The organism is Rathayibacter sp. AY1C6 (genome assembly GCF_002931535.1).
GTDB lineage: Bacteria > Actinomycetota > Actinomycetes > Actinomycetales > Microbacteriaceae > Rathayibacter.
Genome location: NZ_PSWC01000002.1, coordinates 1 through 226,006, shown reverse-complemented (window position 1 = coordinate 226,006; position 226,006 = coordinate 1). Strand labels below are relative to the sequence as shown.

The following is a 226,006-nucleotide window of genomic DNA, read 5'->3' as shown; positions in this document are numbered from 1 at the left end:
GGATGCTGCCAGACTCCGCGGATAGCCGTAGTTGCCGCCGGGTCCTGAGTCCGGACCGCGGTGCCAGACCGGTCCATCCGACCTCGGCGGGGTCGTGGGTTCGACCAACGAGCCGAAGGCCAGTTTCTCCCCAGCGGACATGATCAAGAGCTTGGGCGGTCGCGGAACAACCTCGGCAGATCGCTCCTTCTCGCGGTGACGCTCCCCGAGGTGACTCCTCGCCTCGGAATCCGACATCCCCACGAAACTGAGCGGAGGCGGACCTTGACGCACCGGTTGCCGGAGCAACGACAGCGCCACGAGTCGACTGTTCGTCTTCCAGGACGCGACCGCCGCTTCTACCAGTACCCTCGCGCCGAGTTTCCGATGCGCGGCACGATCGCGAGGGGCGAGCTGTGACCAGAGTTCTTGAGCGGTCGACTGGATCTCAGCCCTGACGGCCTGCTCACTGGTGAGCCGCACCAGCGACGATCCGAGAGCCTCCACCCGCGCAAGAGCCTCACCCAGCTGCAGCTCGCGTCCCACGCCACGACTCTAGTGAGAGCAGCCGTCCCCAGGCGATCAGTATCGAACAAGCGGTCGAAGACGCCCGTGCGCCCACCGCATCCTTCGCGGGCAGGAAGCAGCGAGCGCGAGAGTGTCGGCGGACGGCTCGTTCGAGACGGTGACGAAGAGGGAGAGACCTCGGCGGTTCTCGCGTGCGCCGTTCAAGCGTTATCCGCACTCAAGGGGGTGCTCCGAATGTCTCTGCTGACACCTGTGTCCTGGCTGATCATCGCCGCGAACGATCGGGAACACCAGAGCGCCCGCGAACACGCCGACAAAGATCCCGTACGCCGTATCGCCGGCCCCCTCAAGTGCGGTCGTCCACCCGCAGCGACCGGATCATCCCGCGGAGCAGGCGCGCCGCCGCCTGCCGCTCCTCCTCCGCGAGCCCCTCCAGCATCCGCAGCTCCACCCCGCGGACGGCGGCGGACGCCTCGGCGAGGCTCCGGCGTCCGCGCTCGGTGAGTCGGGCGGGGAGCGCCTTGCCGACGGGAGCCGCGTCGGGGCGGGTGACGACGCCGTCGCGCTCCAGAGTCTGCAGCAGGACGTTCATCGACTGCCGGGTGACGAAGGCGCCCCGCGCGAGCTCCGAGTTCGAGAGGCCCGGCCGCTGGGCGAGGAGCTCGAGGCAGGAGTAGTGGGTGACCGTCATCCCGAGCGGGCGCAGCACGGCCTCCATCGCCGCGCGCAGGGCGCTCGACGCCTCCTTGAGGAGGTAGCCGAGCGAGGTCTCGAGGTCGATGCCGTCTTGACTCATGTCAGTATTCTGACATACGCTCCTGTGTGTCAGAAATCTGACACAACCGAGGAGGAACCCCATGCCCGTCACCGGCCCCGACTTCGTCTCGCTCCAGGTCCGCGACCTCGCGGCGTCCCAGGCGTTCTACGAGCAGTACCTCGGCCTGGTCCGCTCGCCCGCCGGCCCGCCGCACGCCGTCGTCTTCGCGACGACTCCGATCGCCTTCGCCCTGCGCGACCTCGCGCCCGGCACCGACCTCGACTCCGCCTCCCGCCCCGGTGTGGGCGCCGCGATCTGGCTGCACGCGACCGGCGTGCAGGAGATCCACGACGCGCTCGTCGCCGACGGGCACACCGTCGTCGCGGCTCCGATCGACGGCCCGTTCGGGCGCACCTTCACCCTCGCCGACCCGGACGGCTACCACGTCACCCTGCACGACCGCGCCTGAGCGGGACGGTGCGGACCGCGCCTGAGCTGAGCGGGGCAGAGCGGGACGGGACGGGGCAGAGCGCCTCAGCCCATCGCGCGCAGCTGAGCCGCGAAGAGATGCAGCGAGCGGTCGACCTCGGGCAGCGCCGGCGTCCGGTTGAGGTGCCCGTGGGGCATGCCGGCGGCCAGGTGCCCGGTCACGGCGACGCCCGCCTCCGCGATCTGGCGCAGGAGCAGCTCGGCCGACCCCCGCAGCTCGTCGTACTCGTTCACGAGGACCGTGACCGGAGGCAGACCCGCCAGCGGCGCGGAGCCGGGCAGCGCCTCGACGGGGAGGTCGGAGATCCGCCCGAGGTAGGTGCGCACCATGCCCTCGATGCTCGACGGAGGAAAGCGGAGGACGGGCGGCAGCTCACGCAGCTCGGCCGCGATCGCGTCGTCGACGGCGGGGTTGGGGAAGTGGGCGAAGGGGTAGGCCAGGAGCACGTGCTCCGGCAGCCGCGCACCGACGTCGCGCTCGCGGAGGACCGCGCCGAGGGCCAGGGCCGCTCCCGCGCTCGCGCCGCCGATCGCGACGGGCGTGGATCCGGACTCCGTGCTGCGGAGGTGCCGCCAGGCGGCGTGCACGTCGTCGAGCGGGACGGGGTAGCGGACGTCGGAGCCGGCGAGCCGGTAGTCGACGGAGACGACCCGGGCCCGCGCCCGGTGCGCGAGCTCCGCCGCGACGACGTGCGACTCGCGCATGTCGACGCTGCCGGCGGCGAATCCTCCTCCGTGCACCCAGAGCAGAGCGCGTTCGGGCGCGGCGGGCGAGTACACGCGCAGCGGGACCGGTCCGTGCGGGCCGGACGCGGTCTCCGTGACGACGTCGATCCCCTCGGGCAGCGACCAGGGCCCCGGATCCTCCTCGAACGCGGCCATGCGGGCGGCCTGCTCGGCGTCGAGCGGATACGCGAGGCCGGCCAGGAGAGGCAGCCGGGCGGCGAGGTACGGATCGAACGGCATCGGCGCCTCCTGCGGGGTCGGGGTCGCGGACCACGCTAGCCCGGCCGCGGGTCCTCGAGCGGCGCCTGCTCAGCCGCGTCTCTGCAGGAGCAGCACGCCGTCCACGAGCACGGCGGCCGTGCCGTCGGGAGCGGTCACGGCGCGCTCCCTCGTCTCGACGAGCTCCGCGGTCCACTCGGCGGGGTCGAGTGCCAGCTCGGCGAGCTCCTCCTCGGGGCCGACGAGGTGCATCGCTCCGTGGCGGTGGTCGTCGCCGCTCGCCCACGGCGGGGGCGCGGCGTGCGAGACGACGGCGAGGCGGCCGCCGGGAGCGACGACGGAGGCCGCCCGCCGCAGCACGTCGATCCGCGAGAACTCGGCCATCGAGTGCAGGAAGCTCGCCGTCACCAGATCGAACTCCCCCACGACCGGCCAGTCCTCGGCGAGGTCGGCCTGCACGAAGTCCACGTCGGCGCCCCGCTCGGCCGCGGCCGCGCGCGCCCGGCCCAGCGCCGTCTCGGAGAGGTCGAGCCCGGTGACGCGCCAGCCGAGAGACGCCAGCCACAGCGCGTCCGCCCCCTCGCCGGCGCCGAGGTCGAGGGCGCGGCCCGGCGGCAGCGAGCCGACCAGCCCGACCAGCGTCGCGTTCGGGCGGCCCGACCAGATCCGATCGGAGTCGGCGTAGCGCGCCTCCCACTGCTCGCGTGCGGTGCTCATGCTGCTCCTCGTCCCCGGGCGCAGGGGCACCCGCGTCGAGGATGCCGCGCCGCCGCTCCGGCCGCCAGCGCTCGTGCCGAAGCGGCACGGGCACCCGTCCCCGCGGACGACACGGCCGGACGGAGCCGCGGCGCCGCGCGGACCCGCCGGACGCACTTCCCCGACACGCCCCGCGCCGATTAGCGTCGGTGCATGGCCCTCCGACTCGAAGAGATCATCGTCGACTGCACCGACTTCCGGACCCTCGGGCACTGGTGGCAGGAGGCGCTCGGCTGGGACGTCGTGGACGAGGACGAGGACGGCATCGAGCTGCTCGCCCCATCGGGCCGCGGGCCGAGCCTCCTCTTCCTCGACGTACCCGAGCGCAAGACCGTGAAGAACCGCCTGCACCTGGATTTCGTGCCGGACGACCAGGAGGCGGAGGTCGCGCGGCTGGTCGGCCTGGGGGCGACACGGTCCGACGTCGGGCAGGGCGAGCAGTCCTGGGTCGTGCTCGCCGACCCGGAGGGCAACGAGTTCTGCATCCTCTCGGCGCGGGAGTGAGAGCGCTTCCACTTTCCAGGACGGTTGTCGGGAAAGCGCTTCCATGCGCATGCATCGAAAAAGATTCTGAAATGTCAAGGGTAGAACGATCGTTCTCGACTCCCTAGCATCGCCTCCGACGCGTTTCCCGACCGGGAGCGCGCGGAGCCGAGGAGTCACCGTGACCACCTACGACAGACCCGTCGCCGCCGTCGGCATGACGCAGTCGCAGCAGCAGGGCGAGCTGCTCGCCGGCCGCGCCCTCGAGAACCGCGCCTTCGGCCTCTACGCGTACGCCTACCGCCTCACGCTGTCGGACTCCGCGGCGAGCGCCGCCCTCCGCCACGCGGCGGTCACCGTCCGCAGCGGACGGCCGCAGGGACTCGACGACACGGGCGCCCTCGACCTGATGCGCTCCGAGGTCGGGCGCGCGAGCGTGCAGCGCGGCGGCTCCGCGATGGAGCGCGCCGAGCAGGCCCCCGCGGCGATCCGCGAGGACGACCTGCTGCGCTCGGGCTTCCACCGCCGCCTGCACGCCCTGCCGACGCTCGAGCGCCAGGCCTGGCTGCTCCGGCACACCGGCGGCCACGACGTCGACGCGATCGCGGCGATGCTGCAGGAGCCGGCGGAGCGCATCCGCTCGGCCCTCGCCTCGGCCGCCCGCACGCTGGTCGAGGGCGAGCTGACCGAGAGCGAGTCCGCGGAGTAGCGCGGCACGAGGTGCCCGAGAGACGCCGGGTCCAGCCGGCGGCGCCCCTCAGGCGTCTGGGACCCGGCCGCGACTCGGCGCGACCGGGAGGACGGGGTCAGTCGAGGTAGTCGATGTCGTCCCACGGCTGGTGGACGTCACCGGTGTCGCGGTCGTCGTCCGGCACCTCGAGCTCCTCGAAGATCACCGGAACACCCGTCGAGATCAGGACGCTGACCTGGCGGTTGCCCACGATCACGAAGTCGACGAGGCCTCCTCCGGCCTGCGTCGCCTCGGTCGCCGACCGCTTCAGCTCGGCGACGTCGGTCCCCTGGGACAGCCCGTAGGTCTTGCCCTCGATGGTGACGGTGGTGCGGATCATGTGGCGCTGCTGCTCCTCGGCTCGATGGGTTCAGCGTACGAATCGCGACAGAGCGCTGCCAGGCCTTGCGGTGGACGCCCACGGCTGCCACGGGTGAAGTGGCCGGCTGAGGCGAGCGGCGTCCGGAGCCGAGGCCGGAAGCAGCGTGACGGGCCGCTCGGGCGGATCCGCCGCTCCTGACCTCGGTTCCGGACACCGGGCGGCGGAGTCGACCGGGCGCGCTCCACGGAGCTCCCGCCGTAGCGTGGAACCTGTCCGCACGTTCCGCATCCGGCGACAAGGAGCATCCGATGACCGAGAAGAACACTCCCGAGGACCCGCAGACCACCGACCCCGAGCACGTCGACCCCGAGACGGCCACCGACCCCGAGGGCGACCCGGTCGAGAACCCGTCGGGCTGACGCCCGCACGGGAACGGCCCGCGGCCACCGGGACACCGCTGAGAAGGCGGAGTCCCGGGGGTCGCGGGCCGTTCCCGTGTCCGGCGCCGCCATACTGACGGAGTGCAGGCCGAGGACGATGAGCGCAGGGATCTCGAGCGGATCCTGTCGGCCCGACCCCGCGACGACGGCGCCGACCGGGACGAGCGGCGCGAGGCGCTGCGACGGCTCGGCGAGCTGGAGGCGGAGGACGCTCCTCCCGGAGTGACGGGATCCGGCGCTCAGACCGGCGCCGCGCCGTCCGGAGCGCAGCCGGGCGCGGCGCATCCCGGGACGGCGACCGACTCGCGTGCCCCCCTGCCGGCGGCCGCACTTCCGCTGTCGGCGACCGTCGGCTCCGAGACTGCGGAGTCGCCCGCCGAGCACCCCGACGGGCCGGCCCCGCGGACGCCGCACCCGCGCCGCCGCCGCCTCGTGCTCGCTGCCGCGATCGTCGGCGGAGCCGCGGTCGGCGCGATCGTCCCCACCGCGCTCCTCCTCCCTCCGCCCGCGGACCCCGTCGCCCCGCCGACCGCCTCCGCGGATCCCGCCGACCGCTTCGCCGCGCTCGTCGAGGGCTGGGAGCCGACCACCGACGTCCCGCCGGGCCTCGCTCTGCTCGCCGGGGAGGCCACGGTCTACGGCTCCGGGTTCGACGCCGCCGAGAACGACCGCCTGCTGATCACCGAGCCGAACGGCACCACGGTGTGCCTCGCCGTGCAGCGCCCGGACGCGTCCTTCTTCGCCGGGTGCACCGGCTCGGAGGCGTTCTTCGCCGGGGAGCCCCTCCGGGTCAGCGGCACGACGCTCCGCAGCGGCGCCCCGGTGTACACGCAGATCCTGCTCCGCCCGGACGGGACGATCGAGGGCGGCTACCAGCTGGTGCCGGAGCCGCCGCAGCCCGAGGCGGAGGAGTCCGGAACGGTGGAGTCCGGGTCACCGGACCCCGCGACCAGCGAGCCCTGAACCGCCGGGCCCGCGACCAGCGAGCCGTGAGCCCGCGACCAGCGAGCCGCTAGGCGCGCGTCGCCTCCGCCGCGTCCGCGATCACCTCGGCCGCGGACGCCGTCCGCTCCCACACCGCGCGCTGCCGCTCGGCGCCCGTGCCCCGCGTCAGGACCCGCTCGACACCGCACGCCGCGACCTCCTCGTCGCCCGACTCCGCCAGCGCCCGACCCGCGTGGTCGAGCAGGCGCGCCAGCACCGCGGAGGCGGGGGCCGGGCAGCCGTCGACCGGATCGATGAGGTCGCCGGTCGTGCCGTGGCGGCTCGCCAGCCAGGAGGAGACGGCGATCACCGGAGTCGGCAGCGGCACGGGCGGGACCCCGGCGCCCGCGTCGCGCACGGCCGTCTCGGCGATTGCCCGGATCAGGACGGCGATCAGCGCCGAGTCCTCCGCGTGCAGCGGGACGTCGGCGATGCGCACCTCGACGGTCGGGTGCGCGCGGGAGAGACGGGCGTCGAAGTAGAGCATGCCCTCGTCCAGCAGCACGCCGCAGGAGGTGAGGGAGGCGACGACGCTCCGGTACTGCTCGAGGTCGCCCCAGATCCCGACCGGGCCGGCGGTGGGCCAGCGCCCCCACGACTGGTAGCGCCAGCTGGCGAAGCCGGTGTCGACGCCGGCGCTCAGCGGGGAGTTGGTGCTCAGGGCGAGGAGGGCGGGCAGCCAGCCGCGCAACCGGTCGAGGACCGCGATCCCCTCCTCCGGCGACCCGATCCCGACATGGACGTGCAGGCCGCAGGTGAACTGCTCGCGGGCGACGAGGCCGAAGCGCTCGGCCATCCGGTCGTAGCGCTCGTCGGCCGAGAGGTGCGGCTCGAACGCGGCGGGGCTGGTCGCGACCGCGACGGCGCGGGCGCCGACCTCGCGGGCGGCGTCGTCGGCCAGGCGGCGGCCCTCGCGGAGCCCGGCCAGCAGCGCGTCGTGCGTGCGGGCGGGAGCGCCGACCGCCTCGATCTGCTCCGCCTTGAGCTCGGCGGCGAGGGCGACCGCCACGGAGCCGCGCACGGAGCCGAGCAGCAGCGGCGCCGCGGGCGTCGGGAGGAACGTACCGGCGTCGACGAGGAGGTACTCCTCCTCCACCCCGAAGGTGCGGGCGCTCACCGGAGCGCCTTCCGCTCGAGTCCCCCGCCGCAGCCCACCCGATCATCCCACCGTGCCGGGCGCCCGCCGGGCAACCGTCCTCGGCCGATGTTCAGCGTCGGGACGCCTGCGACGCCGGTCCGCGGGCGGGCTGTCAAGGCCGGGTGCTGCCGGGCGCGGAGCGGCAGGATCGGAGCACACCCAGAACCGGAGGTCCCCGTGCCCGACAGCACTCCCGAGCAGGCCGAGTACGACGTCGCCGTCATCGGCGCAGGACCCGCGGGGACGGCCGCCGCCCTCCGCGCCGCGGAGCTGGGAGCGCGCGTCGTCGTGCTCGAGGCCGCGCGCGTCGGCGGCACCTGCGTCAACACCGGATGCGTGCCCACCCGCGTCCTGGCGAAGACGGCGCGGATGATGCGCGAGACCCGCTCCGCCGGCGACTACGGGATCGAGATCGGCACTCCCGTCCTCGACTGGGCCGCGACCGTGCGCCACGTGCACGAGCGCGTCGACCTGGTGCGCTCGATCAAGCGCGAGGCGCAGCGGTTCGAGGAGGCGGGGGTCGACCTGATCCACGAGGGCCGCGCCCGTTTCGTCGACGAGAGCACCCTCGTGCTCGACAGCGGGCGGCGGATCCGCGCGCGCTCGATCATGGTCTGCGTCGGCGGGCACTCGCGGCGGCTGCCGATCCCGGGCGCCGAGCTCGCGACCGTGCCGGAGGACGTGCTCGGGCTGACCCAGCTGCCGCGCCGCGTCGCCGTGATCGGCGGCGGCAACACGGGCGCCCAGCTCGTCACCGTCTTCAACGCCTTCGGCTCGGAGGTGACGCTCCTCGACGTCGCCCCGCGGATCCTGATGACCTCCGACTCCAGCATCTCCGAGCACGTCGGCGCCGCCTTCGAGCGCCAGGGCGTCCGCGTCCGCACAGGGATCGAGACGGTGTCGGGCATCGAGCGGCAGGACGACGGCTCGCTCGCGATCGCGTGGCGCGAGGGCGGCGAGGACCGGACGGCCGAGGTCGACGTGGTGATCATGGCCACCGGCTGGCCCGCCGACGTCGACGACCTCGGACTCGAGAACGCGGGCATCGAGGTCGTCCGCTCGGCGATCCCCGCCGACCAGTACTTCCGCACCGTCGTGCCGCACATCTTCGCGGTCGGCGACGCGAACGGGCGCGACATGCTCGTCCAGGCGGCGCAGTTCGAGGCGGAGGCCGCCGCCGAGAACGCGGTGCTCGGCGCGAACCGGCGCACGCCCCAGTTCCTCCTGCCCGCGGGCGGATTCACGGACCCTGACTACGCGGGCGTCGGCTTCACGCAGGAGCAGGCCCGCGAGCGCGACCCGCAGTGCGTCGTCGCCTCGGTGCCGTTCTCGCACCTGGACCGCGCCGTCATCGACGACCGCGAGAACGGGTTCCTCACGCTGATCGCCGACCGGCGCCGCGAGCTGCTGCTCGGTGCGCACGCGGTCGGCGAGAACGCGATCGAGGTCGTGCAGTCGGTGACCACGGCGATGGCGGCCGGAGTCGACCTCGCGACCCTCGCGAACGTCCGCTTCGCCTACCCCACCTACAGCGCGGTGATCGGGATGGCGGCGCGCGCCCTGCTGGCCGAGCCGACGCGCCCGACCGAGCTGGACTGAGGCTCTACCCGATCCTCGGAGGCGGCGCCAGCCCCGAACCGGCGGCCCGCCGCCTCCGAACCACTGGAGACGGGCACTCCGCCCGCCCCGCCGAGAGGAACCCCTGTGCCGATCCCCGCTGTCGACTACAACCACGTCCGACTCACCGTCCGCGACATCGCCGTCTCGCGCCCCTTCTACGACTCCGTCTTCGGCTTCGACGTCGCCTTCGAGGCGCCGCCGGCCGACGCGTCGCCGGAGGAGAAGGAGCAGCTGGCGTTCGTGTTCGGCGGCGTGATCTACCAGTTCCCGGGCGGACTGCTCGGCCTGCGCCCCGTCGCGCCCGGCGACGACCGCTTCGACGAGGACCGGGTCGGGCTCGACCACGTCAGCTTCACCGTCCCCGACCTCGACGCGCTGAAGGCGGCCGCGGCCGTGCTCGACGACCTCGGCATCGCCCACGAGCCGATCAAGGACGCCGGCGGCATGAGCCTCCTCGAGTTCCGCGACCCCGACAACATCGCGCTCGAGATCACGTCCCCGAGCTGATCGGAGCAGCGCGCGCACGATCGGGCGGGTCTCACCAGGCCTCCACGCTGATCGAGTAGCGCGCGTATCGAGATCCCCCACGCTCGAAGGGGCGGGTCTCGATCCGCCGTTGCGCCGCTACTCGACCAGCAAGGGTCCCCGCCGTGCTGATCGAGTAGCGCGCTCAGCGCGCGTCTCGGGATCCCCGCGAACCCACGAAGCGCGGATTACGGACGACGTCGACGGTACGGAGTCGTCGTCGACACCCGGACCAGGCCCGCGCGCTCCAGGATGGGCCGCGAGTACTCGGTCGAGTCGCTGTGCACGAGGGTCTTCCCGAGTGCCTGTGCGGAGGCGGCGCGGGCGGCCGTGACCAGGCCGTAGAGCCCGCGTCCGCGGTACTCCGGCAGCGTCGCTCCGCCCCAGATGCCGGCGAAGGCGGTGCCCGGGACGGGCTCGAGCCGGCCGCCGGACGCCATCCGCCCGTCGACCTCGGCGACCCACAGCTCCATGCCGTCGCCGCGCGCCAGGCGGGCGACGAGCGAATCGGCGATCGACACGTCGACCTCCTCCTCGAAGGCGGCGTCGATCATGGCGCTGAACGCGCGGACGTCCGGCTCGTCGACGACCCGCCGCAGCACGACCCCCTCCGGGACCGGCCGGTCCGAGAGCAGCGCCTCGACCGGGCCGATCATGATCGACTCGGCCTCGTCCGGCGCGAAGCCGTTCGCGACGAGGGCGTCGTGCAGGCCGGGGGCCTCGTCGTGGCTGCGGGTCTTCCACTCGACGCGGGTGATGCCGGGATCGGCGTCGAAGTGCGCGCAGGCCGCGGCGACCAGGCGGGCGATCTCCGCGGAGGAGGCGCCGGCGAGGTCGCGGTAGGTGACGAAGCCGCGTCCGCCGGCGAAGGTCACCAGACGCAGAGGCCCCTCGCGCGTCACGGAGACGGCGCTCGGGGTCTCGGCGTCGGAGCGGAGCTGGTCGTCGTAGGCGCGGAGGTAGTCGGAGCTCATCGCCCCGACGCTACCCCCGGACCCGGGCGATCAGGTCCTGGATGAAGGGGATGACGTCCTTCGCCTGGTCGACGCTGGCGAATCCGGTGGCGACGAGCGGCCAGATCGAGCCGATGAGCGTCGCGATCACGGCGGCCACCGCGGCGACCCAGGCGAGGGCCGCGTTGCGGGAGAGGAACGCGACCGCGAGGCAGGCCAGGCCGACCGCGTAGCTGAGGACGATCGAGAGGACGATCGCGCCGACCGGGACGTCGAGCGCCCCGGCCGTGGTGCCGTCCGCCGCGCCGATCAGCCCGAGGACGGGCAGCAGCACGGCGACGACGACCACGAACGAGAGCACGACGCCCGTGCCGAGCGCGATCCAGGCCGCACGCGGCTTGCGTCGCGCGCCGTACGAGCGGGTGCGCACGGGACTACTCCCGACCGGCGGCGGACGACGCGCGGTCGTCCTCGGAGCGGTGGGCGTCGGCGTCGTCGGACGCGTCGTCGCGATCGGCCGCGGCCTCGTCGCGCTCGACGTGCTCGGGCTCCTCCGCCGGAGCGACCTCGACGGTCGCGGTGCGGGGGTCGCCGTCGTCGTCGACCGGCTCGACCTGGACGCGGACCACGAACTCCGCGGTCTCGACGACGGCCGGGGCCGCGTGCGTCTCGACGCGGGGGTCGTCCTCGTCGCGCTCGGCGGCGCGCTCGGCGTCGGCCGTCTTCTGGGCGGCTGCGCGCTCGTCGCGCTCGTCGGCCGCACGGTCCATCGCGTCCGCGGCGTCGTCGGCGGCGTCCGCCAGGCGTCCGCGGGCGGAGTCGACGGCACCGGAGACGGCGTCGCGGGCGTTCCCGGCGGCCTCCTTGGCGGAGTCGCGGGCATCGGACGCGGCGCGCTTGGCGGTGTCGACGAGCGGCTCCTTATCCTCCTCCGGCTTCTCGATCGGGTCGAACGGGCCGTGGACGTCGGTCGCCTCGACGTTGACGACGACGTGACCGCCGGCGACCGGCTCCGCCACGCGCTGCACCTGATCGCGCACGGCGTCCAGGACCTCGCGGACGGGGTGGGGGTACTCGACGACGAGGTCGATGTCGACGGTGGTGACGCCGTCGGCCTTCGAGACCGTGACTCCGGGGACGGTGCTGGTGCCCAGCACGCGGCGAGAGGCGCGGTCGAGGCCGCGGGCGACGGCTCCACCGAGGTGGTGGACGCCGGACACGCGCTGGGCGCTCTCGCCGGCGGCGGTCGCGACCCGGCTCTCGGTCGACTCGGGCTCGGACGGCTTCCCGTCGCGGCGAGCGGACTCGCGCCGGCTCTGCTCGTTCGGGGTCGGCTGCTCATGGGTGCGGATGCGCTCGACGGTGCCGGGCTCCATCGGATCGGACATGGGTGCTCCTTCAGAAAGACTTCCATCCCGCCTGAGCGGGGCTCTCCGGCCCTCCCGATCGGGAGGGCCGGACGGTGGTGCCGGCGGCTACTGCACGCGGGCGGTGCCGCTCATCTTCGTCCGCAGACCGCTGACGATCTGGATGACGACGGGCGTCTCCTCGCCGAGGAGGGCGTCCCACTGGCGGACGGCCTGGTCGACCGTCTGCCGGGTGCGGGCGGGCGAGGCGCCGCGGCGGGTGTGCGCGGTGACGCGCAGCACCTTCTGGTGCTTGATCTCGAACGCGGTCACGTCGACCGCGACGATGGACGGCTCCTGCGACAGGGCCTCCTCGAGGACCTGCTCGGCGACCTTCGCGTCGATGGTGACGGAGCCGCCCGTGGGCGTCCCCGCTCCCTCTCCGGAGCCGACGCGCAGCAGCGTGGAGGTGCGGCCGCGGCCCTGGCGCACGATGAAGCGCACCAGCAGCAGGATGAGGACGAGCGCGACGACCGCGATGGCCCAGAGGATCCACGGGGTGCCGCCCGAGAGGGCCTGGCTCGTGGGGTCGGCCGCGTCCTGCGCGGCGGTGGACACGTTCTCCTGCACCTGCGGGAGCAGCGACCCCACCGCGACGGCGCCGCCGGCGAGGAGGAGGACGAGGCCCACGACGAACAGGAGCAGCCGGTTGAGGAATCGGTTCGTGGTGGTCATCAGCGGACCGTTCCCTTCTCGGACAGGCGCACCTTGGAGCGCAGGCGCGGGGTGCAGTCGAACGTGGCGAGCTCGGCGTCGACGGCCTCGCGGATCGGCGTGACGTCGATGCTGCGGCCGGAGGTGCGGGAGACCGTCACGTCGACGACGCGGGATCCGACCGACACCGACACGTTGTCGGGGTCGACGTCACCGGCGTAGCCGGCGGTGCGGGCGACGGCCTGCGCGATGACGCGGTCGTCGACGATCGCCGCGGTGCGGTCGGTGCTGACGGCGCGACGGCCGCGACGGCCGGGCTTGAGCGACACGACGATCAGGACGAGCCCGATCAGAGCGAGCACGGCGCCGGCGGCGGCGGTCAGCGCGATGGGCGCCGCGGCCGCGTTGAGCAGCGAGGACGCTCCGTCCTGCGGGGCCACGAGCAGCGCGGGCTGGCCGAGGACGGCGAGGACCGCCTCCGTGCCCAGCCACGCGAACAGGAGGATGAGCAGGACGGCGAGGACGATCGCCGATCCGGAGCGGGACGAGTGCGTCTCGCGCCGCACCAGGCGCGGGTAGAGCGCCCGGCCGGCAGTGGTGGGAGTCGTCACGACACCCTCCTTCGTTCTCGGAGGTCGGCACCGGTGATCCGGAGGTCGACCCGGCCGATCGTGGAGCCCGTCAGTTCGAGGCAGCGCGAGCGGATGGTCGTCTGCGCCCGGCTGAGTCGGTCCAGCAGCGTCCCGGAGGAGCGGCGGCCCGTCTCGCCCAGGGGCGTGACGTGGATGGGGGCGTGCGCGACGACGTGGAGGCGTCCTCCCTCGTCGTCGAGCTCGACGGACACGTCGGACGGGTTCACGTCCAGCGCCTCCGCGGTGACGGCCGACACGACTCGGCGCACGGCGCGCGAGCTGATCGTCGTGCGGCCGTGGCTGGCCTCGTCGGCCATCACCGCCGCGGTCACGAGGACCGCCGCCCGCGGAGGGTGTCGCCGAGGGAGCGCAGGTCGAGCTTGCCCTCGACGACCCGCCCGACGCCGTAGCCGATCGCCATGGCGAGCGCGACCCAGAGGAGCGCCCAGAAGCCGAAGACGAGGGCGGTCAGCGCGAGGACCGCGCCGAGGACCAGGCCGATGTGGGACGGAGTCACTTGACGCGGCTCTCGGTCTCGTCGTCCTTGTCGTCCGAGGGGATGAAGACGTCGGAGATGGTGACGTTCACCTCGGCGACCTCCATGCCGACGACCGAGGAGATGGCCTCGGAGACGGCGGAGCGGATGCTGTCGGCGAGCTTCTGCAGCGCGACGGGGTACTCGGCGACGACGGTGATGTCGGCGGCGACCTGCTTCTCGCCGACCTCGACGGAGATGCCCTGGCCGCGGTCCTGCGCGTTGATCGCGTTGCGGATGGCGCCGATGGCGCGGGCGGCGCCGTTGCCCAGGTCGTGCACGCCGGGGACCTCGCGGGCCGCGATGCCGGCGACCTTCTCGACGACGCCGTCGGCGATCGTGTTCTTGCCGGCCGAGGTGGCGGTGCCGTGCTTGGCCGAGGAGGCGTTGGCGAGGCTGGTGGGGGTGACGTTGGTCATGATCTTCTCCAGATGGTCAGAGGTCGTGGCCGGGGCCGCGGTGCTCACGATCCGTGGCACATGATGAAGACGTGGCCCGGGGCCCGGACGTCCCGGTGGCTCAGCCAAGGTGCAGGGAACGTCGAGCGGAGATGCGTTTCGCGGCCACCGGCGCCCACAGGCCTCGGCGGCGCACTCGCTGAGCGGCCAGCGGAGTGCACAGCCGCGTCAGGCCGCGGTCGCCGTCCCCGCCGGGAGCCGGCGGTCGCGCCGACGGGTGAGGGCGCGGCGCCAGGCGGGGCTCCACCGCTCCTCGGCGACCGCGTTGACGCCCCACGACAGCAGGAGGACGACGAGGAAGGCGACGAGTCCGGCTCCGTCGCGGCCGATCAGCGGCCAGAGCGCGCTGACGATCGCGCTGCCCACGACCAGATGGAGGATGTAGAGCGAGTAGCTGATCCGCCCGAGCCAGAGCAGCGGCGCCCATCGCAGCACGGCGGTCCGGCGCCGCATCGCGACGACCGCGACGGCCGCGCAGACGCCGAGGACGACCGCTCCGTCCGGCCCGCCGTGGAGGAGCTGGGCGTTCAGGGCCGCGATCAGAGCCGCCGGCACGGCGAGGAGCTCGAAGCGCCCCTGCCGTCGCGAGAGGAACAGCAGCATTCCGACGCAGAAGAGGGGTCCGTACTCGGCCAGCGTCAGGTTCGCCAGGACCCGGACGGCGACCGGCGCCGAGACGACGTCGACGCCTCCCGAGACGAGGTGGGCGGCGACGGAGGCGGTCGCGGCGACGCCGAGCCAGACGACCACCAGCACGCGGACCAGCCGATCCGTGAACCGGCACTTCGTGAGGACGAGCACGAGCAGCACCAGCAGGTAGAACTGCATCTCGACGGCCAGCGTCCAGAACGCGCCGTTCACGTTGGGTACCAGCAGCAACCGCTGCACCATCGTGAAGTTGAGCAGCAGCTCCAGCGGCGTGAGGTCGGTGCCGGGGACGCGGGCGAGAGCGCCGACGACGATCGAGACGACCACCGCGATCCAATAGGCCGGGTAGAGGCGGCTGACGCGGGAGATCGCGAAGTCCGACGGCCGCCGCGCGCGGTCCGCGGACATCAGGATCACGAAGCCGCTGATGACGAAGAAGAGCTGGACGCCGAACTCGCCGAACGGGAGCGCGAAGGATCCCGGCGGTGCATCCGGATGATCGAGCGAGAACGCGGTGGTGAAGTGGTAGACGACCACGCCGAGGGCGGCGAGGCCGCGCAGACCGTCGAGCTCGACGAAGCGTGACGCCACGGCTCCCCCGCTCCGGAGCCCCCGCCCCTCGCTCGAGTGTTCCAGAGCGCTCCGGTCGCCCGCGCGTCGGCCGTCCGTCGTTCCGCGCCGCGCAGGCACCCGCCTCGACCCGCATCCCGGCGGCGGCGGCGCGGGGAGGGCGGCGCTCAGCTCTCGGACGGATGCGGAGCGCGCGGGCGAGGGCATGCCGACCTGACCGAGCGGTTCGTCGCGGATGCGATCGCGTCGGCCTCGCGCATGACCGAGCGCGGACTCCTCCCCGCGGAGGAGCAGCGCGTCAGGCCTCGTGCAGGTGACGGTCGAGCGTCATCCAGTTCTCCCGGCTGAGGCGGGCGGCGCCGTCGGTGTCGCCCGCGCGGAGGCACTCCACGATCGCGCGGTGCTGCTCCACGGATCCGCGGGCCGCGAGGGAGGCGAAGCGCTGGCGCTCGGCACGGCGGATGAGCGGAGTGGCCTGCTCGAGCACGTCCTCGATCATCCCGTTGCCGCTGAGCCCGGTGAGCACCGCGTGCAACGCGTCGTCGGAGCGCAGCGCCAGCTCGACGTCGCCGTCCGCCAGCGCCCGGGCGAAGTCGTCGTTCGCCGACTCCATCGCGGCGAGCGCCTCCGGAGTGACGGCCGGGCCGGCGAGGCGCGTGGCGAGCTCGTGCATGGCGGCGGCGATCTGCTGGGCGTCGCTGATGCTCTCGGCCGTGGCGGGGGTCACGATCGTCGCCCGGCCGGGCTTGGCCGAGACGAGGCCGACGCGGGCCAGCCGGAGCAGCGCCTCCCGGATCGGCGTCCGGCTGACCCCGAGCCAGGCCTCGAGCTCCTGATCGCGGAGGCGCCCCCCAGTAGGCGCGCGAACCTGATGCCCCCACCGGCGCCGGAGAAGCCTCGCGCTCCTCGATGAGCGAGAGGACATAAGCTCGCACACGTGGCAGCCGGCGCAGTGATGTACAACTTCGCGATACAGCTGGCTGATGTGGACCGCGGCGTCTACGAGGACATCACGTTGCGGGCCGCTCGGCACCCCTCCGAGACCGACGCGTACATGATGACGCGCGTGCTCGCGTACTGCCTCGAATACGTGGAGGGGATCACCTTCAGCGAGGGGATCTCGTCGACAGCGACCGAGCCGGCGGTGCTGGTCCGCGATCTCACCGGCAGGCTGACCACGTGGATCGAGGTGGGCGCGCCGGACGCCGAGCGACTGCACTTCGGGAGCAAGCTGGCCGACCGCACGACGGTCTACACGCATCGCAACCCGGAGAAGGTGATCGCGGCGTGGTCCGGCAAGCGCGTCCACCAGCTCGAGCAGATCACCGTGCAGAGCTTCGACCAGGGGTTCCTGGATGCCGCGGTCGCGGTACTCGAGCGCCGCAACACGCTGACCGTGTCGGTCGTCGAGGGGCAGCTGTATCTCGAGTTCAACGGCGTGACGTCGAGCAGCGACATCCACGTGCATCAGCCGGGCTGAGCCGGCGCCGAGTGTCACGAGGTCCGTGTCCGGAAGACCGGTCGGAGGACACGATGAAGCATCCTCCGAAACGGCCCCTCGGGACGCACCCGGAGACGACGAGGGCCGGCACTGCCGTGAGACGGTCCGGGCCCTCGGGCACGCAGGGTCTGCGAGTCAGCGGCGCAGCGTGTGGCTCGGCTTCTCGTCGAAGCGCACCTGGTACGCGCTCGCGAAGCGGCCGAGGTTGCCGAAGCCCCACTCGCGGGCGACCGCGGCGACGGTGGTCGAGCAGGGGTCGCCGGCGACCAGGTCGGAGTGGGCGCGGTCCAGCCGCACGTCTCGCAGGTAGACCGACGGCGACACTCCGAGGTGCCGCTTCGTCGCCTGCTGCAGCGTGCGGGTGTGCAGTCCGGCCGCGCGGGCGGCGTCGGCCGGAGTGATCGGCTCGTGGGCGTGGTGCTGGAGGAAGTCGAGCGCCACCCGGGTGCGGGAGGCGGACGGGCGCCGCAGCACGGCCGGTACGTCCCACGCGCGCCACGGGAACAGCAGGAGCAGCACCCGGGCGAGGTCGAGCTCGGCGGTGAAGCGCACGAGCGGAGTGATCGCGGCCGTCGCGAGCGCGGCGCTCGCCTCCGTCACCGCGGCGCGCCAGCGGGCGAGGACGCCGGGGTCGGCGTCCGCCCCGTGGTCGAAGGAGACGGGCTGGCGGGGGCCGGCGTGCGTCTCGGTCGCGACGTCCTCGAGGAACCCGGGGGCGAAGTGGATGAGGTTCTGCCGGTGCGGCTCGAACTCGAGCCCGAACTGGCGCTCCGCGGGGAACAGGAACGGGGCCGAGAGCGCGCCGGTCCGGGTGAACGGCGGGAGGTTCAGGCGTCCGCCACCGGCGCGGAACCAGCCGACGACGTACTCCTTCAGGTGGGGGACCTGGCCGGTGAGGGCGCCGGAGCAGTCGGAGGTGCGCAGGGTCACCCGGTCGCTGCCGCGGACGGCGTAGCGGTAGGAGAAGCCGCGCTGCAACGGAGCGACGCGGAACTCGCCTCCGCCGTACGCCTCGGAGTAGACGGCGGACGCGGCGGACGGATCGTCGCCGGAGGCTTCGTAGCGCCGGTCGGCCCGCTCGTCGCCCGCGAACGGGCTGCCGAGGGTGAAGGTCGACTCGCTCATGACGTCCGCCCGGGGCGGCGGCGGAGGGAGCAGTGCATGGGGGACTTCTTCCGGGTTCGGGGTCCGTGCGCTCGGGGGGACGCACGAGGGTTACTGAATCAAGACGTGTCGAGGAGCCGGAATGTCACGAATCCCGTCTCGAGACGTCCCCCATCGGCGGCACTCGCAATCCGGCCAGCGGATTCGGCGGCCCGTTGTCAAGGCTGGTAGTCATGCCGGACGGCGCCCCACACTGAGGGCATCGGCGCGCGGGGCCACCGCGCGCGGGACCGCGGAGGAGGCGCTCATCGACGACGACCCCCTCCTGAACGCGTCCGACGCGACCCTCGCCGCGCGCGCCGTCGACGGCGACGTGCAGGCGTTCGAGCAGCTCGCCCGCCGCCACGGCGCCCTCATGCGCGTCTACGCCGCGAAGCTCCTCGGCTCCGAGGCGGAGTCCGAGGACGTGGTGCAGGAGGCGTTCCTCACCGGCTGGCGGCGTCTGGCCGATCTCGACAGCCCGGCGCACATCCGCAACTGGCTGATGCGCATCGTCACCCACAAGGCGATCGACCGGATCCGCGTCCGCCGCCGCCACGACGACATCGACGACTGGGATCCGCCCGCGCCGCCCGAGCACTCCCCCGAGCGCATCGTGGAGGCGCGACTCCAGCTGGACGCGGTCTGGGAAGCGCTGGACCGATTGCCTGCTGATCAGCGACGCTGTTGGCTACTCCGCGAGACCGCCGGCTACAGCTACCAGGAGATCGCCGACGCTCTCGAACTCCCCGTCTCGACGGTCCGCGGCCTCCTCGCCCGGGCCCGTCGATTCCTGCTCCACGAATTGGAGGCATGGCGATGACCGACGACGCCGCCGTGCCCGAGGACGACCTCGACGGCCACACGCTCGAGGAGCTGGGCGAGTACCTCGACGGCGGCCGCGAGCCGCGCGACCCCTCGATCGAGAACTCCGCCGCGTGCCGGCTCGCTCTCGCGAACCTCACCCGCCTCACCGAGCTCTCGGCGCGGGCGCTGCGGCAGGAGGCCGACCGCGAGCCCGACCGCGACGAGGTCTGGATCGCCGGCCTGCTCGACGCGATCCGCTCCGAGGTGCGCTCCGGCCGCGACATCCCCGTCCGCCACCCCGACCCGACCCTCCGCCTGGCGCTCACCGAGGCGGCCGTGCGCGGGATGATCCGCCGCGCCGGCGACACGATGGGCGGCGTCATCATGGGCCGCTGCACCCTCGACGGCGACGTCTCGGCTCCCGGCGCCGTGGTGCGGATCGACGTGACCTGCGCCCTCGAGTTCGGCCTGCCGGTCGCCGTGGCCGCCGACCGCCTGCGCGAGCGCATCCGCTACGCCCTCGAGCGCCACACCGAGCTGACCGTCGGCGCGATCGACGTGACCGTCGACGACGTGTACCCCCACCGGGAGGAGCGGGAATGACCGACGACACCGAGCTCTCGCAGCGGCTGACCGCCGAGATCCGCGACATCGAGGGCGTCGCGGGGGTCTACCCCGCCCAGCCGATCGTCGAGGCCGCGGCCGACGCGCTTGCCGTGAAGCTGGACCTGCGGCAGCCCGACGTGCTGGTCGACATCGACCGGTCGGAGGGGTTCACCACGGTGAGCGCGCACATCGCCGCGTCCGCCGCACTGCCGGCCCCCGAGACGCTCCGGCTGGTGGGCGAGCGGATGCACGCGCTGCTCGCCGCCGACCCGTCGGTCTCGGGGCCGCTCGCCGTGAACGTGAAGGTGCGCCTCATCGAGGATTCGGGGCGCGCCGAGCACTGAGCGGGGCCGCCGCCGCCCCCCTCCCGCGAGAGGCCACCCGAGTACCTCGCGCGGCGTGCCGCGTACCGAGGTGGCGTCTCGCGGAAGGGATCAGGGGCAGCCCGTCCGGGTCAGCAGGAGACGAGGCGGTCGAAGCGGGACGCGACTCCCGAGCTGTCGCTGAACTTGCGGTTGATGACGCTCATCGTGTTGCAGCCGCTGTCCGGGCCGTTCTTCCAGATGACCTTGACGTTGCTCGCCTGGTCGCAGTGCCACCACACCGTGACCTGCGCGCGACCCAGGGAGTCGCGCTGCGAGCGGACCTCGTAGCAGTTGCCCGGGCCGCCGTTCTGGTAGACGAGCTGCCCGGCGGAGGCGGGGGTAGCGCCGGCGACGGCCCCTCCGAGGGCGAGGGCGATCGCGGCGAGCGTGGCCGTGAGACGACGGTGCATGGTGTTCTCCTTCGAACGGGCGATCGGAGGCGACGGCGGCCGCCCCTCTGCCAGCACCCTGGACCCGGCCCGGCCGAGCCCGGTCGTGAGCTTTCGTGCCGGAGATCACCCCGCCTGGAGGGTGGGGGGAGAGCGAGTACTCCTCACTAGCGTCGAGGCGCGTGCAGCTGCGCGCCCCTTCGACGCAGAGGACTCGCCATGCCTTCACGACTCCTCGACCGGCCGCGACTCGCCCTCGCCCTCGCGGCCCTGTGCCTCGGAGTGCTGGCGGCGACACCCCCGCAGGCGGTCGCCGCCCTCGCACCGGCGTCCACGACTCCGACCGCCTCGTCCGCCGGCCAGGCCGTCACGGCGGCACCCGCCGACGCCCCGGGCTGGACCACGCTCCTGCGCGACGACTTCACCGGGCCGGCGGGGGCGCCGGTCGGGAGCCAGTGGGAGCACGAGGTCGGCACCTGGGGCACCGGGGCGGTCGACCGGACGACCGCGTCGACGGCGAACGTCTTCCTCACGGGCGGTGGCGCTCTGGGCATCCGCGCCCTCCGCGACTCCGCCGGAGCCTGGACCTCCGGGCGGATCGTCACCGCCGACAAGTCGTTCTCGGCACCGGCGGGCGGCCGACTGCTGATGACCGCCTCGATCCAGCTGCCGGACGTCGCGCAGGCCACCGGCTACTGGCCCGCTTTCTGGGCTCTCGGGCGGGACGCGAACGCCGTCATCGACTGGCCCGCGACCGGCGAGTTCGACATGCTCGAGGCCGTCAACGGCACCGCCCAGGTGATCCAGACGCTGCACTGCGGAGCGCCGGACGGCGGCCCCTGCGACGAGCCCGCCGGCCGGACGAGCGGGATGCTGGACTGCGCGTCCTGCGTGACGGGGTTCCACCGCTACTCCGCCCTGCTCGACCGGACTGTGCCCGGCGACGAGCGCGTGGAGTTCCTCGTCGACGGCGTCACCCGGTACGTGGTGCGGGAGTCGGAGGTGGGGACGGCCGCGTGGCAGGCCGCGGTCCCGAACGACGTGCTGCTGATCCTGAACCTCGCCATCGGGGGCGGGCTGCCGAACGGCGTGTGCGGGTGCGACAGCGCGGCCGCTCCGAAGAGCTCCGGCGGGACGATGCTCGTCGACCACGTCGCGGTCTACCGGTCCGACGCGGCGCCGGCTCCGGTCGTCGTCGGGACCGCCGCGGTGGGCGCGACCCTGTCCTCCTCCGCCGGCCGGACGGGACCGCTCGTGCATCGCTGGGCGGCGGGAGGCGTCGACATCGCGGGTGTGACGGGTCCGGATCTCGTGGTCCCCTCCTCCGCGGTCGGCAAGCGGGTGACCGTGACGGTGAGCGCCGCCGACGGCTCCGGCCCGACGACCTCGCAGCCGACCGCATTGGTCGCCGCCGGCACCCTCGGCGCCGCGACGCCGACCGTCACGGGCACGGCCCGGGTCGGAGCGGTGCTCACGGCAGCCCCGGGGCCGTGGACGCCGACCCCCGTCAACCTCACCTACCGGTGGAAGGCGGACGGCGCGGCCATCGCGGGAGCGACGTCGCCGCGATTCACGCTCACGAAGGCTCAGGCGGGGAAGCGGATCACGCTGACCGTCACCGGGACGAAGACCGGGTACACCACCGCGAGCAGGACCTCCGCGGCGACGGCGGTCGTGGGACGGTGACGGGCGCGGGCTGTCCCCCGCCCGCCACCGTGCCTCAGACCTCGCGCTTGCGGCGAGGAGCGATGCGCAGGACGGCGGTCCCCGCAGCGATGAGGGCGAAGGCCGCGAGGGCGAGCCAGACCGAGTCGAACCCGGTCATGGCGAGCGTTCCGGCACCGACTCCGGCTCCGGCGGCTGTTCCGATGTGGTTGTACATGTCTCTCTCTCTGTTTCACCAGTCGCGCCGACGGCGTGTCAGCGCATCCAGGTAGGCCTTGGTGTGGACGACCTGCAGGAACAGGTCGACGACGAGCTCGTACATCGACGCGGCGGCGAGCATGTACCGCCAGCCGCGGTCGCGGACCGTCACGATCCGCTCGACGACGAAGATCGCGCTGACGGCCAGCCAGAACGGCTGGAGGCTCAGCTCGCCCCAGCCGACCGCGTAGACGATCGTGGCCAGGTAGACGTAGGTGATGATGCAGCCGAGCATCGTGAGCAGCTGGCGCCCCCAGTAGGGAGCCGTGACCCGCGTGAAGCCGTACTGCACGCAGTTCTCGACCGCTCCGCGCTTCCAGCGCAGGCGCTGACGCCAGAGGTCTCCCCAGGTCGGCATGACCTCGGTGACGAGGGTGCAGCCGGCGGGGCTCAGCACGTCGTAGCCGAGGTGGCGGATCGCGAACGTGAGCTCGTTGTCCTCGGTGAGGACCGTGGTGTCGTAGATGCCGCCGATGCCGTCTCCGGAGGGGAGGGAGCCGGCCAGGCGGGCCGCGCTGATGCGGCGCATCACGGCGACCTGGAGCACGGCCGCGGTGCCCGTGACGACGAGGCACTTCCCGTTCAGCCGGCGCACGTCGCGGGCGTAGCGCGCGTACTCGTTGCGCTGGAGGTGGCCGACGAAGCCGCCGCCCTCGCCGCCGCGGAACACTCCTCCGACCGCGCCGATGCCGCCGTGCAGCCTGCCGCGGGCGATCTCGAGGAACCCGGGGTCGAGCGCGGAGTCGGCGTCCTGCACGAGCACCAGGTCGTCGTCCTGCAGCCCCGGGAGGACCTCGGCGAGGAACTGGTTGAGGCCGCCCGCCTTCTTGTGGCTGTTCCCGACGGTGACGAACACCTCGGCGCCGTGCGCGAGAGCGATCTCGACCGTGGCGTCGGTGCAGTTGTCGGCGATGACGACGATCCGGTCCGGCGGCCAGGTCTGCCGGCGCAGGCCCTCGATCGCCGCGGCGATCCCGGCCTCCTCGTTGTGGGCGGGGAGGGCGGCGACCAGGTCGCCGATGCGCGACGAGGCGCGGCGGCCGCTGCGGGGGCGCGTGCCGGCGATCGGGGTGAATGCCGGAGGGAGTCGGTCGGCGTCGACGGCGGGGAGCACGGTGCGCTCGAGGACCGCGGCGGGGGCGGCCGGACGCTCCAGGAGCGCGGTCGCGGTGGCCGGACGCTCCAGAACGGCGGTCGCGGTGGCCGGACGCTCGACCACGGCGGTCGGCGCGGCCGGACCCTCGACCATCGCGGCCCGACGCTCCAGGACAACGGTCGCGGCGGCCGGTCGCTCGACCACTGCGGGCGGGGCGGCCGGACGCTCCAGCACCGCGGTCGGGGCGGCGGGGACCGTCACCGCTCCGGCAGGCGTCGCGGACGCCAGGCGGCGCGGAGCGGAGACCCGTTCGCGCCCGGAGCGGGCTGCACGGCGTCCCGAGAGCGGGCGCGAGGCCGTCTCATCGCGCGCCTCCCAGGTCGCCCGGCGACGGGGAGCCGTCGGCTCGTCCGCGCCGTGGCCGGGCTGTGTCGTCATGACTGTTCCTCTCCGCGGCCGGGGGCCGATGTGCGCTGATGAGCGCCCGCGCGGAACGGAGGTCGTCGCCGGGGTGGGCGCGACCCGAGTGAGGAACGGCGTCCGACGGGGGGATCGGAGCAGGGCCTGACAGAGGACAGCATCGGGGGGTGCTGCGATCAACCTAGGGGCACGGAGATGATGGAAGCAAGCAAATTTTGTCACCCTAAAGGGGCCACGCAAGGTCCTTGCGGCTTCTTTGTCTTCGTCGTAGTTGATCCGTCGGCTCGCCGAGCCTCCTCCACACCCGGCGCACCCCTCTCCGCTCGGCCCCGAGGCGGGCTCTTCGGGGGTCGGCGGCGCTCTTGTGCGCCGAGCCGCCGGGGTCCACCATCGAGCGACGGCCCCCGCCCGGGGCGGCCGCACCCGACGGGTCAGGGGCGCCATGCGGTCGCGAGGTCTGCTCTTCTGCCTGATCCCGCCGATCCTCTGGGGCGGCATGCTCCCGGTCGCGGACAGCATCGCGGCGACGGTCGACTCCTTCTTCATGACCCTCATCCGCTACACCGCCGCCGCGGTCGTCCTCGCCCTGCTGCTCGCCCGGGCGGAAGGGCTCCGCGCCTTCCGGCTCGACGGCCGCGGGTGGCGGCTGGCACTGCTCGGCGCCTCCGGATTCGCCGGCTTCGGCCTGCTCGCCTTCACGGCTCTGCGGTTCACCTCGGCCCCGAACGTCAGCCTGATGATGGGGATGATGCCCGCGATCGGCGCGGTGCTCGCGAGCATCGGCGCGCGTCGCCTGCCGCCTGCCGCCACCGTCGGCTGCATCCTGCTCGCGCTCGCCGGAGTCGCGCTCGTCGTCACCCGCGGCGACGTCGCCCTCCTCCTCGACGGCGAGCTGGGGTTCGGCGAGCTGCTCGCCCTGCTCGGAGCGATCTGCTGGGTCGTCTACACGCGCGGAGCCGCGGCCTTCCCCAGCTGGTCGGCGTTGCGGTACTCGACGCTCACCACCGCGCTCGGCTGCCCCTCGATCGCCGTCGCGGTCGCCGTGGCGACGGCCACCGGATCCGCGCACCCGCCGACCGGGGCCGAGGTGCTCGCGGCATGGCCGCAGCTGGCCTACCTGATCCTCCTGGCCGGCGTCGTCGCCGTGCTGCTGTGGAACGCCGGCATCAAGCTGCTCGGCGCCCTCAACGGCACGCTCTTCCAGAACCTCGTCCCGGTCACGACCTTCGCGATCAGCATGGCGGGCGGCTACCGACCGGGGCCCGTCGCCCTGCTCGGCGCGGCCATCGTCGTGACGGCGCTGCTGCTCAACAACTGGGCGACGCGGCGCGCGGCCGCGGTCGCCGCGCGTCCCGCGGCGGTGCCGGCTCCGGTGCGCTGAGCGCACCGCGGGAGCCTCCCGCTCGGGGCGGTCACTGGTCGGAGTTGCCGGCCCAGCGGACGGAGCCCTGCGCCTCCTCCTTGCTGATCGGGGACACTGTGCGGCAGTGCGAGCACTCGAGCAGGTAGCGGGTCGAGACGGTCAGGACGGGGACGAAGAAGAGCGAGAGGCGCGTCCGGCGGCGGAGGATCCGCTGCTCGTCGCGCTGCCCGCAGACGCGGCAGACGAAGACGAGCGTCCGGAGGAGGTCCTCGACGGCTCGGGTCCCGAAGATGAGGAGCATGCGTCCGAGCGTAGGGAGCAGGGCGCGCTCGGCGGAGGGGGTTGCCGGGGCGCCGTCGCCGCGTAGCGCCGGGCGCAGACGACCACGGCGAGCGCCGTCTCGAGCAGGTCGCCTCCGTAGAACAGCAGGAGCGCCGCCTGGCGTCCCGTCTCGTCCGGCGCCTCCGCGTAGAGCACGGTCGCGAGCAGCGCGTGCGCGGCGATGCCCGCTCCGAGCACGCCCAGGCGCAGGCCGAACGGGGCGCGGTGCGGGTTCGGATCGACTCCGGCGAGAGCCGCCGTCAGCAGGCAGCCGCTGAGCAGGAAGTGCACGCCGAGTGCGAGGTGCAGCAGCGGATCCGCGTGCGCGGCGGCGAGCAGCCCGGTCGCGTGCACGAGCCAGAGGGAACCCGTCGAGAGCAGGAGCGCCGTCACCGGGTGGGCGAGGAGACGGGCCGGGCGGCTCCGGAGCAGCCGCGAGAGCCTTCGGGCCGCGGTGACGTTGAGCGCCCGCAGGGCCAGGGTGACGGGGGCCGAGAGCACCAGGAGGAGCGGCGCGAGCATCCCGAGGACCAGATGCGTCAGCATCGCCCCGCGCGGATCCGCGTGCGACCACTCCGCGAGCGGACCCGTGAAGCAGAGCGCCGCGGTCGCGAGCCCGCCGAGGAGCAGGGAGGTCCGGTGCAGCGGCCACGGCCGTCCGCGCCGCCGCTCGAGGGCCGCGGCGCCCCCTCCGAGCGCCGCCGCCGCGGCCAGCGGGACCAGGAGCAGCAGGCCCGGGTCGAGCAGGGTGTGGTCGGCGTGCGGGGTCACGCCGTCGCGCGCCGTCGCCGAGGCAGGAGGAGCAGGCCCGCCGCCAGCAGCACCGCTCCGGAGGCGATCCAGACGGAGTCGTAGAGCAGCAGGTCGACGTCGTAGCGCACCTGGTGCACCCGGAGCAGCTTGTGGTCGACGACTCCGTCCCACAGCTGGAACAGCCCCGCCCCCGTGAGCCCCGCGGCCCACGCCGTGCGCGGACGCAGAGCGGATCGGCGCCGGGCGTCGGCGAGCAGGAAGCCGCCGCCGACGAGTGCGAGGATCTCGGCCGCGTGCAGCAGCCCGTCCGAGAGCAGGCCGATCGCCGGAGTGGAGCGGTCGTAGAAGTGGTGCCAGGCGAGGATCTGGTGGAAGACGATCTCGTCGACGGCCGCCAGGAGGCCGACTCCGATCAGGAAGGCGCCCTGGAACGCCCTGTCGCCGCGGAGTCCCCGACGCCGCATCCGGTCCCCTCCCGATCGAGTGCCGGGGCCCCGGGATCCCGAGACCCCCGCGCCTCCTCCCGAGGCCCCGCCACCAGGGAAGCGGACGCCCGGATCGCGGCCTAGAGGGTTGACTCCTCGCGCCCGCGCCGGTCGTGCTGCCCCTCCGCTACGGGCTGGGCCGACGAGGCGCAACCCCGCGCGAGGGGCGCTCCCGTTCGGGAGAGTGGAGGCATGCAGCAGCTGACCTACGCCTCCAAGAGCTTCGTGACGACCGACGCCGTGACCGAGGCCCTCCTCGACCTGGTGACCGCGATCGACCGCCAGGAGCACTCCGAAGCGGTCACGGTCCCGGCGTTCACCGAGGACGGCGAGCTCATCGAGGCGAAGATGACGCTCGACGCGAGCAGCGAGCTCGTCGCCGTCCCCGTCGAGGTCTCCATCAAGGACGAGGAGTCGACCACCGGCGCCGTCGAGGCCGCCGTCGAGGACATCCGCTCCCGCATCAAGAGCAACCGCGCCACGATCGCGCGCCCCGTGATCGACGAGGACCCGGAGCCCTACAACTACGAGGAGTTCTGAGCCGCGCCTGCGGGCCTCCACGCATCCGCACCTCCGCACTGAGGTGCCCGGATCTGCTCGTGACACACCGGAGCGGCCGGCCGATCCGGGCACCTCAGCGCCGGTCCACGAGCTGCGCCTCTTGACCGGCGGCGCAGCAGGGAGTCGGATGAGGGCGTGCGCGCGCTGGTCCCCGTCTCCGATCCGTGGTCCGTCGACGGGAGCGGGCGGACGGACGACGGGCCCGTCGACGACCTCTCGGTCCGCGCCGAGCGGGACGGCGGCTCGTACTCGGTCCGCACGCTGCGGCTGACCGGTGTCCGCCTCGGGCCGCGCGGCTCGGTGCACGGAGTGGTCACCGACCCGGTCGCGACGGCCGCGCTCGCGATCGGCTCGCTCCTCCTCTCGGTGATCCCCGCCGGCCTGCCCGGGGACCGGACGCGAGCGGCGATGGTGGCGGCGGAGGCGCGGGCCCAGGAGCTGGCCGCCGACCGGCCCGCGTGGGACGTGAGCGCCCTCCCCCTCGAAGGGATCGACTACGCGCTCTTCACCCGGACCCTGCCCGAGGGCGCCGTCGCGCACGCCGACCTCGGCTGGGCCGTCGTCGCGCTGTGGAGCACAGGCCTGCTCCCCCGGGGTCCCTTCCACCTGCTCGACATCCCCGACGAGCCCGTCCAGCGCTGAGTCGCCCGGATCGGCTCGCGACACACCGCAGCGGGGAGCCGATCCGGGCGACTCAGCGAACGGGTCAGCGCACTCAGCGCGGGGTCACGCGCCCGCGACCGTGGAGCCGCGCACCAGCAGCTCGGTCGGCAGCAGCGTCACGCGCTGCACCTCCTCGCCGGCCAGGAGTCGCACCAGCACGTCCGCCATCGCCTCGCCGAGGCCCGTGGAGGGCTGGCGCACCGTGGTGAGGCGCGGCTCGCTCGCCTCGGCGAAGTAGTCGCCGTCGAATCCCGCGAGCGCGATGTCGCCCGGCACCGTGAGGCCGCGCTCGCGCAGCGCCGTCAGGGCGCCCGACGCCATCTGGTCGTTGGAGGCGAAGACCGCGTCGATCGGCCGGCCGGAGTCGAGCAGGCGGCGCATCGCGGTCGCGCCGTCCTCGGGCGAGTAGTCGCCGTACTCGACGAGCGAGTCGTCGAGGCCCGCGGCGGTGACGGCCGAGCGCCAGCCGGACAGGCGGTCGATCGCGGCGGGCATGTCCTGGCGGCTCGCGATCATCGCGGGGGCCGTGCGGCCGAGGCCCAGGAGGTGCTCGGTGACCGTGCGCGCCGCTCCGGTGTTGTCGACGTCGACGAAGTAGCTGCCGCCCTCCTCCGTCAGCGGCCGCCCGCCGAAGACCACGGGGAGGGAGGCGCCGAGCTGCGCGTAGGAGTGGTCGCCGCTGTGGTGCGAGACGACGAGCGCGCCGTCGACGTTGCCGCCGAGCAGGTAGCGCCGCGTCTTCTCGGGAGCCGCCTCCGACGCGATCACGATGGTGAGCGTGTACTCGGTGCCGGCGAAGGCCATCGCGGCGCCCTGCACCACTGAGGCGAGGAACGGATCCGCGAACACCTTCGCCGCCGACTCCGGCACCACGAGCGCGACGGTCTGCGTGCGGCGGCTGGCGAGGGAGCGCGCGGCGCGGTTGGGCACGTAGCCGAGCTGCTCGATCGCGGCGAGCACGGCCGTCCGGGCGCCGTCCTTCACGCGCGGGGAGTCGTTGACGACCCGGCTGACCGTCGCGCGGGAGACTCCGGCCAGCGCGGCGACGGCTTCGAGGGTCGGGGCGGCCGAGGCGGTGTCGTGGGTCATGCGGGCCTTCCTCGCGGGTGCCTCCGAGGCTAGCCGAGCGCCGGAGGAGCGGGCTCGTGCGGGGCGTCCGCGGCGTGAAGTGGCGCGGATCGCGGCCATTCGGGGGTGATGCGGGGCGGCGGACCGGGCCGGCGGAGTGAGTCCGCGGCCTGCGAGGGCGCGGATAGCGGCCGTTCGGGGTGGCGCCGGGCGGTCGGGGCGCCGCCTCGGCGATCACCGGCGCGACCGGCGCACGGCGATCGGTCGCGCACTGGCGGAGGCAGGCAGCCTCGCGCCCGTCAGCGCCCGCGGCGGAAGCGCGCGAGGAGGCTCCGGAGCCGCTCGGCCTGCCGGTCGGTGAAGTCGTTCGACAGCCGGAACGCCTCGTTCGTCGGGTCCGCCCCGTTCGCGACATCGCGGATGGCGCGCAGCGCCTGCTCCGACGGCGTCGGCCCGTCCCCCGGACGCGGCTCCGACGGCCCGCTCGAGGGGTCCTCGTCGCGCCGGTCCTTCGGCTCCATGTCGCCTCCTCTGCGCCAGCCTAGGCGGCGGGAGGTCGGGCCAGGAGGCCCGAACGGGGCGTGATCGGCGGGATCCTGCGCGGCAGTGGTCGGGATGCTCCGAGCACGACGACCGGTCGGGTCGCGAACCCGCCGGCCGCTCAGTCCACGGCCCGATCCCTCCCCGCAGCCCCCGACCCCCGGACCCGGGGCGCCACGGCCCCGGGCCCGAGGCCCCCGTCCCGCGGTCCGATGTCCCCCGACCCGGTCCCGCGGGAGTCTCCGGGCGTCAGCCCTTCACCGCTCCGCTCATGATGCCCGCGATGAGCTGGCGTCCGGCGAGCAGGAACAGCACCAGCAGCGGAATCACCGAGAGCACAGCGCCGGCCAGCACGATCGAGTAGTCGACGTAGTAGCCCGACTGCAGCTGCGCGAGCGCCGTCTGCAGGGTCGGGTTCGTCGGGCTGAGGACGATCAGCGGCCAGAGGAAGTCGGTCCAGGCCATCATGAACGTGAAGAGCCCGAGGATCGCCATCGCCGGTCGCGCCGCCGGGACGGCGACGGTGAGGAACGTCCGGAACTGGTTCGCTCCGTCCACGCGCGCCGCCTCGATCAGCTCGTCCGGGATCACGTCGACCAGGTACTGCCGCATGAAGAACACGCCGAACGCGGTGACCAGCGTCGGCACGATCACGGCGCCGAGCGAGCCGGTCCAGCCGAGCTGTCGCATCAGGATGAACAGCGGGATGATGCCGAGCTGCGTCGGGATCGCCATGGTCGCGACCACTCCGATCATCAGGCCGTCGCGCCCGCGGAACCGCAGCTTCGCGAAGGCGTAGCCGGCGAGCGTCGAGAACGACACGACCGAGAGCGTGATGATCCCCGAGACGATGACGCTGTTCAGCAGCGCCGTCCAGAACGGGATCGCCGTCAGCACCTGCGAGGCGTTGGCGAGGAAGTTGCCGCCCGGGACGAGCGGCAGGGTCTCGCTGCGGGTCGCGTTCGAGCCGCTCGCCACGACGAACGACCACCACAGCGGATAGGTCGAGCCGAGGATGAAGGCGCTCAGCAGCCCGTACGTGAGGAAGCCGGGCCGGTCGACGCGGCCGGCGCGGGAGGCGCGGACGCGGCGCACCGGGAAGGCGGCGGAGGTGGCGGGGGCGGTCATCGCTCGCTCTCGTTCTGGCCGAGGCCGGTGGTGGTGAGCAGGGGGTCCGCGGCGGCGATCTCGTCGGCGGTCGCGGGGCGGGCGGAGCGCCGCTTCGAGCGCTGCGAGATCCGGTTCTCGACGGAGGCGATCCGCCGCGAGATCGCGAAGTTCAGCAGGCCGATCAGCACGATCAGGAGGAACAGCAGCCACGCGATCGCGGCCGCCTCGCCGAAGTTCTGGCGGAAGAACGCCATCTCCCAGAGGTAGAGGACGGTGGTCTGGAACTGCCGGTCCGAGCCGCCGATGCCGCCCGCGTTCGACACGTCGAACAGGCGCGGCTCCGCGAAGATCTGCAGGCCGCCGATGGTGGCGGTGATGATCACGAAGATCAGGGTCGGCCGGATGCTGGGGATCGTGATCGAGCGGAAGCGGCGGAACGCGTTCGCCCCGTCGATCGCGGCCGACTCGTGCAGCTCGCGCGGCACGGCCTGCATGGCGGCGAGGAGGATGAGGGCGTTGTAGCCGGTCCAGCGCCAGTTGACCATCGTCGCGATCGCGACGTGGCTGGCGAGGCGGTCGTTGGTCCACTCGATCGGGCTGATGCCCACCAGGCCGATCAGATTGTTGATCAGGCCCTCCTGGTCGCTGAAGACGCTCGAGAAGATCAGCGCGACCGCGACCGGCGAGACGATGTACGGCAGCAGGACGCTCATCCGCCAGAAGGTGCTGGCTCGCAGCGCCTGGTCGAGGGCGGCTGCGAGCAGCAGCGCGACGGCGAGCTGCGGGATCGTGGAGAGCAGGAAGATGCTCAGCGTGTTGACGATCGAGTTCCAGAAGAAGCGGTCGCCGAGCACGGCCGCGAAGTTCGCGAACCCGACGAAGTCGCCCTGGCCCTGGAGCAGCTGCCAGTCGTAGAGCGACACGACGAGCGTGTAGACCAGCGGGAACGCTCCGGTGAGCGCGAAGAGCAGGAAGAACGGCGAGATGTAGAGGTAGGGCGAGGCCTTCACGTCGAAGCGGCTCGCGCGCTGGCGGAAGGTCAGCGGGAGTCGGGGCGCCGGGCGCCGCTTCCCCGCGGGGGGCGTCGCCGTGGTCGGCGGGGTGAGTGTGCTCGTCATGGCGCTCTCTTCGAGGTCGAGTCGGAGTCGGAGGGGATGCGGCGGGGCCGGAGTCTCTCGTGCGGCGGGGCCGGCCGGGAGGAGTCGCGGGCAGCGGGGCCGGAGAGGCCTCGGCCGGCGGGCGGCAGCGTTTCTCCCGGCGGCGAGGTGGCCCGGGATGCGGGCGGCCCGGCCGCACGGGGACCGGGAGGTCCGGTGGCGGCCGGACCTCCCGTGATGGTGGGGCCTCGTCCCGGAGGGGTCAGCCCCCGGGCGTTGGCCCGACCGGATCAGTCGACGAGCTCGTCGAGGAGCTGGAGCGCCTCGTTCCAGCCCTCCTTGCCGTCGATCTCGCCGCGGTCGACCTTCTGCAGGACCGGTCCGAAGACGTTCTCCTGGATCAGCGAGTCGTCCGGGCCCTTGTACTGGGCGACGACGCCCTCGGCGCGCTGCGCGAGGATCGCGCCGGTCGGGGAGTCGTTCATGCCGGGGTCGGGAGCGGCCGCGGAGGCGAGCTCCTTCTGCGCGTCGAGGGTGCTCGGGAACGGTCCGGCCGCCTCGAACGCCTTCAGCTGCTGCTCCGGCTCGCTGAGCCACGACGCCAGCGCGGCGGCCTCGGCGGGGTGCTTCGACTGGGTCGGGACGGAGAGGAACGAGCCGCCCCAGTTGGCGGGGCCGCCGGGGAAGACGTCGGCGAAGTCCCAGCCGGTGGCCTCGGCGTTCCCGCCGCCGGCCTCGACGTTGCTCTTCAGCGTGCCGAACATCCAGCCCGGGCAGACGAAGGTGGCGAAGGTCTGGTCGGTGAACGACTTGCCCTTGTTCCAGTCCCACGCCTTCTGCGCGGCCGAGAGGCCGGAGGCGGTGGCGTCGGTCAGCTGGCCCCAGCGCTCCTCGAGCTCCGGGTTGCCCTCGACGTTCAGCTCGCCGTCGGAGGTGTAGTACCCCTCGGGCAGCTGGTTCACCATGGCGTTCCAGACGAATCCGGAGTGGTCGAACCAGGCCTTGCCGGTGGCGTCGTGGTACTTCTGACCGGCGGCGAAGTAGTCGTCCCAGGTCGCGTCCGGTCCGCCGAGCATCTCGGCGACGGCGGCGCGGTCGGTGGGCATGCCGGCGGCCTCGAAGGCTGCGGTGTTGTAGCAGAGGCCCTCGGGTCCGATGTCGGTGCCGTAGCCGATGACGCGTCCCTCGGGGTCGGTCGCCTGCTCGTACTTCCAGTCGACCCAGTCGGCCTTGCGGTCCTCGATGCCGTGGTCGCGCAGGTCGACGAACTGGTCCGAGACCTCCATGACGGAGCCGAGCCAGCCCTCCTCGATGGCGACGACGTCGGCGAGTCCGGAGCCGGCGGCGAGCTTGGTGAACGCGTCGGTCCGCGCGTTGCCGCCGGTGTCGATGTTGTTCGGGACGATGGTGATCCCCGGGTTGGCGTCCTCGTACTCGCCGTAGAGCTCGTCGAAGCCCATGGCGTTGAACGTGGTGACGGTCAGCTCGATCTCGCCGCCCTCGGAGGCGTCGGATCCCGACGAGCATCCGGTGACGATCAGGGCGAGGGCCGAGGCGCCGGCGATCGCCGCGGCGATCCTGGTGCGTCGTGAATAGGGCACGGTCACTCCTTCGTGATGGTGGTGGGGCACCCCTGCGAGCGCTCTCACGCGTGCTGTTCCGCGTATGTGAGAGCGCTCTCACGAGGTGTGCGGCGAGCTTACGCACGCCCCCGCGGAGAGGTCAAGCGTTTTCGAGAGAGCGCTCTCATCGAATTGATGGTCCGCGCCCAGCCGCGCGCCTCCCCGCCGCCCTCGCCCCCGCGAGAACGCAGAAGTCGCGGTACTCGACCGCGAGTACCGCGACTTCCGACTCACCGCCCCCTGCCGATCGAGTAGCGGCTACTCGACCAGCAGGGCCGCCCTCAGCCCACCAGCACCGCGAAGCCCTGCGCGGGCAGCTGCACGGAGACGGCTCCGGAGGGCGACGTCTCGCTCACGAGCGCGCCGTCCTGCGAGTAGACGCGCAGGGTGCCCCACGGTCGACGACACCCTCCTGCTGTCACCGCTCATCGTTCCGCCCGAGGCCGAGATGAAGAAGGCCCTGCTGCTGAGCGAGCGGTTCTCGACGATCGCTCCGCGCGGGTTCCCACCCACCGAAGCCATGGCCGAGATGAAGGAGCGAGGCTGGTGGATTCCCGCCCATCTCGACGATCTCGACGAGCGCGCTCGAGAACGCGCCGTCCGCGAGTGCATCCGCGCCGCAGAGCGGTACACCTTCACGACCGACGACTGGAAGCAGTCCGACCGGCTGTTCGCCCGCAAGCTCCCCTACGAACTGGAGCACTGGCTCCTTGCAAACGACTACCTCCGGCCCGCTTCTCACGACGGCTCTCAGTTCCGCGCGACCAGGGAGAACCTGGTCCCCGCGCTCCTCGCGATCTGCGGCCGACGCCTCTGCCAGGCGAAGGGCTGGCAGTACGGCGTGGCCACGACCGCGACGGCCCGGCAGGCGCTGTTCGCGATCGACGACGCCACCGACCAACGGGCTCTCGCCCTCACGCTCTACGACATCCCCGAGCCGCACCCGGAGGCGACCTTCGACGACATCGTGGCCTTCCGTCAGAGCAAGGAGAAGCTGCTCGCCCGGTACATCGACGGTCTCCGGGACGTGCGGCACGCCGTCGCCGAGGCGGAGGACAGCCGGGAGCTCGAGGACGCGCTCCTCACCTACAAGGCGCGCGTCACGGAGCTGCATCGATCGTCCGGCCCTCTGAAGGGCGAGGGCGGCGGGCGACTCGATCCGATGACTCTGCTGATCCCGATGACCGAGGTCGGCGTCGCGGTCGGAGACTGGTTGACCTCTGGGCCGAGCTTCGCTCCGATCGTCCTGGCGGTGCGAGCCGTCGCCTCGGTCGTCACTCTGCGCCGGCACGACGCGACGTCCTACCTCTCCGCCGCAGTGGCGAAGAACCTGATCGAGGCGCCGGAGAGCCGGGCGGTGACGGTCGGCCTGCGGGACTGACCGAGGACCCCCACGTCACCGCCGAAGCAGACCAGCTCCTACGCCCCCCGCACCCCCTCCGCGTGACGGCTCTGCGGCGGTGGCCCCGAGCTGCCCCGGAGCACTGTCGGCGGGATCGTCATCGACAGGGTCGGCGTCCTGTCGCCCGCGATGCGTTGCTCGAGCAGCGAGAAGGCGCGCTGTCCGAGGTCGTCGAAGTCCTGCGACACCGTCGTGATCGACGGGCGCCAGATCGACGAGAGCGGGTGGTCGTCGAAACCCACCACGCTGACATCGCCCGGCACTGTGCGGCCGGAGTCCGTGAGGCCGGCAATGACCCCCATCGCGAGCTCGTCGTTGCCGCAGAAGATCGCCGTGATGTCGGGGGCCTGCGCGAGCTCGGCACCGATCGCGACGCCGGACGCGGCTTCCCAGGTGCCGGCGACGACGGCCGGCACGACGGCGCCCGACTCCCGCAGCGCGTCGCGCCACCCGGTCGTCCTGCCGTCCTCGGTCCCCGACCGGGAGGGCGGCACCGTCACGTGGTGCACGGTGCGATGGCCGAGCTGCAGGAGGTGCTCCGTGATCGCCCGCCCTCCGGCGACCTCGTCCAGCGCGGCTTGCGGATGGAGGCCGTCCAGCTCGCCCGAGGCGACGACCACGGGAAGGTGCTCCGGGAGGTGCGGGAGTGCGGCGACGCCCGCGGGATCGAACTTGAGCACGATGACTCCCGCGAGCGGCAGCCTGAGAGCCGCATCGATGGCGGCGCGGGCCGAGCTCGACCCCTCGTCGTCGATGACGGCGATGGTCACCGAGTATCCGGCCGTCCTCGCGGCCTGCTCGATGCCGCGGATCGTGGACGAGTACCCGTAGATGGTGGTGTCGGAGCTGAGGACGGCGATCGTGGTGGCGCCGCCGCGCACCAGTGCCCGGGCGGTCGCGCTCGGCCGGTAGTCGAGAGCCTGGATCGCGTCGGTCACCCGCCGGGTCAGCTCCGGGCTGACGCGAGCCGCTCCGGTGAGCACCCGCGACACGGTGGGCACCGACACCCGGGCGTACTCGGCGACGTCCGAGATCGTCGCCGCGCGGTCGCTCGCGGCCGGGACGTCATCGCCGACGGACAGCTGCTTCACGAGACCGGACCTCCCTCCTCGACCCTATCGAGGGCGGCTCCGGCCAGGAGCGGGCCCGCCCCCGTGGTCGAGGTCAGGTGGAGGACGTCGGCGCCCCGGGGGACGTCGATCGTGACGGACACCGTCGCGAAGTTCGCCCAGTCGTGCGTGAAGGGGAACGTCACCGGGACCGCCGGTCCGTCCCCGGCTCGGACCTGGAGGTGACGGTCGATGACGTCGGTGTTGTAGAGGTGTCCTGTCCTCCGGTCGGCGTTGCTGTACCGCAACGAGAGCAGGTAGCGCCCGGCGGAGGGCGCGACGAGCTCCGCCGCTCCGGCGGGCCGCCCGTCCGCCGATCCGAGACCGTCGATGACGGGGACGGCCGCATCGCTGCTCAGCCGAGCCCCGCCCGTCAGCCGCCACCGCTCGTCGGACACCGGGATCTCGGACGTCCCCCGGCTCGACGGCTCGACGGTCAGCGCCCTGATCGCCGTCGCCCTGTCAGCGGTGATCTGGATTTCGCTGATGCCGGCCGGCAGCACCACGCTGTCCAGCCGGGTCAGCACGGTGCCGTCGAGCTCGACGGTCGCTCCGGCGTCGCTGTCCAGGCTCAGGCGGTACCGGGCACGGTCGGGCACCCCGACGTGGAAGGAGAGGCTGTCGCCGGGTCCGACGATCACCGCGGTCCTGGCGCCGTCGGCTCCGTGCCGCACCTCGCCTCCCACGCGCAGCGCCCTGCTCGCCGGATAGTGCCGCACCGGCACGAGCGTGTGGAGCTCGATGCGGTCGATCGCCAGATCGGCACCGTCGAGAGGCCGGACGGCGACGACGTGCGGCCCCGCGTCGAGCGTGACGGGCGTCTCGACCCGTCCGGTGAATCCGCGGGCGAGAGTCGCCGGCAGCTCGATCCGGACGGCGTCGCGTCCGTCGATCCGGACCTCGGCCGTCGCCGGGACGGAGTCCGTTCCGTAGTGCAGCGCGAGGACGTGCTCGCCCTCCTGCTCCACCACGACCGGGAACTCGGCCCGGCTGCCGGCGTCCGGAGTCCCCGAGATGCCGGATCGCCCCGTTCCCGCGTACTGCTGCATGTCGTCGTCGTGCCGAGTCCACGTCAGGCCTTCGCCCGTGGCGGCGTCCGCGGGCACCATGACGGGGGCCGGGACAGCAGTCGACGGAGCGCCGTCGTCCGGCGCGATCGTCACGCGGTACGCCGCCAGGGGGTCGTCGTTCGCGATCCCGAAGCGGAGGACGCCGTCGCTCGTGCCGACGGGCTCGTCGACGACGGTCGTGGTGCTGCTGAGCGGACCTTCGTACCCGCTCCACTCGACACGCTCCACGGCGACCCGCCAGTGCCCGCCGGCCGCGAGCCCGCGGACCTCCACCTCCACGGGGTGACGGCCTCCGCCGATCAGCGCGGTCACGATGTCCCCCTCCCGCGCCGCGAGGGAGTGGAGGGAGTCGCGGACGCTCGAGGCGGCCGTCTCGGAGCGCACGGTCTCGCCGCGCAGGGCGGCGTACCAGTGCAGGAGCCACCAGCCGCCGTTCGCCTGATGACGTCCGACCGCGTGGTCGTCGAGGTTCCCCGCCATCGTCCAGTAGGCGAGGTCGCCGTCGATCTTCCCGGTCTCGAGGATGTCGATCCACTGGATGAGCCGTCCGGGCACCGAGGTGTCCCGCCGGTTCGCGTACTCGTCGATGTTCACGGGGAGCGGCGGGATCGAGAGCTCCTCCTCCAGAGCGCGGTAGTGCTCCAGATGACGGGGCAGCAGCTCGAGCGAGGAGGGCTGCAGTTCGTGCCACGCCATGATGTCGGGGAGGACGCCGTTGGCCTTGCCGTACTCGAGGAGGTCGCGGACGCGGTTCGGGTAGTAGTGGGACTCGTTCGGCCCGACGATCCGCGCGTCGGGGTCGACGGCGCGGATGGCGCGGTGCAGCGTCGTCCAATCGGCGAGGAACCTGTCCCGGCCGGCCGCGTCCCATGCGGCGTACCAGATCCAGTCCCCCTCGTTGAAGGGCACGTACACGAATCGTCCCCGGTCCTCACGACGGGAGATCGTGCGGACGGTGTCCTGCACCAGCTCCGCGTAGCGGTCGACCCCGATCTCCTCGTACGGCCACTGCTCGAGGAGGTCCTGCAGGTAGACGACCATCTCCTCGCCTCCGGCGGCGAAGAAGTCGTCCGCGACCTCGAGGGCGTCGCCTCCCGGGTGCTGGAGCCCCCCGGGGGCCTTCTGCGCCAGGGTGCGCGGGCGGATGCCGGAGAGCAGCGCGGACGAGGGCGCGTCGGGACTCCCGAGCCCGTACAGCATCCCGGTCGCGCCGCCGTGCACCTCACCGGTGGTGGCCGACGCGTCGATGACCACGTGCTCGACGAACGGCGAGCGCCCGATCCGGAAGGTCCGCGCGGCGGGCTCGTCGTCCCCGCCGGGGAGCGAGACGGTGAGCACCCCCCGCTCCTGGTCCCACTCGGTGACCCACGGCGTGAGGCGGCGCGGGAAGACGGTCTCGACGACGAGCGGCCCGCCGCGGAAGGCGGGCAGCGGCACGTCGATCGATCGATCCCCCTCGCGGCGCCAGAGAGTGAGGTGCGTCTCGTCCTCGTCTCCGAGAGCGAGCGCGACCCAGGGCGCGGTCCACAGATCGATGCCGAGCGGCCAGGCCGCGTGCGCACGGGCGAGCCCCGGCCGGAGCCGCTTGTGCGCGGCGACCCCTTCGGCCACGAGCATCCGCTGGGCGGGACTCATGCCGTCGAGGCGCCCCGACAGGTAGAACCGTCCCAGCATCGCCGTGCAGAGGGTGAACGCGATCGCCTCGTCGCTCATGTCGGGCTGAGGGTAGGCCCAGTTAGCCGCCTGCTCGGGGACCATGGCGAGCGGAGCCGCGGCGGCGATCGGGGGGTAGGCGATCGGGTCCTGCTGGTCGCTGGTCGACTGCAGCTGGAGACGCGAGAGCATCGCCCCGTCCATCCGCATGGCGCCGGAGGCGCAGTTCTCCAGGACGAGGTCGGGGTGCCGGTCGAGGACCGCCTCCAGCCAGGCCAGATGCGCCCTGTTGTGCTCGAGGAGCCCGGCGCCGACGGAGGGCGCGCCCACGTCCGTGCCGGCCCCCGCGTCGATGTTGTAGTCGAGCTTGAAGTAGCCGACACCCAGCTCGCCGACCAGACGGTCGATGACGCCGTCGAGGTGGGCGATCGCGGCGGGATGGCGGAGGTCGAGCGTGTAGCGGCCGTGCTCCACCAGGCGCTCACCGAGCCTCTGGAGGAAGGCGTCGTCGGGAAGGCGCTCGGCGGCGGGGCTGCTGACGCCGATGACCTCCGGCTCGAGCCACAGCCCCGGCACCATGTCCCGCTCCCGGATGCGGTTCAGGACGGCGGTCAGCCCTCCGTCCGGGAACCGGACGGTGGAGGGCTGCCAGTCGCCGACGCTGTACCACCAGTCGCCGGAGTCGTCGTACCAGCCCGCGTCGATGCAGAAGATCTCCGCGCCCGCTTCGGCGGCCTGGTCGATGAGGGGCAGCAGGCGCTCGGTCGTCGGATCGCCCATCAGGGTGTTCATGTAGTCGTTGAAGACGACGGGACGGGTGGCGGAATCGGGATGCGGACGCCGCAGCGCTCGGCGACCGTCGGTGAGGGCGGCGAGAGCCTTGTCGAAGCCTCGTCCGGCGGAGAGCAGGACCGGGACGGTCGTGAAGGATCCACCGGGCTCGAGCGGCTGCAGCCACTGGTGGTCCTGATCGGTGGGGCCGGACAACGCCACGTAGGTCCCGTCAGGGTCCTCCCCCACTTCCCAGCGCCAGCCTCCGTTGTGCTCGACCTGCCAGGCGAGGGCGGCCTCCTCGGCGGGGTCCGACAGCGCGAGCACGCCGACGGGCAGCGCGCCGGCCGTCGACCAGGTCCCGGTGGAGGTGACGGCGTAGCCGTTCCGAGCGCCTCCGCCGTGCGCGTCCTTGCGCAGGTCGACGAGGAACGTGTCCAGCGGAGCGGTGGACCATCGCGATTCACCGACCCAGTCGCTGCGGCCCGAGGTGAGGGAGAGACGGGTCGGCCGGGTCTCCGCGTGGGATCCGACACCGACCCGGAGCGCCATCGACGTCACCGACCGCAGGACGCGGCGCTGGGTTCCGGTGTTGCGCACGACCGTCGTGCAGCGGACCGCCGCGGCTCCCTGCACGACCTCGAGGCGCAGCTCCGCTTCGAGACCGGCCTCGTCGTCCCCGAGCAGGACGATCGTCGAGACGACTCCGACCGACGCGACCGACCGGTGACTGCGGTAGCGGAGGCCGAGGCCGGCCTGCCCCCCGATGAGACGGGGTGTCGACGGAGCCCGCCCGGAGTCGCTGGTGACCACCTCCAAGGCCGGCCGGCCGGTCGCCAGGTCGCCGGTCGCTCCTCGGGGCCCGAATCGCAGCACTCGGAGCGGCTCGTCCCCGTCCTGAGCGAGGACGAGGTCGAGTGCGTCGTCACCGGCGTCGATGCGGATGGTGCCGGCGTCGGTGCCGGGGAGCGTGGGGGTCAGTGCGGACATGGATCCTCCTGGGAGCGGCGGGTCGGCCGCAGACGGGGCGAGTGGGGGATGCGGCTTACTTCACAGCGCCGGAGGTGACTCCGGCGATGATGCGGCGTTGGCCGATGACGAAGGCGACGACCATCGGGATGCTCATGATCACGACGTAGGCGAAGATCAGGTTCCAGTTCCTGACGTACTCCGACTGCGAGGCGACGTTGAACAGGCCGAGCGGCATGGTGCTGATCGGTCCTCCGCTGAGGATGAAGAAGGCGTAGAACACCTCGTTCCAGACGCTGATCGTCACGAGGATCGCGGCAGTGGCGAGGACGGGCTGCAGGAGCGGCAGGATCACGCGGAAGAACACTCCCACCGGGCCGGCGCCGTCGATGCGCGCCGCTTCTTCGAGCTCGAGAGGGATGGATCTCACGAAGCCGGTGATGAAGAAGATCGCCGTGGCCATGAAGCTGCCGCCGTAGACGCCGATCGCGCCGACGAGAGTGCCGTCCAGCCCGATGCTCTTCAGTGTGAGGACGATCATGATGACGGCGGGAGGGAGGATGATCCCGCTGATGCCGATGGAGTAGAGGACGGACGTGAGGCGGGACGACCGGCGGGCGAGGACCCATGCGGCGGCGGAGCCGAGACCGAGGACCAGCAGCACGCTGGGGATCGTCACGAGGAGGCTGCCTCCCATGGCGGCGAGGACTCCGCCCTGTGTGATGGCCTGCGCGTAGTTCTCGACGAAGTGCCACGTTGTGGGCAGTGAGAGATCCGGTGACGCCGAGTCCGCGGTGCTCTTGCCGGAGGTGATCACCAGCAGCCACAGCGGGATGCCGATGACGACCGCTGTCCCGATGACGGCGATGACGTTGTGGATGACCGACCCGGCGCGGCGGGAGACGGTGTACCCGGTCCGCGGCGGACGGGTTCCGGTCATGCTTCTCGTGCTCACAGCTGCTGCTCCCGACGTCGAAGGAAACCGATGACGGGGAAGGCCAGTACCACCACGAGGAGGAACAGGACCAGGCTCATCGTCGTGGACTGGGCGTAGAGCCCCTGCCCGAAGGTGCGGTAGATGAAGATGTTCAGCACTTCGGTCGTCTGCGCCGGCCCGCCGCGGGTCGTCGCCTGAACGGTGTCGAATCCGTTCATCGACCCCAGCAGAGCGGTGGCGACGTTGAAGGTGATGGCGGGAGCGAGCAGCGGGAAGCGGACGCTCCGGAGAGTCCTCCACCACGACGCACCGTCGATGCGGGCCGCCTCGAGCACGTCCTCCGGGAGCGTCTTCAAGCCGGCGAGGAAGATCAGCATGGAGAGGCCCATCCACTTCCAGGACTGCACGAGGGAGACCACGACGATCGACCAGGTCGTGCTCCCCAGCCAGGCCGTGGTCACCTCCTGGCCCACGATCGCGCTGAGGATCCCGTTGAGAGCTCCCGAGGGCTGCAGGAACGCCTGGAAGATGTAGCCGACCGCGAGGGGCGAGATCAGGACGGGGATGAAGAAGAAGGCTCGGCCGATGCGGTTGATCCGCGTGTCCCGTTCGAAGAAGAGGGCGAGTGCCAGGCCGAAGAAGTTCTGGAAGACCGCCACGAGGAGCGCCCAGACGAGAGTGACGCGGACGGCGCGCAGCACCTCGTCATCGCCGAAGAGGGAGGTGAAGTTGTCGAAGCCGACGAAGTCCACGCTGTCGTTGTAGGCGGACCAGTTTGTGAAGGCGTAGAAGAAGTTGAGAACCGTCGGGAGTAGGAAGAAGACGGCGAGGATCGCGAAAGCCGGGATCAGGAACCAGAGCGGGTGGTTCCTCGCCGCGGCCCTGTCGGCGGACCGTCGCGTTCCGCTGCGTGCGGGCGGTCGCGGTTCGCCGCGCGTGGGCGGCCGTACGAGCGTGGTGGGCAGTGCCATGGGAGTCTCCGATCAAGAGGGTGGGGTCGGGCGCGGCAGGCGTGCCCGACCCCGGTACCGGGCTAGAAGCCTTCGGCTCCCTGCGCCTTAGCGAACTGCTCGAACTGCTTCTGAGTGGTGCTCGCGACGTCCTCCGGCGTGACCGTTCCCTGGAGCATGTTGGCCAGGTTGATGTACAGGTCGGGGTTCGCGATGGCCAGCGACTGCATGGAGCCGACGGAGGATCCGAGGGAGGCGGCGATCGTCGAGGCGACCTCCGGGACTCCGTCCGGAGTCGGAACGTCCGTCTGGATCGAGACGCCCTTGACCGCGGCCAGGTAGTCCGGGTAGTCGGTCGTGAGCCAGAAGTTCAGGAACTGCTTGGCCGCGGCCTCCCGCTCGGCGTCTCCCGTGCGGAACGCGACGACACCGTTCTTGTTGTCGGGGATCGACGTGGCGAGCGAGCCGTCCTTCGAGATGGGGAACCAGCCGATGTTCGCGTCGATGTCCTCCGTGGTGGAGGTCTGCTGCATCTGCAGGAGCAGCGCGTTCACCTGGACCGACATGGCGGCGTCACCGCTGAGGAGCGCCGCGGCCTGGTTCTCGAACGTGCCGGTCTTGTAGTCGGAGTTGAACAGTCCCTGCGCGAAGAGATCGTTGTAGTTCGTGATCGCGTCGGTGATCGTCGGTCCGGTGAACTGCTCCTTGTTGGTGTTGATGTCCTCCCAGAGCCCGTTCTCCGCCGCCTCGGCCAGCTGCACCTGCACCCACCACTGCGTCGGCCACTGGGCTCCGCCCGCCTCGTAGAAGGCAGTGCCGCCGCTCGCCTTGATCTTCTCGGCCGTGGCGATCAGCTCGTCCCAGTTCTTGGGCTCGCTGGTGATGCCGGCGCTCTCGAACGCGGGCTTGTTGTAGTAGACGCCCATGACGGACGGAGAGCTGACGAGCGCCGCGTAGCGCGTGTCGTCGAGGATTCCGCTGACGTCTCGGACCGACGGGTCGAGACGGTCCAGCCACGGAGCGTCGTCGAGCGGAAGGAGGTTCCGCTCGGCCTGCAGAGCGCTCAGGGAGCTGGCCGTGGGCTGCCATGCGGCGAGGTCGGGCATGTCGCCGGCGGCGACCTTGGTGAGGAGGCTCTGCTCGTACGGAGCCGGGTACGCGACCTGCTTCCACGTCACGCCCGTCGCCTCAGCGAAGGCGTCCTGCACCTGCTTGAGGCCCGCGTCCGCGACCGCTCCGCCGCCGTACGTCAGCGTGACGCCCTCGAGGGATGCGGTGGGATCGTTCCACGGCACCTCCTCCCCCGACGAGGAGGAGAGGTCGCCGCCTGCAGCGCAACCGGAGAGCAGAAGGGCGGTCGAGGCCGCGAGCGCGGCGACGACGAACCGGGTTCGAAAAGTCATGATCTCGTCTTCCTTGAAGTGATCGCGGGCGACCTCGGCAGCGGTGATGTGCTGCTGGTCGCCAGATGAAGGGGATGGCCGGCTCTCAGACTCTCGGGAGAGCGGACGAGCGACACGGTGGCGAGCGATCCACTCCTTCGTGCACTCGAGCCCCGGTCTGAAAGCGATATCAGGATGCGTCTGAAAACGCTATCTGTCAAGAACGATCTTCGAGATCGGCTCCTGCTCCGCGTCGATCCGCGGCGGTGGGACCGTGGTCGGCACGACCGCGTCCCTCGGCCTCCCGGGGACGAGGAACGCGGAGTGCGGCCGGATCGAAGCGCCTACCAGGAGTCCCCTCCGCCCCATTCGATACCGTCTCCCCCATGCCCGACCCCTCTCCCGACGCTCCCGAGGTCGCCGCCGAGCACCTCCGCGCCGAGTTGCAGCTGCGGCGCTTCGGCCGGCTCCGCCTCACCATCGACATGGCGCTCGGCAGCGGGATCCTCGCGCCCTACGACCTCGTCGTCGTCCGCCTCGACACCGGGGCCGAGATCATCCGCGTGAAGGCCGACCTCACCGATCCCCACTACCTGCTCGGTCAGGTCGAGCTCGACCTCGAGACGAAGACGGTCGCCGAGTTCCTCGAGGAGTGGCGCCCCGCCTGACCGGGCCGGCACAGCCGCGATCCCGTTGACGGGGACAGCACGGCGCCGAGGCGACTGGAGCAGGACAGCGGGGATCCGCGCCCCCTCGCCTCACAGATCCGCAGGAACTCTGTCGCGCTCCTCGCCGGCGACCACCACCGGCGCCCACGCGCCCCGCGCCGGCCGCCCAGCCCACCACACGTACATTCCGGCGGCGACCACAGCGCCTCCGGCCGCGATCGCCCACCACGGGAACCCGGCGACGTCGGGCGACTCCCCCGCCGCGTCCACGTCCGACTGCGGCGTCGGGATCACCCTTTCGCCGGTGACGAGGATGCGATGGGTGTTGATCCCGAGCGGGGTGCAGGTGACGAGGGTCAGGAGGTCCTGGCCGGGCTGCACGAGGAGGCTCTGCGTGTCCTCCGGCTCGACGACCAGCGTCTCGCGCACGCGGTAGGTGACCACCTCGCCGTAGACCTCGATGGTGAAGGTGTCGCCGACGTCGACGCGGTCGAGGTGGGTGAAGAGCTCGGCCGAGGCGAGGCCGCGGTGGCCGGTGAGCACCGAGTGGGTGGAGGGGCCGCCGACCGGCAGGGCGGTGCCCTCGAGGTGGCCGACGCCGCGCTCGAGGACGGCGTCGCTCGTGCCGTGGAAGATCGGCAGGTCCACGTCGATGGCGGGGATCCGGATCCGGGCCATCAGCCCCTCGGCGTCGCCGCGCAGGAGGGAGGAGTAGCGCTCGCGGTCGGCGACCTGCTCGTCGTCGGCGAGGGGGAGGCGCTCGTTCGCGGCGACGGCCGCGCCGCCACCGCTCAGGCTCTGGTTGTAGGCGCGGGCCTCGACGAGGTTCTGCCGGAGGGTCTCGGCGCCGAGGTCGGTGATGTCCTGGGTGAGGGAGTCGATCTCGCGCGCCTGCTCGACGGCGCTGAGCCAGCTGGCGGCGACGGGGTACAGCAGCAGCGCCACTCCCGAGAGGCTGATGAGCGCGATGACCAGCGGGGCGATCGGCAGCCGCCAGCGCGGCCGGCGGTGGATCCGCCTCCGCGGAGGAAAAGGGCTGGAGACAGAGGAATGCGGGGCACCCGACGGGTGCCCCGCATTCGACTTCGTCATGGTGCGACGTTACTCCGCGGTCTGAGCAGCCAGCGCGGTGCGGCGGCGCGAGGCGATCAGGCCCGAACCGATCGCGAGGGCGAGGAGCGCGCCTCCACCGAGGGTGAACCACTGCGCGCCGCCACCGGTGAGGGGCAGGGCGAACGCGGGCACCTGGGTGTGGAGGAACTCGACGTAGTTCTGGATCGGCGCGGTGGCCGAGCTCGGTCCGGCGACGACCTGCGTCAGCACCTGGGCCGGGGTGGGCAGACGGAATCCGGCGGGCGGGGTCAGCTCGCGGACGTAGTAGTTGCCCGGCGTGATGATCGGGATCTCGACGAAGCCGTTCGCTCCGGTGGTCCAGTTCTGGTTGCCGTTGATGAACACCGGGTTCTGGCCGAGGTTGGCGTCGTTCTCGGTGAGGAACACCTGGTAGACGGCACCCGCGAGCGGCACGCGGTTGGCGCCGTTGTTCTGGTAGGCGTACACGGTCAGCTGACCGATCGGGGTGCTGCCGGTGACCGTCTCCGTGGCCCCGTTCACGACGCTCGTCGCCGAGTTGGTGATGATGCCGTTGGCCGGGATGGCGGTGGCGCGGGTGAGCACCGTGAGGGTGACGACGCCGCCCTGCAGGCCCTGGAGCTTGGTGAGGCCGGACTGCAAGAAGTTCAGCGTCACGTTCCGGGTCGCGGCGTCGTAGCCGAGCGTGTAGTCGGTGTTCGCGATGAACGCCGGTGCGGGCGCGGTGCCCGCGGCGCTGGTCACCGTGATGCCGGTGGGCGCGACGCCGGCCGGGCCGGTCGGCAGGTAGGTCAGCTCGGCGGGGAGCGTGTCGGTGAGGGTGAACGCCTCCAGCGCGTCACCGGCGGCGAGCACCGGGACGTCCGAGGCGATGGCCCAGCGGATGAGGTCGGGGTTGCGCGCCTCGACCGAGTTCGCCGCCGCGGGGACGCGCGTCTTGGTGAGCTCCGTGACCGCATTCTTGGGGTAGACGTGGACGTCGTAGATCCACTGGTTCGCCGGCGCACCGGTCGGGCCCGTCGGGAACGGCAGGGTGACGAGGAACGGCGCCGCGCCGTTGGTCGCTCCGGCGGGGAGCTGGGTCTCGGTCACGAGGTAGAGGCCGAGCGGCATGCTCGCGCCGTTGTTGAACACGGCCTCGCCGTCCGTGCCGCTGGTGGCGGTGAAGGTGTCGGCGGCGGTGACACGGGTCGCGGCGGTGCCCGGGGTCAGGTTCGCGACCTGGTTCCAGCCGTCGGGCGTGGTGAGGTCGACGCCCTGGACGCGCGCGGCGGTGAACACGGCTCCGGGCAGCGCGTCCCCGGGGACCGTGATCTCCTGGCCGGTGCCGATCGCCTGGCCGTTGTTGGATCCCAGCGCGAGCTTGTGCACGGTGAGGGTGCGGCTGATGGTCGGGTCGATGTTGCCGGGCAGCGTGACCGCTGACGCCGGCGCGACGGCGGTGAAGACCGCCGCAGCGCTCAGCGCGAGGACGCCGGCTGCGGCGGCGAGCCGCCTGGTGAGTGAGCGGGACATGTGATCTCTCCTACTGAGGTCGTGAGTGCTGGTGTCGTGGAGTCGAAGGTGTGCGGGAAGGGGTCTGCGGGAGAGCGCGGGGGCTCTCGGTCGGGGCGTCACCGGGAGGGGCCTCGCAGCCTCCGGCGCCGCTCCCAGAGGAGGAGGCCGAGTGCGAGAGTGAGCACCGACCCCCCGCCCAGGAGGAACGCGTCGGTGCTGGCGCCACCGGTCAGCGGCAGGCGTGTGGGGTCCACGGGGGCGTTGACGAAGCGGTAGACCGCCGTCTGACCGGCCGTGGGGGCCGTGATCGTCCGCGAGGCGACCGGGGACCACGTCGTCCCGGTCAGGCGCTCGAGACGCAGTTCCTGGTAGGCGAGGCGGCGGGTCGGATCCGTCGCCGCCTCGGACAGCGTGTAGCCGTGGCCCGGTCGCACCTCGAAGGTGCTCGCGGGGTTGCCCGTGGCCACGTACTCCGCGCCGGCCCGGGTCTCGGTCGGGAGCGTCGCCCCGGCCAGTGCGGCGGGCGTCGCGGTGACGCGCCAGTCGGGTGCCCGGAAGCCGGTCTGGGGGCGCAGGACCTGCTTGACCAGCGTGATGGTCGCGCTGGCGTTGTCCACGGTGCAGGTGACGGCGGCTCCGTTGGTCGGGGTCACGTCTCCGGCCGCGCTCACGGTGAGGGCGGCGCCGGTGTCGGTGCGGCACTGCCAGGGTCCGGTCTGCACGTAGGTGGCGGAGCCGCCCGTCTCGGCGAGCCGGTAGGCGGCACCCGGGGTGACGGGGATCGCCGACACGCTCGAGGAGCCCGCGCGGCCGTTCGGCCCGGGCAGGGCTCCGGCGGGACCAGTGGCGCTAAGGGTCCAGTCGCTGGGCAGCGCGCTGCCGGAGCTCACCGTCTTCACGAGCGTGAGGGAGGCGGTGGGCCGGTTCACGATCGAGCACTCGACGACCGCCGCGGAGGCGATGCCGGTGAGGCTCGCGCTGATGACGGTCCCGGACTGCGAGAAGGTCGTGGCCCGGGCGGCGCCGTTGACCGTGCAGGCGCCGCTGACGAACGCGAAGCCCGTCTGCTGCACCTCCGAGACGGTGAGGGTCGCCCGCGACGCCTCCGTGCCGAACAGGACGGTCCAGGTGGCCTGGCCCGCCGCGTCCGTCTGCTGGCGGGGCGACTGCTCCGGCAGCAGGGCGACGGTGCCGGCGGTGGCCGTCGCCGTCGTGCCGACGGTCCAGTCCGTGCCGGGGCGGGTGGTCCCGGAGGCGTCCCGGATCGTCTTGGTGATCCGCACGGTGGAGGCCGGGCGCGGGGAGTTGAAGAAGGTGCAGGTGACGTTGACGCCGAGCCGGTTCGGGAGGGTGACCGTCCCGGTCGGGTTCGAGCCCGTGCTCACCCGTACGCCGTCCGCGTAGCACTCGTAGATGCTCGTGTAGGCGGTGATCGGGGAGGCGGAGCCGGCCGCCATCGCCTCCGAGACCGTGACGGTGCTGTTGATGGGCGTCGGGAAGGGGCCGATCTGCGCGGTCTGGCGACCGGTCGTGGCGCCGGTGGTGGTGGCCGTGGCGAACGGCGTCACCGGCGAGCCGGCGGAGGCCGTGAGCTGGAACTGGTCCGCCGCGGCCAGGCGCCCGACGACGCTCTTCTGCACGGTGATCGTGGCCGGCGAGGAGCAGCCGGAGAGGTCGACGGCGTTGACGCTCACGCGCGGCGTGCCGCTGACGCGGGTCCAGGTGGTGGCGTCGAACTCGTAGGCGCTGCCGGGGATGGCGGGGACACCGTTCGCGGCGGCGACGTCGCCGTTGGCGAGGTAGACGGTTCCGCGCGGCGAGAAGGCGATGCCGTTGATGTTGGCGAAGGCGGCGTCGGTCCCCGTCACGGCCTTCGCGATCGAGGTGTTCACCGGGAGGGTGCCGCCGGTCGCCGCGGCCAGGGCGTCGGCCGGCACGGTGAAGATCGCGGCGCTGCTGGCGTTGTTGACCGAGCCCGCGCCGACGACGTAGAGGTTGCCGCGAGCGTCGAACGCCATGTCGCCGTTGCCGTTGGGGGTTCCGGAGGTGGGGAAGGAGCCGACGAGGGCGAACCGGGTGGCGACGGGGTTGGCCTCGGTGAAGCTCCAGATGTAGAACTGGCCGCTCGCGAAGCTGCCGAACAGGTACCGGCCCGTCCGGAGGTCGACCGCGCCGGCGACGATGCTGCCGGTCACCTGCGCTCCGCCGGCCACGGTCGTGTACGCGCTGTTCGCGATCCTCTGGAAGCCCGCCTCCGGCGTCCACTTGAGGACGGCGTCGACGTCCGTCGCGTCGGACGAGCGGTCCAGCGCGTAGGCGAAGGCGCCGTTCGCGCCGACGCCGAGCGCGTTGGCCTCGGCGGTCCCCGACCAGCTGCCGATCGAGGTCAGGGATCCCGTGACGATGTCGGCCTGCTGCAGGGCGCCGGCCGCCGTGAGGGAGTAGAAGCGGCCGGTGTCGCAGAACAGGCGCGGCGTCTGCACGGTGTTCGTGAAGGTGCAGAGCACCTCCGCTCCCGCCTCGCTGGGGATCGTGATCGACCCGGCGGCGGATGCTCCGGAGGCGATGACCGTGCCGCCGCGCGAGCACTCGTAGCTGTTGGAGTACCCCAGGCCCGCGCCCGCGGTCTGCGCCTCGGCGATCGTGTACGTCGCTCCGGACTGCACGGTAAGGCGGCTGATCTGCGCGGCCTGGATCCCGGTGGCGGTGCCCGTGGTGGTCGCCGACGCGAGGACGGTCGTGCCGCTGCGCACCGAGAGCGTGAACTGGTCGCCCGTGGCGCTGCGCACCGGCAGGTTCTTCCGGACGGTGAGGGTCGTCGCGGCCTGGATCGTCACCGAGGTGGGGGCGGAGGCGATGAGGCCGGTGGGAGTCGTGGTCCCGGTGCTGTACGTCCCGGCGGCGGCGGCCACCACGTCCACCGAGATCGTGCACGAGGTCGCACCCGCGGCGAGATCGCCGCCGAGCGTCGAGACGGAGGAGGATCCGGCGGCCGCGGTCACGGCGAACGCCGTTCCGGTGACGTCGGTGCAGGACCCGCCGACAGCCGCCGTCGGGGCCACGACGAGGCCGGCCGGGAGAGCGGTCGAGAAGCGCCAGTCCGCCTTCGCGAGGAGGTCGCTGGTGTTGGTGACCGTGTAGGTCAGCGTGGTCGGCACCGTCGCGGTCGGCACGGCCTGCGTGAAGGCCGCATCGAGAGCGGGGGTGACGTCCAGCACGCGGAGGTCGTCGACGGCGAAGGCGCTTCCCGTGCCGGTGACCGTGTTCACGAGCTGCACCTGGGCCGCGGCGATCTGCGCCGGAGTGAGGAGCGCGGTGCTCGTGCCGGTGTAGGCGACGGCGCGGGCGGAGGCGGGGAGCGCGGGATCCACGAGCGCGCCGAGCCCGCCGACCAGCGGGAGGGTCGGGGACGTGTAGAACACGCTGCCGGTCGCGGCGCAGGGCACGACCGGTGCCGCGAATCCGGTGAGGACGGTGGACCCGCCCGAGACCAGGTTGAGGGAGAGGGACGCGTTGTTCGTCCCGCACTGCCCGCCGGCGGCGTTCATGCCGACGGCGTAGTAGCGGGCGGCGGGCGCGGAGACGCCGATCCCCGCGGCGCTCTGGGCGACGGTCGTGCCGCCGGTGACGGCGGCGTACGGGTACTCGACCAGGGCGTGGTTCGCCTGCGTGCCGGTGTTCGAGCCGTTGGCCGGTGCGGTGCTGGAGGTGGACCCCTGCACTCCGGCCGCCACCTGGCCGAGGACGTCCGCCATGCGGCGGGTCTCGCGCGCGGCCGACGATCCCGTGCCGACGGTGAGGAGGGGCCGGGTCGGGCAGAAGACGGAGTTGGGGTAGGGCGCCGTGTAGTTGACCAGGACGCCGGTGCAGTTCGTGGCGGTCGACCAGCCGGTGGCTGCCGTGTAGCGGCCGTTCGCGTAGGCGGTGAGCGCGCTCGGTGCGGTCGTCAGACCCTGCTCGAAGGTCTCCGTCCACACCTGTCGCGGGGCCTCGGCGACGCCGGCGGCGAGTGTGGAGAAGCCTCCCGCTGCTCGTGCCGTCGCGGGTGGTCCGCGGTCCGACTCCTGATCGTCGTCCGAGGCCGCCGTGGGAGCGGGCGCCGATCCGGCGGGCGCCGGCTCGACGGGCTGCTCCGTCTCTGCGGCGCCGCGGGGTGCTGCGGGATCGGGCTCGTCCTGAGCGGGCTCCTCCGCCGTCGCACTCGGCGACTCCGCGGCCTCGGCGGGTGCCGACGGGGCGGACGCTGACGGAGTGGGTGCCGAGGTGGCAGATGCGGAGGGGGCGGGTGCCGGATCGGCCTCGGGGGCTGCCGGCGGTGTCGGTGCGACGGGCGTCGGGAGAGGAGCGGGGGCGTCGCCGGCGACCGGATCCGCCTGGTTCGCGGCCTGAGCGGGAGACGAGGCGGAGACGTCGCCGAGCCCCCACGAGCCGACGAGGAGAGCGCCGATCGTCGCGACGACGACGGCCCGCATTCCGAGGCGCGACGGCGCACGGTGCCGTGAGGGACGGCGCCGCCGGGTCGTGAAAGCCATGGTTCTGCTTCTCAGTCGTGTAGTCGGTCGTGGAGATGAGCGAAACGTCGACACGACGAACGACACGGATGTCGCAGCGAGTGCGGAGGCCCCAGACTCCGGAGGGGAGCACGCATTCCGCGCGGGCTTCCGAAGATGAACGTATAGGTCGGCCTCCCTCTCGCCATAGAGAAGTGAGCCCCCCTTGTCGGGGCCATAACCGATGAGAAAAGGACCGGGGTGAAGCCGAATATGGCGCCTTTTGACGGGTCCTCGCGAAGGAGTTCTAAGAAGTGAGCGCGCGCGACCGGCTCGGCTCACTCCTCCCGTCAGGTCCCGTGCAACGCTCGGGCCCCACCCGGCCACGTACTCGGTAGACGCCCGACCGACGAAGGATGGACCCGATGACGCGACGCACACTCGACGACCTGCTCTCCCGCAGCGACCCCGCGACCGACGACCGGGCGCCCGGCGTCCGCACCGCCCTGCACAGCGTGATCGCCGAGACCCGCGAACGCGCGCCCCGCCGTCCCGCGCGGTCGAGGGCGTGGTGGCTGGCGGCTCCCGTCCTCCTCGTCCCGGGTCTCGTGCTGGCGACCAGCGCCGGCACCGACGTCCGCTCGGTCCCCGACTTCACGATCCCGATCACCTACACCACCGACTCCGGCTCAGCGGTGTCGTGCTCGATCGACTACTTCAACGGCGAGATCGACTACCGCGAGGTCACCACCTCCGCGACCGACTACCTCCGCGCGCAGGACTGGAGCGGCGTCGGCCAGCGGATCCACGACGACGCGCTCGCCTACACGACCGATCCCGCCTGGCTGGCCTCGGACATGAACAGCGACGGCCCCGGCCTCTCGGAGGAGACGATCCGCTGGCGGGCCTGGATCACCGCCGCGGACGACCACATCCTCGACACGATCCCCGAGGGCGTGATCGTCGAGGGCGACGGCGGCCTGGGCGGCAGCACCGACTGCACGGGAGAGCTGTGATGAGCGCCGGCGAGGCGGCGCCGTCCATGGCGCGCAGCGTCGTCCGCTCCCCCGCGCGCGACCGGGAGGCCGAGATCACGGCCCTGGTCGAGCGGGAGGCGCCGGACCTGCTCCGCTACTTCGCGCGGCGGACGGCGAGCCCCGAGGACGCCGCGGACCTTCTCAGCGACACCCTCCTGATCCTCTGGCGGAAGGAGCGGTCGATCCCCGAGGACGAGACGCGCGCGCGGATGTGGGCGTTCGGCGTCGCGCGGCGGGTGCTCTCGGGCCAGCGCCGCACCGCGACCCGGAGGAGCGCGCTCGTCGAGCGGCTGGCGGAGGAGCTCCGCATCACTCCGCCCGCACCCGCCGACGACGCGGCGGAGGACGTCCGCGCCGCGATCGCGCAGCTGAAGCCCGTCGACCAGGAGATCATCACCCTCGTCTACTGGGACGGCTTCTCCCTTGCCGAGGCGGCCGAGATCCTGTCCCTCCGCGCCGCGACCGTGCGGAGCCGGCACGCGCGGGCGCGGGCGACGCTGCGGGACGCGCTGGGGGCGGCGATGTGAGGACGGGTGCGGGGCGGGCGTACCGGCAGCACCATCCGGAACCCGTGGAACCAGGTCGGCACAACGCCCCCCAACGAACGACGTTCGGCCCCGCCCCGCAGGCACCTAGTCGAGGAAGTACGCGTTCACCTTCTCGTCGGTGTCCAGGATCTCCTCCGAGGGCACCCCGACTCGGGCCGCGAGGTCGATCGCCCCGAGAAGCGCGACCTCGATGTCGGGAGAGAACGCCCGGTCGAGGATGTCGATGAAGTGCAGCATGCTCGTCTCGAGCTTCGCCAGGAGATCGGCGTAGTCGGCGGCCAGCTGTTGATCGAGTGAGCGCTGATCCTCGAGATATCCGGCGATGAGCGCTTCTTCCCGGGCGGAGAGCGAGGACGACGCGACGCTGAACATGACGGAGCCGACGGTGTTGCCGATGACGGCGCCGAGGACGGGGACCGGGATGAGCACCTGCCCGACGACCGAGGACAGCGCGCTGATGCCGGCCTGGAGGCAGAGGATCTCGGAGTTCTCGATGAACTCGATCTCGGAGATGTCGCCCGCTCGCAGCCTGCTCGCCTGGCCCGCGATCCCCAGCGCGGCGGTCGTGACCGTGTTCGCCGTGGCGGCCGACGTCGCAGTGAGATTGGTGAGTGAGTAGATCGTGAGACCGCGGACACCGCCCTTCACCGCGCCGAGACCGGAGGCGTTCGCGATGTCCTTCCAGTCGTCGGCCGAGAACTCCTTGAGCTTCGTGCCTTCGCGGCGCTTGGCGAGGACCGCGGAGACGAACGCGGTCCCACCCTCGATCCCGGCGGCGACGACGGTGACCTGAGCGCCCTGGCGCACCGTCGCCCGGTTCTCCCGAACGGCAGCCGTGCGGGCGGCCTCGTCGGTCGCCGTGATCCTTCCCTCCTCCGCCGCGAACGTGTCGGTGTACGCACCGAGCTGCACGTCGCGGTACTCCAGCCGGGAGGGCTCGAGTGCCGCGATGTCGATCGTCTCGCTCGAGAAAAACGTCTTCACCCGGTTCCAGTCGCGGAGGGACGGGCCGTCCCCGCTGCGAGAGAGGACCTTCGCCGCATCCTCGGCGGACATCGCGTGCAGCTTCTGGATGACCTCGAAGTGGTCGCTCGGGATCTGGTACCTGCCGCCGTTCCTCACGAAGTCCGGGTACCTCTCGAGGTGCTCCGTGATCGCGCCGAGGCCGAACCGCCCGCCGGCGGCGGAGAACTTCTGCTGGATCAGCAGGCCGTTCCGCATCAGATCGACGGGGCCGTTGTCGTTCACCCAGGCGTTGCCGCCGGTCTCCCCGAGCACAGCGGCACGGGCGTTGCCGATGCCGACCTCGGCGACCTCGGCGATGAATCCGTGCGCGCCCTTCACTCCACCGCGGTTCGACGAGACCACGTCGCCTATGTGCAGGAGGGCCGTATCCAGATGGTCGAGAGCCATCGAGAGGTTCTGGTCCTGCCTGCTCAGGGCGCCCATGAGGCGATCGACGCGCACCTGGTTCAGGTAGCCCACCCAGGCGGCGACGGCCTGCTCGTGAGTGCTTCTGGCGACGTCGGCGAGATCAGGCATCGTCGGCGGCCTGCTCCACACGGGCGCTCAGCAGTGCCGCACTCGCTTTCGCGACGTTCACGAGCGCGCCGAGCTGCGACTGCTGGGAGGGAGCCAGGGTCGCGAAGTCCGCCCCGAAGAACGGCAGCGCCTCGCCGTAGACCTTCAGAAGCAGCTCTCGGGTAGAGGCGGTGCGCTGGAGGAGGTCGTCGATCTGCGCGTCCATCGCCTGCACCTGCGCGATGTTCCGCATCACGGCGGTGAGCATCTCGTGCTTCGTCTCGCGATTCTCGAACTTCTTCTTCGTGAACAGGACGACCGAGGTGAGGACGGCGGCGCCTGCGAGGCTCCAGCCGACCGGGCCGGCCAGCGCGAGCAGCGCTCCTCCCGCGACGGTCCCTCCGCCACCGGCAGCGACGGCTCCGCCGCCGAGCCATGCCAGGGCGGCCTGGCTCGCAGCGGCACCGGACAGGGTCGAGATCGCGGTCCCGGTCGACGCGGTGCCGAACGTGGTGGCGACCCACATGGCGGCGGTCGGCGCGACGCTCGCGATCGCCGCTCCGGCGGTGACACCGGCGCCCGCTCCCGCCGCGGACTTCCGTGCAGCGACAAGATCAGCGCGGGCGATCTCCTCGGCGTCCAGGAACCGGGCTCTGTCGAGCTCGATCTGCTCGAAGTCCCTGCTGAAGGACTTGGGCGTGTTGGCGATGCTGTTCACCACGAGCTCGACGAGAGCGATCAGGTCGGTGGAGCGCTCGCGTTGCCGGAGGAGGGAGAGCCCGTCGTCGCTCATCGCCGTGAAGGCGCGGTTGTACTCGGCCGTGACCTCCTCGTACGACTGGAGGCTCCGCGGGCCGAACTTCTCGGCGGCTGCTTCGCGGAGATCGCCGGCCTGCTCCATCACCTGCGTCGTAGCGCTCCGCGCACGCTTGCTCAGATCGCCGGCAGCTTGTGCGACTCTCTCCTTCGCCGTGGCCAACTCCGGTCGCTCGACCATCACCCTCACCTGTTCCCCGTAGACGCCTTTTCCCGGCTCGACACTATCCAGCCGCGTATCGAGAAGTGGTCGGGAATACCGCTGCCGACGCTTCTCGGACACTCCTGCCGGATGAGTTGCTCCCGCCACTGCTCCTCCGGGTCGCGGCCCTCCGCACCCCTTCACCCGGCACCGCCGCCTGAGTAGCATCCCCCGCATGAGCAGGCTCGTCGTCTCCGTCCTCACCTCGCTCGACGGCCGCTTCGAGGGGCCCGGGCACGACCTCTCGGCGCTGCCGTTCGAGGACGCGTTCAACCACCACAACCTCGAGCTGCTGCGCCGCGCGGGGACGCTCGTCTACGGCGGCCGCTGGTTCCGCGACAACTGGGACAGCTGGAGCGCCGTCGCCGCGGACGGGACGGCGGGCGAGCGGGAGCACGAGACCGCGCGGCTGGTCACGTCGCTCGACGCGCTGGTGATCAGCGACTCCCTGGCTCCCGATCCGGCGGCGCCGTGGGCCGCCACCACGCGGATCGTGCCGCGGAAGCAGGGTCCGGCCGAGATCGAGCTGCTCAAGCAGGGCGACCGGGGCGACCTGCTGATGTTCGGCAGCGGCACCACCTGGAACCCGCTCCTCGAGCAGGGCCTGGTGGACGAGCTGATCGTCCTCGTCGGCGCCGGACTCGCGGGCGGCGGGACGCCGCTCTACTCCGGGGCGCCGCAGCACGGCCTGCGTCTCCTCGACGCGACGGTTCTGCCGGGCTCTGAGCTGGTGCGGCTCCGCTACGACGCGAGCGGGGCCGGCGGGCGCTGAGCGGGACCTGCCGACGCGCGAGAACGCCGGCGGGCCTGCGCCCTTCGAGCCGTCGAGGCGCTCGCCTCCGCCGGGGTGCGCACGACCTCGGCTGAGACAGGGCGGCCTCCCTCAGGAGCCGACCCCCCCTCCCGTCAGCTGACGTCGTGGGCGCGAGGCGCAGGGGCCGCCCCGGACAGCGAGCGGTCGCCCGGCGCTGCAGGCCTGCGGAGTGCCCCGGCGCACAGCCGGATCCCCAGAACGACGCTCGTCACGCCTCCCGCCAGCAGCCCGGCACACACCGCGGTCCAGATCGTCATGCTCGAACTCGGCACGGCGTGCAGCCCGAAGACGAGCCCCGCTCCGCTGCCGACCAGCGCGGCCGCGACCAGTGGGATCGTGAGCGCCGAACTCTTCTCGGCGCCGGTCCACGACGAGCTGCACAGGACCAGAACGGCGCCGGTCGGCCAGCCGATTCCGGGGATCAGCAGCCAGCCGAAGGCGAAGACCAGGGAGGCCGCGACCGCGAACCACCGACGGGCGAGAATCCCCCGCACATTTCCGTGCTGAACTCCGGCCTGGACCTGATCAGACATGCGTCGGAGCCTACGGAGACGGACGGGACCGCGGCACGAACTGGCGCAGGGCCCCCGCGCACCGGCACACGGCGCGGCGAGAATCGCGTCTGTGGCGCAGCGAACGCGCCACCGTACTCCGAAGCCTTGGCCGCCTGTGCACGTCATCAGTACCTTGTCACGCAATGTTCCACCCGGAACAAGAAACGGAGACATTCATGTCTGGATTCAGATCCAAGCTGATGGCGGGGATCGCCGTCCTCGCACTCGCTCTCACCGGAGCCGCGCCTGCGAGCGCGAGCACGGAAGCCGAGCACTCGGAGGTCGTCATCGCCCGCGAGTTCCTCTCGGAGTACGGCGTTCCCTCCGAGACGCAGGACGACCTGGTCGAGGCGTACCTCGCCGGCGAGGCGTGGGACTCGCTGTCGAGCGCCAACCCGACCGTGAAGGTGGTCGAGGAGAAGCGTCCTGATGGCGATTACACGATCTCCACCTATGAGGACGGATCCGTCAGTGTCGTCCGCATCGGAGGAGAAGGCGCCGACGTGAAGACGCGCGGCATCAGCGAGTGCTCCGTGAGCGGGTCCGCGCGGAACGGCTGCAAGATCGACACCTGGGTCGGACTGGTGAGCATGAGCTTCTACACCTCCTACAACCTGTCGAGCAACACGGTGACCGCCAACCCGTGGGGCCCGGCCTGGACGATCGGGGGAGCCTGTGGCTCGTCGCTCAACTACCTCGGCCGACCGCTCGCCAACCGCGCGCAGATGCTCATCAACGCGCAGATGTGCGGCGTCCCCTACAACACGACCTTCGAGTTGCGCCTGACGGTCTCCGGAGGAGCCGCGACGGTGAGCTGGAGCTGACGAGCAGAGCTCATCCGGCTCACTCCAACGCGCTGTGCGCCCGCCGCGTCCTCACGAAGCGGGCGCACAGTCGCGTCCCGAGAACAAGGCTGGTGCCACCCCCGACCAGCCACGCACCAGCCAGGACCGTCCACGTCGTCATACCGGAACTCGGCATCGCCGACAGCCAGTAGTAGAGCCCGATCGCCCCGCCGACCACCACGGCAGCGACGACGGGGATCACCAGCGCCCCCCTCTTCTCCGAGACGGTCCAGGACGAGCAGAGGAGAATCGCGACGGCGCCGAGGAGCCAGCCGAATCCGGGAATCACCAGCCAGCCGAAGGCGAAGACCAGCGAGGCGACGACGGCGAACCAGGGGCGGTCGAAGATCGACCCGCCGCCCCCAGCGAGCGATCCGCCGGCGGCCTGCGCGATCCGAGAGGGACTTCCCAGTTCAGCGATCCGCTCACGGGCGGCATCGTCGTCGAGGCCGTCCAGCTCTTCGCCGATCCCGCTCCAGATCTCACTCCGGAGGTCGGCGGGCACGCCGGACAATGCGATCCTCAGCTCCTCGAGGTAGCGCGCCGCCGCCGGCGATGTCGTCGTGCTCATGACGTTCCCCTTCCGATCGTCTCGTTCACCTGCCCGACGAAGGACGGCCACTCCGCCCTGAACCGCCCGAGCTCGACCTTCCCCACGTCGGTCAACGAGTAGTACTTCCGAGCCGGACCCTGCGTACTCGGGACGACGACTGCGGTGATCGAGCCTCGGTCCCGCAGCCGACCCAGGAGTGGGTACAGGGTGCCGATGCTCCCGATCACACCGACCTCCTGCAAGCGCGTGGACAGTTCCCACCCGTACATGGGAACGGTGTCGAGCAGCCCCAGGATGCAGAACTCGGCTACGCCCTTTCGAAGCTGTGCCCCGACTCCATCTATCATGCGTGACAGCATACGCGTATGCCCGGAGTGGCGCCATACGACCGCGACGTCGGCGCGGTCGAGCCGAGCCCCGTCTGACCTCGGCACCGAGAGCGCCGCGACACTCCCGCGCAGCCGACGATCCATCCGGTCGCCCCGACGCGGTCAGTGGCGCAGAGGTTCCGCTCCCCGGCAACGTCCGCCGTGCCGATGGCCGGCAGGGGAGGAGCCGGATCGACGACCACGTCGCCTCCCTCCCCGCGGTCGACCGCGTCTTCCTGGTCGGCGCGGGCGGATCGCTGATGGGCGTCCAGGCCGCTCAGTACCTGCTCGACACGGCCGCGATCACGCCCGCCGCCTCCTACAACTCGGACGAGTTCTTCTTCCGCGCGCCCGCCTCGGTCGGCCCCGGCGCCCTCGTCGTCGTGCTCTCGGGCACCGGCGAGACCCCCGAGACCGTGCGGGCCGGCGAGTGGGCGCAGGAGCGCGGCGCCACCGTGGTCGGAGTGACCCTCAAGCAGGAGGGACCGCTCGCGCTCGCCCTCGACGCCGCCTTCGTCGCGCAGACCGGTCAGGGCACGCAGCTCGTGCTGCAGCTGCTCGCGCTCGCGGTCCTTCGCCGCGACGGGGTGGACGTGACGGATCGGCTCGAGGCGCTGCGCGCCCTGCCGTCCGCGATGGTCGCCACGGTCGCCGCCTTCGAGCCGAGGGCCGAGGAGCTGGCCGCCGCGATGAAGGACGTCCCTGTGACCTACCTCGTCACCTCCGGGTCGCTCATGGGCCCCGGTCAGACCTTCACCACCTGCTACCTGCAGGAGATGCAGTGGATGCACGCCGCGACGATCAACACGGACGAGTTCTTCCAGGGCCCCTTCGAGGTCTTCGACGGCGAGACGCAGAGCCTCGTCTTCCTCGCCGAGGACGCGACGCGGCCGATGGGCGAGCGCGCCCGGAACTTCCTCGACCAGTACAGCGGGACGACCCACTACGTCGACTCCCGCGACCTCGAGCTGCCCGGCATCGCGGCGCCCCAGCGCGCCTTCGTCGCACCGCTCGTGTACTCGACGCTGGTCTCCCGGCTCGCCGCCCACTGGGCCGCGGTCCGGGGCTACGCGCTGGAGGGGCGCCGCTACATGTGGCAGTTCGCCTACTGAGCAGCACCGGGACCGGGAGGCGGGGGCGACTGCGGTCGCCCCCGCGCCCCGCCCTCCGCTCACCCCGCGACTGTCAGTGACACCTCGACCGCCACGTCCTCCGTCCCCTCCCCCAGTACCGTCTGCCTCACCTCGACCGCGTCGAGCCGGAGGCCGCGGTCTCCGGCGGCGTCGAAGAGCGCGACGATCGCCGGATGCAGGGTCCCCTCGGGCAGTTCCTCCCCGTCGCGGGGGCGCCAGGTGGCGACCAGCTCGGTGCGCCCCGGGAGGATCGCGGCGAGACCGGCGAGGTCGCCCTCCGCCTCCGCCGACGTCGGCCAGCAGCAGACGAGCTCCGCCGAACCCGGCTCGCCCGCGCGGAGCGCCGTCCAGAAACGTCCCGTCGGCCCGAGCCCTGCCGCGTGCACTCGGGTGGCGAGCGCGCCGAAGATCTCGTTCGCCTCGTCGTCGCCCGGCCCGTCGGCCTCGTCCAGGGCGATCGTGAGGACCTGGCCGACGTACGGCTGCGCCGGCATCGTCCGCTCGGCGACCTCGACCGGCACGGCGAGCGCCCGCAGCGCCACCTCGGCGGCCTCGAACGCCCGGTCCTCCTGCTCCCGCTCCGCGAGCACGCGCTCCCTGTGCGCCTGCAGCGCCTCCGCCGCGGTGCCGGCTCGAGTCGCCGCCGCGACCTCGGGCAGCGGCACCCCCGCGCTCCGGAGGGCGCTGATCACGACTCCGACCCGGACCTGGGCGTCGGCGTACCGGCGGTACGACGACCGCTCGTCGACCTCCGCCGGGACCAGCACGCCCTTCTCGTCGTAGTGCCGGAGCGCCTTCACGCTCAGACCCGTCACGCCTGCGTACTCCCCGATGCCCAACATGCCTCCAGCATCCCGTCTCCCCCGGCGGGAGGGTCAACGAGCGGGAGGGTCAATGGGCGGCAAGGTCGACCGTCCCGCTGGTCGACCGGCGGGACGGGTCGACCAGCGGGACGGCTAGCAGCGGAGCCGGGCGGGAGGCGACGCGACCGGCGTCGGCGGACCCGACCCCGCATCACGCCACGCGCCGGCGCCTCAGCCCGCGCGCCTCACCGCGAGCTCACCAGCCCTCAGGCCCCGCGCTCCCTGCCTCGTACTCGTCCAGCGGAGCGTCGCCCGCGGCCCAGGCGGAGAGCACCGGAGTGATGATGCGCCAGCACTGCTCGGCCACGTCGCCCGGGACCGAGAGCAGGGTGTCGCCCTGCAGGATCCCGGCGAGGACCTGCGCGTAGGGGTCGAGCGTGGCCGCGCCGGGCTGCGCCGTCAGGGTGGTGCGCTCGAGATCGGTCAGCTCGTCGGCGCTGTTCACGACCAAGTCGAGGCTGACGTCGCCGCCCTTGAGGCCGATCCGGAGGACCGTCCCGGCGTCGCCCTCGGCCGCCTGCAGGCCGCGCGGGGGCGTGGCGGCGCGGAAGTGGATCGCCACCTCCCGGCGAGGGTCGCCGATCGCCTTGCCGGAGCGGAGGACGAAGGGGACGCCCGCCCAGCGCGGGGTGTCGACCTGGAGCAGCAGCTGCGCGAGGGTCTCGGTGCCGGTCTCGGGGTCGACGTCGGGCTCGTCGACGTAGGAGGGGAAGAAGCGGCCGTCGACGCGGCCCTCGGTGTAGCGGGCGCGGCGGGCGGAGGAGGGGTCGTCGCGCCAGAGCCGCACGGCGCCGAGCACCTCGGCCATGCGCGCGTGGACCTCGTCGGGCGCGACCTCGTCGGGGCGCTCCATCGTGGTCAGCGCGAGCACCATCAGGAGGTGGCTCTGCAGCATGTCGCGCAGCGCACCGGTCTTCTCGTAGAAGGCCGCGCGGCCCTCGATGCCGAGCGTCTCGTCGTAGACGATCTCGACCTTCTCGATCCACTCGGCGCTCCAGCTCGCCTCGAGCAGGCTGTTGCCGAAGCGCAGGCCCAGCATCCCCAGCACGGTCGCGTTGCCGAGGAAGTGGTCGATGCGCCAGAGGCGGCTCTCGGGGAGGACCTTCGCGAACGCCGCGTTGAGGGCGATCGCGTCGTCGAGGTCCTCGCCGAACGGCTTCTCGATGGCGACGACCAGCTCCTCGGGCAGGTCGAGCTCGGCGAGCGAGGCGGCGACCTTGTGCCCCATCGCCGGCGGCAGGGCGACGTAGAGCACCGGAGTCGACGGGCAGGCGTCGAGGAGGGCCTTCAGCTGCTCCGGGTCGGAGGCGTCGGTGGCGACGAAGCGCGCGCGTGACGCGAGCGCCTCGACCGTGTGCGCGGCGACTCCGGCCGCCTCGAGGCTGCGACGGACGAGGCCCTGCCACTCCTCGTCGGTCTGGGGCGTGCGCGCCGCCCCGATCAGCGTGAGCTCGAGGTCGCGCGCGAGCTCGGCCACCCGGCCCAGGCCCGGCAGCAGCAGCCGCTCGGTGAGGTCGCCGCCCGCTCCGAGGATCGCGATGCTCCGCTGCTCGCTCCCCAGCGCCGCGGCCTCGGGGATTCCGATCTGCTCCGTCATGGTGTCTCCCTCGTAGCCGTCGTGAGTCAGCGGCCACAGTACGCGCCGGGCCCTGGCGCGAGGCCGGGAGCCGGGAGGGGTTGAGGAAGCGGGCGCGGAGTGGCAGGGCTGCGCGGTCGGGAGCGAGAGAGCTGGACAACCTCCGCTGAGACGCGGCCTGCCGTGTCGGGGCAGGGACCCCCCTTCTCAGCCGACGTCGGGCCGCGACCCACGACGCCCGGCCCGCCGCAGCCGTCCCGCACAGCACGTCATCCCTCTCAGGTGCCGTCCGGCGGTACCCTGCCCGCATGCGCCTGCGCCAGGTCGTCCTCGACACGGAGGACGCCCGCGCCCTCTCCGCCTTCTACCTCGCCCTGCTCGGCGGCGAGTACCGCCCCGGCGACGAGCCGCCCGCGGACGGCTCGGACGACGAGGCGGAGTGGGTCGCGATCGTCACCGCCGACGGCGCGAAGCTCACATTCCAGCGGGTGGCCGCCCTGCCGCGCGCGACCTGGCCGGAGGGGCCCGTCCCGCAGCAGCTGCACCTCGACTTCATGGTCGCGGACGCCGACGAGCTCGACCGGCAGAAGACCCGGGCGCTCGCCCTCGGCGCCGAGCTGATCGAGGACAGGAGCGACGACCCGGAGGAGGCGCTCCACGTCCTCGCCGATCCGGCCGGCCACCCGTTCTGCGTCTTCGTCGCGCCCGACTACCCGGCGGAGTAGGGGCGCGCGGCTTCAGCGAGTCACACGCATCGGATCACATGCCCGTGATCGTGACCGTCGTCGCCGCCGCGATCACCGCGGCTCCCGTGACGCTCGCGGCGGTTCCCGCGAGGACGGCGGCGGCCGCCGGCCCTGCCCAGTGCTGCGCCGCGAGCGACCGGATCGCCTGCCGGTCCGGGATGCCGGGCCTCGGCGAGAGCGCTCCGGCCGCGTCGAGCAGGCCGATGAGCGCCGCGTCCGACGGCAGGGGCGCCGTCCGAGCCGCGAGGACCTCGGCGACCCGGATCCGCAGCCGCTCGTCCTCCGCCGGCTCCACGGCGGCGACCCGCTCAAGGAGGGCGGCATGCAGCTCCCTCCGCGTGAGGCGGGCGATCCACCAGGAGGCGCTGCGCGGTGCTCGCTCCGCTTCGATCCACCCGAGGGCCCCGTCGAGCACGGCGTCCCCGAGCGCGGACCGCTCCGGCCCGAGGGCGACGACTCCGGCGTCCACCTCGACGCGCCGCTGGAGGGAGAGCTCCGCGAGGACGGAAGCGGCCAGGACGGTGTCGAGAGCGCCCGACGAAGCCGCGGGCCGCCCGTCGCTCCGCCGCAGCAGGAGGAGGAGAGCGACGGGGAGGGGCGGCTGCCCGGCTCCGGGGCGCGCAACGGCCGGCGGGGTGGTGGGAGAGGGCTGTTCCGTGGAGTTCCGTGTCGAGTCGTCCATCCCTCGAGCCTGGCGCCCGACCCGTCGAGACCGCATCCGCCGGGCGACGGGTCCTCCGTCGTCCGACCGATCGACCGGCCGGACCCGCCCGAGAGCCGAGGTCGCGCCCCGAAGCGGACCGCTCCTCCGCCACATCGGGCGTCAGACCACCCCCGCCGCCGTCCCCGACACGATCAGGTCGGCGCGGTCGCGAGTGGCCTCGATCAGCAGCGCGTTCCGCCCGTCGACCTCGGAGGCCCAGGCGGAGGCCGCCTCGGGGGCGCGGCCGAAGGAGACGTGGCGGTCGACCAGGCGCTCGAAGCGCTCGGTCTCGGGAGTCGCGCAGAACCAGGCCTCGTCGAACTCGGCGCGCAGCAGCGCCCACGGGCCCTCGTCGACGAGGAGGTAGTTGCCCTCCAGCACGACGAGCGAGGCGGAGGGGCGCACGGCCAGCGCGCCGGCCACTCCCTCGTCGACGGTGCGCTCGAAGGTGGGCGCGTAGACGACGTGGTCGGTCTCGGCGCGCAGCCTCCGTACCAGGGCGAGGAAGCCCCAGCCGTCGAACGTGTCGAGGGCGCCCTTGCGGTCGTGGCGGCCGAGCTCGTCGAGCGTGGCGTTGGCGAGGTGGAAGCCGTCCATCGGCACGAAGGCAGCGGTCCCCTCCCCCGCGAGCTCGTTCGCGCGGGCGACCACGGCCCGGGCGAGCGTGGTCTTGCCTGCCCCGGGGCTGCCGGCGATCGCGACGATCGCGCGGCGGCCCGGCGAGGTCAGCGCGAGCGCGCGCCCGGTCAGCTCGTCGAGGCCCGGCCGCGCCGCGTCGGGCGCGACCTCGGTCTCAGGCCTCGCCACGGCTGCTCTCCAGCGCGTTCACCAGGAAGCCGTGGGCGTGGCGGGCGAGCGCGGGGCCGTCGTTCCAGAAGTTCCGCCACACGGCGAGGTCGTTCGAGAGGGTCGGCGAGACGACGGCCGACGAGAACGACTCGAAGGTGATGGGTCCGCGGTAGTCGATCGCGGCGAGGGCGTGGAAGAACGTCGTGAAGTCGAGGTGGCCGCTGCCGAGGTAGCCGCGGTGGTTCTCGCCGATGTGGACATACCCGAGACGATCCCCGACGAGCAGCACCGGGCGGAAGAAGTCGTCCTCCTCGATGTTCATATGGTACGTGTCCAGGTGGATCAAGACGTTGTCGGCGCCGATGTCGTCGGCGAGGCGCAGGGCGTCCGCGGCGGTGTTGATGACGTTGGTCTCGTAGCGGTTGCAGATCTCGAGGCCGAGGGTCATGCCCTTCGTCGCGGCCTCCGCGGCGAGGTCGGTCAGCACCGAGACGACGTTCGCGCGGCCCGCGGCCGAGAGGGGCGCGCTGTACTTCCCGAGCGCGCTGTAGAGGGCGCCGGTGAAGTGGGTGCCGCCGAGCGCGTGGGTGGTCTCGAGGGAGTCGGCGAGCAGCTTCGCGCCGCGGGCCACCACCTCCGGGTCGTCGCTGGAGACGTCGGCCGAGAAGGCGAGGCCGCGCGAGCAGACGATGCCGAGGTCGTTCGCCTCGAGTGCGGCGCGGGCGGAGGCGGTGTCGAGGTTCTGCACGTCGTGCAGCGAGAGCTCCAGCAGGTCGAATCCGGCCGCCTTGGTCTGCTCGATCGTCGCGGTCACTTCGTCGGGGGTGGTGCCGCCGGCGAAGACGAGGGCGTGCACTCCGAGAGAGTTCGTGGTCATGGTTGTGCTCCTTGGTTCGAGAGGTTCAGGGGCGGCGTCGGGCCGCGGGGTCGGTGTCGAGCAGGTCCGCGAGGAACGCGTGGCCGGAGGTCGCGAGGGCGACGGGGTCGTGCCAGAGCTCGCGCCAGAGGCCCATGCCCTCGGCCGAGGCCGGGGGCTGGACGGCGGGCGAGAAGCTCTCGAGGGTCAGCGGTCCGCGGTAGCCGGAGTCGGCGAGCGCCGCCGCGAGCCCGGTCCAGTCGGTGCTCCCGGTGCCCAGCTCTCCGCGGTGGTTCTCGGAGGCGTGGAGGTAGCCGAGCAGGTCGCCGGCGTCGCGGACGGCGCTCGCGAGGTCGACCTCCTCGAGGTGGGCGTGGAACGTGTCGAGATGCAGGAGCACGTTCGGCGCGTCGAGCTCGCGGAGGAACGCGGCGGTCTGGGCGGCCGTGTTCAGCAGGTTGCTCTCGTAGCGGTTCACGTACTCCGCTCCGACGACGACGCCGGCGGGAGCGGCGGCCGCGGCGACCCTCCGCAGCACGTCGAGCGAGCGCGAGCGGGCAGCCATGTCGGCCGCGTGCTCGTACTTGCGCATGGCCGAGTAGGTGACTCCGCCGACGTACCGCGCGCCGATCGCCTCGGCGAACCGCACGGCCGCCAGGAGCCGCTCCTCGCCGCGGCCGGCCGTGGCCTGGTCCGTGATGTCGGAGTCGGCGTCCAGCGCGAGCGAGACGACCGCGTCGATCCCGTGCTCGTCGAGCAGGTCGGCGGTCCACGCGGAGGCGTCGGGGTCGGCGGGAGCCGGGATCTCGATCAGGTCGAAGCCGATCGAGGCGGCGGCGCCGATCGCGCGGCGCCCCGACTCCGGCGTCCAGTCGCCGACGAGCAGGCCCGCGTGGACCCCGATCGGCGACGAGCGCTCCGTGCTCCCGCGGTGCAGGAACTCGGGGTGCATCAGGCGGCCTTCGCGCCCGTGATCAGCGAGACGAGCTCGTCGCCGCTGGTCTCGGCGGTGCGGCGGCAGGCGACGGCGAGGCCCGCGCGCATCACCCACACCTGGTCGCTCAGGCGCATCACCTGGTCGAAGTTGTGGCTGATCAGCAGCACGGCCACTCCGGCGTCGCGCAGCTTGAGGATGATCTTCTCGACGCGCGCCGTCTCCTGGACGCCGAGCGCCGCGGTCGGCTCGTCCATGATCACGATCTTGCTGCCCCAGCCCGCGGCCCGGGCGATCGCGACCGCCTGGCGCTGGCCGCCCGAGAGGCGGCGGACCTTGCTGGTGACCGGCGGGACGTTCACGGCGAGGTCGCCGAGCAGCTCCTGGGCAGTCTTCTTCATCTGCGTGCGGTCGAGGAACCGCACCCCGGGCACGCCCTTGGTGAGCTCGCGGCCGAGGAAGAAGTTCTGCCACACGGTCAGGTCCTCGACCAGGGCGAGGGTCTGGTGCACCGTCTCGATGCCGCCGTCCCGCGCGCCGAGCGGAGTGGTGAAGTGCACCACGTCGCCGTCGAGGGTGATGGTGCCGGAGTCGGCGGGGTGCACCCCGGAGAGGCAGCGGACGAGGGTGGACTTGCCCGCGCCGTTGTCGCCGATCAGGGCGGTGATCTCGCCGCGGCGCATCGACATCGACGCTCCCTTGAGAGCGTGGACGCCGCCGAAGGACTTCTTGATGTCCCGCGCTTCGAGCAGGATGTCGCTGGTCATGGCTGGGCTCACTTCTTCTGGTAGCGGGTGATGAGGGCGGCGAGCACGACCACCAGGCCGACGGCGAGGGGCTGGTAGAACTGCGAGACGCCGAGCAGGGTCAGGCCGTTGGTCAGCGCGGTCAGGAGGAACGCTCCGATGATCGGGCCGACGATCTTGGCCTTGCCGCCGGTGAGGCTCACTCCGCCGAGCACGACGGCCGCGATGGAGTTGAGCAGGTACTGCGTGTTGATGGCCGGCTCCGCGGCGCCGACGCGGGCGACGAGGAGGAGCGAGCCGACTCCGGCGAGGACGGCGGCGATGATGTACACCGCGATGCGCACGCGTCCGGCCTTGATGCCGTTGGCGACCGCGCTCTCCTCGTTGCCGCCGACCGCCTGCACGTGCAGGCCGAAGCGGGTGCGGAACATGACGACCCAGGCGAGGACTCCGATGACCGCGGCCAGGATGATCGGGTAGCCGATGATCCCGATCGAGCCGGTGGTGAGGCGGAGCAGCTCGGGGCTGCCGACCGTGATCGGCTTGCCGTCGGAGACGATCAGCGCGAGACCGGTCGCCACCGAGAGCGTGCCCAGTGTCGCGATGAAGTCGGTGACCTTGCCCTTCGCGATCAGGAAGCCGTTGATCACTCCGATCAGCCCCGCGAAGAGCAGGGCCGCGAGCGCCGAGAGCCAGAAGCCCCAGCCGGCGCTCCAGCCGATGCCGAAGCCGACCGCTCCGACGGTCATCGTCGCCGAGATCGAGAGGTCGATGCCGCCGGTGGTGATGACGAAGGACTGGCCGATCGAGAGGATGACCAGGATCGCGGCGGCGACGAGCATCGCCTTGATGTTGCCGAGGCTGAGGAACGTCGGCGTCGCGATCGAGAACACGATCACCAGGGCGACGAGCCCGATCGGTGCGGCGTTCTCGGCCCAGAAGCTGAGCTGACGGAGGTTCGCCAGCAGCGGGGAGGCGCTGGCCGGGGGTCGGGCGGTGACTGAGGTCATGGTCGCTTCCTGGGTTGCCATGGGCGGGAGGTCCTACTTGCCGGGGACGAGCGCGGCGAGCGGGTTGTCGAACTCCTCGAACGGCTGGGGGAAGGCGCCGAGGGCCTGCTCCGCGGTCTCGGAGGTCACGAGCGCGGTGGGCGACTCGATCTCGGCGGGGATCTCCTCGCCGGCGCCGACGGCCTCGCACGCCTGCACGCCGAGCTGGCCGATCGCGAAGGGGTACTGGGCGACGGTGGCGGTGAGCCCGCCGTCCTTCACGGACTGCAGCGCGTCCTCGTTGCCGTCGACGCTGACCACCTGGACGGAGCCGGTGAGGCCCGCGTTCTCGACGGCCTTGACGATGCCGAGGCCCATGTCGTCGTTCGCGGCGAAGAACGCCTTCACGTCGGGGTTCGCGGCGAGGATGTCGGTCGCCTTGGTCAGCGCGACCTCGCGCTTCCAGTCGGCCGCGGCCTCCTGGACGACGGTGAGGTCGGAGCCGATCGCGGCGGTGAAGCCGTCGACGCGGGCGGCGCTGGTGACGTCTCCCGAGACTCCGCCGATGACGGCGACCTCGGAGCCGGCGGGCAGCTGCTGCAGGAGGAAGTCGCCGGCCTTGCCGCCCGCGGCCTCGTTGTCGGTGCCGATGTAGGTGGTGACGTCGAGGTTCGCGGCCTCGACCGCGTCGGGGTCGAGCGGGCTGTCGATGTTGACGATCGTCTTGCCGGTGGCGGAGGCGAGGGCCTGCACCAGGTTCGTGCCGCTGATCGGGTTGACGATCAGGCAGCCGAAGTCCTGGCCGGCGACCGTGGTGAGCTTGTCCGCCTGTCCGGTGGTGTCGCCGATGTCGGCGGCGGCCTGCACCGAGACGTCCACGGAGTCGTCCTTCGCGGTGTCCTCGATGCCGTTCTCCATCGCCTGGAAGAAGGGGTTGTCGAGGCCCTTGATGACCGCGGCGACCTTGGTCGATCCGGAGCCGCCGGCGGCCGTGTCGCCACCCGAGGCGCAGCCGGTGAGGAGGAGTGCGAGGGCGCCGACCGGTGCGAGAACCGGGAGGAGGCGGCGTGCTGTGCGGTTCATCGTCATCCTTGAGGATCAGTGGCACCACTGCGTGCCGGTGTGTGAAAACTACCGGCGCTTTCGCGTTACCGCAACACGAAAGTCGGGGAACTTCAGGTTTCCCGTCGGCAGGCATGTACGCTGACCGTGACAAGAGGGGGAGCGATGACGGGGTACTCCACCGGCGAGGCCGGTTCGCACGTGGCCGACGTCCTCGCGCTGTTCCGCGAGCAGGGCGAGGTCTCGCGCAACGCGGTGATGGAGCAGACGGGGCTCTCCCGCTCCACCGTCAACCAGCGCCTCGCGACCCTCGTGGATCTCGGCCTGATCGCCCCCACCACCGGCGGCGAGTCGACCGGCGGGCGCCCCTCGAGCATGTTCGCGATGAACCTCGTCGGCACGGTGTTCCTCACCGCCGACATCGGGGCGAGCGGGTTCGTCGCCGCCGCCTGCGACCTGCGCGGCACCCCCCTCCGGCACGAGAGCGGCGTCGTCGACGTCTGGGAGGGACCGGACGCCGTGCTCTCGCTGGTGATCGCCGCGTTCGAGCGGCTGCAGCAGGGCGACGCGGTCGCCGGCATCGGCGTCGGAGTCCCGGGGCCGGTCGAGTTCGCCGCCGGGCGCGTGCGCAACCCGCCGATCATGACCGGCTGGGACGACTTCGACATCGCCGGCTACTTCGCCGAGCCGCACGAGGGCGTGCAGGTCGTCATCGAGAACGACGCGAACGCCCGCGCCCTCGCCGAGTCGCGCCACCACGGCTCCGACAACCTGATCAGCCTGAAGCTCGGCACCGGCATCGGCTCGGGCCTCGTCTTCAACGGAGCGACGATCCGCGGAGCCGTCGGCGCGGCCGGCGACATCGGCCACACCCGCGCGGTCACGGGCACGGTCGACGCGGATCCGCTGCCCTGCCGCTGCGGCAACGCCGGCTGCGTGGAGGCGTATGCGAGCGGCTGGGCCCTCGTCCGCGACCTCTCGGCCGACGACCCCTCGATCAAGCACGTCGCCGACGTCACGGCCCGCGTGCTCCGCGGCGACATGCGCGCCACCCAGGCGGTGCGCCAGGCCGGCCGCGTCCTCGGCGAGGCGGTCGCCGACCTCGTCAACATCCTCAACCCGCGGACCATCGTGATCTCGGGCCAGCTCGGCGACTGCGGCGAGGTGCTGATGTCGGGCCTGCGCGAGCGCGTCTACCTGCGCACCCACCCGCTCGCCACGCGGCACCTGACCATCCACACATCGGACCTGGGCGAGCTGGCCGGCGTGATCGGCCTCGCCCTGACGACCGCCGACCAGGTCTTCAGCCGCGAGCGCTTCGACCGCGAGGCGAGCGCCGAGAGCCCCCGCGCGGCGGCCGCCGCGAGCTGAGCGGGAGCGCCCGGCAGCGGCGGGACCGGCGTGAGCGACCCCCTCCGCCCCGCGCACTGTTACGCCCGGCGACGAAGGGTTACGCCGGGCGACGCGGGCCGGGACGGGCGGGCCCGCGGTGCTCCATCATCGTGTCCGGGACGACGCGGAGAGGCCGCGGCCGCCCGACCCGTCCGAAGGAACGCGATGATCCGGCTCGAGCAGCTCAGCAAGTCGTACGGTCCGGCGACCGTGCTCGACCGCCTCGACTTCTCGGTCGCGACCGGCGAGATCTTCGCCGTCGTCGGCCCGAGCGGTGCGGGCAAGAGCACGCTCGCCGCCTGCGTGAACCTCCTGGAACGGCCCACCTCGGGCACGGTCGTCGTCAACGGGGAGGCGCTCTCGCAGCTCTCGGAGGAGCGGCTGCGCGTCGCCCGCCGCCGCATCGGCACCGTCTTCCAGTCCGACGGACTCTTCAGCCGCCGCACGGCCGAGCAGAACGTGGCCCTGCCGTTGGAGTACCTCGGCGTCACCGCCGCCGAGACGAAGCACCGCGTCGCGGAGCTGCTCGAGCGCGTCGGCCTCTCGGACCGCGCCCGCTACTACCCGCACCAGCTCTCCGGTGGTCAGCGCCAGCGCGTCGGCATCGCCCGCGCGCTCGCCCTCCGCCCCTCGGTGCTGCTCTCGGACGAGGCCACCTCGGGCCTCGACCCCGCCTCGACCACCGCGATCACCACGCTCCTGAAGGAGCTGCGCGACGACCTGGGCCTCTCGATCCTCTTCATCACCCACGAGATGGAGACGGTGCGCCAGGTGGCCGACTCCGTCGCCCGCCTCGACCACGGCCGCATCGTGGAGTCGGGGCGCCTCGTCGACCTGCTGCGCGACCCCGCGTCCCCGCTCGGCCTCGCCCTCAACCCGGTGCGCCCCTCCGTCGCGCCCGGCCCGGGTCTGGGCGAATGGGTGGTGGGCTACTCCCGCTCCGGAGTGCCGACCGACTGGGTCACCCGGCTCGCGGAGGCGGTCGGCCCCGTCTCGCTGCTCGGCGCGGCGATCGAGACGGTGGACGGGCAGGCGGTCGGCCACGCGACGATCGGGCTCGGCCCGGTCGACGAGGCGCGGCTCACCCGTGCGGCGGCCGAGCTCGGCCTGTCGGTCCGGCCCGCCGGCGTGCGCGTCCTCGCCGAGGAGGTGGCGGCATGATCCTCCACCTCGACAACAAGGTCCCGCTCGAGCAGATCCCCGCGCTGGTGCTGCCGGCGCTCGGCGAGACGCTGATCATGGTCGGCATCGTCATGGCGATCGTGGTGCTGGTCGGCGTGCCGCTGGGCGCTCTCGTGCACAACCTCGCTCCGGGCGGGCTGGCCGAGAACCGGGCCGCCCACCAGGTGCTCAGCGCCGTCATCAGCGTCGGCCGCTCGCTGCCGTTCCTCATCCTGATGGCGTCGATCATGCCGTTCACGCGCCTGATCACCGGCACCAACATCGGGATCGCGGCCGCCGTCGTGCCGATGTCGATCGCGGGGATCGCCTTCTTCACCCGGATCGTCGAGAACGCGCTGCGCAGCGTGCCGCTCTCGCTCACCCGCGTCGCCCGCGCCTCCGGAGCGTCGCGGCTGCAGGTGGTGCGGACCGCCCAGCTGAGCGAGGCGGTGCCGCAGATCATCGGCGGCCTGACGATCAACACGATCGCGATGATCGAGTACTCGGCGATCGCCGGCACGATCGGCGCCGGCGGCATCGGCTACGTCGCGGTGACCTACGGCTACCAGCGCTTCGACACCACCGTCATGCTCGCCACCATCGTGATCCTGGTCGCCACCGTCGCGACCGTGCAGCTCACCGGCGACGCCCTCGTCCGCGCGACCACGCCCGGCGCCTCCCGCTCGCGGCGAGCGCCCCGGGTCGCGGCCGCCGTCTAGAACCACTCCTCCTCCTGCGCCCTCGGGCGTCCCTCGCGCGCGCCCGCGCGCCCCCTCTTCGAAAGGCATCGCCATGTCCACTCCCGACGACCTCGGATTCGATCTCAAGAAGAAGCGCCGCTGGCCCTGGATCGCCGGAGCGGCCGTCGTCGTCGTCGGCGTCGCCTCCGCGATCGCCGTCCCGCTCCTCTCCCCCGCCGTCTCGGCCAACGAGCAGGAGGGCGCGACGCTCTACGTCGCGACCGCCGAGGGCAACGCCTCCGAGCAGGCCCTGGTCGACTTCGTCGCGGAGGAGGTGGCGCCGCGCTACGGCATCACCGTCGCCTTCAAGGGGCTCTCGGACAGCAACACCATCAACCGCGCGGTGAGCGAGGGCGAGGTCGCGGCCACGGTGTACCAGCACAAGCTCTGGCTGGGACAGGTGCTCGAGGCCAACCCCGACTTCGAGGAGGAGGCGGCCACCCCCGTCTTCCGCTGGGGCTTCGGGCTCTGGAGCGACAAGTACTCCGACGTCTCCCAGATCCCCGACGGCGGCACGGTCTCGCTCTACTCCGACCCCGCCAACGAGGCGCAGGGCCTCTGGCTGCTGCAGAACGCCGGCCTGATCACGCTGAAGCCGGGCACGGAGCCGGGCACCGCGACCCAGGACGACATCGCCGAGAACCCGAAGAACCTGCAGTTCACGCTGCTCGACTTCGCCGCCCAGTCGCGCGCGCTGCCGGACCTCGACGCGGCCGTCGGCTACACCGAGTACTACCTCGCCGCCGGCATCCCGATCGAGCAGCAGATCTTCGCCCCGCAGGCCCCCGACGACTTCGCCGGGCAGCTCACCATCGGCTCGAAGTACCGCGACACCGAGAACGTGAAGAAGCTCGTCCAGGCCTTCCAGGACCCGGCCGTGCAGGAGTTCCTCGCCACGGACGAGACGGTGAAGGGGATCCTGCTGCCGATCGACGGCTGAACAGGGCCGGAGCGACGGGGTCGCCTGAGGAGTCGCGCGCGGCTTCTCGGGCGACTCGGCGTCTGCGGACGTAGCGTGGGCTCATGAACACGTTCACTCTCCACAACGGTGTCGAGATCCCCGCCCTCGGACTCGGCGTCTTCCAGACTCCGCCCGACGAGACCCGCGCCGCCGTCGCCGCCGCGCTCGACGCGGGGTACCGGCACATCGACACGGCGGCGGCCTACGGCAACGAGCGCGAGGTGGGCGAGGCGATCGCCGGCCGCGACGACGTCTTCCTCGAGACGAAGGTGTGGATCAGCGACTACGGCTACGACGAGACGCTGCACGCCTTCGACAAGAGCACGGGCAAGCTCGGCGTCGAGCGGATCGACCTGCTGATCCTGCACCAGGCCCTGCCCGAGGCCTTCGACCGCACCCTCGACGCCTATCGGGCGCTCGAGCGGCTGCTCGCCGACGGGAGGGTGCGGGCGATCGGCGTAAGCAACTTCATGGTCGAGCACCTCACCCGCCTGCTCGCCGAGACCGACGTCGTCCCCGCGGTGAACCAGCTCGAGGTGCACCCGTACTTCCAGCAGCGGCGGGTCGAGCGCTTCGGCTGCGAGAACGACATCCTCACCCAGGCCTGGTCGCCGATCGGCGGCATCACCGCCTACCGCGACTCCCCGCGCCGCAGCTTCGACGACCCGGTGCTCCTCGAGCTCGGCGCCAAGTACGGGAAGACGGCCGCGCAGGTGATGCTCCGCTGGCACCTGCAGGAGGGCCGCCAGGTCATCCCGAAGTCGACCCGCCCCGAGCGCATCGCCGAGAACATCGACGTGTTCGACTTCGCGCTCTCCGGCTCGGAGCTCGCAAGGATCGACGCCCTCGAGGCCGGCGTGCGCGGCGGACCGGAGCCCGAGGCCGTGACGCTGGAGGCGTACGGCCGCGACATCCCCGAGGCGTGAGGAAGGCGCCCGCGACGGGAACACCGGAGCCGTCGCGGGCGTTGCCCTCACCATGAGCGTTCCCCTCTCCATCCTCGACCTCGCCCCCATCGCCCCCGGTGAGACCGCTCGCGACAGCTTCGCCGCCTCCGTCGCCCTGGCCCAGGAGGCCGAGCGGAACGGCTACCGCCGCGTCTGGTACGCCGAGCACCACAACATGGCGAGCATCGCCTCCAGCGCGACCTCGGTGCTCATCGCGCATGTCGCCTCGCAGACCTCCACGATCCGCCTCGGCTCCGGCGGCGTCATGCTGCCGAACCACTCCCCGCTCACCATCGCCGAGCAGTTCGGCACCCTCGAGACGCTGCACCCGGGCCGGATCGACCTCGGACTCGGCCGCGCCCCCGGCAGCGACCAGGCGACCTTCCGCGCGCTCCGCCGCGACCCCGACTCCTCCGAGCGCTTCCCGCAGGACGTGCTGGAGCTGCAGGCGTTCCTCGCCGGCGAGTCCCGCATCCCCGGAGTGAGCGCGACGCCGGGCGCCGGCACCCGCGTCCCCCTCTACATCCTCGGCTCCTCGCTCTTCGGCGCGCAGCTCGCGGCCGCTCTGGGCCTGCCGTACGCGTTCGCCTCGCACTTCGCTCCGGACGCGCTGCACCAGGCCGTCGCGGAGTACCGCCGCGGCTTCCGCCCCTCCGAGCAGCTCGACGCGCCCTACGTGATCGCCGGGATGAACGCCATCGCCTCCGACACCGAGGAGGACGCGCAGGAGCAGTTCGCGCAGATGAAGCGCGCCCGCCTGATGATGCTGCTGCGCCAGAGCGGACAGATCCCCGTCGGCCAGACCTTCGACGATGAGGAGCTCGACGCCCTGCTCAGCGCCCCGATCGGCGCCCACGTCGCGAGCATGACCACCTACACCGGTGTCGGCACCGGCGACCAGGTGGCCGACTACACCGCCGACTTCGCCCGCTCCGCCGACGCCGACGAGGTCATCGTCGCTCACGCGTCGCTGCAGACGGAGGCGCGCCTGCGCTCGGTCGCGCTCCTCGCGCAGTCGAACGCGCGCGTCGCCGCCTGACGGGCGGTCGAGTCCGTCGACGCCGCCGCACGGGCCCCGTGCGGCGACCGGGGCCGCGCATCGGCGGGCGTGCGGCGCGCATCGGCGGACTCCTGTGAAAGTGAGCCTCTAACGGGGGCCACCTCACAGGGAGTAACCCCGGGAGGAGCGCGTCCGCGGTGCCAGGCTGAGCCCTGTGTCGACGATGACGGGCAAGCGGCGTGAGCCCGGGGACAGCCCTGCGCGGTCAGCGGCCCTGCTGCTGCGGGTCTGCGCGGGCGACCGGACCGCCTTCCGGCAGCTCTACTCGCTCACCGCGGGCCGGGTCGTCTCCGTCGCGGACGCCGTGCTCGACGACCGCGCCGCAGCCGAGGAGGTCGCGCAGGAGGTCTACCTCGAGCTCTGGCGCACCGCGCGCTCGCTCGACCCGGGCCGTCCCGTGCTCGCCTTCCTGGCCCAGGTCGCGCACCGCCGGGCCGTGGACCGCGCCCGTGCGGACCGGTCGGCGCGGCGCCGGGAGCTGCAGTACACGGTCCTCGACCGGCCGCGCGATCACGAGTGGGAGCGCTCGGACGTCCGGCTGGCCCTGGCGCCCGCGGCCGGCGCGATCCGGCAGCTCGCCGCCATCCACCACGACGTCCTCTACCTCGCCTACGTCCGCGGGTACAGCCACTCCGAGATCGCGGAGGAGCTGTCGATCCCGCTCGGCACCGTCAAGACCCGGCTGCGCGACACCCTCATCCGCCTGCACACCCACCTGCAGTCCGCCGGCCCGGCGGACCCGGACGGCGGACCGGGACGGCGCATCCGGCACTGACCGGTGGCGCGGACGCCTCTGCGCCACCGGGGTCGCACGCTTCAGGACCGTGTCCGGCCCGCTCAGCCCGCCTGCGTCCCGCCCGAGACCGCGAGCCCGACGATCACCGTCAGCACCGTCGTCCACAGCGCGATCGCGACGCCCTGCCAGAGCAGGATCCGCCCGCGGCCGACTCCGGCGCCCGCCAGCATCACCGCGGTGAAGTGCGTCGGGAGCAGCAGCGGCCCCAGCAGGCTCACGCCCGGGACGCCGTAGCGGGTGAAGGCCCGCTGGAACTTCTCGCGCCGCGGAGTCGTCCGCTTCGCCTCCGAGCGGCCCGTGATCGCCGAGCGCACGCCGGTGCCCAGCAGCACGAGCAGCGCCACGCAGACGAAGTTGCCGATCGCCCCGGCGAGCCCGGCGACAACCGGGTGGATGCCGCCGATGATCCCGATGCTCGCCGCTCCCTCGCCCTCGATGAAGGGGACGGCCCCGGCCGCGGCGACGACGAGGGGCTGCACGAGCTCGGGAACGCGGCCGATCAGGTCCTGGAATCCGAGGATCGCGTCGCTGATGATCGTCATGGTCGTGCCTTCCGGTTCGTGGCCCCGGCTCTCGGGACTCCTCCATCCGACCGTGTCCGGGAGCGCCGCGGCAGTGCCGCCGGGTCACCGCGTCCCGGGAGGATCGACGGCCCGAGGGGTGACAAGTGTCATGGTCGTAGCCTGGGCCGCATGGTGAACACGACCGAGGCGGATCCGCCCGTGCGCGCAGGCCGCGGCGTCGCCGTGACCTGGTGGTACACGCTCGCGTCGGCCGCCTCCTTCGTGGTGATCGTCCTGGCCGTCTGGTCCGTGGCGGTGCTGAGCGCCGAGGCCGAGGAGTGGCGGAAGGGCGCCTACTTCCTGGGTGCGGCCGCCTGGGTCGCGGTGTTCTCGCCGACCGCGCTCGCGTACCGGCGCGCCGACCGCGAGGGCCCGGTGCGCCTCCGGGCTGCGCCGACCCTGGTCTTCTGCCTCGGAGTGGCGGCCGCGGCGCTCACCGGCACGGCCGCCGGGAGCCTCGCGCTCGGGCTCTCGCTCGCCGCGACCCTGGTCGCCGTGCTGCCCTGGTCGCCGTGCTGCCCTGGCAGAGCGGGGTGCGGCTCCGGGTGATGGTGCTCTGCACGATCGTCCTCGCGGTCGCGGCGGTGCTCGAGCAGACGCGAGCGGCGCCGGACGCGTCGGCCGCGCTCTCGACCCTCCTGCTTTTCGCGACGCTGCTGCCCCTGACGGTCGTCAGCGCGCTGTGGTGGTGGGACATCGTCCGCGAGCTCGACCGGGCGCGCGCCGCCGAGGGCCGGCTCGCCGCCGCCCAGGAGCGCCTGCTGCTCGCCGGCGACGTGCACGACCTCCAGGGCCACCACCTCCAGGTCATCGCGCTGCAGCTCGAGCTCGCGGAGCGCCTCCTCGGCAGCGACCCGGAGGCCGCTCTCGAGCAGCTGCGCGCCGCCCAGCGCTCGGTCGACGGCGCCCGCACCGGCACCCGCGAGCTCGCCACGCGCTTCCGCAGCGTCCCGCTCGCCGACGAGCTGGCCAACGCCGCCGACCTGCTCCGCTCGGCCGGGCTCCGCGTCGAGCTCGAGGTCGACCCGGCGGCGGCTCACGCGCCGGCCGAGACGCTCGGGCCGGTGGTCCGCGAGACGACGACGAACATCCTCAAGCACCGCGGCGGCTCCAGCGCGCGGCTGCGGCTCGCGCGGGAGCAGGACGAGTGGCGGTTCGAGGCGGTGAACGACCTGGCACCGCACGCGGAGGAGGCGGACGGGACCGGCTCGGGCGTCCTCGGCATGGCGGAGCGGGTCGAGCGGGCAGGGGGGACGCTGCGCGCCGCGGCGGTCCGCCGCTCCTTCGAGCTGGACGCGCGCCTGCCGGTGGGGAGCGACTCGTGATCCGGGTGCTGATCGCCGACGACGAGGACATGATCCGCACGGCGCTGGCCGCGCTCCTCCGCCTCGAGGAGGACCTCGAGATCGTGGGCGAGTGCCGCGACGGCGAGCAGGCGGTCGCGGAGGCGCTGCGCCTGCAGCCCGACGTGTGCCTGTTCGACGTCGAGATGCCCGGGCTCGACGGGATCGAGGCGGCGGAGCGGCTGCGCCGGGTCTCCGCGACGCGGGTCGTGGTCGTCACCCGGCACGCGCGGCCGGGGGTCCTGCGGCGAGCGCTCGGAGCGGGCGTCAGCGGCTTCCTGCCGAAGTCGCGCCGGATCGAGGACGTCGCCGAGATGATCCGCCAGGTCGCGAGCGGACGCCGCTACGTCGATCCGGAGATCGCCGCCGACGCCCTGGCGAGCACGCGCAGCCCGCTGACCGACCGCGAGCTCGACGTGCTCAGCGCCGGCTCCCGCGGCGAGACGATCGGCGAGATCGGCGCGGCGCTGCACCTCTCCTCCGGCACCGTCCGCAACCACGTCTCGTCGATCCTGCGCAAGCTCGACGTCGACACCCGCCAGCGCGCGGTGATCGAGGCCCGCGAGCGCGGCTGGATCTGAGCGCACGGCGCCGCAACGGCAGCCACTACGCAGGCGTCGTCGCACTCACACACGAGTGCGACGACTTCTGCGTTCTCGCGAGCGCCGCCGGGTCAGGCCGTCGGCGTCCAGATCCGCATCGTCGACGGTCCGCGGTTCGCCCAGCGGTGGTACGGCCGGAACTCTGCCTCGAAGCGGCGCCCCTCCTCCATCGGCACGGAGCCGTAGGGCCAACCGGGAGCCGCCTCGCGCGCCACGAGGGACACGCGCGCTCCCTCCGCCGTCACGACGGGCGGCACCGAGGCGTCGACCGCGATGTGCTCGGTGTCCAGGCCCTCGGGCAGGTCGAGCGACTCGATCGCCAGCACGAACGGCCCGCGCTCGAGGGCGACCTGGCCGCGCACCGCGTCGATCCGGGGGTGCGGGGCGACGAAGCGGGCCGACATCGGCAGCGAGAGCCGCACGGTGTCGCCGGCGGAGAACGCCCGGCGGACGGTGACGGTCGGCGTCGAGACCGGCTCGCCGTCGAGCAGCGCCGAGCCCCGCGCGAACGGCGGCACCCGCAGCGTCAGCGCGAACTCCGCGTCCTCGAGGATCCGCACGACGATCTCGCCGTCTGCCGGGTACTCCGTCTCGACGCGCAGCGCGACGCCTCCGGTGCGCACCTCGTACGCGCCGTACTGGTGAAGCTGCACCCCGTCGTCGGTGGCGGTCGCGAAGCCGAGCTCGACGCTCGCGAGGGTGCGGGCGGTGTTGGTCGGGCAGCACGAGACCCAGAACCACGGCGCGCGGAGGCTGGACTGCGCGCGGTCGGTCTCGCGCGACTCGTCCGGCGCCACTCCGTCGACGCGCTGCTGCAGCGTGTTCGTGTAGAAGAAGGCGCGGCCGTCGTCGCGGGTGGCGGGGAGCACCGCGTTCAGCAGCGTCCGCTCCATCAGGTCCGCGTAGCGGTGCTCGTTCGAGCCGAGCAGGAGCCGCCAGCTGAGCATCGTGGAGCCGATCGCCGCGCAGGTCTCGGCATAGGCGCGATCCGGCGGCAGCTCGTAGTCGGCGCCGAACGCCTCGTCCTGGTGGTGCGAGCCCATCCCTCCGGTGACGTAGGTGCGCCGCTCGACGGTCGCCTCCCACTGGCGGCGGACCGCCTCCTCCAGCTCGGCGTCGCCGGTCTCGACCGCGACATCGAGAGCCCCGGAGGCGAGGTAGAGGGCCCGCACCGCGTGGCCGCGCAGCACCTCCGCGTCGCGCACGGGCACGTCGTCCTGGAAGTACTCGGCGCCGAACGCGATCGGCTTCAGCGTCCCCATCCCGCGCCGCTCCACGAAGAGGCGGGCCAGCTCGAGGTAGCGCTCCTCCCCCGTCGCCCGCGCCAGCTCGGCGAGCGCCGGCTCGATCTCGGGGTGGCCGCACACGGCGACCCTCCCCTCGGGCCCGAACTCGCGGTGCACGTGGTCGGCGAGGCGCCGGGCGACCTGCGGCAGGAGGTCGTCGTGCCCGGTGCGGAGCCGCGCCACGGCGGCCTGGATCAGGTGCCCGAAGCTGTACAGCTCGTGGCCCCACTCCAGGTCGGAGTAGCGCGCACGTTGGCCGGCCCGGCCGAAGCTCGTGTGCAGGTAGCCGTCCGGGTCCTGGGCGGAGGCGACCCGCGAGACGAGGTCGTCGTACCGCTCCTGCAGCCCGGCGTCGTCGCTCCGGCCGAGCTCCCAGGCCATGCCCTCGAGGAGCTTGTAGACCTCGGAGTCCACGAACTCGATGCCCGCGTGCGCGTCGCCGCCCTCGGCGGACGAGATCGAGCCGTCGGCCGCACGGTCGAAGTTGCCGGCCCAGCCGACGCGCTCGATCCACGAGCGGCAGTGCTCGATGACGGCGGAGGAGTTGAGGTCCTGGTAGTGCTTCCAGAAGCCGCCGGTGAGGCGGATCTCGTCCTGGCGCAGCGGCCGGAGCGCGCTCCGCGAGGGGGCGACCGGGCCGCCGAGGGCGGTGGCGGTGGGGGCGGTGAGGGTCACGGTGTCTCCTTGGAGGGACGGGTCAGTCCTTGACGGCGCCGGCGGTGACTCCCGCCGAGACGTACCGCTGGGCGACGACGAGGAGGACGGCGGCCGGGAGCGAGGCGACCACGGCGGTCGCCATGATCGAGTTCCACTCCTGGTTGTTGTTGCCGATGTACTTGTAGATGCCGAGGGTGATCGGCTGGAGCTTCCCGCCGCTGTCGAGCGTCGAGGCGAAGATGAAGTCCGACCAGGCCCAGAGGAACGCGAACAGCGAGACGGTGACCACGGAGTTGCGGCTGATCGGCATGATCACCGAGGTGAAGGTGCGCCAGGCGCTCGCTCCGTCCATCCGCGCCGCCTGGGTGAGCTCGTCGGGGATCCCCGACATGAAGGCCGTGAAGATCAGCACGCCGAACGGCACCGCGATGGTGGAGTCGGCCACGATCAGGCCCGGGATCGAGTTGAGCAGTCCCAGGTTGAGGTAGATGGCGTAGAAGCCCATCGCCATGATGATCGCCGGGATCATCTGCGCGATCAGCAGCACGAACGAGAGGGCCTGCCCGCCGCGGGGCCGCAGCTTCGCCAGCGAGTAGGCGGCGGGAGCGGCGATCGCCACGGTCAGCAGCACCGTGCCGAGGCCGACGACGAGGCTGGTGCCCAGGTAGGGCAGCTGCTCGCTCAGCACCGCCTGGTAGCCGGTGAACGTGGGCGAGAACGGGAACCAGTCCGGCGGATCCTTCCGCATCGAGCCGGTCGGAGTGAGGGAGACGTTGATCATCCAGTAGACGGGGAACAGCATGACCGCCGTGAGGGCGATCCCGACCACCGTCAGGTACCAGGGGCGTCGGGCGGTCACGAGTCGGCCTGCTTCCGCTGGACGCGGATGTACACGAGGCCGAAGACGAGGGCCAGGATGATCAGCAGGTTGCCGACGGCCGCGGCCGGTCCGAAGTCGGGCAGCATCGAGCCGAAGCCGAGCTGGTACGTCCAGGTGGCGAGAGTGGTCGAGGAGTCGGCGGGGCCGCCCTTCGTCATGATCCAGATGATGTCGAACACCTTCAGCGTGTAGACGAGGCCGAGCAGGATCGTGATCGCCGACACCGGGCGCAGCAGCGGCAGCGTGATCCGCCAGAACTGCTGGGCGCCGGTCGCGCCGTCGAGCGAGGCCGCTTCGTAGAGGTCCTGCGAGATGTTCTGCAGGCCGGAGTAGAGGATCACCAGGTTGAACGGGATGCCGATCCAGATGTTCGCGATCAGGACCGCGATCAGCGAGGTGGTCGGCGAGGTGAGCCAGTTGATCTGGCCGATCCCGAACGACTCCAGGAACGCGTTCACGATGCCGGAGTCGCTGTTGAGCATCCACGACCAGGTCGAGGCCGAGACGATCAGCGGCAGGAGCCACGGCACCAGGAACAGCGCCCGGAGCGTGCTCGCCAGGGGGAAGCGGCGGTAGAAGAACACGGCGAGCGCCAGCCCCAGCGTGAACTGGAAGAGGAGCGAGACGCCGGTGAAGACCGCCGTGTGCAGCAGCGCCGGGCCGAAGGTCGCGTCCTGGAACACCTGGACGTAGTTGTCGAACCAGACGAAGGGCGCGTTCCCCTGCACGAACGAGCGGACCGTGTAGTCCTTCAGGCTCAGCTCGAGGTTGCGGTAGAGCGGGAACGCGTAGAAGACGAGCAGGTAGGCGACGAGCGGGGCGAGGAACGCCCACGCGACCAGGCGGCCGCCTTCGGGTCGCCAGCGGCGCCGACGGCTCTCGGCGGCCGGGGCGGGCGGGGCCGGCGGCTCGGTGCCGCGCCGCAGAAGGCGGGCGGTCTCGGTGGCAGTGGTCATGGTCTCTCCCGTCCCCCCGGCCGGTGCGCGGAGCACCGGCCGGGGGGACCTCGTTCGGGGAGCGGGAGCCCCCGGTCGTCCTACTTCGTGGCGGATTCGGCGGCCGACTGGGCGGCCTTCAGGGCGTCCTCGGGAGACTGCGAGCCGCTGAGCACGGTCTGCACCGCGCCCCACAGCTGCTCCGAGATCTTCGGGTACTTCGTGCCGAGGTCGTCCGAGGTGCGGCCCTTCGCGGCCTGCACGGCGGTGACCCACGGCTCGAGGTCGGCGTTGCCGGCGACCTGCTCCTGCTGCGCCTCGGCCGTCGGCGCGATGTACGAGAGCGTGTTGTCGGTCGTGACCAGGCTCTCCGTCGAGGTCAGGCACTCGGCGATCTGCTTCGAGGTCTCGTAGCGCGCCGTATCCGACTGCACCGGGAGGGTGAGGAACTCGCCTCCGGTCGGTGCGGGGGCCGCTCCGCCGTCCTTCGACGGGATGGTCAGGACGCCGTAGTCGATGCCCGAGGCCTTCGCGTTGGCCAGCTGCCAGGTGCCGTTCTCGCCGAACGCGTACTCGCCGGTCTCGAACTCCTGCCAGCTCGTGGTCTGCGTGTTGCCGATCACGGAGTTGGGCGCGTAGCCCTTCTCGAGCCAGTCGCTCCAGAGCGAGACGGCGTCGACCGCGGCGGGCGAGTCGAGGTCGGTCAGCTCGGCGCCGGAGCCCCAGAACCACGGCAGGAACTGGAAGGTCCCCTCCTCCGTGCCGATGCCGGAGAACGTGATGCCCTTGCCGCCGGAGGCGGTGACCTTCTCGAGCGCGTCGGTCAGCCCGGCCCAGTCGGTGATGGAGGCGGCGTCCACGCCGGCCTTCTCGAGCACGGCCTTGTTGTAGTACAGCGCGAGCGTGTTGGCGCCGATCGGCACGCCGAAGGTGTCGCTGCCGGTCTGGCCGGCCGCGAGGATGTTCGCGTCGATCCCGTCGGTGGAGAGCCCGGACTCGGCGGTCGTGGTCAGGATGCCCGACTCCGCGAGCGTCGAGACCACGGGGTTGTCGACGAGCAGGAGGTCGGGCGAGTTGCCCTGCTGGCCGGCGAGCAGCGCCTTGTTGGTCAGGTCGGTGGTGTCGTAGCCGGTGCGCTCGACGGTGACGCCGGCCTCGGTCCCGCAGGAGTCGATGAGCTTCGCCCAGTCGGACGACTCGTCGAACTGGGGGTACGGGTCCCAGAACGTGTAGCTGCCTCCCGCGGCGGAGCCGGAGTCTCCCCCGGAGCCGCTCGCGCAGCCGGTCAGTGCGGCGGCGGCCGTCCCCAGCAGGACGGCGGCGGCGAGGCCCCGAGCGTGCTTCCTCGTCTTCACGGATGATCCCTTCGTCGTTGACGGATTCCTCGGCAGTCGTCCCGATCGTCTACGCCGGGCCGAAACTACTTTCTGTCGGGTAAACCTAGGCAGGGGCGGTCAGCGCGTCAAGAGATGCGACCTTTTCGGTCTTTTCGGTTTTTCGCCGGAGTCGTGCGAGGATCGACGCGGCGGCCCGCCGGGCCCGGAACGGAGGCGCGGTGCCACCACGCAAGCCCACCGGCACCATCACGCTCACCGACGTGGCGGCCGCCGCCGGCGTCTCGATCGCCACCGCCTCCAAGGCGCTCAACGGCCGCGACCAGGTGCGCGCCGAGACCCGCCAGCGCGTGCTGGACGCCGCCGAGGCCCTCTCCTTCACCCCGAACCCGTTCGCGCAGGCCCTCAACTCCCGGCGCACGGGCACCATCGGGATGCTCACCAACGATCTCGACAACCGCTTCGTGCTCCCCGTGCTGCTCGGCGCCGAGGACGCGTTCGGCGCAGGATCGACGTCGGTGCTCCTCTGCGACGCCCGCGGCGACTCGATCCGCGAGCAGCACCACATCAAGAACCTGCTCGCCAAGCGCGTCGACGGGATCGTGGTGCTCGGCCGGACGACGAACCCGCGCCCTTCGATCACCCGCACCATCCCGGTGCCGGTCGTCTACGCCTATGCGCCCTCGGAGGATCCGCGCGACTCCTCCTTCACGCCCGACAACGTGCAGGCCGGCGTCCTCGCCGCCCGCCACCTGATCGAGCGCGGACGGACGAGGATCGCCCTCGTCAACGGCGAGCCGAGCTACACCGCCGCGCACGACCGCGCCCGGGGCGTCGAGCAGGCGCTGACGGAGGCGGGGCTGCCGCTGGTCGGCGGCGGCGTCCTCTTCGGGCAGTGGTCCGAGAGCTGGGGGCGTCAGTGCGCCGAGACGCTGCTGCGGGCGCATCCGGACCTCGACGCGATCATCTGCGCGAGCGACCAGATCGCCCGCGGCACGCTCGACTACCTGCGCGAGACCGGCCGGCGGGTGCCGCAGGACGTGGCCGTCGTCGGCTTCGACAACTGGGACCTCCTCGTCGAGGCCGCCCGCCCGCCGCTCTCGAGCATCGACATGATGCTCGACACGCTCGGCCGCGCCGCCGCGGAGGAGCTCTCGAACGCGATCCACGGACGTCCGACCGCGGGCGTGCAGGCCATGCCCGTCCGCTTCGTGCCGCGGGAGTCCTCCGGCTGACGCCCCCGCCCTCCGCGAGAACGCGGAGGACACCGCATGCTCAGCGGTGTCCCGACGCTCGGAGCGGCGTCTCGACGCACGAGCGGGCCTGCGCGCATCGGCGAGGACACCCGAGAGACGGGCGGAGCGCGATCGAGGGCGCAGACGTGCGCCGGACCCCTCGGGAGTCCGGCGCACGGCCTGGCGGTGATCAGCTTCCGGTGATCAGCCGGGATCAGCTGCCGGTGTGCTCACCGCGGCGTCGGAGGGTGAGGAGCATCAGACCGCCGCCGACCAGGGCGAGCAGGCCCAGCACTCCGGCGGTCGCCGTCGCTGCGGCGTCCACTCCGGTCGAGGCGAGAGCCGGACCGCGGGGACCGTTCGACCCGGACACGGGAACGACCGCGGCGTGGGAGGGCGCCGGTCGCGGCGCTGTGGTCGCGGTCGGAGTCGGCGAGGCCGTGGACGTCGCGGTCGGCGTGGTGGTGGGAGTCGCCGTCGGAGCCACGGTCGGCGTCACCGTCGGCGTGGTCATCGGCGTGACCGTCGGGGCCACGGTGGGCGCGATCGTCGGCGTCACCGTCGGAGTAATGGTGGGGGTCACCGTCGGGGTGACGGTGGGAGTCACGGTCGGCGTGACAGTGGGCGTGACCGTCGGAGCCACGGTGGGCACGACGGTCGGCGTCACGGTCGGCGTCACTGTCGGAGTCACGGTCGGCGTGACGGTGGGGGTCACCGTCGGAGTCACGGTCGGCGTCACGGTCGGCGTGATGGTCGGGGTCACCGTCGGAGTGACCGTGGGCGTCACCGTCGGAGTGACCGTGGGCGTCACGGTCGGCGTGACTGTCGGGGTCACGGTCGGCGTCACGGTCGGCGTGACCGTCGGCGTCACGGTCGGCGTGATCGTCGGCGTCACGGTCGGCGTGATGGTCGGAGTCGCCGTCGGCGACGATCCGCCGTCGGAGGGCTCGCAGCCCGGCTCGGTGAAGTCGTTGGAGTCGAGCGTGACCGCTCCCGTGCGGGCCAGTGCGCGGCCCTCGACGGAGACGCCCGTCGTCACCGTGATCGAGGCCGAGGCGAGCACGGAGCCCACGAAGTCCGAGTCGGTGCCGAGCGTCGCGGAGCTGCCGATCTGCCAGTAGACGTTGCAGGCCTACGCTCCGTTGATCAGGGCCACCGTGCTCGACGAGGCCGTCGTCAGCGTCGACGCGGCGCGGATCACGAAGACCGCCTCGTTGACGCCCTCGGCGTCGAGCGTGAGCGTCCCCGTCACTCCGACCGGTCCGGCCGCGGTGTAGACCCCGGGCTTCAGCGTCCTGCCGCCGATCTCGGCGTCGATCTGCGCGGTCGTCGCCTGCGAGGCGAGCTGTCCGTAGGCGGTGCCCACGTCGGCCTGGGCCTGAGCCGCCTCCGCGTCTCCGCGGTGGATCACTCCGTCCGTCCGTCCGGGCGGGAACCCGGTGACGGCGGTCAGCGGGCTGACCCCGACGCTCTGGTCCAGGACGCTCGACCCCGTGTTCGTCACGGTCGACGCGGCCAGGACCGAGTAGTCCTCCGCCGTGCCGAGGTCGGGAGCAGTGGCCGCGTGCGCCGAGACGCCGGCGAAGAGCGCGGCGCCGACGACGGCGAGGACGACACCCGTCCCGATCGCCCCTCTTCTGCGGTTCTGCCGATGACGGCGGAGCGAGGTACGAGAGGACACGTGCGGCAATGAGGCCAGCGATCTGCCCACGTCAGCGTGAGCTCAATAACCCGAGGTGGGAGGCTCGAACCGTGGGTCGCGCTCCTCGCCCGCGTCTACGCCGCGACCCTGACGGGGGGCAGGATCCGCCGACGGCGTCCCCCGACCCGGGACATGCCCGCCACCGGAGTCTTCGCGCCGGTGACGGCGGACCCGGCCGGCGGAGCGGATCAGCGGTGACGCCCGCGGCACCCGAACCGGTCGGAGTGCTGTGCGTCCCGGGAGCCCTCAGCCGAGAGCCGCCACCCGCTCGATCACGCCCTCGCCCAGCCGGGCGACGTACCCCTCCGGATCCGGCCCGGCCGGCGCCAGCTGCACGTGGTCGATCCCCAGCGCCGCGTACTCCTCCATCGCGCGGACGAAGCCGTCGGGGTCGCCGATCGGATCGCCGCCCCCGGTGATGGTCTTCGTGATCGTCGCGTAGTCGCGCCCGAGGTCGTCGCAGTGCCGCTTCAGCACGTCGAGCTTGTGCGCCACGTCGTCCGCGCCGGTGCCGAACAGGTTGCAGGCGTCGCCGTACTGCGCGACCAGCCGCAGCGTCTTCCTCTCTCCGCCGCCGCCGATGAGGATGGGCGGGCCGGGCTGCTGGATCGGCGCCGGGTGGTTCAGCGTCTCGGCGAGCCGGTAGTGCGTCCCCTCGAACGGCCCGTCGTCGTCGCTCCACATCTGACGGCAGATCCGCAGCGTCTCCTCCAGCCGCTCGAACCGCTCCTTCAGCGGCGGGTACGGCACGCCGAGCCCGAGGTGCTCGCGCTCGTACCAGGCGGCCCCGATGCCGAGCATCGCGCGCCCGCCGGAGAGCACGTCGAGGGTGGTGACGATCTTCGCGAGCAGTCCCGGATGGCGGTACGTCACGCCGGTGACGAGGAGCCCCAGCCGCATCCGCTCCGTCCGGCCGGCGACGAAGCCGAGCGAGGTGTAGCCCTCGAGCATCGGATCCTCGCTCGTCGCGAAGTGCTCCATCTGGAAGTAGTGGTCCATCAGCGTGAACCACGCGCAGCCGACGTCCTCGGCCGTCCGCGCGGTCGCTCCGAGGATCGGCGCGATCCCCGCGCTCCCGCCTGGAAGGGTGAAGTCCATGAAGTGAATGCCGAGCTGCACGCGCGTCTCCTGTCGTCCCGGGATGTCCAGGAGCCAGTGTGCGCCGAGCCACCGCTCAACACGCCGACGCGTCCGCTTCTGAGCGGCGTCTCATCGGTTCCGCGCCGTCTCGGCCGATCGCACCCGCCGAGGGGCGGCCGCCCTCACTCGCAGACGCGGAAGCGGTTCCGATCGAACCCGACGACGTCGCCGACGGCGAGCTGGCGCCCGCGGCGCAGATCCACTTCGCCGTTGACGGTCACCATCCCCTCGGCGACCGCCTCCTTGGCCTCGCCGCCCGAGAGGATCCCCGCGAACTTGAGGAACTGGCCCAGACGGATCGACCCGCCGCCCAGCGGGACGTCGACGGGCTCGGGGACGGCAGCGGCGCCCTTCACGTCTGTGAACGCGCCCGCGAAATGTCGCCGCAGGCCCCCTGGATCAGCGGGTTTCCCACGTAAGTGTCGCCGCAGTTTCCAGCACAACGTGTCGCTCCGAACATGCCCGCGTGATTCCGCGGATCTGAGGCCTCGATGGGGTCATTCGGTGGCCCCTCGCCGCGCAGGAAGTGCCCGGCGGCCATACGAGGTCGGGTTGGCACAGACTTCGGGTTCAGTCTCCACGAAGCCTTCCTCGGCGTCGCGGTCGGCGTCGGAGCTGCCGCCCTGCGCGGCCTGCTCGAACGGGCTGGCTGCCGGAACAGCCGCAACAAGCGAGGCGTCAGGGCGATGTCGGTGCGGCTGTTTCGCATGCATGCCTGCGGGCGAAGCACTAGAGGGTGTTCTTCGTGGTCGCCAGGTACTCCGGCGTGGCGAGCGCTTGCATGGAGAACCAATGTGTCGCCTCGAGGCTCGCCTCCAGGTGTCGCCAACCGTTCGAGACGAACGAGCTCGTCTGCGCGCCGGTGAACATATAGACGACGGCTCGAGCGGCAGTCGGGATATCGACCTCGGCGCGAAGATTGCCTTCAGCTCGTGCCTGTTCGAGAAACAACGCTATCGCGTCGAGCCAGACTGGATCCGGCAACTTCGCAACGCCGGGGAATTCAGATGAGGCTTGTGCGACGAGACGCAGGCCTGCTTGCGCCGTTGGATCGTGCTGCACTGCTCTCGCGAGGGACCGGGACAGCGTGAGCAGTGAAGCGAGGCCGTCGTCGCCCGACTCCAGAATCGAATCCCGGAGGAGGATGAAGCCCTGGTCCTGGCGGCGGATGATCTCCTCCGCCACCTCGATCTTGCCCCTGCGGAAATGAAAGTAGAAACCACCCTGCGTGACGGATGCTGCTTCTAGGATATCGGCGACGCGAGCGGTCGAGTAGTGCAGGCGCGCAAACACCTTCGCCCCACCGAGAATAATCGCCTCTCGTGTGGCGATCCCGCGTTCCTGTTGTGCCACGCGCACCTCCGACTGATCCCAAAGCCACTCTATCGGCCCATGGTTCAGCGTCTCTGCCGTCTGGTCCCCGTTCGGGAGGGTTCACGCTGAGTAGCCGAACGCCGCGCTGGCGCTCGCACCGTGCTCGGATGTCGAGACCAACCTCACGTCGCGGAGGGTTCGGCCGCCGATGACGACCTCGGCGTTCCTGCGCACGGACGTGCGAGCGGAGAATCGAGCCTGGCCGCCGGACGGAGCGGGCGTCCGAGAGACGGAGGCGCGCCTGAGCCAGAGGTTCGGTACAGCGGAGCGGCTGGTGTCATTGACGGCGTAGATGAGGACTTGCGCCAACTGACCGAACATGACGAGTTCATCGACGGCGTCAAGGCGGGGCGGGGCGGCTGAGTACCCTGCCTGGGATGATGTGACGGAATGGGACGTCTCGAGGTGTCCATCGACGAGGTCCACGCGATCGACGTGGGACGACATCTGGTTCGAGTCGCCTGCTGCCGCATGGGTGAGGCCGGGTGCCGCCTCGGCTGCGCCCGGTCGGGCTCGGCTCGGGGCGCACTCCAAGTCGACGTCCAGTCCGCCGATACAAGCCCGCAATGACTTGGTGCTGACGAGCGGTCCGCCGTGATCGGTCGTGATGCCGATGGGGACAGAGCCCACATCAGTTGTCGCCACACGTCCGGCGACGACTGAGAACCCTGTGACATCGAACGGCCCTTCCCACCAAGCGCCGCGATTCGTGTTCTCACACAAGCTGATGGTCTTCAGCGCCAGGCTGATCGCATCGATAGAACTGAGATGCACCTCGCGGGGATCTCCTGCCGCGTCCAGCGACCAGCGGCGCGGATAGACCGCCTGCTTAACCGCCGAAAGTCGGATCCTGTCACCGTCGACGTGTTCGGCCACCTGGCTGACGGTATGCCTGATGTGTCGATGACCCGAACCGAAGTATCGGCCGGACTCCTTGCCGAGTATCTCCTTTAATGGCCGCCCATCAAAGTGGTGCATCTCGTCCCTTCGGATCTTCTGATCGGTCTGGTGATATGTGCACGCCTGGAAGGTGTCTCGCCGGATTCGATCCCAGGATCTCGAGCGGCGTCATGCACCCGGACCGTGCCTCGGCTGCGAGGGCTGCCGGTACTTCCAGGTAGATCGCAGCCGCAAAGGCTGTTCCAGACCCAGCAGTCAGAACGAACGATGCACGATCGCCGGCGCTGCCTTCCACGGTGACTCGGAGACGAGGCTTGATGATGGTGCTCGCGGTCGACGTGAGCATCCGAGGCCGCGTTCGCCGATGTGATGGAAGCCTGAGAGGGCGAACTCCGTGCAGCGAAGACAGCACTCGCAGGAGCGGGAGTAGCAGGAGGAGCTGGCCGCGAGGCAACCCGAGCTCGGCGAACACCTGGATGTCGGTCGCCGCCGTCGTCCTCCGCAGAGCGAACAGGTCGCCGGTGTGCAGTGTCAGGTGAGAGCTCGTCTCAGAGGTCTCAACTGCTCTTCCAACTCTCAGCCTGACCAGCGTCCCGGACCGGAAGCGCCAGCTTCCTGAAGCGAGAACTGCCTGCGACGAAGCTGTGACGCCTGGTGACTTCGAAGTCCTGCCACTCGCGAGGCTCGTCAGGCTGACCTTCTGCGGCTGGTCTATCGTTCGGAGCGCATGCTCGGCGAGCACTTCGGCCAGATACGTGCCGAACCCCGCGCCGGTTACCACGGCGATGCCGCATTCTCGCCAGTGGGCATCCCGTTTCCACGCGTACTCGTGAGTGCGGCCCTCATTCGACAGGTCAGCGTAGGAGACGCAACCTTCCGCGCTGGCCTCCATGAGCGGCTTCGCGGTGGAGGACTATGGTCCGGCTGCGTTGATCACCCCGCTGACGCCGTCGAGGTGTTGCGTCAGGGAGCTCGCACGCTGCCGGAGGTCGAGCTGCATCCTCGCGACGCCGTACCGGTCAGCCAGCATGTCGAGACTCGCGCCGTCGCGCCCGGCGAGGAGGAACGGCATGCCCCGGCGCCTTGCCTGCATCGCGAGTTCCGCTGCAACCGAGCCCGTGCCGTAGATCAGGCAAGGTGTCACCGGATCGACAGGGATGGTGCTCTCCCGGAGTGCATCGTGCTGGACGCTAGGGGAGGGGCGCTGCTCGCCGGTCGTCGTCGACGCCCGGCGGGGGGACCTGGCGTGCCGCGCGCACGGCGATCGCGCTTCCGAGCAGCACGAAGATCAGAAACGCCGACAGGCCTGCGAGCACGAACGCGTTCGAGTGCGTGGGGTCGACCACGAGGCTGAGCGAGCCCCCCGTGACCGCCAAGAATGCGCCGATCCACACGCAGGGTCGGGCTGCCTGATGGCCCCGCTGCCAGGCTTCATCGGAAGCCATGACCGAGGCTGCTCTGATCCCGACCAGGTTGTTCGGGCCGAGTCGCCCTCGGGCGGCGCATTCGACGGCTGCGACGACGGCAGCAGCAGCGAACACGAGGACGAGCACTCCGAAAACCATGAACCAAACATACATGCACGGTTGTATGTCGTCGTTCGCGCCGTCGGTCGTCGCGCCAATTTTCGCGCCCAGAAACAAAGCACCGTACATGTTTGGTTTGATTCGACGAGTCTGCGAAGTGCAGCTCGCGATGTGGCGCTGGCAACTCGCCTCCGCTCCACTGGTCCACGAGCCCGTCCCTGGCGCTCGAGGCCATCACTCTTGGGGGAACATTGGCTATCAGGATGAAGTCGGCTGTCTCGGTGCTGTGTGCGGCAGCGTTGGTACTCGCGGGGAACCTGCCTGCGGTTGCGGCGCCCTCCGGCGCGAGCCTTGTTGCACAGCACGAGGCGGCGACGACGACGTCGTACACGGACCACGACATCATCAGCTTCCTGGTGCTCGGCTCGGGTCCGGTCTACGAGGACCACAAGGCACTCTCGCCGTATGCGCCGGAAGTGGATAGCGTCACCGTCGAAGCACGAGACGAGATGTACGCCCTGTTCATGGGTGTCGAACCGAACTTCAACGAGCTCGTTACCGTGCCGCTGCAGTCCGGTGATCCTCGTCTCGTCGACGTTGCTCTCGAGAACTTCTCCGAGATCTCCTACGGCGTAGCGGAGGTCATGGGGCTCAACGTGCCCGACAAGGAGGAGTTCGTCTCGGCGCGATCGATCGTCTTCGTCGTCGTCGTGGCTGCTGTCGCCGGAGCGGCCGTGGCGACGGTCGCCGGGGCGGGGAACGTGCGATGGGTCTGGAACACCATCGATTTCTGGGGGACGAGCACTGAGCAGAGCCCGATCTCGCATGAGAAGCGCGCGGCCCAGTTCGCTGCGGCTCTCGGCAAGTAGGTGAGGCTGCCTCCGCGCTCGAGGGAGAGGGGAGTGATCGCGGACAAGGCTGTCTGGTTCTTCGGGGCAGCCTTGGCCGTGCTCGCTGTTTGGATCGGGGCAAGCGTGTACTTCGTGCTCCCGCCCAATGTTCTGTCAAGTGAGTCGGACGTGCACAAGAACCTGCAGCTGGCATTCACAACGGTCTCCCCACAGGGGTGGGGGTTCTTCACGAACGCACCACAGGCGACTGAGATCGCCGCATATGACGCGGAGACGATGGCGTCGTTGATGCTTGCACCTCAAGGGCGGGTGGAGAATCTCTTCGGCCTCAGCAGGGCGCAGCGGGCGCAGGGGCCCGAGCTCGCACAGCTCTCCGAAGCCGTCGGGCAGTGGCACGAGTGTGAAAGTGGCCAGACCCGCGAACACTGCCTCGCCGAGGCCAGTTCATTGCAGCCACAGAAGATCACCGTGAACCTCGCTCACCGTACGCTTTGCGGCCCGATCATTCTGACCACAGAGACGTTCACGCCCTTCGAATACCGAGAATTCGATCTCCCCATGCACTCCATCGAGACCTTCACGACCGTGGACGCGGTGTGCTGATGCACGAGCGACCCGGGCCAGCGCTACGGCTCCAGATCGCCTTGCAATCGTTGGAGGTTCGGCAGCGTGCCTTCACGCTCGGCCGCGGCGCTCTGGCGGCCGCCCAGATCTCCATCCTCGTTTTCACGCCGTTCAGCGCACTGATGCAAACGGTCGGAGGAGCCGAACCGGCGCCTTACTGTGCTGGGGCGCGGATCATCTCCGCCTTCTGCATCGGTGGTCCAGAGGTGCCCTCGATCGTGCGGGTCATCGTCATGATTGTTTTGCTGGGCCTCGTGCTCGTCGGGTTCCTGCCGAGGGTGATGGCGTTCGTTCATGCCTGGATCGCCATCTCCATCTCCACCGGAATCTCATTGCCCGATGGCGGCGATTCTGTGGCCGCGATCGTCTCGGTGATCATCATCTTCATCATGGCTGCGGATGATCGGAGATGGGCATGGTCCAAGGAGCGCCGGCCCGTCGGACCAGTCGGTCGAGGTGTTGCACTCGCTGGGATCTATGCCCTGCGACTCCAGGTGACCTTGATCTATCTCAATAGTGCATTTGAGAAGTTCAACGTCGATGACTGGTCCAACGGATCGGCCGAGTACTACATCTCTCGCGGGTACATGTTTGGCGCAAGCGGCCTCATCGCAGATGTGCTGCACTGGGCGACGTCAGTCCCGCTCCTCTTAGCCGTCATCACCTGGGGTGTCATCGTCGCAGAGATCTGCATCGGAATTCTCGTTGTGACCATTGACTTCGGTCGACGGATCGCGTTCATTATGGCGGTCGCATTGCACGTCGGGATCATCCTCAGCATCGGGCTGTGGAGTTTCGGGATCATCATGATCGCAACCGTCGGGATCGCGACGATGAAGCTCGTCCCGCCCTCCGCTTCGCCCGGTTCTGCGAGTGACGAGGACGACTCTCCATCGATCCTCGGAGACGACGATGCCGTTCGGCGATCGGAGGTGTTGTGATGCTGCGATTCCTCCGGTCGGCCAGGCCGCGGCAAAGGCGTGAGGCGCCGAGCACGGGTGGTTGCGTCCGGCGCGCAGTCCGCACGGATCACGCCTACTGGCGCAAGCTCGCCGTTCCGCTCCTCCTGTGCTCGGTGCTGGTCGGATGCAGCCTGAATCTCAGAGAAACTGTTCCGACAGCGGGCACAGACCTGACCGCTAAGGAACTCCGGACCCAAGATCTGATGCTGTGGGCGGTCGAACGGCTGAACGCAGAGGAGGACTTGACCACTGAGGCTGTCGAGTCGAAATCGGACGCGGGTGCGTTCGACTCGGAGTCCACCGCGCATTTGGTCACCATGGTGAATTCGAGCCTTCGGCCCCTGGGCCCATACACGGTGAAGTCCTTCGAACTTCGACCCGAGGGAGCTCTTGCTGTCGTCCGCAATCGGCTTGGCATTCTCCTCGATCTGCAGATCACCGCGAACGCGAACGGAGAGCTCAGAGCGCTCGTCGTGAACGCGGCGGTTGCCACTGCATCACCATCGATTGCATCCTTTGCCGAAGCAGCGGCTCGTCTCGAAGCGCTCGTTCCTGCGTCATCACTGCTCATGCAGGTGACACGCGGGTCGCACACGGAGTCGGTTCACGAGCGGGCGCACGACGTTCTCCGTCCGGTTGGATCGGTGATGAAGCTGTACGTTCTGGCAGCTGTAGTGGAAGCGATCAAAGAAGGGGATCTCTCCTGGGAGGACGTGCTCATGATCGACGATGGGAAGAAGAGTCTCCCAACCGGTCGGCTGCACCTCGAGCCGGACGGAACAGAAATTAGCGTGTTCGAGCTCTCACGTTTGATGATGCAGATCAGCGACAACACAGCAGCCGACGTTCTCATGGACGCTGTCGGAGCCCAGCGGTTGTCGGCCGCGGTGCGCGATCTCGGGCATCACCAACCTGACCTCCTCGAACCGTTCCCGACGACGAGGAAAATGTTCCAGTTGACGCTCGGCGGCGACACGTCGCTCGCGAACGACTGGAACGAGGCATCCAGCGCGGCTCGCCATGGCATTCTTGAGAAGTTGAGCAGTCAGCCGCTGACAGTGGACCCGGCATGGATCGAGCGCGCGCCGTTCTGGCCACGCGACATCGATTGGTTCGCGAACGCTGAAGACGTGGCGAGTGCGCACCGGGCGGTCGTGGAGCTGGGACGCGACGATCCGCGCATGTCGCAGATCCTCCGGTCACCCGAGATCGCGTCTTCTTCGCCGTTTGTAGAACGCGGGTTGGTGACACTCTCGGAGAAGATCGGAAGCTCGCCAGGCGTCGTGGCGGTCACGCTGGTTGCCGTGGGGAGCGACGGTGCCGTCTATTCCGTGGTTGCCCTGGGCGTATCCGAACAACCCGGTGACCCACTGGAGCTCTATCGATCGAAGTTCATCGATGTTGCCAGGAGCGCCCTTGACCTATTGATCGAGTGACGCGACATCTCGGATTCTCGACAACCGGTTCGGATCCGTTCAGAGCACGGCGCGGCTGGCGTTCACCTGCTGTTCCGGTGAGGCGGCGTGTCCGATGATGGCATTCCCGCTGAGGAGCGCCGACAATTTCGATGCAAGGAGAGCGCTTCGGCAATTGGCTCACCGGCAAGTGTGGGGAGTGGCCGAGATCGATCCGACGCCGATTGTATTCGGACGCGATCGGAAGCAGTCTGCCGTCATCGATGCTATTGCACGGCACGCTGAACAGTACGGTTCCAGCCGCAGTTCGGTCTTGCCTCGGTGCCCTTACATGCACCTCGCACTGAGTAGGTCAAATTGGGAAGATCATGACCGGGATTCGCCCCTGTCGGTAGCACACGTCAGACCGCCGGGATGTCGGCGAAGCGCGAGAAGTGGCCGTGGAAGCCCACGGTGACCGTGCGGGTCGGGCCGTTGCGGTGCTTGGCGACGATGAGGTCGGCCTCGCCCGCGCGCGGGTTGTCCTTCTCGTAGGCGCTCTCGCGGTGCAGGAGGATCACCATGTCGGCGTCCTGCTCGATCGAGCCGGACTCGCGGAGGTCCGAGATCGCGGGGAGCTTGTCGGCGCGCTGCTCGGGGCCTCGGTTCAGCTGCGAGAGCGCGATGACCGGCACCTGCAGCTCCTTCGCGAGGAGCTTGAGGGCACGCGAGAACTCCGAGACCTCCTGCTGGCGGCTCTCGACCTTCTTGCCGGAGGTCATCAGCTGCAGGTAGTCGATGACGACCATCTTGAGCCCGACCCGCTGCTTGAGCCGGCGGCACTTCGCCCGGATCTCGACGAGGGTCATGTTGGGCGAGTCGTCGATGTAGAGCGGCGCGTCGTTGATCCGGCCGCGGGTGGAGGCGATGGTCGTCCAGTCGCGCTGGTCGACCGTGCCCTTGCGCATGTGCTGCAGCGGCACGGACGCCTCGGCCGAGAGGAGGCGCATCGCGATCTCGCTGCGCCCCATCTCGAGGGAGAAGAAGATCGTGGCCATGTTGTGCTTGATCGCGGCGGCGCGGGCGAAATCGAGCGCCAGCGTCGACTTTCCGAGCGCGGGGCGCGCGGCGACGATGATCATCTGCCCGGCGTGGAAGCCGTTGGTCAGGTCGTCGAGGTCGGCGAAGCCGGTGGGGACGCCGGTGAAGCTGCCGTCCTTGTGAGCGGCCGCCTCGATCTCGTCGATCGCGACGGTCACCGCGTCGGTCAGCGGGACGTAGTCCTCCGCCGTCTCGGAGCCGGTGACGTTGTAGATCTCGGCCTGCGCCGTGTTGACCAGGTCGAGCACCTCGCCCTCGCCCTGGTAGCCCATCTGCGCGATGCGGGTGCCCGCCTCGACGAGGCGGCGCAGCAGAGCGCGCTCGGCGACGATGGAGGCGTAGTAGCCGGCGTTGGCCGCGGTGGGGACCATCGAGGTGAGCGTGTGCAGGTAGTCGGCGCCGCCGGCCCGCTGCAGCTCGCCCTGCTTCGTGAGCTCGTCGGTGACCGCGATGACGTCGGTCGGCTCGCCGTGCGAGTAGAGGGCGAGGATCGCGTCGAAGACGATCTCGTGCTTGGGGATGTAGAAGTCGGTGCCCTTGACGCTCTCGACGACGTCGGCGACCGCGTCCTTCGAGAGCAGCATGCCGCCCAGCGCCGACTGCTCGGCGAGGAGGTCGTGCGGAGGGGTCCGCTCGTTCCCGCGCGACTCGCCGCGGTCTCCGCGACCGTCCCGTCCGTCCGAGCCGGGTACCGCCAGGTGCGCGATCGTCATGCCTTCGCCTCCTCCTGTCGGGTGCTGCGCGTCCGGTCGCGCGGTGCCGGGATCCGGTCTACCAGCGACCTCCGACAGCGGCGCACGGGCGCCTGCCCGCACCCCTCGCGGGGCGCTGCGCCACCCTACGGACCGCCGCCCGCGGCACGCAAACCGCCCTGTGGAGAGAGCTGTGCAGAACCGCGGGGAAACGCCGGGCCCACTGTGGGCAACATGTGGACAACCCTGTGGGATCAGCGGCTCTCAGTAAGTTTTTTCCGGCTCCTGACCAGGCATTTCCTGCTTTCCACAGGTGTGTGGGGAAAAGAGTCTCAAGACCACAGTGAAGGTTGGTCCCGCTGGAGGGTGTATGTGGATGGAGCTGTGGAGAACGGGAACGACGAAGGGCGGTGCGAGGGGACTCGGAAGTCCCGTCGCACCGCCCTCCGCGGCGTTCTCGCGGCCTTACTTGGCCGCGACCACCTGCAGCTTCACAGTGGCCTGGATGTCGTCACGCAGACGCACCACGGCCTCGTGCTCGCCGACGTGCTTGATCGCGTTCGAGATGACGATCTTGCGCTTGTCGAGCTCGCCGAATCCGGCCGCCGCCACCGCGTTCGCGATGTCGGAGGTCTTCACCGAGCCGAACAGGCGGCCGTCCTTGCCGGCCTTGACCGTCAGCTTCACGCGGTTGGCCTCGAGGACCTGCTTGGTGTGCTGGGCCTCTTCGATGGTCTTGTGCTCACGAGCGGCTCGCGCCGACTTGATCTGCTCGACCTGCTTCTCGCCACCGCGGGTCCACGCGACGCCGAAGCCCTGCGGGATGAGGTAGTTGCGGGCGAACCCGTTCTTCACGTCGACGACGTCGCCGGCCGAGCCGAGTCCGTCGACCTCGTGGGTCAGGATGACCTTGGACATACCGTTACCTACCTTCCGCTGCCGGCGTAGGGCAGGAGCGCCATCTCGCGGGCGTTCTTGACGGCACGGGCGATGAGGCGCTGCTCCTGAACGGAGACGCCGGTGATACGACGGGCGCGGATCTTCCCGCGCTCCGAGATGAACTTGCGGAGGGTCGCGACGTCCTTGTAGTCGATGACACCCACGCGGACCGACTTCGCGGGGGCCGCGTTCTTCGCGCCCTTGCCGCGGATCGGCTTGCGGCGGTCGCCGCTGCTCTTTCCAGCCATAGTGGTTTCCTTAGATTCTGGTTCGCCCCTGCCCCGCCGCGAGCGATCGCGGTGCGGGGGAGGCGTGATTCAGGTGAGGAGAGCGTCCGAGCCGAGGCTCAGAACGGCGTCTCGTCGTTGTAGCTGCCCGGCGTGCTCCACACGTCGCCACCGGCGGGAGCGCTCGGCGCCCACGGCTCCTCGGCCTGACCGCCACGGTTGCCGCCGGCGTTGCCGGAGCCCCCCTGACCGCCGCCGCCGAAGCCGCCCTGGCCACCGCCGATCTGACCGCCGTTGCCCTGGCCGCCACCGGCCTGGCCGCGTCCGCCTCCACCGGAGGCGCGCGTGACCTGCGCGGTCGCGTAGCGCAGCGAGGGCCCGATCTCGTCGATCTCGAGCTCGATGCTGGTGCGCTTCTCGCCTTCCTTCGTCTCGTAGGAGCGCTGCTTCAGGCGGCCGGTCGCGATGACGCGGCTGCCCTTGGTCAGCGTTCCTGCGACGTTCTCGGCGAACTCGCGCCAGACGGAGGCGCGGAGGAACAGCGCTTCGCCGTCCTTCCAGTCGTTCGCCTGACGGTCGAAGGTGCGCGGCGTGGAGGCGATGGTGAAGTTCGCGACCGCGAGCCCGCCCTGCGTGTAGCGCAGCTCGGGGTCGGCGGTGAGGTTCCCCACCACGGTGATGATCGTCTCGCCGGCCATGAGCGCTACGCCTTGGGAGCGGCCGAGGCCTTGGCAGCCTTGCGGGCGGCCTTCTCGTCGGCGAGCTTCGCGGCGGCCGCGACCTGGGCGATGCCCTCTTCGGCCCGCAGCACCTTGGTGCGCATGACGGCCTCGGACAGCTTCAGCTGACGGTCGAGCTCGTTCGCTGCGGCGGAGGTCGACGTGAAGTCGACGACGGCGTAGATGCCCTCGGACTTCTTGTTGATCTCGTACGCCAGACGACGGCGGCCCCAGACGTCGACCTTGTCGATGGATCCACCATCGGTGCGGATGACGTTGAGGAACTTGTCGAGACTCGGAGCGACGGTGCGCTCATCGATCTCGGGGTCCAGGATGACCATGATCTCGTACTGATGCGTCACTAACCCACCTCCTTCGGACTGAACGGCCACGGTATTTCCGTGACAGGAGGGTATGTAGCATCTGCCCACTCCCGCGGACGCGAGTGCGTCTGGTCGTGGACAACCTGTACAGACTACAACAGGACCGCCGCGACGCGCCGGACGGATCCGCTCGAGGCGCACCAACCCGGGTGCAGGGCGGGGCGGGCACGCGGCCCGGCTCAGCGCCTCAGCGAGACGCCCACCACTCGCGGAGCCGCTGCGTCGCGACCTCCTCGCCGAGCGGCCCCTCCTCGAGCCGCAGCTCCAGCAGGAACCGGTACGCCTGTCCGACCTCGGGGCCCGGGGCGAGGCCGAGGATCTCCATGATCCGCGTGCCGTCGAGGTCGGGGCGCTTGGAGGCGAGCTCCTCCTTCTCGGCGAGCTCCGCGATGCGCGCCTCGAGGTCGTCGTAGGCGTGCGCGAGCCGGTCGGCCTTGCGGCGGTTGCGCGTGGTCACGTCGGCGCGGGTGAGGATGTGCAGCCGCTCGAGCAGGGGCCCGGCGTCGGTCACGTAGCGGCGCACCGCGGAGTCGGTCCACGCGCCGTCCGTGTACCCGAAGAAGCGCAGGTGCAGCTCGATGAGGCGGGCCACGTCCTTCGTCGTCTGGTTGTCGAACTTGAGCGCGCGCAACCGCTTGATCGCGAGCTTGGAGCCGACCAGGTCGTGGTGGTGGAAGCTCACCGCTCCGCCCGGCTCGAGCCGCCGCGTGGCCGGCTTCCCGATGTCGTGCAGGAGGGCGGCGAGCCGCAGCACCACGTCGGGCGCGGCTCCGGGGTGCCGCGACTCCTCCAGCGCGATCGCCTGCTCCAGCACGGTGAGGCTGTGGGTGTAGACGTCCTTGTGGTGGTGGTGCTCGTCCTGCTCCAGGCGCAGCGCGGGCAGCTCCGGGAGGAAGCGACCGGCCAGACCGGTGTCGACGAGCAGCTCCAGGCCGGCACGGGGCGAGGCGGTCGCGAGGAGCTTCCGCAGCTCCTCCTGCACGCGCTCCGCCGAGACGTCGTCGATCCGGCCGGCGAGCTCGGCCATCGCCCACTCGACCTCGTCGGTGGTGCGGAAGCCGAGCTGCGAGGTGAAGCGCGCGCCGCGGAGCATCCGGAGCGGATCGTCGCCGAAGGAGAGGTCGGCGGGGGAGGGGGTGCGCAGCCGGCCGGCGAGCAGGTCCTCCACTCCTCCCGAGGGGTCGACGAGGACGACCTCCGGGAGCCGCAGCGCCATCGCGTTGACCGTGAAGTCGCGCCGCACCAGGTCGCCCTCGAGCGAGTCGCCGAACTCGACCTCGGGCTTGCGGCTCACCCCGTCGTAGCTGTCGCTGCGGTAGGTCGTGATCTCGACCGTCTCGCCGGCGACGCGGGCGCCGATCGTGCCGAAGGCCCGGCCGATGTCCCAGTGCGCCTCGGCGATCGGAGCGACGACCCGCACGATGTCGTCGGGGCGCGCGGAGGTGGTGAAGTCGAGGTCGTGCACGCCGTGGCCGAGGAAGGCGTCGCGGACCGGGCCGCCGACCAGCGCGAGCTCGTGGCCCTGGGCCGCGAACGCCTCCGCCAGCCGCGTCACCGTGGGCGTCCCCGCGAGCGCGCGGAGGGTCTCGAGAGCGGTCTGGACGCTGTGCATTCGCACGATCCTAGTGGCGGGGGTGTCCCGTCAGCGGGTGACCGTGCCAGGGGGTTACAGGGGGATCCGCGTGCACAGCGGACGCACCGCCTGCCCCGAGGAGGGCTGCCCGTAGAATCACCCGCATGGAGGCCGAGTGAGTCCGATGCATCGGCGCGACCCCTCCCTCCGCTCCCGCCGCTCGCGGGCGGCCCTCCTCCTGCTCCGCTCGGCAGGTGCCGCCGCCCTCGCGCTCGGCCTGACCGGCGTGGCCTCCCCCGCCCTCGCGGCCCCGGTCGCCGCCGCGACGGCGACCTCGACGCCCGCTCCCGGCATCGTCACCACGACCGCGGGGGCCGGCAGCGACGGCGTCCTGCGGCCCGGCCAGGACCTCGAGCTCTCGATCGCCGTGCGCAACGGCACCACCGAGGCGATCGACAGCGCCGACGTGACGGTCGCCCTCTCCTACGCCACCCTCGACACCCGCGCGGAGCTGCACGACTGGCTCGACGCCGAGGCCGACAACGACACCGACCCGGTCCGTGCGACCGCCCAGCTGCGCCTGCTGCCCTCCAGCACCGCCGAGGCAGGCCTCACCGTGCCGGTCGACCAGATCCCCTTCTCCAACGACCGGACCGCCCTCGGCACCCACGCCGTCCTCGTCACGGTCACCGGTCCGGGTGGTGTCGTCTCGACCGCCCGCACGGCCGTCGAGCTGACCGACGACGCGGCGGCCCCGGAGCGCGAGACCGGCGTCAGCGTCCTCGTCCCGCTCACCGTCCCGGACACGGCCGACGGCCTGCTCTCGGCCGAGGCCCTCGCCGACTACACCGACGGCACGGGGACCCTCACCCGGCAGCTCGACGCGGTCGCGGGGAAGGGCGTCACGATCGGGGTCGACCCGCGCATCCTCGCCTCGATCCGCATCCTCGGCAGCGCCGCTCCGGAGTCGGCCCTCGACTGGCTCGACCGGCTGCAGTCCGTGCCGAACGAGCGCTTCGCCCTGCCCTACGCCGACGCCGACGTCTCGGCCCAGGCGCAGGCCGGGCTCTCCGCGCTCCTCTCTCCCACGTCCTTCGAGTACGCGATCGACGACACCCGCTTCGCCGCGGTCCCCGGCACCGCCAGCCCGGCGCCCACGGTCGCCGTCGACTCCGACCAGCCGGCCGAGGACCTGCCCGCGCGTCCGAGCACCGAGTCGCTGCTCGCCTCCGACTGGAGCACCTCCCTCGGCAGCGTCGCGTGGCCCGACGAGGGCACCCTCCGGGGGTCGGACCTCGACGTCTACGCGGCCAGCGGAGTGAACCGCACGGTCGTCCCCTCCTCCGGTCTCCTGCTGCCGGAGGAGGTGACCACCACCTCGCGCGCCACCGTCGGCGACTCGGACCTGGTCGTGGCCGACTCGCGCCTCACCGAGGCGTTCGACGCGGCCGCCACCGCCACCGACGACACCGAGTGGCGCGCCCGCATGTCCGAGATCGCCACCGATCTCGCCGAGGTGCAGGAGGAGGGGACCGCGCCGGACGTCGTGCTCACCCTCGGCCGCGGCTCCGCGATCGGCGCCGCACGCCTCTCCGAGACCCTCGACGCGATCGAGTCGCTGCCCTGGGCCCGCGGAGTCGCCCTCTCCACCGCCCTCGCCGTCCCCGCGACCGAGGGCGCGAGCGTCGTCGACTCGCCGGAGTCGGAGTCGAGGCTCGACCGGGTGCGCGACGTGCTCGACGCCGGCTCCGAGGTCGAGGCGTTCTCCTCCGTGCTGCAGGAGCCGGAGCTGCTCTCGGGCAAGAGCCGCAACGACGTGCTGGCGCTGCTCGCGGTGACCTGGCGCGGAGACGGCAGCGGCTGGGGCGACGCCGTCGGCGCGGCCATGACCGAGGCCGACCGGACGCTCTCGCTGGTGTCGATCGACGCGACCGGCAGCATCCTGCAGGTCTCCCGCGACTCGAGCATCCCCGTGTACGTCCGCAACGAGCTCCCCTGGCCGATCGCCGTCCGCATCCAGGCCTCGACCTCGAACGCCGTCCTCGACATCGACGAGGAGGCGATCGAGACCACCGAGATCGACGCCCGCTCGCAGGGCCGCGTCCTCATCCCCGTGAAGGCCCGGGTCGGCAACGGCGAGACGAGCCTCGGCCTGCAGCTGACCTCGGCGCAGGGCGTCCCCATCGGCACCCCCACGGGCATGACGACCAGCGTCCGCGCCGACTGGGAGACCGTCGGCACCCTGGTCATCGGGATCGCGCTCGTCGTCGTCTTCGGAGCCGGCATCCTCCGCAACATCCGCCGTCGCCGTCGAGGCGACACCCCTGAGGACGAGGAGGACCCGAACGCCGTGCTCGAGGTCCAGCCCGACCTCGACGACCAGCGATCGGACCCGCGTGGCTAGCTTCTCCCTCGGACGCGCGAGCGCCGTCCTCGCCTCCGGCACGATGGTCTCGCGGATCCTCGGCTTCATCATGTCGATCGTCATGGCGAACACGATCGGAGCCGCGGTCGCGCCGGGCGCGGACGCCTTCACGACGGCGAACCTGCTTCCCAACACGATCTACTCGATCATCGCGGGCGGCGCTCTGAACGCCGTCCTCGTCCCGCAGATCGTGCGGGCGGGCCTCGACGCCGACGGCGGCCGCGGCTACATCAACCGCCTGCTGACCCTGGCGCTCGGCCTGCTCCTGGTGACCACGATCGCCGCCACGGTCCTCGCTCCCCTGCTCGTGCGCCTCTACGCGCCCGGCTACGGACCGGAGCAGTACCAGCTGGCCGTCGCCTTCGCGTTCTGGTGCCTGCCGCAGGTCTTCTTCTACGGCCTCTTCACGATCCTCGGCGAGGTGCTCAACGCCCGCGGCTCGTTCGGCCCCTTCACCTGGGCGCCCGTGCTGAACAACGTCGTGGTGATCGCCGGGCTCGTCGCCTTCATGGTGCTGTTCGGCGCCGATCCGGAGGGGAACCGTCCGGTCGACTCGTGGTCCCCGGCGATGGTCACCCTCCTCGGCGGGAGCGCGACACTGGGCATCGTCGTCCAGTCGCTGTTCCTGATGCTCTTCTGGCGGAGGGTCGGCCTCAGCTACCGCCCCGACTTCCGCTTCCGGGGCGTCGGTCTCGGCACGGCCGGGCGGATGTCGCTGTGGTCGTTCGCCACGGTGCTGCTGACCATCGTCGCCGGCATCGTCGAGAGCCAGGTCTCCTCCACCGCGTCCGGCGAGGGGCCCTCGGCCGCGGCGCTGCAGAAGGCGTGGCTGATCTTCATGCTGCCCCACTCGGTCATCGCGATCTCGATCGCCATGGCCTACTTCACCAAGATGAGCGGCCACACCGCACGGGGGGAGATGAAGGAGTTCCGCTCGGACGTCTCCACCTCGCTCCGCCTGGTGCTGATGATGCTCGTCTTCGCCGCCGCCGCGATCGTCGTGGTCGCAGTGCCGTTCGGCTCCGTCTTCACCGACTCGTTCGCGGACGCGCAGGCCATCGGAGCGATCGCCGTGGCCTACGTGATCGCCCTGCCGCTGTTCTCCTCGATCGCCATCATGCAGCGCGCGTTCTACGCCCTGAGCGACGGAGCGCGGCCGTTCCTGTTCACCCTGGTGCAGGTCGTCGTGGCGGTCGCCGGGTACCTGATCGTGCTCCGGCTCCCCGCCGACCGCACCGCTGTCGGCATCGCCGCTGCGACCTCGCTCGGCATCTGCGTGCAGGCCCTCGTGGCGGCCCTCCTCCTGCGCCGCCGGCTCGGCGGCCGCGGAGGCAGGCGGATCCTCGTCAGGCTCGCGCAGTTCGTCCTCGCCGCGGTGCCCTCCGCCGCCGCCGGCTACGGCGTCCTGGTCGCCCTCGGCGGCACGCGCGCGGGCGGTTTCGCCGTCTCGAACTACGTGGAGCCGCTGCTCTCGATGGCCGCGATCGGCACCGTGATGGCGCTCGTCTACTTCGCGGTCCTCTGGTTCCTCCGGGTGCCGGAGCTGCGCGCCGTCCTCGCTCCGGTGCTCCGCCGACTCGGCCGCTGATGCTGCTCCGGTAAAAGCCCGGTCAGATTGCATTTCCTGGGCTGCTGCATCGAGCGGCGCGTGGCACGACCGGCACTCCCGGGCCCGCGGAATAGTGCCCGCCTAGGATGTGTTGTAGCCCACGGAGCCGCGGAACGATTCGAGCGACCGGCTCCGGGTGCTCGGCTCCCGCCCCACCCGTCACCGCTCGTACAGACCCCGAGGAGTTGCCGTGCGCGACATCGTCATCATCGGATCCGGCCCCGCCGGCTGGACCGCCGCCATCTACGCGGCGCGCGCCGAGCTGCACCCGGTGGTCGTGGCCTCCTCGGTCGAGATCGGCGGCGACCTGATGAACACGACGGACGTCGAGAACTTCCCCGGCTTCCCCGACGGCGTCCTCGGCCCCGAGCTGATGACCTCGATGCAGGCGCAGGCCGAGAAGTTCGGCGCCGAGACCTTCTACGACGACGTCACCTCCCTCGACCTCGAGGGCGAGGTCAAGACCGTCCACCTCGGCTCCGGCGAGAGCATCGAGGCGAAGACCGTCGTCGTCGCGACCGGATCCGCGTACCGCAAGCTGGGCCTCCACGATGAGGACCGCCTGTCGGGACATGGTGTCTCGTGGTGCGCCACCTGCGACGGCTTCTTCTTCAAGGGCAAGACCATCGCCGTCGTCGGCGGGGGCGACTCCGCCATGGAGGAGGCGACCTTCCTCACCAAGCACGCCGCGAAGGTCTACGTGATCCACCGCAAGGATTCTCTCCGCGCCTCGAAGGTCATGCAGAAGCGCGCCTTCGACAACGAGAGGATCGAGTTCATCTGGAACGCCGAGGTCACCGGCATCACCGGTGAGAACCACGTCGACGGCGTGAAGCTGCGCGACACGGTCGACGGCACCGAGTCCCACCTCGACCTCGACGGCCTGTTCATCGCGATCGGCAACGACCCGCGCACGCACGTCGTGCACGGCAAGCTCGACCTCACCACCGAGGGCACCATCTCGGTGGTCGGCCGCTCCTCCCAGACCTCCGTTCCCGGCGTCTTCGCCGCCGGCGACGTGATCGACCCGACCTACCGTCAGGCCGTCACCGCCGCGGCATCCGGAACGGTCGCCGCCCTCGACGCGGAGCACTACCTCGCTTCGCTCGCCGATGGCACCGCCCACACCGAAGGCTCACCCCGGGCCGAGCTCATCACCCGCTGACCGTCCGGTCATCGCACATCGGAGCCGGCAGCCCGCCGACTCGTGAAGGAGAGAACACCATGTCCACCGCGAAGAGCGTCACCGACGCATCGTTCCAGTCCGACGTCCTCGACTCCGAGAAGACCGTCCTGGTCGACTTCTGGGCCGAATGGTGCGGCCCCTGCCGCATGGTCGCGCCGATCCTCGACCAGATCTCGGCCGAGCACGGCGACAAGATCGAGATCGTCAAGCTGAACGTCGACGAGAACCCGCAGACGGCCGCGAAGTACCAGATCACGTCGATACCGGCGATGAAGGTGTACCAGAAGGGCGAGGTCGTGAAGACCGTCATCGGCGCCAAGCCGAAGCCGGCCCTCGAGGCCGACCTGGCCGCGTTCCTCTGAGTTCCCACTCCTGACCGCCCTGCGGTCTCCGAGAGCCCCTGTCACGTCGTGACGGGGGCTCTCCTCGTTCCCGGAGCTGTTTCACGTGAAACAGACCCGCTGGGGCGCAGGCCACGATCCCTGCGGTGGCGCCCGACCGCCCCGCCTCAGTACAGGACCGGCCGGTACTGTGGATCCACCCGGCTCCGGCCGGAGAGACCCTGTCCACCGAGCGAAGCGGAACCATCGTGACCAACCGCGGCACCAACCTCGACCCCTGGTACAACTCCTATGCGGAGCGCACGGCCGGTCTGGCCGCCAGCGAGGTCCGAGCCCTGTTCGCCGTCGCGTCACGCCCCGAGGTGGTCTCGCTCGCCGGCGGCATGCCGTTCGTGTCCGCGCTCCCCCAGGACCTGGTGACTGGCGCCATCGACACCGTGATGCGGGAGCAGGGGCCCGTCGCGCTGCAGTACGGGTCGGGCCAGGGCGTCCCCGTCCTGCGCGAGCAGATCCTCGACGTCATGGCCCTCGAGGGCATCTCCGCCAGCGCGGACGACATCGTGGTCACCACGGGCTCTCAGCACGCCCTGGAGCTCGTCTCCAAGCTCTTCCTGGACCCGGGGGACGTCGTCCTCTCCGAGGGCCCCAGCTACGTCACGGCGATGGTCATCTTCCGGTCGTACCAGGCCGAGGTCGAGCACGTCCCGATGGACGAGCACGGGCTCATCCCCGCCGCCCTCCGCGAGCACATCGCCCGCGTCCGCGCCGCCGGCAAGACGATCAAGTTCCTGTACACGATCCCCACCTTCCACAACCCCGCGGGCGTGACCCTCAGCTGGGAGCGCCGCGTCGAGATCCTCGAGATCTGCAAGTCCGAGGGAATCCTCGTGCTCGAGGACAACCCGTACGGCCTCCTCTACTTCGAGGACGTCCCGCCGAAGGCGATGCGCTCGCTGGAGGAGGACGGGGTGATCTACCTCGGCACGTTCTCGAAGACGCTCGCTCCCGGCTTCCGAGTGGGCTGGGCTCTCGCTCCGCATGCGATCCGCGAGCGGCTGATCCTCGCCAACGAGGCGGCCGTCCTCAGTCCGTCGTCCTTCAGCCAGCTGGTCATCTCGAAGTACCTCGAGACAGCCGACTGGCGCGGACAGATCGACACCTTCCGGGGCGTTTACCGCGAGCGGAAAGAGGCGATGCTGAAGGGCCTGCATACCCATCTGCCCGGCCTCAGCTGGACGAACCCGAACGGCGGCTTCTACGTCTGGGTCACGCTGCCCGAGGAGCTCGACTCCAAGGCGATGCTGCCGCGCGCAGTGAAGGAGCTCGTCGCGTACACGCCGGGTACCGCGTTCTACGGCAACGGAGACGGACGTCAGAACATCCGCCTCTCGTTCTGCTACCCGACGCCGGAGCGCATCGGTGACGGCATCCGCCGCCTCGCAACGGTCATCAACGGGGAGCTCGATCTGCTGTCGACCTTCGCGGGCACGGGCCGGCTGAGCAGCGCCGACGCGAGCAAGCGCGACGCCGTCCTGCCGCCGAACGTCTCCTGACACCGCTCCTTCGATAAGAAAGCCCTGGTCATGACTGATTTCTCTGTGCTCGACCGTACTCTCGACATCGTCGTCATCAGCGGTGGCATCAGCCACGAGCGCGACGTCTCCCTGCGGTCGGGCCGACGCGTGGCGGATCGTCTCTCCGCGATGGGCCACCGCGTCTCCCTGCACGAACCGGACGCCGGCCTCCTCTCGACGCTCCTGCAGAAGCGTCCCGACGTCGTCTGGCCCGCGGTGCACGGGGCGAGCGGTGAGGACGGTGCACTCCTCGGGCTCCTCGAGGCTGCGGGCTTCGCCTACGTCGGCTCGCAGACGGACGCGGCGCGCCTGGCCTGGTTCAAGCCGACCGCGAAGACGCTCGTCGCTCGCGCCGGCTTCTCGACCCCGCGCTCCGTCACCCTCCCCCGCGAGACCTTCCGCGAGCTCGGAGCCGCCGGGATCCTGGAGCAGGTCGAAGCGCACCTGCCCGGCTCCCTCGTGGTGAAGCCCGCTCAGGGCGGTTCGGCCCAGGGCGTCAGCATCGTGACGGAGTCGGCGCAGCTCCCGCGAGCGATGGTGGAGGCGTACACCTACGGCGACGTCGTGCTCATCGAACAGCAGATCCAGGGAACCGAGGTCTCCGTCGGTGTTCTCGACCTCGGTGACGGACCTTTCGCCCTGCCGCCCGTGGAGATCGCCCCTGTCGCGGGGCAGTACACCTTCGAAGCGCGGTACAACGCGGGGGAGACGCACTTCTACACGCCGGCCCGGATCTCGCCGGAGATCACGCAGGAGGTGTCCCGCGTGGCCGTCGCGATCCACGAGTTGCTGGGGCTCCGCCATCTGTCGCGACTCGACTTCATCATCGACGAGACCGGACTCCCCTGGTTCTTCGACGCGAACGTCCTTCCCGGAATGACCGAGACCTCACTCGTTCCTCAGGCCATCGAGGCATCCGGCCGCTACCTCGGCGACGTCTACTCCACCCTCGCGAAGCTCGCAGCCTCCTGACCTCCACCGTTTCACGTGAAACGGTCCGTTGCGCGTACGCTCCTGATCACGTGGCTGCTGAGTTCTGAACACTGCTCGAATCCATGCCAGACGAGTAATTGCGTCGCGGCCGATCAGGACCCTCTATCGCCGCCTTCTCCCTACAATGCGGGTCGAGTGGCCACTCAATAGCGGGTCCACGTCTTCATCAGCAGACCAGTAGTGCCAACTCGGGGAAGAACCCGAGGCCGCGTATCGACTCCCACCAACGTTAGACATCTGTCGCCGCGCCGGTCGATTATCCGCAGATCAGCGTGGTACATCCCGCCCCCGCCATCTTTTCACCAGGCCCACGGGCATCCATCGCAACCTGGTCCTCGTCGTCATGCTGGTCGAGTAGACGCATTGCCGCGTATCGAGACCCGGCCACCCCCAGTGGGTACCTGGCGGGCGTTGCCTGGAGCGATGTATCCACGCCCACTGTCTGGCCATATCCGCAGACATACCGGTGAAGAGCAGTAGTGCGTCGAATCGAGGCTCACCACGATCGCCACCCGCGCCATCTCTGGGGAGACACAACATGGTCGATCGACGCTGATCGACACCAGGCACCCGTCGCCATGCTGGTCGAGTAGCCACAACGCGAGGTATCGAGACCCACGGCCCGAAGGGACCCCTTCAGCTTGGTTCTCTGACCTCAACTTCGCCTCGGGGGGGTGGTGTCTCTATTCCGCTGGTCAGGCGAGAAATCTCTTTCGAGCATTGCGGTCGAGTCGGTGCCACGATGATCCGCATGGGCGTCCAATGTTCTCGGCAGGGGCGTTTCACGTGAAACGCTTCCGCAGCCGTTGAGCAACTTCGATCCGAAATGTTGCGCCCGTTGGAGCGAGTCGAGCCGACGAGGGCCTCCTCTCCTACATGACAAGCTCGTAGCTCTTCAATGGCTAGGCCGCCCTAGAGCGGACCGTTTCACGTGAAACGGCCCTTCCATCATCTCTTTCAGTGCTCTCTGGGGGCGACCGCCGACGGGGTCCTCCGTCAAACCTCGGCGAACCCACTCATCACATCTGCATCGATCCGCGAGAACGAAGCGATACTGCATTTCGTCTGAACTTGCCCCCCCGCCGGCCAGTTTCTGGAGGCTCAGGAAGCACTCCTCACCGGCTACTTGCAATGCACGGACAGCCGAGGTGATCCTCATCTCGGCGGCAAACGTAGGAATGTTTCACGTGAAACATTGCGCGCGCGACTATCGGCGACCATGACGTCGCCCTGGGCAGCGGAGAGCGCCACCGAGTACGACCCGCCCAGGCACCCGTCCTGCGCCCGCCACGAGTCACCGAAAGCGACATGAACTCCGGAGGTCAACGAGGTCTGAACTCAGCCAACCCTTAATCCGGCGCTCCACGCCTACTCAACCGCCATATAGGCGCATCGTGAGCTGCTCTATCCATAGATCAATGCCCCAGATACCCGGCGATCGTCACCGTTCGGCAATACCAGCCGTATTCTCGACCAGGACCGGAGTAAGCAGGGCCCCGCAGAACCTGGAACCACTTCATCGGACTGTACCGGTCAGAAGGGCCTATCAATCAGAGAGAGGACGACAACCGAGAATCCTCAGCTCACAAGGCATCTCGAAGATCGCCCCAAGCGTGCTGATCTGCGATCGCGGTGCCGACGAGGGGAGCGGATACCGCCACATCGGCGATTGCGGCCAAGAACACAGCGCGAGCACGCGCACGCCAGCCGCACGGCGAATCAGTGGCGGCCGCTAGGCCGGCCCTCTACGGAGCGAGCGACACCTCGGTCGGCTCCCCGATCTCGGCGAGGATGCGGTTCAAGTCCTGGATGGTGGCGAAGTCGATGACCATCTGGCCCTTACGTGCGCCCAGGGTGACCTTGACGCGCGTGTTCAACCGGTCGCCGAGGTGATCCGCGATCGACGAGAGGTGTCCGGAGTGCCCGCCCTGCTCCTCCACCACGGGACGCACGGTCGTCCGCGGCGCCTTCATCTGCGCGGCGGCAGCCTCGGCGGCACGGACGGACAGGTCCTCGTTGACGATCTTGTCGGCCAGGCGGCGCATCATCTCGACGTCGTCGAGGGACAGAACTGCACGCGCGTGTCCTGCGGTCAGGACGCCGGCAGCGACGCGGGCCTGCACATCGGCCGGGAGCCGCAGGAGACGGAGCGTGTTCGAGATCTGCGGCCGCGAACGTCCGAGCCGCGTCGCCAGGGCCTCCTGGGTGATCCCGAAGTCGCTGAGGAGCTGCTGGTAGGCGGACGCCTCCTCGAGCGGGTTGAGGTCGGCGCGGTGCAGGTTCTCCAGCAGCGCGTCGCGGAGCATGTTCTCGTCGGCCGTGTCCTTGACGACCGCGGGGATGGTGGTCAGTCCCGCGGCCTTCGAGGCGCGGAACCGGCGCTCACCCATGACGAGCTCGTACTTCGCTCCGCCGCGAGCCGTCACGGGCCGGACGACGATCGGCTGCAGCACTCCGAACTCGCGGATGCTGTGGACGAGCTCGGCGAGGTCGTCCTCGTCGAACACCGACCGCGGCTGTGCCGTGTTGGGGGTGATGTCGGCGAGGGGGAGTCGCGCCAAGCGCGCTCCGGGGACCTCGAGGAGCTCCTCGGCACGGGCCGAATCGCCGACCTGATCAGGAAAGAAGACGTCGACGGGCCGGGAGCGCGACTCGTCGCTGGTCGGGATGAGCGAGCCGATCCCCCGGCCGAGTCCCGTGCGCTTGGTCGCCATCAGCGTGCCTCTCCTTCGTGTGCCGTCTCGGGTGTCTTCCGGGCTCCGCGTCGTGCGATCTCCGCGGCCGCCTCCAGATACGCCAGCGAACCGGACGACTGCGGGTCGTAGCTGATCACGCTCTGTCCGTAGCTCGGCGCCTCCGAGATCCTCACGTTGCGCGGGATCACCGCGCGCAGCACCTCCTTCGGGAAGTGCTCTCGGACATCCGCTGCCACCTGCTGGGAGAGGTTCGTGCGGCCGTCGTACATCGTCAGGAGGATCGTCGAGACACCGAGGTTCGGATTGAGGTGCCGCTCGATCAAGTCGATGTTCTTGAGCAGCTGGCTGAGCCCCTCGAGCGCGTAGTACTCGCACTGGATCGGGATGAGCACCTCGCGAGCGGCGACGAACGCGTTGATGGTCAGCAGACCGAGCGACGGCGGGCAGTCGATGAAGACGTAGTCGAACGGCTCGTCCATGGTGTCGAGCATGCGGTCGAGCGCACGGCGGAGACGCTGCTCGCGTGCGACGAGCGAGACCAGCTCGATCTCGGCGCCGGCCAGGTGGATGGTCGCCGGCACACCGTAGAGCGAGGCGAACTCCGGGCTCTTCTGCACGACGTCCGCGAGGGGAGTGTCGTTGACGATCACGTCGTACACGCTGGCCGTCTCGGCGCGGTGCTCGATGCCCAGGGCCGTCGACGCGTTGCCCTGCGGATCGAGGTCGATGACGAGCACCTTCGCCTCACCGCGGGCGAGCCCGGCGGCGAGGTTGACGGTCGTCGTCGTCTTGCCGACGCCGCCCTTCTGGTTCGAGATCGTGATGACGCGCGTCGACTCGGGCTTGGGCAGCGGCTGGGCGTTCAGCAGTGCGCGCCGACGGGTCATGTCCGCGATCTCCCGGGCCAGGGGAGTCGAGGAATCGAAGCCTCCGGTCAGACCGGCGGAATCGGTTTGTTTCACGTGAAACCTTCGCTCAGCGAGTGGGACGGACATCAGCACCGAGGAGTCGACGGACGAGGAGTCGGGGGCTCACTGCGGCGTCGTGGCGATCAACCCACTGTAGCCCGGACGACCCTCGTCACTTCGGAGAGCACGCCGTCGCCGAGCACGACGACCTCGGGCGGGGAGAGCCGGAAACGACGGATCTGCTTGGCCGCCGCCTCGATCTCCTTCTCGGCGTTGATGCCCTTCAGCAGGACCAGCTCGCCTCCGGGCCGCAGCAGCGGCGCGGTCAGCGGGATCAGCTTCGAGAGGGCGCTGACCGCCCGAGCGGTCACCTGGTCGAGAGGCTCCGCGAGCTCCGCCTCTTCAGCACGGGCTCGAAGAACTGAGACATTCTCGAGTGCGAGTCCGTCGACCTGCTCCTGAAGCCAGACGACGCGACGCTCCATCGGCTCGATGAGCACGAAGCGGACGTCGGGCCGCACGATGGCCAGGACGAGCCCGGGAAGGCCCGCGCCACTGCCGACATCACCGACCAGTCCAGGACCCAGGAGAGGGGCCACCAGGGCGCTGTTGAGCACGTGCCGCGTCCAGAGCCGGGGGAGCTCCAGCGGCCCGATCAGGCCGCGCTCCTCGCCCTGGTCGGCGAGAGCCTCCGTGAAGCGCCGCAGGAGGGGCAGGCGGTCGCCGGCGATCGCCGCAGCGGCTGCGGGCTCGGCCTCGAGGCTCGACTCCACGCTGCTCAGCCGCGGGTGATGACGGTGTGGCGCTCGCGCGCCTCGCCGCGCGACTCCGACACGAAGCCACGCTCGCCCACCATGTCGTGGACCAGCTTGCGCTCGTACGACGACATGGGCGGGAGCGAGGCCGACGTCGCGCCGTCCTCGATCCGCTCGATCGCGCGGTCGACCAGCTGGGCGAGCTCCGCCTCGCGGGCGTCGCGGGAGCCGCCGATGTCGAGGATGAGGCGGGAGAACGCGCCGGTCTTCGTCTGGACCGCCAGTCGCGTCAGCTCCTGCAGCGCCTGGACGGCGTCGGGACGGGAGAGCACCCGGAGGTTCGTGTCGCCGGAGGCGGTGACCGAGAGGTAGGCGCGGCCGTTGCGGACCTCGATGTCGATGTCGCCGTCGAGATCGCAGATGTCGAGGAACTCCTCGATGTAGTCGGCGGCGACGTCCCCCTCGTCCTCGAGCTGAGAGAGCGTGGACTCGGGCGCCTCGTCGACGGCGGACGCGTCCACGTCCACGGGTGCGGACGCGTCGTCGGTGATGGTCTGCATCGGATCGGTCATGGCGGCTCTACTTCTTTCCGGCTTGCTTCTTGGAGCGGTTCTTGCTCACGGGCTGCGTGCGCTGCACGGCCTTCTTCTCGACGAGGGTGACGTCGCCGGCGGCCGTGGTCTCCTCGACCAGCTTGCCCTTGCGGCGCAGGCGCTCCTCGCGGGCCTTGGCGGCCTCGCTGCCCGGGGTCGGCATGTTCCGGATGACGATGAACTGCTGGATCATCGTCCAGATGTTCGAGGTCAGCCAGTAGAACATCACGCCGAGGGGGAAGGCGAAGCCCGAGAAGGCGAAGACGAGGGGGAGGATGTAGAGCAGGATCCGCTGCTGCTTGAACGTCGGCGAGGCCTTCGCCTCGGGCGACATGTTCTTCGACACGATCTGCAGCTGCGTGATGAACTGCGATGCGGTCATCAGGACGACCATGATCACCGCGATGATGATGACCGGCTCCTGGCCGCCCTCGGCGAGTGCGCCCTGGATCGACTGGTGCAACGGCGCGACGCCGAAGAGGTTCGCCTCGCCGAACTGGCGGGCGAGCGTCTCGTCGAGCGGGCCCACGCCCTTCTGGCTGTGCTGCGCCGCGTTCAGCACCGAGAACAGGCTGAAGAAGATCGGCATCTGGATCAGCAGGGGCAGGCAGGAGGCGAGCGGGTTGGTACCCGTCTTCTTGTAGAGCTCCATGGTCTCGCGGGACATCGCCTCGCGGGACAGCTGGTCGCGCTTGCCCTTGTACTTGTCCTGGATCTTCTTGAGCTGGGGCGCGACCTCGAGCATCCGGCGCTGGCTCTTGATCTGCTTGACGAAGATCGGGATGAGCGCGGCGCGGATGACGATGACCAGGCCGACGATCGAGAGGACCCAGGTGATTCCCGCGGCCGCCTCCATGCCGGTGAAGGTCAGCAGCTGGTGGAAGGCGACGAGGAGCAGCTCGACCACCCACTTGAGGGGCCAGAGGATCGTGCCGAGGAGGTCCATGGAGTGGGGTCAGTCCTTTCGAGGGCCCACGACGAACCCGGCTCGCGTCACGGCGAAGCGGGTCCGGCCGGAAGCCGGTCGGTGCAGGGGGATCGAGGTCGGGACGTCGTCGATGCCGCCGGCCGCCCACGGGTGGCAGCGGAGCAGACGGCGGGCCGCGAGGACGGAGCCGAGGACGAGCCCGTGGAGCTGGACCGCCTGGAGCGCGTACGCGGAGCACGAGGGGTAGTAACGGCAGACGTCCCCGTAGAGAGGGGACACGACCGCCCGGTAGACGATCAGGAGCAGGACGCCGATGTTCCGCGGCAGGAGGAGGATCGCCCACCCGAGCCGGGCGAGCGGCGCCTCGCGGCGGGGGAGCACGGCGGTCACGAGGACGCCCCGCTCTTCCGCGCGGCTCGCGCCATCGCGGACCACACCTCGGAGCGCAGCTCCGACCAGGGGGCGTCGGCGCTGCCGGGCAGCGCGCGGACGACGACCTGGGTGCCGGGGTCGATCTCGGGGACGAGCTCGAACGCCACGGCCTTGAGCCGGCGGCGGACGGTGTTGCGCGTCACCGCGGTGCCGACCGTCTTGGCGACGATGAACCCGAACCGCGCCGGATCGCCCGCGGAGGACCGGCGGACATACGTGACGGTGTGCGGTCCTGTGGACCGCACACCGCGACGGACGACTGTCCGGTACTCGCCTCCGTGGACGATGCGATTGGCTCTGGCCAGCACCGCTGGTCGGTACCGCTCGCTGCTAGGCGGAGAGCTCGGTGCGCCCCTTGGCGCGGCGCGCGCTGAGGATGCCGCGGCCGGCACGGGTGCGCATGCGCAGACGGAAGCCGTGCACCTTGGCGCGACGACGGTTGTTCGGCTGGAAGGTTCGCTTGCTCATAATCAGATCTCCACGTACGTGTTCCGCGGCGCGAACCGGCACCACCCGCTCGGGCGGAGACTCGGATCCTCCGGGAAGAAGGGGTGCCCGGCTGCGGAATCCGCTCGGCCTGCGAGGGCCGCACGGACGACACCGGGCAGGCGTCAACTGATTTAAACTACGGCCTGTTCCGCCACCGGTCAAATGTGGACGGCGCGAAACCTCGATCATGCACACGGGACACGGGGTTCCGCGCATTGACACGCGGGTGTCGCTGTGGTGGATTTGTCTCCCGTCGGCTCCGTTCGTTACGGTGTTGAGCCGCAGTTATCCACAGGTGGGATCCGCGTCCTCCCGCGCCCGCACAGGCATCGCTCGAGGCCGGTGGACAACCCTGTGGAGAGAGCGGCACTCGAGACCCGGCTCCGCGCCCGGTCCGCGACGCCCCTGCAGCGGGCGGCGACGGGTCCGGCGGAGACGGCGATCCCGCAGCGACTTCACAGCGACAGCACCCAGGACCGGAGACAGATGGCAGACGACACGTCGATGGTCGACGCGTGGAACGTGATCCTCGGCGCACTGTCCCAGGACGAGCGGATCACCGCTCCCCTCTACGGGTTCGTCTCGCTCGTGGAGCCCAAGGGCATCATGGCGGGCACCTTCTACCTGGAGGTCCCGAACGAGTTCACCCGCGGAATGCTCGAGCAGCGCGTGCGCGTGCCCCTGCTCAGCGCGATCGGGACGCTCGACGACTCCTTCGGCGTCACGACGTTCGCCTTCGTGGTGAACCCCGACATCGAGCACGAGCCCCTCAGCTCCCCGTCGTCGCAGGAGTCGATGAACCCGTTCGAGCCGATCACCGCCTCCTCGGCGACGGTCGCGCCCACCCGCGGGGTCGAGGAGCTGCGGACCGTGCCGGCGACCGACACCCGGCTGAACCCGAAGTACAGCTTCGACAACTTCGTCATCGGAGGCTCCAACCGGTTCGCGCACGCCGCGGCCGTCGCGGTCGCCGAGGCTCCCGCCAAGGCCTACAACCCGCTCTTCGTCTACGGCGACTCCGGGCTCGGCAAGACGCACCTCCTCCACGCCATCGGCCACTACGCGATGAGCCTCTACCCGGGGATCCGCGTGCGGTACGTCTCGAGCGAGGAGTTCACGAACGACTTCATCAACTCGATCGCGAACAACCGGGGCAACGCCTTCCACGGCCGCTACCGCAACGTCGACATCCTCCTGATCGACGACATCCAGTTCCTGCAGGGGAAGGCGGAGACGCAGGAGGCGTTCTTCCACACCTTCAACCAGCTGCACGACCACAACAAGCAGGTCGTGATCACGTCCGATCTGCCGCCGAAGGCCCTGACGGGCTTCGAGGACCGGATGCGCTCGCGCTTCGAGTGGGGCCTCATCACCGATGTGCAGGCTCCCGACCTCGAGACCCGCATCGCGATCCTCCGCAAGAAGGCGGTCAGCGAGAAGCTGCTCGTGCCCGACGACATCCTCGAGTTCATGGCGTCGAAGGTGTCGAGCAACATCCGCGAGCTCGAGGGGACGCTCATCCGCGTCACCGCGTTCGCGAGCCTGAACCGGACGCCGGTCGACATGTCGCTCGTGCAGACCGTGCTGAAGGACCTGATCACGCTCGACGAGGACAACGTCATCTCGCCGGTCGACATCATCAACCACACCGCGGACTACTTCAAGCTCACGGTCGACGACCTCTACGGCTCGTCGCGCTCGCAGGCCGTCGCCACCGCGCGCCAGATCGCCATGTACCTGTGCCGCGAGCTGACGAACCTCTCGCTGCCCAAGATCGGCCAGCTGTTCGGCAACCGCGACCACACCACGGTCATGTACGCGAACAAGAAGATCTCGGAGCTCATGAAGGAGCGCCGCAGCATCTACAACCAGGTCACCGAGCTGACCACCCGCATCAAGACGAACCGCTAGCCGGCAGTCGTACGGTCCCCGGGACCACCTGTCCCGGGTGGCGTGCCCCGGGGTCCATCGGCGTCCGTGCGCGGTGGTCGGGTAGTCCCTCCCCTTTCCTCGTGTGACGGGAGGGAGCGACGGGGATCGCGGCGCGAGCAGCAGGGCGTCGGTGTCGGCGCGCGTCGAGATCAGGCGAAGGCGCTGGCGGGGGTCTCGATACGGCTCGCTGGGGCTACTCGACCAGCACGGACCGGACATGCTCAGGGGGTTCGGGCGAGTGGCGGAGCGGCTGAGCGGCCGGCGTGCGATCGGACGGTGTCGATCCGCCGTGCGACGGCCAGGAGAGCAACGCGGGGGAGGGGGAGCGCGCACCGTCTTCCGGGCCGCTCGGACGGCGGCAGCCGCGCTCGACGGTCTCCGTCGTGACCGGAGAAGTCGTCGACGGACTCCTCGGACCTGCCTCGCGCGCCTCGGACACGCCGCCTCGCGCGCCTCGGAGGGCCGATTTCCACAGTGTGAGGAACCTGTGGATAACTGTGGACAACCGCCTCGGGACTGTGCGCCCGGAGAGCCCGCCTGTGGAGGGCGACCGGTCGGCTCGGATCGCTCCACAGGGCGTCCACGGGCCCGCTCACACTCCCTCCACAGGGGCGGGTCCCTCCGATCCCACCCAGGAGTAGGGGTCCGGAGCGTTTTCCACAGTTTCCACACGTGTTAACACTGTTAACGCAGTTCTCTCTTTAATGAAGCCTCGACCGGCAACCTCTCCACAGCGACTCGGGAGTGCTCGGCGGTCCACCCCCTTCCGAGCTCGTCGAGCCCGGCGGGTACGATGGGCGACGGTCTTCGTCCGCGACTCGTCAGGGGTGTACTCGTGAGGTTCCAAGCCAACCGCGATGTCTTCAGCGAGGCGGTGTCCTTCGCGGTCAAGCTGCTTCCGCAGCGCACGACCCTGCCGATCCTCTCCGGAGTCCTCATCGAGGCGACCGCCGAGGGTCTGACACTGTCCTCCTTCGACTACGAGGTGTCCGCGCAGACGCAGATCGCGGCCGACGTGGAGGAGACGGGGACCGTGCTCGTCTCGGGCCGTCTGCTCGCCGACATCGCGAACCGCCTCCCCAACGCTCCCGTGCGCATCGCCACGGAGGAGTCGCGCGTCTCGGTCTCGGCCGGCTCGGCGCACTTCACGCTCCTGCAGATGCCCGTGGAGGAGTACCCGAGCATCCCCGAGATCGACGCCTCCACCGGCCTCGTCCCGGCCGACGCCTTCGCAGCCGCCGTCTCGCAGGTGGCGGTCGCCGCCTCCCGCGACGACGTGACCCCCGTCATCACCGGCGTGCAGCTCGAGATCACCGAGAACACGATCGGCCTCGTCGCGACGGACCGCTACCGCGTCGCCGTCCGCGAGATCGACTGGGACAACGGGGACAACCCCGCGCCCACCCAGCCGCTCACCGCCCTCGTGCCCGCACGCACGCTGCAGGAGGTCGGCAAGACCTTCGGCCACTCCGGCACCGTCTCCGTCGCGATCACCAACCGCGACGAGCGCGAGCTGATCGCCTTCACCGCGGACCGCAAGACCGTCACCTCGCTGCTGATCAAGGGCAACTTCCCGCCCGTGAAGCGCCTCTTCCCCGCCTCCGTCGAGAACTACGCGGTCATGTCGACCAGCGACCTCATCGAGGCCACCCGCCGCGTCTCGCTCGTGCTCGAGCGCGAGGCGGCCCTCCGCTTCAGCTTCAGCAGCGACGGCCTCACCCTCGAGGCCATCGGCTCCGAGCAGGCGCAGGCGTCCGAGAGCATCGACGCGATCGTGACCGGCGACGACGTGGTCGTCTCGCTCAAGCCGCAGTTCCTGCTCGACGGCCTCGCCGCCGTCCACTCGGAGTTCGTGCGCATCGCGTTCACGAAGACCGAGAACCCCAACAAGCCCGGCCCCGTCCTGATCACCGCGCAGACCTCGCGGGAGCAGCCCGGCAGCGACAGCTACCGCTACCTGCTCCAGCCCAACCTGCTGCTGCGCTGACCACTCCCCGGATCGCAGAGCCGCGACCGCCCCGCTCCCGACGAGCGCCCGCCCGCCGGACAACGAATCCAGGAAGGTTCACCATGCACATCGGACTCGTCGGCCTCGGCAAGATGGGCGACAACATGCGCTCCCGCCTCCGCTCCAAGGGGCTCGAGGTCACCGGCTACGACCGCAATCCCGACGTCTCGGACGCGGCCTCTCTCGACGAGATGATCGCCGCACTCCCCTCGCCCCGCATCGTCTGGGTGATGGTGCCGGCCGGCGAGATCACCGACGCGGTCGTCAAGGACCTGTCGGAGAAGCTCAGCGAGGGCGACCTCGTCATCGACGGCGGCAACTCCCGCTTCACCGAGGACTTCAAGCACGACGCGCTGCTGAAGCCCAAGGGCATCCACTACATCGACGCGGGCGTCTCCGGCGGCGTCTGGGGACTCCAGAACGGCTACGGCCTGATGGTCGGCGGCCCGAAGGAGCTCGTCGAGTACGCCATGCCCGTCTTCGACGCGCTGCGCCCCGAGGGCCCCCGCGAGGAGGGCTTCGTCCACGTCGGCGAGGTCGGCGCCGGCCACTACGCGAAGATGGTCCACAACGGCATCGAGTACGCCCTGATGCAGGCGTTCGCCGAGGGCTACGAGCTGCTCGAGACCCGCAGCGACATTATCAAGGACGTCACCGGCACCTTCAAGGCCTGGCAGCGCGGCACGGTCGTGCGCTCCTGGCTGCTCGAGCTCCTCGTCCGCGCCCTCGAGCAGGACCCGGACTTCAAGAACATCGAGGGCTACGTGCAGGACTCGGGCGAGGGCCGCTGGACCATCGAGGAGGCCATCAACAACGCCGTCCCGGTGCCCACGATCAGCGCCTCGATCTTCGCCCGCTTCGTCTCCCGCCAGGAGGACTCCCCCGCGATGAAGGCCGTCGCAGCGCTCCGCAACCAGTTCGGCGGGCACTCCGTCAAAGCCGTCGACTGAGTCGGCTGGTGAGGACTGCCTCCGGCAGTCCTCACGGCGGTCGGCTTCCGGAAGGGGGCGCGTTCCGCAGGGCCGGTGATGGACGGCGGACTGCGGCCCGCCGCCCCCGTGAGGCAGGGATGCTCTCACGGGGGCGGCGGGCCTCCGGCCGCCTCCACCTCGCTACCGACGTCGGGCGGCGAGCCTTCGGCCGCCTTCACGGGCGGGGACGGGGCTCGGCCGATCATGGTGAGCGAGTAGTGGCCCCGGACGGGCGTATCGGGATCCGCGTCCCGGACGGTTCCGCCGCCGTGCTGGTCGAGTAGCCCGCAGGGGTGTGTCGAGACCGGGGGCGAAGGCCTGGCCGACCGTGGGACAGCGGGCCGCAGGCGCCGGAGCGGGTGGATCGGCCGAGCGAGACGGGCCAGGAGCCCGCAGGGGTGCAGTGAAGGCCCGCGACGACGGGTGGAGGAGAGGAGCGCGACGTGCAGGTGACGCAGCTGGCGCTCAGCGACTTCCGGAACTACGAGTCGGTCGATGTCGAGCTCGTGCCCGGACCGAACCTCTTCGTCGGCCGCAACGGCCAGGGCAAGACGAACCTCGTCGAATCTCTCGGCTACCTCTCCACCCTGGGCTCGCACCGCGTGTCGAGCGACCAGGCGCTCATCCGCGCCGGCCGGGACAGCGCCGTGGTGCGCGCCCGCCTCCGCAACGGCGAGCGCGACCTGCTGGCCGAGGTGCAGATCAACCGCTCCTCCCCCAACCGCGCGCAGATCAACCGCGGCGGGATCAAGCCGCGCGAGCTCCCCCGCTTCTTCTCCAGCGTCCTCTTCGCGCCGGAGGACCTCCTCCTCATCCGCGGCGACCCGTCGGCCCGCCGCCGCTTCCTCGACCAGCTGGTGATCCTCCGCTCCCCGCGGATGAGCGCCGTCCAGGCCGACTACGAGCGGGTGCTGCGCCAGCGCAACTCGCTGCTCAAGTCCGCACGGGCGAGCGGCGTCCGGGACCCCTCGAAGCTCGGGACCCTCGACATCTGGGACGAGCGCCTGATCGCGCTCGGGACCGAGATCATGCAGTCGCGCCTCACCCTGGTGGAGGAGCTGAGCGGACCGGTGCGCGCCGCGTACGAGGCGGTCGCCGGTGCCGACCAGCGTCCGGTGCTCCGCTCCCGCCTGAGCATCGAGGGCGCGGTCGACGACGACGGCGAGCCCGTGGAGCAGCCGGGCGCCGCGTCACCGGCGGCGGGCGAGGGACTGGCGGAGGCGTTCGCGTCCGCGCTGGCCGGGGTGCGCCGCCGCGAGCTCGACCGGGGCGTCTCCCTCGTCGGCCCGCACCGCGACGACGTGCAGTTCGAGCTGAACGCGCTGCCGGCCAAGGGCTACGCCAGCCACGGTGAGAGCTGGTCGTTCGCCCTGGCGCTGAAGCTGGGCGCTGCGGAGCTGCTCCGGCGCGACTCCCCCATGGGCGATCCGGTGCTGATGCTCGACGACGTCTTCGCCGAGCTGGACGCGCGCCGGCGCGAGCGCCTCGCCTCGGTGGTCGCCGACTACGAGCAGGTCCTGATCACCGCGGCCGTCTTCGACGACGTCCCGGAGGCGCTGGCCGCGCACACCGTGCGGATCGAGGCCGGCCGGATCGTCGGCACGGGCGCCGCCGCCGCGCCGATCGCCGTGCCAGAGCCGACCGCACCCGACTCCGCCTCGCCCGATCCGGTGTCCTCCGACTTCCCTCCTCCCGGTCCCGAGTCCTCCCGCTCCTCTTCTCCCGATCCGGTCTCGTCCGACTCCCCTTCTCCTGGTGCCGTCTCCTCCGTCGCGGCCTCCTCCTCGGAGACCGCGTCCCCAGCGCCTGCGTCCACAGATCCCGCGTCCCCGGAGCCGCCCGCGTCTACCGCCACCTCAAGGAGGTGTTCGGCGCCGACGGCCCGCGCCGCATCCGGAAGACCGTCGAGCGCGCCGAGCCCAAGGGCGACGCGATCCCGTTCGGCAAGGGCCGCGACCCGCACGACCTCGGCGACGTCCTCGACTCCCTCACCGTGAAGCTCGGCTGGACGGCGCCGCTGGCGCAGGGCGACCTGATGTCGTCGTGGACGGCGATCGCCGGCGAGGAGACCGCGAAGCACTCGACTCCGGTGGGCGTCGTCGACGGCGTGCTGACCGTCGCGTGCGAGTCCACGGCGTGGTCGACGCAGCTCCGGCTGATGCGGATCGAGATCATGAACCACATCGCCGTGAACTTCCCCGACGCGGGCATCGCGTCGATCCGTTTCCAGGGCCCGGACGTCCCGAACTGGAAAAAGGGTCCCAGGTCGATTCCAGGGCGTGGTCCGCGCGACACCTACGGCTGAGGACGCATTTTCGGTCGACCGCTGATCTTTCGCGCCTCAGATCGCCGTCCAGCGCTTCGGATCGACCCGGCACGCGGTAGAATGGAGGGCCGCCGAACCGCAGTGACGCCGCCGCGCGGGCGATCTCCAGATCACCGTGCGCGTCGCGACGGACCGTCAGAGGAGAACTCCACAGCTATGACTCACGAGCCGAACGACTCCACGTCACCCGCAGCGAACGACCTGGACGCGAACGGCTCAGCAGCCCCCTCCGCTCCGCACGAGAGCATGTCGACCAAGTCGTCCGGCGACTACGGCGCGAACCAGATCCAGGTCCTCGAGGGCCTCGAGGCGGTCCGCAAGCGCCCCGGCATGTACATCGGATCCACGGGTCCGCGCGGTCTGCACCACCTGGTCTACGAGATCGTCGACAACGCCGTCGACGAGGCGCTCGCGGGCTACTGCGACAACATCGAGATCCTGATGCGCGCCGACGGAGGCGTCACCGTCTCCGACAACGGCCGCGGCATCCCGGTCGACATGCACCCGACCGAGGGCATCTCCACGGTCGAGCTGGTCCTCACCGTGCTCCACGCCGGCGGCAAGTTCGGCGGAGGCGGCTACGCGGTCTCCGGCGGCCTGCACGGCGTCGGCTCCTCCGTGGTCAACGCGCTCTCGACGCGCCTCGACGTCGAGGTCAAGCGCCAGGGCGCCGTGTACCGGATGAGCTTCACCGACGGAGTGCCGGACGCCCCGCTCGAGAAGGGCGAGGCCAGCGACGAGACCGGCACGACGATCACCTTCTGGCCCAACGCCGGCATCTTCGAGACGGTCGAGTTCGACTACGAGACCCTGCGCGCGCGCTTCCAGCAGATGGCGTTCCTCAACAAGGGCCTGCGCATCGCGCTGACCGACCAGAACGAGGTCGAGTTCGAGGGGGAGGGCGAGAACGAGACCGAGGGCGACCGGACCGACGTCTTCCACTACGAGAAGGGCCTCGTCGACTACGTCGAGTACATCAACTCGCTGAAGAAGTCGGACCTCGTGCACTCCGAGATCATCGACTTCGAGTCCGAGGACACCGAGCGCCGCATCTCGCTCGAGGTCGCGATGCAGTGGACCACGGCCTACACCGAGAGCGTCCACACCTACGCGAACACCATCAACACCCACGAGGGCGGCACCCACGAGGAGGGCTTCCGCGCCGCGTTGACCACTCTGGTCAACCGCTACGCGCGCGCGAACAACCTGCTCAAGGAGAAGGACGAGAACCTCTCGGGCGACGACATCCGCGAGGGCCTCACCGCCGTCGTGTCGATCAAGCTCGGCGAGCCGCAGTTCGAGGGCCAGACCAAGACGAAGCTCGGCAACACCGAGGCGAAGGCGTTCGTGCAGCGCGTGGCCGGCGAGCAGCTGGCCGACTGGTTCGACCGCAACCCGAGCCAGGCGAAGGACATCATCCGCAAGGCGATCCAGGCGGCCTCGGCCCGCATGGCGGCGCGCAAGGCGCGCGAGACCGCCCGCCGCAAGGGCCTGCTCGAGGGCGGGGGCATGCCGGGCAAGCTCAAGGACTGCCAGTCCAAGGACCCGTCGATCTCCGAGATCTTCATCGTCGAGGGCGATTCGGCGGGAGGATCCGCGGTGCAGGGCCGCAATCCCGAGACGCAGGCGATCCTCCCCCTCCGCGGCAAGATCCTCAACGTCGAGAAGGCGCGGCTCGACCGCGCTCTCGGCAACAACGAGGTCCAGGCGATGATCACGGCGTTCGGCGCCGGCATCGGCGAGGACTTCAACCCCGACAAGGCGCGGTACCACAAGATCATCCTGATGGCCGACGCCGATGTCGACGGCCAGCACATCACGACGCTGCTGCTGACGCTCCTCTTCCGCTACATGCGCCCGCTGATCGACCTCGGCTACGTCTACCTCGCGCAGCCGCCGCTGTACCGCCTCAAGTGGTCGAACTCCCCCCACGAGTACGTCTACAGCGACCGCGAGCGCGACGCCCTGATCGCGCACGGCTCGGCGACCAACAAGCGCATGCCCAAGGAGAACGGCATCCAGCGCTACAAGGGCCTCGGCGAGATGGACTACAAGGAGCTGTGGGAGACCACGATGGACCCCGCCACGCGGACCCTCCTCCAGGTCACGCTCGACGACGCGGCCGCGGCCGACGAGATCTTCTCCACCCTCATGGGCGAGGACGTCGAGTCCCGCCGCTCCTTCATCCAGAAGAATGCGAAGGACGTGCGCTTCCTCGACATCTAGTGGTCGAGAAAGCGGACGTCCTTCGAAAGACGGCGGCCGGGCGGTCCAGTGGACCGCCCTCGCGACCACCTCGAACACGTGACGGCGGCCCTCGATGGGCCGCATCCTCGACCAGAACGCGACAGAGGCCCTCACCGGCCCGCCCACCGACGACACACCTGACACCCAGCGCGACCGCCGCCCCCGCTCCTCCGGGGCACGGACCCACCTGAGAGACCAGAGACCATGGCAGAAGAACCCACCACCCCCACCGGCCCGGACGAGAGCGACGACATCGTCACCGAGACCGGTGTGGTGATCCACGGTCACGACAAGATCGAGCCGGTCGACCTGCAGCTCGAGATGCAGCGCTCCTACCTCGACTACGCGATGAGCGTCATCGTCGGGCGAGCCCTGCCGGAGGTGCGCGACGGCCTGAAGCCGGTGCACCGCCGCGTGATCTACGCCATGTACGACGGCGGCTACCGTCCCGACAAGGCGTTCTCGAAGTGCTCGCGCGTCGTCGGCGACGTGATGGGCCAGTTCCACCCGCACGGCGACTCCGCGATCTACGACGCGCTGGTCCGTCTGGTGCAGCCGTGGAGCCTCCGCTATCCGCTCGCGCTCGGGCAGGGCAACTTCGGCTCCCCCGGCAACGACGGCGCGGCCGCCCCCCGGTACACCGAGACCAAGATGGCGCCGCTCGCGCTCGAGATGGTCCGCGACATCGACAAGAACACCGTCGACTTCCAGGACAACTACGACGGCCGCACCCGAGAGCCGGCGATCCTGCCGGCGCGGTTCCCGAACCTGCTCGTCAACGGCTCCGTCGGCATCGCGGTCGGCATGGCGACCAACATCCCGCCGCACAACCTGCGCGAGGTCGCCGCCGGCGCCAAGTGGGCGCTCGAGAACCCCGACGCGACGCGCGAGGAGCTCCTCGAGGCGCTGCTGCAGCGGATCAAGGGACCCGACTTCCCCACCGGTGCGCAGATCCTCGGCGTCCGCGGCATCCAGGACGCGTACCGCACCGGCCGCGGCTCCATCACGATGCGCGCCGTCGTCTCCATCGAGGAGATCCAGGGCCGCACCTGCCTCGTCGTCACCGAGCTGCCGTACCAGGTGAACCCGGACAACCTGGCGATCAAGATCGCCGAGCTGGTCAAGGACGGGCGCGTCTCGGGCATCGCCGACATCCGCGACGAGACCTCCGGTCGCACCGGCCAGCGCCTCGTCGTCGTCCTCAAGCGCGACGCCGTGGCGAAGGTGGTGCTGAACAACCTCTACAAGCACACCCCGCTGCAGGAGAACTTCGGCGCGAACATGCTCGCGATCGTCGACGGCATCCCGCGCACGCTCTCGCTCGACGGCTTCATCCGCGCGTGGGTCGACCACCAGGTCGAGGTCATCGTGCGCCGCACCCAGTACCTCCTCGACGAGGCCGAGGCGCGGATCCACATCCTGCGCGGCTACCTCAAGGCGCTCGACGCGCTCGACGAGGTCATCGCCCTCATCCGCCGCTCCCCCACCGTGGAGGAGGCGCGCGACGGTCTGATGGAGCTGCTCGACATCGACGAGGTGCAGTCCCGCGCCATCCTCGACATGCAGCTGCGCCGCCTCGCGGCCCTCGAGCGCCAGAAGATCATCGACGAGCACGACCGGATCCAGGCCGAGATCGAGGACTACAAGTCGATCCTCGCGAGCCCGGAGCGCCAGCGCACGATCATCTCGGACGAGCTCGACGAGATCGTCGACCGCTTCGGCGACGACCGCCGCACCGAGATCCTCTTCGGATTCGACGGCGACATGAGCGTCGAGGACCTGATCCCCGAGGAGGAGATGGTCGTCACCGTCACCCGAGGCGGTTACCTCAAGCGCACCCGGAGCGACTCCTACCGGGCCCAGCACCGCGGCGGCCGCGGCGTGCGCGGCGCGCAGCTGAAGGCCGACGACATCGTCGAGCACTTCTTCGTCACCACCACGCACCACTGGCTGCTGTTCTTCACGAACACCGGCCGCGTGTACCGCGCCAAGACCTACGAGCTGCAGGAGGCCGGCCGCGACGCCAAGGGCCAGCACATCGCGAACCTGCTCGCGCTCGAGCCGGGGGAGCAGATCGCGCAGATCCTCGACATCCGCGACTACGAGGCGGCCCGCTACCTCGTGCTCGCCACGCGCGACGGCCTCGTGAAGAAGACGGCCCTCTCGGAGTACGACACGAACCGCTCCGGCGGCATCATCGCGATCAAGCTGCGCGACGGCGACGAGCTCGTCTCGGCGCTCCTGGTCGAGGAGGACAGCGACGTGCTGCTGGTCTCCCGCAAGGGCATGTCGATCCGCTTCACCGCGTCCGACGAGGCGCTGCGTCCGATGGGCCGCTCCACCTCCGGAGTCCGCGGCATGTCGTTCCGCGGGGAGGACCGCCTCCTCGACGCCAACGTCGTCAGCGACGAGGGCTTCGTGTTCGTGGTCACCGAGGGCGGCTACGCCAAGCGCACCGCGGTCGACCAGTACCGCCTCCAGGGACGCGGCGGGCTGGGCATCAAGGTGGCCAAGCTGGAGGAGAAGCGCGGCGACCTCGTGGGCGCCATCATCACCGGAGAGGACGACGAGGTGCTCGTCGTGCTCGCCAGCGGCAAGGTGGTACGCTCTGCGGTGGCCGAGGTACCGGCCAAGGGTCGCGACACCATGGGAGTCGTCTTCGCACGATTCGCTGAGGACGACCGCATCATCGCACTCGCCAAGAACACCGAACGCAATCTCGACGCCCAGGACGAGGATCCCGACGCCGCGGCGCCGGCCGAGTCCGCCCCGGTGTCGGAGGAGGATGGGTCCGTAGATGAGTAGCACCGTCGCCGAGAAGCTCGCCAGGAAGTCCGCGAAGAGCCCGGCGGCGAAGCAGGTCCGCCTGAAGCTGGTCTACGTCGACTTCTGGTCGGCCGTGAAGCTCTCGTTCCTGCTGGGTCTGACGCTCGCGATCATCACGATCGTCGTCGTCTACCTGGTCTACACGGTCCTGGCCCAGACGGGAGTGTTCGACGAGGTCAACGGCCTCGTGCAGGACATCGCCGGCGCCGAGGCGTTCGACCTCAACACGATCATCTCGCTGCCGCAGGTCATGGGCTTCGCGATCGTCGTCGCGGTGCTGAACACCATCGTCACCACCGCGCTCGGCGCGATCGTGGCGCTGCTGTACAACCTCAGCGTCAAGATCACCGGCGGCCTCCTGGTGGGCTTCACCAACCAGTAGGGCGCACGGTCCGGCCGATTGGGATTCCTGCTCGATGTCGGGTAGAGTATCCTCTGGCCATTCCGGGGGTATAGCTCAGGCGGTTAGAGCGCTTCACTGATAATGAAGAGGTCCCAGGTTCAAGTCCTGGTACCCCCACCCGGTCCGAACGGCCCGTCACCTCGCGGTGGCGGGCCGTTCGACTCTCGGAGACGGATCGCCCCGTCTCCGACCCGGGGCCTTAGCTCAGTTGGTAGAGCGCCTGCTTTGCAAGCAGGATGTCAGGAGTTCGAATCTCCTAGGCTCCACACTTCCTCCCTCTCGCGGGTGCTTCCCCTTCGCCGGCCCTTCTGGTCCACCGGCGCACGGCACTCCGGGTCCTCCGCCGTCGCGGGGTCACCGTGTCTAGGTCTTCGGCGGCCTCTCCTGTCGCCCGCCGCGCGGCCGTGCGATCGAGGTCGCCACTCGGACGGACGAGCCGCCCGCTCAGCGGTCCACGCAGGCGAGGCCGAGGAACTGCTGGACCGAGAGGGTCTCGGACGTGCCGTCGCGGATGTCGCCGACGATGATCTCGCCGACGGAGAGCGTGTCGAACTGCTCGGCCGTGAAGACGACCGGGCGGGCGAGCACGGAGCGGTCGGTCGCGTAGGCGCCCAGCGAGAGGTCGACGCCGAGCGGGAACCGCTCGATCACCGTGTCGGCCGGCCAGACCGTGGATCCGGAGAGGTCGGTCGCGCCCAGTTGCGTGACCGGTGACGGGGAGACCCAGCGGGTGACCCTCCGCAGCCCGTCGCCGATGGTCAGGGGGGCGGAGTCGGAGGCGGCGAGGTCGAGGCCGTCGACGGATCCCGAGCACACGACGACGACGCCGAGGACCTCCCCGCGCTCGCCGCCCCGTCCGAGCCCGACCGCGGCCGTGGTCACCGGCTCCTCGGAGGCGCATCCCGAGAGCGCGAGGGCGCCGAGCAGAACGACGGTGCTCGCGAGCGCAGCGCGACGGTGCATGGGTCCTCCCGCGGCCACCCTACGCGGGCAGGGCGAGGGCCAGAGCGGCGAGAGCCTGCGGGAGGGAGGGGGCGCCCTCCGCCCGGAAGACCACCTCTCCGGCCGTGTCCCGCACGACGACCGTGGGCGTCGAGCGGATGCCGGCGGCCTCGGCCTCGACGGGGTGGAAGGCCACGTCGCGCTCGCGGATCTCGGCGGCGGGGACGAGCTCCGCGGCGCGCTCCAGCACCGAGCGCGCGGCATGGCAGGCGCCGCAGAAGGCGGAGGTGTAGAGCTCGACGATCACGACGAAGGGAACGCCGGGGCGCGGCCGGGGATTCCCGGGCACCGTCAGCGGAGGAGCCAGGCCTCGTTCATGGTGAGGGCCGCGTCGACGAGCTCGACGCGCTCCAGCTCCTCGACGTCGCTCAGGGGGAACCAGGCGGCGGCGTCCGTGGAGCCGTCCACCTCGTGCGTGAGCTCGCCGCCCACGATGCGGGCGCGGTAGACGACGCGGATGGCGTGCAGGGGGCCGGCCTCGGGATCGCTGCGGCGGTGCGCGGGGATCACGTGCGAGTCCACGCCGATGAGGGCCTCGAGCTCGGCACGGTAGCCCGTCTCCTCGAAGATCTCGCGGACCGCGGCGTCGGCGGGCGACTCGCCCTCGTCGATCCCGCCACCCGGAAGCGTCCAGGCCGACCAGGGGCCCTGGCTCCAGTGCGCGAGCAGCATCCGCTCGCCGTCGATGATCACGCCGTACGCGGCGACCCGGATGTCCACCGCAGAAGCCTAACCCGGGCATGCGAAGGAGCCGGACCCCCTGAGGGGCCCGGCTCCAGCGACGAGAACGTCAGGAAGCGGTCGAGGCCGCGTTCTGCGCGGCGCTCTGCGGCTCGTCCTCGGCGACCCACAGCTCGTCGTCGGCGCGGAACGTCTGCCAGACGGCGTAGCCGATGCCGCCGACGGCGACCAGCGCGGCGCCGATCGCGAAGACCGTCCCGACCTTGCTCTTCTTCTTCTTCGGGGGAGTGGTGAGCTCCTCCCAGCGCGCCTTCGAGATCTCGGCGAGCTTCGCGCGGTTCTTCGAGTCCTTGGCGGCCTCGAAGGCGGCGGCGGCCGTGCCACCGACAGCGGCGAAGGTCGGGACGACCTTGTGCTTGTAGGCGTGGCGGGCCGAGGAGTACGTGCCCTCGACGGCCGAGACGCCGTTGTCGTAGACCGGCTTGACTCGCGAGTCGTACGTGTCCTTGACGAAGGGGACGAGCTCCTTCTTGGCGTACTTCGACGCGTGGCGGCGGCTCTTCTCGAGCACGGAGGCCGCGTGCGCCAGCACCTCCTGCTGCTCGCCCCAGACCGCCTCGGCGTTCTTGCGAAGACGCTTGAGGTCCTTCTTGTGCTTACGTGACAGACCCATGTTGGTCCTCCATCGGCTACGAGCAGCGAACGCCTCAATACTGCCACTCATCGATCGGCGTCCGCATCGCGCACCCAGCGCATTGACACCGGGCGTTGCAGGGGCCTACAGACGCGCTGTGCGAGAATCCGAGCATGCCTTTGCACACCGCAGTCGCGACGTTCCACACCAACAAGGGCGACATCGTCGTCAACCTCTACGGGAACCACGCTCCCAAGACGGTCCGCAACTTCGTCGGTCTCGCGACCGGCGACATCGAGTGGACCCACCCCGCCACGGGTGCGAAGACGAAGGAGCCGCTCTACAACGGCACCGTCTTCCACCGCATCATCCCCGACTTCATGCTCCAGGGCGGCGACCCGCTCGGTCAGGGCATCGGCGGCCCGGGGTACCAGTTCGACGACGAGATCAACTCGGAGCTCGACTTCACCCAGCCCTACATCCTCGCGATGGCGAACGCCGGCAAGCAGGCGGGCCGCGGCACCAACGGCTCGCAGTTCTTCATCACCGTGGCGCCGACCACCTGGCTCCAGGGCAAGCACACCATCTTCGGCGCCGTCGCCGACGAGGAGTCGAAGAAGCTCGTGCAGTCGCTCTCGGCTGTTCCCACCGACGGCCGTGACAAGCCGCTCGAGGACGTCGTGATCGAGAGCGTCGAGATCACCGAGGTCTGATCGCCTCATCCACCACTCATTCGAGGGCCGGGTCCGTCAGGGCCCGGCCCTCGTTCTCCCCGGAGGCACGTCCGTGACCCAGGTCCCGCCGAGCAGCACCTACTCCTGCTACCGACACCCCGACCGGCAGAGCTTCGTGCGCTGCCAGCGGTGCGGCCGCACCATCTGCGGCGAGTGCCAGACGCCCGCTCCGGTCGGCGTGATCTGCCCGGACGACATGGCGCAGCAGCGCGCCACCGCGCCGCGCACCCGCGGTCCCCTCCTCTCCCGCGTGCGGTCCATGACCCGCGCCGACCAGCCGACGGTGACCTACGCGATCATCGCGCTCTGCATCGTGCTGTGGATCGTCGAGATCCTCCCCTTCGTCGGCGGACCGGCGGTCAACGCGCTCCTGTACGCCCCCGCCTACACGCTCCCCGGCTTCGGCGCCGGCTTCGAGCCGTGGCGGATGCTCACTTCGGTGTTCCTCCACAGCACGTCGCTCTTCATCGTCATCCCGTTCCACCTGGTGCTGAACATGTACACGCTGTGGGTGTTCGGCATGGTGCTCGAGCGCATGCTGGGCCGCGGGCGCTACCTCACCCTCTTCCTCCTGAGCGGGTTCGCCGGATCGGTGGGCGTCCTGCTCCTCGCGAACCCGCTCACCCCGGTGATCGGCGCCTCCGGTGCGATCTTCGGGCTGATGGGCGCGTACCTGGTGATCCTCCGGCACCTGGGCGGTCAGGCGTCGCAGCTGCTGGTGCTGGTCGGACTGAACCTCGTCATCGGCTTCCTGCCCGGGATGAACGTGGCGTGGCAGGCGCACGTCGGCGGTCTGGTGGCCGGCGCGCTCATCGGGCTGGTCTTCACGAAGACCCGGCAGCGCGCCCAGCGGCGCACGCAGAACCTCCTCGTCGGGCTCATCGGAGTCGGACTGGTGGCGATCACCGCCGGCGCCTACGTCCTCGGCTGATCCCTCCCCTCCCGCAGCGGCGGGTCCGGCAGTGCCTCGCGCACTCCCGGGCCCGCCGCTTCGTCGTTTCCGCGGCGACCGTCTCCACCGCTGTCCACAGGTGCTCTCAACAGGTGGGGAGGAAGTTATCCACAGAGTTGTTAACACTGGGGAGAACGTCCCGGGTGTCCTCCTCGGGAGGACGATCCGGGGACGGCGGCGCGTCCGAGGACCGGCGGACTGGTGCGGATCCGGGCCCTCCTCGCCTCGAGCAGGCCAGCGCGGCGGGGACCGCGGAGTTCTCCACAGGAGATTCCACAGCTGGGGATAATTACAGCGGTGTAGTTCTCCGGCGGACGGCCACCAGGGCCGTCGCCTCACGGTCGTCGTCGCGGTGCAGCGAGGTGGCGAACCCGGCCGCCTGGAACGCCGAGGCACTCGCCGCGGCCTGATCCGCGCCGACCTCGATCACGACGACGCCGTGGGGTGCGAGCCACGCCCCCGCCTCCTGAGCGATGCGGCGGTGCAGGGCGAGCCCATCCGACCCGCCGTCGAGCGTGAGCATCGGCTCGTGCACCCGGGCCTCCGGCGGCATGAGCGCGATCGCCGCGGTGGGGACGTAGGGGGCGTTGACGACCACGACGTCGATCCGCCCGCGCTCACTCCGGGGGAGCGCGTCGAAGAGGTCGCCCTCGTGGACGTCGGCGCGGCCTGCGAGCGTGCGGCGCGCGCAGGCGACGGCGGCGGGAGAGAGGTCGGCCGCGAGCAGGCGGACGTCCGGCCGCTCCTCCGCGATCGACCGTGCGAGGGCGCCGGATCCGCAGCAGAGGTCGAGCACCACGGCGCCGTCCGGGAGGACCTCCAGGGCGCAGTCGACCAGCCACTCGGTGCGCACGCGGGGCACGAAGACGCCGGGTGCGACGGGGACGCGCAGGCCGCGGAAGGCGACCCAGCCGAGGATCTGCTCGAGGGGCTCGCCCGTCTCGCGGCGACGGAGCATCAGCTCGAGGTCGGAGGAGGAGTCGGCGGCCTCCTCGAGCAGGCCCGCCTCCTCCTCGGCGAAGACGCAGCCGGCGGCGCGCAGACGCTCCACCGACGACGAACGCCCCGTCGGCGGACCGGACGGGGCGTCGTTCACGACTGGGGGAGGTTCAGCGCCAGCGCGTCGTCATCAGGAAGCCGATGAACGCGATGCCGAAGCCGATCAGGATGTTGAGGTTGCCGAGATCGGGGATCGGCAGGGTGCCCTGGCTCACGTAGAAGACGATGATCCAGGCGAGTCCGAGCAGCATGAAGCCGAACATCACCGGCTTGAACCAGACCGGATTCGGTGCGTTCTCGCCGGTCCGGGCCTCGTCGCGCTCGGGCTTCGGGCTCTTCGTCGCTCGTGCCATGCCGACCACTGTACCGGGCGGAGGCTCCGGGCCGGGAGCGTCGGGGCTGCGCGGGTGCTGTGCGGACTCGCGGAGCGGCCGGTGCGGGCGCTCGAGTGGTCCCATCGGCCCTCCTCAGGCGGCGACTCGGGAGGGCTCTCCACAGGTCCGGATCATGCGCCACAGCCGGTCACGGCTCGCGCCTAGACTCGTCGCATGACCGCCCAGAACCCCGACGGGGCGGCTCTGCGGCCGCGAGCGAAGCGACGGAGGGCCCGCCCGGTCCGACGACTCTCGTTCTTCGGAGTCGTCGGCGAGCTCCTGATGACCGCCGGCGTCCTGGTCCTGCTCTTCCTGGCCTGGCAGCTCTGGTGGAACGACGCGGTGATCGCGGGCCGGCAGACGACGCAGGCGGCGGAGCTCCGCGAGACCTGGGGCGACTCCTCTCCGGCCCCGCAGCCGACCGAGGCCGCCCCGGCGGAGCCGGTCGTCGCGTCGGTCGCCGCCCTCGACACCTCCTTCGGCAACCTCTACATCCCCCGCTACGGCGAGGGGTGGGTGCGCACGATCGCCGAGGGCATCGACGCCGAGAACGTGCTCGACGAGGGGAGCATCGGCCACTACCCCGGGACGCAGATGCCCGGCCAGGCCGGCAACTTCGCGCTCGCCGCGCACCGCAGCGCGTACGGCGGAGGCATGCACCTGATCGACGAGCTCCAGCTCGGCGACCCGATCTACATCGAGACGGCGGACGGCTGGTACACCTACCGCTTCCGCAATCTCGAGTACGTCCAGCCCTCCGACGTCCAGGTGATCGACCCGGTTCCGTGGACTCCGGACGCGGCTCCGACCGATCGCCTGATCACGCTGACGAGCTGCAACCCGCTCTTATCGACGGCCGAGCGGATCATCGCGTACGGCGTCTTCGACTCGTTCCAGCCGCGGTCCGCGGGCGCCCCCGCCGAGATCGCCGCCTCGCTGGCTCAGGAGGGCTGACCGTGTACGCAGCGCTGTGGCGGCTTCTGCCCGGGCCGTGGTGGGTCCGGCTCCTGATCGTCCTCGTCCTCGTCGCGGCGGTCCTCGTCGCGCTCGACGAGTGGGTGTTCCCCTGGGTGCAGTCGCTCGTGCTCGACCGGAACGTGACCGTCGGCTCGTGACCGGCGGCGCGGCCCCGCGGATCCTGGTCGTCGACCACCACGACAGCTTCGTCTTCACGCTCGTCTCGTATCTCCGCGAGCTCGGTGCCGAGGTCGACGTGGTCGAGGGCGACGACCTCGGGACGACGGCGCTCCTGGCTCGCGCGGAGGAGGCGGACGGAGTCCTGGTCTCACCCGGACCGGGCCGCCCCGAGGACGTCCCCGCGTCGACGGCGCTCGTGCAGCGGGCGGAGGCGACCGGGCGGCCGCTGCTCGGAGTCTGCCTCGGCCACCAGGTGCTCGCCCACGCTCTCGGCGCCCGCGTCACGGAGGCGCCGGAGCTGCTGCACGGCCGGACGTCCGCGGTCCTCCACGACGGAGATCCGCTCTTCGACGGCCTGCCCTCCGGATTCGCCGCGATGCGGTACCACTCGCTCGCGGTCGACGCCGAGAGCCTTCCCGAGGAGCTGCGGGTGACGGCGCGGACACCGGAGGGAGTGGTCATGGCCGTCCGGCACCGGAGTGCTCCGCTCGTGGGCGTGCAGTTCCATCCGGAGTCGGTCCTCACCGAGGGCGGGCGGCGCCTTCTCGAGAACTGGCTGCGCGAGGTGACGTCGATCGGGTCGTCCGTATCGGCAGACGACACGCCCGGACTCTCGATCTCGGTTCGATGAGGCGGATTTCGCCGGGCTTATCGGGCTGCTTATCGAATCGAGAGCGCTGAGAATGATCAGTGTCGGTCGTCCCCCGAACGGGGATGAAGGCCTGAGCGCGTTCTCACGCAGAAATCCGCCATATGACGGCTAACTGATCGTGCGCCGAGGAGTCCGCCCGGACAGGGTATGAGCGCGACCTTGTCCACCCCCTTGCGCACCCCCCGATCAGGTGGCGGGATTTGACGGGCTCCCGGCGGAGGATGCGGCCCCTTTTCCCTGCATAATCAGAGGGCGCCGACAGGGGGTCGGCGCCGCAGAAGAGAAGTCCGGGGGGACCTCATGGTCGCATCGATCTCCTGGGCTTTCTCGGGAATCCGAGAACTCGAGAATCTCGGACCGCGCATCGTCGTCAAACCCGGCACCGTTCCGAGCATCACCGGTTCGGGATTCGGCACCGCCGATCTGAGCGTCGTGCTGATGACGGTCTCGCCGTTGCGCGTCCTCCGCGGGACGTGGCCGGCCGACGACACCTCCTTCCTCACCTTCAGCTTCCTCATCGACGGCTTCGTGCGCATGGTCGCCCCGGACCGAACGGTGCTGCTGCGTCCGGGCTCGATCTCGTACCAGCAGGGGACGACGACGTTCACGACCGAGTCGACGACTCCGGCCACGATCCTCCACCTCTCGCTGCGCGCCGACGAGATGCGCCGCTACGGCTTCGACACGTCGGCCCCGGTCTACGCGCTCGATCCCGACGCCCGGTCCACCCGCGCCGCATACGCCTTCACGACCGCCTTCGCCCTCGCGGCGGAGTCCGGGACGGGGCTGCCCGGCGAGGGCGAGGTCACCGGCTTCGCCCACGTGGTCAAGCAGCTCCTCACCAGCGCGTTCCTCGCGGCGGCGAGCTCGCAGCCCGGCACCACGAGCGTGCGCGCCGCCACGCTCGGGCGCGCGCGCACGGTCATCGACCGGACGCACCGCACGCCGCGCTGCACCCCGGAGGCGGTGGCCGACGCGGTCAACGTGTCCACCCGCTCCCTCCAGCGGCTCTTCGAGGACGCGGGCACCACGGTCGCGAGCGAGATCGAGCGTTCCCGGGTCGCCAGCGCCGTGGAGCTCCTGCGCCGCCGCCCGCGGGAGGTCCCGCTCGAGGCGATCGCCGCCGCGTCCGGATTCTCCTCGGCGGACCACCTCCGCCGTGCGCTCAAGCGCCGCGAGGGGCTCACCCCGAGCGACATCCGCGGCAGGATCGCACGCCCCGCGGACGGATCGGCAGCCGGCGAGGTCGTGCGGCTCCAGCCCCCGCTCGCCGACGCGCGCCGGGCGTAGCGGTTCACCTCGGGGCCGTCGGCGCCGTGGAGCATCGAACCCGACGAGCAACGTCCGGACGAGCCCTTCTCGACGCGCAGAGCAGCGGCCCGGCCTCCACCGGGCAGCGTCGGCCGACGCCGCAGCCGCCGCGGGCTGCAGGCCGGGTCAGCCCGCGCAGTATCCGAGCTGGACGGTCGATCCCTGCGGGACGTCGCCCGGAGCGAGGGACTGGGTCGTGATGGGCGGGTTCGCCCGGGTCGCGTCGCAGGTCTCGTCCGGGACCTCGACCCCCACGAGCTGCAGCTTCTCGGAGGCGAGGGTGGCCAGTGCGCTGCTGAGGGATGTCCCGACGAGGTCGGGGAGCGTGACCTGGCCGGAGGAGACCGTGAGGTCGACCGGCGTGCCCGGGGCGACCTGCTGGCCCGCTCCGGGAGAGGCGGCGAGTACGACGTCGCCCGGGACGGTCGGCGAGTTCTCGCGGGTCTGGGAGCCCTCGACGAAGCCGACGGCGGTGAGCGCGTCGATGGCCTCGGCGAGGCTCTGCCCGACGGTGTCCGGCACGGCGACGGGCTGCGGACCCTGGGACACGACGATGCGGATGACCGTCTCGGGCGCGACGATCGTGCCCGAGCCCGGATCCGTGCGGATCACCTCGCCCTCGGGGACGGTCGAGCTGTACTCCGCGACCTGGCTCGGCACGAGGTCGAGCTCGGTCAGGGTCGACTGGGCGCTGTCGTAGGTGGTCTCGGTGAGGGTGGGGACCTCGCGCGACTGCGACGGGAGGGTCGACGCGGGCTGGAGCGTCAGCACCCAGATCACGAGTGCGGCGACGATCACGGCCAGCACGACGATCGAGGACCAGATCCAGAGGACCGGCGGGCGGCGCTGGGTGCGGACGATCGAGTTGTCCTCGGCCAGCTGGCGGAGGGCGAGCTCGGAGTCGTTGACTCCGCCCTGGCTGCGGGCCGCGAAGAGCGAGGTGGTCAGCTCGTCGATCGGGCGGTGGTCGGGGAGGCGTCCGGCGGCGGCGTCGCGCAGGTCGTCGCGGAACTCCGCAGCTCCCTGGAAGCGCTCGTAGCGGTCCTTGGAGAGTGCTCGGGCGACGACCGCGTCGAGCGCCGGCGTGACGGCCGGGTTGATGGAGCTCGGCGCCGGCGGCGTCTCGCTGACGTGCTGGTAGGCGACGGCCACCGGGGTGTCGCCGCGGAAGGGCGCACGGCCGGTGAGGAGCTCGAAGAGCACGATGCCGGCGGAGTAGAGGTCGCTGCGGGCGTCGACCTGCTCGCCCTTCGCCTGCTCGGGGGAGAAGTAGGCCGCGGTGCCGAGGATCGCCGTGGTCTGAGCGACCGTGGCGGCGGAGTCGGAGACGGCGCGGGCGATCCCGAAGTCCATCACCTTCACCTGGCCCGACGGGGTCAGCATGATGTTGCCGGGCTTGATGTCGCGGTGGACGACGCCTGCGCGGTGCGAGTACTCGAGGGCGGTGAGGATGCCCTCCGTGATGCGGACGGCCTCGTCCACGTCGAGGGGGCCCTCGGCGATCAGGTCCTTGAGGAGGCGGCCCTCGATGTGCTCCATGACGATGAAGGGCCGGCGCGACTCGGCGCCGTTGTCGTCGAGCGAGACCTCCTCGCCCGCATCGAAGACCCGGACGATCGTGGGGTGCGACATGCGCGACGCGGACTGCGCCTCCTGCCGGAACCGTAGGCGGAAGGCGGAGTCGGAGGAGAGGGAGAGCTTCAGCTCCTTGATGGCGACGGTGCGGCCGAGCCGGGTGTCGGTGCCGAGGTAGACCTCGGACATCCCGCCGCGGCCGAGCCGGGGCCCGACCTGGTACCGTCCCGCGATCAGGCGACCCTCATCCGTCACGCGCACGCTCCCGCCCTGTACTTCCGTGTGGTGCGGCCCCGAGGAGCCACGGCAAGTGTACCTATGGGCCCCTGGTGTTCCGGGCGGGGGCGCGACGCGACGGCCGCGAGGCGCCGGGCCGGAGCGGTGCCCCGACCGGCGCGCCGCCGCTACTCGGAGGGGGTGGGCGTCGAGGTGGCCTTCGAGGTGGGGGTCGGCGCCGGGGTCGGAGCCGGCTCCTCGACGGTGACGGAGAGGGTGGGCGAGGCCGCCGACTCCGACTCGCCGCAGAGCACGGTGTACGTGACGTCGATCGTGCCGGCCGTGGTGCCGGCCTGGATCGTCGCGGTCGTCGAGTTCGACGGGTTGGTGCTCGTCACGCTCGCGCCCTCACCGGTCGCGGTCACCCGGTAACCGCTCACGGAGGTTCCGCTCGGGCACTGGTTGTAGTTGCTCCAGGTGACGTTGAACGTCGCGCCCGCCTCGACGCTGGAGGCGGCGGGGGTGACGGTCGGCACGGCGGTCGGTGCGTCCGGGGTCGCGACCTCGGTGAAGACGGAGACCTCGATGGTCGTGCCCTTCACCACGTTCGCGGTGGGGTTCACGTCCTCGACGAGTCCGACCTGCTCGGCGGTGGGGGCGCTCGGGCCGTCCGCGCGCCGGACGCCCATGCCCAGGGCCTCGAGCTCGGTCTCGACGTCGTCGAAGGAGCGCCCGACGTAGTCGGCCTTGTCGATGACGACCGTGTTCGAGGTCGGCGTCGGCGTGGGGCTCGGAGTCTCGGACGGCGTCGGCGACGGGGCCGTGCTGGTCGGCGCGGTGGGGGAGGCGGCCGGGTCGCTGCTCCCGCCGGTCGTCAGGGCGAAGATCGTGCCCGCGATGACGACGGCGAGGATCACGATGAGGGCGATCAGCGGCCAGGTCCAGGGGCTGCGGCGACGCGGCTCCTCGGCCGGCTCGAGCGGCTCCTCGATCGGCACGAACGGAGCGGCGGCCGCGGCGGCGGGCGCGCCGGAGGGCAGCACCGTGGTCGCCTGCGTCGCGCCCTGGTTGGAGGGGAGGACCGTGGTCGCCTGCGTCGTGGGCAGGTCGCTGAGGACCGCGGGGACGGCCAGCGCCGCTCCGCGCACGTCGCCCGAGCGCAGCGCCTGGGCCGCCCGCGCGAGGTGCGCGGCGGTGGCGGGGCGGTCGGCCGGCTTCTTGGCGATGCAGGAGTAGACGAGGTTGCGCACCGGCTCCGCGACCGTGACCGGCAGCTCCGGCGGGGTGTCGTTGATCTGCGCCATCGCGATGGCGACCTGCGACTCGCCCGTGAAGGGGCGGCGCCCGGCCAGGCACTCGTACGCGACGATGCCCAGCGAGTAGATGTCGGTGGCGGGGGAGGCGGGCTGGCCGCTCGCCTGCTCCGGGGACAGGTACTGGACCGTGCCCATGACCTGCCCGGTCGCCGTCAGCGGGACCTGGTCGGCGATGCGCGCGATGCCGAAGTCGGTGATCTTGACGCGGCCGTCCGGCGTGATGAGCAGGTTGCCCGGCTTCACGTCGCGGTGCACGAGGCCCGCGGCGTGCGCGGCGTGCAGGGCGAGCGCGGTCTGCGCGACGATGTCGAGGACCTTGTCGGTCGAGAGGACGCGCTCGCGCTCGAGGACGGTCGAGAGCGCCTCGCCGGGGACGAGCTCCATGACCAGGTAGGCCGACCCGTCCTCCTCGCCGTAGTCGTAGACGTTGGCGATGCCCTCGTGGTTGACCAGCGCCGCGTGGCGGGCCTCGGCGCGGAAGCGCTCGAGGAAGCCGGGGTCGCCGAGGTACTCGTCCTTCAGGATCTTGATCGCGATGGTGCGGCCGATGACCAGATCGGTCGCCTGCCACACCTCTCCCATGCCGCCGATGGCGATCCGGGACTGCAGCTCGTAGCGTCCCCCGAAGGTGAGGCCTGTCGTGGGTCTCATTTGTTCAGCACCGCCTCTAGTACCTGTTGTCCGATGGGTGCGGCGATCAGGTTGCCGTACCCGGTCTGGCCGAGCCCTCCACCGTTCTCCACGAGCACGGTGATGGCGTACTGCGGGTCGTCCGCAGGCGCGAAGCCGGTGAACCAGAGGGTGTACGGGTCGTCCCCGCTGTTCTCGGCGGTACCGGTCTTACCGGCCACAGTGACGCCCCCTATTGTTGCATTCGTCGCCGCGCCGCCCTGGACGCTGGCGACCATCATCGCCTTGACGGCGTCCGCGGTCTGCGTGCTCACCGCCCGGCCGAGCGACTTCTCCTGGAACTGCTGCAGCACGCTGAGGTCCTGCGAGCGGATCGAGTCGATCAGGTTCGGCTGCATCACCTCGCCGCCGTTCGCGATCGCCGCGGAGACCATGGCGATCTGCAGCGGCGTCGCACGCACCTCGAACTGTCCGAAGGCGGTGAGGGCCGTCTGGGCGTCGTCCGTCTTCGTCGGGTAGGTGCTCGCCTCGACCGACATCGGGATCTCGAGCTCGGTGTCGAAGCCGAACTTCTCGGCCTGCGAGCGGATCGCGTCCGCTCCCAGCTGCACGCCCATCTCGGCCATCGGGACGTTGCAGGAGAGCGAGACGGCGGTGGCCAGCGTGACCGTCTCTCCGGAGCCGCAGAGACCGCCTCCGGAGTTGATCACCTGCGACGAGGAGCCGGGCAGCGTGTACGACTCGACGTTGGGGAAGCTCGAGTCGGCGGTGAAGCGGCCGGACTCGAGGGCGGCCGAGGCCACGACGAGCTTGAAGACGGAGCCGGGCGGGTTGAGCGAGCCGCCGATGGCCCGGTTCACGAGGGGCTCGGAGGAGTCGTCGTTCAGCGCCCGGTAGGCGGCGAGGACGTCGTCGGTGTCGTGGGAGGCGAGCGCGGTGGGGTCGAAGGTGGGCTTCGAGACCATCGCGAGGATGCGGCCGGTGGCCGGCTCCGTCACGACGACGGCCCCCGTGTAGTCGCCGAGCGCGTCGAAGGCGGCCTGCTGGGCGACCGGGTCGATCGAGAGCTCGACCGACGCGCCCTTCGGGTCCTGGCCCGTGACGAGGTTGTTGATCTCGTCGAAGAACTGCGAGTTCGAGGTGCCCGAGAGGTAGTCGTTGAGCGTGCGCTCGATGCCGGTGGTGCCCTGGTTCAGAGTGAAGTAGCCGGTCACGGCGGAGTAGAGCGGGCCGTTCGCGTACTGCCGCTGGAACTTGTAGAGGTCGTCCGACGGCGTCGAGGAGGCGATCGGCTGACCGCCGGCGAGGATCGCACCGCGCTCGGTCGAGAAGCTCTCGTAGAGGGTCCGCGTGTTGCGGCCGTCCTCGTCGAGGGAGTCGGCCTGGATCACCTGGATGGTGGTGGTGGAGAGGAAGAGGGCCACGAACATCGTCAGCACGACGAGGCTCACCCGTTTGAGTTCTCGGTTCATCGACGGATCACACCACCAGACGAGGCTGACTGCGGACTGTGTCGGACAGGCGCAGCAGCACCGCCACGATCATCCAGTTCGCCACGAGGGAGGAGCCGCCGGCGGCGAGGAACGGCGTGGTCAGGCCGGTCAGCGGGATGACGCGGGTGACGCCTCCGATGACGATGAAGCACTGCAGGGCGATCACGAACGAGAGGCCGACTCCCAGGAGGCGCCCGAAGTCGTCCTGCCCGGCGAAGCCGATGCGGAACCCGCGCGAGACCAGCAGGAGGTAGAGGCCGAAGATCGCGAAGAGCCCGGCGAGGCCCAGCTCCTCGCCGAGGCTGGCGATGATGTAGTCGGACTGCGGGACCGGCGTGAGATCCGGCATCCCCTGGCCGAGGCCCGTGCCGAGCAGTCCGCCGTGCGCGAGGCCGAAGAGGCCCTGCACGAGCTGGTAGCTGCCGCCCGGATCCGCCCCGTAGCGCTCGGCGCTGAAGGGCTCGAGCCAGTTGGCGAAGCGGTTGCCCACGTAGTCGAGCGTCTGGCTCGCCAGCAGCGCGCCGCCGAGGAACAGGCCGACGCCGATGAGGACCCAGCTGGTGCGGCCGGTCGCGACGTAGAGCATGACCAGGAACAGGCCGAAGTAGAGCAGCGCCGTCCCCAGGTCGCGCTGGAAGACGATGACGCCCATCGTGACCGCCCAGACCACCAGGATCGGGCCGAGGTCGCGCAGGCGCGGGAAGCGCATCCCGAGGACGGTGCGGCCCACCATCGAGAGGGAGTCGCGGTTGCGCACGAGGTAGCCGGCGAAGAAGACCGCGAGGGCGATCTTGGCGATCTCGCCGGGCTGGAAGCTCGCCACGTCGCCGATCCCGATCCAGACGCGCGCGCCGCTGACCTCGCGGCCGATGAAGGGCAGGAGCGGCAGGAGGAGCAGCACGATCGCCGCGAACCCGGCGACGTAGGTGTAGCGGAACAGCACGCGGTGGTTGCGGATGACCAGCAGCACCACGATCGCCGCCACGACGGCCAGGGCGCTCCAGAAGATCTGCCGCACCGCCACCGACTCCCAGCCGGTCGCGCCGTCGGCGATGTCGATCCGGTAGATCTCGGCGACGCCCAGGCCGTTCAGCACGGTGGCGATCGGGAGGAGGAAGGGGTCGGCCGCCGGGGCCGCGAAGCGCAGCACGACGTGCACGGCGAGCACGAGCGCCGAGAGGCCGGCGCCCAGCGAGACCAGCGTGGTGTCGATCGAGCCGAGGGCGCCGAGCTGCACGAGCACGATCGCGCCGGCGTCGATCAGGCATGCGCCGATCAGGAGCAGGAGCTCGAGATTGCGCAGCTTCTGGCGGAAGAAGCCCTGCCGCTCGGGGGCGGGGCGGGCGGTGGCCGTGGCGGCGTCCGTCATGGTGCTCCGTTCGCGTCCGTGAGGCGCTCGACGATGTCGACCGCGCCGGCGTAGGAGTCGGCGCTGATCGTCTGCTCCAGCTGCTCGACGTCGTAGGCGCGGAGGGAGTCGAGCGGGATGCCCGTGTCCTCCTTCACCTCCGAGAGCGAGAGCGGGCCGACCGACTGCTGGATGCCCTGGTAGATGATCACGGTGTCCCCGTCGGTGCCGACGTAGAAGCGCGACTGCGTCCAGTCGTAGGCGAAGAGGATCCCGAGGAATCCGATGATGAGCACGAGGGACAGGCCGACGAGCCAGGTGATGCGGCGGCGCAGGTGCCGGCGGCGGTCCTCCTCGATCAGCTCGTCGAGGTAGTCCTCGGACGCGGGCTCGAAGTGGGTGGGGCCCTGCGCGGCGGGAGCCCGGGTGTGCAGGCGGAGGCCGGGGATCCGGACGCGGTTCTGCGAGTCGTCGGTGCTGAAGGGCGTGGGCGCGGCGGCGGATCCGACGACGACCGGCTCCTCCACGGGGGCGAGGATGCGCGCGGTGTCGCCCGCCCCGGGGATGTCGAGGACGACGACGGTGACGTTGTCCGGGGCGCCGTGCGAGAGGCTGTCGCGGATCAGGCGGTCGGCCACCTGCTGCGCGGTCTCGTCGCGGCCGAGCTCCTTGAGGATCTCGTCGTGCGGGACGACGCCGGAGAGGCCGTCGGAGCAGATCAGCCAGCGGTCGTGCGGCTCGGTCTCGAGCGTGAGCGTGTCGATCTCGGGGTTGGTGTGCACGTCGCCGAGGACCCGCATCAGGACGGAGCGGCGCGGATGCGTCATCGCCTCCTCCTCCGTGATGCGGCCGGAGTCGACGAGGCGCTGCACGAAGGTGTGGTCGGTCGTGACCTGCTCGAGCCGGCCGTCGCGGAGGACGTAGATGCGGGAGTCGCCGATGTGCGCGATCGCCACCGACTCGCCGACGCGGGCGATCGCGCTGACGGTGGTGCCCATGCCGGTGAGCTCGGGGTGGTCGACCACGGCGTCGGCCAGCAGGGTGTTGGCCGCCAGCAGGGTGCGCTTGAGCTCGTCCTCGGCCTCGTAGGTGGAGGCGTAGACGCGGTCCGCCTCCGCGATGCGCTTGATCGCGATGGAGGAGGCGACATCGCCGCCCGCGTGACCGCCCATGCCGTCGGCGACGACGAAGAGCTGCCGGCCCGCGTAGCCGGAGTCCTGGTTGTTCGAGCGGATCCTGCCGACGTGCGAGACGGCGGCGCTCTCGCGCACCGCGCCGTGGCCGGAGCCGCTCTCCGGAGTGGGGGCCACGTGCTACGACCGCCGCAGTTCGAAGGTGGTGGTGCCGACCTTCACGGGCGTGTCCAGCGGCACCTTGGTGGGCGCGCCGACACGGCGGCCGTCGAGGAAGGTGCCGTTGGTGGAGTCGAGGTCCTGGATCATCCACTCGTCGTTCCAGAGGAGAAGGCGCGCGTGGTGGGTCGAGGTGTAGTCGTCGCGGATGACCAGCGTCGACTCCGCGGAGCGGCCGATCGTCAGCGGGTCGCCGGTCAGCTCGAGCTCGGTGCCCCGCTTGGGCCCCGAGGTGATCACGAGGCGCTGCGCCGTGTGGACTGTGGCGGCACCTCCCTGCTCGGCGCGCTCGGCGGCGGCCTCGCGGCTCCTCCGTGCCGAGGGGGCCGACGGGGAGGCGGGCTGCGCGGGCGCGGGAGCCGGGGCGGCCGCGGCGACCACGGGCTGGGCCGCCGTCACGAACGGGGCCTCGGGGGACGCGGCCTGCGCGCCGGGCGGCAGCTTGCGCACGCGCTGCCCGAACAGGTCGGAGCGCAGCGCGTAGACGATGCCGAACACGAAGAACCACAGCAGCGCGAGGAACGCGATGCGCAGGAGGAAAAGAGTGAGCTCGCTCATAGCCGGTCGTCCCAGAATCCCTCGGAGCCGCGTCCGGCTGCCCTGCCGGACGACGGGCGGTCGGTGCGTGCGGGCGCGGAGCCCTGCACGACGCGGTAGACGATCGAGGTGCGCCCGATCGTGATGGTCTGCTCGGGGGCCAGGGGCGCCTGCGTGACGGGCCGGCCGTCGAGCTTGGAGCCGTTCGTGGACCCGAGGTCGTGCACCTGGGCGCGGGAGCCGTCCCAGAGGATCTCGACGTGCTTGCGGGAGGTGCCCGAGTCGTCGACGGTGATGTCGGCGTCGCTGCCGCGGCCGATGACGGTGCGCGCCTTCATGATCGGGTGGCGCCGGCCGTCGATGTCGAGGACGGGCGTGTAGGCGACGGTGCCCTTCACGCTGCGGGAGTCGACCTCGACCATGCCGTCGCTGAGCGCCGGATCGACGGCGAGGGAGATGTCGATCGGGCCGGGGAAGCGGAAGCCCTGCTTGGTGGCGTGCTCGGTGGCGACCGTGGTGAGCTCGTCGATCAGGGTGGCGCCGAGGCGCTGCATCCGGTCGAGGTCGGTCGCGGACATCCGCAGGACGAGGCTGTTGGGGACGAGGATGCGGTCGCGGCTGACCACGGCGGCGGTGGTGTCGAGCTCCCGGCGGAGGGCGGAGGCGAGCTCGACCGGCTGCAGACCCGACTTGAAGGTCCGCGCGAACGCGCCGTTGACGACGCGCTCGAGTCCCTTCTCGAAGTTGTCCAGTATGCCCACAGTCTTCCGATCTTCCGGTTCTTCGCCTTCTCGGCGGTCGCGCACGGATCGAGATGTCTGCGCGCCCGTCGCCGCTTCCTCTTCTTGGTCTGCGCCGCGCACGGCTACGGGCATGTTACTGGGATGGTCTGGATGCGCGATCCTCCGCGGTGGTTTCGCGGCCGGAGTGCCGTGTGCGCGCTCTCACCGGCACGGCCCGGTGGCGGCTCCCGGGGGAGCTCCGACCCGGGGCGGCGGGTGCCGGTTCGGCTCCGGGGCCGGGGGATGCTACGATTTCTCGTCGGCGCTTCGGTGCCGCTGGTGAGCGCGAGTGGCGGAATAGGCAGACGCGCACGGTTCAGGTCCGTGTGCCCGAAAGGGCGTGGGGGTTCAACTCCCCCCTCGCGCACCAGAGTTCATGAGAACCGGAGTTCGAGAGAACCGGAGAGAAGCCCCCGATCGGATGTCCGGTCGGGGGCTTCTCCCGTTCCCGGGTGCGGTGCGCTCCGGGGCGGGCTCCTGTCGTGTCGTTCTCGCGGACGGCGTCCCGCGGAGGGGCGGTGTTCACCGGGAGGTCGGCGCGAGGTCGTCCGGCGCGGGCACGCTCGCGGGGTGATCGCCCTCCGTGCCGACGTGTCCGCCCTCGATCCGCAGGCGCTGCCCGAGCTGCTCCGACGCCTCCGCCGGCACCGGAGCGTGCAGGTGGGGGAGTGCCAGTGGATCGCGGTGCTGCCCGGATCGGGCCCGGTGCTGCTGACGGCCGGCGACCGGCTCGTGCTCGACCTGCTGATCGAGCGGCGCGCGCTGCTCCCCGTGGTGATCGACGCGCTCGAGGCGGAGCTGCGCAGCGGCGGCTTCCGCGAGCGGATCGCGCTGAGCTGGAGCACGCCGGACACGGTGCCCGTGCTGCTGCGCTGACGAGCCGCGGTCAGCGGCGGGTGAGCTCCACGACCGGGATGATGCGGGTGGTGCGCTTCTCGTAGTCGAGGAAGCCGGCGGAGGCGGTGGTGAAGCGGGCCCAGCCGGCGTCGCGCTCCTCCCCGGCGAGGACGCGCGCCCGGACGTCGACGGTGCCGTCGTCGGGGGTCTCGATCGCCAGGTCCGGGTGGGCGATCGTGTTGTGGAACCAGGCGGGGTGCTTCGGCGCACCGGCCGCGGACGCGGCGAGCAGCCAGACGTCGTCGGAGGGGTGCAGCGCCATCAGCGGAGTCACGCGTTCCTCACCGGAGCGGGCGCCGCGGTGGTGCACCAGCACGAGGCTCCTCCCGAAGCCGCCCGTGGTCACGGTCCCGCCGTTCGCGCGGAACTCCTCGATGATCGTGTCGTTCCAGTCGGCCATGCTCGTCCTCCTCGACGCGGTGCCGGCACTCGAGTGCCGGGGTCAGGCGCGGGCGCCCAGGGCGTCCTCGCGGCTGCTGCTCCCACCCGGCGGCTGCGCGCCCCCGGTGACGGCGGCGGGATCCGCCAGCGCCCGCCGCCAGGGTAGCTCCGCGGCGCCGACGAGTTCCAGCCTCGAGCGCAGGGCGGCCCGCTCGATCCGCACGCCGCGCGCGAGGTCGCTCAGAGCCCGGGCGGAGACGCGGGCGGCGAGGCGCTCGCGGTCGACGGTGAGCAGCGAGCCGAGGAAGCCGCCGAGCACGACCGCGGTGGGGTTGAAGAGGTTGATGTAGGTGGACAGGCCCTCCGAGAGCAGGTCGACCTGGCGGGCGACCTCGCCGAGGACGGCGGGGTCGCGGGAGGTGCCCAGGGCGATGTCGAGCTCGTCCTGGTCGAGGACGCGGGCGCCGAGGACGTCGAGGAGGGAGCGCATCCGGACCTCGGCCTCGAGGCAGCCGCGCCGGCCGCAGCCGCAGAGGCGGCCGTTCGTGGCGACGAGGGTGTGGCCCAGCTCGGCCGCGAACCCCGAGGAGCCCTGGAGCGGGACGCCGCCGATGATGACTCCTCCGCCGATGCCGCCCGCGCCGCCGGTGACGTAGACCACGTCGGCCACGCCGTGCGCGGCTCCGAAGAGGGACTCGCCGATGGCGCCGAGGGTCGCGTCGTTGCCGACGGCGACCGGGAGGTCGAGGGCGCGGCTCAGCTGGGTGGCGAGGTCGACGTCGCGCCAGCCCAGGTGCGGGGCGCGGTGGACGAAGCCGGAGTCGGCCTGGACGAGGCCGGGGACGGCGACGCCCGCGCCGACCAGCGTGCGGAGCGACTCCCGCTCGGAGCGGAAGCCCTCGACGATCCCGGTGACGACGCGGACCACCGTGGCCGGGCTCGCGGGCTTGGGGGTGTCGAAGCGGACGCGGCGCAGCAGCTCGCCGTGCAGCCCGACGAGGCCGACGATGATCGCGTCGGTGTCGAGGTGGACGCCCACGGCCGCGAACCGGTCGCCGGGGACGACGGTGGCGCTGGGGCGGCCGATGCGGCCGTCCGGTGCGGTGGTCTCCTCCGCCACCCAGCCGAGCTCGCTCAGCTCGCCGACCAGGTTCGCGACGGCGGAGCGGTTGAGCCCGGTGAGGCGGCCGAGCTCGGCGCGGCTGGTGGGACCGGAGCGGTGCACCAGCGTCGCGAGGCTCGCGAGGTTCGTGCGGCGCAGCAGCGCGTTGCTGGAGGCTCCGACTGCTCCTGCCATGATCGCCTGCCTGTCGCTGGACCCCGACGGGTCTCGGATGCACTCGGGCGCGGCTCCCCCGAGGAGAAGCCGCGCCCGAGAACTGTAGAAGAGAAGGACGCGGAGCGCCGCTGGGCGGCGCCCGGCGTTCGCCTAGCGGCCGCCGGCGCGGCGCTTGTTGAAGATGTCGAACGCCACCGCGAGCAGGAGCACGAAGCCCTTGATCGCCATCTGCCAGGCCGCGTCGACCGAGAGGATGGAGAGGCCCATGTTGAGCACGCCCATCACGAGTCCGCCGATGACGGCTCCGACGACGGTGCCCACGCCTCCCTGGACGGCGGCGCCGCCGATGAAGACCGCGGCGATCGCGTCCAGCTCGTAGTTCTGTCCGGCCGAGGCGACCGCACCGCCGGCGCGGGCGGTGCTGACGATGCCCGCGACTCCGGCCAGTGCGCCCATGTTGACGAAGATGAAGAAGTTGACCCACTTCGTCTTGACGCCGGACATCATCGCGGCGAACAGGTTGCCGCCCATCGCGTAGATGTGGCGGCCGAAGACCGTCCGGCCGAGCACGAAGCTGTAGGCGAGGATCAGCACGGCGAGCACGATCAGGATGATCGGGGTTCCGCTGTAGCCGGCGAGCAGCCAGGAGAGGGCCATGATCGCGATGACGGCGATGGCCGACTTCGCGACCAGCGAGCCGATGGGCTCGCGGGGCAGCTCGAGGCGGCGGAGGGTCGCGCGGCTGCGGAGCTGCTGGGCCACGAGGACGACGCAGACGATCAGGCCGAGGACCAGGGTGAGCGCGTCGCGCCCGGCGATGCCGCCGAGGACGCCCGGCAGCCAGCCGGCGCCGATCGCGGTGAACTCGGTGGGGAGGCCGTTGATCGTTCCGCCGGTGAGGAGGACGAGGGTGAAGCCGCGGAAGATCAGCATGCCCGCGAGGGTCACGATGAACGCCGGTATGCCGACGAAGGCGACCCAGAAGCCCTGCCATGCTCCGACGGCGGCGCCGGTGACGAGGGCGACGACGACGGCCGCCCACCAGGGCAGGCCCCAGTTGTTCATCGCGATCGCCGAGATGGCGCCGACCATCGCCACGACCGAGCCGACCGAGAGGTCGATGTGGCCGGCGATGATGACCATCACCATGCCGATCGCGAGGATCAGCACGTAGGCGTTCTGCTGGATCAGGTTGTTGACGTTGCCGGGCAGGAGCAGGCGCCCGCCGGTCAGCACCTGGAAGAGCAGGATGATGATGGCCAGCGCGGCGAGGATGCCGTACTGCCGGAGGTTGATGTTCAGCCGGCGCGAGCGCTTGGGCGGGGTGGAGGGCGTGTTGGCGGGCGTGTCCGCCGGCGCTGTGGTGGTCGTGGCGCTCATCGGGCCTGTTCCTTTCCGGCGGTCATGTAGTGCATGAGGTGCTCCTGGGTGGCGTCGGCGCGATCGATCTCGCCCGTGATCCGTCCCTCGGAGATGGTGTAGATGCGGTCGGCGAGGCCGATCAGCTCGGGCAGCTCGGACGAGATGACGACGACCGCCTTGCCCTGGGCCGCGAGCTCGTTGATGATCCCGTAGATCTCGTACTTGGCTCCCACGTCGATGCCGCGGGTGGGCTCGTCGAGGATCAGCACGTCGGGACCGGAGAAGATCCACTTCGAGAGGACGACCTTCTGCTGATTGCCGCCGGAGAGCTTCCCCGTGACGGCCGAGACGGTCGGCGCCTTGATGTTCATCTTCGATCGGTACGAGTCGGCGACCTTGTACTCGCGGTGCTTGTCGATCACGCCGAGCCGGGCCAGGCGCGAGAGCGCGGCGGCCGAGACGTTGACGGTGATGTCGCCGATGAGGTTGAGCCCGTAGCGCTTGCGGTCCTCGGTCGCGTAGGCGAGGCCGTTGCGGATCGCCTCGTCGACGGTGCGGGTCTGGATCTCCTCGCCGTCCTTGTAGACGCGGCCGGAGATGCCGGTGCCGTAGCTCCTCCCGAAGATGCTCATCGCGAGCTCGGTGCGTCCGGCGCCCATCAGGCCCGCGAAGCCGACGATCTCGCCGGCGCGGACGGTGAAGGAGGCGTCGTCGACGACCACGCGGTTGATGTCGACGGGGTGGTGGACCGTCCAGTTCTCGACGCGCAGCTTCTCCTCGCCGATCTGCGGGTCGCGCGGCGGGAACATGCTGTTGAGGTCGCGGCCGACCATCGCGCGGATGATCCGGCTCTCGGACGCCTCCTCGCCGGCCATCGGGAAGCTCTCGATGGTGCGGCCGTCGCGGATGATCGTGACGGTGTCCGCGATGGCGCGGATCTCCTTCAGCTTGTGGCTGATGATGATGCAGGTGATGCCCTGCTTGCGGAGCTGGTCGATCAGGCCGAGCAGGTGGTCGCTGTCCTCGTCGTTGAGGGCGGCGGTGGGCTCGTCGAGGATGAGGAGCTTCACCTCCTTGGCGAGGGCCTTGGCGATCTCGACGAGCTGCTGCTTGCCGACGCCCAGCTCGAGGATCTTGGTCGCGGGGCTCTCGGCGAGGCCGACGCGGGCGAGCAGCTTGGCCGCCTCCGCGTTGGTCGCGTTCCAGTTGATGACGCCGCGGGTCGACTTCTCGTTGCCGAGGAAGATGTTCTCGGCGATGGAGAGGTAGGGGCTGAGGGCGAGCTCCTGGTGGATGATCACGATGCCGTCGGCCTCGCTGTCGTTGATCGACCGGTACTGCGCCTCCTCGCCCTCGAACTCGATGGTGCCCTCGAAGCTGCCGTACGGGTACACGCCGGAGAGGACTTTCATCAGGGTCGACTTGCCGGCGCCGTTCTCGCCGCAGATGGCGTGGACCTCGCCGGGCTGGACCGAGAGCGAGACGCCGTCGAGGGCGCGGACGCCGCCGCCGAACTCCTTGACGATGTCGCGCATGATGAGGATGGGACTGGCCAACAGGGCCTCACTTCGTTGGGGGGGAGTGGTGTGCGGACGGGGAGGCGGGGGCGGGGAGGATCGCTCCTCCCCGCCCCCGCCCGACGGATCAGAGTCCGACGTCGCCGGCCTTGAGGAAGCCGGAGTCGACGAGGACCGACTGCACGTCGTCCTTCGTGACGACCTGCGGCTCCAGCAGGTAGGACGGGACGACCTTCTCGCCGTTGTCGTAGGTCTCGGTGTCGTTGACCTCGGGCTCCTCGCCCGCGACGATCGACTGCACCATCTGGAAGACGCGGTCGCCGAGGGTGCGGGTGTCCTTCCAGACCGTCATGGACTGCTCGTCGGCGAGGATCGCCTTGACGTTGGCCTTGTCGGCGTCCTGGCCGGTGATGACCGGGTAGTCGGCGCCGGGGGTGTAGCCGGCCGACTTCAGCGAGGCCTCGATGCCGATGGCCAGGCTGTCGTTGGGGGAGAGCACGACGTCGACCTTCTGGCCGCCGGTGTAGAAGGACGAGAGGCGGTTGTCCATCTCGGACTGCGCCTTGTCGGAGGCCCAGCCCTGGATGCCGATCGAGGCCCAGTCGTCGTCCGACGCGGGCGACTTGCCCGAGGGGACGGTGAGCTTGCCGCTCTCGATGTAGGGCTGCAGGACGTCCCACGCGCCGGAGAAGAAGAACTTCGCGTTGTTGTCGTCGGGGCTGCCGGCGAAGGGCTCGAGGGTGAAGGGACCCGCGGCGTTCTTCAGGTCGAGGGTCGACTCGATGTACTGGCCCTGGAGCTGGCCGACCTTGTAGTTGTCGAAGGTCGCGTAGTAGTCGACGTCCGCGGTGCCGTTGATGAGACGGTCGTAGGCGATGACGGTGGCGTTCTGCTTCTTCGCCTCGGCGAGGACGGGCGCGAGCGCCTCGCCGTCGATCGCGGCGATGACCAGGATCTTGGAGCCGCCGGCGATCTGGTTCTGGATCTGCGAGATCTGCTGATCGGTCTTGTTGTCGGCGTACTGGAGGTCGACGGTGCAGCCGTCGCCCTCGAGCTGCGACTGGAGGCCTTCGCCGTCGTTGATCCAGCGCTCGAGGCTGCGCGTGGGCATCGAGATGCCGACGGTGCAGTCGCCTTCCGCGCCAGCGCCGGCAGCGGCGCCTCCGGAGTTGGCGGGGCTCGCGGAACAGGCCGCGAGGCCGAGGGAGATGATGCCGGCGGCGGCCAGCGTGGTGATGCCGCGGGAGAACTTCATGGAGTGCATTCCTCTCTGAAAGCAGTGTCCGAGGGAGAGGACGACAAGAGGCGTGCACGTGTGGCGCACGTCGTCGTGTCGTCGCCCGGGAGGGCGGGAGAGCCCCGAGGGGCTTTGTCCACGGAGAGAACATATTGCTTCGATCGGGGGGAGTAAAGCGCGGGCGGCGAATTTGTCCAGGCGATGCCGAAATGTGATCTTCGGGACGTCGACCCCCGCCGTTGCTAGGGGAGAACGCTCTCACCGCTCGGCTCCCGCCCGGCTCGCGCCCCTCCGCCGGGCGCCCGTCGCCGTCCGCGTGAGGGAAACGCGAGGACTCCGGGCCGGGCCGTAGGGGAACCGTGAGGACCGCTCCGAGGGGCCCCCGCGAGGTGTTGCATCGCTTCCTGTGCCGCTTCCCGGCAGGCGTCCGGTCCCGGGCGTCGTCCGCTCCCCGGATGGAGTCCTCCGTGCTCGACCTCGCCTACCTCCTCGGCGTGCTCGCCCTCTTCTCGCTCATCGCTCTCGCCGCGAAGGGGGTCGAGCGGCTGGGCGGACCGCCCCCCTCGGCGACCCGCGGGACCCGCGAGAAGGAGGCGGGCCGGTGATCGTCTTCGACGCCCTCGCGGCCGTGCTGGCGCTCGCCGCCGTCGTCTACCTCGTCGCGGCCCTGATCCGACCGGAGCGCTTCTGATGGATCCGCTCCTCGCCGTCCTCCAGGTCGCGACCGTCGGCCTGGCCGTCGCCCTCCTCCACCGCCCCCTCGGCGACCACATGTTCCGCGTCTACACCTCGACGCGTGACCTCGCCCTCGAGCGCGGCGTCTACCGCCTCATCGGCGTCGACTCCGCGGGCGAGCAGAGCTGGCGCGCCTACCTCCGGGCCGTGCTGGCCTTCTCGCTCGTCGGCGTGCTCCTGCTCTACGGGATGCAGCGCCTCCAGGCGGTCCTGCCCGGCTCCCTCGGCCTGGCCGCGGTGCCGGAGGGGCTGGCGTTCAACACCGCCGTCTCGTTCGTCACCAACACCAACTGGCAGTCCTACTCCCCGGAGGCGACCCTCGGCTTCGCGGTGCAGCTCGGCGGCCTCGCCGTGCAGAACTTCGTCTCGGCGGCCGTGGGCCTGGCCGTGGCGGTGGCGCTGATCCGCGGATTCGCGCGCCGCTCCTCCGGAACGCTCGGCAACTTCTGGGTCGACCTCGTGCGCGGCACGCTGCGCCTCCTGCTGCCCCTCGCGGTGGTGGCGGCGGTCGTGATGATCGCGGGCGGCGTGATCCAGAACCTGAACGGCCCGCTGACGGTGACCACGCTCACCGGCGGCGAGCAGAGCATCCCGGGCGGCGCGGTGGCCTCGCAGGAGGCGATCAAGCTGCTCGGCACCAACGGCGGCGGCTACTTCAACGCCAACTCCGCGCACCCGTTCGAGAACCCCTCGGCGTGGGTGTCGCTGCTGCAGATCGTGCTGATCCTCGCGATCCCGTTCTCGCTGCCGCGCACCTTCGGCCGGATGGTCGGCGACGTGCGGCAGGGGCGCGCGATCCTCGCGGCGATGGCGACGATCTTCGTCGTGTCGCTCGCGGCCCTCACCGCGCTGGAGGCGGCGGGCGGCGGATCCGCGGCACAGGCCGCCGGAGCCGCGATGGAGGGCAAGGAGACGCGCTTCGGCATCGCCGGCTCCGCCCTCTACGCGACCGCCTCGACGCTCACCTCGACCGGCGCCGTCAACGCGATGCACGACTCCTTCACCGCGCTCGGCGGCATGCTGCCGATGCTCAACATGATGCTCGGGGAGGTCGCCCCCGGCGGCGTCGGCTCGGGCCTCTACGGGATGCTCGTGCTCGCGGTGCTGGCCGTGTTCGTCGGCGGGCTGCTGGTCGGCCGGACGCCCGAGTACCTGGGCAAGAAGCTCGGCCCGCGCGAGATCAAGCTCGCGAGCCTCTACATCCTCGTGACGCCGACGCTCGTGCTGGCCGGCACGGCCCTGAGCTTCGCGATCCCGGCGGTGCGGGAGGACGTGGAGAGCACGTCGATCCTGAACCCCGGGCTGCACGGGCTCTCGGAGGTGCTCTACGCCTTCACCTCCGCGTCCAACAACAACGGCTCGGCGTTCGCGGGGCTGACGGCGAACACGCCCTGGCTGAACACGGCGCTCGGCGTCGCGATGCTCCTCGGCCGCTTCCTCCCGATCCTGCTGGTGCTCGCCCTGGCCGGCTCGCTCGCGGCGCAGTCGCCGGTGCCCTCCAGCGCCGGCACGCTGCCCACCCACCGGCCGCAGTTCGTCGGCCTCCTCGTGGGCGTCACGGTCGTCGTGACCGCGCTCACCTACTTCCCCGTACTCGCGCTGGGCCCCCTGGCGGAAGGACTGCGACTCCGATGACCACTGCACTGACCGAGGCCCCCGCGGAACCCGCGCGCCCCACCCGCGCCGCCCTCGGGCCGCGCCAGCTCGCCGCCGCGCTCCCCGGAGCGCTGCGCAAGCTCGATCCGCGCCTGATGTGGCGCAACCCCGTGATGTTCATCGTCGAGGTCGGCGCGGTGCTGACCACGGTGCTGGCGATCGCTGAGCCGTTCCTCGGGGGGCCGGAGGAGTCGGGCGGATCGACGGTGCCCGTCACCTTCACGGCCGGCATCGCGATCTGGCTCTGGCTCACCGTGGTGTTCGCGAACCTCGCGGAGTCGGTGGCCGAGGGCCGCGGCAAGGCCCAGGCCGAGAGCCTGCGCGCCACCCGGACCAGCACTCCGGCCCGGCGCGTGGCCGACTACGACCCCGCGGACCCCTCCGCCCTGTCGGCCCGCCTGGTCGAGGTCTCCTCGGCCGAGCTGCAGCTGGGCGACGTGGTCGTGGCGGAGGCGGGCGACCTCGTCCCCGGCGACGGCGACATCGTCTGGGGCATCGCCTCCATCGACGAGTCGGCGATCACGGGCGAGTCGGCCCCGGTCGTCCGCGAGAGCGGAGGCGACCGCAGCGCGGTGACGGGCGGCACGCGAGTGCTCTCGGACCGGATCGTGGTGCGCATCACCTCCCGGCCGGGCGAGACCTTCGTCGACCGGATGATCGGCCTGGTCGAGGGCGCGTCGCGGCAGAAGACACCGAACGAGATCGCGCTCGACATCCTCCTGGCGAGCCTCTCGATCGTGTTCGTCGTGGTCGTGCTGACCCTGAACCCGATCGCCTCGTTCGCGGGAGCCTCCGTGAGCGTCCCGGTGCTGGTCGCCCTGCTCGTCTGCCTCATCCCGACCACCATCGGCGCCCTCCTCTCGGCCATCGGCATCGCCGGCATGGACCGGCTCGTGCAGCGCAACGTGCTCGCGATGTCAGGCCGGGCGGTGGAGGCGGCGGGCGACGTCACGACGCTCCTGCTCGACAAGACGGGGACGATCACCTACGGCAACCGCCGCGCGGTGGCGTTCCTCCCGCTCGACGGAGTGGCGCAGGCCGCCCTCGTCGACGCGGCCGCCTCCTCCTCGCTCAGCGACCCGACGCCCGAGGGGAAGTCGATCGTCGACCTCGCGGGCGACTCGGGCCGCCCCGCCGCCGAGCCCGCTCAGGCCGCCGTGGTGCCGTTCACCGCGCAGACCCGGATGAGCGGGCTCGACCTCGCCGACGGCTCCTCCATCCGCAAGGGCGCCGGCTCGGCCGTGCGCGCCTGGGTGGAGGAGGAGGGGCCGCTGCCGTCCGCGGTCGCGGCGCGCCTCACGGTGCTCGTCGACGGCGTCTCGGAGAGCGGCGGCACGCCCCTCGTCGTCGCGGTGAAGGACGCCCACGGCGCCCGCCTGCTCGGCGTCGTGCACCTGAAGGACGTGGTGAAGGACGGGCTCGCCGAGCGCTTCTCGGAGCTGCGCGCGATGGGCATCCGCACCGTGATGATCACGGGCGACAACCCGCTGACCGCGAAGGCGATCGCGGCGGAGGCGGGAGTCGACGACTACCTCGCCGAGGCGACCCCCGAGGACAAGCTCGCCCTGATCCGGCGCGAGCAGGAGGGCGGCGCGCTGGTCGCGATGACCGGCGACGGCACCAACGACGCCCCGGCCCTCGCGCAGGCCGACGTGGGCGTGGCGATGAACACCGGCACCTCGGCGGCGAAGGAGGCGGGCAACATGGTCGACCTCGACTCCGACCCCACCAAGCTCATCGACATCGTGCGGATCGGCAAGCAGCTGCTGATCACCCGCGGCGCGCTCACCACGTTCTCGATCGCGAACGACGTGGCGAAGTACTTCGCGATCATCCCGGCGATGTTCGCGGGGGTCTTCCCCGGGCTCGCGGTGCTGAACGTGATGCAGCTGCACTCGCCGGCCTCGGCGATCCTCTCGGCGATCGTGTTCAACGCGCTGGTGATCGTCGTGCTGATCCCGCTCGCGCTGCGGGGAGTGGCGTACCGCCCGGTCGCCGCCTCGCGCATCCTCAGCCGCAACCTCCTGGTCTACGGGCTGGGCGGAGTGATCGCTCCGTTCCTCGGGATCAAGCTCGTCGACCTGATCGTCGCCGCGATCCCCGGCTTCTGACCCGTCCGTCCCGACCACCGAAGACAGAGAGAAGAGACCATGTTCCGTCCCTACGGTGTCGCGCTGCGCGCGATGATCGTGCTCACCGTGCTGCTGGGAGCGGCGTACCCGCTCGCGGTGCTCGGGATCGGGCAGCTCGCCCTGCCCGCCCAGGCGAACGGCTCGCTGCTGCGCCAGGACGGCGCGGTGATCGGCTCGTCGCTCATCGGGCAGTCGTTCACGGACGCCGACGGAGCGCCCCTGCCGGAGTGGTTCCAGTCGCGTCCCTCCGCCGCGGGCTACGACGCCGCGGCCTCGACCGGCAGCAACCTCGGCCCCGAGAACGCCGACCTCGTCGCGTCCGTCGAGGAGCGCCGGGCCGCGATCGCCGCCTTCGAGGGCGTCGACCCGGCCGCGGTGCCGGCCGATGCGCTGACCGCCTCCGCCTCGGGGCTCGACCCCGCGATCAGCCCCGCCTACGCGCAGCTGCAGGCGCCCCGCATCGCCGCCGCCCGCGGGCTCGACGTGAGCGCCGTGCGCGCGCTGGTCGACGAGCACACCGCGGGCCGCGAGCTCGGGTACCTCGGCGAGCCGACGGTGGACGTGCTCGAGCTCAACGCCGCTCTAGCGCGGCTGTGACCGCTCCGGTGGCGCCTCCGGCTCGTAGAATCGCGATCGGCTCGTCGGGACCGTCCGATCGAGCGGATCGACGCCGGACCCGCGAGCCCGGGACGCCCCGGAGCCGCGAGCACGAGGGGAGGCCGGGAGCATGACGAAGGGCCGCCTGCGCGTGCTCCTCGGAGCCGCGCCCGGAGTGGGCAAGACCTACACGATGCTCGAGGAGGGCCGCCGGCTCGCTGCCGAGGGCCGCGACGTCGTGGTGGCCGTGGTCGAGACGCACGGCCGCTCCGCCACCGCCGCGATGGTCGAGGGGCTGGAGGTCGTGCCGAGGAGGGCCGTCGAGCACCGCGGTGTGCTGCTCGACGAGATGGACCTCGACGCGGTGCTGGCCCGCCGGCCCGACGTCGCGCTGGTCGACGAGCTCGCGCACACCAACGCCCCCGGCTCCCGGCACGAGAAGCGCTGGGAGGACGTGCGGACGCTCCTCGACGCCGGCATCACCGTCTTCTCGACCGTGAACATCCAGCACATCGAGTCGCTCAACGACGTGGTGCACGCGATCACCGGAGCGCCGCAGCGCGAGACGATCCCGGACGCGGTCCTCCGCGCCGCCGATCAGATCGAGGTCGTCGACCTGGCGCCCCAGGCGCTGCGCGACCGCCTCGCCGACGGCCGCGTCTACCCGCCCGAGCGCATCGACGCCGCGCTGTCCAACTACTTCCGGCTCGGCAACCTGACCGCCCTGCGCGAGCTCGCGCTGCTCTGGCTCGCCGACGAGGTCGACAGCGCGCTCCGCGACTACCGCGTCGAGCACGGCATCGACAGCACCTGGGAGGCGCGCGAGCGCGTGGTCGTGACCCTCACCGGCGGGCCGGAGGGGGAGACCCTGCTGCGGCGCGGCGCGCGGATCGCGGCCCGTGCCTCCGGGGGCGACCTGCTCGCCGTGCACGTGGTGACCCCCGACGGCCTCCGCACTCCCCGGCCGCACGTGCTCGAGGCGCAGCGGGTGCTGGTCGAGAAGCTCGGCGGCAGCTACCACCAGGTGGTCGGCGAGGACGTGCCGCGCACGCTGGTCGAGTTCGCCCGCTCGGTCAACGCGACGCAGCTGGTGATCGGCGTGAGCAGGCGGAGCCGTCTCGCCTCGGCGCTGACGCCCGGCACGGCGTCGACGGTGATCCGCGAGTCCGGCAACATCGACGTGCACATCGTCAGCCACTCCGCCGCCGGGCGCACCGCGGTGCTGCCGAGGCTCGACGGGGCACTGACGCTGCGGCGCCGCCTCCTGGGACTGGCCCTCGCCCTCGTGGGCGGCCCGCTGGTGACCTGGCTGCTCTCGAGCCTCCGCAGCGACGAGTCGATCACGAGCGACGTGCTCTCGTACCAGCTGCTGGTGGTGGTGGTCGCGCTGGTCGGCGGGCTCTGGCCGGCCCTCTTCGCGGCCGTGCTCTCGGGGCTGACCCTCGACTTCTTCTTCGTCGATCCGCTCTACACGATCACCGTCGACGAGCCTCTCCACGCGCTCGCGCTGGTGCTCTACGTGCTGAACGCGGCGCTCGTCAGCGCCGTGGTCGACCGCGCGGCCCGGCGGGCGCGGGCCGCCAAGCGGTCGGGGGCGGAGTCGGAGCTGCTGGCGACGATCGCGGGCGGCGTGATCCGCGGGCAGGGGGCGCTGCAGGCGATCCTCGAGCGCTCGCGCGAGGCGTTCGGGCTGACCGGCGTGCGGCTGCTGCGCGGCGGCGAGCTCGTCGCGGCCGACGGCGAGCCGCAGCCGGAGGGCGATCCCGCGCGCATCGCGGTGGGCGAGGGCGCGGTGCTCGAGCTGCACGGCCGCGAGCTGGAGGGGAGCGAGCGGCGGCTGCTCCAGGTCGTCGCCGCCCAGCTGGACTCGGTGCTCGAGAACGCGGCTCTCAGCGAGACGGCCAGCTCCCTCGCTCCGCTGGCCGAGACCGACCGGGTGCGCAGCGCCCTGCTCTCGGCCGTCAGCCACGACCTGCGCCGGCCCCTCGCCGCGGCCACCGCGGCCGTCAGCGGACTGCGCTCGCCCGAGGTGGTCTGGAGCGAGCGCGACCGGGAGGAGCTGCTCGCCACCGCCGACGAGAGCCTCACCGTGCTCGCCGCGCTGGTCACCGACCTGCTCGACGTGACGCGGCTGGAGGCGGGGGCGCTCGCCGTGGCGCTCGCTCCGCTCGACGCCGCCGACGTGGTGCTCCCCGCGCTCGACGAGCTCGGGCTCGGTCCCGGCGAGGTCGACCTCGACCTCGATCCGGAGGGCCCGGCGCTGCTCGCCGACGCGGTTCTGCTGCAGCGCGTCGTGGTCAACCTGCTCGCGAACGCCGTCCGCTACGCGCCGTCCGGCACCCGGGTGCGCGTGGCCGCCAGCGCCTTCGGCGGGAGCGCGCAGCTGCGGATCGTCGACCACGGCCCCGGGGTGCCCGAGGAGCGCCGCGCCGAGATCTTCGTGCCGTTCCAGCGACTCGGCGACGACGACAACCTGACGGGCCTGGGCCTCGGCCTCGCGCTCTCGAAGGGGTTCACGGAGGGGATGGGCGGCACGCTCGAGACGGAGGACACTCCGGGGGGCGGGCTGACGATGGTGGTGACGCTGCCGCTGGCGCCGGAGACTGCTGCCGCTGCTCCTGCGGCTCACGTCGCTCCTCCCGCCCCGCACGACGGCGGCTCGGGCACCGCTCCGCACGAGGACTCCGGAGGAGCCGCATGAAGATCCTGATCGCCGACGACGACCCCCAGATCCTGCGCGCCCTGCGCATCACGCTCACCGCCCGCGGATACGACGTGGTGACGGCCGGCGACGGCACCGAGGCGATCAACCGCGCGGTGGACGAGCATCCGGACCTCTACATGATCGACCTCGGCATGCCACGGCTCGACGGGGTCGAGGTCATCCACGGACTGCGCGGCTGGACGAGCGCGCCGATCCTGGTGGTGTCGGGACGGACGGGCGCGGCCGACAAGGTGGGCGCGCTCGACGCCGGCGCGGACGACTACGTCACCAAGCCGTTCTCGATGGACGAGGTGCTCGCGCGCATCCGGGCCCTCTCGCGGCGGGTGCAGCCGGCCGACGGCGAGCCGCTGGTCGTGATCGGCGAGGTGACCGTGGACCTGGTGGCCAAGAGCGCGACGCGGGACGGCGTCTCCGTGCGGCTGACTCCGACGGAGTGGCAGGTGCTCGAGATCCTCATCCGCAACGCGGGCAAGCTGGTCACCCGCCGCTCGCTGCTGGCCGAGATCTGGGGCCCCGCGCACGTCACCGACACCGGCTACCTGCGGCTCTACCTCGCGCAGCTGCGCAAGAAGCTCGAGCCCGACCCCGCGCATCCGCGGCACCTGCTGACCGAGGCCGGCATGGGCTACCGCTTCGTGCCCTGACCGGCCTGTGCTCGGCGGGGGGAACCCCGGACCGTCGAGGGAGCCCGCCGGTCGTGGCTCCCGCGACGGTCCGGGATCGCCTCGGCGGAGGGGGGCAGGTCACCAGTCGTGGACGGTGCCGTCGGCGAGTCGGTTGGAGGGCAGGTACGCGCGCACGTAGGGGTACTTCCCGGCGGCGTCGACGTCGAGCTCGACGCCCAGCCCGGGGGCGTCGCCCGGGTGCAGCCGTCCCTCGCTCCAGGTGAACGACTGCTGGAAGACGCTGTCGGTCCGCTCGCCGTGCTTCATGTACTCCTGGATCCCGAAGTTGTGGATCGCCAGGCCCAGGTGCATCGCGGCCGCCATGCCCACCGGGGAGACGTCGGTGGGTCCGTGCATCCCGGACTTGATCTGGTACTGCGCGGCGTGGTCGAGGATCCTCCGGAGGTGGGAGACGCCTCCGGTGTGCGTGACCGCGCTGCGGATGTAGTCGATCAGCTGCTCGCGGATCAGGAGCTGGTAGTCCCAGACGGTGTTGAAGACCTCGCCGATCGCCAGGGGCGTGGTGGTGTGCTGCCGGACGAGGCGGAGGGCCTCCTGGTTCTCGGCGGGCGTGCAGTCCTCGAGCCAGAAGAGGTCGTACGGCTCGAGGGACTTGCCGAGGGCCGTGGCCTGGATCGGTGTCATCCGGTGGTGGCCGTCGTGGAGGAGGGGGAGCTCCGGCCCGAACTCGTTGCGGACGGCCTCGAAGACGCGGGGGACGTGGCGCAGGTAGGCGCGGGTGTCCCAGTCCTCCTCGGTCGGCAGGCCGCCTCGCTGCGCCGGCTCGTGGTCGTAGCGCACGCCGGCGTTGCCTTCGAGGACGGCGTTGGAGGCGATGCCGTAGATCGAGGTCAGTCCCGGCACCGCGGTCTGCACGCGGATCGCGCGGTACCCCTGCTCCTGGTGCTCGCGGATGCTGTCGAACAGCTCCGCGTCCGTCCGCCCGGACGCGTGGCCGTAGGCGAGCAGGCCGGTGCGGGACGCGCCTCCGAGCAGCTGGTAGAGCGGCATGCCCGCGGCCTTGCCCTTGATGTCCCAGAGGGCGGTGTCGACCGCCGCGATCGCCGCCATCGTGACCGGCCCGCGGCGCCAGTAGGACGACCGGTAGAGGAACTGCCAGGTGTCCTCGATGCGCGAGGCGTCGCGGCCGAGGAGCAGCGGCACGACGTGGTCGGCGAGATAGGAGACCACGGCGAGCTCGCGGCCGTTGAGGGTCGCGTCGCCGAGGCCGGTCAGCCCGTCGTCGGTCGTGAGCTTGAGGGTGACGAAGTTGCGGTCGGGACTGGTGACGACGACCTCGGCCTTGTCGATCTTCATGGGATGCCTTTCGTGGTGGGGGATCGGGTCAGGGGTTCCGGCCGGGAGCGCGGTCCATCGAGAACGCGGCGGTCGAGAGGCCGGGCGCCACGGGCGCGGCCTGACCCGTGCTCTCGCGGCGCTCGGCGATCTCGGCGACGATCTGCGCGTGCCGGCGGTCGGTCAGCGGGTAGAACGCCATGATCAGCACCGCGAGCAGGGCCGCGACGGCCGGGATGAGGCCGGCGGCGGCGCGGATGCCCCACTCGGCGTGCTCGCTCTGCTCCGCGGCCCCGGCCACGTAGCCGCCCCAGGCCAGCGCGTACGCGGCGAGGGCGCCTCCGACCGCCTGGCCGGTCTTGCGGGTGAAGGAGAACAGGGCGTAGATCGTGCCCTCGGAGCGGATGCCGGTCTTCCACTCCCCGTACTCGACGGTGTCGGCCTCGATCGCCCAGACGAGCATGTTGACGAGCTGGATGCCGACGTAGGCGAGGACCAGTCCGCCGAAGCCGACCGCCACCGCGTCGCCCGGGGCGAGGAAGACGACCGTTCCGCCGCTGATCAGGACCGCGACTCCGGCCATGTAGGCGTTGCGCTTGCCGAACCGCCGCACGATCGTCGGGACGAGGGCGGCCAGGCCGAAGGTCAGGGCGAGCTGGATCAGCGACATCGCGGCGTAGAGCTGGACCGATCCGAGCACGTCGCGCAGGTAGTAGAGCTGCACGGTCTGGAGCGCGAGGGTCCCGGTGAGGAACAGGAACGAGCTGAGGCAGAGGAAGAGCAGCGGCCGGTTGGAGCGGAGGGTCGTCATGCTCTGACGGAACGTGACGTGCGCGACGTCGCGCTGGACGCGCTCCTTCGCGGTCAGGATCGTGAAGAGGTAGAGCGCGGAGCCGACGACGACGAAGCTCAGCGTGACGATCGAGAAGAGCGACTGCAGATCGGCGCCGGGGACGACCAGCGGGGCCATGAAGGTGCCGAGCCCGGCCCCCACGATCGCGCCGCCGATGGCGCGGGCGCTGGCGAGCTTCGCGCGCTCGGTGCCGACCTGCGTCATCGCTCCGGCGAGCGAGCCGTAGGGGATGTTGACGAGGCTGTAGGCGAGGCCGAGCGCGGCGTAGCTCAGGTAGGCGTAGAGCAGGGTTCCGCTCTCGCCGATCTGCGGGACGGAGAAGGTCGCGGCCGAGAGCAGCAGGAGCGGGACCGACCCGAACATCAGGAAGGGCCGGAACTTGCCGAAGCGCCTGCTGTAGGTGCGGTCCACGACCCGGCCGGCGAAGACGTCGGCGAACGCGTCGAAGATCCGCACGACGAGCAGCAGCGTGCCCGCCGCGGCCGCGGAGATCCCGGCGACGTCGGTGTAGTAGACGAGCAGGAACATCGTGGCGGTGGTGAAGGCGAGGTTGTTCGCCGTGTCGCCGGCGCCGTAGCCCACGATGCTCAGCTTCGAGAGCTTCTCAGCGGCGGGCGCTCCGGGCGCGGTGGTGCGGGGGGTCATGCGGGCTCCTTTACCCGGGCGCGGACCCGTCGGGATCCGCGCCGCGTCGAGACGGTGCGAGGGTGGCGATCGGTTGCCGACGGCGCCGGAAGGCGCCGCGCGGAGAGGCGGGGTGGAGGTCTAGGCCGCCTGAGCGGCGACCGCGGCGACGAGGGCCGGGTCGTCGGCGAGGCGCGGGTCGACGAGCCGCAGCAGCGCCTCGACGGGCCGGGCGGAGCCGAGGGCGCGGTCGAGGGCGTGGCGCTGCGCGTCGGGCAGGCGCTCACCCTGGAGCAGCAGTGCGATCCAGTCGGCGACGGCACGGAGGGAGGCGGCTCCGTCGTGTCCGCCCGCGCGCTCGGCGAGGAGCACGGGCGCGATCCGGATGCGGAGCTTGGCGGTCGCGTCGGCGCCGATCTGCTCGAGCCGGTGCTCGATCCGGGGGTTGCCGAAGCGCCCGAGGAGGGCGGCGCAGTAGGCGTCCGCGTCGAGACCGGCGGGCAGGCCGGCCGCCGCCTCCGCCCAGAACGCCTCGACGGCGCTCCGGCAGGCGGGGTCGGCGATCGCCTCCGCGACGGTGGCGAGACCCCGCCGGCGGCCGGTGGCGGCGAGGAGCGTGTGCGCGCCGTTGAGGAGTCGCAGCTTGCGCCGCTCGAAGGGCTCGATGTCGTCCACGAAGCGGGCTCCGGCGCGCTCCCAGGCGGGCCGGCCGGCGGGGAAGCCGCCGCAGAGGACCCAGTCGCGGAACGGCTCGGTCACGACGGACGCGGCGTCGCTGATGCCGGTGAGCTCGGCCGCCGCCTCCCGGTCCGCCGCCGTGGCGGCCGGAGTGATCCGGTCGACGGAGGTCGACACGAACGAGACGGTGCGGTCGATCCAGTCGGCGAGCGACGGGTCGAGCCGCTCTGCGAGCAGGAGCAGCCCACGGCGCACGAGAGGGCCGTTGCCGGAGAGGTTGTCGCAGGGGACGACGGCGAGCGGGCCGGAGCCGGCGTCGCGCCGGGCGGTGAGGCCGAGGAGGAGGCGGCCGAGCGCGGTCGTCGGCGCTCCTCCCGATCGGAAGGCGGCGAGGTCGCTCCGGACGGCGGGGTCGTCCAGGTCGAGGCCGCCGTCCGCGGCGAGACGGTACCCGGCCTCCGTGATCGTCAGCGTGACGATCGCCGTCGCCGGAGCCGCGACGAGCTCGACGAGACGCGCGACGTCCGCGCCGTCGACCGCCTCGACGATGCTGCCCACGACCGTCGCCGAGTCGCCCTCCGGTCCGCGCTCGATCAGCGTGAACAGGCCGTCCTGCGCGGCGAGCTCCTCGGCCGCGCGGGGGCTCCGGCCGGTGAATGCGGCGATGCCCCACTCGTGGTCGTCGTCGACGGCGTGCGTGTACCAGGCCTGATGCGCTCGGTGGAAGGCGCCGAGGCCGAGGTGGACGATGCGGACGGGAGCCGCCGGCAGGCCCGTCGATGCGCGATCGAGACCGCCTCCTCCGCCGTGCCCGCTCACAGCTTGAAGACCTTCCGCGGCTGGGAGTCGACGAGGTCCAGGATGACGGCGCTCGCCGTCTCGGAGTCGATCCGCCCCTCGGCGACCAGGCGCGCGAGGAACGCGGCGTCCAGCCTCCGCGCCATGTCGTGACGGGCCGGGATGGAGAGGAACGCGCGGGTATCGTCGATGAAGCCGGAGCTCCGCGAGAAGCCGGCGGTCTCCGTCACGGCGGCGCGGAAGCGCAGCACCGCGTCGGGCGCGTCGAGGAACCACCACGGCGCTCCGAGGAACACCGACGGGTAGTAGCCGGCGAGGGGAGCGAGCTCGCGCGAGTGGGTGCTCTCGTCGATCCCGAAGAGGACGAGGTGGAAGCCCGGTGCGTTGCCGAGCTCCTGCAGCAGCGGGCGGAGGGGCTCGGCGAACCGGGTCGCGACGGGGATGTCGTGGCCGGTGTCGGGACCGAAGCGCTCGAAGGTCGGCCGATCGTGGTTGCGCAGCACGCCGGCGTGGACGGTCATCACCAGGCCGTCGTCGACGCTCATGCGGGCGGACTGCAGCAGCAGGTGCGCGGCGAGGACGCGGCTGCCCTCGGCGTCGATCGTGCCGGCGCGGGCGCGGGCGAAGAGGGACTGCGCCTCGGCGGGGTCGAGGTCGACGGTCAGCGGCTCCAGCACTCCGTGGTCGGCGGAGACGGCGCCGTGGTCGAGGAAGTACCGGCGCCGGGCGCGGAGGGCCTCGAGGAATCCGGGGAAGCTGGACTCCTTCGTTCCGGTGGCGGCGGCCAGGGCGGCGACGCGCTCGGGCCAGCCGGGGGTGGAGGGATCGAGGTAGGCGTCGGGGCGGAAGGTCGGCAGCACGCGGCCCGGGAACGCCGGATCCTCCGCCAGAGCCCGATGGACGGCCAGGTCGTCCAGCGGATCGTCGGTCGTCGCCAGCACCTCGATCCCGAACCGCTCGAAGAGCGCCCGCGGGCGGAAGGCGGCGGACGACAGCCGGGCCCCGATCGCCGCGAAGAGGGCGTCGGCGGTGGAGGCGTCGGGCTGCTCGGTGATGCCGAACTGCTCGGCGAGGATCGACTGGAGCCAGTAGCCCGAGGCGGTTCCCGCGAAGATCCGCCAGTGCGCGCAGAACGTGCGCCACACCTCCTCCGGGCCGGCGAGGCGCTCGCCTCCCGGGATGCCGAGATCGCCGAGGTCGATCCCGGCGGAGTGGAGCAGACGGGTGACGTAGTGGTCGTGCCGGAGGAAGAGCTCGGCCGCGTCGGCGAACGGGCGGTCCTCGAGCAGGAGGCGCGGATCCACGTGCCCGTGCGGGGAGAGGATCGGCAGGTCGGCGACGCTCGCGTGGAGATCGCGGGCGATCGCCCGGGTCGTCGGGTCGATCGGCAGGAGTCGGTCGGGATCGTTCAGCAGCTTCGTCGGCACAGGGCCATCCAAGTATGGGTGCCGAGGAGTGTCAACCGATTGCCAGAGGTGTCGCACCGGATGGCGCGCCGGGCGCGGACCGGGGTCAGGAGTCGCGGCGGGGTCCCGTCGAGGCGCGCGGGACGAACTCCGTCGGCAGGTCGTCGGCCCGCTCCGGAGGCTCCTCGTCGCCGAGCACCCGGCGGACCGCCCGCTCGCCCATCCGGCCCAGCGGTGCGCTGATGGTCGACAGCGGCGGCGAGGTGAAGTCGCTCCCGAAGATGTCGTCGAAGCCGATGATGCTGAGCTGCTCCGGGATCGCGACGCCCGACTCCTGAGCCGCGCGCATCAGTCCGATGGCGACCAGGTCGTTGTAGGCGATCACCGCGCCGACGCCGGAGGCGGTCACCCTCGCGAGCGCGCTCCTCCCGCCCTCGAGGGTCGAGACGCCCGGCCCGATCTCGACGACCGTCATGCCCCGCTGCGGAGCGCGGTCGAGGAGGAGCTCCCATCGCGCGGCGCTCATCCACGAGTCGGGCGGACCGGCGATGAAGGCGAGGGAGCGGTGGCCGAGGGCCGCGAGGTGGTCGAGCGCGGCGTCGATCCCGGGGGCGAGATCGGGCACGATCCCCGCGACGCCGGGGACCACGCGGTTGAGGACGACGACCGGGATGCGCCCGGCCAGCGCGATGATCTCCTCGTCGCTGAGGCGGGTGCTGACGAGGACGAGCCCGTCGGTGGAGGCGGCGATGCGGTCGGCCGCCTCGGCCTCGCGCTCCCCGGACTCCTGCGACTCGGCGAGGATCATCGTGAAGCCGCGGAGCGACGCCGCCCGCTCCGCTCCGCGCACGGCGGGGAAGAAGGCCGGGTTGGTGATGTCGGCCACCAGCAGCCCGAGGGTCGAGGTGCGGCCCGTCGGCAGCGCGCGCGCCATCGGGTTGAGCCGGTAGCCCAGCTCCTTGGCGGCGGCGCGGATCCGCTGCTCGGTCGCGGCGTTCAGCCGTCCGGGCGTGCTCAGCCCGCGCGAGACGGTGGAGGGGGCGACGCCGGCGAGTCGGGCGACGTCGTAGATCGTCGTCGCGGAGCGGCCGCGGCGTCTCGCGGCGGAGGGGCCGGTGGGCACGTCTTCGCTGGGCACGATCGCGGTCTTCTCTCGAGGGGCACGGCGGCGGACGGGGCGCCGTCCGCCGCCCATGCTGCCACAGGGCCGAGAAGCCCGCCCGGCCCGTCGCTCGCGTCCGGGTCGGGCCGGATCGGGGAGCCCGCGCTCCGGGAGGCCGCCGTCGCCGGCCGGCCGCCCACCGCTCCGGCCCCGTCCAGCGCGGGTCCGCGCGGCTCCGCCCCGTCAGCTCCGCTCCGGGAACGCCCCCTCCTCGCGGATGCGCTCGTTGAGCGCCGCCAGGAACACGCCCTCGTCGAGGTCGAGCGGTACCTCGCGTCCCGTCCAGCTCGAGTAGTGGATGGCGTTGGCGAGCCGGACCCCGAGGATCCCCTCCGCCCCGGGTGCGAGCAGCGGCGTGCCGTGCAGGATGCTGTCCGCGAAGTCCTGCAGGACGGCCGTGTGCTGCTCGCCCCAGACCGACGCCGACTCGATCCGCTCCGTCGTGGAGAGGCCCGCGGTGTCGTAGCGACCGCTGAGCAGGAGGCCCACGTCCTCGGCGCTGAGGGCGGCGCTGACCTCGCGCTCGGGGGCGGTCAACCGGGTGATCGTCGCGACCCGGGAGTCGTCGACGACGATCCGGCCGCGGTCGCCGACGATCTCGAGGCGGTCGGTGCCGATCGGGTCGTGCGTCGTGGTGACCAGCACGCCGGTCGTGCCCCCGCCGAAGTCGGCGAGCACCGTCACCTCGTCCTCCACCGCGATGTCGCGGCACCGCCCGTAGCCGGCCTTCGCGACCACCGACTCCGGCACTCCGCACAGCCACTGCCACAGGTCGAGCTGGTGGGGCGCCTGGTTGACCAGGACGCCTCCGCCCTCGCCTCCCCACGTCGCACGCCACGCGCTCTGGTCGAAGTAGGCCTGCGGCCGCCACCAGGTCGTGATGATCCAGTTCGAGCGCAGGATCCGGCCGATCCCGCCCTCGTCGACGACCTCCTTGAGCCGGCGGTAGAGCGGGTTCGCGCGCTGGTTGAACATGATCGCGAAGCGCTGCCCGGGACGGGCGGCGGCGGCTTCGTTCAGCTCCGCCACCTGCGCGGCGTAGACGCCCGCCGGCTTGTCGACCAGCACGTGCAGCCCGTGCTCGAGAGCGTCGATGCCGATCCCGGGGTGGAGGTAGTGCGGAGTGCAGACGACGACGGCGTCGACCTCTCCGCTCGCGAGGAGGGAGCGGTGGTCGGCGTGGAGGGACGCTCCGGGTGTGAGCGCGGCGGCCGCCGCCTCCCGGGCGGGGTCGACGTCGGCGACGGCGGTGACGACGAGGTCGCGCACCCTGCCGTCGGCGAGGAAGCGGGCGTAGGAGGAGCCCTGGGCGCCGAATCCGATGATGCCGAGGCGGACGGTGGTCATGGGAGGAGTCCTTCGTTCGGGGTGGAGTGGGGGATCCGCGCGGGCGCGCTTGGGGCGTAGGCGGCCTGGACGATCGCGAGCGACCTCGCCGCCTCGCGGGGCGAGATCCAGAAGGGCTCGTCCTCGCCGAGGCGGGCGTAGAAGTCGTGCACGAGCAGCTCGTGCGAGGCGCCCCAGTACGAGCGCCCGCCGGATCGGCGCTCCGTGTCCGGGACGACCTCGACGGATCCGTCGTCGCGCCGCACGGTGAGGGCACCGCGCAGCGAGACGGTGGCGCGCTCGGTGCGCAGGCGGAGCTCGACCGGCTCGTCCCACGCGTTCGCCACGGTCGCGTAGAGGACGCTGCGCGCGCCGGAGGCGTGGGTGAGCACCAGGTCGGCGGTGTCCTCGACCTCGATCGGCAGCAGGCGCGTGGAGGCGGAGCCGCTCACCGCGACCACCTCGCCGAGGAGCCACTGCAGGAGGTCGACGGTGTGGATCGCCTGGTTCATCAGCATCCCGCCGCCGCCCTCGGCCCGCATCCCGCGCCAGGGGCGGTCGAGGTAGTAGCCGGGAGTGCGGTGCCAGAGCACGGTCGCGGCCGCACCTGTCACGGCACCCAGGGAGCCGGACGCCAGCAGCTCGCGGAGGCGCTGCACGGGCGGGTTGTAGCGGTTCTGGAAGCAGACGCCGATGCGCGCCCCGCCCCGCTCGGCCGCGGCGATCACCTGCTCGCCCTCGGCGACGGAGGAGGCGAGCGGCTTCTCGAGGAGCACCGCGACGCCGCGGTCCAGGGCCGCGACCGCCAGCGCGGCGTGCGTGCTGTGCGGAGTGCAGACGTGCACGACGTCGGGGCGGACGGAGTCGAGCATCCGGACCGCCTCGGGGAAGCCCGGCACCGCGTGCCTCTCGGCGGCCGCGGCGAGCCGGCCCGGGTCGGTGTCGCAGACCGCCACCAGCTCCGCGCCGGGTGCGGTGCCGATCGCCGCGAGGTGGACGGAGGAGATGTCGCCGCAGCCGATCACCGCCGCGCGGACGGTCATCGCAGGTCGATCCCGAGCGAGGAGGCGAGCCCCCGGAAGGCCCGAGCGGCCACTCCGAACGACTCGGGGCCGGAGAATCCGCCGAGGGCGTCCGTGATCGCGAGGTGCGGCTCCAGCGAGGCGACGCCCGTCCAGCCGTCGTCGCGCAGGGCGGTGAGCGTCTCGCGCAGCTGGCCGTCGCCCTCGCCGGCGGGCACCACGGTGCCGGTCGCGGCCACCGCGTCCTTCACCTGCAGGTAGTCGACGTAGGGCCGCAGCGCCGTCCAGCCGTCGTCGAAGGGCCGCACCCCGCACTGCACGAAGTTCGCGTTGTCCCAGGCGAGGCGCAGGGCGGGCGAGCCGACGGACTCGACCAGGTCGAGGATCCGCTCGGGAACGTCGCCGTAGATGTCCTTCTCGTTCTCGTGCAGCAGCACCACGCCCTCGCGCTCGGCGCGGTCGGCGAGCATGCGCATGCGCAGCAGGACGTCGTCGCGGATGCTCTCGACCGGCACTCCCTCGCCCCGGTAGAACGAGAAGACGCGGATGCTCGGTGTGCCGAGGGCGTGCGCGGCGCGGATGACGCGGTCGAGGCGCGCGACCTCGAGCTCGGGATCGAGGGCGACGTCGACCTTGCCGATGGGCGAGGCGACGGCCGAGACGGACTGGCCGCCGCGCTCGAGCACGGCGGCGAGGCGGGCGAGGCGCTCGTCGTCGAGGTCGACGACGTTCCGGCCCCAGGCGCTTCGCACCTCGATGCTGTGCGCGCCGAGCGCTCGGAGGACGGCGACCTGGACGACCGGGTCGGGGTCGATCTCGTCGCCGAAGCCGGAGAGGGTCCAGGGCGCGGGGTTCTCGGGTGCGGTCGTCGCGGGTGCGGTCGTCACGGGTGCGGTGGTCACGGTGCGTGCCTCGTTCTCGTCGTCGGGAACCGGCGGGCAGGAGCGCCGCCGTGCCACGACCATACGCGTATTGGCAACCGATTGACAAGATCGGAGGCGCGCCTCTACCGTCGGGGGCGTTCCGGGCCGCGGAGACGTCGGCCCCCACCGCGACCGGGAGGACTGCCGTGACCAGGATCGGCGTGCAGGCGATGATGCTGAAGGACGCGTTCGCCTCGGCGGGCGCCTTCGCGACGCTCCGGGAGGTCCGAGCGATCGGCTACCGGTCGGTGGAGATCTCGCAGATCCCGCTGACGGCGGCCACCGTGGCCGAGCTGCAGCGGGCGCGGGACGAGCTCGGCGTGGAGATCGCGGCGATCTCGGCGGGCCTGGCACCGGGGGACTCCCCGGGCGCCGCGCTCGAGGGCGGGCTCGCCGGGATCGTCGCCGACGCCCGCGCGCTCGGCACGCGCACGGTCCGGATCGGCATGCTGCCCGCCTCCGCGGCGGCCTCGCCGGCCGCCCTGCTCGACTTCGCCGACCGCTCCCAGGCCGCCGCGGCGAGGCTCCGCGACGACGGGCTGCGGCTGCTGCTCCACAACCACCACCACGAGTTCGCGCGGCACGGCGGCCGCCTCCTGCTCGACGTCGTCGCCGACCGGGCTCCGCTGCTGGGGCTCGAGCTCGACGTGCACTGGGTGCAGCGGGGCGGGCTCGATCCCGTGACGACGCTGCGCCGGTACGGGGAGCGCGTCGCCCTGGTGCACCTGAAGGACTACCGGGTCGGGCCGCCCGCCGACATGTCCGGCGGGTGGTCCGTGCACGCCTTCACCTCGAACGTGCAGTTCGCCGAGGTGGGGGAGGGCAATCTCGACTTCCCGGGGATCATCGGGACGAGCCTCGCGCTCGGCGTCGACCACCTCCTCGTCGAGCAGGACGAGCGCTACGGGCGGAGCGCGCTCGACTGCCTGCGGACCTCGCACGCGAACCTCGTCGCGATGGGCTTCTCGGACCTGTTCTGAGGAGCGGCCGAGGCTCCTCGCCAGGGATCGGAGCGGCCCGTTCTCCACCGCTCAGGGGCCCGGGTCCCCGCCGCGTCGGGCGCGACGGCACGCTGGCTCTCCGTGCCCGACCAGTCCGTGGTCGAGTGGACCGAGGACGCCGCCCCGCACGCCGAGGAGGAGGAACGACGACCGGGAAGACGACTGCGAACGACGGCTCGACGGCCCTCGGCTACCCGCCCGCGTACGGCCGCCCCGCTCCGGCCACCCTCCGCCCGGTCGATCGGGGAGCTCCGTTCCGTCTTCGCATCCGGGCGCAGCCCCGGAGAAGAAGCAGCCGGATCCGCCGGGGTCCGCCTCCGCTCCGCGGAGCGGAGGACAATGGAGGGACCCCCAGCGAAGGAGACCACCGTGGATCAGCCGCGCATGAACGTCGAGTCGTTCAACCTCGACCACCGCACCGTCGCAGCGCCGTACGTGCGCCTCGCCGACGCGAAGACGCTGCCCGGAGGCGACCACCTCGTCAAGTACGACGTGCGCTTCACCCAGCCCAACCGCGGGCACCTCGAGATGCCCACCGTGCACTCGCTCGAGCACCTGTTCGCCGAGAAGTCCCGCAACCACTCCGACCGCGTGATCGACTTCTCGCCGATGGGCTGCCAGACCGGCTTCTACCTGCTCCTCTCGGGCGAGCCCGAGCTCTCCGAGGTGCTCGGCCTGGTCGAGGCGACGCTCCAGGACATCACCGAGGCCGACGAGGTCCCGGCCGCCAACGAGACCCAGTGCGGCTGGGGCGCCAACCACTCCCTCGAGGGGGCGCAGGAGGCGGCGCGCACGTTCCTCGCGCACCGCTCGGAGTGGGAGACGGTCACCGCGTGAGCACGGCGATCGTCCTGGTCGCGATGGACGAGGAGGCCGCGCCGTTCCTCGCCGCCGCGTCCAGCGCCTCCGAGCCGCGCGCCGTCGGCAACGCGCTGCAGTGGGAGCTCGAGCTCGACTCCCGCGCGGTGCTGCTCGTCCGCACCGGCATCGGCCTCGTCAACGCGGCCGGCGGTCTCACCGCAGCGATCCTGCGGGAGGGCGGCTCCCGGCCGCTCGTGGTGAGCGCGGGGACCGCCGGCGGCCTGGGCGCCGACGTCCGCGTGGGCGAGGTCGTGATCGGCGCCGAGTACGTGCAGACCGACGCCGATGCGCGGGCGTTCGGCTACGCGCTCGGGCAGGTCCCGGGGATGCCCGCCCGCTACTCCGGGGACGATGCGGCGCTCGCCGCGGAGCTCGAGCTGCTGGAGGGGCCGCCGGTGCGCCGCGGCCTGATCGTCTCGAGCGACGTCTTCGTCTCGAGCGCCCACGTGGACCGCGTGCGGAACGACTTCCCCGGCGCGCTCGCCACCGACATGGAGTCCGTCGCCCTCGCGCAGACGGCGCACGTGCACGGGCTGCCGTTCGTCTCGGTCCGCGGGATCTCGGACCTCTGCGCCCCCGGCGAGTTCGAGGCGCACGTCGACGACGCGGCCGATCGCTCCGTCGCCGTGGTGCGGGCGCTGCTGCGCGGGCTCGGCGACCGGGACTGATGGACGGGCGGCCCTCCGCGACAGCGCGGAAGGGCCGCCCGGCGGTCAGTCGTTGCCGACGTGCTGGTCGCCGGCCTCCTGGGCCTTGTCGACCTGGCCGGCGAACTTCCCGCCGGTCGCGGAGTCGGCGGCGTCGCCCGCCTTGTCGAGTCCCTTGTCGGTCAGCTCCTCGCCCTTGTCGCTGTTCACGGCGTTCTTCGCCTTGTCCGCGAGTCCTCCGAGATCCACCATGGGGTCGTTCCTTCCGTCGATGAGCGCCCGTCGAGCAACGGGCCGCCGCCAGTCTCCGCCGCTCGGCGAGGATCTGCGCGGGGTTGCGTCTCACGGCCGCGCCGAGGAGGATGCGCCTCCGGCCCGGCCCGTCAGCCCGCTGCGCCGAGCCCCGTCACCGCACCGGCGATCGCCGTCGTCTCCTCGCCGTCCGGCCAGCGCAGCCGCACGCCCGGCTCCGTGACGACGCTCCCCACCGCGGCCGTCGCGGTCCAGGGTGTGCCCATCCTCGACTCCCCCCGCCGGTCGGCGGTGATCATCGCGAAGCCGGGGAAGCAGCCGAGCCAGTCGGCGGTGCCGGCCGCCTCGGGGACGGGGACCGCCGCGAGGTCGATCACCGCTCCTCCTCCGCTGGCCTCGGCGAGCATGCCGACCGTCCCCACCAGCCCGGCCATGCTCACGTCCTTCGCCGCCCTCGGCCGCGCGAGTCCGACGGAGGCGGCCATCGCCCGGAGCTCCTCCGCGCGCCGGGACGACGTCGAGTCCCACTGGGCGCCCGCGAAGCCGGGCCGCCAGCCGCCGCCGAGGTCGGCCGTCAGCGAGAGCTCGTCGCCCGGAGCGGCGGCGCCCGGCACCGGCGCCGCGGTACGGCCGAGACCGGTGACGCTCAGGGCCGCCGGCACTCCGAGCTGGGTGTGCCCGCCGAGCACGGGGACGCCCCAGGCGGCGGAGGCGGCCCGCAGACCGCTCACGATGCGCGCGGCGGCGGCCGCGTCGCGAGCGCCGATCGCGTCCATCAGCCCGATGCCGGTCGCGCCCATCGCGGTGAGGTCGTTGACGTTGACCAGCACCGAGCACCACCCCGCCCACTCCGGGTGGCGCTCCACCATGGACGGGACGATCGCGTCGCAGACGGCGATCAGGTCACTGCCCGGGACCGGTGCTCCGTCGTCGCCGACGAAGCCGGCCCCACCGAGGCCCCCCTCGGCCGCCAGCGGAGCCAGAAGGGCGCCGAGGGCCGCCTTGGCCGCGGTGGCCGCCCGGTCGAGCCGGTCGACCGGCCAGCGCATCCGGGCGTGCTCGACTCGGGCGACGGTGCTCGTGCCGATCCTCCGCCAGCCGAGCCGCCGGAACAGCACCTCGTTGCGCAGCTGCACCGAGGCCTCGAAGCGGAGCACCCCGCGCGCCTCCGCCTCCGCGCAGGCCGCGCGCACGAGGGCGGCACCGATCCCGGAGCCGCCCCGCGCCTCGCGCGCCACCACCAGGCGGCTGCCGGTCCACCAGCCCAGATCGCGTCCGCCGCCGACAGGCGCGATCCGGACCCCGCCGAGCACCGCGCCGTCCGGAGCCACCGCGACGAGCACCACCGAGCGCGGATCGTCGTCGGCGTCGTCGTGGTCGTCGCCCGCGAACAGCCCCTGCTCGGCGACGAAGACCTCGCGCCGCAGGGCCCGGTGCGCGGCGAGCTCGCGCTCCTCCGCCCTCACCACCGTGAACGCAGGCGCGACCCGAACACCCTCGAGGATCGAGAGCTCCACCATCAGGCGCCGGCCGTCTTCAGGACGCCGCAGGCCCCGCACGCCGCGCAGCCCGCACTCTGGCCGCTGCTCAGCATCCCGGCCTCGATCAGGAGCGCGGCGACCTCGGCGCTGACCCGCTCCAGCAGTGACCCGGCCGGCGGGAGCACGTGGTCGACCTCGGTCGCCAGGGTCCCGCGCAGCGGACGGAAGGGCACCACGAAGGGGTAGACCCCCATCCCGATCAGCTCGCGGGCGCTCGTGACCAGCTCGTCCGGGTCCTCGCCGAGGCCCACCAGGAGGTAGGTCGAGACCTGGTTGCGGCCGAAGATCCGCACTGCCTCGCGCCACGCCCAGCGGTACTCGTCCAGGCTGACCCGCGCCTTGCCCGGGGTCCAGCGCTGCCGCACCGCGTCGTCCATCGACTCCACGTGGATGCCGATCGAGACGGCGCCCGCGTCCTTCAGCGCCTGCAGCGCCGAGACGTCGGAGGGCGGCTCGCACTGCACCTGGATCGGCAGCCCGGGGACCGCCGCGAGCACCGCGCGGACGCAGCGCGCGAGGTGGGCCGCTCCGCGGTCGCGGCCCTTGGAGGTGCCGGTGGTCATCACCATCTGGCGCACGCCGTCGAGGCGGACCGCCGCCTCCGCGACCTCGGCGAGCTGGGCCGGGGTCTTGACCGCGATGGTCGCACCGGCTTCGAGCGAGGCCTCGATCGCGCAGAAGCGGCAGCGCTCCGCCTCGTCGTAGCGCATGCAGGTCTGGACGACGGTGGTCGCGAGGATGTCACGGCCGTGCAGCCGGGCGATCTTCTCGTAGGAGACGCCGTCGGCGGTGTCGAGATCGTAGAAGCGCGGGCGGCGGACGGGAGTCACGTCCAGGCCGATGTCGGCGCCCTCGAGCAGGAGGCGGTTCCCGCTCACCACGTAGGGGCTGTCGGGGTTCACCGGGATCGCGGCGCCCAGGCCGCCGAGCATCACGTGCCCGTCGTCGCTCGGGCCGGCGCCGGCCTCGCGGTGCACCGGTGCCTCGACGCGGATGCCCTGCAGGGCGATGTCGACGCGAGTGCGGAGGGCGGAGGGGCCGGTGCGGCGGATCCCGGTCGAGTGCGCCCCTCCCGGGGAGTGCGCCCCGCCGACCGGGTGCGGGCCGGCGGCCGGGTGCGCCGCACCGGTTGCCGGCGGCGAGGACGCGGGGGAGGGACTGCGGAGATCGGTCACGAGGACTCCTTCGTGGCACCGCGGAGCGGGCCGGACGGGCCGCGCACAGCGGCGGCCGGGATGTCGGTGCGGTCGTCTCACCCCCCAGTCAAGGCGCCTCGTGTTTCGCCCTCGTGACGGGAGGAACGCGGTCTCGTTACGGATCCGCCGTCACGGGAGCTTCTTCCGGTGGAAACCACTCCGAAACATCCCGGCCGTTGACTGGACGCGTTCCACTCCGCACCACTGCTCCACCCCGGCGGACGTCGTCCCGCGTCGTCTCAGCGCATCCCGCCGGAGCCATGCACTCGCACGCCGCTTCGGCGGACCGACACCAGGAGGAACCATGTCCGTCTCCCAGGAGATCGAAGACCAGGTCAGCGCCAACATCGAGATGTCGCGCTCCGAGATCGCCCACCCGGCGCTCCCGAAGGGCAGCAACCTCTACGGCTCCACCAAGGTCTTCCCCGACTACCAGGCCGAGCCCGGGGAGTCGTACCTGACCCTCGTGCACGGCATCGCCCACGAGTCCTCGGTCAGCTTCGTCGCAGTGCTCCAGGCCACCCGCGCGGCGCGGAAGGGCTACGAGTCCGCGCTCTACTTCTACGGGCCCGGCACCATCAACGCGATGGCCACCCGCGGCTTCCCGACGGTCGGCGACTCCGGATTCCCCGGCGAGCAGAACCTCAACAACGCCATCGAGACCTTCATCCAGGAGGGGAACCGCGTCTTCGTCTGCCGGTTCGGCATGGCGCTCCACGGCCTCCGCGAGGAGGACCTGATCGAGGGCTGCATCCCCTGCCACCCGCTCGACGTGCAGGACGCGCTCATCCACTACGCCCGCAAGGGCGCGATCATCAACTCCACCTACAACCTGTAGGCGATCGCGATGACCCTCGTCGGATCGGTCGCGGCGAACTTCACCCGCGACCTGGATCAGAACTACGCGCTCATCGCCTCCCTGGCCGAGGAGGCCCGCGAGAGGGGAGTGCGCTTCCTGGTGCTCCCCGAGGCCGCGATCGGCGGCTACCTCTCCTCGCTCGGCAACCACGGCGACACGGTCGCCACCACCCGCCGCTCCCTCCCGCCGGCGGTGCGCCTGGACGGGCCGGAGCTGCGGCGGGTGCAGGAGATCGTCGGCGACCTGGTGGTGGCGATCGGCTTCTGCGAGCTCGACGACGACGGCGAGACCCGCTACAACGCGGCCGCGCTCCTGGACGGCGGGCAGGTCTACGGCAGCTACCGGAAGGTGCACCAGCCGCTGGGCGAGCACCTCTCGTACTCGCCGGGCCCGGGCTACGGCACCTTCGAGACGCCGGTCGGCCGGGTGGGCCTGCAGATCTGCTACGACAAGGCGTTCCCCGAGGCGGCGCGGTCGATGGCGCTGGACGGCGCCGAGATCATCGCCTCGCTCTCGGCGTGGCCGGCCGCTCGGACGGCGACGGCCGAGAACCTGCAGGAGGACCGCTGGACGTACCGGTTCAATCAGTTCGACATCGCCCGCGCCCTCGACAACCAGGTGTTCTGGCTCGCCTCGAACCAGTCGGGGACCTTCGGCTCGCTCCGCTACGTCGGGAACGCGAAGGTCGTCGATCCCGGCGGCAACGTGCTCGCGACGACGCTGCTCGGAGCAGGCATGGCCGTCGCCGACATCGACGTGTGCGGCGCCTTCGAGGCGATGCGCGGCGGGATGTTCCACCTGCGCGACCGGCGGCCCGGCGCCTACGACATCGACCGGGTCTGGAACGGAGGACTCGTCCATGCCTGAGATGACCTTCCACGTCCGCTGGCCGGACGGCTCGGAGGAGCGCTGCTACTCGCCGAGCCTGGTCGTGCACGAGTTCCTCGGGACCGGGACCGCCTATTCGCTCGAGGACTTCGTCGCCCGTTCGAGTGAGGCGCTGCGCATCGCGTCGGACCGGGTGCGGGAGCGGTTCGGGTTCGCCTGCACCTCCGCGATGCAGCAGGAGTCCGACATCCTCCGCACGGCGCAGCGCTTCGAGGGCGGCACGGTCAGGGTGCTCGCGATGGAGCCGCCCGCTCCGGCCGGGCAGCGGGTGCGGCCGTGAGCGCCGCTATCGAGCCCGGGCGCCACGTCGAGGTCGCGGTGGTCGGAGGCGGGCAGGCCGGGCTCTCGATCAGCCGGCACCTGGTCGACGACGGCATCGAGCACGTCGTGCTCGAGCGCGCGACCATCGGCCACGACTGGATCGACCGCCGCTGGGACGCCTTCACCCTCGTCACGCCGAACTGGCAGTGCCGCCTCCCCGGGTACCCTTACGACGGGCCGGACCCGGACGGATTCATGACGCGCGACGAGGTGCACGCGTGGGTGCGCCGCTACGCGCAGAGCTTCGACGCCCCCGTGGTCGAGGGCGTGGAGGTGAGCCGGCTCCGCGAGCGCGCCGGGGGAGGGTTCGAGCTGATCACGAGCGCGGGCGCGATCACGGCCGACCAGGTCGTCGTGGCGACCGGCGGCTACCACCGCCCGGTCCTCCCCGCCGTCGCCGCGCGGCTGCCGTCGGACGTGCTGCAGCTCCACTCCGCCGACTACCGCTCGCCGGAGGCGCTCCCGCCCGGCGGCGTGCTCGTCGTCGGCTCCGGGCAGTCGGGCGCGCAGATCGCCGAGGACCTCTTCCTCGCCGGGCGCGAGGTCCACCTCGCCCTCGGCAGCGCGCCGCGGGTGGCGCGCTTCTACCGGGGCCGCGACTGCGTCGCCTGGCTCCAGGACATGGGCGTGTACGACGTGCCCGTCCACGCGCAGGTCGGCGGGCTCACCAAGCGGGAGTCGACCAACCACTACGTGACGGGGCGCGGGGGCGGGCGGGACATCGACCTGCGCGCCTTCGCCCGCGACGGGATGCACCTCTACGGCCGACTGGCCGGGGTGGAGGGGTCCCGGCTGCGCTTCGCCCCCACGGCGGAGGCGTCGCTCGACTACGCGGACTCGGTCGCGGAGTCGATCAAGGACGACATCGACCGCTACATCGCGGCGCACGGCATCGACGCTCCCGAGGAGGACCGCTGCCGTCCGGTCTGGCGGCCGGAGTCCGAGGCGACCGGGCTCGACCTCGCGCGCATCGGCAGCGTCGTCTGGGCGGTCGGGTTCCGCTCCGACTATCGCTGGGTCGAGATCGGCGTGTTCGACGGCGCCGGCCATCCCACCCACCAGCGCGGAGTGACGAGCGTGCCGGGCCTGTCGTTCCTCGGGCTGCCGTGGCTGCACACCTGGGGGTCCGGCCGCTTCGAGGCGATCGCCCGCGATGCGGGGCACCTGGCGGAGGAGGTCCGGCGAGTGCGCGAGGCGGGGCGCTTCGCTCGGGAGCGCGAGCCGGATCTCGCCGGATAGCCTCCTCGCATGACGGAGACGGTGATGGGTGCGGTCGCAGCGCACTTCGGTCGCGACATCGACCGCACCCTCGCCAAGCTCGCCGGCATCATCGCTCACGCCCGCGAGCGCTCGGTCGACCTGCTCGTGCTCCCGGACGCGACCCTCGGCGGCTACCTGCTCGACCTCCAGCACCCCGGGCCGGACCTGCCGCCGAGCCTCGAGCTCGATGGGCCGGAGGTCGCCCGCGTGGCCGAGCTGGCGGGCGATCTCACCGTGTGCTTCGGGATCGCGGAGCGCGCGCTCGAGGGCGGTCGCGAGGTCCGCTACGACACCGCGGTCTGCGTGCACGGCGGGCGCTTGATCGGCACGCACCGCAAGGTCCACCTGCCGCTGGGCGAGTCCGAGGCGTACCTGCCGGGTCGCGGCTTCGCCGCCTTCGACTCGCCGATCGGGAGGATGGGGATGCTGATCGACTTCGACAAGACCTTCCCGGAGTCCTCGCGCTCGCTGGCCCTCGACGGCGCGGAGGTGCTGGCCTGCCTCAGCGCGTGGCCCGCGAGCGTGACCGACCGCTCCGATCGGATCCGCAACGACCGCCAGGCCCACCTGTTCGATCTCTACGACTGCGCCCGCGCCGCCGAGAACCAGGTCTACCTCGTCTCCTCGAACCAGACCGGCGTGCTCGGCGGCCTGCGGTTCCTCGGGCAGGCGAAGGTCGTGGATCCGGCGGGAGAGATCATCGCGAAGACCTGGGCGAAGGGCGGGCTCGCGCTCGCCTCCGCTGACGTCGCCGGCTCCGTCGCCCGCGCCCGCCGCACGATGCACCACCTCCGCGACCGCGCGGAGCACGCCTACCGGAGCTGAGATGCGGATCTGCCTGCTGACCTACTCCACCCGGCCGCGCGGCGGGGTGGTGCACACCCTCGCCCTCGCCGAGGCGCTCGCGCGCGCCGGACACGACGTCACGGTGCGCACGCTCGCCCGGGGCGGCGACGACTCCTTCTTCCGCCCCGTCGATCCGTGCGTGACCGTGCGGGTGGTGCCCTTTCCGCACCGCGAGGGCGAGCCGGTCGGCGCCCGCATCGTCCGGTCCATCGCCGCGATGGCCGAGGCCCTGCGGGGCGAGGACGCCCCGGTCGTCCACGCGCAGGATTGCATCTCGGCCAACGCGGCGCTCGCCGCCGGACTCGCGCCGATCCGCACGATCCACCACCTGGACGACTTCACCACCCCGGAGCTGCGCGCCTGCCACGACCGCGCCGTCCGGCTCCCCCTGACCCGGCTGTGCGTGTCCGCTGCGGTCGCCGAGGAGGTGCGCGCCGGCTGGGGGCTGCTGCCCGACGTGATCCCGAACGGTGTCGACGCGGCGCGGTTCGCGGCCGCCGTCGACGATCCGCTGACCGGGGGGTGGCGGGCCGAGCTCGGCCCGTACCTCCTCGCCCTCGGCGGCATCGAGCCGCGGAAGGGCAGCATCGAGCTGCTCGAGGCGTGGGCTCTGCTGCGCGAGCGCGGCCACGACGTCGCGCTGGTGTTCGGCGGCGGCGAGACCCTGTTCGACTACCGCGAGTACCGGGCCGCCTTCGACCGGAGGGCGGCCGAGCTCGGGATCGCTCCGGTGATCCTCGGCACCGTTCCGGAGGAGAGGCTCGCTCCGCTCGTCGCCGGCGCCTCCGCGCTGGGCTTCGTCTCGGTGAAGGAGGGGTTCGGGCTGGCGGCGATGGAGGCGCTCGCCGCGGGGGTGCCGGTCGTGGCGCGGGAGCTGCCGGTGATCCACGAGGTGTTCGGGGACGCGGTTCGCTACGGGCGGGACCCCGCCTCCTTCGCCGACGCGCTGGAGGAGGCCCTGACGCTGCCCTCGCCGGACGGCCGGGCCCTGGCCGCCTCGCACTCCTGGGACGACGTCGCGGCCGCGCATCTGCGGTTCTACGAGCGGGTGCTCGACGGCTCGGTTCAGAGCTCAGGAGGAACTCCTCCGGACGGGCCGGGATCCGCGCGAGCAGGCGTGCCCGGATGACTCCGTCCTGCCGCCTGGACACGATCGGGCGCCGCCGGTGACCCGCCGGTCGATCTCGCGCATCGTCACCGGTCTCGCCGACGCCGATCCCGACCGGATCGTCGCCGTGGCCGACGAGGGCGCGCTGACGGCGGGGGAGCTCGACCGCGAGAGCACCCGCCTCGCCCGCGCCTACCGTGATCTCGGCGTCCGGACCGACGACCTCGTCACCGTCTCGCTCTCGAACGCGCTGGACGCGCTCGTCGTCTGCGCGGCGGTCTGGAAGGCGGGCGCCGTGCCGCAGCCGGTCTCGACCGGGCTGTCGGCGGCGGAGCGCGCCGAGGTGGAGCGGATCGCGCGGCCGGCGCTCGTCATCGGCGCGCCCTCCTCCTCCGCTGTCCCGTGGCGCGCGGGCGACTGGCGGCCCGGGCCGGAGGTGCCGGCCGGCTCGCTCGAGGACCGGTGGGCCTCGTCCTGGAAGGCGCCCACCTCCTCCGGCAGCACGGGGCGGCCGAAGGTGGTGCTGGCCGCGGGCCCGGCGCTGCTGGATCCGGACGCGCCGGTCGCGCCGTTCCTGCCGCGCGAGGGCGTGCAGCTGGTGAGCGGCCCGCTGATGCACTCGGCGACCTTCACCTACGCCTTCCGCGGGCTGATGACCGGGCAGCGCCTGGTGCTGCTGCCGCGGTTCGACGCCGCCCGGGTCCTCGCGGCGATCGAGGAGCACCGCGTCACCTGGACCCTGCTCGTCCCGACCACGATCCGCCGCCTGCTGGCTGCGCCCGAGCGGTCGGGGGCGGACGTGTCCTCGCTCGCGACGGTGCTGCACCTCGGAGCGCCCTGCGCGCCCGCCGACAAGCGGGCGCTGATCGGCTGGCTCGGCCCGGAGCGGGTGGTCGAGGTCTATGCGGGCAGCGAGTCGAACGGACTGACGATGATCACGGGCCGGGAGTGGCTGGAGCACCCGGGCAGTGTCGGACGGCCGATCAGCGGGACGACCCTGCGCATCCTGCGGGAGGACGGCACGGAGGCTCCGACCGGCGAGCTCGGCCGCATCTGGCTGCACCGCGGCGAGGCCCCCGCCTACCGCTACCTCGGCGCGGGCTCGCGGCGGACGGAGGAGGGCTGGGACACCCTCGGCGACGTCGGCCGCGTCGACGGGGACGGGTGGCTCTGGGTGGTCGACCGCGCCGACGATCTGATCCTCCGGGGCGGAGCGAGCGTCTGGCCGGCCGAGGTCGAGCGGGTGCTGGAGGCCCTGCCCGGAGTCCGCGGGGCGGTCGCCTTCGGCGTGCCGGACACGGAGCTGGGGCAGGCGGTGGAGGCGGTCGTCGACGTGGGCGACGCGGGCGTGGACCCGGCCGGTCTGCTCGCTCGGGCGAACGCCGAGCTGGGCGCTGAGCGGCGCCTCCGGGCCCTCCGGATCGTGCACGAGCCCGTTCGGAGCGACGCGGGCAAGGTCCGTCGCTCCGCGCTCGCCCCCGTGGCGCAGACGCTCGGGACCCACCGTTCCGCCGGCACCCCGGATGGGCCAGAGTAGGCCCTGCGCCCCCGCGCACCGACCCCAGGGAGACCCGATGAAGTACATGCTGATCATGCGCGCGACCGATGCGGCGAAGGAGGCATACGCCTCGATCCCGTTCGACGAGATCATCACCCGGATGGGGCAGTACAACGAGGCGATGATCGAGGCGGGCGTGCTGCTCTCGGGCGACGGCCTGGCCGACGACATCGCCTCCTCCGGCTTCGTGGTCGACTTCTCCTCCGAGCCGCCGACCGTCGTCGACGGCGCCTACGGCCCGACCGAGTCGCTCTTCAACGGCTTCTGGATCATCGGGGTCGACTCGAAGGAGCAGGCCCGCGAGTGGGCGCTGCGCTGCCCGCTGGTGCCCGGCAACCGCCTCGAGGTGCGCCGGATCACCGACGAGAGCGACTTCGCGGAGTTCGCCGACAACGAGTACGTGCAGAAGGAGGCCGGCTGGCGCGAGGACGAGGCGGCGCGGGCCTCCGGGGACTGACGCGGCGGCGGGCGTCACGCCTCCGTGACGACGCCCGCCTCGACGTGCCAGTGCCGCGTCAGCTGCACCGTCTCGAGCATCCGCCGGTCGTGGGTGACCAGCAGCAGCGTGCCCTCGTACGCCTCGAGCGCCTCCTCCAGCTGCTCGATGGCGACGAGGTCGAGGTGGTTGGTCGGCTCGTCGAGCACCAGGAGGTTCGTGCCGCGGGCCTGGAGGAGCGCCAGGGCGGCCCGCGTCCGCTCGCCCGGCGAGAGCTCGCCGACGCGGCGGCCGACGTGGTCGGCCTTCAGCCCGAATTTCGCCAGCAGGGTGCGGACCTCGGCGGTCGGCCACTCGGGCACCAGCGCCTCGAACGCGTCCGCGAGCGGCACCTCAGCGGCGAGCATCTCGCGGGCCTGATCGATCTCGCCGATCGCCACGCTCGCTCCGAGGGAGGCGCCGCCCTCCTCCGGCTCGGCGCGGCCGAGGAGGAGCGACAGCAGCGTCGACTTGCCGGCGCCGTTGGGCCCGGTGATGCCGATCCGGTCGCCCGCGTCGACCTGGAGCGACACCGGCCCGAGCGTGAAGGCGCCGCGGCGGGCGACCGCGCCGTTCAGCGTCGAGACGACCGAGCTCGAGCGCGGGGCGCTGCCGATCGTGAAGGCGAGCTGCCACTCCTTGCGCGGCTCCTCGACCTCCTCGAGCCGCGCGATCCGGCTCTCCATCTGGCGCACCTTCTGCGCCTGCTTCTCGCTCGACTCCGCCGAGGCCTTGCGGCGGATCTTGTCGTTGTCGGGGGCCTTCTTCATCGCGTTGCGCACGCCCTGGCTCGACCACTCCCGCTGGGTGCGGGCGCGGGAGACCAGGTCGGCCTTCTGCTCGGCGAAGTCCTCGTACTTCTCGCGGCGCTGGCGGCGCGCGGTCTCGCGCTCCTCCAGGAACGCGTCGTAGCCGCCTCCGTAGACCCGGTTGGTGCCCTGCGCGAGATCGAGCTCGAGCACGCGGGTGACGCTGCGGGCGAGGAACTCGCGATCGTGGCTCACGAGGACCGCGCCGCCGCGGAGCCCGCGGACGAAGGCCTCCAGGCGCTCCAGGCCGTCGAGGTCGAGGTCGTTGGTCGGCTCGTCGAGCAGCACCACGTCGAAGCGCGAGAGCAGCAGTGCCGCGAGGCCGACCCGCGCCGCCTGCCCGCCGGAGAGGGAGGTCATCGTCGAGGAGGCGGCCGCGGCGCCGAGCGACAGGCCCAGGTCGGCCAGGACGACCGGGGTGCGCTCGTCGAGGTCGGCCGCGCCGCTCGCGAGCCAGCGGTCGAGAGCGAGGGCGTACCGGTCCGCGATCGAGCCGTCGGGATCGGGGTCGGCCAGGGCGGCGGCGGCGGCGTCGAGCTCGGCGGAGGCCTCGGCGCAGCCGGTGCGGCGCGCGATGTAGCCGGCGACGGTCTCGCCCTCGCGGCGCTCGTGCTCCTGCGGCAGCCAGCCGACGAAGGCGTCGCCCGGCGAGAGCACGACGGAGCCCTCGAGCGGAGCCGTCTCGCCCGCGAGGATGCGCAGGAGCGTCGACTTGCCGGCTCCGTTCGCCCCGACGACGCCCACCACGTCCCCGGGGGCGACCGTCAGGTCGAGTCCGTCGAACAGGGTGCGGTGCGCATAGCCTCCGGAGAGGCCCTTGGCGACGAGGGTGGCGGTCACCGGTCCAGCGTAGGCGCGGGCGACTCGCTAGACGGCCTGGTGATCAGCCGGTCTAGGATGTTCGGATGAGCGACACGAGCCTGCGGAGCGGCGCCGGGTACTGGTACCCGGACGAGTCGTCCACCCGCCGCGCTGTCGAGGTGCTGAGCGCCATGCGCACGTACCGCGTCTCCGAGGTCTCGATGCGCCGCCGCACGCGCGAGCGGATGGCGATGGGCGAGACGGACCTGATCGCCATCCAGTACCTGCTCCGCCAGCAGCGCAAGGGCGAGCTGGTGACCGGCAAGGACCTGGCCTCGCACCTCTCCATCTCGTCCGCGTCGACCACGGTCCTCATCGACCGCCTGGTCCGCAGCGGCCACCTCGTGCGCAAGCCCAACCCGACCGACCGGCGCGGGATCGTCGTGGAGGCGACCGTCGACAGCGACGACGAGGTGCGCGCCACGCTCCAGGAGATGCACCGCCGGATGCTCGAGATCGCCGAGGACCTGGACGCACCCGAGGCCGAGGTCGTCGTCAACTTCCTCCGCCGGATGAGCGCGGCCGTCGACGAGATCGACTCGGAGCACGGCGACGGGCACGATACGGACGAAGCGGACGACGCGGAACCCTCCGCAGCCAAATAGCTAGACGGACTAGTAATAAGCCGAGGGGCCTATAGTCTGGCGGCATGGGTCAATTCCTCTACGGCACTCCTCCCGCCGTCATCGAGATCGAGGACCGGACCCTGGCCCACCTCCAGATCGTGATCTACGCGAAGTTCCGCCGCGACGAGCGCTTCAGCCTCACCCTCGACTCGATGCCCGAGGGCGCGCGGGGCCGCCACTCCTTCTGGATGAACCCGAACATCGCCCTGCAGTTCCACTTCGCGGGGAGCCGGCAGCCGACGATCAACCCGACCTGGGTCGAGCTCCTGATGGACGCGGCGAACAGCGGCGGCGGGCTGCGCCTGCTCACCGAGCCCCCGTCCTGACCCGGTCCCGGTGAGGCCGACCCGGCCCCGGCGACCGCGGAGCTCCCTGCACGACGGTGGATCAGCAGCACCGGCCTCCTGCGACAGCGCACGTGCCCCCGGCCGCCCCGTCTCCTAGGGTGGAGCGGGCGCCGCGGGGCGTGCGGAGGGCGGGGGACATGCGCAGGACGGTCATCGGAGCAACGGCACTGGCCGGTGTGCTCGCGCTCGCGGGGTGCTCGGCGCCCGCTCCGGCTCCGACGGTGACGGTCACCGTGTTCGCCACGGCGACGCCGACTCCGGTACCGGACCCGACCGTCACGGCGGCGCTCCCGCAGGCGACGGCCACGGTCTTCGCGCCGGTCCCCGAGGCGACGGTCACCTTCACGCCGAACGCGACACCGGACATCCCCGAGACCGCCTTCGCGGTCGACAACGGCGCGGTTCCCGGGGCGAACGGCGAGCCGACCCGCGACGGGGAGGGGGACATCGTGAGCTACACCGTGGTGCAGGGCGACACGTTCTTCGACATCGCGCAGCGCTTCGGGATCCCGGTGCAGCAGCTGCTCCGGATGAACCCGACGATCGCCGGAGCCGGCGAGGCGGTCTACATCAATGCAGTCATCAACCTCGACGCGAGCACGCTGGGCTGAGCGGAGCGGCGAGCCGCGGAGGCGGCCGCCCGGAGCGACCCGGCTACTGCGACTTCGGCAGGACGTGGAACGCGACGGCGAGCGATCCCGAGATCATCAGGATGCCGCCGACGAAGAGGAATCCGGCGATGTCGGGCAGCAGGAACGAGTTGCCGAGAACGAGGATCCCGCCGAGGAACAGCACGAACGAGAGGACGACGCCCAGACCAGTCATGCCCTCATCGTACGCAGGTCACGGGAGCAGGAGGTCCGCGAGCTCCTCGGCGCCGGACACCAGCGCGATCGTCCCGACCGCCTCGAGCGGCGATCCGTAGCCCCACTCGACCATGATCGTCGGCACGCCGTGGGCGGCGGCGCCCTGCACGTCGTGCTCGCGGTCGCCCACCATCACCGGCGCCGAGAGGTCGACGCCGAGCTCGCGGAGCCGGCGCAGCGCCTCCTCCACGACGTCGGCCTTGGCGCTGCGGACCTCGTCCTCGGAGGCGCCGCAGATCACCGTGAAGTACTGCGCCAGTCCGTAGTGCTCGAGGATGCGCGTGGCCGCCGACTCCGGCTTGGAGGTCGCGAGCGAGAGCGGCACGCCGGCCTCGGCGATGCGCGCGAGCACCTCGGGCAGCCCCGGGTAGACCGAGGAGTCGAACAGCCCGCCCGCGTTGTAGCGGCGGCGGTAGACCACGAGCGCGGCCTGCGCCTCCTCGACGGTCATCCCGCCGAGCTCGCGGAACGCCTCGAGCAGCGGAGGGCCGACGTAGGCCAGCAGCTCGGCCGGAGCGGGCACGGGGCGGCCCAGCTCGACGAAGGTCTCGACGAGGGTGCCGGTGATGCCGGGGGCCGAGTCGGTGATCGTGCCGTCGAGGTCGAACAGGATGCAGGACCAGGTGCCGGCTCGCGCGTCGAGGCCGGTGGCGGCGAGGGTCGTGTCGGACATGGCGGGCTCCTGACCTCGGAGGACGGGGTGACGCCGGCGCTGCCCCGCCGGGGGCCACACTCTACGGCCGTTCGGCGTCCAGAGCCCGTTCGACGAACGAACGGGTGACGACCTGGGCGATCGAGCCGGGGTCGAGCTGCACGGCGACGAAGTCGGCGGTGCGGATCAGCGCGAAGGCCTCGCGTCCGGGGAGGACCAGCATCTGCACCCGCGGATGCTGCTGCCGGGGGACCGCGGTGCGCACCTCGTCCGTGGAGGTGAACAGCGGCAGGACCTGCTCCCCGGTGGTCGTCGCGACGGTGCGGACGTGCGGCACGCCTCCGGGCTGGGAGCCCGTGACGTCGACCACGAGGGAGCCGTCGAGGCAGGCCTCGAGCAGCCGGTCGACGGCCTCGGCGGTGGGAGCGGCGACGAGCGCCTCCAGTGCTTCCCGAGCCTCCGCATTGCGGTACGGACCGGGTCGCGCCGGGCGTGCAGGGGGTCCGCCTCGTCGTGCCATGGCTCCACGCTAACGAAGACCGGGGCGTGATCGGAATCGCCGGGACCGGTTCCCGGGAATGCGCGCGATCGGTGTCCGGAATCGTTACGGCCGTCTGCGGACACCGTGTCCTCTATTCGACGGCTGGTGGCGAACAGCTCGATTCAGCCGTGATTGCCTCCGCTTATCCTGAACATTCCCCTCGACATGGCGCGAGAAAGGGACGAATGGCGCCATTCATGGCGCACTCGATTGTGAAAGGGGGTAATGTCTCTCCCGGTCCGGGTCGAGACAGTCCGGTCCCGCGAACTCCAGGAGGAAAAGTGGCCCAGAAGATCACGCTTGTCGACGATATCGACGGAACCCTTATCGATTCCGGTGACGGCGGTACCGTCCGCTTCAGCATCGAGGGCGCCAACTACGAGATCGATCTCGGCCCCGACAACATCGCCGAGCTCCACTCGGCGCTCGAGAAGTTCGTCTCGAGCGCCCGCCGTGTCGGCTCGCGCCCCGCGGCCGCCACGAGCGTCGCGACCGCCTCCAAGAGCGACCCCAAGCAGCTCAAGGCCATCCGCGAGTGGGCGAACGCCAACGGCCACCCCGTCTCCGACCGCGGACGCATCCCCTCCGAGGTCCAGGCCGCCTACCAGGCCGCCCACAAGTAGCGGCCGCCGGGCTCTCGGCCCGGTGAGACGCCGCATTCCCGGGCCTCGCGCCCGGTGAGCGGAAGGCCCCCGTGATCCGATCGCGGGGGCCTTCGCCGTGCCTGTCGCCGCGACTTCGCCGTGCCTGTCGCCGTGCCTGTCAGAACAGGCGGGTGTGGGAGTCGTCGGTGCCGCGCATGGCCTCGTAGTCGAGCACCACGCAACGGATTCCGCGGTCCTCGGCGAGAGTCCGCGCCTGCGGCTTGATCTCCTGAGCGGCGAAGACTCCCGTCACCGGGAAGAGGTGCGGATCGCGATTCATCAGCTCGAGATAGCGGGTGAGCTGCTCCACTCCGTCGATCTCGCCGCGGCGCTTGATCTCGACGGCGACGGCGGCTCCCGAGGAATCGCGGGCGAGGATGTCGACCGGGCCGATCGCGGTCATGTACTCGCGCCGGACGAGAGTGTGCCCCTCTCCGAGGAGGCCGATCTGCTCGGCGAGAAGGCGCTGGAGATGCGACTCCACTCCGTCCTTCACGAGTCCCGGATCGACGCCGAGCTCGTGCGCCGAATCGTGCAGCACCTCGTGGATCGAGACGACGAGAGCGTCGCCGGTCTTGCGGTGCGCGACGGTCCACTGCTGCGTCACTCCCGCGGCGCGCGCCTCCTCGTCGGGCTCGCCCGTGATCAGCGTGCAGGGCGGGCTCATCCAGTTCAGCGGCTTGTAGGAGCCGCCGTCGGAGTGGATGAGGACGCTCCCGTCGGCCTTGACGAGCAGGAGGCGGGTGGCGAGCGGGAGGTGGGCGCTGAGACGGCCGGTGTAGTCGACGGAGCAGCGCGCGATGACGAGACGCACCCGTCGAGGATAGACGGCGCGGCTCCGGCGGGCTCCCGGCTCAGCGCGCGGCGACGGGAGGCCGGCGGCCGAGCGGAGGAGCGGGCGGCGGCACCGAGAGCGAGGCGCGCAGCGCGACCGCGAACTCGGCCGGCGCCTCCGCCCACGGGTGGTGGCCGCTCGACTCGATGACGGCCAGGCTCGCCTGCGGCAGGAGCGCGGTGAGCGCCTCCAGAGCGGCGACGCCCGTCACCGGATCGTCCTCGCCGCCGAGGACGACGGCGGGGCAGTCGAGGCGCTGCAGAGCGTCGCGGATCGCCGCGGTGTCGTCGGAGCCGGCGGGAGTCGTGTGACCGGCCGCCCGGTCGTCGATCCCGAGCCAGGCGGTGCCGGGGGCGATCAGGAGCAGGTGGGCGATGCGCTCGGGCGCGTCCACGGCGGCGAGCAGGACGGCGCGGCATCCGGAGTCGTGCGCGGCGAGATCGAGCTCGTCGACGCCGAGGTGACGGCGCAGGTCCTCCACGTCGGCGGCCGTCGTGGCCGGGGGAGCGGGAGGCAGCTCCGCGGAGCCGCCCACTCCGCGCGGGTGCAGCACGAGGACGCGGCGCGTGCAGGCGATCGAGGCGAACGAGCCGAGGTAGGAGGGGTGGCGCTCCGGCTCGCCGGGGACGACCACCAGGGGCCGCCCCTGACCGGCTCCGTGCTCGTCGACGTGGAGCAGGGCGCCGTCGCGCGCTCGGTACCGCATCCGCTCCCCCTCCGCCGCCGTCCTGGGAAGCCTAGGGGGAGGCGCGTCGGGGCGCCCGGGCCGCACGGGGGCTTGCGGCGGCGGCGGTCAGCTCCGCCGGCTGCGGGCGGCGGGGGAGGCGAGCCCCGCCACGACCACCAGGGCCAGAACCAGGAAGAGGGCGTTCAGCAGGCCGTAGTGCTCGCCGAGGAAGCCGATCGCCGGCGGTCCGACCAGGAACGCGACGTAGCCGAGCATCGCCACCGCGCTGACGCGGGCGGCCGAGTGCGGCCCCTCCGCCGCGGCCGACATGCCCACCGGGAAGCCGAGCGAGCAGCCCAGACCCCAGGCGACCGCGCCGACGACGACGAGCGCGTCGACCGGGGCGAGGATGAACAGCAGGATGCCGACGATCGCGAGCCCGGCGGAGGCGCGCAGCACCGGGACGCGGCCGAAGCGGTCGAGCACGGGTCCGCCGATCACGCGTCCGACCGTCATGGCGGCGACGAACACGCCGAACACGACGGCGGCGGTCGTCTTGTCGGTGCCGTGGCCGTCGACCATCGCCAGGGTCAGCCAGTCGTTCGCGGAGCCCTCGGCGAAGGCCATGCCCAGCATGATCAGGCCGATGAGGACGAGGCGGCCGTCGCGCCAGACGCCGAGGGAGGCGGCGACGCGCTCGCGGACCGGCGGCTTCACCGTGGTCGCCGCGCCGGAGGTGTCGAGCTCCTCGCGGACCGGGACGAAGCGGATCGCGATCACCGCGGTCACGGCGATCACCACGGCGATCGCGCCGAGGTGGACGGCGACGGGCACGGCCAGGGCGGAGGCGCCCGCGCCGATCAGTGCGCCGGCCACGGTGCCGAGGCTGAAGAAGGCGTGGAACAGCGGCAGGAGCGTCTTGCCGAAGGCCTTCTCGTTGGCCGCTCCCTCGACGTTCATCATCACGTCGACGGCTCCGTTGCCGAAGCCGAGCATCGCCATGCCGGCGAAGGCCGCGGGGAGGACGCCGATGACGTCGGCCGAGACGCCCAGCACCGCGAGGCCCGCCGCCGAGACGGTGAGGCCGAGCGCCATGCCGCGCCGGGCGCCGATCGCGCCCATGACCGGCGTCGAGAACGCGAGTCCGACGATCGCGCCGATCGACATCGAGAGGATCAGCAGGCCCACTCCGGCGGTCGAGAGCTGGAGCTCGTCGCGGATGGCGGGGGTGCGCGAGACCCAGGTGGCGATCGAGATCCCGCTGAGGACGAAGATCGTGAAGACGGCGTTGCGCCAGGCGACCAGCTGCGGGCGCGTGAGCGCGGACGTCGAGGTCATGGCGGTTCTCCTGGTGCGGGCGGGATCCGGACACCGGATCGAGAGGCACGGTCGAATCGATTCGAAGCGAGCCGGTCTAAGCTATCCGGAACCCCGGGGACGGTCAACCGACGACGAGCGCGCCGCCCCCACGAGGAGGAACGTGGAACCCCGCAAGAGCCCCCGGCCGACGCTCGCCCGCGTCGCGAGCCGGGCCGGAGTGTCCCCCTCCACCGCCTCGCTGGTCTTCAGTGGCTCCGGCCCCGTCTCGGAGGCCACGAAGGAGCGGGTGCTGCGCGCGGCGTCCGAGCTCGACTACGCCGGCCCCGACCCGCGGGCGCGCTCGCTCCGCCGCGGCCGCTCGGGGATCGTGGGGGTCGTCGTGGACGAGCGGATGCTGCACGCGTTCCGCGACCCGATCAAGATCGCCATGCTCGACGGGATCGCCGACGTGCTCGGCGGGGTCGACGCCGGGATCCTGCTGCTCACCGAGACCGGCGACGGCGCGGGCCTGCTGGCGACGGCCCCGGTCGACGCGATGATCCTGGTCGGCTGCAGCCCGTCGGTCGACGACTCCGTCGCCGTGCTGCGTCGCCGGGGGGTGCCGGTCGTCGTGGTCGAGGGCCTCTCGGAGCTGGGCGGCGCCGTGATCTCGCTCGACAACCGCGAGGCCAGCCGCACCCTCGCGGAGCACCTGCGCGAGCTCGGCCACGAGCGGGTCGCGGTGGTCTCGCTCCCGTTCGCGAAGGACCGGCGCCGCGGCGCGATCCCGCCCGGCTGGCGCTCGAGCCCCAGCATCACTCCGGTCGACCGCCTCCTCGGCGTGCAGGACGTCTTCCCGGACGCGTCGGTCGTCGCCGCCGCGGCGAGCTCGGTCGACGAGGGCGTCGCCGCGGGCCGCACGCTGCTCGAGGGGGCGGAGCCGCCGACCGCGGTCGTCGCGCAGAGCGATCTGCTGGCCGCGGGCGTGATCCTCGCGGCGGAGGAGCGCGGGCTGCGCGTGCCCGAGGACCTCTCGGTGGTCGGCTTCGACGGCGTGCAGGTGCCCGGTCTCGCGGCCGAGTACGACCTCACGACGATGGCCCAGCCCGCGGTCGAGAAGGGCCGTGCGGCGGGACGGGCCGCGGTCGCGCTCCTGGCCGACGAGGAGGCGGAGGCGGTCTGCTTCCACGCCGTCCTCCACCGCGGGAACACCAGCGCACCGCCGCGCTGACCGGAGTTGTCCACAGGCTTCTCCACAGGGGAGGAGTGCGGTCAGCGGAGCCAGACGTCGCTGCGGACCCGGAGCCCGAGGGTGACCGCGCGGGCGCCGAGGAAGCCGACGGCGAAGGCGAGCCAGAGCGCGAGGAGGCGCCATTCGGCGGGCGCGGCGGGGGCGAGCAGGGCGAGCGGGACGAAGACGGCGAGGTTCGCGAGGCCGCTGAGCGCCAGGTAGCGGCCGTCGCCGGCGCCGATCAGCACGCCGTCGAGCACGAAGACGTAGCCGCCGAGCGGAGCGGTGAGGCCCACGACCGCGATCGCCGCGGGCAGCAGCCGCAGCACCTCCGGGTCGCTCGAGAAGACGTACGGCAGGACACCGCTCAGACCGGTGACCAGCGCTCCGAGCACTACTCCCGCACCGATTCCCCAGGTCACACAGCGTTTCGTGACGGCTCGGGCCTGCTCGGCGTCGCCCGCGCCGAGGAGGCGGCCCAGCAGAGCCTGCGCGGCGATCGCCACCGCGTCGAGGGCGAAGGCGACCGTCGAGAACAGCGTCATCGCCACCTGGAAGGCGCCCAGCTCCTCCGCCCCGAGCGAGGTGGCGGTCGCGACCGCGAGCAGGATCGCCGCGCGCAGGCTCGCGGTGCGCAGGAGCATCCAGCCGCCGGATCCCGCGGAGGAGGCCAGGCCCGCGAGGTGCGGCCGCAGCGGCGCGCCGACCCGCCGGGCGAGCCGCAGCGCGACTCCCGCGTAGGCCGCGAGCATGGCCCACTGCGCGATCACCGTCCCCAGCGCGGAGCCGGTTATCCCCAGGCCGGCCGGGTAGATCAGCACAGCGTTGAGAGCGGCGTTGAGGGCGAATCCGCCGGCGGCGATCACCAGCGGAGTGCGGGTGTCCTGGAAGCCGCGGAGGAGCCCGGTGAGCGCGAAGACGCCGAGCATGGAGGGGATCCCGGCCATGCTCACCGCCAGGTACCGCACGCCCGCCTCGGCCACCGCCGGCTCCGCGCCGAAGAGCGCCACGACGGCCGGAGCGGTCAGCGCGCCCACCACGGCGATGCCGGCGCCGAGGACCAGGGCCAGCCAGCCGCCGTCGATCCCGGCCGCCACGGCCCTCCGCTCGTCGCCCTCGCCGAGGGCCCGGCCGACCCGCGGAGTGGTGCTGTACGCGAGGAAGACCATCAGGCCGACGATCGTCTGCAGCACCGTGCCGCCCAGCGCGAGCCCGGCGAGCGGGACGGCGCCGAGATGGCCGACCAGGGCGGAGTCGGTGAGCAGGAACAGCGGCTCGGCGACCAGCGAGCCCAGCGCCGGGACGGCGAGCCGGAGGATGCTGCGGTCGAGGGCGGAGGTCACCGCTCGACGCTAGCGGCTGCCGCAGCTCCGGGACGGGCGTACCGTGGGCGGGATGCAGCGCTTCGGGATCGGGCTGGCGGCCGTGGGCCGGCCGGCGTACATCACGGCAGGGCGCGACGACGACCTCGGCCCCGCGGCCGAGCGGAGCGTCGACGCGCTGCGCGAGCGCACGCACCTGCTGCTCGACGCGGCGTGGGACGCCGGCGTCCGCTTCCTCGACGCCGCGCGCTCCTACGGGCGGGCGGAGGAGTTCCTCGGCGGCTGGCTCGCCCGGCACCCCGAGCGGCGGGCGGCGCTCACGATCGAGTCGAAGTGGGGCTACGAGTACGTCGGCGGGTGGGCGATGGACGCCCCGGTCCACGAGCGCAAGGAGCACTCGGTCGCGATGCTCGACCGCCAGTGGCCGCTCACGCTCGACGCGCTCGGCTCGGCGCCCGACTCCTACCTCGTCCACTCGATCACTCCCGAGAGCCCGGCCCTCACCGACCGACCGCTGCTGGACCGCCTCCGCGGCCTCGCCGGCTCCGGAGTGCGCGTCGGCCTCTCCACCAGCGGACCCGAGCAGGCGCGCGTGATCGAGCTCGCCCGCGCGATCCCGGAGTCGCCGTTCAGCGCGGTCCAGAGCACCTGGAACCCGCTCGAGCAGTCCGCGGGCCGGGCGCTCGCCGCCGCGCACGACGACGGCTGGCTGGTGGTGGTCAAGGAGGCCCTCGCCAACGGGAGGCTCGTGGCGCACCCGATCGAGCACGCCGGCGCCGCGCCGGACGCCGTCGCCCTGGGGGCGGCCCTCGCGCAGCCCTGGGCCGACGTCGTGCTGAGCGGCGCGGCGACTCCGGAGCAGCTGCGGGCCAACCTGCGCGCGCGGCCCCTGGAGCTCCCGGACCTCCCGGCGCTCGCCGTGGATCCGGCCCGCTACTGGGCCGAGCGCTCCGCTCTCGACTGGACCTGAGAGCACTCGAACGAAGTGAGGCGTGCGCTCCGGCGCCGCACGGGATAGCGTTCCTCTCAGCGCCCCGTCTGCCCTCTCTGCGAGGGCTGGCGCGCGGATCGGCCCTCGTGATATCGCCCGAGGGGATCCGCTCCGGCCCGCCACCCCTCTTCGAGTGCGGGCGAATCGAGCTTTCCTCCCCACCCTTCCGAGTACCCCCGCCGGTCCTAGCGTGACGCGCAGGTCGTCGATGCGGCCGGCTCGCCACCACCCCCAGGCGAGCGTTCGATCCTCGATCCGACGCCCAGCGGAGTGCCCCCATGTCCCGTGCCCGAACAGTCCTCCTCGTCACCGCCGCCCTCGTCGCGGGCCTGCTCACGGCGCCGAGCGCCGCGTCGGCCGCGACTCCCGGGACCACTCCCGTGACGGGCTTCGAGAGCGGCTCGCCCGCGCTCGCGACGGTGACCGGCACGGCCTCCACGGCCGTCTCCGACGACAGCACGGAGGGCGACTCGTCGCTCGAGGTCTCGTACGACGTCACCGGGGGGCTCGCCGAGCTCGGCTTCGACCCGCTGCAGGCGCCCGTCATCCCCGCGCCCGCCTCGGCCCTGACGGTCGACCTCCGCGGCGACGGCTCCTACAACACCGTCTACCTGCGAGTCCGCGACACGAGCGGCGAGACCTTCGTGCACCGCGTCGACGCGATGCGCTCGACCCAGTGGCAGACGCTCACCGTCGACCTGACCGCGGAGCCGGTGGCCCGCGACGGCGGCGACGGCAACGGAGTCATGGACGCGCCGCTCACCGTGGCCGGCGTCCTCGTGGTCCGCAACGGCGAGCAGCCGCCGACGGGCACGTTCGCCCTCGACGACCTGCGCGCGGACACCACCGGCTGGACCCTCCCCGTCGCCGCCTCGACCTACGTCGCCGCCGGGGCGAGCGCCGCGCTCTCCTTCGACGCCGGATCCGCGGGCGACTGGGAGGTGCGGCTCGCGGACGCCGCCGGGCTCTCGCGCACCCTCACCGGCACGGCCGCCGCGGCGGGTCCCGTCACCGTCGACTGGGACGGACGCGACGACTCCGGAGCCGCGATGACCGGCGACGTGCGCGCGGTGCTCCGCCAGGACGACTCGGCCGACGGCTCCCTCGGCGCCGCGACGACGACCGGCGTCCCGTTCCTGCTCACCCTGGCCGCGGCCGACGACCCCGACGCGACCTCGGTGGTCGAGGCCTTCGACGGCGGAGACGCCGGCTGGGGAGTCGCCACCGGATCCGCCACCCTGCGCCGCGCCTCCGCGGCCGGGGGCGGCGCGACCGGCACCGAGGGCACCGACGCGCTCGCCGTCGACTACGACCTCACCGACGGCATGGCCGGCATCACGCGGACCGCTCCGCTCGACGTCGCCACCGGCCCGGTCACGGGGCTGAAGGTCGACCTCAAGGGCGACGGCAGCTACAACACGGTCTACCTCCGCGTCACCGACGCGAGCGGCGAGGCGTTCACCTACCGGATGGACGCGATGCGGCAGACCACCTGGACCACGGTGCCCATCGACCTCACCCAGGACCCGGTGCTCGCTGAGGGGGGCAACGCCGACTCCGTGCTCGACATGCCGCTGACGCTGACCGGCTTCTACGTCGTGCGCAACGGCGAGCAGTCCGCCACCGGCTCGCTCGTGCTCGACAACCTGCGCGCGGTGAGCAGCCGGTGGACGATGCCCGTCGCCGACACCGAGTTCCTCGTGCCGTCGGAGGGCGGAGTCGCGAGCCTCGCGTTCTCGGCCGCCACGGCCGGCGACTGGATGATCGTCCTCCGCGACGGCACCGGCCGCAGCCGCTCCCTCACCGGCACCCTCGCGGAGCCCGGCGAGACCGCCGTGCAGTGGGACGGGAAGGCCGACGACGGACAGGAGATGGACGGCCCGATCCGCAGCACCTTCCTGCAGGACTCGACCCCGGACGGGCAGTTCTCCGCGTCGCGGACCCGCTCGGCGACTCCGACCCTGCTGACCGTCGCCGCGGCGCAGCCGTCGACGACCAGCGTGGTCGAGGGCTTCGAGGGTGCGGCGTCGGGCTGGAGCGTCGCGATGGGCTCGGCGGCCGTCTCGCGCACCAGCGCGCAGAAGACCCAGGGCTCCTACGCGCAGCGGATCGACTACGACGTCTCGTCGGGCCTGGTCGAGACGGTGCAGAGCACCCCCGCGACCGTGATCGCGAAGCCGGCCTCGTCGCTCCGGATCGACCTCAAGGGCGACGGCACCTACAACACCGTCTACACGCGCCTCCGCGACGCCTCGGGCGAGACCTTCACCTACCGGCTCGACGCGATGCGCTCGACGGCGTGGGCGACGATCGACGTCGACCTCACCGCTCCGGCCGCGCTGATCGAGGGCGGCGACGGCGACCAGGTGCTCGACTTCCCGGTGAAGCTCTCCGGCGTGATCATCGTGCGCAACGGCAGCCAGCCCGCCACCGGGACCGTCGTGCTCGACAACCTGCGCACCCTCGCCACCGGCTGGTCGCTGCCGACGGCCGCGACCGCGTTCTTCACCCCCGGCGCCTCGGCGACCACCTCGTTCTCCTTCACCGCGGCAGGCCCGGGCGACCACCGCCTCGAGCTGCGCGACAAGGAGGGGCGCGTGAAGACGATCACCGGGCGTGCGGCCGCGGCCGGCCCGGTCACCCTGACCTGGGACGGCTCGGACGACTCCGGGACCCGCATGCGCGGCGACGTCAGCGGCGTCTTCTCGCAGGACGGGACGGACGACGGCGTCCTCGCCTCGAATGCCACCCGCAGCGGGATCCCGCTCCTGCTGACCCTTGCGGAGATCGACGCGGACGCGAGCCTCGCGCAGTCCTTCGACTCCGCCGGGACCGACTGGGTGCAGGCCGCCGGCACCGCGACCCCCTCGACCTCGGCCACCCGCACCGAGGGTTCGGGCGCGCTGAAGATCTCCTACGACCTCTCCCGCGCCGACGCCGAGATCGAGACCGCGACGACTCCGGTGCCGCTGCTGACGCAGCCCGCGACCGCGCTCAAGGTCGACCTGCTCGGCGACAGCAGCTGGAACACCGTGTTCCTCAAGCTGCGCGACGCCACCGGCGAGATGTTCTTCTACCGCGTCGACGCGATGAGCCTCAGCCGGTGGACGACCGCGACGATCGACCTCCGGTCGCCCGCCGCGAACACCCACCTCGGCAACGACGACGGCGTGCTCGACTACCCGGTCTCGCTGGTGCGGATCAACGTGGTGCGCAACGGCGCCTCGGCCCCCGCCACCGGCACCGTCGTGCTCGACAACCTGCGCGTCCTCGACAAGGACTGGACGCTGCCGACCGCGAGCGCCGCGCGCTTCTCCCGCGAGAACGCGGCCACCACGACCGTCCGCTTCACGGCGGGCGGGCCCGGCGACTACGCCCTGGTGCTGCGCGACAGCGCCGGCCGCACCCGCACCTTCGGCGGGACCGCCGCCGCCGCGGGCGAGATCACCGCGGCCTACGACGGCACCGACGACAGCGGAGCCGCGATGGCCGGCAGCATCGCCGGACGCCTCACCTGGGACACGACCGCCGACGGCGCGCTCTCGGGAGCCGCCACGGCGACCCGCCCCTACCTCACCGGAGTGAGCGCCCGGGTCACCGAGGCGTCGCCCACGTCGATCAGCGGCATCAACAGCTTCCTCACCGAGCAGGACTCGCCCGTCGAGGCCGACCGGCAGGCCGCCCTCCTCGAGGACGCGCAGGTGCGCTGGGCCCGCGAGGAGTTCGAGTGGAAGCGCGTCGAGCCGCGGAAGGGCTTCTACGACTGGGCGAAGTTCGACCAGGCCGTCGCGATCAGCCAGGCGCGCAACGTCGACATGATCGGGAAGCTCGCCTACTCCGCGCCCTGGGCCTCGTCGGCCCCGGCCGGTACCGCGGCGGAGGACGCCCAGTACTACCCGCCGCGCAGCAACGCCGACTTCGCGTCGTACGCAGCGGCGACCGTGGCCCGGTACAAGGACCGCGTGCACGTCTGGGAGGTGTGGAACGAACCGAACACCGACTACTACTGGCGCGGAGGCGCCACGGCCGGCCAGTACGGCGAGATGCTGAAGGCCGCGTACACGGCGATCAAGGCCGTGGACCCGACCGCGACCGTGCTGGTCGGCGGGCTCGACCAGTTCAGCGACCCGTTCATGGCGGGCGTGCTGGCGGCCGGGGCGGGCGACTCCTTCGACGGACTCGCGATCCACACGTACACGGTCGACGGAGCGCCCGAGACGGGAGCGATCCCGACCTACCTCGACGCGGCGCAGAACTTCCTCACCCGCAGCGCGCCGGGCCGGAGCCTGTGGATCACCGAGGTCAGCTGGGCGACCTGCACCACCTGCACCGGCGCCACCAGCGAGGCCGACCAGGCGTCGTACCTCTCGCGCTCCTACCTCGACGCCGCGGCCCGCGGGATCAAGGCGATCGCCTGGTACAACCTCGTCGGAGGCCCCGACCCGCAGGCGCCGCTGGACACCTTCTCGGTGACCGAGCGCTCCGGACGGCAGAAGCCCGCGTACGCGGCGCTGAAGGAGGTCGGCGCGGTCCTCGCGACCGGCACCGCGCTCGGCCGGGCGAGCGCGACCGCCTCCGCCTCGCCGGTGAAGGTCGACGACCTCTCCTCCACGAGCGGGTGGGCCGTGGCGCCGATCGGCGGCGGGACCGCCTCGCTGGCCGCGACGTCGACCGGCTACTCCGGCTCGGGCGCGCTGAAGCTGACGTACGACTTCTCCGGCGCCTCGAAGGGCGCGCAGCTCCACACCTCGCGCACCCTCCCCGGCTCGCCGACAGCGGTCTCGGTCTGGGTCAGCGGCGACGCGAGCACCAGCCCCGTCTACCTGAAGCTGCAGGACGCGACCGGGGAGACCTTCCAGGGCCTCGTCGGCAACGTCGGCGGCTCGCCGTGGCAGAAGATGACGCTGTTCTCGGACGGGCTGAACGCCAACTACACGCACTCCGGCGGCGACGGCGACGGGGTGTGGGACTACCCGGTGAAGCTCGTGGACGCCTTCGTCTACAAGGCGATGTCGGGCGTCTCCTCCGGCACGGTCTCGATCGACGACGTGACCGCCGACTACGGAGTGAACCTGCACGGGACGGTGCTGCAGACGCCGACCGAGACGGTGCAGGCGCTCTACACCGCGGGCCCGTCGACGGCCTCGGTGCAGGTCTCGGGGGCGGCGGCGTCGATCCGGACCACCGCGGGCAGCACGGCGCTGACCGTAGCCGACGGTCACGCGACGGCGACGCTCGGCCGGACGCCGGCGTTCGTGGTCTCGGCGCCCGCGGTGACCCGCCCCGGCGGCACGACGACGCTCGACTGGATGACCGGCGACGGCGCGACGACCAGCGTCGCGGTGCTCACGGCGTCCGGCGGAGTCGCGAAGCAGCTGACCTCGTCGATCCGCCACCTCGCGGGCCGGCAGACCCTCGCCTGGGACGGACGCCTGACGAACGGCGCCGTCGCCCCGGCAGGGTCGTACAGCATGCGCATCACGACGACGACGCTCGACGGACGCACCAGCGTGCAGAAGGTCGGGTTCACGCAGCCCTGACGCGGGCCGCTGCGGGGCGGCCGCCTCGACGACTCCTGGAGTCTCGGGACGGCCGCCTCCTCGACTCTCCAGGAGTCGTCGCAGTGGGGTGTCGAGTGCGACGACTCTCGGAGTCTCGGGGCGGCCGTCCTCCTCGACCCTTCAAAAGTCGTCGCATTCGGCGTCGAGTGCGACGACTTCTGGTCAGTGGGGAGCGACGGCCGGCGCTCAGAGGGCGGCGAGGATGGCCGCCGCCGTGGCTGCGTCCGTCACGAGCGTGTTGATCAGCGAGCCGCGGACGGCGCCGATGATGCTCGCGGTCTTCTCGGCCCCGACCGCCACGCCCACGGCCTGCGGCACGGCCGCCAGATCCTCGCGGGAGACGCGGACCATCCGGTCGCTGCCGGGGAACTCGAGGGCGCTCCCGTCGGCGTGGAAGAAGTCGAGGGACGCGGAAGCGCACCGCCCCCGGAGAGACGGTGCGCTTCTGCGACGGATCAGACCGCGACGAGCCAGGTGAGCTGCGAGTGCGGCTCGACGATCAGCGGGCCGAGCTCCCTGTTGAACTCGGCTCCGTAGTCGGCCGAGATGTGCGCCTGGAAGGCGTCCTCGTCGCGGTAGACCTCGTAGACGAAGAACCGGGCCGGATCGTCCTCCCGCCGGTAGGGCGTGAACTCGACATTGCCCGGCTCCCGGCGGACCAGGACGGCGAGGTCGGCGATCATGCCGGCGACCGTCTCCTCGTGACCGGGCTTCGCGGTGAACTCGGCGTAGAGGATGCGGGCGCTCATGCCGTCGCCGCCCCGGTCATGATCGCGACCGCGTCGGTCATCGAGTGCGACTGCGGGGTGATCGTCGCGGCCTTCTTGCCGAGGCGCTGGATGTGGATCCGGTCGGCCACGTCGAACACGTGCGGCATGTTGTGGCTGATCAGGATGACCGGGATGCCGCGGTCGCGCAGATTGCGCACGAGCTGCAGCACCTGGTTCGACTCGCGGACGCCGAGGGCGGCGGTCGGCTCGTCGAGGACGACGACCTTCGAGCCGAACGCGGCGGCGCGGGCGACTGCCACGGCCTGGCGCTGTCCCCCGGAGAGGTTCTCGACCGGGACCGTGACGTCCTGGAGGGTCGAGATGCCCAGCTCGGTCAGCTCGGCGCGCGCCTCCTTGCGCATTCCGGCGGTGTCGAGCATCCGGAAGACGGAGCCGAGGATCCCCTTCTTGCGCTTCTCGCGGCCGAGGTAGAGGTTCGAGGCGACGTCGAGCGCCGGGGAGACGGCGAGGTTCTGGTAGACCGTCTCGATGCCGGCGCCGCGGGCGTCCTGCGGGCGCTTGAAGGTCACCGGCTGCCCGTCGAGGAGGATCTCGCCCTCGTCGGGGATCTCGGCGCCGGTGAGGCACTTGATCAGCGTCGACTTCCCGGCGCCGTTGTCGCCGATGATGGCGAGGACCTCGCCGGGGTAGAGCTCGAGGCTCACGCCGTCGAGCCCGACCACGCGGCCGAAGGTCTTGACGAGGCGCTTGGCCTGCAGGACGGGGGTGCGGGCGGCGGCGGGAGCGGTGCCCGCGGCATCGATGAGGGTCACTTGCGAACCTTCCGGATCCACTGGTCGACCGAGACGGCGACGATGATGAGGACGCCGACAGCGAGCGTCTGGTAGAGGACGTCGAGCCCGGCGAGCGAGAGCCCGTTGCGGAAGACGCCGACGATGAGGGCGCCGAGGAGCGTGCCCCAGACCGTGCCGCGCCCGCCGAAGAGGCTGGTGCCGCCGATGACGACCGCGGTGATGGAGTCGAGGTTGAGGTCGGCTCCGGCGTTCGGGCTCGCCGCGTTGGTGCGGCCGATCTGGATCCACGCGCCGATGGCGAGGATCGCGCCGGCGGCGAGGTAGACGCTCATCAGGACGCGGTTCACGCTGATGCCGGCCAGGCGGGCGGCCTCCTTGTCGTCGCCCACCGCGTAGACGTGGCGGCCCCAGGCGGTCTTGCCGAGGATGAACGCGATCACGATGTAGACGAGGAGCATCAGCAGGACGCCGTAGCTGATGCGGACGCCGAGGATGTCGAAGGTGCCGCCGGTGGAGGGCAGCAGGGCCGGCATGTCGGTGCCGCGGACCGTGGAGCCGCTCGAGTAGAGGAGCGTCAGCGCGACGAAGATGTTGAGCGTGCCGAGGGTGACGATGAACGGGGGGAGCCGGAGCTTCGTCACGAGCAGGCCGTTGAAGGCGCCGGCCGCGAGGCCGACGACCAGGCCCAGGAGCAGGGCGACGACCGCCGGGAGGCCGTTCTCGGTCGCGGTCTGCGCGATGACCATCGAGGTGAGGACCATGACCGCGCCGACCGAGAGGTCGATGCCGGCGGTGAGGATGATCAGCGTCTGCGCGACGGCGAGGGTGCCGACCACCGCGACCTGCTGCGTGATGAGCGAGAGGTTCGACGGGTCGAGGAAGCGGTCGTTCAGGAGCCCGAAGACGATGACGGCCAGGACGAGGACGACCGCCGGGCTGACGGCCGGATAGCGGTGCAGGACTCCGCGGACACGGTCCAGCGGCGTGCGGCGGTCGAGGAACTCGCTCGCGAGGTCGAGTGCGGAGGTCGGCGGATTCGGGTCGGTGGTCTTCTGAGCCACGATGGCCTTTCTGGAGTCGCTGGGAGCGGGAGGAGGAGGGCGGGGCGCCGGAGCGCCCCGCCCGCGGTGGGCTACTCGCCCCAGCAGATCCCGGCGGCGTCGTCGGAGGTGATGCTGTCGAGGCCGTCGACCGGGGTGTCGGTCACCAGCTGCGAGCCGGTGTCGAAGAAGTCGAGGCCCTCGCTGGTGCTGGGCTTGGTGCCGTCCTCGGCGAGCTGGGCGATCGCCTCGACGCCGAGCTGGGCCATCTTCACCGGGTACTGCTGCGCGGTGGCGCCGATGAGACCCTCCTTGACGTTCTTCACGCCGGCGCAGCCGCCGTCGATCGAGACGAGCAGGACGTCCTTCTCCTTGCCCGCGGCCTGGAGGGCCTGGTACGCGCCGTAGGCGGCGGGCTCGTTGATCGTGTAGACGACGTTCACGTCGGGGTTCTTGGACAGGAGCGTCTCCATGGCGGTGCGGCCGCCGTCCTCGGCGCCCTGGGTGGCCTCGTTGCCGACGATCTCGTAGTCGCCGCCGCTGTAGCTGCCGGTCTTCGCCTCGTCGCCGTTGGTCTGGTCGTCGGCGACGTCGATCCCCATGCCGGTGAGGAAGCCCTGGTCGCGGTTGTAGTCGACCGAGACGACCTTGTCGTCGAAGAGGTCGAGCATCGCGATGGTCGCCTTCTTCCCGTCGAGCTGCGCGGCGGTCCACTCGCCGATGGCCTCGCCGGCCTTGAAGTTGTCGGTGGCGAAGGTGATGTCGACGGCGTCGGCGGGGTCGGGCGCCGTGTCGAGGGCGATGACGAAGAGACCGGCGTCGCGCGCCTTCTGAATGGCGTCGACGACGGAGGGGCCGTTCGGGGTGATCAGGATGCCCTTGTCGCCCTTCGAGATCGCGTTCTCGATGGCCTGGATCTGGGTGTCCTCGTCGCCGTCCTCCTTGCCCGCGGCGAGCGTGAGGTTCACGCCGGCGGAGGTGGCCGCCTCCTTGGCGCCGTCCTCCATCGCGACGAAGAAGGGGTTCGTCGTCGTCTTGACGATGAGGGTGACGCCGACGCCGTCTCCGCTGCCGGCGGTGGAGCCGGCGTCGGACGAGCCGGGGCCGGAGCTGGAGCAGGCGGTCATGCCCAGGGCCGCGAGGATCGCGACGGAGCCGAGGCCGATGTACCGGGTGAGGCGAGGGGAACGGTTCGTCATTGAAAGTCCTGTTCATAAGGCGGGAGCAGCCTCCCGACAACGATGTCAGAGGTAGGTCTATCGGGTCGGTGACGCTAAGGTCAAGCGATCCTCCAGAAAGCGAGACCCGACCGTGACATCGTTGTCAGATCGAAGCGGCGCCGGTGCAGGCCGCCGTCCGACCATGAAGCACGTCGCCGCTCTGGCCGGAGTGGGCATCAAGACGGTCTCCCGGGTCATCAACGGCGAGCCGAACGTGTCGGCCGCCACGATCGAGCGGGTGCAGGCCGCCGCCTCGCAGCTGCAGTACCAGCCGGATCTGCACGCCGGGAACCTCCGCCGCTCCAACGGGCGCACGAACACGCTCGGACTGCTGGTGGGCAGCGTGGCGAACCCCTTCTCGGGTGCTCTCCACCGTGCCGTCGAGGATCTCGCGAACGAGCGCGGGGTCGCGGTCTTCGCCTCGAGCCTCGATGACGACCCCGCCCGTGAGCGCTCCTCGGTGAACGCCTTCGTCTCGCGGCGCGTCGACGGGCTCATCCTGACCACGGTCGCGCCCAGCCAGGCCTACCTGGGCGTCGAGGTCGACCGCGGCACGCCTGCGGTGTTCGTCGACCGCGTCCCCACGGGGATCACGGCGGACGCGGTGATCACCGACAACGCCGCCGGCATCGCCCGCGCAGTGGGGCACCTCGCCTCCTTCGGGCATCGCCGCATCGCGTTCCTGGGCGACCGGCCCGAGATCTTCACCGCTCAGGAGCGGGAGCGCGGCTTCCTCGAGGAGATGAGCCGGCTCGGTCTGCCGGTGCCGCCCGCGTACGTGCGCCACGGCGCCCACGACGAGCACGCGGCGGAGGAGATGGCGACCGCTCTGCTCGACCTCGAGGTGCCGCCGACCGCGATCGTCGGCGGGCAGAACCTGATCACGATCGGCGTGCTCGCCGCGCTCCGCCGTCGTGGCGCGCACGGAAGGGTCGCCCTGATCGGCTTCGACGACATCCCCCTGGCGGAGCTCCTCGAGCCCGCCGTCTCGGTGATCGCGCAGAACCCCGCGGTCATCGGGCGGACGGCCGCCGAGCGGGTGTTCCTCCGCCTCGACGGCGAGGACGAGCCGGCGCAGACGTTCGTGATCCCCACCGAGCTGATCGCCCGCGGCTCCGGCGAGGTGCCCTGCCCCGACTGAGAGGAGGTGGAGCGGGATCTGATCCTTCTCGCAGACCGCTCTTGAATTGTCCGGAGGACAGTCCGTAGATTGCCCAGCAATTGACAACGTTGTCACTCGTGACACGCGCAAAGAAGGGCGTTCTTCCGTGCTTTCTCCTCATCGCTCGCTCCCACGGCGCAGCGGCCTGGTGGCCGTCGCCGCCGCGCTCTGCCTCGTCGGCGGCGGGCTCTCCGTCCCCGCCGTCTCCGCCGCTCCGCTCGACGCGGCAGCGGAGACCTACCGTCCGGCGATCCACTACTCGCCGACGAAGAACTGGATGAACGACCCGAACGGGCTCGTCTACTACGAGGGCGTGTACCACCTCTACTACCAGTACAACCCGCAGGGGACGCGCTGGGGGAACATGAGCTGGGGCCACGCCACCAGCACCGACCTCACGCACTGGACCGAGCAGCCGCTCGCGATCCCGGGCGACGCGGAGTCGGACATCTTCTCCGGCTCGATCGTCGTGGACAAGGACAACACCTCCGGATTCGGCACCGCCGAGAACCCGCCCCTGGTGGCGATGTACACGGCCGCGTACAAGACGGGGGAGCAGGCGCAGGCGCTCGCGTACAGCACCGACGCCGGGCAGACGTGGACGAAGTACGAGGGCAACCCGGTCATCGACCGTGACCAGAACGACTTCCGCGACCCGCACGTGTTCTGGTACGACGGCGGCACCCCGGAGTCGTCCTACTGGGTCGTCGTCACGGTCGAGGCGGACGACCACAAGGTCCTCCTCCACAAGTCGACCGACCTGCGGAACTGGACCGAGCTCAGCGAGTTCGGCCCGGCGAACGCGACCGGAGGTGTCTGGGAATGCCCGGACCTCTTCCCGCTGGCGGTCGACGGCGACCCCTCGAACGTCAAGTGGGTCATGGTCGTCAACCTCAACCCGGGTGCAGTGGGCGGCGGCTCCGGCGGCCAGTACTTCGTCGGCGACTTCGACGGCACCACGTTCACCTCGGAGTCGACCGTCGGCTCCGACACCCTCCCCGAGGGCACGACGCTCGCCGGCTTCGACGACGGCACCTACAACGGCTGGACCGTGGACAACGAGCCCGGGAACTGGAAGAACGGGCCCTTCGCCTCCACTCCCGCCACCGGGCCGATCGACGGCCAGCAGACCGTCAGCGGCTTCGCCGGGACGGGACTGATCAACGGGTTCAACGACGGCGACTGGCCGATCGGCTCGATGGAGTCGCCCGACTTCACGATGGACCAGGACCACCTGAACTTCCTCGTCGGCGGCGGGAACCACCCGCACATCGACGGCACGCAGCTCGCCAACGACCCGCCCGCCGGGAGCGAGCTGCTCTTCGAGGGCTTCGAGTTCCCGGACCAGCAGGGCCTCGCGGACAACGGCTGGGCAGTGACCGGCGACCTCGCCGACGGCACCAATCCCTCGACCAGCGGCGGCGAGTTCTTCCTCGGCCAGAAGCGGATCAACACCTTCGACGGCGGACCGAAGGGCGACGACAACCGCGGCACCCTGACCTCGCCGGAGTTCACGATCGACAGGAGCCACCTGAGCATGCTCGTCGGCGGAGGCTTCCGCCCCGAGGGAGACGCCCAGACCCTCGAGGTGCAGCTCGTCGTCGACGGCGAGGTCGTGCAGACCACCGCCGGCACGAACGACGGCGCCCTGAACTGGAAGAGCTGGGACGTCTCGGCCTACCAGGGGAAGGCGGCGCGGATCGTCGTCGTGGACGACGCGACCGGCGGCTGGGGTCACCTGACGGTCGACCACATCGTGCTCGCCGACGCTCCGGCGCAGGTGCGCTCGAACGAGACGAGCGTGAACCTCGTCGTCGGCGGCGAGATCGTCCGCACCGCGACCGGCAGCGACAGCGAGACGCTGGACTGGACGAGCTGGGACGTCGCCGACCTCGCCGGCCGCACGGCGCACCTGCAGGTCGTCGACAACAACCGCGCCGGCTGGGGCCACATCCTCGCCGACCAGTTCATGCTGTCCGACGAGCCCGCGCAGAGCCGCCTCGTCGACTACGACTGGCTCGACTGGGGCCGCGACTACTACGCCGGAGTCACCTTCGACAACGCGCCCGACGACAAGCGGATCATGATCGCGTGGATGAACAACTGGCAGTACGGCGAGGCCGTCCCCACCGGAACCTGGCGGGGAGCGATGGCGCTCCCGCGCGAGCTCTCCCTCGAGACCGTCGACGGCGCCCCGAAGCTCGTGCAGAAGGTCGTCGATCAGACCGCGGCCCTCGAGCGCGGCGACGAGGCGTTCACGCTGGGCGCCACGGACATCGCCGACGGGGAGACCGCACTCCCGGCCGCGGCCGAGGGCAGCGTCTACAGGCTCGACGCCACCTTCAGCGCCGGGGACGCCGACTCCTTCGGCCTCTCGGTCCGCAACTCCGCTGACGGCTCCCAGCGCACGCCGATCACCTACGACGTCGCGTCCGGTCAGCTGAGCGTCGACCGCACCCGCTCGGGCGACGTCGGCTTCGACGCCGACTTCCCGTCGGTCGAGACCGCCCCCGTGGCGCTCGACGACGGCGAGCTGCACCTCGAGCTCTACGTCGATCACGCCTCCGTCGAGACGTTCGCGCAGGGCGGACGCGCCACGATCACCGACCAGGTCTTCCCCGACCCGAGCAGCACGGGAGTCTCGCTCCTCTCCTCCGGAGGGACGGCGCGCCTCGAGAGCCTGACGGTCACACCGCTCACTCCGTCGATGTTCACCGATCCGGCGGCGGTCGCCTCCCTGACCCCTGCGGGCGCGGCGCAGACCGTCGAGACCGGAGCGGCGATCGCCGGCCTCGGAGTCACCGCAGCGAACGCGGCCGGCGAGCCGGTGGCGGGCGCGGACGTCGCGTACACGATCGAGGGTCCGGCCCGCTTCGCCGACGGAGGCACGACCGCCGCCGCGACGACCGGCGCCGACGGCTCCGCTCCGCTCCCCGCGGCCACGGCGGGCCCCGGCACGGGTGCCGTCTCGATCACCGCGGTCTCGGGAGGCGTCAGCCGACTCCTCCCCGCCGTCACCGTCGTCGCCCCGGCGACCCGGGTCGACGTCGACGTGACGATCACCGGCGTGAAGCGCGGCGGCTCGGTCGTGCTGACCGCCACCGCGACGAACGAGGGGAGCACGCCGGTCCGTCTCAGCATCCCGACGGCCTTCGGTGAGCTGAAGGTCGCCTCGCTGGCGGCGGGCCGCACGAAGACGGTCTCGGTCGACACGCACCTCTCGCGGGTGCCGTCGGGCTCGTTCCGCGTTACGGCGACCGCACCGGACGGGACCCGGGAGACCTTCCGGGTGGCGTACCGCGGTACCGGCAAGTAGCGGCGAGGAGGGGCGGCGGCTCCGGGCTGGACCCGGGGCTGCCGCCCCTTTCCCGCGCCCGCTGCCGGCCGACGGACGAGCCTGTCGCGCGAACGGGACTCCGATGCGTCACGAACGGTCGTCACGCACGGCCGGAAGCGACCGTTCGTGACGCCTCGATCGCGGGCCGCGGACCGTGCGCGGGGAGCGCCGCACGAAGCGGGGCCGTCAGGCGAGCGGCTCGCGGTCGCGCGTCAGCGGGGCCGCCCGCAGCGCCCGCATGTAGATCCCGTACCGCCGCAGCTGGCCGGCCGACGCCGCGGCGCGCCCGGATCGCAGCCCGGACAGCCGGTACACCAGCATCCGCGACGCCATCCCCGCGAGCACGACCGCCCGCCAGACCTGCTGCTGCAGGTCCGAGCGCGCCATCCGCCAGCCGTACAGGTCGAAGAGGTTGACGATCCAGGCGGTGCCGACGCGGCCGTCGACGTCGCTCGAGGAGCCGCCCATCGCGTGCAAGGCGTGCAGGCGCGGATCGAGGACCACGCGCAGGCCCTCGGCGCGCAGGCGGAGGCAGATCTCGACGTCCTCGGCGTACATGAACCAGCGGTCGGTGAGTCCGCCGACGCGGTCCCAGACGGCCAGCGGGATCATCAGGCAGCCGCCGCTCACCCAGTCGACGTCGCGCGGGCGGCCGTGCAGGTCGGCGGCGAACAGGTAGTGGCCCTCGAAGGAGGGGAAGCGCCGGCCGAGGCGCGAGAGGCCGGTCTGGTGCAGGAGCATCCGGCGGACCGTGGGGGCGTGGCCGGCGGCGACGATCACGACGTCCTCGCCCTCGTTCTCGAGGAGGGGGGAGACGGCGCCGATCGTCGGATCGCTGTCGAGGAGTGACGCGAGCGAGCCGACGACCTCCGCCGAGATCTGCGCGTCGGGGTTCAGCAGCAGCAGGTGGCGGCCGGTGGCGTGGGCGGCGCCGAGGTTGACGGCCCGCGAGAATCCGGCGTTCTCGGTGTTCTCGACGACATGGACGTCCGGGTACTCGGCGCGCAGCACGGCGACCGTCTCGTCGCGCGAGAGGTTGTCGACCACCAGGATCTCGACGCTCTCGTCACGGCCGGCGAGCGCATCGAGGCAGGAGCGGATGACGCCGATGCTGTTGTAGGTGACGATCACGATCGACACGGACGGCCCGCTCACGGCAGCACCGCCACCATCGCGGCGCGCAGCCGGGCGACCACGGCGTCCCAGCTGTAGTACTCGAGCACCGGAGCCGGATCGAGCGATTCGGGCGGGTCGGCGACGAGCTCGCGGATCGACGCCGCGATCGCCGGCACGTCGCGCGGATCGACCAGGCGGGCGTGCTCGCCGAGGATCTCGCGGAACACGGGGATGTCGCTGGCGAGGATCGGCGTGCGGCAGGCCAGGGCCTCGAGGGTCGGCAGGCCGAAGCCCTCATCGAGGGTGAGGAAGAGGAACAGTGCGGCGTTCACGTAGAGCCAGCGCAGCTCCTCGGTCTCGATCCGCCCGAGCAGGCGCACCGAGCCGTCGTCGAGCGCGGCGCGCACAGCCGGAGGGAACTCGGTGCGGACGCCCGAGGCCTCGCCGACGACGAGGAGCGGGAAGGAGGGGGAGAGCACTCCCGAGGCGAGAGCGGCCTCGATCGTGGTCGCGAGGTTCTTGCGCGCGTTGAGGCGGCCGACGGCGAGGAGGAAGCCGTCGACGCCGTCGACGCCGTCGGGCGCCACGGGGTCCGCGGCGGCGAACGCCCGGTTGAGGCCGAGGCCGACGGGCACGGCGCTCGTCGCGGCCGAGGTGCGGACGATGCGGCGCGACTCCGCGACGCTGCTCGCGATCACCACGTCGGCGCGGCGGACGCTGAGCGGCATGAGCGAGAAGTAGGCGCGCTCCTTCCGCGTGAACCACTCCGGATTCGTGAGGAAGAGGAAGTCCTGGATGAACACCGCGGACCGCCCCGTCAGGGGGGTGAAGTTGTGCGCCAGGGTGATGTCCGGGCGGAGCCGGAGAGAGAGCAGAGCGAGTTCGAGAACAGCACTGATCCCCTGCGGCCGGAGTCTTGTCGGCACTACTCGGGCGAGTCCCGCTAACTCACGTCTCGCCGTCTCCACCCCCGTCAGGGGGACGGCAATGACAAGGGAATCCTCAGGAAACAGTCGCGCCCAGGAGAAGGTGATCTCTCGCATGACCTCACGGTTGGAGATCGGGCCGCGAATCCACCAATTACCATCGAGCAGGACCCGTAGGGATCCTCGGTGCGAACCTGTGCCGGGCATTCGACCCCTGTCTGGGAATGGGTTCTCATGGATGTCCCGACTGTAGCGAACGGACTCCTGCACCGGACGCCCACGAGTACCGGCCCGAGGGTCGCCGCACCGAGGAGAGGGCCCCATGAGAGCTCGACGCCGCACTGCACTCGTCCGCTGGGCCGTCGCCGCGCTGGGGGCTGTCGTGGTGCTCAACGCGGTCGTCGTCGCCCAGACGCAGGTGGGCTCGGACGCGACCGCCGACTTCCTGAGCTCGGTCACGGCGCTGACCAACATCCTCTCGGTGATCGCCTTCGCGATCGCGGGCCGGAGCGCCTGGCGATCCGCGCGATCCGGGGGCAGGAGGAGTGCTGCGGCGCACGGGGAGTCGCGGGCGATCACGGCGATGCGCACCCTCAACACCGCCACGCTGCTGAGCATGTCGGGCCTGTTCCTGGTGATCTACGGGCCCGCCGTGCTCGGCGATCCGGCTCAGCTGAACCCGAGCACGGTGGTCCTGCACGTGCTCGTGCCGGCGCTCGCGCTGGTCGAGCTGCTCGCCGTCCCGGGCGCCCGCCCGGTCGACCTCCGGCTGGTCTGGGCGGTGATGGTGTTCCCCGTCCTGTGGTTCGCCTACACCTTCGCCCGGGGCGCTCTCACGTCGCGCTACGTGTACGAGTTCCTCGACCCGGAGCTCTCCGGCGGGGAGCGGATCATCGTCGGGATGACCGTCCTGATCCTCTCGATCTTCTTCCTGATGGGTGTCGCGATCCTGTCCCTCCAGCGGTGGCGAACGGCGGTCCGTTCGCCGCTAGTATGAGCGCCAATACCCGCCTTCGGGGGTGCGAGTTAGGCCGTCGAACGAATGCTGTGCACCGTCGCATACGCCTGGTATTGCGACAGCAGATTTCGTCCGGCGATCGCCTGCGACGAGGCGACGCACAACAAAGGGAGAACCGGGACATGGGCAGGTCGGTCGCCATTATCGGCACGCGGGGCTATCCCAGTTACTACGGGGGATTCGAGACAGCCGTCCGACGTCTCGCGCCGTTCCTGGCGGAGCAGGGATGGGAGGTCACGGTCTACGGAAGGCCGGGCACCACGGCCCTGCAGGACCCGGACCGCGACGAGCGTGTGATCACCCGGCAGACGCGGGGAGTCGAGAGCAAGTCGCTCAGCACCCTCTCCTACGGGCTCACGGCCGCTCTCGACGCGGCGAAGCGCAAGCCCGACGTCGCCCTGGTGCTCAACTGCGCCAACGGCTTCTGGCTGCCGATCCTCAAGCAGCGCGGCATCCCCACCGTCGTCAACGTCGACGGCATCGAGTGGGACCGCGCCAAGTGGGGCCGCTTCGCGAAGTTCGTCTTCCACCAGGGCGCGGTCTGGACCGCCCGCCACGGCGACCGCATGGTCTACGACGCCGCGGCGATCGAGACGCGCTGGAAGCGGGAGTTCGGCCGCGACGGCGACGTCATCCCCTACGGCGGCGACGTCCCGCCGGAGCACCCGGTCGAGCCGGGGCTCACCCACCGCGGCTACGCGCTGATCGTGGCGCGCTTCGTCCCCGAGAACACGGTGCCCGAGTTCATCGAGGCGGCCGAGCGGATCGCGCGGACCCACGACGTGGTCGTCGTCGGCTCCTCCGGCTACGGCGGGCCGATCGACCAGGCGGTCAGCGCCCTCGCGCAGCAGAACGCGCGGGTGCACTGGTTCGGGCACGTCAGCGACGACACCCGTCTCCACTCTCTCTGGCAGCACGCCGGGGCCTACTTCCACGGGCACAGCGTCGGCGGCACCAACCCGGCTCTCGTGCAGGCGATGGCCTGCGGGGCTCCGGTCGTCGCCCGCGACACCGTCTTCAACCGCGAGGTGCTCCAGGAGGCGGGGCGCTTCGTCGCTCCGACCCCGGACGCGATCGCCGAGGGCGTGCTCGCCGTGCTGAACGACCCGATCGAGCAGGAGCGGCTCTCGTACCGCGGGCACCTGCGGGCCCTGCACGCCTACTCCTGGGCCGAGGTGAACGCCGGCTACGAGCGCTCGCTGCTCAGCGTCATCGCCGAGCGGGCCTCCGCGGGAGCGAGCAGGAGCCGGGCGTGAGGGCCCCGCGCGACCTCGGCTACGACGACCTCCTCATCAGCTACCACGTCGGCCCGCTGACGGGCGTGACTGCGGAGCGTGTGCGCACCGCGCTGCGCGACCTCCTCCTCTCGCCCCGCGGCGCCGTGCTCCTGCGGCGCCGCACCCGGCTCCGCGGGTGGCGCCGGATCGACGTGGCTGCCGCCCTGGACGCGGCCGAGCGCGCCGTGCGGGTCGTCGACGGCCCCCTCGAGCGCGCGGACCTGGCGCACCGCCTGCTGGCGCCGCAGTTCGCGCCGGGCGAGCTGCCGGTCCGGATCCTGTTCGACGGCGCGACGGTCGGCTTCACCCTCCCGCACAGCCTCTTCGACGGCACCGGAGCGACCGCGGTCGTCGCGCTCGTGATCGAGAAGCTGGGCGCCCCGGGGGCCGATGACACCGCTGGGAAGCCGCTCGCCGCCGCTCCGCTGCGCGAGATCGTGGAGCGCTTCGAGCTGACGGGCCTCGCCGGAGCGAGGAGGGCCCGCGACACCTTCCGCACCCTGACCGCCGCGACCGGCACCGGCTACCAGCTCGACACGACCCTCTCGAAGGAGGAGTCGGACCGTCGCGCCCGCCTGGTGACCGCCGTCCTGGGCCCGGAGACGCTGCGCGCGATCGCCGCGACTCCGGAGCAGGCGCGTGAGGGCCGGCGCCCCGCCCGTCCGCCCGTGTCGCTCAAGACCGCGAGCCTCGTGCTCCGCTGCCTGCAGGACTGCGCCGCCGACGGCCTCGACTTCCGCGTCGTCGTCCCGGTCGACGCGCGCCGCTGGGTCGCGAAGGGCACCGAGGTCGGCGGCAACCTCTCGCCGTCCCTCCCGCTCGGCCGCCTCCGCGCCGACGACTGGTCCGCGACCTCGCTCCTCGAGCGGCTGTCCGCGGCCACCAGGTCGGGCCTCCCCGCGACCTGGCTGCTCGCGAGCGCGCTGCTGAGCATCAAGACCCTCGGGCAGCACCTGCTGGCACCCCTGCGCACGCCGCGCGGGACGCCCCGCGTGCCGTGGGAGATCCACGTCTCCCTCCCCTCCACCGAGGTGCCCGTCCCGAAGGAGCTGCTGCCTCGGATCGAGCCGGACACCATGGTCGGCGGGATGCCCGCCCACCTGCGCTTCCCGCTCGGCGTCTGGGTCGAGATCGCGCCGCTGCGCGACAGCATGCACCTGACCGTCCACGACGAGACCGGCACCTTCGCTCTCGACGGCTTCGAGGAGCGGCTGCTCGCCGCCGTCGGCGCCCGGGCCGCGGAGGCCTCGTGAGCGGGCTGCTGCGCCTCCTGAACTCCCCGATCACCATGCTCGCGAGCCGCCTCTCGGTGGCGGCGCTCGGGCTGGTCAGCGCCCCGCTGATCGCGCAGGCCCTCGGCCCGAGCGGACGCGGCGAGACGGCCGCGGCCCTCGCCTCGATGTACCTGATCCCGATCGTGCTCGCGCTCGGCATGCCCCTCGAGATCCGTCGGCGCGTTCTCGCCGCGGCGGGCGACCTGGGCGCGGTGCGCACGGCCAGGCGGCTCGCTCTGCTGACCGCGATCCCGGCGGCGCTGATCGCCTGGCTGCTCACCTCCACTCTCCTCTCGGCGCTCGACGAGGCGGCCACGATCGCGGTGTTCGTCGCGATCACCGGGACCCCGCTCATGGTCTGCTGGATGATCGACATCGGCGTCGTCGGGGCGCAGCGCCGCTTCGGAGCGGTCGCGCTGCTCCAGGCCACGCAGCCGCTGGTCTACGTCGGCGGGATCGTGGTGCTGTTCCTCCTCGACTCGATCACCGTCTCGGGCGTGATCTGGTCGAACTTCGCCGGCTCCGTGATGACCGCGCTGATCGGCTCGCTCCTCGACCGCCCCCGCGGAGCCGCTCCGGCGCCCTGGCGGCCGCTCGTCCGCGGCTCCGTCACCTTCTACGGCGCGCAGGCCTCGGACGCCGCGTACCAGCGCCTCGACCAGGTCATCATGCTGCCGCTGATCGGCTCGCACCAGGCCGGCCTCTACTCGGTGGCCGTGACGATCGGCACGCTGCCCGTGTTCCTCGCGCACGCGGTCGCCGCTCCGGTCTTCTCGGACATCAGCCGGACGGAGGGGGGCGCCCGCGTCACCGCGACCGGCGACGCCCTGCGCTCGGCCTTCGCGGTCGGCCTCGCCTCCGCCGTGTTCCTCGCCGTCGTCACTCCCTGGGGCGTGCCGTTCCTCTTCGGCGACGAGTTCGCGGAGGCGATGCCCGCGGTCTTCTTCGCGATCCTCGGCTCCGTCTTCGTGGTCGTCACCGTCAGCGCGGGCGAGGTGCTCTCGGCGCGCAACCGCGGCATCAGCCTCACCGTCGCGCAGGGCGCCGGGCTGATCACCTGCCTCGTGCTCCTGTTCGCCTTCGGCCCGGCGAACGGCGCGATCGCCGCCGCCATCGCCAACGCGAGCGGGATCCTGATGGCGCTGGTGGTGATGGTGCTCTCGATCCGGCCCCCGGCGCGGACCATCGTCCCGCGGCCCTCCGACGTGCCGCTGGTCGTCCGGCGCCTCACGATGCGGGGCGGCGCGGCATGACCCGCACCGCGGCGCCGCTGCCCCGGGCCGGCTCCCGTACTGTCGCCCGCGGACCGGTGCGCACCCGCCGCACACTCCGCGCCCTCCTCGGCCGTGACGGGCTCGGCCTGCCGTGGCTGGGAGTCCTGCTGCTGGTCTTCGCCCTCCCCGCGAACGGAGTCGCCTCCGCGTTCCTCCCGGGCGCCTCGGCGACCGCGTTCGGCGCGATCAAGGACGCCACGATCCTCGGGCTCTTCCTGCTCGTGCTGGTCAGCGGGCGGATCAAGCGGGTGCCGGTGCCGATCGTCGTGCTGGTGCTGATGATCGTCGGCCTCGGCGCCGTCTCAGCCGTGTGGACCGCGAACCCGATCCAGGCCGCGTACGGCTGGCGCAACGACTTCCTGCCGTTCCTCGCGCTCATCGTGGTGCCCGCGGTGCTCGAGAAGCGCCACCTCGGGATCCTCGCGACCGCGTTCGTCGTCGCGCTGCAGCTCTCCTCGATCACGACGATCCTCACCTGGAACCAGGGCCTCGACTGGCTGTTCACCCTCGGGGTGTTCCCGCTGGCTCCCGGGACGCCGTTCCCCTCCTCCCTCTTCGTCGCCGGCAGCATCGTGCCCCGCGGCTTCAGCCCCTACAGCGCCCCGAACGAGAGCGCCGTCGCCGTCACGATCGCGCTCGCCGTGCTGTGGACCCGCCCCCGATGGCCGCTGTGGCTGAAGGGCGCTCTGACGCTCCTGCCGCTGGTGGCCGTCTACCTGACGCAGTCCCGGAGCGGCTACATCGGCCTGGCGATGCTCGCGGTGACCCTGGTGGCCTGGGCGCTGTTCCGCGCGAAGCCGATGCTGGTGTGGGCGATGCTCACCGTGACCACCGCCGCGGCCGTCGGCGGAGTCACGCTCTACCTCTACATCGACAAGGTGATCTCGCACGTCGCCGACCCGTCGCTGATCGGCCACAGCGACAGCCTGCTCGAGAACATCCCGCTGCTCGTCGCGCACCCGTTCGGCTTCGGCCTCGGCAAGGTCGGCCCGCGCGCGCAGCTGTACTCGACCGACAGCGTCCTCGTCGAGAGCTTCTTCCTCGTACTCGCGATCGAGTCGGGGATCATCGCGATGCTGCTGTTCGCGGCGCTGCTGGTGTACCTGTTCCTCCGCGGGCTACGCGCGCCGACCCTCGACGGCTTCCTGCCCACGGCCGTGGTCGCGGGCACGCTGGTCAGCTACACGGTGCTGCCGACGCTCCAGGAGGGTCCGGTGGCGTACACGCTCTGGATCGTCTGCGGCATGGGCGTCGTGGCGGGGCGGGCCGAGCAGGCGGTGCGCGCGGGCACCGCCCGGGTCCGCGAGCCCTCACCCTCGCGCAACGCCGCCCACCTCGACGGGCCGCGCGCCGGCACCGGGGCGCACGTCGTCACTCCCCGCGGGGAGGGGCGCCGGCACCGGCTGCAGCGCTCGCGGGTCTCAGGCGGACGCCGTCGCCGCGGCGGCGACGACCGTGCTGCGGGGAGCCTGCGCGACAACGGTCCCGAGGACGTCGCCCCCGACGTCCCGTAGCCGGTCGGCCGCGGCGACGAGGTCGGCCGAGGACGAGACGCCGGCGCCCGCGACGAGGACGGTCGTGGCGACCATCTTGCCCAGCAGCACCGCGTCGGTGGCCGAGAGGATCGCGGGGGAGTCGACGATCACGTGGTCGTAGCGGCGCGAGAGGTGCGCGATCACGCGCTCCATCGCGGGGGTGCCGATCAGGTCGCTCGGGTTCGCCTGGCTGCCGCCGGCCGTGAGCACCGTGACGCCCTGCGCGCTGACGGGCAGCGACCCGTCGGCGGGCAGGGTGCCGGTGCGGAGCAGGTCGGCGAGGGTCGGTCCGCCCGTGGGGACGCGGAAGACCGTCGACTGCGCCGGGTCGCGCAGGTCGGCGTCGATCAGCACCACGGTGCGGCCGATCTGGGCGATCGAGACGGCGAGGTTCGCGGCCACCGTGCTCTTGCCGTCGCCCTCGCGGGCGGAGGTGACGAGCAGGGTGCGCTCGTGGGTGCCGGAGCCGAAGAGGAGCGTCGTGCGCAGCATCCGGAACGACTCGGCGACGGCGCTGCGGCCGTCCACGACGAGGGGGGAGCGACGGACGGCCGTGTCGAAGGGGATCGACTCGAGCACCGGCAGGGTGGTGCCGGCGGCGACGTCCTTCGCCGAGCGGATGCGGGAGTCGCCGAGCGAGCGCAGCACGACGACACCGACGCCGAGGATGAGGCCGGTCGCTCCGCCGAGCACCAGGTAGACGAGCAGGTCGGGGCTGAGCGGCGAGCCCGGCACGGAGGCGGCCTCGAGCACCTTCACGTCGACCCGGCTCGCGCCGCCCGTGACGGGGCGCTCGATCTGCGCGACGTAGCTGCGCAGGCTCTCGGAGACCGCGTCGGCGATCCGCGCGGCCTGCTGGGCGTCGGCGTCGACCACGTCGATGCTCATGATGACCGTGCCGGGGAGCGCGGCCGGAGTGACCTCGCCCGCCAGGTCGCCGACGGTCATGTCGAGTCCGAGGTCGTCGATGACGGGCTGCAGCACCGAGCTCGAGTCGACCAGCGCGACGTAGGAGGCCACCCGGGCCTCGGCACTCGTGAAGGAGGCGCCGACCTCGGCGCTGGACTGGTTGTCGGCGGTCGCGACGGAGACGAACACGGTCGTCTGCGCCCGGTACTCCGACTCCGACGCCATGGTCGCCACGGAGGCGGCCGCGAGGCCGAGGGCGACGAAGATCGAGATGACGAGCCAGCCCCGGCGGAGAAGACGTCCGTACTCGCGAATTCCCACAGTGCCGTCCTAGTCGAGGAGGGACCCGGCGGACCGGATCGAGACGATGAGCGTGCTGGTGTCGATCCTGGCAGAACCGCGCCGCGTGTCACCGGCGCCGGGCCGTGCGGACGCCTCCGGACCGGCGCGGCGGGGCGCATCCGGGCCGTCGGGGGCTCAGGCCTGTCGGATCCCGCCCGGTCGGTGTCGCGGGACGACGGACGGCGGCAGGCCGGACCGCGCCGGACCGCCTCCGCTGCCGCCTCCGACCGTGCCTACTTCTTGTAGCTCCTGGTGAGGGTGTTGTCGCCGGGGGTGGGGTCGCCGATCGCGGTGGAGCTCTTGGCGGTGATGGTGGAGGTGCCGGTCTTGGGCGTGAGGACGATGGTCCTGGTGGTGCTCTGTCCGGCTGCGAGGGTGGGGATCTTCCAGGTGAGGACCGTGGTCCCGGCGATCTTGCCGGGGGTGCGGGTGGCGCCTCCGGTGTCGGTGACGGTGGTGGGGACGATCATCTGGATGACGGTGGATCCGGTGTCGCGGGTGCCGACGTTGGTGACGGTGGTGGTGGCGGTGAGGGTCCTGCCGGTGATCTTCGTGGCGGTGGGGGTGAGGGCGACCTTCAGGTCGGCGCGGCTGCCGGAGACGATCTTGACGATGCGGGTGGCGGTCGCGGCGGCCCAGGTGCCGTCGCCGGCCTGGGCGGCGGTGACGGTGCAGGCGCTCGTCCCGGTGAGGGTCACCGTTCCCGCGGAGGTGACGGTGCACGGGCCGGTGGCGGTGTAGGCCACCGGGAGACCGGAGGAGGCCTTCGCGGCGAGGGAGTAGGCGACTCCGGTGGTCGGGGTCGCCGACGTGTTCGCGGTGAACGCGACGGTCTGCGGCTTCTTCTCGATCGACGCGGCGGTCACCACGAGGGTGCGGGTCGCCTGCGGGGCGGCGTTCCGGTCGGCGTCGCCGGCCTGATCCAGGGTGAGCACGCAGTCTCCCGGAGCGGCGAAGGTCACGGTGCCGTTCGCGACGGTGCAGGCCGCGGAGGCGGTCCCGAGGACGATCGGGGCGCTCGACGCGCCGCCGGTGACGGTCGGAGTCCACGTTCCTCCGACGACCGCCGCGGGAGCGGTGGAGGTGAAGGCGACGGTCTGCGCAGCCCTGCCGATCGTGAAGGCGCGGTCGGCGTGAGCAGCGGCGTGCGCAGCGTCGCCGGCCTGCTCGAGGGTCAGGGTGCAGGTGCCGGCGTGGTCGTAGGAGACCGAGCCCCCGGAGACCGAGCAGGCTCCCGAGGCGGCGAGCAGCGGATCGGCGGAGGACGGGCCCCGGACGATCACCGGCGTGGACGATCCGCCGACGACCGCGTCGACCGGAGCGTCGCCGCCGAACGAGACGGACCCGGCGGCCAGGCCCACCGCGATGGTCTGCGAGACCTGCGCAGCGGCGAGATGACCGGAGTCGCCGGCCTGATCGGCGGTGACGGTGCAGGTGCCGGCGCCTTCGAAGGTGACGACGCCGTCCGTCAGGGTGCAGGCGCCCGAGGCGGCGAGCACGACCGGCTGCCCGGACGCGCCGCCCGTCGCGGCGGGCGTGTAGGTGCCGCCCGGGACGGCGGGGGAGGGGGGAGTGGAGGTGAAGGCGATCGTCTGGGCCGGAAGGGTCACCTGAACGGTGCCGGCGACGTTCGGAGCCTGCTGATAGGTGGAGTCGCCCTGCTGGAACGCGTAGTACGAGCAGGTGCCGACAGCGGTGAGGAGGATGTCGACGGAGCCCGGATCGACCCGGGTCGTGCGGCAGGCGTCGTACGCGACGGCGAAGGCGGGCAGGCCCGAGCTCGCGGTCATCGTGAGGGTGACGGTGTCGCCGACGGCTCCGGTCGTGGGAGGGGTCGGGGCGAGGGTGATCGTCTGGGGTCCCTTCCGCACCGTGAAGGTGGACGACCGCTGCAGAGCGGGCGCGTAGTCCGCGTTCCCGAGCTGGTCGGCGGTGACGACGCACTCCTCGCCGACCTCGGTGAAGGTCACCACGCCGTCGGCGATGGTGCAGCCGCCGGTCGCGCCGTAGGTCGTGGGAAGCCCCGACGTGGCTGTCGCGACGGGGGAGTAGGTGGCGGAGCGCGCGGTGTCGATGCCGTGCGGGTAGTCGTAGACGATGCTCTGCGGGAGGCGGTCGACGGTGAACGATCCGGTGCGCTGCGGCGCGGGGAGGTAGAGCTCCGAGCCCTCCTGGTCGAAGCGGATGGTGCAGGTGCCCGGGCGGAGGTTGCGCACGGAGGTGCCGCCGATGATCGAGCAGACCTCCGGGGTCGTGCTCGTGACCGTGACCGGCAGACCGCTGCCGGCACTGGCGCGGAGGTCGGCGTCCTCATCCGTCGTGAGAGCGCTCGTGGGGAGGAGGAAGTCGATGCTCTGCGCCTTCCGCACCACCTCCTCCACCGGCTTCGCGACCACCGTGAAGCTCGTCTCGACCGCCGGGGCCGCCGCGTAGCGCTGGTCGCCGGGCTGGCCGGCGCGGACGACGCAGGTCCCCGCGGCGACGCCCGCGAACACGGACCGGCTCAGTCCCTCGAAGAGGAACGGAGTGCCGTCGAGCCGGCAGACCTCCGGCGTCGTGGTCGTGAAGTCCACCGGGAGACCCGAGGTGGACGTCGCGGTCACCGAGTAGGAGCCGGTCGAGTACGCGTAGCCCGCCAGCGCGAAGGCGACCGACTGGGACCTGGGCGAGAGAGTCCTGGTGCGGACGACGTCCGGAGCCGCGGTCCAGCCCGTGCCCCCGGCCTGGGAGGCGGTGATGGAGCAGAGCCCGCCGACCCGGCCGACCGCGCGTCCCGCGGTCACCGTGCACACGTCAGGAGTGGTGCTGACGTAGGTCACCGGCAGACCCGAGGACGCGGTGGCCTGCAGGACGAGGTCCCGACCGTCGGTGTCGAGGCCGGTCAGCTCCGGGAACGCGATCGTCTGCCCGGTCTGCGCGGTGAGGGTGAAGGTCGAGCGCGTGATCGGTGTCCGTGCGTAGACGACGGGATCCCGGTTGTACCCGTTGAATCCGGTGTAGAGCGCGCGGATCTCGTGGCTCCCGCGCGCGAATCCCTCCGGGACCTCGATGCTCACGGTCTCGGACGTCTCCGCACCGGTCAGCGCGACGGTGCCGAGCGGTCGCTGCGTCTGGCCGGTGAACTCGGTGAACGAGATCGATCCTCCGCCGATCTGGTCCGGCTTCCTCGTGTAGCCGGTGTCGACGTCCCGGTACGAGTTCTTCGAGAGAGTGGCGGTGAGGGTCGTGGGGACGTCGATCGCGGTCGTCGACGCGCTCACCGTCATGGTGGCGTCGGGGAGCCAGGCGACCAGTGCGTCGCCGACCTTGTAGGGGCTGAGCCCGGGATCGGCGATCGGCCAGCTCCCTCCGCCTCCGCCTCCGCCGCCGGCTGCTCCCAGGTCGGTGTAGATGAACTCGCCGCCGCCCGCTCCGCCTCCGCCGCCGCCCGCCGATCCGGCGCCGCCCTGTCCGCCGCTGGCGTAGACGTCGCCCGAAGCCCGCGCGCCTGCTCCGCCGAAGCCGTGAGGGTCGGCGCCCAGGCCGTCCCAGAACATGTGCCCGGTCCCGCCGCTCGCCTCCGAGCCGAACGTCGGGACGGCGTCGAGGAAGCCGCCGAGGTAGGCGGTGTCGCCACCGCTGCCGCCGGTCCCCGGGGTGTCGATCGTCGCGCCGCCGCCGCCGCCACCGGGGAAGCCGCCGGTGCCGTGGCCCGCTTCGCCCGGCCGGCCGGCGGCACCGCCGTCGGAGCCGTCGTACAGGATGGTCGCGTTCGATCCGCTTCCTCCGCCCGCGGCGACGGCGATGACATCGCCGCCGACGGGGTCGCAGTTCTCGTCGGGTTCGCTGAAGGACACCCACTTGGCGTCCCCACCCCCCTCGAAGCCCCCGCTCCGGAGGCTTCCCCAGTAGATCGTCTGACCGGGCGTCACCTTCACGTCGTAGAGCGTGAGAGCCGCGCCGGCGCCGCCGGTGCCCCCGGTGTTCCCCACGCTGTCGAAGTCCTGACCGTCGGCGCCTCGGTTTCCCCGGGCGGTGACGTCGGCGGTGTGGACGTTCGCAGGCACAGTGAACCTGCCGTCCGTCGTGCACGCGTCCAAGAACCGATTAGCGGAGGCGGGGGGTGCGCCGACCAGCGTGAGCGCCGCGGCGGCGAGAACCACCGCGAGACCGCCGGCGAGGGGGCGCCGGAGGCGGGACCGCGTCGAGGGGGACGGGGTCGAGGGGGACGGGTTCGAGCGCATGGCGGGCCTTCCGGACGCCCGGGCGGGTCGGGGGATCCGATTCTCAGGCGATCCGCAGGTTACGGGCGGGGCGACGGCAGTGCCAGAGGAAGCGGGGAGCGCGGGCTTAACGGGGGGTGACGCATCGGCGGGCTATGCCGGGGAGGCCGGACGGCCGTGGTCCGAGGGGTCGATCCGGATGGCGCACTCGAGGAGCTCGGCGCTCCTCCACAGGGCGCGGATCAGCGCGGGCATCCCCGGGAGCGATCGTCACGACCCCGAGCCCTCAGGACTCGGAGCCCCGCCGGACCCGCAGCCGCGTCTCCTCGAGGTCGAGCAGCGACTGGGCGTCGCGGAGGATGCGCTGCGGGTAGGCGCGGCGCGAGCGCGCGTCCAGCAGCGCCTCCCGCTCGGCCGCGACCACGGCGAGGCGCAGCGCCCGGTAGAGGCGGTGCGGAGAGTCCGCGACCGACCGCTCCGTGCCGCGCGAGCGCTCCCAGGCGGCCTCGGAGCGGAGGAACGACGTCTGCCGCACCCGCTCCAGGACGTCCGGAGCGACGCCGTCGGCACCCTCGACGGCGTCGCCCGGGCGCTCCAGCACCGAGAGGCCCTTCTCGGTGATCTCGTCGAGCAGGCCCGCGAGCGCGCGCTGGTCCTCGGGCACGTCGATCCCGCGGATGCCCAGCGCCCGGATCAGCAGCGGCAGCGTGCTGCCCTGGATCAGCAGGGTCGCGACGGCCACGGTGAAGGCGATCAGCACGAGCTGCGGGCGGTAGGGGATGTCCTCGGGCAGCGACTGCGCGGCCGCGAGGGTCACCACTCCACGCATCCCGGACCAGCCGAGCACCAGACCGCCGCGCCAGCCGATGCCGTTGCGGCTGAAGTGCCGGTAGTCGCTGCGGCGCAGCAGGTAGCGCCGCTTCGCTCGGCCGCGCTCCTCCTTCGGCAGCTCCTGCGCCTCGGGCGACTCGAGCAGCTCCTTCTGCTCGCGGGCCCGGCGCTCGGCCCGGCGGGTCTGCCAGCGCTCGCCGAGGAGGACCGGCCCGACCCAGAGGAAGCGCACGACGATCAGCCCGACCACCGCGATCAGCCCGATCCCGACCGCTCCGGGCACGGAGAGGCGTGCGCTGTCGGCGTCGTGGATCAGCGAGCGGATCTCGAGCCCGATCAGCAGGAACACGCCGTTCTCGAGCAGGAACTGCACGGTCCGCCAGTTGATCCGGTCGTTCACCCGCGACTGCGCGGTGAAGGCGCGTGAGGAGGCGTGCCCGGTGTGCAGGCCGGCGACGACCACGGCGAGCACGCCCGAGGCGCCCAGGCCCTCGGCGGGGATGAACGCGACGAAGGGGACGATGAAGGAGAGGACGGTGTTGAGCACCGGGTCCTCGAGCCGCGAGCGGACGAAGACGGTGACGACGCTGGCCACGAGCCCGACCACGACGGCCACGACGACCGCGTAGAGGAAGTCGCCGATCGCGGCCCACGGCGTCGCGAGCGTCCCGGCGGCGGCGGCGAGGGCCGAGCGGAGGAGCACCAGCGCGGTCGCGTCGTTGATCAGCCCCTCGCCCTCGAGCAGGGTGAGCAGCCGCGGCGGGAGGCCGAGGCGCCGGCCGACCGAGGTCGCGGCGACCGCATCGGGCGGGCTGATGATCGCGCCCACGGCGATCGCCAGGCCCAGCCCGAGCTCGGGGAGGAGGAGGAAGAGGAGCGCGCCGACGCCGGCCGCCGAGATCAGCACCAGCACGACCGACAGGCCGGTGATGGTGGTGAGGTTCCGGCGGAAGTCGATGAACGGGACGCTGAGCGCCGCCGCGTACAGCAGCGGCGGCAGCACGCCGTCGAGCACCCACTCGTGCGGGACGACCACCTCCGGAACCCCGGGGATGTACGAGAGGCCGACGCCGGCGAGCACGAGGACGATCGGGGCGGCGACGCCGAGGCGCCGCGAGAAGACGGCGACCGCGACGAGGACCGAGACGCCGACGATCGCGGCGATGCCCAGCTCCATCAGCGGAGGCTCTCGAGGGCGCAGAAGGGCATGGTCTCGTCTCCAGGGGGTGGCGGGCGATCGCCCGCCACCCCCTGGAGACGAGACCATGCCCTTCTGCGCCCTCGAG

213 protein-coding genes, 3 tRNA genes and 3 pseudogenes (1 of these 219 cut by a window edge) are annotated in these 226,006 nt (G+C 71.7%); 94 read left to right on the top strand and 125 right to left on the bottom strand.

All coding sequences use genetic code 11. The features are described 5' to 3' along the window. Together C5D36_RS02700 and C5D36_RS02695 are read right to left on the bottom strand one after the other, a co-directional pair. Positions 1-525, bottom strand: partial view of a restriction endonuclease gene (locus C5D36_RS02700; protein WP_104295131.1) — the 5' portion only. Its footprint begins 378 nt before the window's first position; the window shows 525 of its 903 coding nt (coding positions 1-525); its start codon is at positions 523-525; its stop codon lies beyond the left edge, outside the window. Positions 526-853: 328 nt separating this feature from the next. Continuing rightward, entirely contained in the window at positions 854-1,303 is a 450-nt protein-coding gene (locus C5D36_RS02695) for a MarR family winged helix-turn-helix transcriptional regulator (protein WP_104250484.1), read from the bottom strand. A gap of 61 nt (positions 1,304-1,364) precedes the next feature. Between C5D36_RS02695 and C5D36_RS02690 the strand changes: the two genes are divergently transcribed. Then, the gene (locus C5D36_RS02690; RefSeq protein ID WP_104295130.1) at positions 1,365-1,733 is read left to right on the top strand and encodes a VOC family protein; all 369 of its coding nucleotides are present in this window, start codon (positions 1,365-1,367) and stop codon (positions 1,731-1,733) included. A 65-nt stretch (positions 1,734-1,798) separates the two neighbouring features. Here C5D36_RS02690 and C5D36_RS02685 read toward each other — a convergent pair whose 3' ends face one another. Both C5D36_RS02685 and C5D36_RS02680 read right to left on the bottom strand, forming a co-directional pair. Continuing rightward, entirely contained in the window at positions 1,799-2,719 is a 921-nt protein-coding gene (locus C5D36_RS02685) for an alpha/beta fold hydrolase (RefSeq protein WP_104295129.1), read from the bottom strand. A gap of 69 nt (positions 2,720-2,788) precedes the next feature. Beyond that, positions 2,789-3,415, bottom strand: coding sequence for a class I SAM-dependent methyltransferase (locus C5D36_RS02680; RefSeq protein WP_104295128.1), 627 nt, complete (start codon positions 3,413-3,415; stop codon positions 2,789-2,791). 192 nt (positions 3,416-3,607) lie between these two features. Here C5D36_RS02680 and C5D36_RS02675 point away from each other — a divergent pair, with 192 nt between their 5' ends. Further along, complete coding sequence (locus C5D36_RS02675) at positions 3,608-3,958, top strand: VOC family protein (RefSeq protein WP_104224051.1); 351 nt, start codon at positions 3,608-3,610, stop codon at positions 3,956-3,958. A gap of 160 nt (positions 3,959-4,118) precedes the next feature. Beyond that, positions 4,119-4,646, top strand: a complete 528-nt coding sequence (locus tag C5D36_RS02670; protein WP_104295127.1) for a hypothetical protein — start codon at positions 4,119-4,121, stop codon at positions 4,644-4,646. 97 nt (positions 4,647-4,743) lie between these two features. Here C5D36_RS02670 and C5D36_RS02665 read toward each other — a convergent pair whose 3' ends face one another. Then, positions 4,744-5,007: a hypothetical protein gene (locus C5D36_RS02665; protein ID WP_104224053.1), complete on the bottom strand. Its 264-nt coding sequence runs from the start codon at positions 5,005-5,007 to the stop codon at positions 4,744-4,746. A gap of 503 nt (positions 5,008-5,510) precedes the next feature. On the opposite strand from C5D36_RS02665, the gene C5D36_RS02660 reads away from it, so the two are divergent. Further along, complete coding sequence (locus C5D36_RS02660) at positions 5,511-6,392, top strand: hypothetical protein (protein ID WP_104295126.1); 882 nt, start codon at positions 5,511-5,513, stop codon at positions 6,390-6,392. A 49-nt stretch (positions 6,393-6,441) separates the two neighbouring features. Here C5D36_RS02660 and C5D36_RS02655 read toward each other — a convergent pair whose 3' ends face one another. Continuing rightward, positions 6,442-7,530, bottom strand: coding sequence for a glutamate--cysteine ligase (locus C5D36_RS02655; protein WP_181072744.1), 1,089 nt, complete (start codon positions 7,528-7,530; stop codon positions 6,442-6,444). A gap of 198 nt (positions 7,531-7,728) precedes the next feature. Here C5D36_RS02655 and C5D36_RS02650 point away from each other — a divergent pair, with 198 nt between their 5' ends. Together C5D36_RS02650 and C5D36_RS02645 are read left to right on the top strand one after the other, a co-directional pair. Beyond that, positions 7,729-9,150 (top strand): NAD(P)/FAD-dependent oxidoreductase, encoded by a 1,422-nt coding sequence (locus C5D36_RS02650; RefSeq protein ID WP_258062846.1) that lies wholly within the window; start codon positions 7,729-7,731, stop codon positions 9,148-9,150. 105 nt (positions 9,151-9,255) lie between these two features. Continuing rightward, positions 9,256-9,678 carry a VOC family protein gene (locus tag C5D36_RS02645; RefSeq protein WP_104223996.1) on the top strand — a complete coding sequence of 141 codons (423 nt, stop codon included), beginning with the start codon at positions 9,256-9,258 and terminating at the stop codon, positions 9,676-9,678. Positions 9,679-9,884: 206 nt separating this feature from the next. Here the strand turns inward: C5D36_RS02645 and C5D36_RS02640 are convergent, their stop codons facing one another. From C5D36_RS02640 to C5D36_RS17080, 11 genes and pseudogenes are all read right to left on the bottom strand, one after another. Next, entirely contained in the window at positions 9,885-10,670 is a 786-nt protein-coding gene (locus C5D36_RS02640; RefSeq protein ID WP_104295123.1) for a GNAT family N-acetyltransferase, read from the bottom strand. A 10-nt stretch (positions 10,671-10,680) separates the two neighbouring features. Continuing rightward, on the bottom strand, positions 10,681-11,079 hold the full coding sequence (locus tag C5D36_RS02635) for a hypothetical protein (protein WP_104223994.1): 399 nt from the start codon (positions 11,077-11,079) through the stop codon (positions 10,681-10,683). Between the two features lie 4 nt (positions 11,080-11,083). After that, a complete protein-coding gene (locus C5D36_RS02630) occupies positions 11,084-12,037 on the bottom strand; it encodes an Asp23/Gls24 family envelope stress response protein (RefSeq protein WP_104295122.1) in 954 nt (317 codons plus the stop codon). Between the two features lie 87 nt (positions 12,038-12,124). After that, the gene (locus C5D36_RS02625) at positions 12,125-12,730 is read right to left on the bottom strand and encodes a hypothetical protein (RefSeq protein WP_104250494.1); all 606 of its coding nucleotides are present in this window, start codon (positions 12,728-12,730) and stop codon (positions 12,125-12,127) included. After that, positions 12,730-13,320, bottom strand: a complete 591-nt coding sequence (locus C5D36_RS02620) for a DUF6286 domain-containing protein (RefSeq protein WP_104225847.1) — start codon at positions 13,318-13,320, stop codon at positions 12,730-12,732. Before C5D36_RS02620 ends, C5D36_RS02625 begins: the two co-directional genes overlap by 1 nt. After that, positions 13,317-13,673 (bottom strand): hypothetical protein, encoded by a 357-nt coding sequence (locus tag C5D36_RS02615; protein ID WP_258062845.1) that lies wholly within the window; start codon positions 13,671-13,673, stop codon positions 13,317-13,319. The genes C5D36_RS02620 and C5D36_RS02615 overlap by 4 nt, the downstream gene beginning before the upstream one ends. Next, positions 13,670-13,858, bottom strand: a complete 189-nt coding sequence (locus C5D36_RS02610) for a DUF2273 domain-containing protein (RefSeq protein WP_104223990.1) — start codon at positions 13,856-13,858, stop codon at positions 13,670-13,672. The genes C5D36_RS02615 and C5D36_RS02610 overlap by 4 nt, the downstream gene beginning before the upstream one ends. Then, complete coding sequence (locus tag C5D36_RS02605) at positions 13,855-14,295, bottom strand: Asp23/Gls24 family envelope stress response protein (RefSeq protein WP_104223989.1); 441 nt, start codon at positions 14,293-14,295, stop codon at positions 13,855-13,857. Before C5D36_RS02605 ends, C5D36_RS02610 begins: the two co-directional genes overlap by 4 nt. Positions 14,296-14,502: 207 nt before the next feature. Next, positions 14,503-15,573 carry an acyltransferase gene (locus C5D36_RS02600; protein WP_181072742.1) on the bottom strand — a complete coding sequence of 357 codons (1,071 nt, stop codon included), beginning with the start codon at positions 15,571-15,573 and terminating at the stop codon, positions 14,503-14,505. Positions 15,574-15,850: 277 nt separating this feature from the next. Then, the gene (locus C5D36_RS02595; protein WP_258062849.1) at positions 15,851-16,279 is read right to left on the bottom strand and encodes a GntR family transcriptional regulator; all 429 of its coding nucleotides are present in this window, start codon (positions 16,277-16,279) and stop codon (positions 15,851-15,853) included. Positions 16,280-16,288: 9 nt separating this feature from the next. Continuing rightward, positions 16,289-16,477, bottom strand: a pseudogene (locus tag C5D36_RS17080) (GntR family transcriptional regulator); the annotation flags it as partial. A gap of 12 nt (positions 16,478-16,489) precedes the next feature. Here C5D36_RS17080 and C5D36_RS02590 point away from each other — a divergent pair. Continuing rightward, a complete protein-coding gene (locus C5D36_RS02590; RefSeq protein WP_104250497.1) occupies positions 16,490-17,032 on the top strand; it encodes a YaeQ family protein in 543 nt (180 codons plus the stop codon). Positions 17,033-17,188: 156 nt separating this feature from the next. Here C5D36_RS02590 and C5D36_RS02585 read toward each other — a convergent pair whose 3' ends face one another. Next, complete coding sequence (locus C5D36_RS02585; RefSeq protein WP_104255209.1) at positions 17,189-18,178, bottom strand: helix-turn-helix transcriptional regulator; 990 nt, start codon at positions 18,176-18,178, stop codon at positions 17,189-17,191. A 352-nt stretch (positions 18,179-18,530) separates the two neighbouring features. Between C5D36_RS02585 and C5D36_RS02580 the strand changes: the two genes are divergently transcribed. Genes C5D36_RS02580 through C5D36_RS02570 form a run of 3 tightly spaced genes read left to right on the top strand, consistent with a single transcriptional unit; the run spans position 18,531 to position 19,953 of the window. After that, positions 18,531-19,019, top strand: coding sequence for an RNA polymerase sigma factor (locus C5D36_RS02580; RefSeq protein WP_244248147.1), 489 nt, complete (start codon positions 18,531-18,533; stop codon positions 19,017-19,019). Next, positions 19,016-19,606, top strand: a complete 591-nt coding sequence (locus C5D36_RS02575; protein ID WP_146083682.1) for an Asp23/Gls24 family envelope stress response protein — start codon at positions 19,016-19,018, stop codon at positions 19,604-19,606. The genes C5D36_RS02580 and C5D36_RS02575 overlap by 4 nt, the downstream gene beginning before the upstream one ends. After that, the gene (locus C5D36_RS02570; protein ID WP_104223972.1) at positions 19,603-19,953 is read left to right on the top strand and encodes a hypothetical protein; all 351 of its coding nucleotides are present in this window, start codon (positions 19,603-19,605) and stop codon (positions 19,951-19,953) included. The genes C5D36_RS02575 and C5D36_RS02570 overlap by 4 nt, the downstream gene beginning before the upstream one ends. A gap of 110 nt (positions 19,954-20,063) precedes the next feature. Here the strand turns inward: C5D36_RS02570 and C5D36_RS02565 are convergent, their stop codons facing one another. Beyond that, positions 20,064-20,384: a hypothetical protein gene (locus C5D36_RS02565; protein WP_104295117.1), complete on the bottom strand. Its 321-nt coding sequence runs from the start codon at positions 20,382-20,384 to the stop codon at positions 20,064-20,066. 198 nt (positions 20,385-20,582) lie between these two features. On the opposite strand from C5D36_RS02565, the gene C5D36_RS02560 reads away from it, so the two are divergent. Then, positions 20,583-22,049 (top strand): family 16 glycosylhydrolase, encoded by a 1,467-nt coding sequence (locus C5D36_RS02560; RefSeq protein ID WP_104295116.1) that lies wholly within the window; start codon positions 20,583-20,585, stop codon positions 22,047-22,049. Between the two features lie 34 nt (positions 22,050-22,083). Here the strand turns inward: C5D36_RS02560 and C5D36_RS16750 are convergent, their stop codons facing one another. Together C5D36_RS16750 and C5D36_RS02555 are read right to left on the bottom strand one after the other, a co-directional pair. Continuing rightward, positions 22,084-22,245 (bottom strand): hypothetical protein, encoded by a 162-nt coding sequence (locus C5D36_RS16750; RefSeq protein ID WP_167305255.1) that lies wholly within the window; start codon positions 22,243-22,245, stop codon positions 22,084-22,086. Positions 22,246-22,260: 15 nt separating this feature from the next. After that, positions 22,261-23,820 carry a glycosyltransferase family 2 protein gene (locus C5D36_RS02555; RefSeq protein ID WP_258062844.1) on the bottom strand — a complete coding sequence of 520 codons (1,560 nt, stop codon included), beginning with the start codon at positions 23,818-23,820 and terminating at the stop codon, positions 22,261-22,263. A 424-nt stretch (positions 23,821-24,244) separates the two neighbouring features. On the opposite strand from C5D36_RS02555, the gene C5D36_RS02550 reads away from it, so the two are divergent. Beyond that, positions 24,245-25,183: a DMT family transporter gene (locus C5D36_RS02550; protein ID WP_104295115.1), complete on the top strand. Its 939-nt coding sequence runs from the start codon at positions 24,245-24,247 to the stop codon at positions 25,181-25,183. Positions 25,184-25,214: 31 nt separating this feature from the next. Here the strand turns inward: C5D36_RS02550 and C5D36_RS17310 are convergent, their stop codons facing one another. From C5D36_RS17310 to C5D36_RS02535, 3 genes are read right to left on the bottom strand one after another with little or no spacing between them, the layout of a single operon-like run. Next, the gene (locus C5D36_RS17310) at positions 25,215-25,373 is read right to left on the bottom strand and encodes a hypothetical protein (protein WP_374953052.1); all 159 of its coding nucleotides are present in this window, start codon (positions 25,371-25,373) and stop codon (positions 25,215-25,217) included. Further along, on the bottom strand, positions 25,325-26,257 hold the full coding sequence (locus C5D36_RS02540; protein ID WP_104295114.1) for a cytochrome c oxidase assembly protein: 933 nt from the start codon (positions 26,255-26,257) through the stop codon (positions 25,325-25,327). Before C5D36_RS02540 ends, C5D36_RS17310 begins: the two co-directional genes overlap by 49 nt. Beyond that, complete coding sequence (locus C5D36_RS02535; RefSeq protein WP_104295113.1) at positions 26,254-26,703, bottom strand: DUF2243 domain-containing protein; 450 nt, start codon at positions 26,701-26,703, stop codon at positions 26,254-26,256. Before C5D36_RS02535 ends, C5D36_RS02540 begins: the two co-directional genes overlap by 4 nt. Before the next feature lie 213 nt (positions 26,704-26,916). On the opposite strand from C5D36_RS02535, the gene C5D36_RS02530 reads away from it, so the two are divergent. After that, complete coding sequence (locus C5D36_RS02530) at positions 26,917-27,264, top strand: hypothetical protein (protein WP_104223965.1); 348 nt, start codon at positions 26,917-26,919, stop codon at positions 27,262-27,264. A gap of 156 nt (positions 27,265-27,420) precedes the next feature. Continuing rightward, a complete protein-coding gene (locus C5D36_RS02525; protein ID WP_104295112.1) occupies positions 27,421-27,927 on the top strand; it encodes a hypothetical protein in 507 nt (168 codons plus the stop codon). A gap of 84 nt (positions 27,928-28,011) precedes the next feature. Here the strand turns inward: C5D36_RS02525 and C5D36_RS02520 are convergent, their stop codons facing one another. From C5D36_RS02520 to C5D36_RS16745, 6 genes are all read right to left on the bottom strand, one after another. Then, complete coding sequence (locus C5D36_RS02520) at positions 28,012-29,037, bottom strand: LacI family DNA-binding transcriptional regulator (protein WP_104250504.1); 1,026 nt, start codon at positions 29,035-29,037, stop codon at positions 28,012-28,014. Between the two features lie 278 nt (positions 29,038-29,315). Beyond that, positions 29,316-29,537, bottom strand: a complete 222-nt coding sequence (locus C5D36_RS02515) for a hypothetical protein (protein ID WP_104232942.1) — start codon at positions 29,535-29,537, stop codon at positions 29,316-29,318. Between the two features lie 268 nt (positions 29,538-29,805). Continuing rightward, the gene (locus C5D36_RS02510) at positions 29,806-30,684 is read right to left on the bottom strand and encodes a carbohydrate ABC transporter permease (RefSeq protein WP_104223961.1); all 879 of its coding nucleotides are present in this window, start codon (positions 30,682-30,684) and stop codon (positions 29,806-29,808) included. Next, on the bottom strand, positions 30,681-31,784 hold the full coding sequence (locus C5D36_RS02505) for a carbohydrate ABC transporter permease (RefSeq protein WP_104247219.1): 1,104 nt from the start codon (positions 31,782-31,784) through the stop codon (positions 30,681-30,683). Before C5D36_RS02505 ends, C5D36_RS02510 begins: the two co-directional genes overlap by 4 nt. 269 nt (positions 31,785-32,053) lie before the next feature. Then, positions 32,054-33,364, bottom strand: a complete 1,311-nt coding sequence (locus tag C5D36_RS02500; RefSeq protein ID WP_104232944.1) for an ABC transporter substrate-binding protein — start codon at positions 33,362-33,364, stop codon at positions 32,054-32,056. A 302-nt stretch (positions 33,365-33,666) separates the two neighbouring features. Beyond that, complete coding sequence (locus tag C5D36_RS16745) at positions 33,667-33,807, bottom strand: hypothetical protein (protein ID WP_181072740.1); 141 nt, start codon at positions 33,805-33,807, stop codon at positions 33,667-33,669. 26 nt (positions 33,808-33,833) lie between these two features. On the opposite strand from C5D36_RS16745, the gene C5D36_RS02495 reads away from it, so the two are divergent. Further along, positions 33,834-34,766, top strand: a complete 933-nt coding sequence (locus tag C5D36_RS02495; RefSeq protein WP_104295111.1) for a hypothetical protein — start codon at positions 33,834-33,836, stop codon at positions 34,764-34,766. 38 nt (positions 34,767-34,804) lie between these two features. On the opposite strand, the gene C5D36_RS02490 is transcribed toward C5D36_RS02495, so the two are convergent. The 5 genes from C5D36_RS02490 to C5D36_RS02470 all read right to left on the bottom strand — a co-directional run bounded on the left by C5D36_RS02490 (position 34,805) and on the right by C5D36_RS02470 (position 43,649). After that, on the bottom strand, positions 34,805-35,878 hold the full coding sequence (locus tag C5D36_RS02490) for a LacI family DNA-binding transcriptional regulator (RefSeq protein ID WP_104295110.1): 1,074 nt from the start codon (positions 35,876-35,878) through the stop codon (positions 34,805-34,807). After that, complete coding sequence (locus C5D36_RS16975; RefSeq protein WP_219812567.1) at positions 35,875-40,380, bottom strand: alpha-galactosidase; 4,506 nt, start codon at positions 40,378-40,380, stop codon at positions 35,875-35,877. Before C5D36_RS16975 ends, C5D36_RS02490 begins: the two co-directional genes overlap by 4 nt. Before the next feature lie 55 nt (positions 40,381-40,435). Beyond that, positions 40,436-41,299, bottom strand: coding sequence for a carbohydrate ABC transporter permease (locus C5D36_RS02480; RefSeq protein ID WP_104295109.1), 864 nt, complete (start codon positions 41,297-41,299; stop codon positions 40,436-40,438). A gap of 11 nt (positions 41,300-41,310) precedes the next feature. Next, positions 41,311-42,267, bottom strand: coding sequence for a carbohydrate ABC transporter permease (locus tag C5D36_RS02475; RefSeq protein WP_181072738.1), 957 nt, complete (start codon positions 42,265-42,267; stop codon positions 41,311-41,313). A gap of 62 nt (positions 42,268-42,329) precedes the next feature. Then, the gene (locus C5D36_RS02470; RefSeq protein WP_104295108.1) at positions 42,330-43,649 is read right to left on the bottom strand and encodes an ABC transporter substrate-binding protein; all 1,320 of its coding nucleotides are present in this window, start codon (positions 43,647-43,649) and stop codon (positions 42,330-42,332) included. Positions 43,650-44,014: 365 nt separating this feature from the next. Here C5D36_RS02470 and C5D36_RS02465 point away from each other — a divergent pair, with 365 nt between their 5' ends. Further along, a complete protein-coding gene (locus C5D36_RS02465; RefSeq protein ID WP_104295107.1) occupies positions 44,015-44,296 on the top strand; it encodes a hypothetical protein in 282 nt (93 codons plus the stop codon). Between the two features lie 90 nt (positions 44,297-44,386). Here the strand turns inward: C5D36_RS02465 and C5D36_RS02460 are convergent, their stop codons facing one another. From C5D36_RS02460 to C5D36_RS16740, 3 genes are all read right to left on the bottom strand, one after another. After that, positions 44,387-45,388 (bottom strand): class C sortase, encoded by a 1,002-nt coding sequence (locus C5D36_RS02460; protein ID WP_219812566.1) that lies wholly within the window; start codon positions 45,386-45,388, stop codon positions 44,387-44,389. A gap of 9 nt (positions 45,389-45,397) precedes the next feature. Beyond that, positions 45,398-46,903, bottom strand: coding sequence for a SpaH/EbpB family LPXTG-anchored major pilin (locus C5D36_RS02455; RefSeq protein WP_104250221.1), 1,506 nt, complete (start codon positions 46,901-46,903; stop codon positions 45,398-45,400). A gap of 98 nt (positions 46,904-47,001) precedes the next feature. Continuing rightward, positions 47,002-51,417: an LPXTG cell wall anchor domain-containing protein gene (locus C5D36_RS16740; protein ID WP_181072736.1), complete on the bottom strand. Its 4,416-nt coding sequence runs from the start codon at positions 51,415-51,417 to the stop codon at positions 47,002-47,004. A 383-nt stretch (positions 51,418-51,800) separates the two neighbouring features. Between C5D36_RS16740 and C5D36_RS02445 the strand changes: the two genes are divergently transcribed. Together C5D36_RS02445 and C5D36_RS02440 are read left to right on the top strand one after the other, a co-directional pair. Then, on the top strand, positions 51,801-52,391 hold the full coding sequence (locus C5D36_RS02445; RefSeq protein WP_104295105.1) for a hypothetical protein: 591 nt from the start codon (positions 51,801-51,803) through the stop codon (positions 52,389-52,391). Positions 52,392-52,417: 26 nt separating this feature from the next. Next, complete coding sequence (locus C5D36_RS02440) at positions 52,418-52,939, top strand: RNA polymerase sigma factor (RefSeq protein WP_104233024.1); 522 nt, start codon at positions 52,418-52,420, stop codon at positions 52,937-52,939. A 105-nt stretch (positions 52,940-53,044) separates the two neighbouring features. Here the strand turns inward: C5D36_RS02440 and C5D36_RS02435 are convergent, their stop codons facing one another. Both C5D36_RS02435 and C5D36_RS02430 read right to left on the bottom strand, forming a co-directional pair. Further along, positions 53,045-54,502 carry a hypothetical protein gene (locus C5D36_RS02435; protein WP_104295104.1) on the bottom strand — a complete coding sequence of 486 codons (1,458 nt, stop codon included), beginning with the start codon at positions 54,500-54,502 and terminating at the stop codon, positions 53,045-53,047. Continuing rightward, entirely contained in the window at positions 54,495-55,382 is an 888-nt protein-coding gene (locus tag C5D36_RS02430; RefSeq protein WP_219812565.1) for a hypothetical protein, read from the bottom strand. The genes C5D36_RS02435 and C5D36_RS02430 overlap by 8 nt, the downstream gene beginning before the upstream one ends. A 292-nt stretch (positions 55,383-55,674) precedes the next feature. Between C5D36_RS02430 and C5D36_RS02425 the strand changes: the two genes are divergently transcribed. Next, positions 55,675-56,271: a dihydrofolate reductase family protein gene (locus C5D36_RS02425; protein ID WP_104295102.1), complete on the top strand. Its 597-nt coding sequence runs from the start codon at positions 55,675-55,677 to the stop codon at positions 56,269-56,271. Between the two features lie 134 nt (positions 56,272-56,405). Here C5D36_RS02425 and C5D36_RS02420 read toward each other — a convergent pair whose 3' ends face one another. After that, positions 56,406-56,846: a hypothetical protein gene (locus tag C5D36_RS02420; RefSeq protein WP_146083681.1), complete on the bottom strand. Its 441-nt coding sequence runs from the start codon at positions 56,844-56,846 to the stop codon at positions 56,406-56,408. A 197-nt stretch (positions 56,847-57,043) separates the two neighbouring features. Here C5D36_RS02420 and C5D36_RS02415 point away from each other — a divergent pair, with 197 nt between their 5' ends. Further along, positions 57,044-57,691, top strand: a complete 648-nt coding sequence (locus C5D36_RS02415) for a hypothetical protein (RefSeq protein ID WP_146076483.1) — start codon at positions 57,044-57,046, stop codon at positions 57,689-57,691. A gap of 19 nt (positions 57,692-57,710) precedes the next feature. On the opposite strand, the gene C5D36_RS02410 is transcribed toward C5D36_RS02415, so the two are convergent. Both C5D36_RS02410 and C5D36_RS02405 read right to left on the bottom strand, forming a co-directional pair. After that, entirely contained in the window at positions 57,711-58,283 is a 573-nt protein-coding gene (locus C5D36_RS02410; RefSeq protein ID WP_104257774.1) for a hypothetical protein, read from the bottom strand. Continuing rightward, complete coding sequence (locus C5D36_RS02405) at positions 58,280-58,612, bottom strand: PadR family transcriptional regulator (RefSeq protein WP_104223999.1); 333 nt, start codon at positions 58,610-58,612, stop codon at positions 58,280-58,282. The genes C5D36_RS02410 and C5D36_RS02405 overlap by 4 nt, the downstream gene beginning before the upstream one ends. Here C5D36_RS02405 and C5D36_RS02400 point away from each other — a divergent pair. Next, positions 58,591-59,745, top strand: coding sequence for an SIS domain-containing protein (locus C5D36_RS02400; protein WP_308471291.1), 1,155 nt, complete (start codon positions 58,591-58,593; stop codon positions 59,743-59,745). The two genes, C5D36_RS02405 and C5D36_RS02400, sit on opposite strands and share 22 nt — an antisense overlap. A 59-nt stretch (positions 59,746-59,804) precedes the next feature. On the opposite strand, the gene C5D36_RS02395 is transcribed toward C5D36_RS02400, so the two are convergent. Both C5D36_RS02395 and C5D36_RS02390 read right to left on the bottom strand, forming a co-directional pair. Next, complete coding sequence (locus C5D36_RS02395; RefSeq protein ID WP_104295100.1) at positions 59,805-60,608, bottom strand: MerR family transcriptional regulator; 804 nt, start codon at positions 60,606-60,608, stop codon at positions 59,805-59,807. A gap of 217 nt (positions 60,609-60,825) precedes the next feature. Further along, entirely contained in the window at positions 60,826-62,226 is a 1,401-nt protein-coding gene (locus C5D36_RS02390; protein ID WP_104291930.1) for a glucose-6-phosphate dehydrogenase, read from the bottom strand. Between the two features lie 287 nt (positions 62,227-62,513). Between C5D36_RS02390 and C5D36_RS02385 the strand changes: the two genes are divergently transcribed. Further along, complete coding sequence (locus C5D36_RS02385) at positions 62,514-62,930, top strand: VOC family protein (RefSeq protein ID WP_104262559.1); 417 nt, start codon at positions 62,514-62,516, stop codon at positions 62,928-62,930. A 34-nt stretch (positions 62,931-62,964) separates the two neighbouring features. Here C5D36_RS02385 and C5D36_RS02380 read toward each other — a convergent pair whose 3' ends face one another. From C5D36_RS02380 to C5D36_RS02350, 7 genes are all read right to left on the bottom strand, one after another. Then, positions 62,965-63,633, bottom strand: a complete 669-nt coding sequence (locus C5D36_RS02380; RefSeq protein ID WP_181072734.1) for a GPP34 family phosphoprotein — start codon at positions 63,631-63,633, stop codon at positions 62,965-62,967. A gap of 141 nt (positions 63,634-63,774) precedes the next feature. Next, entirely contained in the window at positions 63,775-64,461 is a 687-nt protein-coding gene (locus tag C5D36_RS02375; RefSeq protein WP_104266546.1) for a nucleoside/nucleotide kinase family protein, read from the bottom strand. Next, positions 64,448-65,320: a sugar phosphate isomerase/epimerase gene (locus tag C5D36_RS02370; protein ID WP_104295098.1), complete on the bottom strand. Its 873-nt coding sequence runs from the start codon at positions 65,318-65,320 to the stop codon at positions 64,448-64,450. The genes C5D36_RS02375 and C5D36_RS02370 overlap by 14 nt, the downstream gene beginning before the upstream one ends. Before the next feature lie 25 nt (positions 65,321-65,345). Next, the gene (locus C5D36_RS02365; protein WP_104295097.1) at positions 65,346-66,251 is read right to left on the bottom strand and encodes a sugar phosphate isomerase/epimerase; all 906 of its coding nucleotides are present in this window, start codon (positions 66,249-66,251) and stop codon (positions 65,346-65,348) included. Then, positions 66,251-67,000, bottom strand: a complete 750-nt coding sequence (locus C5D36_RS02360) for an ATP-binding cassette domain-containing protein (protein ID WP_104295096.1) — start codon at positions 66,998-67,000, stop codon at positions 66,251-66,253. Before C5D36_RS02360 ends, C5D36_RS02365 begins: the two co-directional genes overlap by 1 nt. Positions 67,001-67,008: 8 nt before the next feature. Continuing rightward, complete coding sequence (locus C5D36_RS02355; protein ID WP_104237738.1) at positions 67,009-67,989, bottom strand: ABC transporter permease; 981 nt, start codon at positions 67,987-67,989, stop codon at positions 67,009-67,011. A 33-nt stretch (positions 67,990-68,022) separates the two neighbouring features. Then, a complete protein-coding gene (locus tag C5D36_RS02350) occupies positions 68,023-69,051 on the bottom strand; it encodes a substrate-binding domain-containing protein (RefSeq protein WP_104257780.1) in 1,029 nt (342 codons plus the stop codon). 144 nt (positions 69,052-69,195) lie between these two features. On the opposite strand from C5D36_RS02350, the gene C5D36_RS02345 reads away from it, so the two are divergent. From C5D36_RS02345 to C5D36_RS02315, 7 genes are all read left to right on the top strand, one after another. After that, entirely contained in the window at positions 69,196-70,401 is a 1,206-nt protein-coding gene (locus tag C5D36_RS02345; protein ID WP_104291933.1) for an ROK family transcriptional regulator, read from the top strand. 186 nt (positions 70,402-70,587) lie between these two features. Further along, positions 70,588-71,583, top strand: a complete 996-nt coding sequence (locus tag C5D36_RS02340) for a methionine ABC transporter ATP-binding protein (RefSeq protein ID WP_104262564.1) — start codon at positions 70,588-70,590, stop codon at positions 71,581-71,583. Next, positions 71,580-72,302 (top strand): methionine ABC transporter permease, encoded by a 723-nt coding sequence (locus C5D36_RS02335; RefSeq protein WP_104222708.1) that lies wholly within the window; start codon positions 71,580-71,582, stop codon positions 72,300-72,302. The genes C5D36_RS02340 and C5D36_RS02335 overlap by 4 nt, the downstream gene beginning before the upstream one ends. 73 nt (positions 72,303-72,375) lie before the next feature. Beyond that, positions 72,376-73,263, top strand: a complete 888-nt coding sequence (locus tag C5D36_RS02330) for a MetQ/NlpA family ABC transporter substrate-binding protein (RefSeq protein ID WP_104225807.1) — start codon at positions 72,376-72,378, stop codon at positions 73,261-73,263. An 83-nt stretch (positions 73,264-73,346) separates the two neighbouring features. Beyond that, entirely contained in the window at positions 73,347-74,210 is an 864-nt protein-coding gene (locus C5D36_RS02325) for an aldo/keto reductase (protein WP_104295095.1), read from the top strand. A 52-nt stretch (positions 74,211-74,262) separates the two neighbouring features. Next, positions 74,263-75,270: an LLM class flavin-dependent oxidoreductase gene (locus tag C5D36_RS02320; protein ID WP_104237741.1), complete on the top strand. Its 1,008-nt coding sequence runs from the start codon at positions 74,263-74,265 to the stop codon at positions 75,268-75,270. A gap of 184 nt (positions 75,271-75,454) precedes the next feature. After that, on the top strand, positions 75,455-76,066 hold the full coding sequence (locus C5D36_RS02315) for a sigma-70 family RNA polymerase sigma factor (RefSeq protein WP_244229683.1): 612 nt from the start codon (positions 75,455-75,457) through the stop codon (positions 76,064-76,066). Between the two features lie 62 nt (positions 76,067-76,128). On the opposite strand, the gene C5D36_RS02310 is transcribed toward C5D36_RS02315, so the two are convergent. Continuing rightward, complete coding sequence (locus C5D36_RS02310; RefSeq protein WP_104295094.1) at positions 76,129-76,629, bottom strand: small multidrug efflux protein; 501 nt, start codon at positions 76,627-76,629, stop codon at positions 76,129-76,131. Between the two features lie 150 nt (positions 76,630-76,779). Between C5D36_RS02310 and C5D36_RS02305 the strand changes: the two genes are divergently transcribed. The 3 genes from C5D36_RS02305 to C5D36_RS02295 are packed head-to-tail and all read left to right on the top strand — an operon-like array spanning position 76,780 to position 78,574. Further along, complete coding sequence (locus C5D36_RS02305; RefSeq protein WP_104295093.1) at positions 76,780-77,199, top strand: hypothetical protein; 420 nt, start codon at positions 76,780-76,782, stop codon at positions 77,197-77,199. Next, positions 77,163-77,975, top strand: coding sequence for a sensor histidine kinase (locus C5D36_RS02300; RefSeq protein WP_104295092.1), 813 nt, complete (start codon positions 77,163-77,165; stop codon positions 77,973-77,975). Before C5D36_RS02305 ends, C5D36_RS02300 begins: the two co-directional genes overlap by 37 nt. Next, positions 77,972-78,574 carry a response regulator transcription factor gene (locus C5D36_RS02295; protein WP_104295091.1) on the top strand — a complete coding sequence of 201 codons (603 nt, stop codon included), beginning with the start codon at positions 77,972-77,974 and terminating at the stop codon, positions 78,572-78,574. The genes C5D36_RS02300 and C5D36_RS02295 overlap by 4 nt, the downstream gene beginning before the upstream one ends. Before the next feature lie 92 nt (positions 78,575-78,666). On the opposite strand, the gene C5D36_RS02290 is transcribed toward C5D36_RS02295, so the two are convergent. The 4 genes from C5D36_RS02290 to C5D36_RS02275 form a co-directional block, all read right to left on the bottom strand. Further along, positions 78,667-80,556 (bottom strand): glycoside hydrolase family 127 protein, encoded by a 1,890-nt coding sequence (locus tag C5D36_RS02290; protein ID WP_104295090.1) that lies wholly within the window; start codon positions 80,554-80,556, stop codon positions 78,667-78,669. A gap of 22 nt (positions 80,557-80,578) precedes the next feature. After that, positions 80,579-81,397 carry a carbohydrate ABC transporter permease gene (locus C5D36_RS02285; protein ID WP_104222699.1) on the bottom strand — a complete coding sequence of 273 codons (819 nt, stop codon included), beginning with the start codon at positions 81,395-81,397 and terminating at the stop codon, positions 80,579-80,581. Next, complete coding sequence (locus C5D36_RS02280; protein WP_104225802.1) at positions 81,394-82,374, bottom strand: carbohydrate ABC transporter permease; 981 nt, start codon at positions 82,372-82,374, stop codon at positions 81,394-81,396. The genes C5D36_RS02285 and C5D36_RS02280 overlap by 4 nt, the downstream gene beginning before the upstream one ends. An 80-nt stretch (positions 82,375-82,454) precedes the next feature. Further along, a complete protein-coding gene (locus tag C5D36_RS02275) occupies positions 82,455-83,708 on the bottom strand; it encodes an extracellular solute-binding protein (RefSeq protein WP_104291937.1) in 1,254 nt (417 codons plus the stop codon). 200 nt (positions 83,709-83,908) lie between these two features. Here C5D36_RS02275 and C5D36_RS02270 point away from each other — a divergent pair, with 200 nt between their 5' ends. Together C5D36_RS02270 and C5D36_RS17075 are read left to right on the top strand one after the other, a co-directional pair. Then, positions 83,909-84,922, top strand: a complete 1,014-nt coding sequence (locus C5D36_RS02270) for a LacI family DNA-binding transcriptional regulator (protein ID WP_104291938.1) — start codon at positions 83,909-83,911, stop codon at positions 84,920-84,922. A gap of 413 nt (positions 84,923-85,335) precedes the next feature. After that, entirely contained in the window at positions 85,336-86,043 is a 708-nt protein-coding gene (locus C5D36_RS17075; RefSeq protein WP_258062850.1) for a hypothetical protein, read from the top strand. Here C5D36_RS17075 and C5D36_RS02260 read toward each other — a convergent pair. From C5D36_RS02260 to C5D36_RS02230, 7 genes and pseudogenes are all read right to left on the bottom strand, one after another. Further along, positions 85,947-86,426, bottom strand: a pseudogene (locus C5D36_RS02260) (ice-binding family protein); the annotation flags it as partial. The gene C5D36_RS17075 and the pseudogene C5D36_RS02260 sit on opposite strands and share 97 nt — an antisense overlap. Positions 86,427-86,870: 444 nt before the next feature. Then, complete coding sequence (locus tag C5D36_RS02255; RefSeq protein ID WP_181068329.1) at positions 86,871-87,743, bottom strand: LLM class F420-dependent oxidoreductase; 873 nt, start codon at positions 87,741-87,743, stop codon at positions 86,871-86,873. A 143-nt stretch (positions 87,744-87,886) separates the two neighbouring features. Next, positions 87,887-88,120, bottom strand: a complete 234-nt coding sequence (locus C5D36_RS02250; protein ID WP_104222694.1) for an RNA-binding S4 domain-containing protein — start codon at positions 88,118-88,120, stop codon at positions 87,887-87,889. A gap of 373 nt (positions 88,121-88,493) precedes the next feature. Then, positions 88,494-89,117: a TetR family transcriptional regulator gene (locus tag C5D36_RS02245; RefSeq protein ID WP_104257791.1), complete on the bottom strand. Its 624-nt coding sequence runs from the start codon at positions 89,115-89,117 to the stop codon at positions 88,494-88,496. Positions 89,118-89,198: 81 nt separating this feature from the next. Continuing rightward, entirely contained in the window at positions 89,199-90,116 is a 918-nt protein-coding gene (locus C5D36_RS16495) for an AvrD family protein (RefSeq protein ID WP_146078445.1), read from the bottom strand. Positions 90,117-90,951: 835 nt separating this feature from the next. After that, the gene (locus C5D36_RS16735) at positions 90,952-91,110 is read right to left on the bottom strand and encodes a hypothetical protein (RefSeq protein WP_181068330.1); all 159 of its coding nucleotides are present in this window, start codon (positions 91,108-91,110) and stop codon (positions 90,952-90,954) included. A gap of 118 nt (positions 91,111-91,228) precedes the next feature. Beyond that, the gene (locus C5D36_RS02230; RefSeq protein ID WP_104232982.1) at positions 91,229-91,693 is read right to left on the bottom strand and encodes an SdpI family protein; all 465 of its coding nucleotides are present in this window, start codon (positions 91,691-91,693) and stop codon (positions 91,229-91,231) included. 134 nt (positions 91,694-91,827) lie between these two features. Between C5D36_RS02230 and C5D36_RS02225 the strand changes: the two genes are divergently transcribed. The 4 genes from C5D36_RS02225 (at position 91,828) to C5D36_RS02210 (ending at position 95,437) form a co-directional block, all read left to right on the top strand. Continuing rightward, positions 91,828-92,433 carry a hypothetical protein gene (locus C5D36_RS02225; protein WP_104295087.1) on the top strand — a complete coding sequence of 202 codons (606 nt, stop codon included), beginning with the start codon at positions 91,828-91,830 and terminating at the stop codon, positions 92,431-92,433. Positions 92,434-92,466: 33 nt separating this feature from the next. Further along, positions 92,467-93,018, top strand: coding sequence for an SdpA family antimicrobial peptide system protein (locus C5D36_RS02220; RefSeq protein WP_181072732.1), 552 nt, complete (start codon positions 92,467-92,469; stop codon positions 93,016-93,018). Further along, a complete protein-coding gene (locus C5D36_RS02215) occupies positions 93,018-93,980 on the top strand; it encodes a sporulation-delaying protein SdpB family protein (RefSeq protein WP_146078446.1) in 963 nt (320 codons plus the stop codon). The genes C5D36_RS02220 and C5D36_RS02215 overlap by 1 nt, the downstream gene beginning before the upstream one ends. A gap of 224 nt (positions 93,981-94,204) precedes the next feature. Next, positions 94,205-95,437 (top strand): serine hydrolase, encoded by a 1,233-nt coding sequence (locus tag C5D36_RS02210; protein ID WP_181068332.1) that lies wholly within the window; start codon positions 94,205-94,207, stop codon positions 95,435-95,437. Positions 95,438-95,817: 380 nt separating this feature from the next. Here C5D36_RS02210 and dnaB read toward each other — a convergent pair whose 3' ends face one another. The 6 genes from dnaB to C5D36_RS02180 all read right to left on the bottom strand — a co-directional run bounded on the left by dnaB (position 95,818) and on the right by C5D36_RS02180 (position 101,068). Continuing rightward, complete coding sequence (gene dnaB, locus C5D36_RS02205; protein WP_104225797.1) at positions 95,818-97,209, bottom strand: replicative DNA helicase; 1,392 nt, start codon at positions 97,207-97,209, stop codon at positions 95,818-95,820. A 444-nt stretch (positions 97,210-97,653) separates the two neighbouring features. After that, on the bottom strand, positions 97,654-98,106 hold the full coding sequence (rplI, locus tag C5D36_RS02200) for a 50S ribosomal protein L9 (protein ID WP_104222692.1): 453 nt from the start codon (positions 98,104-98,106) through the stop codon (positions 97,654-97,656). An 8-nt stretch (positions 98,107-98,114) separates the two neighbouring features. Next, positions 98,115-98,375, bottom strand: a complete 261-nt coding sequence (gene rpsR, locus C5D36_RS02195) for a 30S ribosomal protein S18 (RefSeq protein WP_055784551.1) — start codon at positions 98,373-98,375, stop codon at positions 98,115-98,117. 98 nt (positions 98,376-98,473) lie between these two features. Further along, positions 98,474-99,052, bottom strand: coding sequence for a single-stranded DNA-binding protein (locus tag C5D36_RS02190; RefSeq protein WP_104222691.1), 579 nt, complete (start codon positions 99,050-99,052; stop codon positions 98,474-98,476). Positions 99,053-99,057: 5 nt separating this feature from the next. Next, positions 99,058-99,435, bottom strand: a complete 378-nt coding sequence (rpsF, locus tag C5D36_RS02185) for a 30S ribosomal protein S6 (RefSeq protein WP_068207796.1) — start codon at positions 99,433-99,435, stop codon at positions 99,058-99,060. A 208-nt stretch (positions 99,436-99,643) separates the two neighbouring features. Beyond that, a complete protein-coding gene (locus C5D36_RS02180; RefSeq protein ID WP_104295085.1) occupies positions 99,644-101,068 on the bottom strand; it encodes a CCA tRNA nucleotidyltransferase in 1,425 nt (474 codons plus the stop codon). A 145-nt stretch (positions 101,069-101,213) separates the two neighbouring features. Here C5D36_RS02180 and C5D36_RS02175 point away from each other — a divergent pair, with 145 nt between their 5' ends. The 6 genes from C5D36_RS02175 to C5D36_RS02150 all read left to right on the top strand — a co-directional run bounded on the left by C5D36_RS02175 (position 101,214) and on the right by C5D36_RS02150 (position 109,136). Continuing rightward, positions 101,214-103,433 carry a DUF6049 family protein gene (locus C5D36_RS02175; RefSeq protein ID WP_104295084.1) on the top strand — a complete coding sequence of 740 codons (2,220 nt, stop codon included), beginning with the start codon at positions 101,214-101,216 and terminating at the stop codon, positions 103,431-103,433. Continuing rightward, positions 103,426-105,042 carry a murein biosynthesis integral membrane protein MurJ gene (gene murJ, locus C5D36_RS02170; protein ID WP_258062842.1) on the top strand — a complete coding sequence of 539 codons (1,617 nt, stop codon included), beginning with the start codon at positions 103,426-103,428 and terminating at the stop codon, positions 105,040-105,042. The genes C5D36_RS02175 and murJ overlap by 8 nt, the downstream gene beginning before the upstream one ends. A gap of 211 nt (positions 105,043-105,253) precedes the next feature. Beyond that, positions 105,254-106,228: a thioredoxin-disulfide reductase gene (gene trxB, locus C5D36_RS02165; RefSeq protein WP_104225794.1), complete on the top strand. Its 975-nt coding sequence runs from the start codon at positions 105,254-105,256 to the stop codon at positions 106,226-106,228. Positions 106,229-106,287: 59 nt separating this feature from the next. Then, on the top strand, positions 106,288-106,611 hold the full coding sequence (gene trxA / locus C5D36_RS02160; protein ID WP_104222687.1) for a thioredoxin: 324 nt from the start codon (positions 106,288-106,290) through the stop codon (positions 106,609-106,611). 227 nt (positions 106,612-106,838) lie between these two features. Further along, positions 106,839-108,143, top strand: coding sequence for a PLP-dependent aminotransferase family protein (locus tag C5D36_RS02155; protein WP_104295083.1), 1,305 nt, complete (start codon positions 106,839-106,841; stop codon positions 108,141-108,143). A gap of 30 nt (positions 108,144-108,173) precedes the next feature. After that, positions 108,174-109,136 (top strand): ATP-grasp domain-containing protein, encoded by a 963-nt coding sequence (locus tag C5D36_RS02150; RefSeq protein ID WP_104295082.1) that lies wholly within the window; start codon positions 108,174-108,176, stop codon positions 109,134-109,136. Positions 109,137-110,902: 1,766 nt separating this feature from the next. Here C5D36_RS02150 and C5D36_RS02145 read toward each other — a convergent pair. The 8 genes from C5D36_RS02145 to rpmH form a co-directional block, all read right to left on the bottom strand. Next, a complete protein-coding gene (locus C5D36_RS02145; RefSeq protein WP_104247022.1) occupies positions 110,903-111,871 on the bottom strand; it encodes a ParB/RepB/Spo0J family partition protein in 969 nt (322 codons plus the stop codon). After that, positions 111,871-112,740, bottom strand: coding sequence for a ParA family protein (locus C5D36_RS02140; protein ID WP_104247021.1), 870 nt, complete (start codon positions 112,738-112,740; stop codon positions 111,871-111,873). The genes C5D36_RS02145 and C5D36_RS02140 overlap by 1 nt, the downstream gene beginning before the upstream one ends. Positions 112,741-112,904: 164 nt before the next feature. Then, positions 112,905-113,534: a 16S rRNA (guanine(527)-N(7))-methyltransferase RsmG gene (gene rsmG, locus C5D36_RS02135; RefSeq protein ID WP_104295081.1), complete on the bottom strand. Its 630-nt coding sequence runs from the start codon at positions 113,532-113,534 to the stop codon at positions 112,905-112,907. A gap of 5 nt (positions 113,535-113,539) precedes the next feature. Further along, on the bottom strand, positions 113,540-114,088 hold the full coding sequence (locus C5D36_RS02130) for a R3H domain-containing nucleic acid-binding protein (protein WP_258062514.1): 549 nt from the start codon (positions 114,086-114,088) through the stop codon (positions 113,540-113,542). Between the two features lie 7 nt (positions 114,089-114,095). Further along, entirely contained in the window at positions 114,096-115,055 is a 960-nt protein-coding gene (yidC, locus tag C5D36_RS02125) for a membrane protein insertase YidC (protein ID WP_104222681.1), read from the bottom strand. Between the two features lie 9 nt (positions 115,056-115,064). Continuing rightward, positions 115,065-115,418 (bottom strand): membrane protein insertion efficiency factor YidD, encoded by a 354-nt coding sequence (gene yidD, locus C5D36_RS02120; RefSeq protein WP_244229684.1) that lies wholly within the window; start codon positions 115,416-115,418, stop codon positions 115,065-115,067. A gap of 5 nt (positions 115,419-115,423) precedes the next feature. Next, the gene (gene rnpA / locus C5D36_RS02115) at positions 115,424-115,777 is read right to left on the bottom strand and encodes a ribonuclease P protein component (protein WP_104222680.1); all 354 of its coding nucleotides are present in this window, start codon (positions 115,775-115,777) and stop codon (positions 115,424-115,426) included. Between the two features lie 22 nt (positions 115,778-115,799). Next, positions 115,800-115,937, bottom strand: coding sequence for a 50S ribosomal protein L34 (gene rpmH / locus C5D36_RS02110; RefSeq protein ID WP_055784512.1), 138 nt, complete (start codon positions 115,935-115,937; stop codon positions 115,800-115,802). Positions 115,938-116,444: 507 nt separating this feature from the next. On the opposite strand from rpmH, the gene dnaA reads away from it, so the two are divergent. From dnaA to C5D36_RS02060, 10 genes and pseudogenes are all read left to right on the top strand, one after another. Beyond that, complete coding sequence (gene dnaA, locus C5D36_RS02105; protein ID WP_104225789.1) at positions 116,445-117,869, top strand: chromosomal replication initiator protein DnaA; 1,425 nt, start codon at positions 116,445-116,447, stop codon at positions 117,867-117,869. An 856-nt stretch (positions 117,870-118,725) separates the two neighbouring features. Beyond that, positions 118,726-119,877, top strand: a complete 1,152-nt coding sequence (gene dnaN, locus C5D36_RS02100) for a DNA polymerase III subunit beta (protein ID WP_104232992.1) — start codon at positions 118,726-118,728, stop codon at positions 119,875-119,877. Positions 119,878-119,960: 83 nt separating this feature from the next. Continuing rightward, entirely contained in the window at positions 119,961-120,848 is an 888-nt protein-coding gene (gnd, locus tag C5D36_RS02095; RefSeq protein ID WP_104222677.1) for a phosphogluconate dehydrogenase (NAD(+)-dependent, decarboxylating), read from the top strand. A gap of 464 nt (positions 120,849-121,312) precedes the next feature. Next, positions 121,313-122,473: pseudogene (gene recF, locus C5D36_RS02090) on the top strand (DNA replication/repair protein RecF); the annotation flags it as partial. A 389-nt stretch (positions 122,474-122,862) separates the two neighbouring features. After that, positions 122,863-123,174 (top strand): DUF721 domain-containing protein, encoded by a 312-nt coding sequence (locus tag C5D36_RS02085; RefSeq protein ID WP_258059326.1) that lies wholly within the window; start codon positions 122,863-122,865, stop codon positions 123,172-123,174. 267 nt (positions 123,175-123,441) lie between these two features. Next, positions 123,442-125,421, top strand: coding sequence for a DNA topoisomerase (ATP-hydrolyzing) subunit B (gene gyrB, locus C5D36_RS02080; protein WP_208543372.1), 1,980 nt, complete (start codon positions 123,442-123,444; stop codon positions 125,419-125,421). 225 nt (positions 125,422-125,646) lie between these two features. Next, on the top strand, positions 125,647-128,247 hold the full coding sequence (gene gyrA / locus C5D36_RS02075; RefSeq protein WP_104222674.1) for a DNA gyrase subunit A: 2,601 nt from the start codon (positions 125,647-125,649) through the stop codon (positions 128,245-128,247). Then, the gene (locus C5D36_RS02070; protein ID WP_104222673.1) at positions 128,240-128,650 is read left to right on the top strand and encodes a DUF3566 domain-containing protein; all 411 of its coding nucleotides are present in this window, start codon (positions 128,240-128,242) and stop codon (positions 128,648-128,650) included. The genes gyrA and C5D36_RS02070 overlap by 8 nt, the downstream gene beginning before the upstream one ends. 64 nt (positions 128,651-128,714) lie before the next feature. Beyond that, a tRNA-Ile gene (locus C5D36_RS02065) sits at positions 128,715-128,788 on the top strand. 76 nt (positions 128,789-128,864) lie between these two features. Then, positions 128,865-128,937, top strand: a tRNA-Ala gene (locus tag C5D36_RS02060). Between the two features lie 178 nt (positions 128,938-129,115). On the opposite strand, the gene C5D36_RS02055 is transcribed toward C5D36_RS02060, so the two are convergent. The 4 genes from C5D36_RS02055 to C5D36_RS02040 form a co-directional block, all read right to left on the bottom strand. Then, complete coding sequence (locus C5D36_RS02055) at positions 129,116-129,634, bottom strand: hypothetical protein (RefSeq protein WP_104257944.1); 519 nt, start codon at positions 129,632-129,634, stop codon at positions 129,116-129,118. 19 nt (positions 129,635-129,653) lie between these two features. Beyond that, on the bottom strand, positions 129,654-129,962 hold the full coding sequence (locus C5D36_RS02050; protein WP_258059325.1) for a thioredoxin family protein: 309 nt from the start codon (positions 129,960-129,962) through the stop codon (positions 129,654-129,656). Between the two features lie 2 nt (positions 129,963-129,964). After that, positions 129,965-130,393 carry an NUDIX hydrolase gene (locus C5D36_RS02045; RefSeq protein ID WP_104222671.1) on the bottom strand — a complete coding sequence of 143 codons (429 nt, stop codon included), beginning with the start codon at positions 130,391-130,393 and terminating at the stop codon, positions 129,965-129,967. Positions 130,394-130,463: 70 nt separating this feature from the next. Beyond that, a complete protein-coding gene (locus tag C5D36_RS02040; protein WP_104295080.1) occupies positions 130,464-131,027 on the bottom strand; it encodes a hypothetical protein in 564 nt (187 codons plus the stop codon). 134 nt (positions 131,028-131,161) lie between these two features. Between C5D36_RS02040 and C5D36_RS02035 the strand changes: the two genes are divergently transcribed. Together C5D36_RS02035 and C5D36_RS02030 are read left to right on the top strand one after the other, a co-directional pair. Beyond that, a complete protein-coding gene (locus C5D36_RS02035) occupies positions 131,162-131,701 on the top strand; it encodes a peptidylprolyl isomerase (RefSeq protein ID WP_104222669.1) in 540 nt (179 codons plus the stop codon). A gap of 73 nt (positions 131,702-131,774) precedes the next feature. Beyond that, positions 131,775-132,653 (top strand): rhomboid family intramembrane serine protease, encoded by an 879-nt coding sequence (locus C5D36_RS02030; RefSeq protein WP_104250251.1) that lies wholly within the window; start codon positions 131,775-131,777, stop codon positions 132,651-132,653. 310 nt (positions 132,654-132,963) lie between these two features. Here C5D36_RS02030 and C5D36_RS02025 read toward each other — a convergent pair whose 3' ends face one another. Then, the gene (locus C5D36_RS02025) at positions 132,964-133,770 is read right to left on the bottom strand and encodes a putative protein N(5)-glutamine methyltransferase (protein ID WP_181072730.1); all 807 of its coding nucleotides are present in this window, start codon (positions 133,768-133,770) and stop codon (positions 132,964-132,966) included. A gap of 13 nt (positions 133,771-133,783) precedes the next feature. Then, positions 133,784-134,026, bottom strand: a complete 243-nt coding sequence (locus C5D36_RS02020; protein WP_104222667.1) for a cell division protein CrgA — start codon at positions 134,024-134,026, stop codon at positions 133,784-133,786. Positions 134,027-134,221: 195 nt separating this feature from the next. Here C5D36_RS02020 and C5D36_RS02015 point away from each other — a divergent pair, with 195 nt between their 5' ends. From C5D36_RS02015 to C5D36_RS02005, 4 genes are all read left to right on the top strand, one after another. After that, the gene (locus C5D36_RS02015; RefSeq protein ID WP_104225782.1) at positions 134,222-135,001 is read left to right on the top strand and encodes a class E sortase; all 780 of its coding nucleotides are present in this window, start codon (positions 134,222-134,224) and stop codon (positions 134,999-135,001) included. A 2-nt stretch (positions 135,002-135,003) separates the two neighbouring features. After that, entirely contained in the window at positions 135,004-135,162 is a 159-nt protein-coding gene (locus C5D36_RS16730; protein ID WP_167299010.1) for a hypothetical protein, read from the top strand. Then, positions 135,159-135,815, top strand: coding sequence for an aminodeoxychorismate/anthranilate synthase component II (locus C5D36_RS02010; protein ID WP_104295079.1), 657 nt, complete (start codon positions 135,159-135,161; stop codon positions 135,813-135,815). Before C5D36_RS16730 ends, C5D36_RS02010 begins: the two co-directional genes overlap by 4 nt. Positions 135,816-136,136: 321 nt before the next feature. Next, positions 136,137-137,126 (top strand): helix-turn-helix domain-containing protein, encoded by a 990-nt coding sequence (locus tag C5D36_RS02005; protein WP_104222664.1) that lies wholly within the window; start codon positions 136,137-136,139, stop codon positions 137,124-137,126. A gap of 147 nt (positions 137,127-137,273) precedes the next feature. On the opposite strand, the gene pknB is transcribed toward C5D36_RS02005, so the two are convergent. The 7 genes from pknB to C5D36_RS01970 all read right to left on the bottom strand — a co-directional run bounded on the left by pknB (position 137,274) and on the right by C5D36_RS01970 (position 146,375). Continuing rightward, positions 137,274-138,977, bottom strand: coding sequence for a Stk1 family PASTA domain-containing Ser/Thr kinase (gene pknB / locus C5D36_RS02000; RefSeq protein WP_104225780.1), 1,704 nt, complete (start codon positions 138,975-138,977; stop codon positions 137,274-137,276). 149 nt (positions 138,978-139,126) lie between these two features. After that, on the bottom strand, positions 139,127-140,905 hold the full coding sequence (locus C5D36_RS01995; RefSeq protein WP_104222662.1) for a serine/threonine-protein kinase: 1,779 nt from the start codon (positions 140,903-140,905) through the stop codon (positions 139,127-139,129). Then, a complete protein-coding gene (locus C5D36_RS01990) occupies positions 140,902-142,356 on the bottom strand; it encodes a penicillin-binding protein 2 (RefSeq protein WP_104295078.1) in 1,455 nt (484 codons plus the stop codon). The genes C5D36_RS01995 and C5D36_RS01990 overlap by 4 nt, the downstream gene beginning before the upstream one ends. Before the next feature lie 7 nt (positions 142,357-142,363). Further along, positions 142,364-143,746, bottom strand: coding sequence for an FtsW/RodA/SpoVE family cell cycle protein (locus C5D36_RS01985; RefSeq protein WP_104225777.1), 1,383 nt, complete (start codon positions 143,744-143,746; stop codon positions 142,364-142,366). After that, entirely contained in the window at positions 143,743-145,035 is a 1,293-nt protein-coding gene (locus C5D36_RS01980) for a PP2C family serine/threonine-protein phosphatase (RefSeq protein ID WP_258062841.1), read from the bottom strand. The genes C5D36_RS01985 and C5D36_RS01980 overlap by 4 nt, the downstream gene beginning before the upstream one ends. Positions 145,036-145,038: 3 nt before the next feature. After that, positions 145,039-145,635 (bottom strand): FHA domain-containing protein, encoded by a 597-nt coding sequence (locus C5D36_RS01975; RefSeq protein WP_104225776.1) that lies wholly within the window; start codon positions 145,633-145,635, stop codon positions 145,039-145,041. Beyond that, on the bottom strand, positions 145,632-146,375 hold the full coding sequence (locus tag C5D36_RS01970) for a DUF3662 and FHA domain-containing protein (protein WP_104295077.1): 744 nt from the start codon (positions 146,373-146,375) through the stop codon (positions 145,632-145,634). The genes C5D36_RS01975 and C5D36_RS01970 overlap by 4 nt, the downstream gene beginning before the upstream one ends. Before the next feature lie 304 nt (positions 146,376-146,679). On the opposite strand from C5D36_RS01970, the gene C5D36_RS01965 reads away from it, so the two are divergent. Both C5D36_RS01965 and C5D36_RS01960 read left to right on the top strand, forming a co-directional pair. Continuing rightward, positions 146,680-146,766 (top strand) — tRNA-Leu (locus C5D36_RS01965). A gap of 200 nt (positions 146,767-146,966) precedes the next feature. After that, the gene (locus C5D36_RS01960) at positions 146,967-147,272 is read left to right on the top strand and encodes a hypothetical protein (protein WP_104247543.1); all 306 of its coding nucleotides are present in this window, start codon (positions 146,967-146,969) and stop codon (positions 147,270-147,272) included. Positions 147,273-147,282: 10 nt separating this feature from the next. Here C5D36_RS01960 and C5D36_RS01955 read toward each other — a convergent pair whose 3' ends face one another. From C5D36_RS01955 to chvE, 5 genes are all read right to left on the bottom strand, one after another. Further along, positions 147,283-147,693, bottom strand: coding sequence for a nitroreductase/quinone reductase family protein (locus C5D36_RS01955; protein WP_104295076.1), 411 nt, complete (start codon positions 147,691-147,693; stop codon positions 147,283-147,285). A gap of 42 nt (positions 147,694-147,735) precedes the next feature. Next, on the bottom strand, positions 147,736-148,971 hold the full coding sequence (locus tag C5D36_RS01950; protein WP_104222655.1) for an ROK family transcriptional regulator: 1,236 nt from the start codon (positions 148,969-148,971) through the stop codon (positions 147,736-147,738). A gap of 132 nt (positions 148,972-149,103) precedes the next feature. After that, entirely contained in the window at positions 149,104-150,333 is a 1,230-nt protein-coding gene (gene mmsB, locus C5D36_RS01945; RefSeq protein ID WP_104222654.1) for a multiple monosaccharide ABC transporter permease, read from the bottom strand. Then, complete coding sequence (gene mmsA / locus C5D36_RS01940) at positions 150,330-151,850, bottom strand: multiple monosaccharide ABC transporter ATP-binding protein (protein WP_104222653.1); 1,521 nt, start codon at positions 151,848-151,850, stop codon at positions 150,330-150,332. The genes mmsB and mmsA overlap by 4 nt, the downstream gene beginning before the upstream one ends. 109 nt (positions 151,851-151,959) lie before the next feature. Next, on the bottom strand, positions 151,960-153,087 hold the full coding sequence (chvE, locus tag C5D36_RS01935) for a multiple monosaccharide ABC transporter substrate-binding protein (RefSeq protein ID WP_374952918.1): 1,128 nt from the start codon (positions 153,085-153,087) through the stop codon (positions 151,960-151,962). A gap of 437 nt (positions 153,088-153,524) precedes the next feature. Here chvE and C5D36_RS16725 point away from each other — a divergent pair, with 437 nt between their 5' ends. From C5D36_RS16725 to C5D36_RS01905, 7 genes are all read left to right on the top strand, one after another. Next, entirely contained in the window at positions 153,525-153,674 is a 150-nt protein-coding gene (locus C5D36_RS16725; protein ID WP_167299012.1) for a hypothetical protein, read from the top strand. Beyond that, complete coding sequence (kdpF, locus tag C5D36_RS01930) at positions 153,671-153,760, top strand: K(+)-transporting ATPase subunit F (protein ID WP_068209492.1); 90 nt, start codon at positions 153,671-153,673, stop codon at positions 153,758-153,760. The genes C5D36_RS16725 and kdpF overlap by 4 nt, the downstream gene beginning before the upstream one ends. Continuing rightward, positions 153,760-155,439 carry a potassium-transporting ATPase subunit KdpA gene (gene kdpA, locus C5D36_RS01925; protein ID WP_104295075.1) on the top strand — a complete coding sequence of 560 codons (1,680 nt, stop codon included), beginning with the start codon at positions 153,760-153,762 and terminating at the stop codon, positions 155,437-155,439. Before kdpF ends, kdpA begins: the two co-directional genes overlap by 1 nt. Further along, complete coding sequence (kdpB, locus tag C5D36_RS01920) at positions 155,436-157,571, top strand: potassium-transporting ATPase subunit KdpB (protein WP_104268827.1); 2,136 nt, start codon at positions 155,436-155,438, stop codon at positions 157,569-157,571. The genes kdpA and kdpB overlap by 4 nt, the downstream gene beginning before the upstream one ends. Before the next feature lie 39 nt (positions 157,572-157,610). Beyond that, positions 157,611-158,189, top strand: coding sequence for a K(+)-transporting ATPase subunit C (gene kdpC, locus C5D36_RS01915; protein ID WP_104295074.1), 579 nt, complete (start codon positions 157,611-157,613; stop codon positions 158,187-158,189). A gap of 130 nt (positions 158,190-158,319) precedes the next feature. Next, entirely contained in the window at positions 158,320-160,890 is a 2,571-nt protein-coding gene (locus C5D36_RS01910) for an ATP-binding protein (protein ID WP_104295073.1), read from the top strand. Next, the gene (locus tag C5D36_RS01905; protein ID WP_104222647.1) at positions 160,887-161,558 is read left to right on the top strand and encodes a response regulator; all 672 of its coding nucleotides are present in this window, start codon (positions 160,887-160,889) and stop codon (positions 161,556-161,558) included. The genes C5D36_RS01910 and C5D36_RS01905 overlap by 4 nt, the downstream gene beginning before the upstream one ends. 99 nt (positions 161,559-161,657) lie before the next feature. On the opposite strand, the gene manD is transcribed toward C5D36_RS01905, so the two are convergent. From manD to C5D36_RS01865, 8 genes are all read right to left on the bottom strand, one after another. Beyond that, positions 161,658-162,896, bottom strand: a complete 1,239-nt coding sequence (gene manD / locus C5D36_RS01900; protein ID WP_104295072.1) for a D-mannonate dehydratase ManD — start codon at positions 162,894-162,896, stop codon at positions 161,658-161,660. A 28-nt stretch (positions 162,897-162,924) separates the two neighbouring features. Further along, positions 162,925-164,373, bottom strand: a complete 1,449-nt coding sequence (uidB, locus tag C5D36_RS01895) for a glucuronide transporter (protein ID WP_104225767.1) — start codon at positions 164,371-164,373, stop codon at positions 162,925-162,927. A 120-nt stretch (positions 164,374-164,493) separates the two neighbouring features. Continuing rightward, positions 164,494-165,849, bottom strand: a complete 1,356-nt coding sequence (locus C5D36_RS01890; protein WP_258062840.1) for a mannitol dehydrogenase family protein — start codon at positions 165,847-165,849, stop codon at positions 164,494-164,496. Further along, positions 165,846-167,255 carry a glucuronate isomerase gene (gene uxaC / locus C5D36_RS01885; RefSeq protein WP_104295071.1) on the bottom strand — a complete coding sequence of 470 codons (1,410 nt, stop codon included), beginning with the start codon at positions 167,253-167,255 and terminating at the stop codon, positions 165,846-165,848. Before uxaC ends, C5D36_RS01890 begins: the two co-directional genes overlap by 4 nt. An 85-nt stretch (positions 167,256-167,340) precedes the next feature. Further along, the gene (locus C5D36_RS01880; RefSeq protein ID WP_181072728.1) at positions 167,341-168,372 is read right to left on the bottom strand and encodes a LacI family DNA-binding transcriptional regulator; all 1,032 of its coding nucleotides are present in this window, start codon (positions 168,370-168,372) and stop codon (positions 167,341-167,343) included. Positions 168,373-168,579: 207 nt separating this feature from the next. Then, a complete protein-coding gene (locus C5D36_RS01875; protein WP_104295069.1) occupies positions 168,580-169,743 on the bottom strand; it encodes a Gfo/Idh/MocA family protein in 1,164 nt (387 codons plus the stop codon). Further along, entirely contained in the window at positions 169,740-170,765 is a 1,026-nt protein-coding gene (locus C5D36_RS01870; protein WP_104295068.1) for a Gfo/Idh/MocA family protein, read from the bottom strand. Before C5D36_RS01870 ends, C5D36_RS01875 begins: the two co-directional genes overlap by 4 nt. After that, the gene (locus C5D36_RS01865; RefSeq protein WP_258062839.1) at positions 170,762-171,646 is read right to left on the bottom strand and encodes a sugar phosphate isomerase/epimerase; all 885 of its coding nucleotides are present in this window, start codon (positions 171,644-171,646) and stop codon (positions 170,762-170,764) included. The genes C5D36_RS01870 and C5D36_RS01865 overlap by 4 nt, the downstream gene beginning before the upstream one ends. A gap of 167 nt (positions 171,647-171,813) precedes the next feature. Between C5D36_RS01865 and C5D36_RS01860 the strand changes: the two genes are divergently transcribed. From C5D36_RS01860 to mtnN, 3 genes are all read left to right on the top strand, one after another. After that, positions 171,814-172,647: a sugar phosphate isomerase/epimerase gene (locus C5D36_RS01860; RefSeq protein ID WP_258062838.1), complete on the top strand. Its 834-nt coding sequence runs from the start codon at positions 171,814-171,816 to the stop codon at positions 172,645-172,647. A gap of 405 nt (positions 172,648-173,052) precedes the next feature. Beyond that, the gene (locus tag C5D36_RS01855) at positions 173,053-173,505 is read left to right on the top strand and encodes an S-ribosylhomocysteine lyase (protein ID WP_104222722.1); all 453 of its coding nucleotides are present in this window, start codon (positions 173,053-173,055) and stop codon (positions 173,503-173,505) included. Beyond that, positions 173,502-174,197 (top strand): 5'-methylthioadenosine/S-adenosylhomocysteine nucleosidase, encoded by a 696-nt coding sequence (mtnN, locus tag C5D36_RS01850; RefSeq protein ID WP_258059322.1) that lies wholly within the window; start codon positions 173,502-173,504, stop codon positions 174,195-174,197. Before C5D36_RS01855 ends, mtnN begins: the two co-directional genes overlap by 4 nt. 45 nt (positions 174,198-174,242) lie before the next feature. Here the strand turns inward: mtnN and C5D36_RS01845 are convergent, their stop codons facing one another. The 3 genes from C5D36_RS01845 to C5D36_RS01835 form a co-directional block, all read right to left on the bottom strand. Continuing rightward, complete coding sequence (locus C5D36_RS01845) at positions 174,243-174,428, bottom strand: antitoxin (protein ID WP_104222638.1); 186 nt, start codon at positions 174,426-174,428, stop codon at positions 174,243-174,245. A gap of 131 nt (positions 174,429-174,559) precedes the next feature. Continuing rightward, positions 174,560-175,948, bottom strand: coding sequence for an MSMEG_0567/sll0787 family protein (locus C5D36_RS01840; RefSeq protein ID WP_104250269.1), 1,389 nt, complete (start codon positions 175,946-175,948; stop codon positions 174,560-174,562). After that, the gene (locus tag C5D36_RS01835) at positions 175,948-177,144 is read right to left on the bottom strand and encodes an MSMEG_0568 family radical SAM protein (RefSeq protein WP_258059779.1); all 1,197 of its coding nucleotides are present in this window, start codon (positions 177,142-177,144) and stop codon (positions 175,948-175,950) included. The genes C5D36_RS01840 and C5D36_RS01835 overlap by 1 nt, the downstream gene beginning before the upstream one ends. Before the next feature lie 325 nt (positions 177,145-177,469). Between C5D36_RS01835 and C5D36_RS01830 the strand changes: the two genes are divergently transcribed. The 8 genes from C5D36_RS01830 to C5D36_RS01795 are packed head-to-tail and all read left to right on the top strand — an operon-like array spanning position 177,470 to position 184,462. Then, on the top strand, positions 177,470-178,003 hold the full coding sequence (locus tag C5D36_RS01830; protein WP_104222636.1) for an MSMEG_0572/Sll0783 family nitrogen starvation response protein: 534 nt from the start codon (positions 177,470-177,472) through the stop codon (positions 178,001-178,003). A gap of 9 nt (positions 178,004-178,012) precedes the next feature. Continuing rightward, positions 178,013-178,891 carry a carbon-nitrogen hydrolase family protein gene (locus tag C5D36_RS01825; RefSeq protein ID WP_104295066.1) on the top strand — a complete coding sequence of 293 codons (879 nt, stop codon included), beginning with the start codon at positions 178,013-178,015 and terminating at the stop codon, positions 178,889-178,891. After that, the gene (locus C5D36_RS01820; protein WP_104222634.1) at positions 178,884-179,192 is read left to right on the top strand and encodes an MSMEG_0570 family nitrogen starvation response protein; all 309 of its coding nucleotides are present in this window, start codon (positions 178,884-178,886) and stop codon (positions 179,190-179,192) included. The genes C5D36_RS01825 and C5D36_RS01820 overlap by 8 nt, the downstream gene beginning before the upstream one ends. Beyond that, positions 179,189-180,472, top strand: a complete 1,284-nt coding sequence (locus C5D36_RS01815; RefSeq protein WP_219812201.1) for an MSMEG_0569 family flavin-dependent oxidoreductase — start codon at positions 179,189-179,191, stop codon at positions 180,470-180,472. The genes C5D36_RS01820 and C5D36_RS01815 overlap by 4 nt, the downstream gene beginning before the upstream one ends. A 9-nt stretch (positions 180,473-180,481) precedes the next feature. Next, positions 180,482-181,318: a carbon-nitrogen hydrolase family protein gene (locus tag C5D36_RS01810; RefSeq protein ID WP_104250272.1), complete on the top strand. Its 837-nt coding sequence runs from the start codon at positions 180,482-180,484 to the stop codon at positions 181,316-181,318. A 1-nt stretch (position 181,319) separates the two neighbouring features. Beyond that, positions 181,320-182,468, top strand: coding sequence for an MSMEG_0565 family glycosyltransferase (locus C5D36_RS01805; protein ID WP_104222632.1), 1,149 nt, complete (start codon positions 181,320-181,322; stop codon positions 182,466-182,468). A 37-nt stretch (positions 182,469-182,505) separates the two neighbouring features. Further along, on the top strand, positions 182,506-183,984 hold the full coding sequence (locus C5D36_RS01800) for an AMP-binding protein (RefSeq protein ID WP_104295065.1): 1,479 nt from the start codon (positions 182,506-182,508) through the stop codon (positions 183,982-183,984). Between the two features lie 37 nt (positions 183,985-184,021). Further along, entirely contained in the window at positions 184,022-184,462 is a 441-nt protein-coding gene (locus tag C5D36_RS01795) for a YciI family protein (protein WP_104295064.1), read from the top strand. A gap of 14 nt (positions 184,463-184,476) precedes the next feature. On the opposite strand, the gene C5D36_RS01790 is transcribed toward C5D36_RS01795, so the two are convergent. Next, positions 184,477-186,129, bottom strand: coding sequence for an ABC-F family ATP-binding cassette domain-containing protein (locus C5D36_RS01790; protein WP_104295063.1), 1,653 nt, complete (start codon positions 186,127-186,129; stop codon positions 184,477-184,479). Positions 186,130-186,194: 65 nt separating this feature from the next. Here C5D36_RS01790 and C5D36_RS01785 point away from each other — a divergent pair, with 65 nt between their 5' ends. The 3 genes from C5D36_RS01785 to C5D36_RS01775 all read left to right on the top strand — a co-directional run bounded on the left by C5D36_RS01785 (position 186,195) and on the right by C5D36_RS01775 (position 187,734). After that, positions 186,195-186,755 carry a MarR family winged helix-turn-helix transcriptional regulator gene (locus tag C5D36_RS01785; protein ID WP_104295062.1) on the top strand — a complete coding sequence of 187 codons (561 nt, stop codon included), beginning with the start codon at positions 186,195-186,197 and terminating at the stop codon, positions 186,753-186,755. Positions 186,756-186,799: 44 nt separating this feature from the next. Further along, entirely contained in the window at positions 186,800-187,102 is a 303-nt protein-coding gene (locus C5D36_RS01780; protein ID WP_068250131.1) for a hypothetical protein, read from the top strand. A 158-nt stretch (positions 187,103-187,260) separates the two neighbouring features. Further along, positions 187,261-187,734 (top strand): LysM domain-containing protein, encoded by a 474-nt coding sequence (locus C5D36_RS01775; RefSeq protein WP_104222627.1) that lies wholly within the window; start codon positions 187,261-187,263, stop codon positions 187,732-187,734. 43 nt (positions 187,735-187,777) lie between these two features. On the opposite strand, the gene C5D36_RS16720 is transcribed toward C5D36_RS01775, so the two are convergent. From C5D36_RS16720 to C5D36_RS01765, 3 genes are all read right to left on the bottom strand, one after another. Next, entirely contained in the window at positions 187,778-187,948 is a 171-nt protein-coding gene (locus C5D36_RS16720) for a hypothetical protein (RefSeq protein WP_159911733.1), read from the bottom strand. An 18-nt stretch (positions 187,949-187,966) separates the two neighbouring features. Then, entirely contained in the window at positions 187,967-188,662 is a 696-nt protein-coding gene (locus C5D36_RS01770) for an HAD hydrolase-like protein (RefSeq protein WP_104222626.1), read from the bottom strand. A 61-nt stretch (positions 188,663-188,723) separates the two neighbouring features. Further along, positions 188,724-189,161, bottom strand: coding sequence for an SseB family protein (locus tag C5D36_RS01765; protein ID WP_104222625.1), 438 nt, complete (start codon positions 189,159-189,161; stop codon positions 188,724-188,726). A gap of 302 nt (positions 189,162-189,463) precedes the next feature. On the opposite strand from C5D36_RS01765, the gene C5D36_RS01760 reads away from it, so the two are divergent. Next, a complete protein-coding gene (locus C5D36_RS01760) occupies positions 189,464-189,805 on the top strand; it encodes an Lsr2 family protein (protein ID WP_104222624.1) in 342 nt (113 codons plus the stop codon). Positions 189,806-189,944: 139 nt separating this feature from the next. On the opposite strand, the gene nucS is transcribed toward C5D36_RS01760, so the two are convergent. The 3 genes from nucS to C5D36_RS01745 form a co-directional block, all read right to left on the bottom strand. Then, positions 189,945-190,640: an endonuclease NucS gene (gene nucS, locus C5D36_RS01755; protein WP_104222623.1), complete on the bottom strand. Its 696-nt coding sequence runs from the start codon at positions 190,638-190,640 to the stop codon at positions 189,945-189,947. A 40-nt stretch (positions 190,641-190,680) separates the two neighbouring features. Further along, entirely contained in the window at positions 190,681-191,367 is a 687-nt protein-coding gene (locus C5D36_RS01750) for an alpha/beta fold hydrolase (protein ID WP_104295060.1), read from the bottom strand. A gap of 87 nt (positions 191,368-191,454) precedes the next feature. Further along, positions 191,455-192,666: an MFS transporter gene (locus C5D36_RS01745; protein ID WP_104225755.1), complete on the bottom strand. Its 1,212-nt coding sequence runs from the start codon at positions 192,664-192,666 to the stop codon at positions 191,455-191,457. Positions 192,667-192,808: 142 nt separating this feature from the next. On the opposite strand from C5D36_RS01745, the gene C5D36_RS01740 reads away from it, so the two are divergent. Next, positions 192,809-193,858 (top strand): LacI family DNA-binding transcriptional regulator, encoded by a 1,050-nt coding sequence (locus tag C5D36_RS01740; RefSeq protein ID WP_258062837.1) that lies wholly within the window; start codon positions 192,809-192,811, stop codon positions 193,856-193,858. A gap of 41 nt (positions 193,859-193,899) precedes the next feature. On the opposite strand, the gene C5D36_RS01735 is transcribed toward C5D36_RS01740, so the two are convergent. Continuing rightward, positions 193,900-195,201 carry an MATE family efflux transporter gene (locus C5D36_RS01735; protein WP_104295059.1) on the bottom strand — a complete coding sequence of 434 codons (1,302 nt, stop codon included), beginning with the start codon at positions 195,199-195,201 and terminating at the stop codon, positions 193,900-193,902. Between the two features lie 52 nt (positions 195,202-195,253). On the opposite strand from C5D36_RS01735, the gene C5D36_RS01730 reads away from it, so the two are divergent. Next, complete coding sequence (locus C5D36_RS01730) at positions 195,254-196,150, top strand: aldo/keto reductase (RefSeq protein ID WP_104295152.1); 897 nt, start codon at positions 195,254-195,256, stop codon at positions 196,148-196,150. Between the two features lie 299 nt (positions 196,151-196,449). Then, positions 196,450-201,711: a FlgD immunoglobulin-like domain containing protein gene (locus C5D36_RS01725; protein WP_104295058.1), complete on the top strand. Its 5,262-nt coding sequence runs from the start codon at positions 196,450-196,452 to the stop codon at positions 201,709-201,711. A 207-nt stretch (positions 201,712-201,918) separates the two neighbouring features. Here the strand turns inward: C5D36_RS01725 and C5D36_RS01720 are convergent, their stop codons facing one another. From C5D36_RS01720 to C5D36_RS01700, 5 genes are all read right to left on the bottom strand, one after another. Next, positions 201,919-202,188: a sugar-binding domain-containing protein gene (locus C5D36_RS01720; protein ID WP_258062848.1), complete on the bottom strand. Its 270-nt coding sequence runs from the start codon at positions 202,186-202,188 to the stop codon at positions 201,919-201,921. Continuing rightward, complete coding sequence (locus C5D36_RS01715; protein WP_104250283.1) at positions 202,188-202,481, bottom strand: putative quinol monooxygenase; 294 nt, start codon at positions 202,479-202,481, stop codon at positions 202,188-202,190. Before C5D36_RS01715 ends, C5D36_RS01720 begins: the two co-directional genes overlap by 1 nt. Next, positions 202,478-203,275 carry an ATP-binding cassette domain-containing protein gene (locus C5D36_RS01710; RefSeq protein WP_104238957.1) on the bottom strand — a complete coding sequence of 266 codons (798 nt, stop codon included), beginning with the start codon at positions 203,273-203,275 and terminating at the stop codon, positions 202,478-202,480. Before C5D36_RS01710 ends, C5D36_RS01715 begins: the two co-directional genes overlap by 4 nt. Then, positions 203,272-204,318 carry an ABC transporter permease gene (locus C5D36_RS01705; RefSeq protein WP_104238958.1) on the bottom strand — a complete coding sequence of 349 codons (1,047 nt, stop codon included), beginning with the start codon at positions 204,316-204,318 and terminating at the stop codon, positions 203,272-203,274. Before C5D36_RS01705 ends, C5D36_RS01710 begins: the two co-directional genes overlap by 4 nt. Positions 204,319-204,389: 71 nt before the next feature. Further along, positions 204,390-205,496: a substrate-binding domain-containing protein gene (locus C5D36_RS01700; protein WP_104238959.1), complete on the bottom strand. Its 1,107-nt coding sequence runs from the start codon at positions 205,494-205,496 to the stop codon at positions 204,390-204,392. 163 nt (positions 205,497-205,659) lie between these two features. On the opposite strand from C5D36_RS01700, the gene C5D36_RS01695 reads away from it, so the two are divergent. Together C5D36_RS01695 and C5D36_RS01690 are read left to right on the top strand one after the other, a co-directional pair. Further along, positions 205,660-206,658 (top strand): LacI family DNA-binding transcriptional regulator, encoded by a 999-nt coding sequence (locus C5D36_RS01695; protein WP_104295056.1) that lies wholly within the window; start codon positions 205,660-205,662, stop codon positions 206,656-206,658. Positions 206,659-206,956: 298 nt separating this feature from the next. Continuing rightward, positions 206,957-209,995 carry a GH32 C-terminal domain-containing protein gene (locus tag C5D36_RS01690; protein WP_104295151.1) on the top strand — a complete coding sequence of 1,013 codons (3,039 nt, stop codon included), beginning with the start codon at positions 206,957-206,959 and terminating at the stop codon, positions 209,993-209,995. 207 nt (positions 209,996-210,202) lie between these two features. Here the strand turns inward: C5D36_RS01690 and C5D36_RS01685 are convergent, their stop codons facing one another. Then, positions 210,203-211,156 carry a glycosyltransferase family 2 protein gene (locus C5D36_RS01685; protein WP_181072726.1) on the bottom strand — a complete coding sequence of 318 codons (954 nt, stop codon included), beginning with the start codon at positions 211,154-211,156 and terminating at the stop codon, positions 210,203-210,205. Between the two features lie 11 nt (positions 211,157-211,167). After that, a complete protein-coding gene (locus C5D36_RS16715; protein WP_181072724.1) occupies positions 211,168-211,935 on the bottom strand; it encodes a glycosyltransferase family 1 protein in 768 nt (255 codons plus the stop codon). A gap of 445 nt (positions 211,936-212,380) precedes the next feature. Here C5D36_RS16715 and C5D36_RS16710 point away from each other — a divergent pair, with 445 nt between their 5' ends. From C5D36_RS16710 to C5D36_RS01655, 5 genes are all read left to right on the top strand, one after another. Next, entirely contained in the window at positions 212,381-213,055 is a 675-nt protein-coding gene (locus tag C5D36_RS16710) for a Pr6Pr family membrane protein (RefSeq protein ID WP_181072722.1), read from the top strand. Between the two features lie 143 nt (positions 213,056-213,198). Then, positions 213,199-214,332 carry a glycosyltransferase gene (locus C5D36_RS01670; protein ID WP_104238963.1) on the top strand — a complete coding sequence of 378 codons (1,134 nt, stop codon included), beginning with the start codon at positions 213,199-213,201 and terminating at the stop codon, positions 214,330-214,332. Beyond that, a complete protein-coding gene (locus tag C5D36_RS01665) occupies positions 214,329-215,606 on the top strand; it encodes a hypothetical protein (RefSeq protein ID WP_104295052.1) in 1,278 nt (425 codons plus the stop codon). The genes C5D36_RS01670 and C5D36_RS01665 overlap by 4 nt, the downstream gene beginning before the upstream one ends. Then, entirely contained in the window at positions 215,603-216,880 is a 1,278-nt protein-coding gene (locus C5D36_RS01660; RefSeq protein WP_104295051.1) for a lipopolysaccharide biosynthesis protein, read from the top strand. Before C5D36_RS01665 ends, C5D36_RS01660 begins: the two co-directional genes overlap by 4 nt. Beyond that, positions 216,877-218,415, top strand: coding sequence for an O-antigen ligase (locus C5D36_RS01655; protein ID WP_104295050.1), 1,539 nt, complete (start codon positions 216,877-216,879; stop codon positions 218,413-218,415). Before C5D36_RS01660 ends, C5D36_RS01655 begins: the two co-directional genes overlap by 4 nt. On the opposite strand, the gene C5D36_RS01650 is transcribed toward C5D36_RS01655, so the two are convergent. The 3 genes from C5D36_RS01650 to C5D36_RS01635 all read right to left on the bottom strand — a co-directional run bounded on the left by C5D36_RS01650 (position 218,323) and on the right by C5D36_RS01635 (position 225,897). After that, positions 218,323-219,666: a polysaccharide biosynthesis tyrosine autokinase gene (locus tag C5D36_RS01650; RefSeq protein ID WP_104295049.1), complete on the bottom strand. Its 1,344-nt coding sequence runs from the start codon at positions 219,664-219,666 to the stop codon at positions 218,323-218,325. The genes C5D36_RS01655 and C5D36_RS01650 overlap by 93 nt on opposite strands. A 254-nt stretch (positions 219,667-219,920) precedes the next feature. Then, positions 219,921-223,658, bottom strand: coding sequence for a DUF11 domain-containing protein (locus C5D36_RS17265; RefSeq protein WP_181072721.1), 3,738 nt, complete (start codon positions 223,656-223,658; stop codon positions 219,921-219,923). Positions 223,659-224,175: 517 nt separating this feature from the next. Then, entirely contained in the window at positions 224,176-225,897 is a 1,722-nt protein-coding gene (locus C5D36_RS01635) for a sodium:proton antiporter (RefSeq protein WP_104295047.1), read from the bottom strand. Positions 225,898-226,006 lie beyond the last annotated feature (109 nt).

What these genes read in the sequence shown, in the direction of transcription:
- C5D36_RS02695 (WP_104250484.1), bottom strand. Translation starts at nt 1,303, where the DNA reads ATGAGTCAAGACGGCATCGACCTCGAGACCTCGCTCGGCTACCTCCTC.
- C5D36_RS02690 (WP_104295130.1), top strand. Translation starts at nt 1,365, where the DNA reads ATGCCCGTCACCGGCCCCGACTTCGTCTCGCTCCAGGTCCGCGACCTC.
- C5D36_RS02685 (WP_104295129.1), bottom strand. Translation starts at nt 2,719, where the DNA reads ATGCCGTTCGATCCGTACCTCGCCGCCCGGCTGCCTCTCCTGGCCGGC.
- C5D36_RS02680 (WP_104295128.1), bottom strand. Translation starts at nt 3,415, where the DNA reads ATGAGCACCGCACGCGAGCAGTGGGAGGCGCGCTACGCCGACTCCGAT.
- C5D36_RS02675 (WP_104224051.1), top strand. Translation starts at nt 3,608, where the DNA reads ATGGCCCTCCGACTCGAAGAGATCATCGTCGACTGCACCGACTTCCGG.
- C5D36_RS02665 (WP_104224053.1), bottom strand. Translation starts at nt 5,007, where the DNA reads ATGATCCGCACCACCGTCACCATCGAGGGCAAGACCTACGGGCTGTCC.
- C5D36_RS02640 (WP_104295123.1), bottom strand. Translation starts at nt 10,670, where the DNA reads ATGAGCTCCGACTACCTCCGCGCCTACGACGACCAGCTCCGCTCCGAC.
- C5D36_RS02630 (WP_104295122.1), bottom strand. Translation starts at nt 12,037, where the DNA reads ATGTCCGATCCGATGGAGCCCGGCACCGTCGAGCGCATCCGCACCCAT.
- C5D36_RS02625 (WP_104250494.1), bottom strand. Translation starts at nt 12,730, where the DNA reads ATGACCACCACGAACCGATTCCTCAACCGGCTGCTCCTGTTCGTCGTG.
- C5D36_RS02605 (WP_104223989.1), bottom strand. Translation starts at nt 14,295, where the DNA reads ATGACCAACGTCACCCCCACCAGCCTCGCCAACGCCTCCTCGGCCAAG.
- C5D36_RS02585 (WP_104255209.1), bottom strand. Translation starts at nt 18,178, where the DNA reads ATGAGCGAGTCGACCTTCACCCTCGGCAGCCCGTTCGCGGGCGACGAG.
- C5D36_RS02575 (WP_146083682.1), top strand. Translation starts at nt 19,016, where the DNA reads ATGACCGACGACGCCGCCGTGCCCGAGGACGACCTCGACGGCCACACG.
- C5D36_RS02570 (WP_104223972.1), top strand. Translation starts at nt 19,603, where the DNA reads ATGACCGACGACACCGAGCTCTCGCAGCGGCTGACCGCCGAGATCCGC.
- C5D36_RS02565 (WP_104295117.1), bottom strand. Translation starts at nt 20,384, where the DNA reads ATGCACCGTCGTCTCACGGCCACGCTCGCCGCGATCGCCCTCGCCCTC.
- C5D36_RS02560 (WP_104295116.1), top strand. Translation starts at nt 20,583, where the DNA reads ATGCCTTCACGACTCCTCGACCGGCCGCGACTCGCCCTCGCCCTCGCG.
- C5D36_RS16750 (WP_167305255.1), bottom strand. Translation starts at nt 22,245, where the DNA reads ATGTACAACCACATCGGAACAGCCGCCGGAGCCGGAGTCGGTGCCGGA.
- C5D36_RS02555 (WP_258062844.1), bottom strand. Translation starts at nt 23,820, where the DNA reads ATGACGACACAGCCCGGCCACGGCGCGGACGAGCCGACGGCTCCCCGT.
- C5D36_RS02550 (WP_104295115.1), top strand. Translation starts at nt 24,245, where the DNA reads ATGCGGTCGCGAGGTCTGCTCTTCTGCCTGATCCCGCCGATCCTCTGG.
- C5D36_RS02535 (WP_104295113.1), bottom strand. Translation starts at nt 26,703, where the DNA reads ATGCGGCGTCGGGGACTCCGCGGCGACAGGGCGTTCCAGGGCGCCTTC.
- C5D36_RS02530 (WP_104223965.1), top strand. Translation starts at nt 26,917, where the DNA reads ATGCAGCAGCTGACCTACGCCTCCAAGAGCTTCGTGACGACCGACGCC.
- C5D36_RS02520 (WP_104250504.1), bottom strand. Translation starts at nt 29,037, where the DNA reads ATGACCCACGACACCGCCTCGGCCGCCCCGACCCTCGAAGCCGTCGCC.
- C5D36_RS02515 (WP_104232942.1), bottom strand. Translation starts at nt 29,537, where the DNA reads ATGGAGCCGAAGGACCGGCGCGACGAGGACCCCTCGAGCGGGCCGTCG.
- C5D36_RS02510 (WP_104223961.1), bottom strand. Translation starts at nt 30,684, where the DNA reads ATGACCGCCCCCGCCACCTCCGCCGCCTTCCCGGTGCGCCGCGTCCGC.
- C5D36_RS02505 (WP_104247219.1), bottom strand. Translation starts at nt 31,784, where the DNA reads ATGACGAGCACACTCACCCCGCCGACCACGGCGACGCCCCCCGCGGGG.
- C5D36_RS02495 (WP_104295111.1), top strand. Translation starts at nt 33,834, where the DNA reads ATGAAGAAGGCCCTGCTGCTGAGCGAGCGGTTCTCGACGATCGCTCCG.
- C5D36_RS16975 (WP_219812567.1), bottom strand. Translation starts at nt 40,380, where the DNA reads ATGTCCGCACTGACCCCCACGCTCCCCGGCACCGACGCCGGCACCATC.
- C5D36_RS02480 (WP_104295109.1), bottom strand. Translation starts at nt 41,299, where the DNA reads ATGACCGGAACCCGTCCGCCGCGGACCGGGTACACCGTCTCCCGCCGC.
- C5D36_RS02475 (WP_181072738.1), bottom strand. Translation starts at nt 42,267, where the DNA reads ATGGCACTGCCCACCACGCTCGTACGGCCGCCCACGCGCGGCGAACCG.
- C5D36_RS02470 (WP_104295108.1), bottom strand. Translation starts at nt 43,649, where the DNA reads ATGACTTTTCGAACCCGGTTCGTCGTCGCCGCGCTCGCGGCCTCGACC.
- C5D36_RS02465 (WP_104295107.1), top strand. Translation starts at nt 44,015, where the DNA reads ATGCCCGACCCCTCTCCCGACGCTCCCGAGGTCGCCGCCGAGCACCTC.
- C5D36_RS02460 (WP_219812566.1), bottom strand. Translation starts at nt 45,388, where the DNA reads ATGACGAAGTCGAATGCGGGGCACCCGTCGGGTGCCCCGCATTCCTCT.
- C5D36_RS02455 (WP_104250221.1), bottom strand. Translation starts at nt 46,903, where the DNA reads ATGTCCCGCTCACTCACCAGGCGGCTCGCCGCCGCAGCCGGCGTCCTC.
- C5D36_RS16740 (WP_181072736.1), bottom strand. Translation starts at nt 51,417, where the DNA reads ATGGCTTTCACGACCCGGCGGCGCCGTCCCTCACGGCACCGTGCGCCG.
- C5D36_RS02445 (WP_104295105.1), top strand. Translation starts at nt 51,801, where the DNA reads ATGACGCGACGCACACTCGACGACCTGCTCTCCCGCAGCGACCCCGCG.
- C5D36_RS02440 (WP_104233024.1), top strand. Translation starts at nt 52,418, where the DNA reads ATGGCGCGCAGCGTCGTCCGCTCCCCCGCGCGCGACCGGGAGGCCGAG.
- C5D36_RS02435 (WP_104295104.1), bottom strand. Translation starts at nt 54,502, where the DNA reads ATGCCTGATCTCGCCGACGTCGCCAGAAGCACTCACGAGCAGGCCGTC.
- C5D36_RS02430 (WP_219812565.1), bottom strand. Translation starts at nt 55,382, where the DNA reads ATGGAGCAGGCCGGCGATCTCCGCGAAGCAGCCGCCGAGAAGTTCGGC.
- C5D36_RS02425 (WP_104295102.1), top strand. Translation starts at nt 55,675, where the DNA reads ATGAGCAGGCTCGTCGTCTCCGTCCTCACCTCGCTCGACGGCCGCTTC.
- C5D36_RS02420 (WP_146083681.1), bottom strand. Translation starts at nt 56,846, where the DNA reads ATGTCTGATCAGGTCCAGGCCGGAGTTCAGCACGGAAATGTGCGGGGG.
- C5D36_RS02415 (WP_146076483.1), top strand. Translation starts at nt 57,044, where the DNA reads ATGTCTGGATTCAGATCCAAGCTGATGGCGGGGATCGCCGTCCTCGCA.
- C5D36_RS02410 (WP_104257774.1), bottom strand. Translation starts at nt 58,283, where the DNA reads ATGAGCACGACGACATCGCCGGCGGCGGCGCGCTACCTCGAGGAGCTG.
- C5D36_RS02405 (WP_104223999.1), bottom strand. Translation starts at nt 58,612, where the DNA reads ATGATAGATGGAGTCGGGGCACAGCTTCGAAAGGGCGTAGCCGAGTTC.
- C5D36_RS02395 (WP_104295100.1), bottom strand. Translation starts at nt 60,608, where the DNA reads ATGTTGGGCATCGGGGAGTACGCAGGCGTGACGGGTCTGAGCGTGAAG.
- C5D36_RS02390 (WP_104291930.1), bottom strand. Translation starts at nt 62,226, where the DNA reads ATGACGGAGCAGATCGGAATCCCCGAGGCCGCGGCGCTGGGGAGCGAG.
- C5D36_RS02385 (WP_104262559.1), top strand. Translation starts at nt 62,514, where the DNA reads ATGCGCCTGCGCCAGGTCGTCCTCGACACGGAGGACGCCCGCGCCCTC.
- C5D36_RS02380 (WP_181072734.1), bottom strand. Translation starts at nt 63,633, where the DNA reads ATGGACGACTCGACACGGAACTCCACGGAACAGCCCTCTCCCACCACC.
- C5D36_RS02370 (WP_104295098.1), bottom strand. Translation starts at nt 65,320, where the DNA reads ATGACCACGAACTCTCTCGGAGTGCACGCCCTCGTCTTCGCCGGCGGC.
- C5D36_RS02365 (WP_104295097.1), bottom strand. Translation starts at nt 66,251, where the DNA reads ATGCACCCCGAGTTCCTGCACCGCGGGAGCACGGAGCGCTCGTCGCCG.
- C5D36_RS02360 (WP_104295096.1), bottom strand. Translation starts at nt 67,000, where the DNA reads ATGACCAGCGACATCCTGCTCGAAGCGCGGGACATCAAGAAGTCCTTC.
- C5D36_RS02355 (WP_104237738.1), bottom strand. Translation starts at nt 67,989, where the DNA reads ATGACCTCAGTCACCGCCCGACCCCCGGCCAGCGCCTCCCCGCTGCTG.
- C5D36_RS02350 (WP_104257780.1), bottom strand. Translation starts at nt 69,051, where the DNA reads ATGAACCGCACAGCACGCCGCCTCCTCCCGGTTCTCGCACCGGTCGGC.
- C5D36_RS02345 (WP_104291933.1), top strand. Translation starts at nt 69,196, where the DNA reads ATGACGGGGTACTCCACCGGCGAGGCCGGTTCGCACGTGGCCGACGTC.
- C5D36_RS02340 (WP_104262564.1), top strand. Translation starts at nt 70,588, where the DNA reads ATGATCCGGCTCGAGCAGCTCAGCAAGTCGTACGGTCCGGCGACCGTG.
- C5D36_RS02335 (WP_104222708.1), top strand. Translation starts at nt 71,580, where the DNA reads ATGATCCTCCACCTCGACAACAAGGTCCCGCTCGAGCAGATCCCCGCG.
- C5D36_RS02330 (WP_104225807.1), top strand. Translation starts at nt 72,376, where the DNA reads ATGTCCACTCCCGACGACCTCGGATTCGATCTCAAGAAGAAGCGCCGC.
- C5D36_RS02325 (WP_104295095.1), top strand. Translation starts at nt 73,347, where the DNA reads ATGAACACGTTCACTCTCCACAACGGTGTCGAGATCCCCGCCCTCGGA.
- C5D36_RS02320 (WP_104237741.1), top strand. Translation starts at nt 74,263, where the DNA reads ATGAGCGTTCCCCTCTCCATCCTCGACCTCGCCCCCATCGCCCCCGGT.
- C5D36_RS02315 (WP_244229683.1), top strand. Translation starts at nt 75,455, where the DNA reads ATGACGGGCAAGCGGCGTGAGCCCGGGGACAGCCCTGCGCGGTCAGCG.
- C5D36_RS02310 (WP_104295094.1), bottom strand. Translation starts at nt 76,629, where the DNA reads ATGACGATCATCAGCGACGCGATCCTCGGATTCCAGGACCTGATCGGC.
- C5D36_RS02305 (WP_104295093.1), top strand. Translation starts at nt 76,780, where the DNA reads ATGGTGAACACGACCGAGGCGGATCCGCCCGTGCGCGCAGGCCGCGGC.
- C5D36_RS02280 (WP_104225802.1), bottom strand. Translation starts at nt 82,374, where the DNA reads ATGACCACTGCCACCGAGACCGCCCGCCTTCTGCGGCGCGGCACCGAG.
- C5D36_RS16495 (WP_146078445.1), bottom strand. Translation starts at nt 90,116, where the DNA reads ATGCACCACTTTGATGGGCGGCCATTAAAGGAGATACTCGGCAAGGAG.
- C5D36_RS16735 (WP_181068330.1), bottom strand. Translation starts at nt 91,110, where the DNA reads ATGCCGTTCCTCCTCGCCGGGCGCGACGGCGCGAGTCTCGACATGCTG.
- C5D36_RS02230 (WP_104232982.1), bottom strand. Translation starts at nt 91,693, where the DNA reads ATGTACGGTGCTTTGTTTCTGGGCGCGAAAATTGGCGCGACGACCGAC.
- C5D36_RS02225 (WP_104295087.1), top strand. Translation starts at nt 91,828, where the DNA reads ATGAAGTCGGCTGTCTCGGTGCTGTGTGCGGCAGCGTTGGTACTCGCG.
- C5D36_RS02215 (WP_146078446.1), top strand. Translation starts at nt 93,018, where the DNA reads ATGCACGAGCGACCCGGGCCAGCGCTACGGCTCCAGATCGCCTTGCAA.
- C5D36_RS02210 (WP_181068332.1), top strand. Translation starts at nt 94,205, where the DNA reads ATGCTGTGGGCGGTCGAACGGCTGAACGCAGAGGAGGACTTGACCACT.
- dnaB (WP_104225797.1), bottom strand. Translation starts at nt 97,209, where the DNA reads ATGACGATCGCGCACCTGGCGGTACCCGGCTCGGACGGACGGGACGGT.
- rplI (WP_104222692.1), bottom strand. Translation starts at nt 98,106, where the DNA reads ATGTCCAAGGTCATCCTGACCCACGAGGTCGACGGACTCGGCTCGGCC.
- rpsR (WP_055784551.1), bottom strand. Translation starts at nt 98,375, where the DNA reads ATGGCTGGAAAGAGCAGCGGCGACCGCCGCAAGCCGATCCGCGGCAAG.
- C5D36_RS02190 (WP_104222691.1), bottom strand. Translation starts at nt 99,052, where the DNA reads ATGGCCGGCGAGACGATCATCACCGTGGTGGGGAACCTCACCGCCGAC.
- C5D36_RS02180 (WP_104295085.1), bottom strand. Translation starts at nt 101,068, where the DNA reads ATGCACAGCGTCCAGACCGCTCTCGAGACCCTCCGCGCGCTCGCGGGG.
- C5D36_RS02175 (WP_104295084.1), top strand. Translation starts at nt 101,214, where the DNA reads ATGCATCGGCGCGACCCCTCCCTCCGCTCCCGCCGCTCGCGGGCGGCC.
- trxA (WP_104222687.1), top strand. Translation starts at nt 106,288, where the DNA reads ATGTCCACCGCGAAGAGCGTCACCGACGCATCGTTCCAGTCCGACGTC.
- C5D36_RS02150 (WP_104295082.1), top strand. Translation starts at nt 108,174, where the DNA reads ATGACTGATTTCTCTGTGCTCGACCGTACTCTCGACATCGTCGTCATC.
- C5D36_RS02145 (WP_104247022.1), bottom strand. Translation starts at nt 111,871, where the DNA reads ATGGCGACCAAGCGCACGGGACTCGGCCGGGGGATCGGCTCGCTCATC.
- C5D36_RS02140 (WP_104247021.1), bottom strand. Translation starts at nt 112,740, where the DNA reads ATGACCCGTCGGCGCGCACTGCTGAACGCCCAGCCGCTGCCCAAGCCC.
- C5D36_RS02130 (WP_258062514.1), bottom strand. Translation starts at nt 114,088, where the DNA reads ATGACCGATCCGATGCAGACCATCACCGACGACGCGTCCGCACCCGTG.
- yidC (WP_104222681.1), bottom strand. Translation starts at nt 115,055, where the DNA reads ATGGACCTCCTCGGCACGATCCTCTGGCCCCTCAAGTGGGTGGTCGAG.
- rpmH (WP_055784512.1), bottom strand. Translation starts at nt 115,937, where the DNA reads ATGAGCAAGCGAACCTTCCAGCCGAACAACCGTCGTCGCGCCAAGGTG.
- dnaA (WP_104225789.1), top strand. Translation starts at nt 116,445, where the DNA reads ATGGCAGACGACACGTCGATGGTCGACGCGTGGAACGTGATCCTCGGC.
- gnd (WP_104222677.1), top strand. Translation starts at nt 119,961, where the DNA reads ATGCACATCGGACTCGTCGGCCTCGGCAAGATGGGCGACAACATGCGC.
- gyrB (WP_208543372.1), top strand. Translation starts at nt 123,442, where the DNA reads ATGTCGACCAAGTCGTCCGGCGACTACGGCGCGAACCAGATCCAGGTC.
- gyrA (WP_104222674.1), top strand. Translation starts at nt 125,647, where the DNA reads ATGGCAGAAGAACCCACCACCCCCACCGGCCCGGACGAGAGCGACGAC.
- C5D36_RS02070 (WP_104222673.1), top strand. Translation starts at nt 128,240, where the DNA reads ATGAGTAGCACCGTCGCCGAGAAGCTCGCCAGGAAGTCCGCGAAGAGC.
- C5D36_RS02055 (WP_104257944.1), bottom strand. Translation starts at nt 129,634, where the DNA reads ATGCACCGTCGCGCTGCGCTCGCGAGCACCGTCGTTCTGCTCGGCGCC.
- C5D36_RS02040 (WP_104295080.1), bottom strand. Translation starts at nt 131,027, where the DNA reads ATGGGTCTGTCACGTAAGCACAAGAAGGACCTCAAGCGTCTTCGCAAG.
- C5D36_RS02035 (WP_104222669.1), top strand. Translation starts at nt 131,162, where the DNA reads ATGCCTTTGCACACCGCAGTCGCGACGTTCCACACCAACAAGGGCGAC.
- C5D36_RS02020 (WP_104222667.1), bottom strand. Translation starts at nt 134,026, where the DNA reads ATGGCACGAGCGACGAAGAGCCCGAAGCCCGAGCGCGACGAGGCCCGG.
- C5D36_RS02015 (WP_104225782.1), top strand. Translation starts at nt 134,222, where the DNA reads ATGACCGCCCAGAACCCCGACGGGGCGGCTCTGCGGCCGCGAGCGAAG.
- C5D36_RS02005 (WP_104222664.1), top strand. Translation starts at nt 136,137, where the DNA reads ATGGTCGCATCGATCTCCTGGGCTTTCTCGGGAATCCGAGAACTCGAG.
- C5D36_RS01995 (WP_104222662.1), bottom strand. Translation starts at nt 140,905, where the DNA reads ATGAGACCCACGACAGGCCTCACCTTCGGGGGACGCTACGAGCTGCAG.
- C5D36_RS01990 (WP_104295078.1), bottom strand. Translation starts at nt 142,356, where the DNA reads ATGAACCGAGAACTCAAACGGGTGAGCCTCGTCGTGCTGACGATGTTC.
- C5D36_RS01985 (WP_104225777.1), bottom strand. Translation starts at nt 143,746, where the DNA reads ATGACGGACGCCGCCACGGCCACCGCCCGCCCCGCCCCCGAGCGGCAG.
- C5D36_RS01975 (WP_104225776.1), bottom strand. Translation starts at nt 145,635, where the DNA reads ATGAGCGAGCTCACTCTTTTCCTCCTGCGCATCGCGTTCCTCGCGCTG.
- C5D36_RS01955 (WP_104295076.1), bottom strand. Translation starts at nt 147,693, where the DNA reads ATGGCCGACTGGAACGACACGATCATCGAGGAGTTCCGCGCGAACGGC.
- C5D36_RS01950 (WP_104222655.1), bottom strand. Translation starts at nt 148,971, where the DNA reads ATGGCAGGAGCAGTCGGAGCCTCCAGCAACGCGCTGCTGCGCCGCACG.
- mmsB (WP_104222654.1), bottom strand. Translation starts at nt 150,333, where the DNA reads ATGAGCGCCACGACCACCACAGCGCCGGCGGACACGCCCGCCAACACG.
- mmsA (WP_104222653.1), bottom strand. Translation starts at nt 151,850, where the DNA reads ATGCGCGACATCGTCAAGGAGTTCGGCGGCGGCGTCCGCGCCCTCGAC.
- chvE (WP_374952918.1), bottom strand. Translation starts at nt 153,087, where the DNA reads ATGAAGTTCTCCCGCGGCATCACCACGCTGGCCGCCGCCGGCATCATC.
- C5D36_RS16725 (WP_167299012.1), top strand. Translation starts at nt 153,525, where the DNA reads ATGGAGTCCTCCGTGCTCGACCTCGCCTACCTCCTCGGCGTGCTCGCC.
- kdpA (WP_104295075.1), top strand. Translation starts at nt 153,760, where the DNA reads ATGGATCCGCTCCTCGCCGTCCTCCAGGTCGCGACCGTCGGCCTGGCC.
- kdpB (WP_104268827.1), top strand. Translation starts at nt 155,436, where the DNA reads ATGACCACTGCACTGACCGAGGCCCCCGCGGAACCCGCGCGCCCCACC.
- kdpC (WP_104295074.1), top strand. Translation starts at nt 157,611, where the DNA reads ATGTTCCGTCCCTACGGTGTCGCGCTGCGCGCGATGATCGTGCTCACC.
- C5D36_RS01910 (WP_104295073.1), top strand. Translation starts at nt 158,320, where the DNA reads ATGACGAAGGGCCGCCTGCGCGTGCTCCTCGGAGCCGCGCCCGGAGTG.
- C5D36_RS01905 (WP_104222647.1), top strand. Translation starts at nt 160,887, where the DNA reads ATGAAGATCCTGATCGCCGACGACGACCCCCAGATCCTGCGCGCCCTG.
- manD (WP_104295072.1), bottom strand. Translation starts at nt 162,896, where the DNA reads ATGAAGATCGACAAGGCCGAGGTCGTCGTCACCAGTCCCGACCGCAAC.
- uidB (WP_104225767.1), bottom strand. Translation starts at nt 164,373, where the DNA reads ATGACCCCCCGCACCACCGCGCCCGGAGCGCCCGCCGCTGAGAAGCTC.
- C5D36_RS01875 (WP_104295069.1), bottom strand. Translation starts at nt 169,743, where the DNA reads ATGACCACCGTCCGCCTCGGCATCATCGGATTCGGCGCCCAGGGCTCC.
- C5D36_RS01870 (WP_104295068.1), bottom strand. Translation starts at nt 170,765, where the DNA reads ATGACCGTCCGCGCGGCGGTGATCGGCTGCGGCGACATCTCCTCCGTC.
- C5D36_RS01855 (WP_104222722.1), top strand. Translation starts at nt 173,053, where the DNA reads ATGAACGTCGAGTCGTTCAACCTCGACCACCGCACCGTCGCAGCGCCG.
- C5D36_RS01845 (WP_104222638.1), bottom strand. Translation starts at nt 174,428, where the DNA reads ATGGTGGATCTCGGAGGACTCGCGGACAAGGCGAAGAACGCCGTGAAC.
- C5D36_RS01840 (WP_104250269.1), bottom strand. Translation starts at nt 175,948, where the DNA reads ATGGTGGAGCTCTCGATCCTCGAGGGTGTTCGGGTCGCGCCTGCGTTC.
- C5D36_RS01830 (WP_104222636.1), top strand. Translation starts at nt 177,470, where the DNA reads ATGTCCGTCTCCCAGGAGATCGAAGACCAGGTCAGCGCCAACATCGAG.
- C5D36_RS01825 (WP_104295066.1), top strand. Translation starts at nt 178,013, where the DNA reads ATGACCCTCGTCGGATCGGTCGCGGCGAACTTCACCCGCGACCTGGAT.
- C5D36_RS01820 (WP_104222634.1), top strand. Translation starts at nt 178,884, where the DNA reads ATGCCTGAGATGACCTTCCACGTCCGCTGGCCGGACGGCTCGGAGGAG.
- C5D36_RS01810 (WP_104250272.1), top strand. Translation starts at nt 180,482, where the DNA reads ATGACGGAGACGGTGATGGGTGCGGTCGCAGCGCACTTCGGTCGCGAC.
- C5D36_RS01805 (WP_104222632.1), top strand. Translation starts at nt 181,320, where the DNA reads ATGCGGATCTGCCTGCTGACCTACTCCACCCGGCCGCGCGGCGGGGTG.
- C5D36_RS01795 (WP_104295064.1), top strand. Translation starts at nt 184,022, where the DNA reads ATGAAGTACATGCTGATCATGCGCGCGACCGATGCGGCGAAGGAGGCA.
- C5D36_RS01785 (WP_104295062.1), top strand. Translation starts at nt 186,195, where the DNA reads ATGAGCGACACGAGCCTGCGGAGCGGCGCCGGGTACTGGTACCCGGAC.
- C5D36_RS01780 (WP_068250131.1), top strand. Translation starts at nt 186,800, where the DNA reads ATGGGTCAATTCCTCTACGGCACTCCTCCCGCCGTCATCGAGATCGAG.
- C5D36_RS01775 (WP_104222627.1), top strand. Translation starts at nt 187,261, where the DNA reads ATGCGCAGGACGGTCATCGGAGCAACGGCACTGGCCGGTGTGCTCGCG.
- C5D36_RS16720 (WP_159911733.1), bottom strand. Translation starts at nt 187,948, where the DNA reads ATGACTGGTCTGGGCGTCGTCCTCTCGTTCGTGCTGTTCCTCGGCGGG.
- C5D36_RS01770 (WP_104222626.1), bottom strand. Translation starts at nt 188,662, where the DNA reads ATGTCCGACACGACCCTCGCCGCCACCGGCCTCGACGCGCGAGCCGGC.
- C5D36_RS01765 (WP_104222625.1), bottom strand. Translation starts at nt 189,161, where the DNA reads ATGGCACGACGAGGCGGACCCCCTGCACGCCCGGCGCGACCCGGTCCG.
- C5D36_RS01750 (WP_104295060.1), bottom strand. Translation starts at nt 191,367, where the DNA reads ATGCGGTACCGAGCGCGCGACGGCGCCCTGCTCCACGTCGACGAGCAC.
- C5D36_RS01745 (WP_104225755.1), bottom strand. Translation starts at nt 192,666, where the DNA reads ATGACCTCGACGTCCGCGCTCACGCGCCCGCAGCTGGTCGCCTGGCGC.
- C5D36_RS01730 (WP_104295152.1), top strand. Translation starts at nt 195,254, where the DNA reads ATGCAGCGCTTCGGGATCGGGCTGGCGGCCGTGGGCCGGCCGGCGTAC.
- C5D36_RS01725 (WP_104295058.1), top strand. Translation starts at nt 196,450, where the DNA reads ATGTCCCGTGCCCGAACAGTCCTCCTCGTCACCGCCGCCCTCGTCGCG.
- C5D36_RS01715 (WP_104250283.1), bottom strand. Translation starts at nt 202,481, where the DNA reads ATGAGCGCCCGCATCCTCTACGCCGAGTTCACCGCGAAGCCCGGTCAC.
- C5D36_RS01700 (WP_104238959.1), bottom strand. Translation starts at nt 205,496, where the DNA reads ATGACGAACCGTTCCCCTCGCCTCACCCGGTACATCGGCCTCGGCTCC.
- C5D36_RS01695 (WP_104295056.1), top strand. Translation starts at nt 205,660, where the DNA reads ATGAAGCACGTCGCCGCTCTGGCCGGAGTGGGCATCAAGACGGTCTCC.
- C5D36_RS01690 (WP_104295151.1), top strand. Translation starts at nt 206,957, where the DNA reads ATGAACGACCCGAACGGGCTCGTCTACTACGAGGGCGTGTACCACCTC.
- C5D36_RS16710 (WP_181072722.1), top strand. Translation starts at nt 212,381, where the DNA reads ATGAGAGCTCGACGCCGCACTGCACTCGTCCGCTGGGCCGTCGCCGCG.
- C5D36_RS01670 (WP_104238963.1), top strand. Translation starts at nt 213,199, where the DNA reads ATGGGCAGGTCGGTCGCCATTATCGGCACGCGGGGCTATCCCAGTTAC.
- C5D36_RS01655 (WP_104295050.1), top strand. Translation starts at nt 216,877, where the DNA reads ATGACCCGCACCGCGGCGCCGCTGCCCCGGGCCGGCTCCCGTACTGTC.
- C5D36_RS01635 (WP_104295047.1), bottom strand. Translation starts at nt 225,897, where the DNA reads ATGGAGCTGGGCATCGCCGCGATCGTCGGCGTCTCGGTCCTCGTCGCG.